Raw genomic sequence first — 189,107 nt, 5'->3', positions numbered from 1 at the left:
TTGACGATCGTTGGTGGCCCAAGTGTGACCACAAACGGTATTAATGCGGGCAACCAAGTTATTACTAACTTAGCTGACGGTGTAGCAGCAACCGATGCTGCAACTAAAGGTCAGGTAGATGCTGTATTTGGTGATTTAACAGATTTGGCAGCAGGTGCGGTACAGTATGAGCGCAACTCTGATACGAGTATTAATTTTGATCGCGTCATCTTGAAAGGTACTCAAGCAGTTATTGGTCAAGATGAAGATGGTAAAGACTTTGTTGTGAGTGGTGGTACAAGATTGTCTAATGTGGCAAACGGTATTAGTGCAGCTGACGCTGTCAACAAGGGTCAATTAGACAGCTTGATTGCTCGAAATATCACCAATGTCGAAGTCACTGGTCAGAACGGCAATCCTATTACGGTTAATATAACGGATCAAGTCGTTAACCGTAATACAGACAACGGTAATATGGATTCGTTATTCTTAACTTATAATGTCGAAGGTCAAAACGTCACTGATCGTCTAACTATCAGTGAAACTGTGCAAAGAATGAACACAGAAGGTGTGAAATTTGCTCACACCAATGCTGTTAGCGCCAAAGGTGATTTAGGTATGACCAACGACTCAAGTGCTGGCGGTAATAACTCAACTGCTATCGGTGTCAACGCTATTATTGAAGCAGGTGCTGACAACACTGTGGCATTAGGTCATAACACCAAAGCAGCAAACATTGCGACAAGCTCAGTTGTTATTGGTAACGGCTCACAGGTAGCAGGTCAATCATCTATTGCGATTGGTGATGGTGCTCAAGCTATGGGTAGTCAGTCTATCAGTATCGGTACTGGTAACATCGTTAATGGTAATAACTCAGGTGCTTTTGGTGATCCAAGCATTATCAATGGTGACAACAGCTACTCTGTGGGTAATAACAACACTATTAACAGCAATGATACTTTTGTATTAGGTAACAACGTCACCTCAACAGTTGGCGGATCAGTGGTTCTAGGTACTGGTTCTGCAGCAAGAACAGGTGCAGGAATTATCGGTTTTGGTGCAGCTGGTAATGCTGCTATTACTGCTACTACCAGTACCACAGGTGCAGTGGCTGTAGGCGATGCTAACAACGGCATCTATCGTCAAGTCACAGGTGTCGCCGCTGGTACGGCAGATTCTGATGCGGTCAACGTCTCACAGTTGAGAGCCGTCAGTGACAATCTGCAGAATAACAACGAAGCGCTCAGCAATGCTGCGGTTCAGTATGATAAAAACGCTGATGGTACAGTTAATAAAGGCAGTGTTACTTTAGGTGGCGGCGCTGCAGGCACAACGATAACCAATGTTAAAGCTGGCAACGTAAGTGCTGGTAGTACAGATGCTATCAACGGCAGTCAGTTACACAATCTAGGAAGTGATGTCGCAAGTATTATTGGTGGTGATGCCACATTTGATGCAGAAGGCAACCTAATAGCCAGCAATATTGGCGGGACTGGTAAAGGCAACATTAATGATGCGATTGCTGCTGTAAATAATGGCAATGCTCAAGCCAATGCAGATATAAAAGCCAATAGCGAAGACATTAAAGCCAATACTGATAGACTTGATGCAGGTCTAAGCTTCGGTGCTGATAGTGGTAACAACATCAATAAGTCAATAGGCGATGGTACTGCGATTAAGTTTGAAGGCAGTAACAACATCTCGACAACTACTACTAGCAGTGGTATCAAGTTTGACTTGAATGGAAATATTAGCGTGGATAACATCACGGCTGATACAGTGACTACAGGTAATACCACGGTCAGTAATAAGGGCGTGACTATCAAAGACGGTCCAAGCATGACGAGTGAAGGTATCAATGCAGGCGGTAAAACCATCACTGGCGTTGCCGATGGTATTAAAGTCAATGATGCAGTCAATCTTGGCCAGTTAAACGCACTCGATAACAGACTTAGCAATAGTGTTAATGAGTTAGGTTACAGAGTTAATGAAGTAGAAGATGATGCTAATGCTGGTGTTTCAGCGGCAATGGCAATGTCTTCGCTACCACAAGCCTACATCCCTGGTAAGTCAATGGTTGGTGGTGGTATCGCTACCTATAATGGTCAGAGTGCAGTTGCGATTGGTGTGTCCAAAGTATCTGACAATGGTCGCTGGGTAATTAAGGCAAATGGTACAGCGGATACTCAAGGGAATGCAGGCGGCGCAGTTGGTGCTGGCTTCCATTTCTAATTTAACCACGTTATTTCATGACAGCGCTTTCATCTATAAGCAAGCGCTGTCAGCTTACTCATAAAATATATTAAGGGATGTATAATGAAAAAATCTGTCTATCGTTACGGCTTATTAGCAACGACCGCTTTACTATTCACAGTGACCGGCTGTACCCAAAAAAACATCATGCCGAGTTGGCATTTGACGCCTGGTGCCCAGCATGGATCTGTTGATGCCAATGACTTAGTGTTTCCTGATGCAAAAAAGGCATGGCAAAAAGGCGGCACCATTGTCAGCCATGATGACGTTGCTAGGATTAGAGTCGGGACTACTAAGGATGAGATTTATAAATTAATTGGTACGCCGCATTTTAGTGAAGGCTTTAACGCTCGCGAATGGGATTATATTCTTAAGTTTCACGGTGCGAACAACAGCGTAGAGACTTGCCAATATAAAATCATCTTTGACAATAGTTATGAAGGCAGAATGCGCGATGACGAGTTCTTTGCAACTGAGTTTTATTGGCATCCAGCATCTTGCGATAAACACGCCCATCCTGAACACTAAACTTAAACGATAAGAAGTAGTAAAAAAGCAAGGCATCTTATGTCTTGCTTTTTTTGTTTTGCTCTAGAGTGAGCAAACTGCTGAGCTTTTTTATATCTGGTATTATTTTGACTATGGTCTATAAGCGGCCGCTCTCACATAAAACAATCTTGGAGTGATTGATAATAAAATACGCGCTAAGAGCCATCGTTTCGTCTATCATAATGACAGACTCTGACTGTTCAAGTTTTATGCAACACGTTAAGCCTATCGTCATTTATGACAAATACTCTTTAATAAGTAATATAAAAGGTTGTGAGCAATGATCAATACCAAGATATATAAGGCAATTTATAAGTTAGCAGAAGAGCTACTAGAAGCGGATCGCAAAGGCAATCAAGCGGCATTTGATGCGTTTTATGCTGAACTCAAAGCGCTCTGTATCGACAACGAAAACACCGATAAAGACCATCCCGAACAGTGGGAGACGCTTGCGGACTTTACAGAAGATCTGGACGAGGCGTTGGTCATTTATGACAAAGCGCTAGCAAAAGCCACTGCCATTAATTCAAAAGATCATATGTCGTCGATTGCTTTTTCGATGGCGGTTCTACAAATTGAAATGGGCGACACGGATGCGGCTATCACAAACCTACAAAATGCCAAAATCACTGCCAATAAGATTGAAGATAAAGAGTTCAAAGTTGAAATAGACGAGTTGCTGGCAACGTTGTTGGCTGAATAATCTTGGCCACTGCCATAACTGAGCCACTGCCATAACTGAGCCACTGCCATAACTGAGCCACCGTCATAATTGACTCAGTAAAATTGCTATGACCACCAATCCTAACAAACGTACCCGACAAACGTACCTAACAAACGTAATTACCCACTATGGTCAGCCAATAGGATAGTTGATGAGCGACTCCTCAAAGCGACAAGTGTTTTGCAGTAAGCACGCATGGTTTGTCCCTTTCGTTTGTCTGTTGGTTGGGGGTGCGTTGATAGGCATCTCCACCAATTTGGCAAAATATGCGGGTGACCTAGGGATGACGCCACTCGCTTTTCTCTTTTGGTCCATTACAGGTGCTGCCCTCATTTTGTGGGTCGTGGCATTAATCAGACAAGAATTACCACCTTTGAGCGCTCGTAGCTTTGAGTATTATTTTGTCGCTGCCCTTATCAGTGTCGCGGGTTCCAACTTATTATTGTTTTCCGCCATTCCTCATGTTGGGGCAGGTTTTGTCGCGCTTATCATCTCACTACCGCCACTGTTGACCTACCTTGGGGCGCTAATGCTGCGGATGGAGCGCTTTACTATCATGCGTGCGGTTGGCGTCGCTGCGGCCCTTATGGGAGCAGGGGTACTGGCATTGCGTAAATTTACCGCGCCAGATGCCAGTGTTTTTTGGATTTTGATAGCGCTTTGTGGCCCAGTGCTGTTGGCAATTGGCAATATATATCGCACATTGCGTTGGCCTGATAATGCGTCTCCTAGTGCGCTTGCGCCCGGTATGTTGATAGCGGCTGCGCTGTTGCTGTTTGCCTTTAGTGCGGTGCCCAATTTTTCGGTCGCTGTACCGCTTGGAGAATGGTTGCCGCTGAGTTTGATTGTCATACAGGCAGGCGTATTTGCGGGTCAATTTTTATTGTTGTTTCTATTGCAAAAGACGGGCGGCCCCGTTTTATTGAGTTTGTTAGGCTCAGTAGGTGCAGTGTTTGGTGTGCCTGTTGCTATTTTTTTGCAAGGAGAGAGTCCGCCATCAGGTTTGTTTTTGGGTGCATCATTGATAGCGCTTGGTGTGGCTCTGGTGACATGGGGCGGGGTAAAAATGTCGACAGACAATAAGTTGGATTTTAAGTGAAAGAAGCATGAAGACAGTGTTTTTATGCGCTTGATGGATAGGCATGGCTCATAGGTATTTCATAATTGGTTACGATTATCTAGAATCAGTTTTTGTGAATGGTACAAAAAGGGAGTATAAATACCGTGGTTATTTCCATCATGGATTAAGGCTATGAATGCAGCCAAGCATTATCGATTGTTAAATAATTTTATGATTTTTATTAGTGTTGTGGGTGTGGCTGTTGCTTTACTAGACAGCGGTTTTACATTATCCACATGGCTACAACAAATTTTTCATATTTTTTATTTGGTCATTGTCTTTTTGGGCTTCATTTTGACAGCAGGACGCTATATTTATACCAAAAAACCGCTGGCTTTAAATAAGGTCGCGGTTTTTGATTTGTTTACCAGTATCGCGATTATCATTCTACTGGTGGCTCATTTTACCGACTTAGTGCGCTCAGGGCTGTCTGGATCGGTCGATGGTTATGTTGCCATAAAGATCGCTGTCTTTGTCACCTTCATTCGTGAAATATCTGACCACGATTTTAACCTCAAACGCACCTTTTTAAACCCTGCCCAGTTTTTTATCTTAAGCTTTTTGTCCGTGGTACTGGTGGGTGCATTACTGCTGATGATGCCCAATGCCACGACGCAGCCGTTGTCCTTTGTTGATGCGCTCTTTACAGCGACCAGTGCTGTCTGTGTGACGGGTCTTATTGTGGTGGATACGGCCACTTATTTTACGACCTTTGGGCAAGTCATTATCATGGGATTGATACAAATTGGTGGCTTGGGTATTTTGACGTTTGTGACTTACTTTAGTTACTTTTTTAAGGGCGGCGTCAGTTACGAGACCCAAGCAAGCATTAGCGAGATGTCGTACATGCGCGGTATGGGCGATGTGGTATCGACGCTCAAGTCTATCTTGTATGTGACGTTTGCTGTCGAGGCGGCGGCGGCCGCACTAATTTATATCAGTATTTATGATATACCAGATATGGACTGGTCTGAGCAGCTGTTTTTTGCCGTTTTTCATGCCATTTCTGCGTTCTGTAATGCTGGATTTTCTACTTTTAGCGCAGGACTATATGACGACTCTTTACGCTTTAATTATCCGCTTCAGCTGATTATTGTCATTACCTTTATCTTTGGCGGTATGGGTTTTAGCATCGTGGTCAATGTACTGCGTTATTTGCGTTATCGCGCTGAGCGGCTGATCTATCGCCGCAATGACCAGCGCTGCGACTATCAACCTTGGCTGCTCAGTATCAATAGCCGTATTACATTGATTACGACGGGCGCGTTATTGCTAAGTGGCTTTATCGGCGTGATGATCTTTGAATATAATAACGTGCTCGCTGACCATACCAGCTTTTTTGGTAAGCTGGTAACGGGGTTTTTTACGGGTGCGACGCCGAGAACCGCCGGATTTAATAACATTGATATGGGTGAGCTTGCGTTCCCGACGATTATGTTGACGATATTTTTGATGTGGATTGGTGCGTCGCCAAACTCAACGGGCGGTGGTATCAAAACCAGTACCTTTGCTATTGCGCTGTTGAACACGTTGAGTTTGGCACGGGGACAGACCAAGGTAGAAGTGTTCAAGCGGCAGATCGCGGATATCTCAATTCGCCGTGCATTTTCTATTATGTGGTTGTCATTGTTGGTCATCGGTACGGGGGTGACGCTCATCAGTTACGACCAACCAGAGCTTGATTTGATCAAGGTGGTGTTTGAGTGTTTTTCGGCTTATAGCACGGTGGGGCTAAGCTTGAACTTGACAACAGAGCTGTCAGATTTCAGTAAAATGGTGGTCTCGGTTATTATGTTCGTTGGGCGCGTGAGTATGCTGACGATTTTTATTGCGCTGCTCAAAAACATGCGTCCGCGCAATTATCGTTATCCGACTGAAGAGATCACCATTAACTAAATTGCGGCAAATTGGCTATCTGAATTTGGTTATACAGCCCATATATTACAACGACTTAAAAAACGACTGAAAAAGGCAAATGCTCATGAAATATATTATCGTAGGGTTAGGGAACTTTGGCTCATCGCTAGGTATGGCATTGACCCGTCAAGGTCATGAAGTGATTGCCATTGACAGCAGTATGCAAAAGGTCGAGGCTTATAAAGAGGTGATTTCTCATACCATTTGTATGGATGCCACCGATGAATATACAGTTAAAGGGTTACCGATTATCGATACTGACATAGTCATCGTGGCCATTGGCGAAGACCAAGGCGAGAATGTCATGGCAACAGCGCTGTTTAAAACCCTAAAAGCAAAACGTTTGATCAGTCGTAGTATTAACCCTCTGCACGAAAAAGTACTGCAAGCCATCGGCGTTGATGATCTCATTCACCCCGAAAAAGAAGCGGCCAAACGCTGGGCAAAAAGGCTGTCGCTTCGTTACTTTGTGGACTCATTTGAGCTAAGCGATCACTTTAGTATTGTGGAGATTAGCATTCCAGTCGCCTTGATTGGGCAAACGGTGGACAGTTTGCAGTTGGAGCAAAAATTTAATATTCGATTGCTTAGTACCATGCGCTATGAGTATTATGAAGATAGCTTTGGCCGTACTCAAAGTAAACCCAGCATTCAAGGACTGGCTGTACCTGAGCAAATATTAAAAGATAAAGACGTGCTGGTTATTTACGGGGCGAACAAGGACATCAACCAATTCTTACGTAGCGTTGGCGTCAAGATCAAATAAAAGTATGCAACAGTCGTGACATGTCGAAGCAAAGGGAAAACTTATGAATAAGCGCAGTATGTCCGTCTTATTGGCCGCTATGATGGTGCTGTTTTCAGGGTGTGACCCATCGGCGCAAGACCCGAATGTTGCCTTGTCCAAGAGTCATCAAGATCCGATCGTAGAATTGGAAAAGACGTCAAATGTGGAGCATGGGAAGCTTGGTTACAAGCAAACTTTTTATGTGCCGATTTACTCAGACATTTATACCGATAAAGACAACCGAAAAGTCTTATTGTCAGCGACGCTAAGCGTCCGTAATACCACGCTAAAAAAGTCACTTTATGTCAATAAAATTGACTATTACGATACTGGTGGCACACTGATAAAGTCGTATTTAACCAAGCCCATTGAACTGCCAGCGATGGCGACACTCAATTATATCGTCGAAAAAGAAGAGAATAAAGGCGGCTCGGGTGCTAACTTTATCATCGAAGTCGAAGGCATAGATGAGACAGTTAGACCTGTCATTGAAGCGGTTATGATTGGTAACTTTAGCAATAAAGGGTTTGCGTTTAGTACAGAGGGTACGCCAGTCATTCATTGATAAACGCTATAGTCTATCTACTATAAAATGAGTATGATGCTGCTAGGATAAATTTTCGCAGCATCGAGCTGCGAAGGCACAGCGAGCAAGAAAATATTATTCTAGCAGTACGCTACCATGTTTGAGTGGTTGTACTTTGTTATTTAGTATCAACTATGAACGATAAGCAAAAGAGTGATTCTCGGTAAGGATCATGCAATTCAAGGAAGAGATATGTCTGCAACCAAGGAAGAAATCGTCGCCTTTATGGCATTGGAGTTCCCACAAACCAAATGTATCGTCGAGACCGTAGATGAGACAGGCGCGACTTTGTCACACGATATTGGGATAAATGAGCTGCGTCCTGGTGGCACCGTCTCTGGACCAGTGTTGATGAGCATCGCTGATGTGGCCATCTATGTGGCGATACTTGGCAAAATCGGCATTGTTCCATTGACAGTGACTACAAGTCTGACCATTAATTTTTTGCGTAAACCCTCCGCAGAAGCCCGTATTATGGCGGATTGCATTTTAATGAAAGTAGGGCGCAGGCTTATCGTAGGTGAAGTGTCTCTTTATTCAGAAGGCTCAAGCGACGTAGTGGCACACGTGGTGGGCACGTATTCCGTACCGCCCAAGCAGACTTGAAGAATTTAAAATGAGGTTTTTGCGCTAGATAAGTTCCAGACCCCAAATAATCAATTAAAAAGTTATCTACATTAAATAGGACAAATACGTCTAGCATGCAAACTTCGATACCTTTAAATAATGGTTCAATATCACATAGTAATGAAGCTGAAGTGAATAAAATCAGCACAGAAGCTGCTGCCTTTATAAGTCTGCCACCCAATATTCAAACTGCTCTAAAGCAAAAAAATCGGATTGTATTTATCGCGAACAATCCGTCTATTAGTGTTGCCCAACTTGAGGACTTACTACAGCCAGATGATGTGTTGGTGTTGTTTAATCATTTTATACATGCTGATTTTTTTGCCAATCACCCGCTGGTAAGTACACTGCCTAAATTGCTATTTTTCCGGCAAATTGGCGATAGTAAATTGCATTTTGGCTTACCGCCCAGAAGCAATAATGTGTCAGTGATAAAACGAATGGCAAAGGCAGCCCCTCTAGGAATATTACTCAGTAATCAGCCGTATCAATTTCCTGCTCCAGATGACGACCCAAGTCCCAATGATGACCCCATCACTGCTGATCGGATACTGACGATTCCACTGGCAGTACAAGCGTTGTTAGAGAGTGACATGCACCATAGCGTATTGTCAGAGCAGCATCCAGTCGTCGCGGATTATCCTTCTTTCAAGGACATTCATTCATCAGCGCCGTCGTCAGGGTTTTTATTGTATCGGTTGTTGCTCGCGGCTCGAGCGCATTTGCAAGACATTCAACAAGCAGAGTTACCGCTACAGTTATTGATGCTTGGGTTTAATGATAACGCTAAGACCGCCCATTTTTGGCAAGGACACAATTGGGAATTTGAGCGCCGCGAGATGCATTCACCGCCGCAAGAGGTAGAGATTATTCGTCAATATTAAGAATGGATGGTCAAAGCCTTGAGAGCAGTCACTCATCGGGATTATTTTGTCAAAACCCTTATAAGTGCATAATTTTTAAATATAAGGCTCTAAATATAAGTCTCTAAACATAAGGCGCATCGGGGCAATGAGCCAGCGCTATCTCGTTACGGCTGGGCTGTCTGACCAGAGCAATTGGGGTTGATTGCTCAGCTTGCCAATGAATGAGTCCCATATCAACAAACTGTGAGAGCCATCCTGACATCGGCCAGCATTGCCATTTACGGTAAAAACGATTGGCATTGATGACAATACTATCTAGATGATTAAGCGGCGGCCGATAAACGCTGTGCTGTTGATGATAAACAACATCGGCCGTGAGATAAAAATCAATATGTAACTGACGCGCTGTAAAGGCAAAATCAGTATCTTCTGCGCCATACCCTGTGTAATGAGTGTCAAACCCACCTATCTGCTCAAACAGCTTCCGTTTAATAGCAAAACACAAACTCCAAAAAGCCCCGTAATCTTCAGTCTGCTTCATCGCTGTCTGATTCGTTTTTGTAGGGTTAGGTTCAACTTCCTCAAGATTATCACGATAAGGGTTATAAACGGACAACTGGTTTAGATCAGAGAGGGCAAGAGCGCCATCTTGTAGCTTTACGCTCTCTACTGCTGACAAAGGTCGCGTGAGATAGCGTGGTTGGCCCATCAATAGACTGTTTGGCCGAGTTTGCAGTTTGGCGCTTAGCTGCTCAATAAACGTCGGCGCGACGATACAGTCCACGTCTAAAAATATGAGCGCATCATGGGTGGCGCGCGCAGCCCCGAGATTACGATTGTGACCGATATCAAACTCGATTTTAGTGGCTGAATCAGACGTGCTATCAACTTGCTTATCAGCAGTGGTGGCAATTTGTACAATGTTTAAAGAGAATGCCGCCAAACGTTTGGGATCGGCATCATCATTCACAATGATAATTTCGTCAGGCTTGACGCTACCATTCATCAGGCTGGCTAGTAGATTATAAAGGTGGCGATTGCGTCCGTAGCACGTCGTAATCACCGTTATGGGGATATGTTCAGAAGTAAAGTCAAAGTTGGACATTGGTTTTGTGGTCATCGGTCATCACCGTTTTTTATAGTAGAAATAAGGGTAAAAGCATTCTTTAGCTGTGACCAAGATCCGGTTTCAGGTTAAGCTGGGGAAGTAGCCATTCATTGAACCAAGACTTAGTCGTCGAGTAGGTCGTGGTGCTACTCATAAACGCTTGGGCAGCAGGTAAGTAGTCTGTGCTAGTAAGTGATGGCATCTGAGATTTGTCATCTTGTATTTGTTGCAAAAACAGTTTGTCAGAGTTTGCAGGAATATGTTTATCCGTCACTAAACTTTTAAACTGCTCCCAACTTAGTGCTCGTCCTTGCGCTATTAATGCTTGCGCCATAACTTCTTGCTCTTGATGCGGACGCTCATCAGGCAGAACTACCAGTGGCGTTGCCTGATGATAGGCTTGTGCAACAGCATTGAGACCACATGCCATGAGCAAGTAATCACTGTGTTGCATAAAGGGCGTTACATCATCCACATGAGTGGCGATATCAACATAACGCCGCATAGCGTCGTCTATCGGTCCAAGCGATATGATTAAGGTATTTGGTAATAAACGGCGCAACTCAGGCAGTTTTGCGTCAATGGCTTCGTGCCCGCCGTAGCCTTTAATCACGGTAATAATTTGTGCGGACGCAGAAAAAGCTTCACGCACTTTATCATCATCAGTTAACGCCATGAGCGTTTTGACAAAATCCTCATAGGTTGAGGGGTTATTTTTGGTGGGAGTAATAAAGTCAAGATATAGCGTTTTTTGTGTTACCCAACGTGGTGTCATGGCGGCTTCGAGTACGCGAGGATAAGGGGCTACTAGAGCAAGTGCGCCAGCAAAGGCCTCAAGATGGGGCACATCATCACGACAGCCGGGCAGTCTCACGTAGAGATAAGGCACACTCGCGGTTCGGCATAGCATGGCCACTTCCACACTCACATCGACGATCATCAAATCAATCTTGCGCTGATAAATCGTATCCAGTATCTGATGGCTACGTTTTTGAATATCGGCATTGCCAACAGGCGAGTAATGTAGACTGGCGGGCTGCCAATGTTCTCCAGCGCGACCTTTTAGCACGTCATCGGCACGTTCATCCTCTGCATGAAGGCGTATGATCTGTTGCTCATTAATCGCGGTAAACGTATAACCCTCTGAGGTTAAGCTGGTAAATACCGTTAGTTGCTGTCTATTTTCAAGCGGCAATAGGCCGGCAAGCTTGTCTATCTGTCGACAGTGCCCTGAACCATGATGATGCGCGTAATAGCCAATCCGCATTATCGTTCTCCAAGGCTCATGGCAATGGATTCATTGTCTGATCCAACCAATGGCTTTGCTTTACCATTTAGGTTATTAAAAGTGGTTAACGTCTGACGGACGTCTTTTTGATGGCTTAAGCGTTGTTGCTGTCTGTTAGCCACGGCTGCTTGATATAATTGTAGATATCCATCCACCATCGCAGAGACGGAACAAAATGCTAAAGCACGTTTGCGGCAAGCCTGACGCGAGATATTTTTAATCTCAGCAAACCCTTGTATAAATGCTGCTTTGTCCTCTTTCGGCACGATAACGCCTGTGTCTGGTGTGACAATTTCGGCACTTGCGCCCACATCAAAGCCAATGACGGGCGTACCGCAAGCCAGACTTTCAGCCAGTGTCAAGCCATAAGGCTCGTCCCAAGTACTGGTAAATAGCATGGCGGTCGCCTGACACAGGTAGCGATTGATTTCGTCTTTGGTGACATGACCCACATAATCAAACAGGGGCTGCGTATTGTTTTTACGGTCTTTAGCCAATAATGGTGCCACCTGCTCGTTAAAGTAATCTTCATTACTTTTAGGGCCTGCAATGATTAATCTCTTGCCCGCTTCCATACAGTACTGCATTGCCAGATGCGTGCCTTTTTCAGGACAAATACGGCCATACCAAAAGTAAACCTCATCATCATAACCGTCAAAATCTTTTTCAAAGCCAGTAGCAGATTCGATATCAGTCATAAAAGATGCCACGTCGATGCCGTTATAAACCACGTGCGAAGGAACAAATTCAGAAAAAAGCTGCTGCTGATGTTCGCTAACCGCGGTAAATTGGGTTTTTGTCCCATGGCGCAGAGTCAGAAGCGCCAAACGTAATTGTGGAAAGATAGGGGTATGAAAAGTGGTAAAGAATCGAGCACCAAAGGCTTGACCCGTCATCATCGGAATATGATGTAGACTGTGATTGTGGACGATGTCAATCTCACCGCGCTCGTCACGCTCGATAATATCGCGCAAGGCGCTTTGATAGACCAAGTACTGGTACATCTCCTCACGGCTCATGCCTAATGACTCATGTTCATTATCATAAACCGTCGCGTCAAACTCAGCTCGTGTTAAAAACGGTAGTAACGTGGCTTGCGTTTGACTGTCTTCATGGGCATAAAGTAAAACATCGTGACCTTGGGCAACGAGCTCATCACATATCAGTTGGGTAATCATCTCAAGCCCGCCTGCGTAAGGCTGGGCAATAGGATACAAACAATGAGCGATGATCGCTATGCGCAACGGCTTGCCGGATAAAGGGGTAGGGCGAGCATTACTAGAACTGATTGCATCTACAAAATGAATAGCATTGGCACAAGACATATGAACCTCAAAGTAAAAATAGTAATGGATTTGAATTGAGCAGAAAGATAACTCTCAATAAGCATAAGAAGTTAAAAACGAATATAGCCCAGCTGTTGTTAACCCTAGATATTTTTAGGAGTTAATAGTTTTTTTATTATTTAATGCCGTCGTAATGTCAGACGTTTTTATAGATTTGGCTTGCTTGCGAACTGCTGTAACAACCAGCTTAGATTTTATGCTGATACTGGGTGTTTTTTGCTCAGTAAAAGCAAAATTGTCCATTGCCACTTTTGCAGCCCACAGTTTTAAAACACAGACAGTCACTGCACAGACAAACAATAGCGGCGAATAAAGCGGAGAGAAGGGCGCGACCAATAGGGCGGTGATGATGTTTAGTACTAAAAGCAGCTTTGGTAAAGCCATTATATTTGCCTGCCACAATGAATGACGCGTACCGATAGGCGCTTGCTTTGGCGTACAGATAAATGGCTTTTTACGACCCCACAAAACAGGCAACCATGACAGCGCCCCAAGCTCCCAAAAGTTTATATGCATCAACCATGCACGTAGTTTTGTGCCAACATTTGACTGATGGTCTGTATCAACTTGTTTATTAAGTGGGGCTTGATCGTGAAAATACGCCCACAAACGTCTGCCTAAAAAGAGCGCGTAACTGATATAAACCAGATATAAAGGCGTTAATAGCGACAAATTAGGATCAGTGCTAAAGAGAGCACTGCCAATAATGAATAGTGAACAGACTTGGAGGAAGATAAAAAAGCCCGTAAAGTTTGTCCACGCACTGAGCTGCGAAAGATGAGCCCGTATATAAGTTAGGCGTTCATCTAGGTTTTTAGTAGTAACAGAGGATTGCGCTAAAAAAGGCAACGGCCACGAAAAATAATCCGTTAATACTTGCATGTTGCCGTAGATCCAGCGTCGACGTTGGGACATCAAATCATTCAACGTATTGGGCAATAAACCCGTAGCGATGACTTCTGGTATGAACTGGCTGCGAAAGCCTCTTTGATGCATGAGCACGCCCATCTGCGCATCTTCGGTAATCGATGCCCCCGACCAGCCACCCAAACTCAATAGATCTGAGCGACGAATAACCGCATAAGTACCTGTCGATAAAGCGCGAGTGCGATTAAAAGGACGGTACAAGTGGTGGTTAAAGTAATGGTTTAATTCATTATGCGTGTCTACTTGACTAGCATTACGATAAAACTGCGGGAACTGAAGCAGCGTATGGTCAGGATAGTGATGAAGGGCATTGGCAATCGACTTTCTCGCATGTGGTAATGCTTGATAATCACTATCAACGACGACGAGATGTGTGCAGTCTGGGCTCATTAATCCTAATGCTAAATTCAGTGCGCCTGCCTTAAAACCTTCTACCGCATCAATATGATAAAAATGTACATTGAGTTTGGGGTCTAAGCTGGCACAAAACGCGGCCAGTGGCTTATACAGTGAGGTTTCAGTATTATTATTATCAATAATAATAATCTCATCATGGGCTTCTTTTATTGCTAGCAAGGAATGTATGGTGGCAATCACCAACTCTGGCGGTTCAGCACGCGTCATTAACTGAAAGCTTAAAGCAGCAGTTGTGCTGGCTTGTGACTGGCTCTTTTGTAGGGGACGCTCTGCAGAATAACCAGCGATAGCTTCCCATGTTTCTTTACAAAGTACCCCACTATTGACCGCCATGATTTGTTCCTATTAACATTCAATATGTACTATTTGGTTAAAAAAAATAGCGAAATCCAGACCAGCAATTATCTGATAGTCGATAAGTGCCTGTTCGGTACTGGAAACATCATATCTCAGAGCTTTGAAAGAAATTGATGCTTAAATGTTCAATAATCATTAATAATGTAAGAGTGAGTAATTTTTGTAAAAACCAAACCAATTCAAAGGTTTATTGTGGTTATTAAGCACAACATGAAAGGCGAGAGTTAGGCATGCGCTCATTCTAATTGTCGGTAAAGCGACTGTTAGAGGTAGAAGAAATTAAGAAAAGAGGCTATGAAGTATAGTCAGGTCAATATAAAAAAGAGTCAGATGAACTCTGCTATATAGTTGCCCAAATAAGTGCCTTTCGCCACACCAGCGCCGTTCATGTCGGCCATCACGTACACGCTAGGAGCAGGCTCTTTAAAGACAGGTTCGTGATTCATCATCACGCCGAGCATACCGCCCCATGTATATTCAAACGGAACATTTGCTAGTTGTGGGAAACGCGCCAAATAAGAATTACGGTGTTTAGCTTTTGCTTTGTCGAGCGCTGTTTTGGTGCTGGATAGATTGGGCTGGTAGTTCAGCGTATTACGAATAAAAATCCGCTTGTCCGGCGTGTCGCCAGTCGACCAGCAGTAGGCAACACTTAAGTGATTAAAATTATTTCTTCAGCTCGAAGAGTGAGAACCTCATAACCGTTTGAGGTGACAGCAATCGTATGCTCCCATTGAGCAGACAGTTTTTTATCGCTAGTGACGACCGTCCAGCCATCGTTTTTGACTTTCACTTTGGCTTTACCTTGATTAACCATTGGCTCAACTGTAAATGTCATACCTTCTTGTAAAACCAAGCCTTTTCCCTGAAGTCCATAATGTAGCACTTCTGGTGCTTCATGCATCTCACGGCCAATACCGTGACCACAATACTCCCGTACGATAGAGTAGCCCTGTTTTTCAGCATGATTTTGAATGGCATGACCAACATCACCTAGCGTTGCGCCAGGTTTCACCACTCGTATGCCTTCCCACATGGCTTCATAGGCGGTATCAACCAAGCGTTTAGCAAGGGGTAGTACCTCACCAATTAAGTACATTTTGCTAGAGTCAGCGATAAAGCCGCCTTGTTCTAATGTGATATCCACATTCACAATATCCCCTGATTTAAGTATTTGAGTGTCTGCCGGAATACCATGACATACAACGCTATTTACCGAAGTATTCAACGCATACTGATAGCCATATTGACCTTTGCTGGCTGGGCGTGCGCCTAGTTGATCGACGATATAGCGTTCAACAAGATCGTTGATCTCCATCGTAGATATACCAATGGTGATTTGTTTATCAAGATAAGCAAAAACAGAAGCCAGTAGTCGCCCAGACTCGCGCATTACGTTCAATTCCTCCAAGGTTTTTAGAACTATCTCAGCCATCTATCAGATTCCTTACGTTGACATCGGCGTTTTTCATTTGCTCATGTATGATTTGGGAATAAGACATATTGGGATTGGCTTCAGCAAGCATCCCTATCTTTATCCAATACTCGGCTTGCGCGTTGATAGATCGCACCATCACTGAGCTTGCCTTGCGAATCTCTTCATGTAGCTCATCATCAATCTTAACGATACCCATAAAAACCTCTAATATACGAAACATACATGAATCATATACTCATTTTGGTTTACCTACAAGATGATATGAGTATTTGATACTCCTTAACATTGCTTAATAACGTTTTAGAGTCTCTCAAAAGGTCGTTTATCAAATAAGAAAATAAACTGTTTTGTAAGCTGAAATAGAGAATCTTTACAAAAATCTTGTAAGGTAAATGCCCTAAAAGTAAGTATTAATTATGTAAATGCCCGATTTATATGGCTTAGAGCTGATTTGCAAATAGTAATATTAATCAAACATTTAGCGTGCAATTCGATAAAGCTTATACTACAATGAGTCAACAAACATGACAGACGGTCGACATTTACGACAGACGGTCTAAACTTTGTAAGTAAAAGGATTGGGTGGCTACAGGCAAGTAATTCATGCTTGTGGGTTAGAAATTACAAACAAATGTAATCTCTATTATCTAGTAAGGTATAGATCACTAATTACTTTAATATTGTCTTATACATCATAGAAGCACTATGAGCTTTATTTATACTCACTGGAGAATTACCATGAAATTTAACAAAAAATTACTTGCCGCTACCCTAGTTACTGCTGGTGGATTCGCCGCTATCTCTAGTGCAAATGCTGAAACTGCTGGCAGCACTTTTGAAGTTGGAATGACAGTTGAGAAACTCTGTACAGTATCGACAGCAGGGGAGATTAGCTTAAACCCTACTGCTACTAATGTAAACGCAACCGCTAAGTCCACCACTTTTAACGTAGCCTGCTCTCAAGGTACGCCTTATAGTATTACGATGTCGCCAACAAGCGGCACCGCTAACTCTGGAGCTGGCGTATTGACAGGAGAAAATACTTTAGAGACACTAGCGTATACCTTGTCTGAAGCTTCAGGTGGCGCAGTTTGGGATGCCGAGTATAAGACCGGAGTGGTAGGAGCAGGTTTCGTAGTTGATCCCACACCATATACTGTATTCGTAAACCTAACAGAAGATTCTAGAAAGGCTAAACCGGATACTTATACCGATACCGTTGCCGTTTCTGTAGGTTACTAGTATACATGTTAAGTCTCTGGTTACGCCGTGTTGCGAGACCTGCAGTTCTTGCCAGCCTGCTCCTGTCTTCTGGGGTAGCGATGGCGAGTGGCTTGCAGGTCTCGCCCATCTCCTTAAGCTTACAAGCGAGAGAAAGTGCCAGTGGCCTGACGCTCAGTAACTCCGGTGACAATGTGGTACATGCGCAAGTGCGTGTATACCAGTGGTTGCAGGATGAACAGGGCGATCAGCTCACGCCGTCGCGAGGACTGCTCGCCAGTCCGCCGATGATTGAGCTAAAACCGGGCGAAAACCAACTCATCCGCATCATCCGTGCGAAGGCACCGCCGCAAGGCGCTGGCGCAGTGGAAGACACTTATCGTATTTTGGTTAATGAAATACCTGTTAAGTCTGCCAACCAAACGACAGGCTTGCAATTTACGCTCAGCTATTCTCTACCCGTCTTTGTCCAGCCAGTGGGGGTAACTAAGACCAGCCCGCAGTTGCAGTGGAGTACGCATCTGCAGCCTGATGGCAAAGCGGTAACACTCCGTGTCAGCAATAGTGGTAATGGTCATGCCCAATTGGCTGGTCTGAGTTTTGTGGATACGGCGGGTAATAGTACGGAGATTAATCCGGGGCTGCTAGGGTATGTGTTACCTGGTGCCACTATGAACTGGACGCTGAAAATGCCGCCCTCTGCACTGACGGCAGGCGGTAAATTCAAGGTTATGATGAATGGCACTCAGACGACACCAGACGTCACGATGGACACGTCCATTCGTTAAAGCAGTTTTTCTACAGTGCGTGGCGGTATCTGCCAGCCACGCCGTAGAACTCAACGACATTGCTCCTACAGACATTACTTCTACAGATGTCGCTCCTACAGACATTAACGACCCCCAACTTGCCAAGCTCAACCTAGACAGCTATAACCCTGACGACGATGCCGCTGGGTTAGATCTGTATCTGGACGTCACCCTCAATGGCGCCAGCGTAGGCTTGACGCATTTTTACTACCGTGACGATCAACTGTGGGCAAGTATCCGCATTTTGCAACAGCTTGGCTTTATCGTACCTGTCGATATGACCGAAGCCCTACCGCTCAACAGCTTGCCTGACCTCAAGGTGGAGTATGATGTTCGTCAGCAAACACTCACTCTGATTGCACCCCTAAGTATGCTCAATTTGGACACCACTGTCCGTAGCACGCGCACGAACAAGCGTCCGCAGCCCACGTCATCCTCTGGCATGTTGCTCAATTACAATGTTTATGGCACCCGAACTCAAAACAGCGCCAACAGCCTTAGCGCCTATACAGAGCTGCGCGCGTTTAATACATTGGGTGTGCTCAGCTCCACTGCTTTAACCACTGCCAATCGTCCTGCTGACAGCGGTAACAATAGCAGTGACTGGGACAGTCGTACTGTGCGTTTGGATACCAGCTGGAGTCAGTCATTTCCAGATAAGCTCATTACCGTTCGCGCAGGCGATATCCTTACGGGCGCGCTGTCATGGACACGGCCCACGCGGCTGGGCGGTCTACAAATTGGCACCAATTTTGATCTGCAACCCTATCGGTCAACCACGCCATTGCCGTCATTTTTTGGCGAGGCTACATTACCATCGGCGGTAGAGCTCTATGTCAATGGTCTCAAACAATACAGTGGTAATGTACCTGCGGGACCATTCGAGCTCAATACGGCGCCGAGCTTTAGTGGTGCGGGCAAGGCGCAACTGGTGGTGACCGATGCGTTAGGGCAATCCACCACGCTCAATTTTTCTTTATATGATGCGCATCGTTTGCTGCAGCCCGGTCTGTCTGACTGGTCAGTAGAGCTTGGGGCAGTGCGGGAAAACTACGGCCTTGAATCATTTGATTATGGCAACGATATCGCCGCCAGTGGCACGTGGCGTTATGGCGTGAGCGATCGCTTTACCGCAGAAACTCATGCTGAAGTCACCAATGATCTCACTAATGCAGGTGTGGGTGGCACGTGGCTGCTTGGCAGATCAGGCGGTATATTATTCGCCTCATTGGCGGGCAGCGAGAGCCAAGGTCAAGGCGGTATGCAATACAGCACAAACTACTCATGGAATAACAGCCGCTTCAATATTGGTATCAATGCCATCGGTACTATTGGCGATTACCGCGACGTGGGCACGCAATACGGCTCTGCCCCTGCCCGTCGGAGTGAGCAAATTTCAACCGGTTATAGTACGCAGTCTTTGGGCAGTTTTGGGGTAAGTTATAATCAGGTGACACAGGCCGAGCGCGAGACCACACAATTTGCCAGCGCCTATTGGTCTAAGTCCTTTGGTCGCAGGTTACGCGTGAGCGCCAACTACAATCACGATATCAATGACGCCGCTAATAACAGCGCCTCTCTTAGCGCCTCCTTGTCACTGGATCGCAATAGGTCGATGAGCAACAGTATACAGCACACCGATAGTAGGACTGATTTTGCATCTGAGGTGTCGCAATCTGCTCCAAGTACAGGGGGCTTGGGATGGCGGGCGCAAGCGCGGCACAGCCTAGATGGTAGTGAGGATAGTACGGATAGGAAGGACAGCACGGGCGGTCTTGCCGAGCTGAATTACCGCGGGCGCTATGGTCAAGTGCAAGCGGGTATCAGGGGCAACGATGGGGATTATGCAAGCTATGCCAGTGCCACTGGTGCACTGGTTAAGATGGGTGGCGGGCTTTTTGCCGCGCGGCACATCAACAGCGGTTTTGCTGTGGTCTCTACAGGCGGCATTGCCAATGTGCCGGTATCATTGCAGAACAGTCCGATTGGGACGACCAATAGCCGCGGTCTGTTATTGATATCACCGCTGAACGCCTACCAAGACAATAAAATTGGTATTAATCCCTTAGAGTTGCCCGCTGACCTACGTATTGATAAAGTGAGCATTGAGGCCACACCTACTGACCGCGCCGGTGTTCTTGTCGCTTTTGGTATTACACCAGTGCGTTCAGCATCTGTTATCCTAACAGACAGTGATAATCAACCGCTACCGCTTGGCAGTCAGGTACGCCAGCTGAGTAATCAAGAGGTACCCTCGACCGTCATTGGTTTCGATGGTGAGGTATATCTGGACACACTTGATGAACACAATGTGCTGGAGGTGACGACGCCCTCTGGTGATGTTTGCACGGTTCGCTTTGAGTACTCCAAGCAGGGTGATGAGATTCCGCTCATCGGCCCCTTTATCTGTCAAAAGGTATTATGATGATGAAATTATTTCAATGGCGTTATGGCTTACTATTGTGGCCATTTACCTTGTGGCTCCCCTCAAATGCGCAAGCACTTACTTGCCAAGTAGACAGCTTTATCTCACCCCATCTTGGTACTATTACCCTTGCTAATGCCAACAATGCGAGCGTCGAGCAAACACTGACTTACAGTTGCACCAATACGTCTAATGTCACCCAGTGGGCATCCGTCTGCATTGGTGCCGATGGTGGTACTAATAATACTTCCCAAATCAATCCACGTCATATGATTGGGCGTAATGGTTCAAAATTAAATTTTAACATGACACTTAATGGTATGAGTAATGCTACTTGGGGCAATCGCATCGTGGGTGGTACGGAGTTTATTGATTTCTTCAGCGTAGCGCCAGATACTACTACACCAACCATTAAAGAAACCATTATTAGAGTATCTCTGCTACCCAATAATAATGCTGCCAAAGCAGACGACTATACTGCCACTTTTATAGGTAGTAATGCAGCATTGACATACGTAACCGTTGATTCCAGTAATGACACAAGCCGATGCTTATCAGAAACTCAAGGAACGAGTCCCTTCTCATTTACCGTTCAAGCCGCTGTTGTTAATGAGTGTAAAATCACTACTCAGCCCACCGATATCAACTTGGGAAATGTCTCAGCAAACAGTCTTAATATCGATGGTAGCAGTAGTATCGGTGTGACCTGTACAAATGCTGCTCCCCATACAATCGGCTTGACTACTTTCAACGCTGCCGTAAATAATGATGGGCGGAGCTTCATGAAGGGAACCGGTAACAATACCAACAAAATTCCCTATCAACTGCTACGGGATAGTGAAGGTGGACGAGTAGCTTGGGGTAATGGAGAAGGAAATTGGGCAGTAGATGTTGGTACTGGCGAAGCTAAAACAAAGAATATATACGTTACTGTACCTAGCGCCGACTTCAAACCAGATACCTACTCTGATACGGTAACGGTTCATGTAAATTATTAATAGCCGCACCTTCTTTATCTAGATCCTTATCTTTATTTGCATCCTCGCTTGAACAATCTCAGCTCTAGCGGCAGTATAACGCCGCGTCTTGCTTATCCGTTTTGTCCTAGACCATCACACCCGCTGTTTTTCAATGGCTCTATAGTGTCCAGTACAGAGCATGTCTCAATAGAATCACTGACACCAGAACATAGTGATGGTCCTAATTCCTTTTTAATAATGTCCGCTTTGTTAATACATGATATTTTTGTCATCATTTTGTCACGACCAAACCGTATCCTTGAGCCCATTACAAATAGGGGCTGCGTACCATTCATCTCCTGATTCATTAAGTGATTTGTTGATAACAGACAATATATTGATATAAGGCGCGTTTATGAGTGTCGCTGGTCGGCTTGGCAGTATTTCCACACGTATGCTGATTATTTTAGCATTGGCTTTTGCATTCATTATCCTCATGGTGTACTGGGTTGTTGAGACTCAAGGTAAGCCGCGCATTCTGGAGATGACTTCAGAGACAGTGGTTGAAACTGGTAATGAAGTGATTAACAGCATCATGGCGAGCATCAGTCATGTCGATGGTCTGGCAAAAGCAACCAGCACGATGGCAGGCGGACTGCCAAAACAAGAAGCGCTCTATAGAGAAACCTTTGGCAACCTCATGCAACAAACCGACCAAAGAATTGTGGGCGGTGGTGTGTGGTTTGACCCAAATATGTATGCTCCGGGCCGAGAACGCCAATCGTTTGTGTGGGCGCGTGATGAGTCTGGCAACATGCAATCTGTGGAACGTTATAATCAAGTGAGTCAAACGCCAAACGCTTATTATCGAGACTGGTGGTACATTCCTGCTATGTATGCGCGTCATGATCACTGTGTCTGGAGCCGTGCGTATGTCGACCCAGTAAGCAATCAGCCGATGATGACATGTGCCAAAGCGCTATACAACAGCCGCAATCAGGCCTTTGATGGGGTGGTGACATTCAATTTGCTACTAGATAACCTTGATGCCGCCATGAAAAAATGGCAAGAAAAAATCGGTGGTTATGTGTTTTTAGTAGACTTAGACAATCGGTTTTTGACCTTTCCGGATCAATCCATTGTCACTCAAGTGACAGACAGTAATCCTCAAGGCGAGATGATAACGGCGCATCAATTGGCTGAGACAAACCCTACCTTTGCGCCCATTGCTGATAGTCTGGATACCATCAATCAGACGCTTCTTGATGAGGCGGTTGCCAAGGATGAGGGTCGTTATGATTTGGCTGCACGTAGTATTTTGAGCACCACCAATGTGGGGAAAATCAGTGAGCAAGAGTCCAAATTACTTTCTGCATTGCTGCTTTTAAACCTCGATCAAACCTTCAATTTGGTAGACAGTCATCTGGTCGATACCATTACTGTGCCGAATGATTTTGTGTTACAGCAACCCGCCACTGCCTTCGTCTTTCGCATGCCATTTACTTACTGGAAAATGGTTATTGTGAAACCAAACAGCGACATGATGAGTGTGGCAAATGCGCTATCAAATCAGCTGATTCGCGCGATGTTGCTGGGTTTTATTCCTATTCTGCTCCTGACCGCATGGGTATTTCGCCGCTATTTTACTCGTCCATTAAAACGAATGGCGCAGGCCGTGGCCGATATGGGCGTTTTGATTGAGCAAAAACAATATCAAAAACTAAGCGCGCACAAATTGCCCAAGTCATCGGTGAGTGAGATTCAAGTCATTAGTGAGCAGACCAATCAATTGATTGATCGCATCGTTGAAAACGAAGGCGCGCTTGCCGAAATCAACGTTCATCTCGAAAAACAGGTGGTCGCCCGTACCCAAGATTTGCAGCAAGCGATGGATGAGTTAAAAGCCTCGCAAGTGCATCTGGTGCGCTCTGAAAAAATGGCAACGCTCGGCCAAATGGTGGCAGGCGTGGCACATGAGGTCAATACGCCGCTGGGTTATGTGCGTAGTAATATGGAGTTGGTCGGTGACAATCTCACACGTTTTGATGAGTTGATAACCCATACCGAGCAATTATTGCAGGCTCTAAAAGCGCCCGATGCTGACCAAGAACAAGTAGCAGAGCTGATTGACCAAACTTTGCAATGCTGTGAAGAGATCAAAGAAGACGAAGTCAGTGAGGATTTAGCAGATCTCATCAAAGATGGCTTATATGGTGTCGATCAGATTGCTGAGCTGGTGGTTAGCTTGCGCGATTTCTCTCGGATTGATGAATCTAAGATAAAGGACATCGATATCAATGATTGTGTGAACACTTCGCTTGTCATGGCACGTAATAACCTGAAATCTTTAGATGTCACGACCACCTTGGCTGAGCTGCCTCTGATTCAATGCAATCCCTCGCAAATCAACCAAGTGCTGTTAAATTTATTTAATAATGCCGCCCAAGCCATGGCACCTGATCGTAAAGGCGAATTGCATATCATCTCATCGGTTGATGAGGCGCAGAAACACGTTGTGGTACGTGTCATAGACAATGGTGTGGGTATCGAAGAAAGTACTTTGACTCGTATCTTTGAGCCGTTCTTTACCACCAAAAAAGCGGGAGATGGGACAGGTTTGGGATTGGCCATTACCACACAAATTATCGAACAACATGGTGGTCGTATTGAAGCCAGCTCAATCGTTGGGGAGGGCACGACGTTTACCATCGCTCTGCCAATACAATCCACCGCTCGTGAAAACAAACCCTCACAAGCCTTGTTTGAAAGTTGAGAGGCTTCCAACCCCTTATTTAAAGAGAACGTCATGCAAAAACCAAAAATTGCCTTTATCGATGATGAGCCGCGCATTCTACGCAGCTTAAAAATGCACTTTCGCCAGTCGCATGACGTATTTATCACGACTGATGCCACTGAGCTAATGAAATATATCAGCGAGCATGATGTACAAGTGGTCATCAGTGACCAGCGCATGCCAGATAAACAAGGCACTGAGGTTTTGCGTGAGGTCAAAGAAGCCTCACCAAACACCATTCGCATTTTATTGACCGGTTATGCGGATCTGAATGCGGTGATTGACTCGGTAAATGAAGGCGAGATTTATCGTTATATCACGAAACCGTGGCAAAACGACGAGCTTAAAAAAGTCGTCAATAAAGCCACAGAGATTGCCCAGCAAACGCAAAATATTGCTCAAGACACCAATCAAACCAATGATACCCAAAATCATATGGCTAGTAGCATTAGCGGTAAACGGAATATATTGGTGTTAGATGATGATGAAGATGTCTATCAGCAAATGAAGAGTTACTTTCAGAGTACTTACACGGTGAGTTGGGCCAGTAATCTTGAGCAGGCGGCCAAGTTATTACAGAAAAAACGTTTTGGCGTCACTATTACGGATGCGATGCTTAATAATGAGAATATTACACCCATTGTTTATGCACTAAAAAATATCCAGCCTGATCTGATGGTAATTATGCTGACTGAGTTCAAAGATGCCCACATGGTGATTGACTTAATCAATAAAGGTCAGGTATATCGTTGTTTACCGCGGCCGACCAACTTTACGATGATGAGTATCAGTCTCGATCGCGCCTTTGGCCACCACGAAAGATTGGTACAGCAGCCGATATTGGCGGCCCGTCATCATGTTGAAGAGGTGACAGAATCAGAAGCTTTGAGTTTTTCTGATAGACTTAAGGGTTTCTTTTCGAAATTTAGAGGGTGGCGTATTAGTAGACAGTAACAGCTTGAAGATGCATCTGCTAATGCAGGGGCACTAGAGCTTGCTAAAAGCGTGTGCCCAAATCCGAGCATTTATTTAAATATAGTCGGTGAAAAGTAATATCGATACAACCCGTACTGCTGGTGCAAATTTTTCTTGTTTGCTGTGCCATTGCTGCCAGAGGCTGCAAAAATTTTACACCAGCAATACTGTAGCGACTTTAAAGTATTTCAACTATAGGAGGCGACGAGCAGGATAAGACCCAAGAGTTGCCCTAATAAAATAGGGTGCTGGCTGCAAAATTTTATTAGGGCTTAGCTGTGGCAAAATCTAATATGTAGCGATGAATAACGACCATTTCACCTATTATCTGTCTCAGTGATATCAATTTTTTTCTCTAGTTCTATGATCTGTAGTTTATAGTTTTTATAGTGATCTTTTTGGTTCTCTTCTTTTTTCTTTAAAGTTTTTTGAGATAAAAGGTGGTATAGCGAGGTCAAACCTCTTTTAATATTTTTGATTTCTTCTGAGGACAAGCTTATGTATTTGTCAAAATCAGGGGATTTTATTTTTGCGCATAACTCAAAAAGCGTCAGGTTAAAATTTTGATAGTGTTGTTTTATTAAATCTTCTGTTGACTGGTTGCTATATTGAATATTTTTTTTCATTAAAATAAGCAAAGCACTATCAATCAAATTCTTTTCATAATCTGTCAAACATAAATAACTGCTCATTATATCTACTCTCTGTTGTTACGAGATTTCTGTCTAAAAGATAATAAATTGACCACCCTAGAGCAACGTGAAGCATTTGGTAGCGCTCCAAAAACTTTTACTCAGTCAGCCTAACTTAATCTTTATGCCTTGAAAATCTTCATTGATATACGTCATACAGCCAATAATTCAGAAGAATCAACGCATTCTATAGAACAAAAATGAAAGTATAGTGACAAGTGAGAAAATAAAGTGACGGGGTGCATTCTTAAATATAAGAAATACAGCCGTCATAATCTATAGTTATAACATCAGATCATTGATGAGTCAGGATAATGTTTAGGGCATACCTCAGTCGGCTTACAATCAAAGCTTGGACTCTAACGCTTACGTCCTGTAAAGCACTTTAACCACATGCCAGCCAAATTTGGTTTTTACTAAATGTGGGATGAAGAGTTCACCGCTGAAGCAAATTTTATCAAATGCCGGTACCATGTCACCTTTTTCGAACTCACCTAAATGACCCCCTTTTTTGCCTGATGGACAGGTGGAATGTCGTTTGGCGAGCACATCAAACGCCGCGCCTTTTTTAAGCTTAGCAATAATGTCTTCAGCCTGTTCTTTGTTTTTTACTAAAATATGTAATGCGCTAGCGGTACGAGCCATAAGGTAAACCCTTTATAAAATATCGATTATCGAGGCATTATATCACTACTTACCTTGGTTGCTAACTTCACTTTCAGGCTCTACTTCATCACAAATCACTATCTATACACGAGCTACTACCTACACAGACGCTATTATTTCGATGAGAGTCGGTGTCTTTTGCTTGTCACTGCTAGTACATTAGTACCATGCTGAGCGCTTTACTTACGCATTTTTATGGCGAGCTGACTACTCAGAAATGGGCATAAATTATAGGTATCAGTTACTACAACTAACTTTTAATTATATTGGTCACCGTTTGGTCACTGAGCACTTGGTCACCGATTTTCGAAAAGTAGAGCGTATACACGAGATCTCATAATTTACGCATTATTAAAGGGCAGACTATTTCTTAAAGGTCGATACAGGATAAACATCTGGCCCATATAAACAAAGGATTTTAAGAGAAGTTCAGACACAAAAAAACCTCAAGCAACCTAATGCTTGAGGCGAAACTTGCTTAAACCCAAAGGTTTAAATTCGTTTTAAATATGGCGCAGCGGACGGGACTCGAACCCGCGACCCCCGGCGTGACAGGCCGGTATTCTAACCAACTGAACTACCGCTGCTTAGGTCGTTTTTAACGTTTTGCTCTTTAAAAGCCCACTCGCTAAATGAGTGGTGGGTGATGACGGATTCGAACCGCCGACATTCTGCGTGTAAGGCAGACGCTCTACCAACTGAGCTAATCACCCTGAGAAGCGTATAAAAATTGCAATGCAATTTTAGCTTCGCAAGAGAATTTTCCTTAAAGGGAAAATTCTAGAAACTTCACACCTTTAATTGGCTTGAAAGTTTCTTTAAAATCTAGCCAATTAAGATTGTCACCTCTTAATCAACTTTCACAGAAGCTAACTTAATTAAGTCCCCTTGCTGTGGGTGTGTATTATATAGATTTACACATGGCTGTCAAACAGTATTTTAATGATTTTAGCAAATAATTAAAAATAGCCGTCTGATATCCCTATTTATAGTAGCCTAAGTCAATTATTTAGAGGCATTGCTACGAACATACTTGTTATAGTTGTCTATTATTCGGTGGTCAAAAATCACTATACTGTTCATGTTTTACTACTTGTGCTTTATTTTTTATCTGATTGTCGGAGGCAGACATCGAAGCGTTTACTATTAAACATACCTTCACCACTTGGTCTTGGGGAGATCTCGCTGGGTTAGGTCTCGTATTGCATATTACTTTGATGATAGTAATGACGCTACGAATTGTATCGGTGCAGCGCAATATTGGGGTATCGATTGCTTGGATTGCTGTGCTCTATACCTTACCGTTATTTGGCTTTATTGCTTACATACTGCTGGGTGAGCCGATGATTGGGCGGCGCTATCGTGAGCGAGTAGATCAAGCAAGCATGTTGATGAATGACATGGCGCGGCGTGAGCATTTGGTTTTTGATCAAGGGCAAGATTTACTGCCAGCCAAGTATCAAGGTGTCAGTCAAATAGGTACGCGTTGGACAGGGCTTGGGATATTTCCAGATCATAAGATGCAGCTGCTGACTGAGCCTAATATGATTTTTCAAGGTTTGATTGAGGATATTCAAGGAGCTCAACGCATTATTTTGATGGAGTTTTATATTGTCTATCCCAAGGGACAAGTATTAGAAGTGATAGAAGCGTTGGCGGCGGCAGCGCAACGCGGGGTTGAGTGTCATATATTGGCTGATAGTGTGGGAAGTTTTAGCTTTTTTAATAGTAATGCACACCGTACATTAGAGCGGGCAGGTGTTTTTGTTCATCAGTCACTGCCCGTGGGATTGTTTAAAACGCTGTTTAAACGCTCCGATTTGCGCAATCATCGTAAGATCGTGGTTATTGATGAACACATCGGTTATATAGGTAGTTTTAATTTGGTCGATCCGAGGTTTTTCAAACAAAATAAAAACGTCGGGCAGTGGATTGATGTGGCGATACGCACAACCAACCGACGCTTTATCAGTATCACTACAGCTATGGCAAAGGTGGTGGTAACGGATATCGGTGCTGAAAACAATGACAACCTTGACGCGCTCAATCAGCGGGTAAATAACTATACTCGTAAACTGTATGTGATGAATCCGACTATTAACGACTTAAACAGTCGGGTAAAAGTGTTGGGTGACCGTATTGACTACCATGAGCAGCCAGATATTGGCTCGACATCGATTGTGATACCGAAAATGCCAATTGTGGAAGGCGTACTGGCACAGCTGATACCCTCAGCCCCGCAAGTAACTGCCCATGTGATTTATGATACATTGGTCACAGTGATTCATCGTGCCAACAAACGCATTTGTATCACCACGCCATATTTTGTACCCGATGAAACCTTGTCAGGGGCACTGACGATAGCTGCCAAGCGCGGAGTCGAGGTGACGATTATTGTGCCTGAAAAAGTCGATTCGTTTCTCGTGCAACATGCGTCCCAAGCCTATTATCAAGAATTGCTTGAAGCTGGCGTGACTATTGCTTTATTTAAAGGTGGCCTGTTGCATACTAAAACGGTGGTCGTCGATAATGATTACTGTCTGTTTGGCACTGTGAATATCGATATGCGCAGTTTTTATCTAAATATGGAAGTCAGTTTGGCGATTTATACACCAGAGATGGTTGCCCAAGTCGCTGATTGCCAAGAAATCTACTTACAAAGTTGCCGTTTTTTGGATTTAGAAGAGTGGACGCAGCGTCATGGTGCGGCGCGTTTGTTTGATAATGTGGTACGCCTGTTTAGTCCTTTATTGTAGCGCCCTAGATTTTAGGTTAAGGTAGCACTATATTTTGGTTAAATTAAATCTATTATATCCTCAGTCTATTTACAGAAAAGGACACGCCTGTCTATGTCTGCATCGCCCCAAACGCCACTTGACTATATTGCAGCAGGCTATTGGCAAGACTTCTTAGCTAAGCGATCTATCGCAGGAGGCACGGCTTATGAAGCCGAGCTTCGCGACTGTATATTGGATGAGTCGCTGGCAAGTTTACAGCGAGTAGATACACTTTTATCGCAAATACGCCGTGATATGATTAAGGTGAATAGATGGGATGAAGAGGCGCTGTTAGTCGATGAGCGCTATCGTAACTTTATGATGTTTTTGGGGTTTTATGCAGGACGCGTATTGGCGCGGCAATGGCAACAGTCGCCGCATTGGTACGGTCAGTTTGAGCTACGTAAGCGCTACCTTGAACTCACGTTGACAGCTGACGATTTTTACCAGCACATGGCAGTTGGCTACCGTAACGAGGGTGGTTATTCTGATGACAATGACAATGACAATGATAGGGCAGCAGCCTTATTTTTTGCTTTAGAACCAATCGGTCTGCGTTTGTTTGGCCATATCGACCGACCGTTTGCTGCTGTACAAGGCGGTCAAATTGCTAGCGGCTTATATCAAGCCGTCAGCGCCAGATCACCAAACGCTAATAACCATCAAGCCTCTGGTTCAGCTACCGAAAATGTCATTCAAAATAACAGTAGCAGCAATAGTCAAAATGTTGATGCAGCTGAGCAGGTGAATCTACCAGTAAGCGGACGCATCGATTCTCAGAGTTCTATCAATTCTCAGAGTTCTGTAGCACAAATGATGGCCAGTAATAGTTACAGTCATAGCCTAGCAGATAGCAGCTTGTCTCAACAAGAATACATTCTCAAACCTGATGTATCTGAGCCAAAACGAGACCGTCTTATTAAGCCAGAATTATCTAAGACTGAACCTTTACCAAGCATTTCTCCCCCAAAGAATCCCCCATTAACAAAGCCAGCGCCCGCAGCAAAAATCTCGCCAACGCCAGATATTTTTATTCAGTTACTAACAGAATTAGACGCAATTGAAAGGGTGCAAACCGCTGGTAATACTGATTATCAAAAGGCTCGGGAAGTACTGGATCAGTTTGAGCAGCATATTGCCAAGCAACATAAACCCCGTGCGCAAATTATGTTTTCAGAGAATCATTTAGCAGCAAAAAAGCAAGCGCTATTGACATTACAAGAGGCTGCTAACGCTGGTAATACTGCTGCTATGTTGCGTTTGGCGATGTATGAATTACTGGGTGAAGGTTTAATAGTCGATAAGATAGCTGGCACAGAGTCAGGAATTGAGTGGGTTAAGCAAGCGGCCAGCAAAGAGGATAGCCGCGCCCAGCGTCTACTAAGCAAGATGTACTATCAAGGTTTGGGCGTCACGCAAGATATAGACAATGGCAAATATTGGCTCACGCAAGCTGCCGAAAACGGCCACGCCGAAGCCGCCGATTTGGTAAAACAATGGCAGCAAGCACAAGCGTTAATCACCACAAAGAACCAAGAGCAACACAGTATCAAGCGCTATCAAATATTGCTCGGTATAGTGGGCGTGATAGCGATACTGATAATAATTTTTGTCTAAAAATTTTTATCGCAGTTAGGTCTTAATAACTTATTATTAGACGCTGAATTCAGGTAGAATTGGCGCGTTTTTTATCGTCATTTTTTTATTATTTGATCCATTACTAATCTAGGCTGTTGCATGCCATCTTCTCATACACCCTCTGATTGTGTTTCAAAATCGGCTGATCTTACCTCTTTGCCGAGCTGCGTTGTTTATACACCGCCTCTTTATTATCAATCTATTATTGGCTTACTCAAACCACTATACCGACTGCAAGTATGGCGACGCTCACATAAGCGTGATAATTATCAGCAAGAAGTTGCGCAGCGGTTTGGTAAAAGCTATCCAGCACGTCCATCGAGTCATTCAAATGCTGATACTGATATGCCTTATGCTGATAAAGGCATCATTTGGTGTCATGCGGTCTCATTGGGCGAGACCAATACCGTTGCCCCTTTGTTGGATGCCTTATTAGCGAATGGTTATAAAATATGGTTGACCAATACCACGCAAACAGGTTTTGCTCGCGGTGCCAGTCGTTTCAATGATGAGATTGCTCAAGGTCAGATGAGTCACAGTTATGTACCGGTAGACAGTCCAGCAGTGATTGACAGTTTTTTAACGCATGTGCAACCTATCGCCGCTTTATTTGTAGAAACAGAGTTATGGGCAAATATCTTAACCAAACTGTCTGAGCGTGATATTCCTAGTATCTTGGTCAATGGTCGGCTCTCAGCGTCTTCTTTTAAAAGCTATCAGAAAATTGGTGCGGTCAGTACCAGTATGATGAAAAATTTGAGCTTAATCATTGCGCAAGATAACGAGTCTGCGAAGCGCTTTCGCCAATTGGGGGCGCATAGCGCACGAATCCGTGTGGCAGGCTCACTAAAATGGGTAATTAATACTCCCAAGATTGTTAATAATGCCATGCACACAGAGCATAAGAGTGGCGACAGCCAAAAGCGTGACCTATCAAACCGACTGTCAAATCGGCAAGTTGAGCTGGCAGCAGCGTTGGGAGTAGCAGGTCGACCGATTTGGGTGGCGGCAAGCACGCATAGCGGTGAAGAAGACACCGTATTGGCGTGGCATGAGCAAATACTGTCTAATTCAGCGCTGGCTGATACGCTGCTCATCATCGTGCCGAGACACCCTGAACGTTTTGATGAAGTAGCAGCGCTTATCCAAAATCAAGCATTAAAAATGGCGCGGCGAAGTGCGGAAGAGAGCATTAGTGCAGACACGCAAGTTTATTTGGCAGACAGTATGGGTGAGCTAATGACTTGGTACACATTAGCAGATGTGGCGTTAGTGGGCGGCTCATTGGTCGATATTGGTGGACATAACCCAGTTGAGCCAGCGAGTGTGGCAACGCCTGTGTTGATGGGATGTTATACGCAGTCTTGTCAGAGTGTGGTGGATAAGCTGTCCGAAGTAGGAGCGTTGTATCAACCGAACAACACTTTTTACCGTCTTGCTGTCAGAGAAAAAGTGACGACAGATGGCCTAACTGGTATAGATACGCAAGTAGCCACTCATAATAAAGTAAGTACAACTCAAAAGTCTGCTCGCAAGCAGTCTTCCTCTAATGATGACGAGCACACACTTATGTATCAGCAGCTCACATTTTGGCTCAGTCATCTTGAGCTGGCGAAACTGGCTGGACAAGCTGGCGAGCAGATGACCGAGCAGCAGCAAGCAGTACTGCCGCGTCAATTTGCTATGATTACTAGTGTTATTGAGCAACACTCACGCACAGAGGCTGTATGAACTATATTTTACTGCCCGCCGAAAATTTTTCGATAGACTCTGCCAAAATCAATGCAGTGCCGCAAATTAACCATGTCCATCATGTATTAACAGCAAAAGTCGGTGAGTCGCTTAAAATCGGTGAACTTGGTGGTAACTTAGGTACTGCAATCATTGATGATATGACACCTGACTGCATTCAGTTGCGTGAGGTTAAACTCACTATGCCGCCACCAGCTAAGCTGGATTTGACAGTGATATTGGCATTACCACGGCCAAAGGTGCTGCGGCGTTTGATTATGGATATGACCGCAATTGGCGTACGCGACATCATCTTAATAAACAGCTACCGCACCCAAAAAAGCTATTGGCAAAGTCCAATGCTAGAGCGCCTCGATGAGTTTGTATTAGAAGGGCTGCAACAAGGCATTGATACGATAGCGCCTCGTATTAGCCTACAAAAGCGGTTTAAATCCTTTGTTGAAGACGAATTGCCCCGTCTGGTAACCAATCGCGCTATCGTGGCGCATCCTTATGGCTCGCAGTCATTTGCTCAGTATTTACAGAAACAATATTTACCAAAGCCGGAAACATTAGCTCTGCCTAGTTTAGTTTTTATCGGTGCTGAAGGTGGCTGGATTGAGTACGAGATAGAGATGCTTACCGCACAAGGTTGCGAGGCGGTACATATGGGTCCGCGCATATTGCGTACTGAAGCGGCAGTTAATGCCATTTTGGGGCAATGGCTATCATAAGCAGCTATATACTGCCAAATCTACTGAAGGTTAATCATAAGTTTGCTCCTTTAACAACAAAGATTGAAACCGTTTTTTAATGAGTTACTGAGTGAAACAAATGTATTGATAACTAGTATCATTTGCATTAGTATATTGTTCTCAAACATTATGCTCTTGACAATCGTACCAATGAGTGGTCGATATACCAATGGGTAGCACCGCCTTATCTCAAATTTTTATAGCACTATTATGGAGAAAAACATGTCATTGAACGACATCAGCGCCACTTTAATTTCTAATAAACTGACTCTACCTGTTGCTTTATTTAGCATGATGTTAGGTCTTGCGGGCTGTAGTAATTCATCTACGACAGAAGAGAGTGCGGAAGCGGAAACAGCAGAAACGGCTACTGAGCAAGTAACCACTGATAATGCGACTACTGATAACGCGGCCAATGCAGATGCTCAAACGATCACTGTCTACTCATCACGTAACGAGCAGTTAATCAAGCCATTGTTAGATCGTTATACTGAACAGACGGGTGTGAAGGTTGAGCTGGTTACAGACAAAGAAGGCCCACTCATGGCGCGTCTGCAAGCGGAAGGTCAGAACACCCCAGCCGATATGCTTTTGACAGTTGATGCAGGTAACTTATGGCAAGCAACCCAGCAAGGGCTGCTTCAACCGGTAACGTCACAAGTTCTAGAAACCAATGTTCCAGCAAAATATCGTGATCCCAAAGGTATGTGGACGGGTCTGTCATTACGTGCTCGTACTATCTTTTATGACCCAAGCAAAGTCACGGCTGACCACCTATCGACTTATGCAGATTTGGCGGATCCAAAGTGGAAAGGCAAGCTGTGTTTACGTACCTCTAAAAAGGTTTATAACCAATCGCTTGTGGCCAGTATGATAGAGCACTTGGGCGAAGAAAAAACCGAAGCCGTCATCCGTGGTTGGGTGGATAATTTAGCCACCGATGTATTCAGTGATGATACCAGTATGTTAGAAGCCATCGCTGCGGGTCAGTGTGAAGTGGGTATCGCAAACAGCTACTACTATGGTCGTCTGCTGGAAGAAAAACCAGACTTCCCTGTAGAGATATTTTGGGCAAACCAAGGCACGACAGGTACTCATGTTAATGTCTCGGGAGCGGGCGTAGTTGCTGGTTCAGACAATCCAGATGGCACACTAAAATTAATGGAGTGGTTGTCATCGGATGAGGCGCAAGGCATTTATGCCAGTTCTGACAAAGAATTCCCAGTAAAAGAAGGCGTTGATGAATCAGAAATGCTCAGATCATGGGGTACGTTCAAAAAAGATGACATCAATGTGCAGAAGTTTGGCGAATTACAAACCCAAGCGATCCAAATGATGGACAAAGCGGGTTATAAATAGAGCGTTTTGTCGTAACACTATTCTCAAAAATTAAAGTAGCCAATCATGGTAACCAAAAGTGTGAGCAGTCCTTTAAAGATGCTAAATACTATGGTTAACGTTCAAAGCTAACGGTATTTTTGAGTTTAGTGTTGGATATTAGGTCTCTATGCGTATGACATGGTAATAACGATATGATCACAACGCCAGACGCGTCTGTACGGCAAAATGATACAGGCAGTGATAATGTGAAAGACAACCAAATTGTCAGTCAAGACCACGCCATTCGTAAACGTATGATATCGAAATCAGTCTTAGGACTGATTTCGTTGTTTATGCTCGTACCAATTTTGATCGTGTTGCTATCGTGGACACAGCCAGTGGCTGATATCTGGACGCACATGAAAGCGTATGTGCTGCCGCAAGTTCTCAAAAACACGGCTATCTTATTGTTGATGGTCACTGTCATCTCTGGCACTATCGGCACGGCTCTCGCTTGGGTGACCAGCATGTACCGCTTCCCTGGGCAGCGGTTTTTTTCGTGGGCGCTGATGTTGCCGCTCGCGATGCCGGCTTACGTATTGGCGTTTGTCACCGTTGGCATCGTTGATTTTAGTGGGCCATTACAGACAAGTCTGCGGGATTTGGGCATCAATAATGCCATTCCGTCAATACGCAATGTCTGGGGTGCAGGTTTGGTATTGTCGCTCGCCTTTTATCCTTATGTATATTTGCTGGCGCGTCAAGCGTTTCTATCGCAAGGCAGGCGGGCGATAGAAGCGGGGCAGATGCTGGGTCTTAGCCGTGGGCGCGTATTTTTTCGGCTGGCATTACCACAAGCTCTGCCATGGGTGATTGGTGGGTTGTTACTGGCCAGCATGGAAACCTTGGCAGATTTTGGCGCAGTTTCAGTATTTAATGTCGATACCTTTACCACGGCTATTTATAAAGCATGGTTTGGCTTTTTTAGTCTAACAACGGCGGCACAGTTAGCAGCTTTGTTAATTGGTGTGGTCTTTATCGTGGTATTGTTTGAGCAGTACTGGCAGTCAAAGCGTGGTAACTCTGTCGCTCAAGGCAGCAGTCAGCGTTTTGAAGCCAGCAAACCTGCTAAGTGGGCCATGACTTTATTCTGTACGGTCGTATTTTTAGTGGCTTTCTTTATACCATTTTTGCAGCTGATTTATTGGACAGCGTTGAATTTTCGACAAGATTTTGATGCACGCTATATTGATTTTGTGACCAATAGCCTCATGATTGCTAGTATGACCACGCTTTTTATCGCCTTTTTGGCGATTATTATTGCGTGGATTAAGCGGCAATATCCTGATAAATCGACCAAACTGATGACCACTTTAGCCAATTTGGGTTATGTGGTGCCAGGTACAGTATTGGCGGTGGGAATATTTATTCCAATCGCTTGGTTAGACAACCAAATGATAGCCTTTGGTATCACCTCGCACCAAGTACTTTCAGGCAGTGTCATTGTGATGCTATTGGCATTATCGACGCGCTTTATGACGGTGAGTTTTCAGCCAGTTGATCGACAGCTACAGCGCTTGACAGTCAATCAAGAAGCGGCGGCCAATTTGCTTAGTGACAGCCCTTATCAGCGTTGGCGACAGGTGATGTTACCAGTGCTGAGTCCGGGCGTGCTCACCGCGTTACTCATGGGTTTTGTCGAAGTGATGAAAGAGATGCCAATTACGTTAATGACGCGGCGGCAAGGCTGGGACACATTGGCGGTGCGCGTGTTTGAGATGACCAGTGAAGGTATGTGGGGACGGGCGGCGTTACCAAGCTTATTGATTGTGCTGGTTGGCTTATTGCCTGTTTGGATACTATTGCGCCAAAGTGATAAGCAAAGCTGAAAGTGATTTCAAAGTATGAAGTAAAAAGTAGTGAAGTACATGCAAAGCATCCGGTAACATCTTTTGTTAAGGTCATAACAATGTTTACTATTTTATCTGTGGTCTTTATTTTCTAACAGCCAACTGGTACCGTCTATGTACACTGATTCAATGAACGACTCATCAGATTCTAAATCAATAAAGGCCAATTCACTCAAGGCAAAGGTAAGACTTGAGGATGCAAAAAAATCACCAGTAGTACAAGATAAAATGCATCAAACCCAACCGAACAAACCCATTGAAAAAAATAGTGCGTTGATCCAAGAAACTGAGACAGATATCGCTAGTAATCCTTATTTTAGTGTGCAAGATTTAGTCGTAGGCTATGACGATACCATCGTTGTCAATGGACTCTCATTAATACTACAACAAGGTGAAATCGGTTGTTTTTTAGGCTATAGCGGTTGTGGAAAAACCACGGCGTTACGAGCCATTGCAGGACTAGAGCCGAGCCGATCTGGCACCATTCGTCTAAACAATCAAAATTTAACTGACAAAACCGCCCGCAATTCATTTGCCGTTGCTCCAGCCAAACGCGGTATGGGCATGGTGTTTCAAGACTATGCGCTTTTTGGTCATTTGAGTGTGGCAAAAAACATCGCTTTTGGACTAAATAAATGGTCTGCCGCCGATAAAAAAGCCCGCGTGGCTGAGATGTTAAGCCTCGTTGAGTTAACTGAACACGCTGACAAACGTCCAAATGAGCTCTCAGGTGGGCAGCAGCAGCGTGTTGCCTTAGCACGAGCTTTAGCACCAAAGCCCAAACTGTTATTGCTCGATGAGCCTTTTTCTAATTTGGATGTGGTGCTACGCGAGTCATTGGCAATGAATGTTCGAGATATTCTCAAACGTACCAATACCACCGCTATTTTGGTTACTCATGACCAAAACGAAGCATTTGCCTTGGCAGATAAAGTCGGGGTGATGGAGCAAGGAAAGCTGGTACAGTGGGCGACCCCAAGTGAGCTATATCATGAGCCAATCAGTCCTTTTGTTGCTGAGTTTGTGGGCGAAGGCGCAATGATAGATGGCATTATCAAAGAAGGCCACGTTGAGACGGCACTGGGCAATATTTATCGACGCATGGAAGTCTGTGACGAATTGGGACAGCCGCAATATTGTGAGTATGATTATCCCAATGGCACACCGATTAAAGTACTCGTGCGCCCTGATGATATCATTCACGATGACGACAGTGCGCGGACGGCGCTAGTAATTGGCCGAGTTTTTCGCGGTGCCAATTATCTATACCGCTTACAACTCGATGATGGGCAGACCGTATTATCGTTAGTTGCCAGTCATCATAATCACGAGATTGGCTCACACATTGGTATATTACCTTTGCTAGAGCACGTGGTTGTGTTCAATGAAAAAGAAATCAATGCGACAACTTGGTCTGAGTACGATAGATCACAGAGAATGGCTGAAAATAACTAGTGGTTATTGACGACAGGTATTACAAGCTGTCAGCCTGACGAGTTGCCATGATATGCAAATAACGTCCCAGCCATTTATACGGCTCTTGTTGTGAATAGCGCAGCTCCATTCGTATCACGGCATCGGGGTCATTATGACCACCACGTTTGAGCGGTGCATAATCATGGAACACGCGCAAACCACTGGTACGCACAATGTGATAATGATGCGCCGCCAACCAAGACTCTACTTCTTCTTTAGCAACTGGATGATTGGGTGTCAGACTTTTCTTATTGTCAGCCTGATAGCCCGTATTATCGAGCAAATTAAAATTACCCATAATCAGATTACGATAATCAAAGCTCGCCGGATTATAAAAACATAACGACAGCGCGCCATGATCTGCCAGTTGCCGATCAAAAAAGTCCATGACCATTGCAGGTTCTGCTAACCATTCGAGCAAAGCATGCGACATGATTAAGTCAAACTTGGCTGATGCTTTAACCGCGTTGTCAGTGCTTTTTTGCTCATGATCTTTAGTCAGATTGTCTTCAATCAGCTTGTCTGCAAGCGCTTGATACGGACAAACATACCATGTTATATCAAGGTCTTCGTCTATCAGTGCCGCGCTCGCTTTTGCTTTTTCGAGCATATTGACTGAAATGTCATTGATGACCACGCTATGACCTTGAGCAGCCAACTCTATCGCAATCTGTGCAAGCCCTGCACCCACATCTAAAATACGTAAAGGTCGTCCAAGACTTTTGCTCATCTGCGCGCTATACTCGAAAATATCACGGCGTAGCACCGCCAAGCGAATTTCACCTTTTAAGCCGCCATAGACTTTTTTTTCAAAATGATCAGCAATGGCATCGAAACTACGATCAGAGCGCGTAACTTTTGGTTGCGTCACTGCTTGGTATGTTGTTTGCTTAGTTGAATCTATCGATTGGTTGTCACGTTTTTCTGTATTTTGACGGCTTGTTTGCATGGGAGGACTGTCTGTGTGGGATGGTATTTTGGAACATCGTACAACAAAGATGACATCGAAGCCAGAATCGATTAACAACAGGAAATATCATTCTATAGCGTAAAAGAGGGTCGCAAGTGCATGTTTTGCAGTAGCTTTTCATCATTTTTTACGGTATAAGTAGTAAGGTTTCAGAAACAATTGTTATTAAGCAAGTCTGTCTAAAAAGTGCTCAATAACAATCATCCACTAAAAAATATCTGTCAAACTCAACTTATATACTGCCAAGGACTCTCGGCAAACGTATGACTTACTACTGCTAAGGATAGCAACTATGAGAAAATTCAAACCTGCCACCGATACAAGCGCCAAGCCAGCGACCAGTAATCAGCTTCCAAATTCTCTCATCACTACAACCCCACCAATAATGTCACGTTGTTTATTATCAGTCGCCATTGCCAGTAGTTTGCTATTGGTCGGTTGCGGCGATGACGATGATGAAAGGATTGTCTCCTATGATACGACAGTAGAGACGATCAGTGCATTTACTGCCCAGCAAATAAATACTGGGTTTGGTTTAAGTAATACCGCAACCCCAGCGGCCAAATGTGACATTAAGATTGAGAAGATCAACTATCCGACGGTAGGCGCGGCGGGCGAACGCACCAATGCGACAGCAGCATTGATGCTACCGAGTGGCGATAGTGCTGACTGTCAAGGCGATCGACCGATATTGCTTTATGCTCATGGCACAACGACAGAAAAATCTTATGATTTCAGTCAAGTGGCCAATCCCCAAAATCCAGCAACCAGTGAGGCGACACTGATAGCCGCAAACTTTGCTGCACAAGGTTATATCGTGGTTGCACCAAACTATGCGGGTTATGATGATTCTGATCTTGATTATCACCCTTATCTGGTAGCGGATCAGCAAGCGGCTGATATGGTCGATGCGTTAGACGGTGCACGTACCATCATTACTAGGCAACAGCTTGTAAATGATACCGACTATACCAACATTGACGACTCTGGCAAATTGTTCATTAGCGGATACTCACAGGGCGGGCATGTCGCCATGGCAACCGCACGTCTGCTTGAACAACAGAATAAACCTGTTACCGCGATTGCGCCGTCATCAGGGCCGTATGCTTTGGCAGCATTTGGTGATGCAATATTTGCAGGTAATGTCAATATTGGCGCGACTCGTTTTGCCCCATTATTGGCCATTGGCTTAGACAAAAAATATAAAAATATATACGGCAATAGAACTGATATCTTTACGGCCCAGTACGCCAATACCCAGCTACCAAATACGCAAACTTTTGGAGAGTTAGTAAACAATGGTAAGTTACCTGATAATGCGTTATTCCAAGCCAAACCGACTAACAATCCTGTGCTTGATCAGTTACCAGCCAGTAATTTGCCTTTTGCTTTCTTAGGGTTTGATGATGATAATTATCTGATAAAAACAGATTTTCGTGCTGCTTACGTAACTGATGCTCTACAAAATCTAGATAGCTTAGTGGCTGGTACAGGTGTATTGCCAGCAGCCAATCCACAAAATAACTTGCGTAAAGCTTTAAAAGACAACGATTTACGTGGTTATATCCCAACTATGCCAACGCTATTGTGTGGCGGTAATCAAGATCCAACCGTATACTACGACCTAAATACAGGTTCGATGACCGCCATATTGCAAGCAGCGGCATCTTCTAATAATCTTAACGTCACAGTACTCGATGTTGATACAAGGAATGATCGAGGTGCAGTAACTTCGATTGGTAGTGCTATGAGTAATCCATGGATGGCCACGACCGTACTTGATAACGTTCAAGGCAGATTTACTGCTACTTTGACAGCCGTTCAAAACAAAGCGATTGCAGATGCTCAAGCCGCAGGAGTCACTGATCCAACAACGCTAGCACAGGCCGCAGGCGCTGCGATATTGGGCAGCTATCATGGTGGCTTAGTCAGTACTGCTTGTACGCAAGCCACGCGCGAATTCTTCAACCAGGAATTTAAAGCTACTTAATAGAACTCGGACTTTACCGTAACAGCTATTCTAATTGCGAAAACTGTATCCATTGGATGCAGTTTTTTGCTAAATGCCTTTTAATATCAATGAGAGAAAAAGAGGGAAGTCGATGATGGTGTCGCTTATATAAATTTGGAGGCTGTCAATCCGTTAAAATATGGGCCCTAATAAGCTGTTTTGCTTGATTTTAATGACAGTCAGATGCCCCTAAATCAGCAATTTTGTGCTAAAATAGCTTCTTTTATTAATCATTAAAACTATCGCTGTTTTCTTATGGTTTTGCACGCTTAGCAGGGCTTTTTTAGGGTCTATATTTTGATCGTAGCTGCGCATTGATGCAGCTATATTTTTGTATAATCCATAAGCATCTAGAGCAAAAGTGTCAGCATCAGAAAAAATGTGAGTGAAGGAGTGTATATGAGCGAATCGGTCAGTCCTATTGGCATCGTAGATGAATTAAAGCAATCCTATTTGGATTATGCGATGAGCGTGATTGTCTCGCGTGCGCTGCCTGATGTGCGTGATGGGTTCAAGCCTGTACACCGACGTGTGATGTACGCCATGCACGTACTATCTAACGACTACAACAAGCCCTATAAGAAGTCGGCACGTGTGGTCGGTGATGTCATTGGTAAGTATCACCCACATGGCGATAGTGCGGTGTACGACGCCATTGTGCGGATGGCACAGGATTTTAGCCTGCGTTATCCTATGGTAGATGGTCAAGGTAACTTTGGTTCGATTGATGATGATCCACCGGCAGCGATGCGTTATACCGAAGTCCGTATGACTAAGCTAACCCATCAGATGCTGGCTGATCTGGACAAAGATACGGTCGATTGGGAAGACAACTACGATGGCTCTGAGCGTATGCCAAGCGTTATGCCAGCACGTATTCCTAATTTGTTGATTAACGGGGGCACGGGTATCGCGGTCGGTATGGCGACCAATATGGCACCGCACAATCTAACCGAAGTCATCAATGCCTGTCTGGCTTATGCAGAAAACCCGCAAGTCTCAGCTGAAGAATTGATGTCGCACATCTCAGGGCCTGATTTCCCCACAGGCGGTATTATTTATGGTCGCGCAGGCATTTTAGATGCTTATCGCACGGGCAAAGGCCGTTTACACATACGTGGTCGTTATCATATCGAAGCCATGACCGATACAGGTGTTAATCGTGATCGCGAGCGTATTGTGTTCACTGAAGTGCCTTACCAAACCAATAAAGCCAAGTTGATTGAGCGTATTGCTGAACTGGTGCGTGATAAAAAAATCGAGGGTATCAGTGAGATTCGTGATGAGTCTGATAAAGACGGTATGCGTATCGCCATTGATTTGCGCCGCGGTGAAACGGCAGAAGTGATCGTTAATAATTTGTTCCTACAAACGCCACTTGAGTCTAGCTTTAGTATCAATATGGTGGCGCTGGATAATGGTCAGCCAAAACTATTGACGTTGCGTCAGCTAATTGCGGCGTTTGTACGTCATCGTCAAGAAGTCGTAACACGTCGTACCATTTATGAGCTAAATAAAGCGCGTGTACGTGGACATTTGCTAGAAGGCTTAACAGTTGCACTAGCGAACATTGACGAGATTATTGCGACAATTAAAGCCTCTGCAAACCGCGGCTTGGCACGTGAAAGCTTGTTAAATAACACATGGGGTTCAGGTAGCGTTGTAGCGATGTTAGCCGCTGCCGGTAGCCAATCGGTACGTCCTGATTTCATCGAAGGTGAAGATCCTAAAGCACCGTTTGGTTTGATTGAAGGCCAAACCAAAGGCGAGCAGCGTTATCGTTTGTCACTTGAACAGGTCAATGCGATTTTAGACATGCAATTGCATCGCTTGACAGGTCTTGAGCAAGACAAATTGACCGAAGAATATCAAGACTTGCTGCGCGAAATTGCTCACTTAGAGTCTATTTTGGGCGATTTTGATAAGCTAATGACCATTATCTCTAATGAGATGATTGAGATTCGTGACAATTTTGGTGACGAGCGCCGTACGGATATCATTGACTCGCGTACTGATTTCAACCGCGAAGACCTGATTCCTGAGCAAACCGTCGTGATGACTGTATCACGCACTGGTTATGCAAAAACTCAGCCGATTGACGATTATGTTGCGCAAAAACGTGGCGGTAAAGGCAAGTCTGCAACCGCAATGAAAGAAGACGATGTGATCGACCATTTGGTCGTGACCTCAACCCATGCGACAGTCTTATGCTTTACCGATAGTGGCCGCGTTTTTAGTTTGCGTGGTTTTGAAGTGCCAATCGCTAGTCGCGGTGCTCGTGGTCGTCCATTGGTCAATTTGATTGGCTTGAATGGTGATGAAACCGTTACCACGATATTGCCAATTCCAAAAATAGTAGAAGATTTATCGGCGAAAGCAGACCTGCCGCTAGTAGATAACGATGATGATTCGTTAGCAGACAGCAATGAAGCAGAGCCTCCTTTTGTCTTTTTTGCAACCGCTAACGGGACAGTCAAGCGAGTAGAGCTTAAGCAGTTTGCCAACATTCGCTCGAACGGCCTAATTGCAGTGGGATTAGAAGAAGGCGATAAATTGGTGAGTGCGCGCATTACTAATGGCAGCCAAGAAGTGATGTTGTTTGCTTCAAGTGGTAAAGCCATTCGTTTTGATGAAAATGATGCTCGTGCGATGGGTCGTACTGCAAAAGGCGTGCGCGGTATGCGTCTGGCTGCTGATGAATTTATCAAATCATTGGTCGTTATCGAAGAAGATGTACGCGAAATCCTTATCGCTTGTGAAAACGGCTTTGGTAAACGTACCTCTATCGATGAGTTTAACACTCAAAATCGCGGTGGTGGCGGTGTGATCGCTATCAAGACCAGTGCGCGTAATGGTGCGCTCGTTCGTGCCACCAAAGTTGAATCTACAGACGATATTATCTTAATATCAGACAAAGGCACATTGGTACGCACGCCCGTTGAGCATGTGGCCAGCTCTGGTCGCAATACGCAGGGTGTCACGCTCATCCGTCTGTCTAAAGATGAGAAATTGGTCGCCATGGCACGTGTCGAACACGAAGAAAATGACGATGAACTCATCGATGCCATGAGAGAAGACGGTACATTTGATGTAGAAGGTCAAGAGCAAATAGATATTGATGCCGCAACTGGTAACACCGCAACGACTGATGTCAACGATGCGATCGATATTGCCAATGATTATAACTTGGACGAGCCAGTAGACGATGACGAATAACGGTTTCGGTCGTTAATGTTGTAATCTAATTTTATCATTGTTTTACACAAAGGCCTCTGACGTTATCGTTGGAGGCCTTTGTTTTTCACTCGCATTTTTTGTCAATTTTGTTGTAATGGACAAAATTCATGCAAATAAGATTCTGTTTTTAAGGCGGTTTTATGCTTATGACCAATCAAACTTTTCAAGGAACTGTCGCATCAGTATTATCAAGCTTTTTATTCTCACTGATGTTTTTGTTTGGGCTATTTATGCTGCCCTTGTCAGGGACACAGGTGGCGTCATGGCGTGTGCTCATGATGCTATTAAGCTTGGTGATATTGGTCAGTTTGACTAAACAGTGGCAGCATGTATTTGATTATGTCAAAACGCTAAAGACCCCAAAAGAATGGCTGATATTTGTATTGCCCACACCGATCTTGGGTGGACAGATTTGGCTGTTTATGTGGGCGCCAGTGAATGGATTTGGTCTGGATGTCACATTGGGTTATTTTTTACTGCCCCTTGTGATGATTTTGGTTGGTCGGTTTTTTTATCATGAATCTATGAGTATCTTGCAATGGATGGCCGCGATATTCGCAGCGCTGGGTATTGGTTACGATATTTTTCAGTATGGTGCAGTATCTTGGGTGACGTTGTTTGTGTGTTTGGGTTATCCACCCTATTATCTACTACGGCGCATGCTTGCAGTGCCGCCTATTACAGGTTTACTGTCTGATTTGACATTATTAACGCCAGTGGTGCTTATCATGCTTTATGTGAGCGGTGGTTTTAGTGTGGCGGCACAAGATACAAAATTTTGGTATCTATTACCACTGCTTGGCGCTTTTAGTGCGCTTGCGATGTCACTGACGATGATTGCGAGTAGTAAGCTGCCAGTCTCATTGTTTGGGGCGTTGAGCTATGTAGAGCCAATGCTGTTATTTGTGTTATCCATTGCGGTTCTGAGCCAAAGCCTTGACGAAGGTGGCTCGCTCTTTATGTACGGCATGATTACGCTTGCGCTACTGGTCATGATAGTGGATAGTGCAGCGGGTTATCTGGTTCGTCGCCGTGACGATCATTTACATGGCTATAGAGAGCCTCAAGTGGGCGGCTTTCCTCCGCGCCGTCATTTTATCAACCAGCGTATCGATGGCGTACTAACAGCGCACCGTTTTCGCAAAATTAGAAAATATCAGCAAAAGATAGATAAGATGACGCGCAAAATAGAAGCACTGCATTCAAAATAAGGCTTACTAGCTCGTAGAGTAAAACTTGACTTGGTAGACATTGTTTTTCATCGTTGACCTACATAGTTCCTATGTTAAAGCCAAATTAATTACGCTATCATCGATATCAATACTGTCACGCTCAGTTGAATGCGTGACACTATACACAAGATATTATCGTATATTCACAATATAGCTTATTCAAAATATAACTAGGATGGTTTATGTTAAATCTGCATCATTTAAACAATTCGCGATCTTTTCGTATTTTATGGTTACTAGAAGAGCTAGAGCTGGACTATAAACTGACCAGTTACGAGCGTACGAAAGCCCATCTCGCCCCTGAAAGCTTAAAGAAAGTACATCCGCTCGGACACACGCCTGTACTCGAAGTTGATAATCGTGCGCTGGCCGAGTCAGGATTTATCATTGAATATCTGCTGAGACACTACGATACCGAGCATCAGTTTAAGCCTGCTGATGACAATGAAGCGGCATGGGAAGCTTACACATTTTGGCTGCATTTTGCTGAAGCTTCAGCGATGCCGCCATTGGTAATGCGTTTGGTATTTAGCAAAGTAGTTGAACGCTCGCCCATGCTCATCAAACCGATCAGTAAAGGCATTCGTAAGCAAGTTGAAGATGGAATGATTAACAACAACATTGTGAATAACCTAAATCTGATGGAACAGCACCTCCAGGACAATCACTGGTTCGCTGGCGAAACCTTTAGTGCAGCCGATATTCAAATGTATATCGTGGTAGCTGCCTCTAATGCGCGTGCGGGCATGGACAAAGTCAGATATGTCAATCTGTTGAATTGGCTCAAGCGTTGTCATGAACGCCCAGCCTTTAAACGTGCCGAAGAAAAAGGCGGTCTACCGCAGTTTTAAAGATACCGAAGTTTTGAATAAATAATGTGCTATTGTAAGCGTTTTTTCTTATATCCAACGATAGCATATAAAGAAGGGGTAGCCATGAGCGATCAGAATGACCTGACGAAGCATAAAGCGGATAACACTGATAGTGATATCACCAGTCAAAATATCCATGCGCAGCAGGTCTCCATTAAATCGTGGACACAAAAGATATTGGTGGTTTTATTGTGTACAGCAAGCTTTTATGGAGGCTGGAAATCTTATGAATCTAACATGGTCAATGAGTGTACTGCCAATGGTGGAAAAATGATCGAAGGTCAAAAAACCATGATATGTCAATTGTCGTAGCAACATGATATGTTTATTGTCATAGCAAATAGTACCATTACCAAAAATTTGAGTAGTACCCAAAACGAGTATTAGTACCAAATTCAGTATCAACTCATAATAGGTGAGATGCGTCTGACACTGCTTATTATATCTTTTGGGATTGATATGCGTATGATAAGTAAGAAAATACACCCATGTTAAAATTAACCTTCTTAGGGACATCGGCAGGCGTACCCACCAAACAGCGTAATGTGACAGCATTGGCGATTGAGTGTCTGAATCCTTTCTTGCCGAGCTCAAAACAAAATCACAGTAATCAAGATAAAAAATCTCGCCCATGGCTATTGATTGATTGCGGTGAAGGCACACAGCAGCAACTATTGCATACCAAGCTGTCCTTACATCAATTGGCCGCCATTTGCATCACGCATGTGCATGGCGACCATTGTTATGGTTTGCCAGGATTGCTCGCGAGTGCTGCCATGTCAGGTCGTCGTGACCCACTGACTTTGATTGCACCAAAAGCCATTGCCACGCTACTCGATGCCCTCAAGCTCACCACAGAGCTGTATCTCCCATTTGCGATTGATTTTATTGCAATTGAAGATTTATTGTCTAAAGAAGGTGCGCTCAAAGGTATGGTCACTCTCAATTCAGACAAGCAACATCAGCTTTTGATAGACATTCACCCCTTGTCGCATCGTGTGTCTTCGCATGGTTTTGGTATCACTCAGCATATCAGTCGGCGTTTACTCAATACAGATAAGTTGACAGCAGAAGGTATTCCAGCAGGTGTGCTATGGGGCCAATTACAACAAGGTAAGGATGTGATAACTGATGATGGGCGGCAGTTGCGTTCGTCAGAATATGTCAGTAATGACGTGCAACGTACACGTGTCGTTGTGGCTGGAGATAATGATACACCAGATTGTCTAAGTGCAGCGGTGGTTGATACGGATTTATTGGTACATGAAGCCACTTATACCCATGAAGTCTTAACCAAAATCCAGACCAAAAATCCAGAATTTGATCCGATGCATAGTAGCGCGCATTTAGTGGGTCAATTTGCCCAAAACATGGGTATTAAGAATTTGGTTTTGACACATTTTAGCGCACGTTATCAGAGTTTTGACAATCTGAATAGCAGTGCGCCAAACATGGGACATATTCGAGCAGATGCCGAAAGCGTCTATCAGGGCAGTTTATGGTTGGCCGCAGATTTTGCTCAGTATATGGTCACTGGGGCAGCTGACTTGGCAGATAGTAAAGAGCATGAGCATGTACAATATTTGGGCGACGCCCGCGACTATGAGCAATGATTGCACGTTCAACCTTAAGTTTGACTGTCTTCAGCATCCAGCTGGGTTTTTCCTATCCAGTAACGACTAAACTGATAAGCGACTCGTCCTGAGCGCCCACCACGTTCTGACGCCCATCGTAAAGCTGCCGCTCTGATATCATCAGGTAGCGCGTTACCTAACACTTCAACATCAGTTGTTTTATTATTATTTTCATTATCTACGCTGTGTTTTTGCTGCATATATAGATAATGATGAACAATTTGTAGATATGTGGTTTGATCCATTGGATGAAATGATAGCCATAGACCAAAACGATCAGACAATGAAACAGTCTCGTCAATGGTCTCATAAGGGTTGACCTCATCGGTCTGTCCATTATATATATTGACGTTGTCTTTCATCAGTTGCGGCAATAGGTGACGGCGGTTACTGGTGGCATAGACCAGCAGTTTGTCTTGCTCTGAATCAAGCGCCCCATCCAAGACGCTTTTTAATGTTCTGTAGCTCTCGTCTTGACCGTTAAACGCCAAGTCATCGCAGTAGACCACATAGCGGCATTCACAATCTGCTGGCAATGCATGAATCGCGGCGCGAATCTTATCAAGTACCTTTAGATCATCCCGCGCAATTTCAATAATGCGCAGTCCTTCGCTATGATAGGCTTGTAGCAACGCTCGAATCAGTGAGGATTTACCCGCGCCGCGTGTCCCCGTCATCAGGACATGATTGGCCGGATAGCCTTTTAAAAACTGACGCGTATTTTGTACCAGTTTTGACTTTTGGGTATCTATCCCATGCAAGTCGTCTAAACTTAAAAACAAATTGACCGCCAGTGGTTCTAAATGACCATTATGACCACCGACCCAGCGATAAGCCAGCTGCGCAGGATCAATCTTAATCGTTGGCGTGACTTGCTCTTGTAAATATTGGCTGAGCAAATCTAATAGTGGCGTAGGCAGGGCGTAATGAGTAGCAGGCTTAGATGAGCTGTTTGGTTGCGACATAATAATTCTAACCGTTGAGGTGTATTTAAATTGCGTAAAGGCAGTTTCAAGATTTCACTGTACTATGAAAAACTATCATAAAAGATCAAACTATGAAAAACAGTGCCAGTAATTCGCTTATTATACAGGCTTTGCAAGCACATGCTCAGCAGCTATTGCCGACTGTGACGCAAGTATTTTCAGTATTGCAGTATGGTGAAATAGTACACCAGCGAATAGGTCAAACAAATACTGTGCATACTAAAAAATCTCAAAATACCCCAACGCAGCACATCAGAAAGACTGGTTATCAAGGTTTAACGCGCGCCACCCATTCGCAGTTCGGGCACGTGATGATTAAATGGCAACTAGTGTCTCATGCCAGTCATGATTCATCTGATTTAGCTCATGAAATTGATGTTTTAAGATCTTTAAATCTTTTATCGCAAACTCAAAATCACAGTGCCGCTATCGCACCATTAATACTCGCTCATCATAAGTTAGACGTTCAAGCGTTGGGACAGAGCCAGCATTTAACTGCTTTAGTCATGGTCTACTATCCGAATGGCAGCTTAGCAAAGCAGCTTAGTAGGCAAAAATACCCATTATTAACGAATAAACAAAAGCAGTATTTCATCAAACAGACCGCGAATCTTATAGCCAATCTACATAACACTGGCTGGCTACATAATGATATTAAACCTAGTAATATCTTGCTCAGTTATACCTCGATAGATAGTAATCATATAGTTCCTGATTTAATATTAATCGATTTTGCCTTAGCAGAGAAAGTTGATAAACCAATAAAAGCACATCCTTTTGGTACGCCAGCTTATCTGGCACCTGAGCGCTGGCAAGGGCAAGCAGCCACCGTTCAAAGTGATATCTATGCGTTTGGGATAATGATGGTTAAGATATTAACGGGCGCACGACCTTTTAATATAAATACCCAAAGTAGCGATCCGATGATTGATTGGACGATACAGCATTGCCAACAGCCTATTCCAAGGCTGCCAACAGAATACAGTCATTATCAATTTATCATAGATAAAGCATTGGCAAAGCGGATAGAGAAGCGGTATCAGACGATGGATAAAATACTATTAGATTTAGACAGAGTATGAATGTACGATTGAAATTATAGACACAAAAAAACCTGCTAAATAGCAGGCTTTAATATTTGGTCTAAGATGTACTATCCAAAAATGGTGGGGCTGGAGAGACTCGAACTCTCACACCTTGCGGCGCCAGAACCTAAATCTGGTGCGTCTACCAATTCCGCCACAGCCCCATTTTTGTTACTCTATCATCAAAAGCAGTTAAACTCAAATGCTATCTAGACAGTTAACTGATTCGGTAGTGCGTCTCAGTGGTTGGCTATTATATAGAGTTTGCGTAGTTTGGCAAGCCCTATTTGCAGTTATTTTTAATTATTTAACAACTATTTTTGCCAATGATAATAAATATCTGATATTACTGAGATTTTTATTTAGCGTTTTTGTGCTTTATACAGAGATATCTAACTGCTGTAACTTACGTGTCAGTGTGTTGCGACCCCAACCGAGCAAGCTGGCTGCCGCTATTTTTTTGCCGCCGCTGTGCTTGAGGGCTGCCATTAGTAAGACACGTTCAAATTCAGGTGTTGCCGTTTGTAAAATATCGGTTTCACCTGTTTGCAATGATTGCTCAGCCCAAACGGCCAAGGCTTGCTGCCAGTTTGAGTTGTTCGAAATATCATGAGCATGTTGATTCTCTATACGAGCACCATTTTGCTGTTGGTGATTTTGCGCCGTTTGTTGCGTGGATAAATTTTGCTCTGGATGCGCCTCAAAATGAGAAGGAATACTTTCCAACAGCTCTGGTGGTAAATCATCAACCATAACGGTATCACCAGTCGCCATGACAGTTAGCCATAAGCAAACGTTCTCAAGCTGGCGTACATTTCCGCCCCATTCAAAAGACTGTACAATCTGTAGCGCCGCAGGATGTAGTTGCTTTGGTGGCGTATTCATCTGTTCGGCTGCCCGCTGCATAAAGTAGGCAGCCAGCGCAGGAATGTCTTCAGGACGCGTGCGCAGAGGCGGTAGGGGTAGACGAATAACATTCAGACGATAAAACAGATCCTCACGGAACTTGCCTTGTTTTACTAATGCTTCTAGGTTTTGATGAGTGGCGGCCACGATGCGTACATCGACTTTGACAGGTTGCTGTCCACCCACACGATAAAACTCTCCATTGGCCAGTACTCGTAGCAAACGGGTTTGGGTGCTAAATGGCATGTCACCGATTTCATCCAAAAACAACGTCCCGCCATTTGCTTGCTCAAAACGACCTTGCCGCGTTGTCGTCGCGCCAGTGAAAGCACCTTTCTCATGACCAAATAACTCGGATTCGATCAAATCATGCGGAATGGCAGCCATATTTAGGGCAATAAAAGGCTGCTGATGACGAGGGGAATGTTGGTGTAAAGCACTGGCAACCAATTCTTTACCTGTTCCCGACTCACCTGTAATCAAAACCGTGATAGGGGAGTGTGCCAGCCTGCCAATAGCGCGAAACACTGTTTGCATGGCTTGTGATTGACCAATGATGCCACTAGGATTGGGATTACTCTGTACCTTAGTATCAGTTTGAATACCAGCTTTATGGTTGGCAGCCTGATTATTTTTGCTTACTGAATTGGCTTTACTGACAACATTTTTTTTGGTATCAAATATCGCATCATTATCGAAGGACGAGGTGTCGGATAAGGTATCAGTGTTTATGTGGCTATTAGGCGCAGTTATAGCATTTTCCACGATCATATTGGGCTGATAATTAATTGCTTTATAAATGGTGGCAACCGCATCGTCCAAGTCAAAGGGCTTTGGCAAATATTCAAATGCGCCAGTCTGATAGCTATTAATCGCGGACGTGAGATCTGAATGCGCGGTCATGATGACAATTGGCAGCTTTGGGAAATGCCGATGCACCCAGTCACTAAAGGATAGACCGTCCATCATTGGCATACGAATATCCGTCAATATCACATCTGGTAATGGTTCAGCTGATGCCTGCAAGATATCATTGAGGCGTGTCCATGCTGCTTGTGCTTGCGTAAAGCTAATAACGGTCAGTCCTGCGTCCTCAAAAGTATCAGCCAGTACCATTCGTAATGCCGCATCATCATCGATGAGCCAGAGCGTTGCTGGATTGGCATCAGGGGCATTATTGACCGTTACTTTTGTCATTTGGTCACCAATTATCTGATCTTTCGATGTTTGGCTATCGCTTTTAGGGTTGTGTTTATCGTTATATTCAGTCATGTATCAGGCCTAATGAGCAATGAATGGGTTTAGATTGATGATTTAGTAATGTACGATTGAGCAGTTTCATCTGTGGAGCAGTGCTGCCTAGGTTTCCATAATTGGTTGGTTAAACGGTAGGTATAGCGTAAAACAAGTCTGACTATTGTGAGGGTTGTTTTTTAAATTGTCGTTAGGATTTTGTGCTTGAGTAGAGCTGGCGTCAATCATACCATGATGATGGCTGATAATATCTTGTACAATGGAGAGTCCAAGGCCAGTTCCCTTAGCACGGCTGGTCACCATCGGGAAAAATATTTGTCCAATTAGTGCAGGATCAATCCCTGAGCCGTTGTCGGTAATATTAATTTGCACCACTTGTTTGTGCTGTTGCCCACTGATGGTATGTTGAAAAGCCACTCGTGTTTGAATATGTAGCGTTGGCTGGTAATGACAGTCGTCAGTATTACGGTCTATTTGTGAACTAGAAGAGGATAAAGTTTTCGGTTTGGGTGGTTCTTTTTGCTGTAATGTTTGTTCGAACTCTGTCATCGATTCACAAGCGTTGTTAATCAGGTTTAAAAACACTTGAATTAACTGGTCTTTGTCAGCCTGCAACTCAGGCAACGATAAATCATAATCGCGCTGTAGTATCACTTGTGGATACTGATTGCGTATCAAAGTTAATACATGCTCTAGTGGCTCGTGAATATTAAGAGTTTGCCAGTTTGGTAGTTGATTGGAGCCAAGAAACTGCCCGATAAGATGGGTCAAGCGATCTGTCTCTGAGATGATGATATCGGTATAGTTACGCAGTTTTATCGCGGTTTTTTGCAGGTTGTTGTTATGGTTTAGTATAGATGTTGAATGGGAGATAACCCCAGAAAATTGAGGGTCAAATGTCGCCGCGTCACTGAATTTAATGAACTGTCGCTGTAAGAGTTGCGCCGCACCGCGAATGCCAGCAAGCGGATTTTTTATTTCGTGGGCGACCGAGCGTAACATATGACGGGCAACACCATATTGCTGTTGTTGGCGCTGCTCCTCTGATATGCGACTTTGGCGATCTTTGCCCCATATTTCAATGATAAAATAAGTCTGCTGTTCATAAATGACAGGCGTCACACTGTAGTCGATTGAGAGGGGCAAATTACCATTCAACGGTGTGCTTATAATGTGATCGTGATCAATGAATGGTTGCTGGTACTGCTTTGCTTGATAAAAACGTTCGGTTAAAGAACAGATTTGCTCTTCTATCGTGTGCTCGCTTGTATCGTCGTTATGAATGGTTAAGCTGTTTTGTGATTTTAGCTCCTCAGGTGCCAGCAATGTCAAGACAGACTGATTGAGTAATCTGCCACTGCTGATAGCAAGTAGGTGTTCGGCTTGAGCATTCAACCAAGTGATGGAGAGGGTATCATCGACCCATAAGATAGCTGTGAACAGATGCTGTGATATAAAGGCTAAGTCAGGTGTCGGTCTTACCGTTTTCAAATTGGTTGTCATAGGTAGAGCCTAAAAAAAGGATGCTTGATATAATATTTAACCACAAATCAACACTATAGAACGGCAAAACTGGCGATTTTTGCAAAAAAAACGTACAATGCGCATAGCCAATTTCTCTCTAGCAAGGTCAGCCATGCCCAAAACTTCTACCGAGTCGATGAATACGACTACGATGACCTCACAGTCAGCTTCTACCTTATCTAAAGATGCCCCTAAGAACACAGCCACTATTTTTAATCCTGCCAAACCAATTATGGCACAAGAGCAAGGATTATCAGACAGTAGCAGTAGCCAACCCTACCATCATAAAGCCAACCACAATCAAAACCGTAGTATCGAACAAAGTAGCGATGCAACGTTAGCGACTGCCAATGCGCCAGTCAGTGCGGCACCAAAGATTGGTTTCGTGTCGCTAGGTTGTCCAAAAGCACTGGTAGATAGTGAGCGTATTATCACAGAGCTTAGCCGTGATGGTTATCAAGTGGCCAGTGATTATGAAGGGGCAGATCTTGTTGTGGTCAATACATGCGGCTTTATTGAGTCAGCGGTACAAGAGTCGCTTGACGCGATTGGTGAGGCCATTAGTAAAAACGGCAAAGTGATTGTTACTGGCTGTTTGGGTAAAGAAGCTGAGAAAATCCGTGAAATGCATCCGGCAGTGCTAGCAGTGACGGGCGCTCATGCTTATGACGAAGTGATTAGAGCGGTTGCGCAGCATGTGCCGAGACCAAATCGTAGTTTGGATGCCAATTACGACCCAAAAATAGATTTGATTAATGAGGCGGGTATCAAATTGACCCCAAGTCATTATGCTTATCTTAAAATCTCTGAAGGCTGTAACCATCGTTGTACTTTCTGCATCATTCCAAGCTTACGTGGTGACTTGGTCTCGCGTCCGATTGATAGCGTAATGAATGAAGCGATGGCGCTCAAAAACGCAGGCGTAAAAGAGTTGCTGATTATATCCCAAGATACTTCTGCGTATGGACTGGATTTGAAATATAAGACCAGTTTTTGGAACGGTATGCCGCTTAAATCAAAATTTTATGACATGTGCCAAGCGTTGAATGACTTAGGTATTTGGGTACGTTTGCATTACGTTTACCCATATCCGCATGTCGATAAAGTCGTTGAACTCATGGGCGAAAAAAAGCTACTGCCTTATTTAGACATACCTTTTCAGCATGCCAGTCATAGCATCTTAAAAGCCATGAAACGTCCTGCGCATAGCGAAAACACGCTGGCACGTATTAAAGCGTGGCGTGAGATTTGCCCTGATATCGTCATTCGCTCGACCTTCGTCGTCGGTTTCCCAGGTGAGACCGAAGAAGATTTTCAGTGTTTGCTCGATTGGTTGGTTGAAGCGCGTCTTGATCGCGTTGGCGCATTTACTTATTCAGAAGTTGAAGGCGCGGTCGCCAATGACTTGCCAAATCACGTCCCTGAGAATATTAAGCAAGAACGCTATGAGCGTTTGATGGCGCTACAGCAAGACATATCGGCACAAAAACTACAAGAAAAAGTTGGCAAGACCTTAATGGTGTTGGTCGACGACATTGATAGCGATGAGAATATTGCGATTTGTCGTAGCTATGCGGATGCGCCAGAGATTGACGGTCGTGTTTATGTCGATGAGATTAATGCTCAAGTAAAAGTCGGGCAGTTTTTGACGGTGACGATTGATGATGCTAGCGAATATGATTTATTTGCCAGCTATAAAGGATAAAAATCCATGTAATATACAAGTGAAAATTGCCCAAGAGCGGGCAGTTTTTGCTACAATTAGCGCAATTTAGCCTTTCAAACACACCCAGCATTAAGTATGGCGCGCTGGGCAAGCGCTATTTGTATTTTACCAATTTGTATTTTACTAATGACTGTAATTATAATTTAATGCTAACAAGGTGACCTCATGTCTGACAAAAACCCGCGTTACTCTCGTATCTTGTTGAAACTCTCTGGTGAAGCTTTAGCTGGAGGTAAAGACATGGGTATTGATACCGAAGTACTTGATAAGATGAGCTTGTCTATCGCTCACTTGCGTGGACTGGGCGTGCAGGTAGGTATCGTCGTTGGGGGTGGTAACTTGTATCGCGGTGCTCAATTACAAAAAGAAGGCTTGGTTGGCCGTGTCACTGGTGATCAGATGGGTATGCTCGCGACGGTCATGAATGGACTTGCGATGCGTGATGCCCTTGAGCGCCGCAATATTAAAACGCGCTTGATGTCAGCATTACCCATCGGCGAAGTCACCGAAAGCTATAGCAGCCGTAATGCGATTCGCTATCTCAAAAACGGTGAAGTTTGTATTTTTGTCGCTGGCACTGGCAATCCGTTTTTTACCACAGACACCGCTGCCTGTTTGCGCGGTATCGAAATCGAAGCAGGCTTGATTTTAAAAGCGACCAAAGTTGATGGCGTTTATGACAAAGACCCAAGTCTACATTCCGATGCGGTCAAATACGATGGCTTGACATTTGATGAAGTGTTAGAACAAAAGCTTGGCGTCATGGATCTAACCGCTATTGCGCTATGCCGTGAGCACAACGTCCCGCTACAAGTGTTTGATATGACCAAACCCAATGCGTTATTAAATGTCATTATGGGTGAAAATGAAGGCACGCGCGTTTATCATTAATTGATGATACGCCCTAAGATAGCGATATATCCCTTAATAATTTTTTATAACCAACAATAATGAACGATTTGTCGGTAGCGATAAATAAGGACACATAATGATCAAAGAAATTAAGCAAGACGGCGAAGCGCGCATGCAAAAAACCTTGGAAGCGCTTGAGAGTACTTTTAGTAAAGTTCGTACAGGTCGTGCGCATCCAGGTATGTTGTCAGGCGTAATGGTTAGCTACTATGGTTCTCCGACACAGCTGAACCAAGTGGCTAGTGTGAACGTTGAAGACTCGCGTACACTACTGGTACAGCCATTTGATCGTACCATGGTGCAAGCGATCGATAAAGCCATTCGCGAAGCAGATTTAGGTCTGAACCCAATGACAGCTGACGTGATTCGTGTGCCGATGCCAGCCTTGACAGAAGAAACACGCCGCGACATGCAAAAACTTGCCCGCGGGGAAGCTGAGAGCAGCCGCGTATCTATTCGTAATATCCGCCGTGATATGATGAATGACATCAAGGATCTGGCGAAAGAAAAAGAAATCTCAGAAGATGACGAACGCCGTGCCAGTGATGATATTCAAAAAATTACTGACAAATATATTGAGACTATTGATAGCCGTCTGAGTAAAAAAGAAAGTGATTTAATGGATGTTTAACTATTAGTTTGGTGTTATTTATAGCACAACCAATTGAGCTTCCTTTTTTAAAGTTAAGCAGCCAATGCGTTATCGCTATTGGCTGCTTATTATTATGTCAACTGGTGCGACATAGTTAATTTACTACACAATAAATAAAGTGCCGCTAGCTATAGAACTGACACTCTCTTTTCTTGCTACTCAAATTTTCGATAATGGTATCAATGATATTTGATAGCCTATGTTTCGCAAACTACAAAAAGTCCGATTTGTGATAAGTTTGTGAATTATATGATCTATACTTTGTAACTGATCTATTACAGGCTATTATTATTTTACCTTAACAATAAGTAAGTTTACCTATGTCTATGTCAGCCCCTTCTACTATTCTTCCGCGCCATATTGCCATTATCATGGATGGTAATAATCGCTATGGTAAAGCCCATAATTTGGGCAAAGGCCAAGGGCATGTAGCTGGCAAAGAGGCGTTAGATCCTATTGTCGAGTATTGTGTCGAGACAGGGATTGAAGTATTGACAGTATTTGCTTTTTCTAGTGAAAATTGGCAACGTCCACCCACTGAGGTCACGTTATTGATGCAATTGTTGGCATTGACTATCAATGAGCAAATGCCGCGCATGAATGAGTACCGTATTCGCTTACGTTTTATCGGTGATCGCAGTCATCTTAGCGCTGATTTACAAACATTAATGGCAGATGCCGAAGCAAAAACTGCAACGTTTGAGGCCATGACGCTAGTGATCGCCATCAGTTATGGTGGACAGTGGGACATTGCGCATGCTGCAAAACAGTTGGCGCAGCAAGTACAGGCAGGTCAGTTGCGTGCTGAAGATGTCAATACAGAGCTGCTTGGTGAGTACGTTCAGCTGGCCGATGTACCCGCAGTAGATATGTTGATACGTACGGGCGGTGAGTATCGACTTTCTAATTTTTTATTGTGGCAGGCCGCTTATGCAGAGCTATTTTTTACCCAAACGCTATGGCCGGATTTTGCCGCAGGTGAGCTGGCAATGATGGTAACGGAGTTTGCCCAGCGTCAACGCCGCTTTGGTAAAACCAGCGAACAGGTCGTGACGGAGCAACAATTTCGTTAGGATATTGATTGTTTAATAGGCTTTTTTAAAGGGTTTGCGTAGTATCCTACAAAGCTAATATTCTATCAGTAGTTAATAGTGCTTGTTTATGAAATAATAAACCGTTTTAATGAGTGTTAGTTGCTATGAGGACATGCCCTAGAATGTGATTGTAGATTAACTGCTATAATGCACTTTTTGACCATGCATTTTTTATTATTATAAGTATAAGGCTCAATAAGTATGTGGCAACGAATTAAGACGGCAATTATTCTCGTTATTATCGTTGGTATTGCAATGTTTGCGAGCCAAACCCCTATCTTATTTGCACCGCTTTTAGCGATTGGCGTCATTATTTCTGCTCACGAATGGACAAAGCTGATGCCAAAATGGCGGCAGCCTGCGCTGTTTGTCTTGTTGGTCTTGGTACTGACATTGGTATCACTTATATTTAAAGTAACTTGGCTGTTTTGGTGGGTAGCTTCATTAGTAATATGGTTGATGGCATTGTCTTGGGTGAGAGTTTTTCCAACTCACACCAATTGGTATGGTAAAAAATTGGCATTGATGGGTGCTGTGATATTGATTGCATCCATTACCGCGATGTTTTACTTATGGCAACTGTCAGCATGGTGGTTGTTTTATGTGTTCTTATTGGTGTGGTGTACAGATAGTGGGGCTTATTTTGTTGGGCGTAAGCTCGGTCGTCACAAAATGGCACCGAATGTCTCACCTAATAAGAGTGTAGAAGGGCTGGTTGGTGGCTTAGTCACCGGTTTGCTGGTCGTCATTGCTATTAGCGTGTTTAAGCTGCAATTAACGGGTTTGCCATTGATTGCATTTGTCTCGTTATCAGCTTTGACGATTTTGGCGTCCGTACTTGGTGATTTGTTTGAGTCAATGCTTAAACGCCGCGCTCTTGTAAAAGACTCAGGCACTATCTTACCAGGGCATGGCGGTGTCCTTGATCGTATTGATTCGTTATTGTCTGCCACACCAATATTTGCGCTTGGTTTTTGGGTGATTCAGCAGCTGGGTTTAATAGTAGTATAAATTTACAAAATGAATGTGCTTACTCATTCTAATAGTGGGTTAACTGTAGGTTAGTAAAGGCGTTACTTTGCTGCCATATCTATTAGCTTTTATGGTCTATTGGCTTCCATAATTTACTAGTTTGAATGTTTACCATGTTTTCTTGGTTTTTTCTTTTATTTTTCGCAGTATTATTGATAGGCAACGATGGTTATGACGCAACGCATCGCCGTATTAGGCGCGACAGGCTCGATTGGTGATAGCACGTTGGCTATTTTAGCAGCGCAACCACACCATTATGAAGTCTACGCTTTGTCAGGCTATCACCGTTTAGATAAGTTATTTGCGCTCTGCGGGCAGTTTTTGCCTAAGCGTGTCAGCGTACCGACGGCAGCAGTCGATGATTTTGCTCAGCGTCTTATGGCGGCTGGTCTTAATATTGATGTGGTAGGGGGCGAGGCAGGGCTAGTAGATATTGCTACTGATTCGCAAACCGATACGGTGGTTGCGGCCATTGTGGGCGCAGCAGGTCTACCGTCAACCTTAGCCGCCGCTCGTGCAGGCAAACGTATTTTATTGGCTAACAAAGAAGCGCTGGTGATGGCAGGGCAAGTAATGATTAGTGCGGTCAAAACGCATAACGCGACTTTGCTACCGCTCGACTCTGAGCACAATGCCATTTTTCAGTGTCTGCCACTGGCTATTCAACAAGACAACACCCAGATTCATCAGCCAGACCACGGTGTACGTAGATTATGGTTGACCGCGTCTGGTGGCCCGTTTTTGCAGCAATCGTTTGAGCAGATGCAGCAAGCAAGTATCGCTGAAGCGGTCAAACACCCAAATTGGTCAATGGGTCAAAAGATATCGGTCGACTCTGCCACGATGATGAATAAAGGTCTTGAGTTAATAGAAGCCTGTCATCTATTTGATTTGCCTGAAGATAAAATAAATGTGGTGATTCATCCACAAAGCATCATCCACTCGATGGTAGAATATAGCGATGGCAGTTTTTTAGCGCAGTTGGGCAGTCCGGATATGAAAACCCCGATCGCCCATGCACTCAGTTATCCCAATCGTATTGATAGTGGCTCGCAGCCATTAGATTTGTATGCGCTAAGTGGATTGGAGTTTATTGAGCCTGATTTGCAAAAATTTGCTTGCCTACGTCTTGCTCGTCAAGCGATGCAAGCAGGTACGCAGGCGACTATTGTGCTAAACGCTTCTAATGAAATTGCAGTTGCTGCGTTCTTGGATAGAAAAATCCGTCTAACGGATATTGCTGATATCAATGAACAAACATTGACTGAGATACAAGTACCTTTATTAAATGAGCGGGCTGATATAGAAGATATATTGGCTATTGACCAAATAGCACGCCGTCACACCGAGACGCTCGTCAAAAAGCTATCGTAATTGTATCAAGAGTAACTTAACCGAGAAAAGATCATGACGTTTTTATTAACGCTCCTTGCGGCAATATTTGTCTTAGGTCCGCTCATTGCCCTACACGAGTGGGGTCATTATATTGTGGCGAGACTCTGCGGCGTTAAAGTGTTAACTTACTCTATCGGTTTTGGTCCCAAGCTTTTTGGTTGGACCAGTAAAAAAAGCGGCATCGATTATCGTATTTCAGCACTGCCACTGGGTGGGTATGTCAAAATGCTCGATGAGCGTGAAGGGAATGTGGCAGAAAATGAGCGGCATCTAGCCTTTAATCATCAGCATCCGCTCAAGAAAATTGCGATTGTCGCGGCCGGTCCTATCATGAACTTTGTCATTGCTATTGCGCTATTTTGGGTATTGTTTATGACCCCATCAGAGCAGCTGGCGACTAAAATTGGGCAAGTGTTACCTGATACGCCAGCCGCAATAGCGCAGTTGCCAGTTGGTGATAAAATCGTTGCCATTGATGGCCATAAAGTAGAGACGTGGGAAGGTATCAATTATCGTCTTGCTGGACGTATGGGGGAGACAGATAATGTCAGTATTACCATGCAGTCGGACGGACAAAGTGAAAACTTGGCCAAAACTTATCAAGCACCAGTGCAGCAATTTATGCAAGGCGCGGCACAAGGTAAAGACGCGTTGACCAGCTTTGGTATGCTACCGTGGCAGCCGCAAATTGCTCCAGTAGTGGGTAATCTGACGCCTGATGGCGCGGCCAGTCGCCAAGGTTTAAAAGAGGGTGATCGCATTACTGCTATCAATGGGGAAGAAATCAGCGACTGGATCAGTGCCACGCGTATTATCCGTGATAACCCTGAAGTTTTGCTTAATTTTACGGTGTTGCGAGATGATAAGCCTGTTCAGCTACAGATCATGCCACAAGGTAAAAAAGACAATTTAGGTAACGATTATGGACAGATTGGTGCTATGGTGGCACAGTCTGAAATTGTCATCCCTGATGCATATAAAACAACAGTGGTCTATGGTCCGGGTGAGTCGCTGGTTAAATCGTTTGAAAAGACCGAACAGTTAGCGGTGATGACGGTAAGCTCCATGGGTAAAATGCTGTCAGGTATGATAGGCTTGGACAATTTATCAGGGCCAATTACCATCGCCAAAGTTGCCAAACAAAGCTTTGATATCAGCTGGCAGATGGTATTGTCTACAGCAGCCTTGATCAGTCTGAGTCTCGCTGTCCTAAATCTTTTACCTATTCCGGTATTAGATGGGGGTCACATCGTTTATCATCTTATTGAGCTGATTCGAGGTAAGCCACTCTCAGAAGGGGTGCAAATGGTGGGTCTGAATATCGGTTTACTCTTACTGGCAGGTTTCATGGTGTTAGCAATTGGTAATGATATTAGTCGTCTGTTTTGATGCAGGGCTGGTCGATATGATTGACAAGGCGCGATATACTAATGGTTCCGTGGTTATTGGGCACTGATTATGTACAGAGTAGGCAAGGTGTTTTGTGTCAAGAACTCTGTACTAATCGTAATTTTTAGTTTATTTTGTGATGCATTTTATATAAAGTGTTCTGAGTCTGCCGTGCGTGAATTTAAGATTCCATGTGAAATGGGCTAGACAATATGGGCTTTTTAACTTAACTTAAGCAAGTTTTTTATTGACGGATAGTGTTTATGCGTACGCCTTTATTTATGAGCGCGGCAGGGTTGCCGTTAGTTGTAGCGATGATGAGTATGCCTGTACAGGCTGCAGAATTTGTAGTCACTGACATCGGTTTCAATGGTCTACAACGCCTAACCCCCGATAGCCTCTATCCGGTTCTACCTATTTCGGTAGGGGATACGGTTAATGACAGTAGTTTGGCAGCCAGTATTAAGGCGCTATATGCGACCGAAAACTTCGCCGATATTCAAAGCCGTGTCGAAGGTGGTCAACTGCGATTTGATGTCGTTGAACGCCCAACCATCGCTGAGGTAAATTTTGAAGGCAATAAACTCATCCCAAAAGAAGGGCTTGAGCAAGGACTGGGTAACGCAGGTCTGTCTGTCGGTAATGTATTGAAGCAAGCTACATTACAGGGCGTCGCCAACGAGCTACAGCAGCAGTATATCAGCCAAGGCTATTACAATAGCAATATTGAGGTTGATCAAACGCTGCTAGATGGCAACCGTGTTAAGCTTGACGTCCGCTTTATTGAGGGTAAGCCTGCTAAAGTTGTGGATATTAATGTGATTGGTAACACTTATTTTAGCGATGAAGAAATCAAAGACGTTTTTGCTGTCAAAGAATCTTCTTGGACACGCCTGCTGTCTAAGTCCGATCGTTATGCCAAAGAAAAGTTGGCTGCTAGTTTAGAAAACTTAAAAGCACTATACCAAAATGATGGTTATGTGCGTTTTGCCGTAGACAATGCCGTACTTAATATCAGTGAAGATAAAAGCAGCGTCTTTATCGAAGTAAGTCTTACCGAAGGCGAGCAATATCAATTTGGTGAAGTGAATTTCTTAGGTAAGCCGACTTTTGATACCAATGAGCTAAGAGAGCTGGTCACTTTTGCCCCGAACGAAAAATACTCACAAGCCAAGCTAGATGAGACGACTGCCGCGCTTAAAAGTCGTTATGGCAATGAAGGTTATTATTTAGCGCAGGTCAGACCTGTGCCACGCATCAATGATGAAACCAAAGTGGTTGAAGTTGATTATTTTATTGACCCTGCACGTCCTATCTATGTTCGCCGTATCAACTTTACGGGTAATATCAAAACTCAAGACGAAGTACTGCGTCGTGAGATGCGTCAACTAGAAGGCTCGCTTGCGTCTAGTGAAAAAATTCAGTTGTCACGCACACGATTGATGCGCACAGGATTTTTTAAGGCCGTCAATGTCGATGTGAAGCCAGTACCTAACCAGCCAGATCAAGTAGATGTTAGCTATACCGTTGTAGAGCAGCCTTCTGGTAGCTCAACGATTGCTGCAGGCTATTCGCAAAGTGGCGGTGTCACCTTCCAATTAGATTTAACCCAAAACAACTTTATGGGTACGGGTAACCGTGTCAAAGCAGCGTTATCCCGCTCAGAGACACGTGACTCTTATAGCTTGGGATATACCGATCCTTATTTTACTGAAAATGGGGTATCGCAAGGTTTGAGCGCCTATTATCGTGAAACCAAGTACGATGATAGAAACGTGAGTAACTATGTCACGGATGCTTATGGCGCCACGCTTAATTACAGCTATCCTGTTGATGAAACCAAGCGTGTTAGCGCTGGTCTAAACGTCGATAATACCTCAGTACGTGGTGGCCGTTTCCTCGGTGTATCAAACGTACAGCAAATTATTGATGACGGTGGTACGTTTGAAGACTTCACAGGCGATTTTGAAGGTCGTACTGGCTTCAAAAATGACTATCAAACTTACAATTTACTGTTTGGCTGGGATTACAGCACCTTAGATCGTCCGGTGTTCCCGACTAAAGGGATGAGCCATAAGGTTGATGCGACCATTGGTCTAGGTGATACGAATTATCAGAAACTCATTTATCAGGGTAATGTCTATTATCCATTTTACAAAGACTGGGTAGCGCGCGGTTATACCAGACTTGGTTATGGTAATGATTTGCCATTCTATGAAAACTTTTATGCAGGTGGTTATGGTTCAGTGCGTGGCTATGAAGCGTCAACGCTTGGACCAAAATCACAAGCCTATTTTGATGCCGTCAATGATCCCGCCAATCAAACATTTTCTTCAGAAGAAGTTGGGGGTAATGCGCTGGTCAGCTTCGGTAGTGAGCTGATTTTACCAATGCCGTTTAAGGGCGATTGGGCGGATCAAGTACGTCCAGTGCTGTTTGCTGAAGGTGGTCAGGTATTTGATACCACTGATAAAGAAGATCGCACTTTCGTTAATCCTAATACAGGTGTTGATACGGGTGTGCCATTATTGACGCAAGACAATAAGATGCGCTTTAGTGCTGGTGCTGGTGTGACTTGGTATACGCCTATTGGCCCAATCTCACTCAGTTATGCAATGCCTATCGGTGATAAAGAAGGCGACGAGACCGAAAAAGTACAGTTCCAAATTGGTAATACGTTCTAATTTAATATAATTGTTCTGGTTCCTCTCATCAACGATACAAAATTATTTAAATGAACGAAGCGTTAGTGCAATATCAGTAGGTCGCCAAGTGAGTTTTCAGCTTGGCGATCCTCTTATTCATAATAATATTTATAATAATACTAATAGCAACTATGATAACGATTGAGCAACTTATCACTCGAATTGAACAGCGTCAGCCTATTATCAATAAGGCCGAAATCGATGCGGAACAGTTGCGTCACGAGTTCAGCAGTATTGGTAGTTTAACCACTGCGGATAATAAGCAATTAAGCTTTTTAGCAGATCCTCACTATATTTCCAGTTTATCGCGTAGTCAAGCAGGGGCAGTGTTGATTACAGCGGACTATCGGGATCAAGTTCCAGAGACAGCTGTCGCGCTGGTAGTGGCAAGTCCATATTTGGCTTATGCTAGTGCCAGTCAGATTTTTGCTCAGGATTCAGAGCTCAATGGTATTCACCCTAGTGCTGTGATTGCTGATAGTGCAGTTATTGGCGATCAGGTTTATATTGGTCCTTTTTGTGTGATCGGCGATCATGTGCAAATTGGTGCACGCAGCTCACTTTATGCTCATGTGGTGGTTGAAGCAAATGCTGATATCGGCCATGATTGTGTTATCAAATCACAAGTCGTTATTGGTCATGATAGCGTCATTGGTAGCCATGTGAGGTTACATGCGGGTGTCAGTGTTGGTGCAGAAGGCTTTGGTTTTGCCCCAACCAGAGATCCTAGTGCCACTGGCTGGGAGCGCATTGCTCAGCTAGGACGAGTAGTGATTGGCGATCATGTACGAATTGGTAGCCAAACCTGTATAGACCGCGGTGCCATCGATGATACGGTCATCGGTAATCATGTTATCATTGATAATTTAGTACAAATTGCCCACAACGTGCGTATCGGTGATGGTACTGCCATTGCTGCCCAAACAGCCATAGCTGGTAGTACCAGTATAGGCAAGCGTTGTATTATTGGTGGCGCTGTCGGTATTACAGGCCACATCGAAATCACAGATGATGTCACTTTATCCGGAATGACAATGGTAACCAAATCCATCAAAACGGCTGGTTCGTATTCTTCTGGAACGGCTGCCATGCCAACCGCTAACTGGCGACGTGCCGCAGTACGTTTTCGTCAGCTTGGTCGTGATTGATTGCGCAAATACAAAAAATAAGCCATAAAGATTCAAAACATAGCAAGGAAGTTCCATTATGAGCAGTAACGATATAGATACCCAAACTGATAAAAATGTTAACAGCTTGGCTGAGCAAGGTCTCACGCTGCCATTAACCTATCATACCCTTAAGCATTATTTGCCACACCGCTATCCTTTTTTGCTGGTAGACAAGATTATTGATTGCACGCCCGGAGAGTGTATTACGGGTATTAAGAACGTGACTATCAATGAAGAGTTTTTTAATGGGCACTTTCCTGATGAGCCGATTATGCCAGGTGTATTGATGGTAGAGTCGATGGCGCAAGTGTCAGGTGTGCTTGGATTTATTAGCGCAGGGCTGACGGCAGAAGATGGCTATCTATATCTGTTTGCAGGCGTTGATAAGGTTCGTTTTAAACGCCGAGTGATTCCCGGAGATCAACTGATTATTCGTGCCAAAACAGTCATGCAAAAACATGGGATTTATAAATTTGATTGTACAGTGCATGTCGAAGACGAGCTTGCTGCTAGTGCTCAGATAATGATTGCCCGTCAAGAACAATAGCATTCACTTGCTGTCACTATATCCATAGTTGACCGAAGCCTTATATTAAAGTGGGCAGTGAAAATTATAATCAATAATCATGTTTAACAGCAGAATTACCCTTATGTTGTTTAATAAGGCTAAATTTGCTGTATTTGTTTTACTATTTATTCGCATCAGATGATACAAAGGCCTACATTATGAGTCAGATACATCCAACAGCACTCATCTCACCGTCCGCTCAGATTGATGAGACTGCCATCATTGGCCCATATTGTATCGTTGGTGATGAGGTCTCGATTGGCGCGCATACGGTGTTGCACCGGCATGTGGTCGTGACCAAGTTGACTCGTATTGGTCAACACAATCAGTTATATCAGTTTGCAAGTGTTGGTGAAGATCCACAAGATCTGAAATATGCTGGTGAGCGTACATGGCTTGAGATTGGTGATCATAATACCATTCGTGAGGCTTGTAGCTTACACCGTGGTACTGCCCAAGATAATGAACTTACCAAAATTGGCAGCCACAATTTATTGATGGTGAACACTCATGTGGCTCACGATTGTGTGATTGGCGATCATAATGTATTGGCCAACAACGTTGGTGTCGCAGGGCATGTTACTATTGGCAACCATACCATTATTGGTGGTAATTCAGGTATTCATCAGTTTTGTACCGTTGACGATTATAGTTTAATCGGTGGAGCCAGTCTGATTTTAAAAGATGTAGCCGCCTTTACGATGGTATCGGGCAATCCAGCAAAAGCTCATGGTCTCAATGTCGAGGGGATGCGCCGAAAAGATTGGTCGAAGGAGACGATAGATGTGCTACGTCAAGCTTACCGTACGATTTTTAGATCAGGTTTGACGACTGTGCAAGCGCTTGAAGTTTTAAGTAATGAGCTACTACCAAAAGACCCAATGATTCAACTACTTATTGATTCATTACAGAAAAGTAACCGAGGTGTGGTGCGCTGAAATTTTGATTAGATTTACTTCAGCTTATATAGAGTATAGAAGTATTATTTGGCAACCACTTGTCAGATAAAGACAAAACATAAAAAGCCATAACCAATCGTTATGCTTTTTATGTTTATAACTGCTTGACTTTTTTGGTCGCTTAGCAGAAACTTCCTAGTCATATACTGTTAGATTCTAGTAACTTATTTTAACCAACCGCTAATTTGTAGTCTCTTTAAGTATCTATCTTGGTCTTTTGACGAGTTTGATAACTTAAAGGGAATTATAATTGAATTTTAGGAGTGTCATATGGCAGAGCAAAGGGAAAATTGGTCCAGTAGAACTGGATTTATTATAGCCGCTGTCGGTTCAGCTGTCGGTTTAGGTAACATATGGCGTTTTCCGTATGTGGCTTACGACAATGGTGGTGGGGCATTTATGGTGCCGTATCTTATTGCTTTATTAACTGCAGGTATCCCGCTACTATTTCTAGATTATATTATCGGGCATAAGTATCGCTCTGCAGCACCTCGTGCTTATAAGAAACTGGCACCTTCTGGTCAATTTGTGGGCTGGTGGCAGACGCTCGTCTCTTTTGTGATTGCTATCTACTACGCAGCTGTCATTGTATGGGCCGGTAGTTATATGTTTTTCTCGTTTGGTCAAAAATGGGGCGAGGACACTACAACCTTTTTCGTCAGTGATTTTGTAAAACATACTGGGGACTTAACCTCAGTGTTTGTACCTCAGATGTTTATAGGTTTGGTCATTGTTTGGGCTCTTTCTATATTGATTATGTTTGGCGGTATCCGTAAGGGTGTTGAACTTGCTAACAAAATTTGTTTGCCATTATTGCTAGTATTATTTGGCATCATGGTATTTAAAGCCGTTACCCTACCAGGTGCGGTCATTGGTTTGAATGCCTTCTTTGAGCCAAATTGGACTAAAATGAGTGATCCTAACGTTTGGCTAGCAGCTTATGGCCATGTGTTTTTCTCACTTTCAGTAGGTTTTGGTATCATGGTAACTTATGCCTCATACCTCCAAAAGAATACCAATCTAACGGGCGCAGGCTTAGTGGTAGGTTTTGCTAACTCTTCTTTTGAGCTTATTGCTGGTATCGGTATCTTTGCTGCGATTGGTTTTATGGCAATGTCGACAGGTCAAGATGTCGCAGAAGTCGCTAGTGGCGGTGTTGGATTGGCATTCTTTGTTTTCCCTAAGATTATCTCTACTATGGGGGCCAGTGGTGATTTTGTTGGTTTCTTATTCTTTGGCTCTTTAGTCGTTGCTGGTATCAGCTCTTTGATCAGTATTTTGGAAGTACCTATCTCTGCTTTTCAAAGTAAGTTCGATTGGTCGCGCAAAAAAGCAGTTGCTATCATATGCGGCGTATGTGCGGTTATATCTATTGCTGCTTTCTCGACGGGTAGCTCATTGGTACTCGTAGATGTCATTGATCACTTTGCTAATAACATCGGTATCGTTGCTGGTGGTTTGATGTCAATTATTTTGGTTACTTGGTTTAATCGTCATAAAATTCCAAGCCTACTAGCGCATAGCAATCGTATTTCTAGTGTTAAGTTAGGCGGTGCTTGGATATTTATGTTGACCGTTATTACGCCAACCGTGCTTACTATCGCCTTGGGTCTTAAGTTTATTGACTTAGTTAAAACACCTTATGAAGGTTACTCTTCCACTATTTTATTACTGTTTGGTTGGGGTGTTGTCGTATTCTTTGGCTTAGGAGCTTTCATATTAAGTCGTATGAAAGGTATTCATGATGATGAAGATGATAAAGCCCGTGCAATTGAAAATGCACGCTAGCCAGCAAACTAAATAGTTAGCAGATAGGTTAACATTTCAATAGGAATTTATTATGAGCACTTCAGCGATTATTTTTATGATTATCTCAATGGTACTTATATGGGGTGGCTTGATTTCTGCCATTATACATCTGCGAAACAATCCTGATATCCCAATGGATCAAGTACCGGATGATAACTTTTAAGTTTCAAAGCATGAGTCTTTTAAAAACTTTAGAGTAGTGAAGGTTTTAACGACCATAAAAAATACCAGTCAGTGAAAACTGACTGGTATTTTTATGTTTAAATAATCTAAATAAAAAAGGCAATTAACAAAGCCTAACGTAATTTTAGCTCAGGCGTTGTTTGTCCTCGTTTACTATAAAACTCGTTTACAAATTCGTCAAAGTTATCTTGCTCAATCGCATCTCTAATACCTTGCATCAAACGCTGGTAGTAGCGCAAATTATGGATAGTCGCCAATTGAGCACCCAGCATCTCTTTACATTTATTCAGATGATATAGATAAGCACGGCTAAAGTTCTGGCACGTATAGCAATCGCACTCTGGATCTAAAGGGCCGTCATCATTGCGATATTGGCTATTGCGGATACGTACCACGCCCGCATTGTCCGTATCGCCTGTGACGAAATAATGACCATTACGCGCATTACGAGTTGGCATCACACAATCAAACATATCCACACCGCGGCGCACTGCTTCAACGATATCTTCAGGCTTGCCCACACCCATCAAATAGCGCGGTTTGTCTGCTGGCATCGCATGTGGCATATAATCTAAGACATCCATCATCTCATCTTTTGGTTCGCCAACGGATAAGCCACCGATGGCATAACCATCAAAACCAATCTTGAGCAAACCATCGAGTGATTGCTTGCGCAAATCAGCGTACATACTGCCTTGAATAATACCAAACAGGGCATTGGTGCTGCCCAGTCTGTTATGCTCATCAACGCAGCGCTGACCCCAACGTAATGACAGTTCTAAAGATGCTTTTGCTTCATCATGAGTCGCAGGGTAAGGCGTACACTCATCGAACTGCATGACAATGTCGGAATTCAAACTATACTGTATCTGCATAGATTTTTCTGGCGATAGAAAAACTTTGGCGCCATCAATAGGAGATTTAAAATCGACGCCTTCCTCGGTAATTTTGCGCATCGCACCAAGACTAAATACTTGAAAACCACCTGAGTCGGTTAAAATAGGCTTATCCCAATGCATAAACTTGTGTAGACCACCAAATTTATCGATAACCTCTGTACCAGGACGCAGCCATAAATGAAAGGTATTGCCCAAAATGATGTCTGCCCCGATGGCCTCGATATCACGTGGCAGCATACCTTTGACCGTACCGTAAGTACCGACAGGCATAAACGCAGGTGTTTGTACGTCGCCATGATTGAGATGAACCGTGCCACGGCGTGCACGCGTTTCGCCACTGGCTGTTTTATGTAAGACAAATTGCATATGATAACCGCTATTTAAGCTATGAAAATGGCGCTAATTATAGCATTGTTCGCTGTTTTTTTGGATATGTATGTTCGTATGGCAGCACTATAACCATTTGATGGGATTTTACTTTGAATGGTCAATCATTTAAGCAGAGCTACGGCCATTAAAAGACCCAAAGATACCATACTCACTGTATTTTTCCTGTCCTCTCTATTTCACCAACGGCATAAAAAAAGACAGCAATCGCTGTCTTTTTTATATTAGATCTTAAAAAACTTTGATTCAGTTTTTTTGTTCACGGATGATATTGAGCATACGGCGTAAGGGTTCAGCGGCACCCCATAATAGTTGGTCACCAACGGTAAATGCACCTAGATATTCAGGCCCCATATTCAGTTTACGTAAACGACCTAATGCGACCGTTAGCGTACCCGTTACTGCCACTGGCGTTAAGCGGTTGATGGTGGCTTCTTTATCGTCTTCGACCAAATCTAACCATTCGTTACCGCTGTTTTTAAGAGCGGCTTCAATCTCTTCTAATGGGATATCTTTTTTGAGTTTGATGGTCAGACCTTGAGCATGGCAGCGCATCGCCCCAATGCGGACACACATGCCATCAATTGGCACATTATTGGCTTCAGAATTACCAAGGATTTTATTGGTTTCAACACCGCCTTTCCACTCTTCACGTGACTGCTTGTTTTCTAGCTGGGCGTCGATATAAGGAATCAAGCTACCAGCCAAAGGCACGCCGAAATACTGTGTAGGAAAGTCATCTGAACGTTGAGTCTGAGCAATTTTTTTGTCGATATCGAGGATGGCGCTAGCAGGGTTGGCCAACTCGTCTTGAACAGCATCATGCAAGACACCCATCCCATTGATTAGCTCGCGCATATTGTTTGCGCCAGAGCCACTTGCAGCTTGATAGGTCATCGCGCTGACCCATTCTACCCAGCCTTTATTGAACAGCTCGCCAATCGCCATTAGCATGAGTGATACCGTACAGTTACCACCAATAAAGTCCTTTTGACCATTGGCTAGGGCGCTATCAATGACAGCACGGTTGACTGGATCAAGAATAATGATGCTGTCGTTTTCCATGCGTAATGTACTGGCCGCATCAATCCAATAGCCAGTCCAGCCGCTATCACGTAACGGCTGATGTACTCTTGACGTATAGTCGCCCCCTTGGCAGGTAATGATCACATCACAGGTTGCTAGGGTGTCAATATCATGAGCGTCTTTTAATTGGCTGGTTTTAATACCATCAAAACTTGGTGCATCACCACCTGCATTGCTGGTAGAAAAAAACACAGGCGTAATACCATCAAAGTCTTTTTCTTCAGTCATACGTTGTATCAATACTGACCCGACCATACCGCGCCAACCTACCAAACCTACTGTCAAATTACTCATGAAGTTTAATCCTAGTTATCATTATTTATTGCATTGCCAGCCGATAACAATGCCGTGAATGGCTACAAAAAGCAAGGCGTTTTGGCAATTTTTAGACGTTTTTTAGACACTATTACCTGTGTTTATTATAACTTTAAGTTATTATTGTAAAGTCGATATTTATTTTTGTTTGGATACTTTGTGAGATTTCATAACAGCAAGCCACTTGCTGTGCCATGTTTACCATCGCAAGTGGCATAAAATTGTAACGTTTTATGGCAGTCGTCACATTATTAAGTCTCACTATTAGGCGATAATCTTACGAAATGCTAAAGTAAGCACTTATGGCAATTTAGTCAACGCTATGCAGATTTTTGTTATTGTATTGATGATCAGTATCATTAATGCAGTCCTCATTTTAATAAACGGTTAATACATATTATGGATCTCTCACTATTATATGCCAGCGTCCAGTGGCTAGCAGGGTTCATCGCATTTGTGACAATTTGGGGCTGGCTACCACTTGATAATTGGTGGGTACGTGGTGTTGAGTTTCCACGCATTCAGATAATGGTGCTGGGCGTCATTGCTTGTATTGGCATGTTGGCGTTTTGGTCAGAGTGGCAGCTAGGTCAATGGCTGTTATTTGTGGCATTAAGTATTACGTTAGCATTTCAACTGAGAATGGTACTGCCTTATACCAAGCTATGGAAAAAAGAAGTACAACAGGCAAAAGATTTGCTAGAAGGACAAGCGCACCAGCTCAAGATCATGGTTTCAAATGTTTTGACGCCCAATGATGACACTCACAAACTGATTGATCTCGTTAAGCACAGACAGCCTGATATTTTGATTACACTAGAAAGTGATCAAAAATGGGAAAAAGCCCTAAATGAAATTGAGACTGATTATCCTTATACGGTAAAAGTACCGCTGGATAATTTGTATGGCATGCATTTATATTCTAAGCTTGAACTGATTGATCCTGAAGTTAAGTACTTAATGATTGACGACATACCTTCTATTCACACACAGCTGCGTTTACAAAGTGGTCGCGTCATTTGGTTATATTGTTTGCATCCTATGCCGCCAAGCCCAACGGAAGCAGACAAATCGACCACTCGCGATGCCGAACTACTTACGGTTGGAAAACATATCAAAGAAAATGAGCAAACGGCCATATTGGCAGGTGATCTCAATGATGTGGCATGGTCAAAAACGACTAGGCGTTTTCAACGAATATCGGGATTATTAGACCCACGTATTGGTCGGCATTTTATCAATACGTTCCATGTCGATTATCCGTTTTTGCGTTGGGCTTTGGATCATATTTTTCATAGTGCTTGCTTTACCGTGGTTGATATTCGACGTATGCCTTCAGTCGGTTCCGATCATTTTCCTGTCATGACAACTTTGCAATATGAGCCAGAAGAAACCAGTAAACAAGAGCAAAATGCACCGAAGGCAGAAGCAGAAGATGTCAAAGAAACAGATAAGAAAATAGAAGAAGGTAAAAAAGAAGGGGAAAAAGTTTCAAAGGAGCATGCAGAAGAGCGTAGAAGTACGTGTTAACAGGGTGCAATCTTACCTCTTATCCCAGCCCCGTATCATCATGTCTCGCATCCACTTTGTTCAGTATCGACTATATTATAATGTAGTGAGACTATAGACTAGGACGTAAGCATATGCTTACGTTAAATAAGGTCTTTGGCCTCTAGTCGATTGAAACTGATTGACCTACAATACATCCATCAACACAAGGACATGCAAGGATGCAGTGTTGAGACAGTATCGTAAAATTCAGGTCAGCCCGCTGTTTTATAGGTTACTGTTTATGACTTAGGATGAGTCAACATGGAAGAAATAATAATAACAATATGAAGCCCCATAGCCCCGAACCAATCGCCCTAGGTTCGGGGCTTTTCTTTGTGGGTAAATGCCTAACCTAAATAAAAAAGGATACCTGCATCAACAGATATCCTTTTTTTAATCAAATATGACGTGCAGAAATAGACTAACCCAGTACTTGGATATAAGCGCCTGCTCGTAGCTCTTGTAGCCAATCTTCTCTGGCTTGCGGTGCTAGACGTTGATATAGTGCTTGACGCGCCATATTACGGCGATACTGGTCACTCACATCTTGCTGACGTTTGCCATCGACTTTTAGGATATGCCAGCCAAACTGTGTTTTAAAAGGAGCAGAATAGTCACCAACCGCTGTGTTTTTCATGACGGTTTCGAACGGCCCGATCATATCGTCTTCACTTACCCAATCAAGATCACCACCGCGACCTGCTGAGCCTGGATCATCTGAATAAGTTGATGCTAAACCAGCAAAATCAGCGCCACTACGTAATTGCTCATACAAGTCATTGATCTTTTGCTCAGCAAGTGCATCTGTCTGTAGTTCATCGACCTTAATTAATATATGACGAGTATTCCACTGCGGTATCAATACGGTGTCACTGGAATTTTTATTAGCCAGCTTAATAATATCGATACCTTCAGGGGTTACTAACGGTGCGCTGACAGCGCCGACCTCAAGCTTGGTAATCTCACTTGACAGCTCTGTAGGTAGGGTAGCTGCTTTATGAAAGCCCATGTCGCCACCTTGTAGTGGGATAGGATAGTTGCCTTGACTGGCAGCAACGGCTTCAGCAACATCAACATTGGGTGCGAGCAGGCGAGTACGCAACGCTTCTGCTACCTTCAGCGCTTCTGCACGTTGAGCTTCTGACAGACGGCTGTAGTCATCGATGTAAGGAACTCGCACGTGAATCGTTTGATATTCACTTTGGTTCAGACGCTTGGCTTCAGGTGAGGCCAAAAACGCATCAATATCTTGCTCACTAATACGTACCCGATTGGTGATTTGGCGTTGTTGTAGAGCTTGGATAGCGGCATCTTCGATCAATTGCGCGCGAAGAGCGGCATAGCTGCCAGGTTGTGCTGCGTCAAGACGTTGCTGTAATGCTGAAATGCTACTAAGTCCTTCTGCCTGCGCGATTTGACCAAGGCGCTGATTAATGGCTGCCTCATCAGGGTTCAGACCGACACGTTTGACCATGGAGAGCTGTAGCTCACGGAGAATAAGTGCATTTAAGACTTCAGATTGTAATTGAGCTGAGTTAGCCACAGGCTCGCCAGCAGCTTGTGCGCGTGCTTGAGTTTGCGTGATAGCAGCGACCAATTCGCTTTTCAAAATCGCGTTTTCATTGACCAAGGCAATAATACCATCTGTGCTATTGGCTGGTGTCAAACGATTGACGCTACTTTGATTAGCAGCAGGCGTCGCTTGTGCTGCTGCATTGACAGTGGCAGCTTGGGCGCTCAATGTAAGTGCAACACTGGCACTCGTAGACAGCAGTACAGCGCGGCTAATCTGACGTAAAGAAAAAAATCTCATGATGCTCCTCATCAATGTCATCGCATCGGATGGTAGTCGGTTAACTCTATCCCATACTTTTAAAAGTCAAATATTAGACAGGGTTGTCCATAATAGGGTTATAAAAATGTTTTTTAAATATCTAGGCAAATCATACTCTAATTTGGCTGAACGATAATTTATTAATCTTTCCATGCAGTCTGGACAGGTTCAAAGCCTAGAACTTTATCAGAGAGTAAGCGTGTTAGGCGACTGCTACCGCTGCCAAGTCCATTCAATCTAATCTCTGCCATGATCGCTTGTGTCGGTTTGTCTTTGACGTTTAGATCATTATAGTAACGACGGCCATAAACTGCAAAACCAAAACAACAGTCTTCATAGTCAACGCCGACCAACGAATCAAGCATTTTATCACGATTATAATCATATTGACCTTGAGCCAATACTCGCCAATTGTTATTGATCGGAAAGACCGCAGAGGCTGTAAAAGCTGAAAGCGGTAGCTGATTGGTGTTTTCGTCACGTTGACGCTTAACGAACCCAACATTAAATAAGCTATTGTCTGACGGCTGATATCGAAGCTCAGTGGTAATGTAATTCAAATCATAACTGTTGGTAAGTGCACCACTGACATCAACCCAAAAATTATTGTAAGGCTGCGTGCTGGTATCCCAAACCATTCCCGAAGAAGAAGAGTTAAAGACAGATTGCTCATCGTCAAGTGTGACACGTCCTTCATCGATATAAAATTGCTCCGCAATGCTACCATCAAAACGTGTCACACCCGTTGCGTCGATGTAACGATAATTGATACCAGGAGTAAATGAATGCAGATCCTGCAAGCGATCATGACCTAAGAACCAGCTGTCTGAAAATAGTTGCTCGTAATTGATAGAGGCAATACGCGTGTTAAAGTTAGGAAGCTCGTTTTGGTCTTTGTAAGGCGAGTAAGTGTATTTCAATCGCGGACTCAGCAATTGATAGCCACCCATGGTATCGTCAAACGCACCAAAAGGTGAACCTGCTTGATAAAAGTTCAGCCCTGCATCAATGCTGGCTTGCGGCACAAATACTGACTGGCTACCATCTTCATCACTGAGCTGATTATCGGCCAAGCTATCTTCATCATATGAAGTATAAAGATGTTGCAAGCTTAACTTGGGCTTAATATAACCCCATGATTTTTCGATTGGATAAACAGCGCTTAATTTATTATAAATACGGGCGCCACTTTTTTCGTTTTCAGACCCATCATCGATCGATTTTTTGAAATAAGCAGAATCACTTACACCAGTGATATCGAAGTTTTTTGCCCATGGCAGTCGATAATCAAGTTTGAGCTGTGGCAATCGTGAATAAGGCTTGTCTTTGTCTTCTAATGGCTGGCCACTATCGGTAAAAGCGTCTAGCGTTTGGAAAGTCTCTACTTTTAATTCACCGTCAACGTAATCATTATAGTAGTTAACCCGAGCACGGCGCGGTAAGTTTATGGTGCTGTCTGATAAACCCAACGTATCAAAATCATTGAGATAGTCTGAATCTGACACATAGCTGTATTTGGCGTCACCGCTCAGGCGTGGAATGCTGCTGGATGACCAATAATGATCATAGAAGAAGCTGGTGCGATCTTCATCGTTGTATTCTTTATCATTGGGCAAATATGAGCCGTTAAAAATACCTTCGCCATAGTTTTCGGTCAGGTAGCGGAATTCACCCGAAACCATAGGATTACGATCAGTATAAATATGGGTATTAAGTGTGGCATCATAATTGGGTGCTAAATTGAAATAATAAGGCACGTCAAGTTCAAGTCCGCTCTCACTACCAATACTGGCACTCGGTAATAAAAAGCCGCTGCTGCGACGACTGTCAATCGGGAAGTTAAAATAAGGCAAATAAAACACGGGTACATCGGCGATACGGAAGGTGGTGTTATAGGCTTCACCGCGACCTGTATCGGTATCTAAATCAATGCTTTTTGCATCAAATTGCCATTTGCGATTTGTAGGTGGGCAAGTACTAAACATCACCTCATCTAACTCATACTGACTGTCATTAGGTTTGTTTAAGCGTTTGGCATAGCCATGTGCTTGCAGTTCCACACTCGCAAAAGCCACATCGGTGGCCGTTGATTGTCCAGTCTCGGTATTATAATTCAAGCTATCAGCGACGCCGATAAGTCCACCTTGGGACGCTTGATCACTGAGGCTGGTTTTCGCCGTGTTTAGAGAACGGTTCGAGGTGCTATTAGATTGTCTTCGCTGACCGGTCGCTTGGTCAGTAAACATAACATTGCCTTGAGCCGCCGCGACCCCACTGCTCAAATCGAGCAAAACTCTTTCTGCTGCTATATGCTGAGTGCCTTGATTAATAATGACATTGCCTGACAGCTCAGCATAATCAACGTTGTCGTAATAACCATAGTCTGATTCTGTAAACAGAGGCGCTTGATTGTTCGGAATGCCATTTAGGTTAGGCGCTGGCTGGCCATTCGCTGCTCCAGCCTCGTTCACAGCGCGTTGATAATTAGGATTGCTCTTTGGATATACCCATTGACCTTCACAGCGTTGTGCGCTGTCTACTGCGCTAGGGAGTAGTTGTAAATTCTTACCCACTTTTGGGATAGTTTGCGGTGCAGACGCCAGAGCATTGTCACTATTACTTTGTTCAGCGTTGCTACTATCAGCGTTAATACTATCAGCACTGTCCAATATTGGTGTTTTAGTATCTGGCGTCAGCTCATAAAATTCTGCCAAACGCATCAGACTGTCTTGAATACTTTCATCGCTCGCTACTGAACTGTTATTGATAGTATTTGAGGATTGAGCCGCCGCTGTAGGACGGCTGTCATTAATATCAGTGATATTTAGAGGGCGGTTGTCCGCAGCTCTGTTGTCTAAGCTCTCTAAATCATTTAAGTTGCTCGCTATAGGGGTACTATCGATGCCCGATAGAGTCGCTGGCTCTGCCTTTGGATAAGTACCATTGTGATTGACACTCACGCTATCGGCATAGGCACTACTAGCTATGTCAGAAGCATAAGAGTTAGCACTACTACCAGTGATAGGTGATTCTGTTTGTTGTGGCTCAGCATTACTGAGTGCAGCACTGACAGTTAGGCTGGATAAGCCTAAAGCACCAAATAAGATTAAACGAATGCTTTGGTAAAGCGGAGAATATAACAAGGGCACACCTATGATTGCAGAGCCTATTGGATTGCGATATTGAGTTTAGTAGCCATATTATTTAACGGTATCATAGCCATCAATAAAAGACTAAAAAGTCACTAACTGAGAATGTAATCTCAAGAGTTTGGGTGTTTTACATATAATGACGACTAATCATAGTCAAAAAAAACCAAATCAGCTACACTATTTACCAAAATTTATAATATAGCCAAGCCGTTTTTTAAATGAGTATTGAAATGATGCTTAGCACTATATATTGAATGAGATATCAATACGACTATTTATAGCAGCTACTAGGGCTTAAGACGCTACTATTTTAGCAAGTATTTGCCTGACTTATCACTACTTTAATTGTTTACGACTGATATTTAACCTGCGATGCCATTTATGACTGACCAAATAATTTTAGAGTCCAATATGACCCAAAACCATACAGAAAATCGATTAGAGCAATTAGATCGCTGGTTACAGCAAGTATTTGCAGGCAAAGCATTTACGCTCGATAGCTTGCCGGGTGACGCCAGTGCTCGTCAATATCATCGTCTCCAGTTGGCAGGAAATGGCAATGCAGGGGAATCGCGTTACATTGTGATGGATTCTGCTGACGAACAAGATGCCATGCGTCAGTTCATTAATGTTGCCAAACTGATGTCACCAGCTGTCAATGTACCCACCCTTATTGCCCAAGATGTGGACAAGGGTTTTTTGGTATTGCAGGATTTTGGTACGGTAGAATTTGCTCATTTGCTCGTTGAGGCCACGCCCGTTCAGGTACATGCGCATTATCAGTTGGCCATGCAGACATTGGTGGCGCTACAAACCGTTCCCGTTGACGCGGCAAAATCGCAACATCAATTGCCAAATTACGACACCGCGCTATTGGATCGTGAAATGGATTTGTTCAGTGACTGGTTTATACCCTACATCGGTGTGGCACTTGATCAAACGTTATGGAGTCATCTAAAAGCGGCATTGATAAAAGAGGTTTTGCTACAGCCACAAGTTATCGTTCATCGTGATTATCACAGCCGCAATCTTATGTTAGACCAAGCGGATAGCTCGCGCTTAGGTGTGATTGATTTTCAAGACGCGGTCATAGGGTCGTACACTTATGACTTGGTATCATTGGTGCGTGATGCTTATGTTGAATGGCCAGAGAGTCAAATATCTGAATGGATTAATGATTTTTGGCAATTACAAAAGCAAGCTGATCTGACCACGGCAGATAATTTAGCGCAGCTTGAGAATGATATGAATGTAATGGGTGTACAGCGACATTTAAAAGTATTGGGGATTTTTATCCGCTTATCTGAGCGTGATGGTAAAGACCGCTATTTGGCTGATATTCCCAAAGTCATGCGTGATCTGCTTATTGAATTAAATTGGCTTGCTGAACAAGGTAATGATGAGATAAAGCAAGCGGTCAAACCTTTTAATCAATGGCTAGAAAGCGCTGTACTACCTGCTTATCAGGATAAATTCGTTTCAGTATAAACCCCACTATCAAGAACTTAAATAATACGATTAAAAGGAGCGTACATAGCCATGTCTACGTCTAAGATTACACAAGCCATGATTTTGGCTGCTGGCAAAGGCACGCGTCTGCGTCCATTAACCCTTGAAACCCCAAAGCCCTTGGTAGAAGTTGGTGGACAGCCACTTATTGTATGGCATATCAAAGCATTATGTGCCGCCGGCATTACTGATATTGCTATCAATGCCTCATGGCTTGCTGATCAGTTAATGGATACATTGGGTGATGGCACAGAGTACGGAGTCACATTGCATTGGTCTGTTGAAGGTGATGAGCCTCTTGAGACGGCAGGCGGTATCTTTCAAGCGTTACAAACGGGAAAGCTGCGTGATGAACCGTTTATTTTAGTCAACTCCGATGTGTGGACGACTTATGATTTTACCCAGTTGCGAGACTATACGCTGAGTGCCGATCAACGTGCGCATTTATTATTGATTGACAATCCAGAGCACAATGATAGTGGCGATTTTGCGCTCAATAACGGTCTGGCCAGTGAGCAGGCAATTGGCAAGGCAGACAAATATACCTTTGCTGGTATCAGTGTAGTGTCACCTAGATTGGTGGATGGATTGGTATCCGGTCAGCCAGCTGCATTGGCGCCGCTGCTCAAGCAAGCGATGATAAAGTTTCAAATTACTGCTGAGGTTATCACGGACAATTGGATAGATGTTGGAACGCCTGAGCGCTTGGCGCAGGTAAATGAGTTCATTGATAGCAAAGGCGCTGACAATCACTTAGGTGCATAAACTTAGGGTGTGTTTGATATTCACAAATAGGCACTGCTGATCGCTAAAACGGTTCCAGATAAGGCGAAAGTCGATGATAATGTTAATACCTTAGCGAGACTTGCAACGCATTATGGGACAGTTTTAGCATCAGCCCCACTTATAAAAACAAGGGACAGGACTCTTTTTTGCCGCTTCATTGTTAAAAATAGCCGTATAGAATAACTATACTTACGATTTTTACCTTCGAATCGCCTAAAAAATAGTCGCTGTCAGTGCCATGGTCGAATATCAAACACGCCCTAATATCAAATAGAAACAGACCAATAAAAAAGCAGCGTTGATCACTCAGCGCTGCTTTTTTATGATGTTAGCGATTGGCATCAAACGCCCATTGCTAACTTGATTAATTGGGCGAAGGTAAAGACCACCAAGAACCCTGCTAGATATAAGCCAGCAAACCATGCCCATTGTGATTGTTTTTTACTAAGCTTTTTCATGAAAATCTCCTGATTGGCTTATGAGTTGTGGCCATCATGAATGAATAATGATAGCCACCGTTTTTGGCTGATACGTTATAAACTACTGTTCGCAATCAATACATAGGATTGTGATCAGATTTACCTTTGAAAGTATAGTAGGCAAAAGCAGTATAACTTAAGATAATCGGCAGCATAATAACGGCGCCAACTAACATAAAGGACAGCGAAGTATCAGCCGCCGCTGCCTCATAAATCGTCATTTGATACGGTACGATATAAGGGAACATAGCAAAGCATACGCCGATGTAGCCCATCAAAAATAGAACAACCGTCAATAAGAAAGGACGGTATTCGCGCTCCGTTTTTAAGTCTTTACGCATTAGAAAGAACAATAGCAGAACGATAATAGGCATAGGGGCAAGATACAATAAACTCGGGAACTTAAACCATCCTTCGAGTGCATTGATATCTGAAAAATACATAAATCCTGTGACAACGATCATGGCTACCACTAAGGCAGACAGCATCCAACCAGAGACTTTACGTGCCCAAACTTGCAAAGTGTGCTCTGTTTTTATGATGAGCCAAGTAGAGCCAAGTAAAGCATAACCGATAATCATCGCAAAGCCACAAACGATAGCGAAAGGCGTAAACCAGTCAAAAGGTCCACCAGTATATAAGCGATTGCTGGCTTCAAGACCTTGTACGAGCGCCCCAAGCATGATGCCTTGAGAGAAGGCTGCGACGACCGAACCGACAAAAAAGCAAGTGTCCCAAATATGACGACGTGACGAAGCTTTAAAGCGGAACTCAAACGCCATTCCGCGCATAATAAGGCCAAAGAGCATGGCAGTTACTGGTAAATAAAGACCTGTCATAATAATACCGTAAGCGACTGGGAAAGCGGCAAACAAACCACCGCCGCCCAATACCAACCAAGTCTCATTACCATCCCAAAATGGCGCAATAGAGTTCATGATTCGGCTACGATTCTTATCGGAGCCTGCAAACGGGAACAAAATGCCACAGCCCAAATCAAACCCATCAAGTAACACATAGATAAAGACGGATAGAGCGATAAGTCCGCCCCAAATTAAGGGTAAGTCTAATACATCACCGTAGTTAAACATTAGCGCAACCCTCCATCATCAACATCGTCCGCAGGAGTATCTAAATCTTCTTCAGTATTTTTAGCAGGATTCTTATCGCCGCTTAATGCGCGACCTTGACTCTCTGTCACTGAATGTTCATAGAAATTATCATCAGCAGGGTTCTCATAAGGTTTGGGCCCTTGTGCAATTAAGCGCAAAATATAAAAGCTACCAGCACCGAACACGAAGATATACAGTATGATGAAGCCAATCAGTGTCGTTGCTACTTGCTGAGCGGCGAGTGGTGACATGCTTTCAGCCGTGCGAATCACGCCATATACTGTCCATGGCTGACGACCTGTTTCGGTCACAAACCAACCAGCCAATATTGCAACAAAACCAAGAGGTGTCATCATCATCCAAGCACGGTGAAACCATACGCTTTCGGGGTTAAACTGTTGTTTCTTGAAATACTTGTAGAGACTGAATAAACCGACCAATACCATCAGCATACCAATGGCAACCATGATACGGAATGCCCAAAAAACAACAATGACAGGCGGTTGATCTTCAGGCGCCCAGTTTTTGAGACCTTTTACTTCACCATCTAATGAATGGGTGAGAATCAAACCAGTCACATAAGGAATTTTCACTTCATATTTATTGGTCTGATTTTCTTGGTCAGGAATCGCAAATAAGCGTAAAGCCGCCCCGCGCTCATCCTCCCAAATACCTTCCATCGCAGCTACTTTGGCTGGCTGATGTTCAAGAGTATTCAGACCATGCTCATCACCAATCAACACCTGTGCTGGTGCCATAAAGATGGCCATAATCATTGCCATACCTAGCATTACCCGACCATGCCGACGGTGTTCTGTGTGTTTTTTAGATTGAATATAATAAGCACCGATACCACCGATAACAAAAGCAGTCGTCAAGAAGGCTGCTGTCACCATATGTGCGAGACGGTAGGGGAAGGAGGGGTTAAATATAATCTCAAGCCAATTGGTGGGATAGAGCAAACCATCAGCGCCTATCATAAAACCTTGTGGCGTTTGCATAAAGCTATTAGCTGACAAAATCCAAGTAGCTGATATCAGTGTGCCAATGGCGACAATGACAGTGGCAGTGAAATGCATGCGCTTGCTGACGCGTCCCCAGCCAAATAGCATGATACCTAAGAAAGAGGCTTCTAAGAAAAACGCGGTCAATACTTCGTAGGCGAGTAGAGGGCCTAGGACGTTACCGGCTTTGTCTGCGAATACCGCCCAGTTGGTACCGAACTGGTAAGACATCACCACACCTGACACCACGCCCAAACCAAACACCACGGCAAATATCCTCACCCAGTGCTTATAAACTTCAGCGTAAACAGGATCACCTGTTCTCAACCAACGGAACTCAAGAACTGCTAGCCAGCTGGCAAGCCCGATAGAAAATGCGGGAAAGACAATATGGAACGAGATAACAAAAGCGAATTGGATACGCGCCAGCATTAACGCATCAAGCTGGTCAATCATAAACGTAGCGAACATAAATAGTCACCCTTATCTATTAGCTGAATAGCGCTGGCTTCCATACAACGCAAGTAACTGTCCGTAATTGTGACCATATAATAAGGTGGCAACGATTAATTACGGGCAGTAGCTCAGTGTTGACTCGCGAGCAATATTAAAAATAAAGTGCGGCTAAGTTCATCACTGTTTAGCTGGGTTAAATAACTTACATCCTTATAAATTGGTATATTACTGTCATTTGCTATGGGTCTATTATGCGCCTCCCTAGATATACACGCAAGCTGCCCAAACACGCAGTTACATACCTAGTAGTCACCCAAATAGTATCAAATGTACCTAAAAATCTTGAATTGACATCTATGAAGAACAATATATTACCTAATTTATAAGTAGCATAGGACTGTTAAGATAGGGTTTACAAATAGCTAGCACAAACCTTGATGCTGTTTTAACAAATAATTTAAATTTGTCTTATTCCTGTAATTGCGTATGCAAAATTCGTCGTAACGTTAAAATGGTTTGCGGATTGGCCTGAATACTATGACCACCATTAATCACTGTCTCAGAGGCAGCGCCGTCAAGATGGGCACTCGTATAAGGGACGATACCATCTGATAAGCGCTCAGTGAGTGCTTGGCTGATATCGTCATCGACAGTCACCGCAGCGACCAGTGGGGCAGCAGGTATCTGTGGAGTATCGGAGGTGTTGCTTGTACTAGCAGTCTCGTCCTCAGTATCATCTTCTATAGCCTGTGACAAATCGATTTTTACACCGCTAGGTTGCATTTGTGCCAGTCCTTTCGTGATGTCCGCATCGTTGTTGGCAATAATTGAATGATAGGTAATGCGATTGTTGATGGTGATGTCTTTGGTTAATTGTATAAAAGAGGATTTATCGCTGAGTTGACTAGCACCATTTTGCAAATATAATGCTCCCAATGGGTTTTGTGACAAGTCGCCTTGTGTAGCAATCGTCGCTAAGTTATCAGTGACCGTCTTAATCAAACCGACTGGTAAGTAGACAATGCGGCGTAGTGCCCGAGTGAACCAGCGGTCTGCATAGTCGGTGCCGCGGAAAGGGGCGGACAAAAAGACAGCAGTATCTACTTGCGGTAAAGCCGTTAATTCAAAACGTTCTTTGAGCGCTTTATCGGTAAAGGATTCTTTAATTGCGTCCCTGATTTTACGTTTTTCACTACCGGAGAGTATGTTTTGATCGTCTAACCGGTCTAAGTCATCGACCAAATTCTCATCGGACAGCATCATACGAGCGATGATAGCACCCATACTATGACCAATAATCACACTGTTTTTGCTGGCGCGATTTTGCCCTGTTGGGTCGGTTTGCTCGTAAGTGCTATTGATTAAGCGTTGAATTTGATAACGGTTTTCTAAAATAGGCAAATTGGTTGGATAAAATATCTGCCAGACTTGATAGTTATCGCGCAACTTATCATCGTTGAGAATATCGTTGGTTAAATTTACCCAAGTTGCAGGGCTAGAGGCCAATCCATGTAACATAACGATGACACGCTTATTGGGATCATAAGGTTCAAGCATAAATAGCTTAGGCAGTCCTGCATCGGGCTGGCGTGTGATTAAATTCAAATAACCGACGCCATCGAGCTGGTTTTCTGACAGCCATAAGCCGTAACCTGCGGAGAAGTTAGCGGCTAGCGGATAATCATCCCCTAGAATATTGACACTTTCACTTTGATATGGATTATACAAGTGGATATCGAGCTTACGACTGCTGAGTACATCCAATACGCTATCGCCACTTGGTTGAATCAATCCAGTTAATAGCAAATGCCCAGTGGGATAGATGCGTGAACTCGGTTTACTCTCTTCTGTACTTTCGCTGTTTTTTTCGTTGGTTAGCCGACCGGATAATGATGCCACCAATAATTGGCGAATGGTGGTGGTATAGCGATCATCTAATGAAGCCACTAAGCTGATGCCCAAACCTGAACGTTTGCTGATAGAGTTAAGCCCAGAGAGACGCAGCTCATAAGTGGATACTAAGTCTGCTAGAGCAGATGTTTGCTTGTGTGCATTTTGCAGATAGTTGTTTTCATTTGGCAAATAAATACCGAGGTCATAATCATCCGCTTGTACCTTCATGACTTTGATTTGATCCGTCGGTTTGCCCTTTAGCGGTGAAAGATTGGCAATAGCGGCTTGATTGCTGCTGTCAAGTTTGGTGGCTGTCGTTGATAAATACTCTGCTTTTGTGCCACTCATCAATTGATTTGAGCCGTTGGTGGATCTATAAATTTGGGTAATCACATCGTTGCTGGCAGCGTTATAGATGTCTTGAGTTTGAATATCAATATCACTTGGAATACGATTGGGCATATGAGATAGGCTTTTGCGATCAGCGCCATCAAAATCATGCGCCAAGCTGTCATAAAACAGATAAGCATAACTGGATTTGATAGCATCGAACAGGCGTTCTTGATAACCTGTTAGACAAATACTGGCGCTCTCCTGCTGCGCTTTGGTCGCAACATCACTCAACGGTGCATTGGCATAATAAGGGTCAAGTGGTGGACGAGAAAGGGCATTGCGACAGTCTTGAGAGTCGGCAAGCTGGCGCGCTTTTGCATAATGCAACTCTGCAAAAATCGCCAGTGTAGGGCGATAATGCGAGTACAGAATACTATCAGTGAGCTGAGTCAAACATAAGTCAAATTGCTGCATACAAGCTTGCTCATTGAGCCCTGCCGACAGTAACGCTGATGCCGTATCGCTGCTCAGATTTTTGCCAGTGACAATATTGCCACGCTGAGCTGTAATGGTCTTCGCTGACGCTTGCCTATCCACTGAGACTACACTACACGCAGGTAGCAACAGGGCAATTGCCACCAAAGCCACTGAAGTAATAGACAGAGGTGTTTTATTGGCGTGCATCACCATATTTTTGATAGGATTATTGAAAATCATAGGGTAATCCAGTAAATGGTAGTCATGATGATAGGGTCAATTAAATGAGCCACGATAAGAATGAGTGTAGCGTAACTTTTGACATTAAACTATGGTATTTAAGGGTCAATAACGAAGTTCTGTTTATCAGATTTCGCAGTCAACACTTTTAGCAGACACAAAAAAGCGCCGTCATTTTATATTGAAATAATATCGATATAAAATGGCGGCGTTTGATTTTGAGTCTAGACTACTTAATAAATGCAGTAATTTTAAGCGCTTGGTCGGACGTTGATATTAGGAGCTGGTATGTCCCAAATGTAGAATTTACCTTCTTCGACCAGTTTGATTTGCTGACGAATAACGGCATTGTTAGGATCTTTTTGTTCGAGTCGACGTAGACGCTCCAATGCATTATCGCGGCGATCCGTTAACAAATCTGACTGAGCCAAACTCTGTTCTGCTTCGGTGTAACCTAAAGCCACCGCTCGGTCTAGATATTTTTGACCTTCTTTAAAGCCACCGCCTTCTGATAACATCAGCCCGTACAAAAAGTTAGCTTCACCACTGTCCGGTTGGAGTTTGATAGCGCGATCCACATATTGTCCGCCGCGAACCGTATAGTCAGAACCCAAATCTAGATTTCGGCCCATCCCATTAAGCTTGGCGGCACGAAGTAATACATCGTAAGAGGCGTTTGGTGACTTAGCATAGGGCTCAATCCATTCAGCCAATACTTTGATTTTTTCACGTGTGTAATGGCGCTGTGAGCGGTTAGGAAAGTTTGGTGGATAATGGCGTGCGTTAGGCGACACATCTTTGATGAAGTCATCAAGTAAGCTCACGTCGAGTTTATCAGTGCCGAGACCTGTTTGCTGTGGGATGAATACAGTTGGTACGAAGCTCACGTCTGACAACTGCACTTGCGGCGTTGGGATACTGGCAAGCTGGCCACTGCGTAGATCGATACCAGTCGCGGTTAGCGGACCGGGTTCATAAACACGGGTAGTGCCTGTTAATTCAGGTGTGGCTACAGCAGATGCGGTCATTTGTGGTGGCGTACTGCGCATAGGCGCAGGATTCTGTTGAACATTACTTTGCTGAGGAGCGCTTTGCTGAGGACTGTTTTGTTGAGTATTGCTAGTGGCTGCACCAAGCTGCAAATTTGGCGGCGTTACTTGCGTGCTTGGTTGAGCGGTGCTGCTAATGGCGGTGTTAGGTCGAGCAAGACGAATCACACGTTTACTAGAATCTATGGCGCTAGGCACAGAGGTGGCGGTCGTATCCGCCTCAGCTGCATTGACAGGTGCTGATAGCAGCATCGCACATGCGGTAGCGAGTGCTGTCAGGGTTACAAGCTTAGGCGACTTAGTAGACAAGCGGGTAGAGAGAGTTGATTGGTTAGCGGCTTTCATAAAAATCGTTACCTTATTGAATGTATTCGTTATTGAGCAAATGGAGGGCAATGAGATCATATCTTTGAAGCAAAATCGTACAAATTTTTAATACCCTAGCAAATTAAACCTAACGCTATCAGTAGCAGGATTGTTAATAGTAAAACTCAAACCAGCCAAATAATATCAGTAATATCGTTAAGTGAATAAAAAGACCAGTGAGAAGATTGACAGCACTTGCGCTAACAACATCAGCCGTTATAAATGATAAGCCGCGGCTTTCATACGATTGGCCATCCAGCGCATGGTCTGACGGATAGGTGGTGACAAGGCAGCACCGCCACTTGCAAGTGCCAATTCACGATGATGCAACTCTTCAATATCCATTTGTGCCAATATCTCTTTTGAACGCTGATCGTGTTTGGGTAGCTGCTCGATATGATCTTGTAGATGCTCACTGACTTGTGCTTCTGTCTCCGCAACGAACCCTAAGCTAAATTCATTAGAAATAGCGCCTGCGACTGCCCCAAGACCAAAGGACATGCCATACCATAATGGCGTAAAGACACTGGCGTGACTGCCCAACTCAGTCAAACGCGTCTCGCACCACACCAAATGATCGACTTCTTCAGCCGCCGATTGTTGCATGGCTTGCTTGACGCCGCTGTCTTTTGCAGCAAATGCTTGACCGTGGTAAAGGCCTTGTGCACATACCTCACCAGTGTGATTGATACGCATTAATCCTGCGACATGTCTGGCTTCAGTGATGGTTAGCTCAGGAATCTCGTCACTACTGACGGGTAATGGACGGGTGCTGGGGTTTGAATGTGGCACGACAGCTCGTAATGCCTTGTCGACCCCAAGTAATAAATGGTCGATTTTGGATAAGGGACGCAGGGCCATGATTCACTCCTGATGGCTTTATCTATATCAATAAAATAAAGCTATTAAAATAAGGTTATATAGTCATTACGTTATGCATTTAGTCGATTCTAAATAAAACAGAACCATTGTATTCCAATGCTGAACTAGTATAAATTTTTCTGGCTGGCTGTGCCTACGCAGACAGATGCTGCGAAACTGATCGTTTAAAGATAAGCATTCCAGTTCTGCTATATCGTTATCATTTTTATACTGAACTCACTATATTACTATAGCAAACAATCTAAATTATCGGCATCACTATTGATGGTTCAATGATGCCTATATCCTGATAATACTTGTTTATTAACTTTACTGGTTCAAGGTTATTGTCGTTTCACTTTTTACGGTATTTTATGAGCTTACTTCATCATGCGTTTGGATAACGGCCTGTTTAATATGTTTATTGAGCTTGAAATATAAAAAAGTACCAAAGGCAATATTGAGCAAACCAGTCACTAAAAACAGCTGCGGTAATGTCAAACCTAACGAATTTAAGATAACAATCGCAAAAATCGCCGAGGTGACCATAAATATTGCATTAAAGATATTATTGGCACCAACAATGCGCGCGCGATGGCTCTTGGGTGCATATGCCTGCATAGAGGCATACAGTGGCACAATATATAAACCACCACTAAAACCTAAAAAGAACAAATCCGCAAACACACGCCAGCTACCACTTGTCCCAAATAAATCACTGATACCAAGTAGTGCTTCATTATTCACATCAATATTGAGACCTGACAATGAAAAATACAAATCAATAGCAAATAGACTCAATCCAGCAATACCAAAGGGCAATAAGCGCAGACTCACTTGGTTTTTGGTCAACGACTTACACAGCAATGAACCAATCGATACACCAACAGAGAATAGGGTCAATAGAAAAATAACGACCGACTCATCACCATGTAAAATCACTTTGCTAAACTCTGGCACTTGGGTCAAAAACGTCGCCCCATAAAACCAAAACCAGCTATTACCAAGGATGACAAAGAATAAGAATGGTAGTGAGTATAAGTAGCGTACAGTAGACACACTGGTGGTAATGATATTCCAGTTAATCTTAAGATCAGGCTGCATGGCTGGCATGGTAGGGATATAACGTGCTGCTAGATAACCCAAAATAGCGACGATCAATACAGTTGCACTAATCCAATACAATGATTGTGATAGCTGGGTTAAGATGCCCGCGACAATCATACCAACGAGAATGGCTAGAGAAGTACCCATCTGAAAAAGACCGTTGGCGCCTACCAATTCATCTTCTTTCATCGCTTGCGGCAAATAAGCGTATTTAATTGGGCCAAAAAAAGTCGAATGCGTACCCATCAAGAATAATGCGACAAATAGTAGTGCATACCACTCAAAAACGAAGCCAACGGCGGCCACTGCCATAATAACCAGCTCAAGTACTTTGATGAATTGCGTTAACTTTGATTTTTCAAACTTATCAGCAATTTGGCCTGCGAGTGCTGAAAACAAAAAGTAAGGCAAAATAAACAACATCGCGGCTAAATTGTTTAAAATACTAACTTCCATTCCCAGCTGACTGGCAGCGGTGTAAGTCAAAACCAGTATGAGCGCTTGCTTAAAAATATTGTCATTAAAGGCGCCCAAAAATTGGGTAAAAAACATGGCGCTAAAACGGCGGCGCTTAAATAACTGAAACTGATTGGCCATGAAAATTCCTACAGATAGATCGCGGCTGATAGAGTGACGTAAAATGCTGAATATAGCCATTAAGATAAAGGCAATTCTCAATAGTATCAAAAACTTATCGAAATATAGCATAGGTTTTATCAATATTAAGCCGTATAATAGCAAGGCTTTGTTAAAAATACATGTGACCGATGCTATGATTTCATAATTAACTAAGTTATGATTTGTAAGTCTTACATGGTTGCATTATGCGGTATGAGTGAAGACAAAGGTTTACTGTTACTCAACCCCGCCTGTCTGTTGATACAACCACAGTGTGAACATCGCCTGACAGATTGTCATTATCAAAAGCAAAGTCATAAACCATAATTTTAGCCAGCCGCTATAAGCATATTCACCGGTAAGACTTAACGATTATAGTCGTTAATAGTATTGTGCCGCGTGAGGTGATAGGAAATCAGCATGAAATATCAGCCTTCAACTCTAGCGCGCAACGTATCGGTTATGCAGCGTGATAGTTTGAATATTCAGAATAATATGAATACCCAAACTATGCATAAAGCCTCTCTAAAATCCCCGTGTGTAGCTATGGCTGAGACTCCCAGCCATTTTTTATGTAGTGATGTCCCTCGTATTCATTTTACGCGCTCAGCACTTTTTAAGGCTTTAGCGACCAGCTTAGTGGGTTTCGGTATGATACCTGTCGCATTGGCTGACACCGCCAATGGAACAAATGTTCCCAGCCAATCTATGACCAGTCAAATCACTGCCAACCAATCCATACCGCCTGCAAATGATGACGCTCAGCTGGATATGGCCTTAGATGCCTTGAGACTAAAAAAAGCAGTGGAGCAAGGCATTATCGATCAGTCGGTGTTAGATGATTATAGTGAACAAAGTCTAGGCATTAAAAAGTCTGACTCAAAAGACAAAAATGCTCAATCTCAGTCAGCGGTTGAATTTGCTGACATGAATGACAGAAATAGCGCTCAGTTTGATTCACTCAATAATTCTAATAATGACTTGTTGCAACAAGCCACAGCGATACAGCAGCAGGGCTATCAGATGATGACGCCCGAGCAGATTGATCGTGAATTGGCAGCGATGGATGTACAGAATGCTCAAGATATTGATAGTATTAATAATGACAGTGATTTTGATGCGCCCGTCTCGACCTTAAATGATTCGACTCCGCCGATTGGCTTGGATGTGAGTTTGGATTCTGCCACTCTGCCAACGCCTAATAATCTTGATACATTGGGTAGCAGTGAGGTAGCAGCTGAGACGGCAGCAGAACAGGCTTCGATAGCTGAAATTATGTCACGCCCAATTAATGTGAGCGATTCTGTCAGTAGTGGAAGCGTCAATGCAGCGAACGATATCAATAACGAGATAATAGCGGGTAATAGCGATATAACCAATGCAGAGGGTACGCCCTCGGACATTATCAATCCTGACGACTATTTGCCAGACTATCAAACTGACACTCAGGCAGTCAATCAAAGCATCGAGCAAGCCAGTAAGTCTAAACCACTGGCGCGTAATAGAGATAATATCGTCAAGCGTCTTTATAATCGCTTATTTAATGGCGGAGTGATGGCATTACCAAATATAGAGACCACTGTTTATTTACAACAAGCGGCCTCTGATAATGCTACCACGCCAAAGCTGATCGAGGCTGACAATGATGTTCAGCCTATGAAAAACATCAAAGCTGCCCTTGACGATACTACTGTTCAATCTGTTGTCGACTTTACGGCTGCTTTACCGCGTTTACGTCAAACGGCGTTAGATGCCGCCAAAGCGGTTGGTTATTATGACATGACCTTGCGTCTACGCCAGCCCAATCGCGATACTATTGATGTCATTATTGAAGAGCTGGGCGAGCCTGTACGCGTGGACAGCCGTATTGTTGATATTCGCGGTGAAGGCAGTGAGCAAGAAGAGTTTGCCACGCTTGAAGCAGAGTTACCGCCGCAAGAAGGGGATATTTTTAATCATCGTGTCTACAAAAACAGTAAAGCTGCGCTTGAGTCATTGAGTAATACATACGGCTACTTTGATCAATATTGGCTAAACAAATCCGTCGATATTATCTTGCCAGACAACACAGCGGACGTCTCCTTGGTCTATAACACGGGCGAGCGTTATGAGTTTGATGAGGTTGTGTTCTTTACGTATGATGCAGAAACCAATACGCTGACGCAAGATCCTGACAAATTGCCTGTTGAATTATCATTATTGCGGCAGCTCTTTGATTTCAAGCCAGGCGATCCTTTTTATCGTCCAGACGTTACCAAATTTAGTAATGATCTATCAGCAACCCGTTACTTTAATACCGTCAACGTTGAATCGATATTACCGCCAGATGAACGCAGTGAAGCCAGTACGTTGGCTTTTGATAATGCAGCAGCCAGCAACAATGACATGTTGGATGATGATGTCAATAATGATGGTGCGTCAAATGGCATCGATAATGAAAATAATGCTAACTTATCTGCATCCAACAGTTCTTCTGACGGCATTATTAGCAGTGGTGTCACCGCCAACAGTGGCGCGACTGTCAATGCGGCCGATATTGCTGCTATCGAGTTTGAGGCTGATGAAGAAACACTGGATAAACTGCAAGCCATCAAACAAAAGGCAGAACGTCTGAGCAACTTGCCAAATGATCGTGTGTTGGATGAAAAAGATCAAGCAGCGGATAATCTCTTAGGTAAAATCAGTGACTCAATCAGTAATGTCGCTCAAAAAATATTTCCTGATGAAAAAAGTATCCTCGCTGATGAAAACTTTGTACCACCAACGCTGGCAGGACGTAAAACGCCGCAAGAAGTGGCAGAAAGCAAAAAAGTACCACTGTATGTTTTCGTTTATTCTAGTAAGCCACGTGATGCCCAAGTTGGTTTGGGTTATGGCACAGACACCGGTGTGCGTGCCACTGCAAAAATAGATTACAACCTGTTAAATCGTCAAGGTTATCAAGCAGGGGCAGAAACCGAAGTATCGAGAATCACTAAAAACGTCGCCGTCTATGCAAGTCGACCTTGGAAGCATCCACTCAATGATAAATTAGAGGGACGCCTTACCTATGAGGAAGAAGTGATTGACCAAGGTGAAGGTAACTTTGATTTATCCACCAAAACTTTACAAGCCACATTGGCACGTAACATTCGTCGTGAGAACGGCTGGAATCGTAGCTATTCTATGCGCTACCGTTTGGATGAGCTTGAAACGAGTATCGTCGATGAGACACAACGTGCTGATCTTCCTATACGCTTTACTTCCTCCAAGCCCGAGCAGCAAGCGCTACTGTTTGGTTATGGTATAAACAAAACCAATGTAGATAGCGTCACCAATCCAACTCGCGGCATACGTCAGTATTATTCAATTGAAGCAGGTGCTGATAGTGCCTTTAGTGATACTAACTTGGCCATCGCACGTGCGGGTGTCAGTGGTATTTATAGCTTTGGTGATGACAAAAAGCATCAAGTACTAGGTAGTCTCAATACCGGTTATATCTGGGCAGATGACTTTTATGACGTGCCTTATAAGCTTCGCTTCTTTGCAGGTGGCGACCAAAGTATCCGCGGCTATGATTATGAGAGTTTATCACCGTTAGAGAACGGCTATTTGACAGGTGGACAAATCCTTGCAGTTGGTAGCGCAGAGTATAACTATGAATTTAAACCGGGCTTTCGCGCGGCGTTCTTCACCGATGTAGGTAATGCTTACGACAAAGACTTTGAGACCGAAACAAAGGTCGGCGTTGGCGTTGGCGTCCGCTGGGCATCGCCAGTCGGAGTGGTGCGAGTCGACGTTGCCGCTGGCGTGACAGAAGATAGTATTCCAATTGGGCTACATTTCTTTATTGGCTCGCCTTTATAGCCATTCAATCCAGCAGTATCATCCGTTTTATTTGCTGTTTATCGTGCCGATTGCTGGTAATCATTCTTTAATGTAGTTGAGTGTCATGTTGACAAAAAATACCCCGCCCAATAACACACCAGATGAAGATCCAGCACAGCGCGACGCCCGCGCAGTCAAACGTTGGTATCCACTGTCATTTTTACTCAAACTACTGGTACTTATTTTAATCGTACTAGCGATTATGTTTGCCGTGTTCTTTTACGCGATGGGTACAGATTCGGGCACCAAATTTATCTTGGAGAAAATCAGTGCTGAGACAGGCATCGATTTTAAATATGGTAAAGGTAATTTACGTGATGGTATTTGGATCACTGATATTGATATAGAAGCGACTGAAGATATTACTGTATTGGTCGATAAAGCCTATGTCAAGATAGGCTGGCGTGCCATATTTGCCAAAGAATTGCATTTGCGTGAGGCAGATATACAAACCATTGAGATTCTCAATACTAAGCCACCAACGGGTGAGCCATTCGACTATAAAACCTTACAGTTACCAGTCAACCTGCGTTTTGATCAAGCCAAAATTAAAAAAGTTATTTATAAGCAAGTGACCAAAGATCCTATCGTCGTTCATGATATTGTTGCCCGTGATTTGACATGGGTCGGTAGTATGGTGACAGTTGGTCATGGTGATTTGCAGTATGCCGACATTGTCAAAATCAGCGCTTTACAAGGTGAGATTGATTTACAAGGCGACTATCCACTGGATTTAAGTGCCATTGCAGAAGTCAGTGCGCTAGAAAAAGCCTACATTGATCCGTTAAATATTACTGCAACGGGTTCGTTAAAACGCACAGTCGGTAAAATAAGTAGTCGCTACAATGACAGCGATGTCAGCGGTGATTTCGTCGTGCAAGGATTGGATAAAGACTCACCGTTTCAGGCCAAATTACAATGGGACGATATTCTCCTTCCTTATGCCGAAAGCCAAAATATCCGTCTAAAAAGCGGTACGGCAACCGCCACAGGGGTTCTCTCTGAGATACGTCTACGCATCAATACCGAATTGACGGCCAAAGACATTCCATCTGGTCATTACCAAGGTCGCGCTATCATTGCGAATAGTCAATTACGTATCGATCGATTAGAAGCTGAAGTCCCTGCTGGGAACTTAATATTGCAGGGTATTTTGGATTGGCAAGACAGTTTTGATGCAAAAGTGCGAGCGAACGGTAGCAACTTTGATATTCGCAGCGTTATTCCTGACCAATATGCTGATTTTAAAGCGTATGCGCCACAAAAGCTCAATGGCAGACTGTCAGTACATTATCAGCAGAAAAACAGTGCTGGCAATATAGAGATTGATGCAGACTTACGTCAACGTGACGGCGAGTATGTCAATGCCAATATGACTCGTGGCAAAGTGTCAGCGAAATCTACACAAGTAGCCCCTTGGTATATTGATGCCAAATGGCAAAACCTTGTCCGCCGAAACGTCCCCAATATTGGCAATATTGATAGTCCGAGCGGACAAGCCGATGTTATCGTTCGTGGTTCACGATTGTCCGTTGATGCCAATGCAGTTATCAATGAGCTGAATGCGGCACCCAAAGGCAACTACGATGTGCGCGTGCGTAAAGTTGGTGATGTTATTGATATTAATCGTCTTGATTACGAAGGCATAGTAGGTGATTTATCGGGTACTGGACAGATTCAATTGGCGAACAAAAAACGTCCATTGACATGGCAAATTGATGCTCGTACCAATGGACTGCTACCCAAACAATATCGCAGTGATTTGCCGCTTGAGCGACTGACAGGCAGTGTCAGCGCGCGCGGTCGTTTATTGAACATTACCAAAAACGGTGTGAGCGGTCAGCGCCATATTATTACCTTGAGCAAAGCAGATTTGCAGGCGCAGCTTGACGACACGCAGAATAGTCGCACTATCGGCATAGCTGGTAGTGGCGATGCCAGCGTTGATATTGTGGGTGGTGAGCTGTCTGTGTTTGATGCCCGTTTTGATGGGCAGATTGATACGGCAGATGTACCAAAAGGACGTCTGATTATCGATGCCGCTGGCACACCAAAGCTGATCAGTATTCGTCAATTAAATTATAACGGTGAAGCGGGCGCAGTGAAGGCTAAAGGTGTCATTGATTTGCGCAATAACATCGGTTGGACAGTCGATGGTCGTTTTGATGCGTTTAATGTGGGATACTTTTTACCCAACAATCCGGCGATTATTACGGGTGATTTAAAAACCAGTGGTGAGTGGCAAACACCGCCCAAAAACCAAGCAAACGCGGCAGGCAAACTGCAACGTTTTTCGGTAAATTTTGACGGTATATTAGATGCTGAGCAACTACCAGCAGGCAAATTGACCATTGATGCCAGTGGTGATGCTCAGCTGATTCGTATCAACCGCTTCCGTCATGTGGGCGCCGCTGGCAGCATCGATGCCAAAGGTACCGTAGATGTGCGTCAAGGTATCGCTTGGGACATCAATGCAGTGATGGATCGTTTTAACGTCGGGTATTTCTTAAAAGACACGCCAAGTTTGATAACCGGTACCATAAATACGGATGGCCGCTGGAGTGATTCGCAGCAAGTTATCAATATTGAGCAAATTGACTTGAGCGGTATGCTAAAAGGTCAAGCGCTTAGCGCCAAAGGCAGCTTGGCGGCGAAAATGCGTCTGCCAAAAGATTTGGCAAGCTACTTCCAACGTCTACAAACACAAGATGCACAAACACAGTATCAGCAAGTAAATGCCTTAATCGACAGTCTAAATGCTGACAATCTCGTGCTGCGTTGGGGTGATAACTATATCACTGCCAATGGCAATGCTAGACAATTACAAACCAAAATCAATATCACCAGTCTAGACCAGCTTTCCAACAAGCTGGCTGGTAAAGTCACGGGCGGTGCAACCTTATCTCAGCCAGCAGGGCAAGCATTACCAACCATTTATATTGATTTGGTTGGTGAGCGTATCGCGTTGCCAGGTTTTATTTTGCGCCAAGGTCGTGTGCGTGGCAAGCTGGTCAATTTGGCCAATAGCCCGAGCCAACTTATTGTCACTGCTGAAGGTTTAGATGTGGCAGGACAAACATTTAAAAGCGTGCAAGCCACTTTTAATGGTACTGAACAAGCGCATGTGGTCGACCTTAACGTTGCTAATGAGCAGCTTGATGTCAGCGCAAGGCTCAAAGGGGGTTTTAATCGAGACAATCTAAGTTGGTCAGGCGTGATTGGTAAAGGCCGTATCAAATCCAAATATGCAACTCTAAACCAGCTACAGCCAGCACAGTTAATTGTGAGTTTACCTAATAATCAAAATGGTAGAGATAATGACTTAAAAGTGCAGCTGGCAGCGCATTGTTGGCAAGCAACCGATCAAACTGGCAAACTATGCTTACGCGAAAACTTAATTGCGTCACCAGACAAAGGCGAAGTTAATGTCGTCCTGCAAAATTTAGATACCTCATTACTTTCAGTCTTTTTACCCAAAGACATTGACTGGCAAGGTAAGATTAATGGTAAAGCCATTGTCGGTTGGCAAACTGGTCGTCCACCGACCATCAATACGACATTGTATTCGGATAACGGTAAAATCGGCTTGATGCAAGATGGTGATAGTGCCCCTGTTACCTTGCCATATAAGCGTGTTTCACTCATTGCCCTATCTGTCCCAGAGGGCATCAAACTGCGTACAGACATCAATACTGGTCGCGGTGCTCGGGGTTATGCCGAAGTCGTCGTTGATCCGTACAAGACACCGAAGCCAATATCAGGTGCTTTGGTGCTAAATGAGTTGAACCTTGCGATATTTAAGCCTTTTTTCCCAGGTATGCGCGTCCTAGAAGGCAATATTACGATGGCAGGTGGACTTGGCGGTACATTAGACAAGCCACAGTTTTATGGTGATGTAAAGCTGGCAAATGGCCGCATCGCGATGCTCGACTTACCCGTGAATTTAACCAACGTGAATACTGAAGCCAAAATTCGGGGCACAGAAGCAGCCATTGATGGGACGTTTAAAAGTGGAACGGGCACAGGTACGTTGACAGGTACGGTTAATTGGCAACAAAAATTACAGGCCAAACTGAGTGTTTCTGGTGAGAGGTTGGTGATTACGCAACCACCGTTATTAGTGGCTGAGATTAATCCTGATATCGATATCATCGTGCGCCCAGGCGATCGCTATGTCAATATTACGGGCGCCGTCAGTGTACCGTCAGCGACCATTCGTCCGCCAGAAGCTAGTGAAGATATCATTACACAAACCGAAGATGCCGTCGTGCTTGATCGTCGTCTGATCGGCAATATTAATGAGGTATTGGCTATCTCACAACCATGGTCAATCAATGCAGACATTGGTGTCGATTTAGGTGACGATATCAATTTCCGTGGTTTTGGCGCAGTCATTCCGTTGGCAGGCGCGATTAATATCACGCAAAATGGCACAGGTGTCATGCGGGCACGAGGTGTGGTGCAGGTATCACGTCGTACCAATATTAACGCTTTTGGTCAGAATCTAGAGCTTAATTATGGGCAGGTACGCTTCAACGGAGATGTGATGAAGCCCAATCTGAGTATAGAAGCGGTTAAGATCATCAGTGGTAAAACAGTGGGCGTACGTGTCAAAGGCACTACAGAAAGCCCAAATATTATTGTTTTTAATAATGCTGGATTGACGCAGCAACAAGCAATGAACGCTTTGGTGACAGGTCGCCTCGATAATAGAAGCGCCACACAGATTAGTGAGCAAGGATTTAAATCACAGGTAACCAATAATTTGGCGGCAGCTGGTTTGAGCTTTGGTCTAAGTGGTACGCGCAATCTAACCAATCAAATTGGTCAAGCGTTTGGCTTTCAGAGTTTGACGGTCGATGCTTCTGGTAGCAGCGAAGACACCAATGTCAATGTCACTGGCTATGTCAGTCCCGATTTATATATTCGCTATGGCGTAGGTGTTTTTAATGCGCAAAACAGCCTTTCTATTCGCTATCAGTTGACACGCCGTATCTACGTAGAAGCAACCTCAGCCGCCGAAAACGCGGTAGATGTGGTCTATAGTTGGCAGTTTTAAAAGCGCTATTCGAATACTGAGGATAGCGTTGCAATATAATGTATCTGTTTTATCTAGATTTAATTATATGCCATAAAAAAACGCCTTCAATGAAAGGCGTTTTTTATAAGTGTACAAGTGCACTGATATTTTTTATTTAGTCAGGATTAAGCGATTATTGCGAGTTAGGCGTAGACGATACTCTTCACCTTCATGCTCTATTCGCACTTCTTTGGTTAGTGCGAATAGATGCTGAGATTGTAGAGTAGGTAAACGGTTTTCACGGCAATTTAAGTAACGAGAAATGACCATGCTCATAGTAAATTCCTTTTGATAAAAATTGGCTGGGTAGAGTAGCAAAAGAATAGTTGCTTTTAACGATAATAATTATCATTTAGATTCGATAATTTTGCAAGCCAATTGATAAAATAAAATGCAGTTATTATGTAAACTTATCTAAAGCAATTCTTATAAAGTGGTTATCAAAACCTTAATAAAAGATAAATGTTATTTTAAATCAATAACTTATATAATTTATATCGCTTTTCATTCTTTAAAAAGATAAACCATAAAGATAATTAGAACTGTCAAAAAAACCTTTATAAAGGATTCTGTCATGTCAGATGCAGCCAACAAATCAGCCAAACATGAGCAAGCAATCATCGTAAACGTCGCAATTGCGGTCATTTATCATAAAGAACAGTATTTGCTTGGATTCAGACATGCTGCCCAACATCAGGGCAATCGTTACGAGTTTGTGGGCGGTAAGATAGACACCAATGAAAGCGCAGAGCAGGCAGTCATTCGAGAAGTTGCTGAAGAGACAGGCATTGCTATTCAAGACAATACTATGGTAAAACTTGGCCGCCTACATCACGATTATGGTGATAAGCAGGTTAGCTTAGCGGTCTATAAAATTGAGCTGACAGCAGCGCAGTATAAACAGCATAAACCATGTCAGCACGGATTAGAAGGGCAGGCGTTAGCATGGGTAGATAAGGGCGATTTATTAGCAGGGAAATATCACTTGCCAGCTGCCAATAAAACCATTCTTACATGGCTAAGCCTGCCAACCAACATAGCGATTACCTATCCATTAGCACACTTTAGCGCCCATCCTGATCCAGCGGCAGCATGGTTGCAATATCATCAAGAAACATTAGCGGCAGATACTTGGATATATATTCGAATAAAAGACACTGGCGCAAAGAATCTAGCAGCGCAGTTAATGGATATACGTCCAGATATCCTAGCAATTGTACCTGAGCAAGATGAAAGGCAATCGCTAACCACTGAAGATTCGACAAAGATGCCAGACGTAAATGCTAGTGAGCAAATTGTCGCTAACCACCTAACGCATGCCGCATTGATGCAATGGTTTGATGGCAATTTTGATAGTAATAAGGATGCTTTTGCATCTGACCAATTACTCTCTCATGATCGTCCATTAATCGTCAGTTGCCATGATATAGCCAGTATTAGGGCAGCCAATAAGCTTGCCAATTTGCGCCTACAACAGGTGTTACCACCAGTGATTGCTGCTTTTTTGTCTCCCATCCTAGCTACCCAAACCCACCCAAATACTGAGCCACTTGGCTGGGAGTCATGGTCAGTATTGGCACAATTGGCTGACATGCCAATCATCGGTTTGGGTGGGCTATCACCTGCGATGATCGACCAAGTATTGGCGCACGGTGGTGTCAGTGTTGCTGGTATTCGCGAGTTTCTCTAACAAAAAAAATTGCAAAATCGTCACTGCAAAAATATTAACGTGATTTGTATCAGTGAGGAAACCATCAAATTCTGTCAATATAAATAACTGATTTTTAATATATTTATCCAATGAGTAACTATGTGTTTATTTTACTGCATAAATACATAGTCACTTACAAACCGTTGCGATTCCCTACATTGCATCACTACTTTAATGATTAGATTGCTTCTAATATTTATTACTTAATCAAAGAGCGTTTATTTTATTTTGACACGCAAGACTGCTAACTAGATAGATGCGTTTCTCACTCTCTTAGATCAAGTTTGATTTGTATGGCATTGGATTTCATACTCAAAAACACGTTTTATCATTCACAACACCGAAGAAATCCAAATTTTATCAATCAAATAAAGAGTATGGATAAAGCGTTCTAATAGTCACTATTAATAATGGTACCTCTATGAAAACCAATAAGTTACCTCAATCAGCATGGTCTGATTCACAGGAAGCTGGTTCTCAGTCTCAGCAGACTAACCAGTCGAGCAGTTACTATATGAACGACGGTGATAATCAGCATACAGGTGATGCCAGCAACGATGCTAGCTATCATCATGAAAAATGGAATAATCAAAATTCTAATCATTTGGCGACAAATATGTCTTCACAAGATAGCTGTTTTGGCTACAAAAGCCCTATAAAGGCAAAAGAGTTCGCCATGACTGACACACAAAATGTAAAGAATGATATTCTAAAAACTCATGACAATGACAGTTTTGACATTGCCAATGGTTATAAACAATCACAAAATTTAAGCGAAAATGAACCGTTTATGTCAGATTTTTTAACTGACTCGGTGAAGAACGTAGATGACGATTCTTGTCAAGACATCGATGCATCATCCACTAGCAATGCCTCATATACAGAGATACCGGAGCGTATATTTATGAATGGATTAATCAAACATACAGGCATTGCTTTAGCTATTATCATACCGTTAGCCGCGTTTTCAGCTTATGCTGCAACGCCACCAATGAATGCTGCCTCTGGAGTAGGGGTAACAGCGAGCGCTACGACTGATAAAACAACGACAGAAACGTTATCAATCAAGCCAAGTGCCATCATACATAAGTCTGCCAGCACCCCAACCACAGTCGATAGTGTAGATTTGAAAAAATACGCAGGAACATGGTATGAGATAGGGCGCTTGCCAATGTATTTTCAGCGTAATTGTGCCAGTGACGTGACGGCTACTTACACTGAAAAAACGGATGGCTCAGGCATCATAGTCGCTAATAAGTGTATGGGTACAGATGGTACTGGCATTGCCGCTGAGGGTCTAGCTAAGCCAGTAGATGCAACGGGAAGTAAGTTAAAAGTGACGTTTTTGCCATCGTGGATTCGTTGGTTGCCAGTAGGGCGTGCTGATTATTGGGTACTAGCGCGTGATGCTGATTATAAAACGGCTTTGGTAGGAACACCTGATAAGGACTATCTGTGGTTATTGGCTCGTTCACCAAATGTCAGTCAGGAAACCTATGCTAAATATCGTCAAATTGCTCAACAGCAAGGTTATGATTTAAAAGAATTTAAGCTGACACCGCATAGCAATCAAACCGTTAAATTGATACCATAATTATTTAGCTAGTCGCCTAGTGACTGATTGAATAAGCTATTTGGCTTTATATTATCCGATTGGTTATCCAAAATAACGAGCCATAAGAAGGCAGCATCATTGGCTGCCTTTATTTTTATTATGACCAGCATGTCATAATAAAATGCCTTATAAGCCCTCGTAGTTCGGTTATCGCTGGCAAAATAGGGCGTTTTAGGCTAAAATCTAGGCGATTTAAATACTCTAACGTCAATAAGTAGTACCAACCGTGTTTGGTTATAATACTAGAGTTATTGCTTAGACTACCCACGACTTATCTCATTTCTAGTTCTTTGTACTTTATTGATCATACATTACTGACCATAAGGATGTTTCTCGTGAGCAACGCTGATACTTTACGCCAATTGCATCAAGACCATTTAAGCAATTATAACAACCATGAGCAGCAAGCGATTGAGCTTATGGGGCTATTGAATAAGCTCTATAACCAGCAAGACGTGCAAGTGACTTTGTTCGGCGAAACGCTAAATACGACTTCAGTTGGTCAAATATTGGCATTGCATCAAAAAGTTGCACTGCGCGAGCAAGGTGCTAAATCTATTGATATCGCTGATACGTTAGCCATGGTTAAAGCGTTAGCAGACAACCCTAGTCTGCAGTCGGCACAAGTTGATGTTGGACAACTGATCGCCAATGACACTGACTTACAAACGGCGCTTCAAGCAATAAATAGCAATGACCGCACCGTGAATGATGCAACAGATGTTGTATTGTATGGCTTTGGTCGTATTGGTCGTATCTTAACGCGTCTGCTCCTGTCACAAGCATCGAGCGCGAAAGGTTTGCAATTGAAAGCCATTGTTGTACGTCCTGCCGCTGCTGGTGATCTAGCAAAGCGTGCCTCATTATTAGAGCGTGATTCTATTCATGGTAGCTTCGCTGGTGGCGTGGTTGTCGATGACGAAAACAATGGTCTGATTATCAATGGTCGCTTTGTCCAGATTATCTATGCCAATGATCCAAGTGATATCGACTATACCGTTTATGGTATCGATAATGCAGTCGTTATTGACAATACAGGTATTTGGAAAGACGAAGCGGGTCTTGGTAAGCATTTGCAATCTACAGGCGTGAAAAAAGTCTTATTGACGGCACCTGCTGGCGGTGAAATCAAAAACGTCGTTTATGGTGTGAATAACGATACGGTTGGCGATGATACGATTGTTAGTGCGGCAAGCTGTACCACCAACGCTATCACGCCAACCCTAAAAGTATTGAACGATGAATACGGTATCGAAAACGGTCACGTCGAAACGATTCACTCATTTACTAACGACCAAAACCTCATTGATAATTATCATAAAGCTGATCGCCGCGGTCGTAGTGCGGTACTCAACATGGTTATCACGAGTACCGGTGCGGCAAAAGCAGTAGGCAAAGCGCTACCAGCATTGAGTGGTAAATTAACGGGCAATGCAATTCGTGTACCTACGCCAAACGTCAGCTTGGCAATCTTGAACTTGAACCTCAAAACCGCACCGAACAGCGCCGATGCGTTGAATGACTTTATGCGTAAAGTTGCTAATAGCAGCACTTGGCAGTCGCAGATTGCTTATACAGATTCAACAGAAGCCGTATCGACCGATTTTGTCGGAGATACTCATGTCGGTATCGTCGATGCACAAGCAACGATTTTGACTGACAATCATGCGATTGTTTATATTTGGTATGATAATGAAGTAGGGTATAGCACGCAGGTATTGCGTTTGGCGACGCAAATGGCAGGAATCAGTTATACGCAGATTCCAGCATAAAATATCAAACCTGAACAAATGCTACTTTATATGTCTGTTAGATAGTTTGGCATAATCTGAAATGTTATACTCAAACACCCGATAGTCTGATTGGTTATCGGGTGTTATTGTCATAATAAATGCTAAGAGAAAACACAACGTTTGCTGAGAGCATGATGACAATGCGATGACCACACGATTTAGTAACACCCTAAAACACAGCCGTTGGTTGTAACCAGTATGTATACTGGATTGTAAATTAAGGAAAGTAAAATGCGATTTATTGATGAAGCCGTCGTAACGGTAAAAGCAGGTGACGGTGGTAACGGAATCGCCAGTTTTCGCCGAGAAAAATATGTCCCACGTGGTGGACCTGATGGTGGCGATGGCGGCAAGGGCGGAGACGTTTATGTCATTGCAGAAGACAACACCAATACGCTAGTTGACTATCGTTATACCCGTCGTCACGATGCCATGCGAGCTGAGAACGGTCATAGTAGAAACTGTTCAGGCAAGGGTTCTGATGATTTGTTTTTACCAGTGCCTATCGGTACCACAGTAGTTGATACCGAAACAGATGAAGTGTTGGGCGATTTGATTGAACTTGGTCAGACGTTACTGATTGCCAAAGGTGGTGATGGTGGTTTGGGTAATACCCATTTCAAGAGCTCTACTAACCAAGCACCGCGTAAAGCGACGTCAGGTTTTGAAGGTGAGTTAAAAGTTCTTAAGTTTGAGCTAAAAGTAGTGGCCGATGTTGGCTTGATTGGTTTGCCTAATGCTGGTAAATCTACCTTTATCCGTCAAGTTTCTGCTGCTAGACCAAAGGTTGCTGACTATCCATTTACCACCCTCGTTCCTAATTTGGGTGTGGTCGATATCGGTCGTCATCGCTCATTTGTGATGGCGGATATTCCAGGTCTTATCGAAGGTGCTTCAGAAGGTGCCGGACTTGGCATTCGTTTCTTGAAGCATGTGGCTCGTACACGTCGCTTGTTACATGTGGTTGATGTACAGCCAATTGATGGCAGTGATCCAGTAGAGAATGCTCGCGTCATCTTAAGAGAGCTTGAGCGTTTTTCACCTGAATTGGCCAACTTGCCGCAGATTTTGGTATTGAATAAAATCGATCAGGTGCCTGAAGAAGAGTTAGATGAGCTTTGTACCCATATTGTCGCCGAGCTTGATTGGACAGGTGATGTATTTCGCACCTCAACCCTAATGGGTGAAGGGACTGATGCGGTTAAATATCACTTGATGAATGAGATTGAATTAGAGCGTGAGCGTGAGCTAGAAGATCCTATCTTCGCTGAAGCACAAAGAACACGTTTTGAGCGCTTAGAAGTGGAAGTACGCCTTAACACTGAAGCCCAGCGTGAAGCGTATCGTGCAGCACGCAAAGCGGCGCGTGAAGGTCTAGATTTGGCTGATGATGCTGATTTTAATGATGACGACGAAGATGGCGTCGAGGTGATGTATGTTCCTTAAGCGAATACGCTTAAGCGGATATGTTTGAATGTTTTAATCAATCCCCGTAATCAATTCACATGAGAAACAGGAGTTTATATGGCAGGTGACATGGAAAACACGGTCGAAGAAGCACGGTTTATTAAGCAAACCCGCAACTTTGATATTCAGCGCGTTATTGTCAAGATTGGCTCATCATTATTAACCAATAATGGTCGAGGGCTAGATCGAACTGCCATATATGAGTGGGCAAAGCAGATCGCCAAATTACATAAGCAAGGAATCGAAGTGCTGCTCGTATCATCAGGTGCGGTTGCCGAAGGCGTGGTACGAATGGATCTTGAAGAGCGCCCTAAAAAGCTAGCGGCATTACAAGCTTGTGCGTCTATCGGGCAAATGGGTTTGATCGAAACATGGTGGTCAGCCTTAATCCAACATGGTATTCAAAGCTCACAGCTGCTATTAACTCATGATGACTTGTCTAATCGTAGCCGTTATCTCAATACGACAAGCGCGCTGACGCAATTATTAGAATGGCGCGTGCTACCTGTCATTAATGAAAACGACACCATTACTATTGATGAAATCAAATTTGGTGATAATGATACTTTGGGTGCAATGGCCGCAGCGATGGTCAATGCAGATTTGTACATTATCCTAACGGATCAAGAGGGTGTATTTACTGATAATCCACGTGACAACCCCAATGCTAGAATGATTCGCCAAGAGCGCGCCATGGCGGATTATTTGTTTGACATAGCAGGAGATGGCGGTAAGCTTGGACGCGGTGGTATGTTGACCAAAATCCGTGCTGGTCGCCTTGCTGCTATGGGTGGTTGTCCAACCGTTATTGTGAGCGGGGCTATTGATGACGTTATCACTCGTGTGGTATCAGGTGAAGCAGTTGGTACGCTTTTGACAACCAACGATGAAGATAAAATTATCGCTCGTAAGCAATGGCTGGCGGCGCATCTACGTATGTCTGGCAGCTTGGTTGTTGATGCTGGTGCGGCAAAAGCTTTGACCGAACATAATAGAAGCTTATTACCCGTCGGTGTGGTGGAGGTTCGTGGCGGCTTTGATGAAGGTGATGTCGTCGAAATTACCCATCAAGATACTGGCGAGCGTATTGCTGTTGGACAGGTGAATTTCTCCTCGCATGATGCGCGCCGAGTGGCTCGTGAACGTACCGAACAGTTTGATAAGATCTTTGGTAGTAGTGAAGAACGTGTCGTTATGGTGCACCGTGATAACTTGGCAATAACCGTATAATGCATGAGTTTTATAGCAATGTTTATTGTTTCAAGATTTGAGTGCTTATAACAAATACCGAGCGTTTCATAAAAGCATTCTAAAGTAGTGTATAAAAAGTTTAGAGACTGCTATTAATGTTCATTAGCGATATTGCAGTCTTTTAAACTTACATGTTGCTATCCATATGTTATAAAAATTTATTACTCTTTTATTCAATTTATTTTATCCAACAAAGTGTTCATGCTCACGAATACTTTGTTGTTTTGGAGATTTGTACATGAGTGCTTCAGACAATAGCAACTCGATTCAGCAAGAATTTGCGCCTTTAAAAAATGACAGATTGCTACGGGCACTACGCTTTGAGACGATAGATACCACCCCAGTTTGGATGATGCGTCAAGCGGGTCGTTATTTGCCAGAGTATAAGGCGACTCGTGCTGAAGCGGGTGATTTTATGAGCCTATGTAAAGATACAGACCGTGCTACTGAAGTGACTTTGCAGCCGCTACGTCGTTATGATCTAGATGCGGCTATTTTATTTAGTGATATTTTAACCATTCCTGATGCCATGGGACTGGGTCTGTATTTTGAGACGGGTGAAGGTCCTAAATTTAAACATCCTATTCGTACGCAAGCTGATCTTGATAGATTGCCATTACTTGAACCCAATGACTCGCTGGATTACGTCATGCGTGCGGTGACAAGTATTCGTAAAGCCCTAAATGGCCAAGTGCCTTTATTTGGTTTTTCTGGTAGTCCATGGACATTGGCTACCTATATGATTGAAGGTGGTAGCTCAAAAGACTACCGTTATACTAAAGGGTTCTTGTACAGCAATCCTGAGTTTTTACATCAATTATTAGATAAATTAGCAACGGCGGTGATTGACTATTTAGATGCACAAGTTGTCGCTGGTGCTCAAATATTACAGATATTCGATAGTTGGGGCGGCGCGCTCGGTCATCGTCAGTTTATTGACTTTTCACATGCTTATAATAAGCGCATTGTCGCTGAGTTAAAAGTTCGTCATCCGCAAATCCCAGTGGTACTGTTCACCAAAGGTGGCGGATTATGGCTTGACGTTCAAGCGGACAGCGAAGCCAATGTGTTGGGTCTAGACTGGACGATGCCGATCGATCGTGCGCGACAAGTGCTGAATGAAAGCCAGCGCCAGTTGACCAAACAGTATAAAAAAATACAAAGTAGTAAAGCCATTCAGGGTAACTTGGATCCAGCCACATTGTATGGCTCGCCCGCGACTATTCGCGCGGAAGTTAATGCAATGCTTGATAGCGCTTATGCTGGCGGTGAAAAAACAGGCTACATAGCAAATTTAGGTCACGGCATCACTCAATGGGTCAATCCTGACAATGCCAAAGTGTTTATCGATGCGGTACATGATTATAAAATTTAAGTTTTCTAAGCTTAAATGTAGACGTTATATCTAGCTAGTATTTACGGCGTAAAAGAAAAGGAATATTTTATGATTTCAGCAGCGATTGTTGGTGGTACAGGTTATACGGGTATTGAGCTGATTCGTTTATTGTCTGCGCACCCTGAAGTATCTATTGATTTGCTCACATCACGTAGCGAAGCGGGCACACGAGCTGATGAGATATTCCCGAGCTTACGCGGTATTTCAGATATAGTGTTCAGTGATTTAGGCGATAACACGCTTGCGACATTACAAAAGTGCGATGTGGTGTTTTTTGCCACACCACACGGCGTTGCAATGCAGCAAGCTGAAGCACTTACTCAAGCGGGTGTAAAAGTCATTGATTTGGCCGCTGATTTTCGTTTGCAATCATTGACGGATTTTGAGCATTGGTATCAACAATCGCATGCTTGTCCTGATCTATTAAAGACAGCTGTTTATGGATTGCCTGAAGTCAATCGCAATAAATTAGCAAGTGCTTTGGTGGTCGGCAATCCCGGATGCTATCCGACCACTGCTATTTTGGGTTTGAAACCAATCATCGAAACCCAAAATAAACAAGCAGAAAGGCTGGTTGAGTCTCGTATTGTCATTGATGCAAAGTCTGGTGTTTCAGGAGCAGGTCGTCAGGCGAAGCTTGCGCTTAACTATGCCGAAACCACCGATAATTTTAAAGCATATAGTGTCGAAGGGCATCGTCATTTGCCAGAGATTGAACAGGGTGTTGCACAACTATTAAACAGCCAATTTACGCATCGCATTCGTTTTTTACCGCATCTTGTGCCAATGATACGTGGCATGCTTAGCTCTATCCATTTAGAACTTACTGAAGCTGGCGCTGCTATTGACTGGCAACAAGTATTCGAGAGTGGTTATGCGTCAGAGCCGTTCATCGATGTTATGCCAAAAGGTATTTATCCAGATACGCGTAGTGTCCGTGCCAGCAACCGCTTACGTATTGCTGTACATCAAAACAACGCGCGCGCTGAGTTAACGGTCATCGTAGTACAGGACAATTTGGTAAAAGGTGCAGCCGGACAAGCCGTACAAAATATGAATGTGATGTTTGGATTTGATGAGTCTATGGGATTGAATTTTGCTCCTATTGTCCCCTAATAGGAACTTGTGACTAGCGAATCATTCAGATTCATGGTGCTAGGTATTGATTATAAATTCCGTTATAATGATTTGCCTTTACTGTTAAGAGATACTATTTAAATGCGTGTCAAGCTTGTACGACGCCTTTGCTCACAGCCAGCACGTTCACCGTGCCAAAATTCTGCTTTCTATTACATGGAGCATAGACCTTATCTGCCTAAAAGCAGTGCTGGCTCGTTAAATGCAATAGGTGGGACGCAACGAGGAGCATCCACATTAGTCTTAGCACTCTTTGTCGTTGTAATATTAGTGACGGCTATCGTTGGACTGGTATTTGGTCACAAATTAGGCTATCAGCGTGGTTTTCATTCGATGCAAAATGAAACCAAGCAAGCAATGATCAATAGTACTGAGGCCACAAGAGAGCTTGAAAAATTAAGCCTCAGTCATAAAATAGCGACTAACCAAGCATCCACTGCCAAGCAGGAATTGGCGATCAGTCTGGCCAATCTCAACGAATTGCGTAAAAGTCAGCAAACCTTAACGGTTGAAAACAGACAGCTCTCCCAGCTCAATGAATTGTATGCAGATATCGTTAGTGATGAAGGCGGCATGCCTTTGCAGGTAATTGGTGCTGAGATTAAACCATTACCTGAAAATGCCTTTGAGTATGGTTTTGATGTTGGGATGCTCAGCAGTGATGGTAAAGCCAAACGCTTAACGCCCACATTGACGTTGCTTGATGACGACGATTTAGTGGAAGTACCGCTGGATCCGGCGGTCTATACGATTGAAGGTATTACCCGTATTCGTGGTCGCTTCACGATGCCATCTGGTTTTAAACCATTGCAAGTCAAACTTAGCTTACAAGCAGGCGGGCAGAAAGTAGAGCAGTTGTATAACTGGACACTTGGTGCTAGCGTTGATGGTATGCCGTTATCGCTTTTAGACTTACCAAAAGTTGATGAAAGCCCAATAGAGCCTTAATGAATTATTAGTCAACGATAGCGTTATTCAAAGTCATGAATGACGCTTATATGTAACGATTAAGCGTTATTACATGCTTAATTACCTGCCTTTAGAATCTTTCTTACTCCAAACTTACCTTATAATTATATTTTGATTATGATGAAAAAAATGATATTACAAGCTATACCGACGGTTTCTGATTGGCACTTTCCTAATATGCCTGTACCTCGTGCGCAAGATGGTGATACGGACGGTGAAACTGCGCCACAGACTGACGTGTTGGTGGCAGAACCAGAAGTGGCTAAACCACCCATGTATGCAGTGGTTATGTATAATGATAACTACACGCCGATGGAGTTTGTCGTCTACGTTTTGCAGTCAGAATTTCGTCATAGTATGGATTCTGCGGTCGAGATTATGCTGACGATTCACAACAGTAGTAAAGGCATCGCTGGTATTTATCCTAAAGATATCGCTGAGACTAAAGCTAAAAAAGTAAACAGTCTTGCGCATCGTGAAGGTTATCCGTTACTTACTCAAATAGAGCCGCATCAAGGCGAATAAAAATTGTACCTAAATTTTTCGTTTTTCTTTACTTTCACCGTTTCAACATCTTTGTTCTCATTTTTATCGCCATGTTTAAAATGAGGACACGCCCTAAATGAAGGTTGTCTAAACCCTTTATAACCTTTTGTATTATTCTATTACTTGTTTTCATTTCCTTGTTTGCTCATACGCTGTTATTTCTAAATCTACCAACATAAAATATGCTTCGATACACTTTAGTCTGTGTTAATAGATTGACTCTTCTTGAGTATCGTGTTGAGATAAAGAAAAGCATGTGTCAATTGTCAAAACCCTCCATCGACGATGAGTCGCATCGTATTTAAGTCGTTTATGCCCAATGTCTTTTATTGATGCTTGTTAATAATACGAATATTGCCCTTGAACAATCTATCTGTCGCCCTGATTTACTTACTAACTCATTCATAAAGCTATCAATTATTAAGATAGGTATAACTGTAGGAAGTCATTATGTTAAGTCGTCATCTTGAAGTTTCTTTGCGTTTAGCAATGACACTTGCGCGCCAAAAATCGCATGAGTATCTCACTGTTGAACATTTATTATTGGCATTGTTAGAAAATACCCACGCTGCCAATACATTGACTGCCTGTAACGCCAATGTTTCAACGCTACGTACCGAGCTGGAAGCTTATATTAGTAAGCACACGCCAACGGTAGATGCAGATACGGAGCAATCACCGCAGCCGACACAAAGTTTCGATCGTATTTTGCAACGCGCTATTTTTCATGTGCAATCTATTGGTGGTGGTCGCCTGGTCGAAGGCTCAGATATTTTGGTCTCTATGTTTTCAGAACATGATACTTACGCGGTTTATTTACTTAAAAAGCAGGGCATTAGTCGTCTTGAGCTGACTCAGTATTTATCTCATGGTCAAGACAAGGATGAACCAGCAGAGCCACGTGCTTCTGTGACTGGTGAGCGCCGTAGTGCATCCGAGAAAACCAGCAAAGATCCATTGGTGGAGTTTGCTACTAATTTGAACCAGCGAGCCGCAGAAGGAAAGACAGACCCATTGATTGGGCGTGCTTCTGAGATTGAGCGTGCTGCTCAAGTACTGTGTCGCCGCCGCAAAAATAATCCGTTATTGGTCGGTGAGCCGGGTGTTGGCAAAACTTCTATTGCTGAGGGTTTGGCATGGTTAATTATCAATGATAAAGCACCAAAGCCACTTAGTGGTTGCGTGATTTATAGCCTTGATATTGGTTCGTTAATTGCAGGGACTAAGTATCGCGGTGACTTTGAAAAACGTATGAAATCACTGCTTGACGCACTCAAGAAAAAGCCGAACGCCATTTTATTTATTGATGAAATTCATATGATTATCGGTGCAGGCTCCTCCATGAGTAGCAATATGGATGTATCAAATCTAATTAAACCCGCACTTGCCAATGGTGAGCTACGCTGTATTGGTTCGACGACTTTTACGGAGTATCGTCAGGTCTTTGAAAAAGACCATGCACTTTCACGTCGTTTCCAAAAAATCGATGTAAAAGAACCAAGTGTGGATGACACCATTGATATTTTACGTGGTCTCAAAACGCGTTATGAAGAGTTTCATAATGTTGAATATACAGATGAAGCACTAGTCACAGCAGTACAATTATCAGCCAAGCACATTCATGAGCGTTTTTTGCCAGATAAAGCAATTGACGTCATTGATGAAGCAGGTGCTTATAAGCGTTTGGGTGTGATTCCTGATGCCGACGACATCGATGCTGAAGAAAGTTTCATTGCGGATATAGAGCAAGACTTTGATGCGCAGATTGATGCCGATGTTGAAGGAATTGATACCGATAATGATAATGAAATGCAAGATGAAGCAAAATCTGCCAAAGCGCATGATCGCGCCAATACAGATGATAAACCAAAATTACCTAAGGCCAAAAAACCACCGATGAAAATTGATGTGGCTGATATCGAAGCCATCATTGCTAAGCTAGCTCGCATTCCGCCCAAATCAGTATCGAGTGATGACAAGAGTATTCTCGAGCACTTGGATCGCGATCTAAAGCATTTGGTGTTTGGTCAGGATGAAGCGATTGCGACGCTTGCTGATGCGATCAAGCTGTCTCGTGCTGGTCTAAAAGCACCAGACAAGCCGATTGGTTCATTCATGTTTGCAGGGCCGACAGGCGTTGGTAAAACAGAAGTCTCTCGTCAGCTAGCCAATCTGCTAGGCGTAGAGCTGATACGTTTTGATATGTCAGAATATATGGAAGCTCATACCGCTTCGCGCCTCATTGGAGCGCCGCCAGGTTACGTGGGTTTTGATCAAGGTGGCTTGTTGACTGAAAAGATCAATCAACATCCACACTGTGTGTTATTGCTTGATGAGATCGAAAAAGCGCATCCCGATGTGTTCAATTTGTTGTTGCAAGTGATGGATCATGGCACATTGACTGATAATAACGGTCGTGTTGCTATCTTTAAGCAAGTGATTGTCATTATGACGACGAATGTCGGTGCAGATAGCATTAGTCGCTCTTCTATGGGCTTTACGCAGCAAGATCATAGCCGTGACAATACCGAATCACTCAAACGTGTATTTACCCCTGAATTCCGTAACCGTTTAGATGCAATTATTCAGTTCAATCCATTGGATCCGTCAGTGGTGGTATCGGTGGTCGATAAATTCTTGGTTGAGCTACAGGTGCAGCTTGATGATAAGCAAGTCACTTTAGAGATTGATGATGACGTGCGTGATTATTTGGCCAATAAAGGCTATGATCGCCTCATGGGTGCCCGTCCAATGCAGCGCTTGATTCAAGATGAGATCAAAAAGCCATTGGCAAGTATGATTTTATTTGGTGAATTGGTTAATGGCGGGGTAGTACATCTTACCTTGGAGCCTGAAGCAACCGAGGCACAAAAAGATGATGCTATTAATCTCGGTAAGAATAGCAGCAAGTCTTCAGATAAAGGTTCGGCCGACAGCCGTATTATCTTGACAGTGGTTGAGACGCATGAGCCACATCCAGATTCTGAATCATTAGCCAGCTAAACCATTACGACTAATATTATAGAAACGGTTGCTATATTATAAAAACGGTTACTGCGGTAGCCGTTTTTTTATTGCTATAATTTATAATAAAATCTATAAACTGTTTTATATCTCTTATAAAAAATACAAAAGGACATATTATGGAACTTTTTGATGAGAAAATAACAAAAACTCCAGCGCAAAAACAGACAATTTTAGACAATGTCCGTCTTCCAGAAGATTGGAAAATGGCATTATCAGAAGAATTAACATCAGATAATATGGATAATTTACGGGATTTTTTAAAGGATGCCTATCAGTCAGATGACAGTATTTATCCACCTGCACCACTGATATTCAATGCGCTTAACTTAACGCCATTATCACAGGTTAAGGTGGTTATCTTAGGACAAGACCCTTATCATGGTCCGGGGCAAGCCATGGGCTTATCATTTTCTGTTCCCAAAGCCATTCCAAAGCCCCCATCGCTCAATAACCTACTCAAAGAGATGGCAGATGATATTGGTATTCATCCATCCAAGCATGGTGACTTAACTTATTGGGCGCAGCAAGGAGTTTTGCTATTGAACAGCTCATTGACTGTACAAGAGGGAGAGCCGAATAGCCATCAAAATAAAGGCTGGGGGCAATTTACTGACGCTGTGATTGATGCGGTCAATGAGCAAACAGAGCATACCGTATTTATCTTATGGGGTAGTAAAGCGCAAAAAAAGGGTAAGTATATCGATACTAGTAAACATCTGATTTTGACAGCGGTACATCCTTCGCCACTTGCGGCCAATCGGGGTGGGTTTTTTGGTTCTAAACCGTTTTCTAAGACCAATGACTATCTACTGCAATATGGTCAAACGCCGATTGATTGGCAGTTGCCACAGTAAATGCTAATCAATCCAATGACAAACCTACCGCCTTATCAGTTTATGAATGGTCAGTTAATAAAGGGTCCGTTTATGAATGGCTTACCGATAAGTGAGGCGTTTGCTACCTGTACATTTTGGTCAGTTCAAGATGTTAAATGGATGCAAAAAGCGCTTCAGTTGGCCAAACAAGGAGCCAAAGCTGGAGAAGTGCCAGTAGGTGCTGTATTGGTGCACCATCAGCAGATTATTGGTCAAGGGTTTAATGAACCGATTGGCCGTCATGATGCGACGGCTCATGCTGAGATTGTTGCGCTAAGAGATGCTTGTGCGCGCCTAAAAAACTATCGTTTACCCCTCCAAACCACCTTATATGTCACTTTAGAGCCTTGTACAATGTGCATTGGCGCGTTGATTCATGCACGAGTTGATAGATTGATATATGCAGCAAGCGAGCCGCGGGCTGGGATGGTCGGTAGTCAAATGAATTTATCAGTACAGCCCTTTTATAATCATAATATTCATGTACACCGTGGCTTATGTAGCGATCATAGTAGTCAGATGCTTAAAGCATTCTTTCGTGAGCGCAGAAAAGCTGCGAAAAACATTACATGAGTAACACCAATCTCAAAAATTAGAGTAGCAAGGAAAACGAGCGTAAGTACTGCTTGTTTTAGGCCAAATGAGTTTGACGTAGCCAATCGTATTTTTTGGGTTTGGTATAATTAACAAGATATTGGTCTTGTTGCTAGTGATTGATTCGTTTCTTTGCTATAATATTGCCCTATTTGATGGCGAAACGTTACAGTCGCCGCCAAGTATTTGGTAAATTATTCAATAAATATCGTTCTGTTGCTGGCATACTAAAAACCGCACAAGTAGCGCCTACTGTTAAGTGAATATTATGACTGTCTGCACACCTGATGACTTATTTAAGAGTAGTGATACCTTGCTTAATAGTGATAATGACCAAGCGCTGCCATTGCGTTATCCTGTTATTTGTATCGATGGGCCAAGTGGCGCGGGTAAGGGTACAGTTACATGGCGCTTAGCACAAGCGTTAGGCTATCAGTTACTAGACTCAGGTGCCTTGTATCGTATTGTAGGACTCAAAGCCTTTGAAGCTGGGTTAATCTCTGCTGATGTTAGTCAAGCAATTGATGAGATGGCTGTTTTGGCATTAACAAAAAGTTTAGATATTGCTTTTGTGCCTAACAATGAGTCAGGATGTGTTGATATTATCGTAAACGGTGAGGCAGTAGGTGAGCAAGTCCGTAACGAAACGGTCGGTGGCTATGCATCGCAGGTAGCGGTGTTTCCAAAAGTTCGTCAAGCATTGCTAAAGCTACAACAAGATATGGCAACCCGTTCAGGATTGGTTGCTGATGGCCGTGATATGGGTACGGTAGTCTTTCCAGATGCCGATGTAAAAGTTTTTTTAACAGCAAGTGCTGAAGCACGTGCTAAGCGCCGCGTAATGCAGCTAGTCAATGCTGGTCAAATAGCCGATTTTGAGACAATTTTAGCAACGATTAAAGCCCGTGATGATCGTGATGAAAACCGTGCGACGGCACCATCAAAACCTGCAAAAGATGCATTACTGTTAGACAGCTCAACATTAGACGCGGATATGGTCTATGAGCAAATAAAAAAACACTGTCAAGAAAAGGGTATTGTTTTTATTCATTAATAAAAACAACACAGTAAGTACTAAAAAACTCCCTATAAAGGTTGGATTTAGTATAAAATTGCAGTGACGAAACTTGACTCTTTTAAAAAATTTATAAAAGAACAAGATTTCTAAGATACATATAAAGTGTTTTGATATAAAACGGTTGTTGCTAATGAGTTTGTTCAATCATTTGCTTATTATCAACAAACGTTTTTTTATATGAATGTATGAGATATAAAACCAGTATTCTCGTTTTATACAATCATAAATTTGATCCGTACTGTGCTGGACAGGATACGGCTATACAAAGGTAGACATAATGGAATCATTTGCTGAACTATTTGAAGCGAGCATCGAAGAAACAGGTCTGGATATCGAGCGTGGCTCGGTTATCACCGGTACTGTTGTCGCCATCGATAACGACTGGATCACTGTTGATACTGGTCTAAAATCTGAAGGTATCGTCGCTCGTGAAGAGTTTTTAAGCGAAGAAGGCGAACTTGAAGTTGAAGTTGGCGATAGTGTTGATGTCGTAGTTGAAGCGGTTGACAACGGTATGGGTCAAACCTTACTGTCACGTGAAAAAGCCAAACGCGTTGAAACTTGGAATATCCTTGAAAAAATCTCTGATAATAATGAGATCGTAAAAGGTATTATTTCAAGCAAAGTTAAAGGCGGCTTTACCGTAGATATCGGTTCAGTACGTGCGTTCCTACCAGGTTCATTGGTAGATGTGCGTCCTATTCGCGACACGACACACCTTGAAGGCAAAGAGCTTGAATTCAAAGTTATCAAACTTGACCAAAAGCGTAACAACGTAGTTGTTAGCCGTCGTGCAGTTATGGAAGCTGAAAACTCAGCTGAGCGCGAAGAGCTATTGAACAAGCTTGAAGAAGGCATCGAGATCGAAGGTATCGTTAAGAACCTAACTGATTACGGCGCATTCGTTGATCTTGGTGGTATTGATGGTCTATTGCACATCACTGACATGGCATGGCGCCGTATCAAGCATCCATCTGAAGTTGTTGAAGTTGGCCAAGACTTGAAAGTTAAAGTATTGAAGTTTGACCGTGAGCGCAATCGTGTTAGCCTAGGTCTAAAACAACTTGGTACTGATCCTTGGGATAACGTTGGCGGTACTTATCCAGTAGGTAGCGTTGTTAAAGCACGCGTCACTAACTTGACTGACTATGGTTGTTTTGCTGAGATTTCTGAAGGTATTGAAGGTCTAGTACACGTATCAGAAATGGATCATACCAACAAAAACATTCACCCATCAAAAGTTGTTCAAGTGGGCGATGAAGTTGAAGTAATGATTCTTGATATCGACGAAGAACGTCGTCGTATTAGCTTAGGTATCAAACAGACTCTAGCCAATCCATGGGATGAGTTTGATAAGAAACATGAGCGTGGTGATAAAATCACTGGTACGATCAAATCAATCACTGACTTCGGTATCTTTATCGGTCTAGACGGTGGTATTGATGGCTTGGTTCATCTATCTGATATCTCTTGGAACGAAACTGGCGAAGACGCTATTCGTAACTACAATAAAGGCGACACTGTTGAAGCAATGGTATTGTCAGTAGATGCAGAAGCAAACCGTATCAGCCTAGGCGTGAAGCAGTTAAGCTCTGATCCATTCAACGAATACCTAGTCAACAATGATCGCGGTGCTATCGTTAATGGTAAAGTAAAAGAAGTAGATGCTAAAGGCGCTACTATTGAGCTTGCTGATGAAGTTGAAGCTTACCTACGTGCCTCTGAAATTCAGCGTGACCGTGTTGAAGATGCGACTAAGCATCTGAGCGTTGGTGATGATGTTGAAGCTAAGATCATCAGTGTTGATCGTAAAACACGCAATATCAACTTGTCTATCAAAGCGAAAGACGAAGCGGAAGAGCGTCAAGCGATTAAAGACCTTGGTAGCACGAACACTACTACTGCTGCTTCAAGTTCTGATGCTCAGCCAAAAACGATTGGTGATTTGATCAAAGAACAAATGCAGTAATCGGTAAGATATTGATATAAAAGTAATATAAGAAAAGCGACTCCGGTCGCTTTTTTTTATGATTGCATTTTGATACGAGTTTCATCATTGAGGTTTTTAGTCAAATTGGCAAACTTTTATTCCTATTTACTGCAATATCCGTTATCATTTGCAACATTGAGTAACGAGATGTGAATCAATAGATGTTCAGTTTGATTCATAATCATCTTATCCATCAATCGATAAGGCAAGCGTAATAATGCAACAAACGATTAATAAGTCTGAATTTATTAGTAATCTGAGTGCGAACTGTGACAATATGGCTGATGCGGTGGTCGATGACGCAGTGCGTGAAATATTAAATCTGATGACCCATACTTTGGCCAATGATGGGCGAGTAGAGGTTCGGGGGTTTGGCAGTTTTTGCTTACATCATCGCCGTGCACGCATGGGTCGCAACCCTAAAACAGGAGAAAGTGTCCCTGTTCCTGCTAAAGCCATTCCGCATTTTAAGCCGGGTAAAGCACTACGTGAAGCAGTCAATGATAAAGTTGCAAATAGTTAAGAGTAGTCATAAACTATTGATTAAATAAAATATTTTAAAGTAATTCGCTAGCTGCTTTTGCATGATTTTATCTTTAAAATATCCCTGATACGCCAAACCGAGGTATATATCTTATGCGATTCTTACTGTTTGTTTTACTGTTTTTAAGCTTTGCTTATTCGCTTGGTTTGGTATTGGCAAATAATACTGAAATAGGCGTAAATCTACTATTCTCGCAAGCACCTACGATGAATTTAGGATTGCTACTGATTCTTTGTCTCATACTTGGTGTGGTCATTGGTATCTTATTGGCATTACTCATATTTCGTGTATTACAGAATAAATGGGAAATCTCACGTCTGCAAAAGGCAAATGCAAATTTGCAGGAGCAATTGACACAAGCAAATATCGTTATCGACCGCCAAGCAAACGCTCCAACGGTAGAAGAAGCGGTCTATGGTGCAACAGCTACCAATGTACATGAAGACGCCGCACATAATTTAGATACAAATTCGACCTTAACCAAGAAAAAACGCGACTATTGATTGAATAATGAATATGTTGTTGAGACGGCTAAACATAATAATTTGATAAACTCGATATAAAATGGCATACCGATGAATAATACAATCCATTCTCCAGTGATAGTCGCATTAGATAACATGACTATGGAGGCATCTTTAGCGTTAGCTGACCAATTAGACCCCACATTGTGTCGATTAAAAGTCGGTAAAGAGCTATTTACCCGCTGTGGACCTGAAATCGTTAAGACGCTACATCAGCGTGATTTTGACGTGTTTTTGGATCTAAAATTTCATGACATTCCTAACACGACCGCGCAAGCAGTATTGGCAGCGGCAGAGTTAGGTGTATGGATGGTCAATGTCCATGCAAGTGCTGGTTTAGAGGCGATGTCACTGGCCAAGCAGCGTTTATTAGAAGGTGGTTTTGACACATTACTGATTGCAGTTACGGTCTTAACCTCTATGGACAATCAAGCACTGATGCAAACGGGCATCGTTGACGGTTTGGATGCCCAAGTGAGTCGATTGGCGCAATTGACCAAACAGGCAGGTCTTGACGGGGTCGTTTGCTCAGCACAAGAAGCCAAAGTACTTAAATCCTTATGTGGTAATGATTTCAAGCTTGTTACTCCTGGTATTCGTTTGCTTGAAGACAATGCTGATGATCAAAAACGTATCTGTACGCCAAAGCAGGCCTTGAGTGATGGATCAGATTATCTGGTTATTGGTCGTTCAATTACTCAAGCTGCCGATCCTGCTGCTAAACTGCAAACCATACTCCAAAGCCTCTAAAGAAGCGTCTACAAAAAATATCTAGCGTTACATAGCTGGAAAATAGTAGAAAAGGCAGCCTAACTCGCTGTCTTTTTTACTTTTTGTTGATTAGTAAAAAAGTGCTACACTATTTGAACTTACGCTTATACAAACCCTGAAAATTACGATCGGCTATGCTGGACTTGCGTAGGCTATGGAGTGTAGTACTCATGCTCTTTTACTTTTCACTCAAATTTTTGAAAATAGCACCTTTGGATAATATTAAATAATATGAAATTACAGATTTTAAGTGACTTACATATTGATAGCTATGCTCGTCAGTCGCATCCGATAGGGCATATCCCTAAGACTGATGCAGACGTGGTACTAGTAGCGGGAGACACAGCCAATAGTGATAGCGGTATGCCGTGGCTACAAGCGCAAGCAACACGCTTACAAGTGCCGCTGATTACGATATCCGGCAATCATGAATATTTTAATGAAGACGTGCTACATTTTGATGAGAAGTTAGCGACGTGGGACAATTATAGTGATGAGTTAAAGCAAGGTGTTAGAGTGCTACAGTGTCAACATATGGATATTGGTGAAGTGCGCATCTTAGGTTGCACACTGTGGACGGACTATCAGTATCAAGCCAATGAGGATACCATGGCTGCTGCCATGCGGTTTATGCGTGATTATAAGCAAATCCATGCTGGTAGTGAGCTATTTTCACCTCAGGTTTCAATGCAAATCCATGCTGAGCAACGCCAATGGCTTCAGCAAGCATTGATAACGGCTAAAGAGCTCGGCAAAAAAACTGTCGTAATGAGTCATCATAGTATTAGCCCGTTATCGGTGTCTGAAAAATATGCGGATTTGCCGAGTAATGCTGCTTTTGTCAGTGACTTATCTGAGTGGATGCACGAGGATTGGGCACCGGCACTTTGGGTGCATGGTCATACTCATGAAGCATTCGACTACCGTATTGGTAAAACACGCGTCATTGTCAATCCGCGTGCTTATCCCAATGAGGTGAGTAGTACGGCTTTAGAATTTGCATGGGATAGAGTGATTGATCTTGATTAAAATATCTCTACTATTAGCGTTATGAATTTCTCGACACACCTTAAAACTGAATGGATATTTTATTCATTCTTATCAAAAAATCTGCTACGCTTATGACTATGAGCAGAAATCCTAGTACTCCTTTGTCAAAACTATCCGCTGAGAAACTTGCGAGTCATACTCCAAGTGCGCCAGCGCCTTCACACCTACCTGAGAGTATGATTGCTTCGGTCAGTCTACTGCCTGAAGATAAACGGCTGATTTTATTTACCAGACATTCTCTACGTGAGCGCTCTGACGGTAATGGCTTTGCCAGTTATCAGCTGCCACTGACACCCAAAGGTCGCGTGTTGGCGAAGTCTTGGGGACGTTGGTTGGCAGGACATTTGCCATATTCACTCGACGTCGATAGCATCTCAAGCCCTATCGGTCGTTGTATTGATACAGCGCAGCTAATGCAAGAAGGAGCAGGGCTAAAACGTGAGATCTCGCACCAGTCTTTACTGGTCGAGCCAGGCAGCTTAGTTACTGAACCCGACATTGCCAATCCAATATTCAAAGAAATTGGTGTTCTTAATTTTATCAATCGATTTTTACAGGGCAATCTTGAAGGCACCAAAAATGCCTACCAAGGTGGTCTCGATATTTTATCACTTTTCTATCAGAATCAGCCACAACATGGGCATTTGATGCTTGCTGTCAGTCATGATACTTTACTGTCCGCATTTTTAGCAGTGATGTTTGATGTGATCGAGATAGATTGGAATGACTGGCCAAAGATGATGGAGGGCGTGTTTTTGTGGTTTGATGACAAGCCTTTTGAGCAAGCCAACGCGTATTTTGTATGGCGCGGTGAGGTATATATTCGCCCGATAAGTGCTTTATTAGACGGTTACCGTGCAGCAGGCTTCCACCCCAGCAAACTATTATTACCACCAGAAGTGAAATGGACATAAGACTTAAACGGGTTTTCTTTGTTACTCATGTTTTCAAATAAGATAGGAAATCTGCATTGCTATTTATGTCATTATTTTTTAAACAGACATAAAAAAACCTCACCACTAGGGTAAGGTTTTAGTCATCACACGTTTAACGCGTGATGCGGTCTAAACGATACAATTCTTAAGCTTGTAGGCCTTTAATTGTTTTGTTTAGGCGGCTCTTACGACGAGCAGCTTTATTCTTATGAATAATACCTTTGTCAGCCATACGATCAAGAACTGGTACCGCTTTTTTATAAGCTTCGGTAGCCGCATCATAATCTTTGGCTGCGATAGCCGCATCAACACGTTTTAAGTAAGTACGAACCATAGAGCGTTGTGACGCAGAGTTCTGACGACGTTTGGTGTTTTGACGGGCGCGTTTACGAGCTTGTGCAGTATTAGCCACGCGTATCTCCTTGATAAAGACGGATAAAATATGAATGTTGATTGCAATAATGGGTTTAACAATCATCGGTGACGAGCAGCCGTCTCGTCAAACATGATGTCGATGTCTAATACTAAAGTATCTAATATCAATAGATCATCGCAAGCGCCATAACTGTTTGGAATAATTAAACAGCGTTGACGTGTAAAGCCGGATATTTTAGCAAATTATTGCGCTTAGAACAATATGTTTGATGATTAATGCTCAAAGAAGTTGTGCTGTCACATGAATTACTGATGTTTTCGGATGTTTATAAGAGAGTTTTTTAAAGCGAATCGACTATAGCTGATAAAATCTCTTACAATAAACCCTGTAGAATAACGTCAGTTATGCGTTAATTTAGGTATGATACTAAGGCGACGGGTGTCTAAAATATGTATTTTCTCATCGTCATAAATTTTCAACCGTATATAAGTGGATAGGATATGCAGCGAAAAGCAATTGTAATTGGTGCGACAGGACTGGTAGGGCAGCATCTTGTTAAACAGCTGAGTGAACTTTATGATACGTTAATTGTGATTGCAAGGCGTCCGCCACGCTATATTAATGTTAGCATGCGTTTTTATCAGGTCAATGATTTTGATAACTTAGCAGAAATATTTGCAAGTGTTGGCGTTGATCGAAAGACAGATGCCTTTAGCTGTCTTGGTACTACAAAAAAGCAGGCTGGTAGCAATGAAGCTTTTCGAAAAATTGACCATGATTACAATGTGAATTTTGCCAAACTTTGCCAAGAAAAAGGCGTTGAAAATTTCTTTTTATTGTCTTCAATGAATGCCGATATTGACAGTCGCTTTTTATACAATCGGGTAAAAGCTGAGACGGAACAGTCTATTATGGCGTTAGACTTTGCGCAGGTCGTCATTTTCCGTCCTTCATTATTGCTTGGCAAACACCAAGGACGTCCCCTAGAGAGTATTGGACAAAAGGCCTTTCAGCTGATTTCGCCTCTAGTGTCAGAGTCATTGTCACTGCACCCTATTTCTGCCAAACGTGTCGCTAGTGCGATGGCGATGAGCGCGCAAGATATTTACGAACGTAGCAAATATCGTACTGATCCTATAATGCAGAAAACGGTTATTATCGAAAATAAGAAAATGCTGGCGATGACCAGAGTAAAACACTAAACGATAAGTGATTAATAATAGCGTTTTAATGATTGAAAACGAGGAGTCGGACTATGCCAGAAGTAACAGCGATGCATAAAGAAAATTTTGTGACATGTGATTTGTTGGATGCCAATCCTGAATCGCAGGTGTGCTTGCCTAATATTGAGGGAAAGTCGTTTCACAGTTTTGGTGGCAAAGACAGATTTTGCGGTGAGATTGTGACGGTGAAATGTTTTGAGGACAATAGCCGTGTTAAGTCGTTATTAAACAGTAGCGGCAAAGACAAAGACGGCAACGGTAAGGTATTGGTTGTCGATGGTGGTGGCTCTATGCGTTGTGCGTTATTAGGTGACATGATTGCACAATCAGCGATAGATAATGGTTGGGTTGGTGTCGTTGTATACGGCTGTGTCCGTGATGTTGATGACATGGCTGAGATGGATATTGGGGTGATGGCACTAGGTTGTATTCCGCGCAAATCAACCCGTCGAGATGAGGGACAAACTGATATCGAAATTAGCTTTGGCGATTTAATCTTAAGCTCGGGCATGTTTGTTTATGCGGACAATAACGGTATCATCGCTAGTGGCCAGCCATTAATTTAAGTTTATCTTATGCGCATTTATCTTTTGATTTCTTTTAAATCTAAATGGCAGTGCTAAATGACAAACCGTTACGGCATACATTTTGGTAATTGCTTAAATATTCGTATAATAGTCATCTGACTCTTAACTTTGATCCTATCCTTTATGCCTATCACTGCTTTGACTGACGCGTTTGACCCTATTAACCAGCAGTTATTTCCTATTCAGAACGCGCAGCGGCGTTGGCTTGCGCCTGTGCATGGTGCAGTCAGTAGTTTGTGGCTTGCAAGTTTGATGCAGGCGCCGATATGGGAGGTCGCTGATCGTCTCAAAGTCGTGGTGACACGCGACCAAAACCAGCTCAATCAAATAGAGACAGAGTTGGCATTTTGCGGTGTTGATGCCTACGTATTTCCCGATTGGGAAACACTGACTTATGATGAGCTATCTCCGCATCAAGACATCGTGAGCGAGCGTATTAACTTATTGACTGATATGCCGACCTCAGGTGTGTTGCTTATCTCAGTGCAGGCGTTGATGCACCGTGTGGCGCCGCCAAGTTGGCTGATTGGCCAGCATTTTGATTTGAGTGTTGGTGATCGATTTGATATCAATACTCAGCGTGAGCTACTGGCAAAGGCAGGTTATCGCGCGGTTGAAAATGTCTTTGAGCCGGGCGAGTTTGCTGTTCGTGGTAGTATCATTGATATCTTTGCGATGGGTCAGCCATTTCCACTGCGTCTAGATTTGTTCGATGACGAAATTGAAACGATTCGTTTCTTCAATCCGCAGACTCAGCGTACTTTGACCGTTGAAGATCTCAATGCCATGATGACAGGTAATGACAGTAGTATGGCGAAAGAGTCATTGTCTCTACTGCATAAACTACCAGATATCTCAAAGCCCATTGAACAATTTCAAATACTACCTGCAAAAGAGTTTCCACTCGATGAAGGACGTGAGACTTTCCGTACCAATTTTGCAGCGATGTTTCCTAATGCCAGTAGCCGTAAGTTTGAGCTGCACAAAGATGTCATGGCAGGTATTGCGAGCAGTGGTCTTGAATATTATCAGCCGCTATTTTTTGATGCAGAGGATTGGCAGGCAGAAAGCAGCCTATTTGCTTATTTGCCCAGCGACGCACTGTTCATAACTGATGAGTTGATTCATGAAAAGCAGGCAGATTATTGGTCGCAAATCCAGCGCCGCTATGAAGAGCGTCGTCACGATATTGATAAACCCATCGTCGCACCTGAGCTGCTGTATTTATTATCCAATACCCTTAACGAGTATCTCAATCACTATCCACGCGTGATATTAAGTGCGCGTGATGAATTGGCTGCCATGACGGATGTCGCTGCGATTGACAGTGAAGACGCCGCATTAGAGGGTCTTACACCCAATAACAAGCAAGGGCTGGTGACATTAAGCGCTCAAGAGCCACCGAAACTGCCAGTCAACCATCAAAAGACTGAACCTTTAACCGAATTACTAGAGTTTTTGAACCGACAAGCGCAAACCGCGACACCAGTATTGGTGGTTGCTGAAACAGCGGGTCGACGTGAGATTCTGATTGAATTGTTTAAAGGTAAAATTGATATCAAAGCTTATGATAGCTTTGAGGCATTTTTAGCAGCAGATAAAACAACTGGTTTTAGTGGTAACAAACGACCACAGGTCGGTTTGACAGTTGCGCCCATTGAGCGTGGCGTTTATGTGCCGGAACGCTTGGTATTGATTAGTGAAACGCAACTGTTTGGTAGGCAGGTACTGCAAACGCGCCGCCGCCGTCAAAGCGGTGTGTCAGAAGAGTTTTTGGTAAAGAGTGTCACTGAAATAACGGAAGGCAGTCCAGTTGTTCATATTGAGCACGGTATTGGTCGCTATAATGGTTTGATTACCTTGGATGTTGGCGACGGTGAGCAAGAGTTTATCCATCTAAAATATGCTGATGAAGCCAGTATTTATGTACCAGTAGCCAACTTACAAATGATTAATCGTTATAGTGGCGGCGATCCAGCGCTCGCGCCGCTGCACAAGATTGGTAGTGGAAAATGGGACAAGGCTAAGCAAAAAGCATTAGAGCAAATCCACGATGTTGCTGCAGAACTCCTAAATATACAAGCACGGCGCGAAGCAAAAGTGGGCATTCACTTTAAAATAGACAGCTCACAATATGAGCTATTCGCTAGCCAATTCGCTTTTGAAGAAACGCCCGACCAAGCGAATGCCATCCATGCGGTGATGGAAGACATGAGACAAAACCAGCCGATGGATCGTCTCATTTGCGGAGACGTGGGTTTTGGTAAAACAGAAGTCGCCATGCGTGCCGCTTTCATTGCGGTTAGCGCCGGCTATCAGGTTGCCGTATTAGTACCGACCACACTGCTGGCAGGTCAGCATGAAGACAATTTCCGCGATCGCTTTGCTGATTGGCCAGTACGTATTGAGACCTTGTCGCGTTTTGGCGGTAAAAAGCATCAAGATACGGTATTGGCGGATTTGGCAGCTGGTAAGGTTGATATCGTCATTGGCACTCACAAGCTATTGCAACCTGATGTAAAGTTTTCTAATCTAGGACTGATGATTGTTGATGAAGAACATCGCTTTGGTGTGCGTCATAAGGAGCGCATCAAGGCGATTCAGACCGATGTCGATAGTATGTCAATGACAGCAACTCCAATTCCTAGAACGCTCAATATGGCGTTGTCAGGAATGCGTGATATGTCGATTATTGCCACGCCACCTGCACGCCGTTTGGCGATTAAAACCTTTGTGATGCAAAAAACAGAGGCACTATTGAAAGAAGCGATCTTGCGTGAGTTACTGCGTGGCGGACAGGTATATTTACTGCACAACGATGTGGCTAGTATTGAGCGTATGGCGGAGACCATACGTGAGCTAGTTCCTGAGGCACGCGTAGGCGTTGCTCACGGGCAAATGCAAGAGCGTCAACTTGAACAAGTGATGCAGCAGTTTTATCATAAAAAATTCAATGTGTTAATTTGTTCGACTATTATTGAAACGGGTATTGATGTCCCAAATGCCAATACGATCATCATTGAGCGCGCTGATAAATTTGGTCTTGCCCAGCTGCATCAGCTTCGTGGCCGTGTTGGTCGTAGCCACCATCAAGCTTACTGCTATCTGCTTGTGCCCTCTATTAAAGGTCTTAAAGGGGATGCCAAACGCCGCTTGCATGCCATCGAGCGAGCTAACACGCTTGGCGCTGGATTTATGCTGGCAAGCGAAGATTTAGAAATTCGCGGCGCAGGTGAAATCCTAGGCAAGCAACAAAGTGGTAATATGCAGGCGATTGGTTTTAGCTTATATATGGATATGCTTGAGCGTGCTACTAAGGCAATTAAAGCGGGCAAAGAGCCTGATTTGAGTACACCTTTGTCATTAACCAGTGAGATTAATCTGCACAGCTCTGCGTTGATACCAGAAGAGTATTTGCACGATGTGCATCAGCGTTTGTTGTTTTACAAACGCATTAGCAATGCTGATGATAAAGAAGCGCTGACAGACATTCGTACCGAAATGATTGATCGTTTTGGCACACTGCCTGATCAAACTAAGCAACTATTTGCTGTCCATGGTTTGCGCTTACAGGCAGAGCCACTTAAGATCAATAAGATTGATGCCAATAGCAGTAGCATGACGCTTGAATTTGCACCAGATACACCAGTGGATGCGCTGGCTATCATTAAATTGATTCAGACAAATGGTCAGCACTATCGTATGAATGGCGCTTCTGGTATTCGCTATCAGGATGCTAATAAATTGGCAACGCCGCAACAGCGTGTCACCGTAATTCAAGAGTTATTACGCTATTTTAGTGAGCATATGGTGGAAGAGTCGGCGTAACTGGATTTGATGATAGCGATATGCCAGTTATAGTGGCTTAATAGGGTAGAGAAGTAACGCCAAGGTGAAATGCTAAGGCTATCGGTGATGGTGCTATTTTATCGGATGGATAACTGATAAAATAGCGACACTATATATTTAGCCTATTATGGTTTTAACGTATTATATTTTTAACCTATTGAATTTTACCTTTTCACATTTTATTTTTTTTCTTCAAGCTTCATAACAAGAGAACCGTCATTATGTTCCAACTTCATCATAAACTTGCTGCTGACAGTTTTTTAGTGGGTGATTTTCCACTATCAACGTGTCGTTTAATCAATGATTGCCAGTTTCCGTGGTTGATATTAGTGCCGCGTGTATCAGGTATTAAAGAGTTGTACGAGTTGTCTGAGGCCGATCAAACGCAGTTTTTACGTGAGTCTAGCTGGTTATCGAGCCAGCTTGCTAAGACTTTTCAAGCAGATAAAATGAATGTGGCAGCACTCGGTAATCAAGTGCCACAGCTGCATTTTCACCATATCGTTCGTTATCAAAACGATATGCAGTGGCCGAACCCAGTATGGGGTGTACCTGCTGTGCCTTATACCAAAGAAGTATTGGCACAGATGCAACAGACCCTCATGATGGCATTACGTGGTCATCATCAAATGCCGTTTGATTGGCAAATGCAATAAAATATTAGGTCGCATTGAAACGATAGAAGTTTTGTGACTAATCGCATGTGAATACATAAAGAAGCCAGATACCAATTAGTATCTGGCTTCTTTCGTGTTGCTCTATTCAAATAATTTAGGCAGTATCTATCACTAAATGATATCAGTTAACTGATAAAGGGTGTTTCTTTAGTTATCGATGACCTAGGCTTTGCTTTATGTAAAAAGTATAATATATTTTTATAAAATTTAGTGCATAGCTTATTATAAAAAACAATAACATATTTATAGTGTTATTAGATTATTGTTACGTATCATACGTTTTCCTTTAGCCTGCTAGATAAAGCGAACACTTTATATGCCTTTTTTAGACACGCTGAAATTGAAGCTCCCGTCAAAAAATGAGGGAGTTTGTCGATTTGATTACCCAGAAGTTTTTGTTTTAATCCTTACTGTCATATCACTGGCTTTTTATTTTGATTTTCGTCCTACCTCAATGGCGTTACTGGTTGTTATTACTCTACCAGGTTTGATGATTCTGATTTATAACTATCGACAGCAAACAAGCTTCTGGACCTCTAATCTTGTTATTATTTTACTGTCCGTCGTTATTGGGTCACTACAGTTTTGCCCTGTAATATCACTCAGTCTGGCTTCGTTGATTGGTATACGCATCATCGTTAGTGGCTCTGAAAACTACCTAAAACTTCTGACAGTAGCGTTGGTGACAGCCGTTGTCTTTTATTATGTTGGTGCCATTTTGGGTAGTGCTGATATGGGCTGTGATGAGAATTGGGTTTCCACTATAGTATTTTTGGCAAGTATGGCTGTTATCTTGTGGCAGTTTTGGCATGTTTACCAAGAATATACCAATTATAAAGTACGTGCTCGTCAGGCAACGGGGCGTCTTGGGACGATGGTTTCAGTCATCAATAAATTGACTCGATTTGTACCGCCGCAAATTTGGGAACCGATTGTAAGAACAGACAGTCTTGTTAGTGTCTCAAATAAGCGTGCAAAGCTGACGATTATGTTTTCGGATATTATAGGCTTTACTGAGCTGTCCGACAGTTTAAGCTCTGACAATTTGGCCGATATTTTGAATACGTATATGCACTGTATGACCTTGATTGCTGAGAAACATGGCGGGGTTCTTGATAAGTTTATCGGCGATGGTATGGTGTGTTTTTTTGGTGAGCCAGACAGTCGTGGTTCGCGGCAAGATGCGCTAGATTGTGTGGCAATGGCGATAGACATGCGCCGTGAAATGCGCACGTTAAGACAAAAATGGCGGTTAATGGGTTTTGAGGGCTTGTATATACGTATTGGTATTACGACAGGCTATTGTCATGTTGGTAATTTTGGCAGTAACAATCGTCTCAGTTATACATTAATTGGTAAAGAAGCCAATTTAGCGGCAAGACTGGAAGCGAGCGCTGGTAAAGACGAGATATTAGTCAGTGAGAGTACGTACGATTATGTTTGTCATAATTATGAGTGTCAGCATGCAGGCGCTTTTCAGCTAAAAGGCTTTGATAAGAAAGTTGAAGCGTGGCACATATTGGATCCCGATGCTCAAAAAGGCCATTTGTCAAAGTGGGTTGATCACACATTACCTGGTTTTAATTTGCATCTAAATTTTAAAGATATGAAAGACAATGACTATCAAGACATTAGGGATCGATTAAATTTTGCGCTGGAACGTATCGAGCAAGAGCAAGAAAAAGTAGCAATGAGCATAGCGGAAGAAATCAAACGTAGTGACACTAAGCATGGATAAATGATTAAAAATTAAAATCCTCCAAGATTGGGTACAAAAAAGCCAGCTATTGCAACGATAGCTGGCTTTCTTCATATAACGACAAAGTAGTGTTTACTATTGGCGCTTAGTGGTTTTCTTTGGCATGGTTAAGCGTGTATTTAGGAATCTCAATGGTCAGATCTTCATCCTCAAGCATAACTTGACAAGACAAACGTGAGTCAGGCTCTAGTCCCCAAGCGCGATCCAATAAGTCCGCTTCGATATCATCCATTTCATCTAAACTATTAAATCCCTTACGCACGACCACATGACAGGTGGTACATGCTTTTGACATCTCACACGCATGCTCAATCTTAATACCTTTTTCTAATAACGCTTTACATAAGTTCTCGCCAGCCGCTAGTTCGACTTCAGTCCCTTCAGGGCAAATCTCGTGATGGGGTAGTACAGTAATTTTTGGCATAAATCGTCTTTCCGATGCTAATCAATTTAAAGAAGTAAGAATACGAAAGGTCTATGTGATATGACATTTAAGTCATATGGCTAAACGTGTCTGCTACCAATCTTGGGCGCTCGTGCCTGCCATGCTGGCTTTCACGCTTTGATTCATAATACGAGCAGCAAAGGCATCACTATGTGGTTTGAGCTGTGCTTGCTTAGTTTCAATAAGTGCTAAATCATTAGTGCTGAGCACGGTTTTTAGCGACTGTATTTGCTCTGCTAAAGTGAGTTGTTCATCAGAAGACAACAATGCTGAAAATTCATTAAGTGCGGACTCTAAGGCCAATACTTCACGCTCAGCTTCGACTCTGGTTTCGATCAAAGAGCGCGCATTTTTGTCTTCTTCTGCATGCTTAAATCCTGCAACCAGCAACTGCTCTTTTTGCTCATCCGATAAACCATACGACGGCACAATCTCGATCTTGCTTTCTGTTTTGGTGGTGGTCTCTTGGGCGCTGACGGTGAGCTGTCCGTTGGCATCAATGCTAAAGGTGACTTCAATACGGGCAAATCCCGCTTTCATCGGTGGGATGCCATATAACTCAAAGCGTCCAAGTGAGCGACAGTTTTCTACGGTTTCACGCTCACCTTGTACCACATGAATAACCATGCCAGTTTGACCGTCTTGATACGTGGTAAATACTTGACGTTTTTTGACAGGAATAGGTGTGTTACGTGGGATAAGCACTTCAACCAGACCACCCATGGTTTCCAAACCAAGTGATAGGGGCGTTATGTCCAACAATAATATATTATTGTCACTACTACCATTGACCAATTGATGTGCTGTTTGCGCTGCGCCTAAGGCGACTACTTCATCTGGATTCAGACAGCAAAGTGGCTGTTTGTCAAAAAACTCAGTCACGATTTTTTGAATGGCAGGCATACGGGTCGAGCCACCGACTAAGATAACTTCGTCTAAATCTGTGGTAGACAGTTTAGCATCACGCAGTACTTGTTCGCATACGCTTAATGTGCGGCGGCTAACAGGCTCTACGATCGCCAATATATCAGTGCGGTGCAATACACCTTTAAAAGACTGCTCATTGATAGTGACACTAATATCGACCTGCTCAGCATCAGTCAATGCTTGTTTGTACGCTTTGGCTTGTTGCGCAAGTATTGACTTGTCATGACGACTTACGTCTTTTGGATCAATGCTTAATTGCTTGATGATCCAATTGGTTATGAGACGGTCAATATCATCACCACCTAATGCACTATTACCACCAGTAGCCAGCACCTCAAATACACCGTCATTTAGCTTTAAGATAGATACATCAAAAGTGCCGCCACCCAAATCATATATCAGATAGTAGCTTTCTTTATTATTATCTTGAGTATGCTGATCGAGACCATAGGCGACTGCCGCAGCCGTTGGTTCATTTAATAAGCGTAATACGTTAATGCCAGCAGCTTGTGCAGCATCTTTAGTTGCTTGACGCTGGGCTTCATCAAAGTAAGCTGGAACGGTAATTACTGCCCCTTCAATACTGTCTGCAGGCAAGGCACTCGTTGCACGCTGCTCAAGCGCGGCTAATATACGTGCTGAGACTTCGACAGGAGAGACCTTACCTTGAGCAGTGACAAATGCTGGCATATCATCTTTGCTACCAGACAGCTCATAAGGATGCGAGAATTTGATATCAGCTTGGCTACGACCCATAAAACGCTTAGCCGAGACAATCGTATTTTTTGGATCATCTGCTAAACGGGCTAGGGCATCATAGCCGACCAAAGGGTTACCTGTACTTGGGTAATAGACGACAGAAGGTAACAAGGTATCTGTTGCTGAACCTGCCTCTAAGACTTGCGCCTTGCCAGAACGCACCACAGCAACCAATGAGCGTGTGGTACCAAGGTCGATTCCCAGACCAAAACGATGCTGGTGAGGTTGGGCGCTTTGATTGGGTTCGGCAATTTGCATTAAAGACATAAGGATAACTCAGAGATAAAATGAATAAGTGAAATGGGGCAAACATAGCATAGGCAGTATTATAGCTTAACGGCTACATCTTCATTCTAATGATAGGACGTTCAGTAGCTAAGCTGGTTTAAAGCCAGAGATTATAAGGTATAGACGATACTATTTTAACCCAATATTTAGAATATAACTCTTGAATAAGACATGTAGTTTATAGTTATCTAAACGTACAGATCATCGTCATCTGAATGTTCAGCAGTGGCGACGTCATCAAGACCAGTCGTCACATCCGCATTCAATTTGACCAAAAATTTCAGCTTTTGTGTCGCATCAATTGCCGTTTGCCAGTCTTGGTTTTTGTAAGCACTATCAAAGCGCTCAGACTGTTCTGTTAGACGTTCTGTAATTTGAGGATGTAGCTGCTGTAAATTTGGAAGATCTTTGCTATTAATAGCGTCATCCAAGTCCATTCGCATTTCCATCGCGTCTTCTAAAAAATCTAAGTCTGCGATTGAGTGTTCCACATTTTGTGCTTGATCTGCCATATCTAACAGATAGCTGGCACGGCTATCAGGCGCGCTTAAGGTTTGATACGCTTGATTGATGAGTGCTGAGGCTTGCTCAGAATGCTGTTGGGCTTCAGCAGCATCTGTTAAGTTTTTGGCAACATTATCAGGGTGATAGCGTTTCTGTAACAGGCGCAGATGTTGATCAAGACTGGCTTGATTGACTTCAAATTGTACAGGCTGCTCAAATAGGGCAAAGAAGTTATCAAACTGTGCTTCTGGAGTAATGTCTGTCATATCATACGCCTTGCTTTTTTATTTGTTTTTAAAATCTGCGTTTGCCTAAAAATTTTTCTCTACTTGGCTTTTTAGCTACATTGTTATTATTAACAATGACACTGATAAAACCAGACCCGTTATTGATTGTATATAGGTAGAAAAGCTTTTTGCGATCAAGTTATCAAACGGTAAAAGACTCACCGCAACCACATTCCCCTTTCTGATTGGGATTGGTGAATTTGAAGCCTTCGTTTAGACCTTCTTTTTCGTAGTCCATTAACAAACCATCTAAATAGACTAAGCTTTTAGGGTCAATAAATATACTAACGCCGCGACTTTCATAGCGCGTGTCATTCTCGTCAGGGGTATCTACAAACTCTAAAACATAAGCTAAGCCCGAGCAACCCGCCGTACGGATACCAACTCGAATACCTTCACCTTTACCGCGATTGTCCAAAAAGTCTCGAACATGCTGAGCGGCGCGTTCTGTCATTTCAATCATGCCAACTCCCATTGACTATTAATAATCATAAATATCAATAAAAAATTTATATAAACTGGCAATCAAGTTGAAGAGATTGCCAAAACAGTACGCTAGAAAATAAAAGGTGACAATTACATAAGTGTCATTGTCACCTCTTTAGCCTCAGTAGCTGTTTAACGTATCACTACTTTAGCTTTGCTAACATAACGCCACAGCGATATGGTCTAGCTGACAGCTTCTTCTGTTACTACTGCTGTGGCATGCTTACCTTTATAATCGCTAATAGCCGCTTTAATGGCGTCTTCTGCAAGAACAGAGCAATGCACTTTTACAGGCGGTAATGCCAGCTCTTTAGCGATATCGTTGTTTTTGATTTCGCCAGCTTGATCCAAGCTTTTACCTTTTAGCCACTCAGTAACGAGCGAGCTTGAAGCAATTGCAGAGCCGCAACCATAAGTTTTGAAACGCGCATCTTCGATAATACCATTATCGTCGACTTGGATTTGTAGACGCATCACATCGCCACAGGCTGGGGCACCGACCATACCAGTACCAACATTTTTGGCATTTTTATCAAGATTGCCAACGTTGCGTGGATTTTCGTAATGATCAATAACTTGGTCACTATAGGCCATGGGGTTTTCTCCTGGTTAGATGATGAGTGGTAGATTATTAACTTTGAAATACTACCCACTCATCGATAATTGGGGTCAAACATTTAGTTAATAAAAACTGGATTTATAATTGTCTGATCAATCGTTTAATAAATATATTTGAAGCTGTATTACGCTCTGTGTTTGATTTTAGTGCTCAGCCCATTCGACTGAATCTAAATCAACACCTTCTTGGTACATATCCCAAAGTGGTGATAGGGCACGTAATTTATCGACCGCTTCATGCATTTGCTTGATTACAGTATCGATATCTTCTTCAGTGGTATAACGACCAAAACTAAAGCGGATTGAGCTGTGTGCTAATTCATCTGGGCGACCAATAGCGCGTAATACATATGATGGCTCAAGCGTCGCTGAGGTACAGGCTGAACCTGACGATACGGCTAAGTCTTTTAGCGACATCATGAGAGATTCACCTTCAACAAAGTTAAAGCTGATGTTCACAATGTTAGGTACGCTGTTTTCTAGGTCGCCATTTAGATAAATCTCTTCGATATCTTGTAGTCCATCCCACAGCTTTTGGCGCAATTTTGCAGCATGGGCGTTGTCTTCTTTATAACTGTCATTGGCGAGAGTAAAAGCCGCACCAAGACCAACGATTTGATGCGTTGGTAATGTTCCTGAACGCATACCACGCTCATGACCACCCCCGTGCTGCTCCGCTTTCAAGCGGATACGAGGCTTACGACGAACAAATAAAGCACCAATGCCTTTAGGACCATAGGCTTTATGACCTGAAAAGCTCATCAAGTCGATTTTCATCTCTTCAAGATTGATCAATATTTTACCGACAGACTGAGCACCGTCAACATGGAATACAATACCAGCTGCACGAGTGATCTCACCAATGGCAGTGACATCAGTAATGGTGCCAAGCTCGTTGTTCACCATCATGAGTGAGACTAAAATCGTGTCATCACGCAGGGCTGCTTTAACTTGTTCAGGCAAAATAAGGCCAGTGCTTGGTTGAGGCTCAAGATAAGTAATCTCAAAACCTTCTTGCTCAAGCTCACGGCAAGTATCAAGTACTGCTTTGTGTTCAATTTTACTAGTGATAATGTGCTTACCACGAGACTGATAGAAGTGTGCTGCACCTTTAATAGCTAGGTTGTCAGACTCAGTTGCGCCAGAGGTAAAGACGATTTCGCGTGGATCAGCATTAATGACGTCAGCAACTTGCTGTCGTGCTGTTTCTACGGCTTCTTCTGCTTGCCAGCCATAGCCATGTGAGCGCGAGGCTGGATTACCAAAGATGCCATCTACAGTCAAATACTCGCTCATTTTCGCAGCTACTGATTTAGCAACTGGCGTGGTGGCGGCATAATCTAAGTATATAAGGTTGTTATGTTGGCTCATGCTGGGTTTGCCTCGCTGTTCGATAGGGTAATGGTATTGATGTCTTTTAGAGAAATATCTTTTGCGGATATGTGCTGACGTTCTGAAACTGACTGCACATTTTCCATATCTAATAATTGCGCTAATGTTATATTTTTCAAGTACTGTTCAATATGATTGGATAGAGCACACCATAAGTCATGCGTTAAACACATTGTACCACCTTGACAGTCCCCGCGTCCTTCACACTGCATTGCATTAACAGATTCATCGACGGCAGAAATAATACTCATCACATCTATTTCATGCAAGGGTTTGGCTAAGTGATAACCACCAGCGGCACCGCGAATACTGGTAACAAGGCCACGTTTGCGAAGCTTGGAAAATAACTGTTCAAGGTAAGAGATAGAAATCGATTGCCGTTTAGCAATATCAGATAAGGACACCGCGCTATCTTGTTGGCTGGTTTGCAGCGCCAAATCTAGTAATGCAGTAACGGCATATCTGCCTCGAGTAGTCAAACGCATGTGTTATCTCCAAACTATTATGTTATTTTTATTTAACAACGATCTTAGCGAAATAAAAGTAGTAGCAGTGAGTAAAACAAAAGCTACTAAGCAAATTATATACTGGCTAAGTTGTGTCTTATCGTTATTAAACAACAGATGATTAACCCGATGTGTGCAACGATTAGGACAATTATACTTAATCCTGAGTAATTTAGTCAAGATTAAAATGTGGTTGAATGGTTAATCTGGCTTATTACTACGATTGATAAAAATAATGAGTGTCAGAGAAGGGCTAAGAGTAAGGGAAATGGTATCAATTGCAAGAATATTGATTTTAAATGATGAGTCTGTGCTCAATGACAGAAAATAGTCCAAAAAGAAAAAAGCGTTTGACACCCTTTGCTCGGCATCAAACGCTTCATTTAACAAGACATTATGACAGGATTAAAATTAGTTCATTAATAGCGCTATGATGGCACCAATCATACCGATAATGGAAACAACGGTTACGATAATAAGCGTTTTTTGTTTGCTTTGCGACTCTTTCAAGGTTGTTTCAAGTTCACGGTTTTTCATGGTTAATGTATTGATTTGGGTCTGCTGTTCTTTAATGCGTAACTGATAGCTGTTTTTTTTGTCTGCCATTTCAGCTTCAGTCAGGTCCTGTTTGCTTTTACCGCCTTTGAATTTCTTAATCAAACCTTGAATTAAGCTACCAAGCCCGAGCTGCATGATAAATTGCTTCACCAACTGCACCTGCACAGACTCACCACGCATTTGTAGCTTTTCCGTCGTTTCGCTATCGTGAGTGGTAATCGCATTGATGATTTGGATGCTGTAGGCATTGATGATGACATCAGGCTCACTACGGTCAATAGGTAGTTGAGCGTCTAATAGCACGCCTTTTGTGCTAAAGGTAGCAAAGATCTCGACATGTGGCAAATACAAGCGCAGTGCCACGACAGTGCCTTGTTTGGCAAGCGGATAAGCAGCTTTACGTAGTTCGGGATCTAAACGTAACAAAAGTGTCAGCGCCGACTCGATGAACACCAGAATGATATTAAGAAAAGAGTGAGACAACGTAGAACGCTTCATGTAAATAATCCGTTTTTTATTTGGCAAATGAGAGGCAAAAATAAACCAAGAGTTAACATCGATCTGAGATATGTAGTCACATTTTGCTTATACTAACGTCTTTATAATAAAAAGTAACGCTAGTTTCTGTCAGTTAATAAATTATTACCTTACAATTTGATCGTCAGTAAAGACACTGATATTTATGACTGGCAATGTATTGATGCGATTTAGCAACGCATTTGAATCATAATACGATAGATGTTTTGGTTAAAATAGTGCACTAGTAGAATTGTTGCAGATGCTTTGCGTAACATTGGGTGTCAAATACGTAGTACAGTGGGCGAAAATATGTAAAATTGCTTGCGCTCCTTATGCTGCCTTGATATAAAGACGATAACAAAGCGAAACCTGTTAATACGCCAGTCAGTTGGTTTTTATTGCTTAAATGCTATGAGAGCGTTACAATACTTGGCGTGAGCGTTTATTACCCCCCTTAAACTTGAAGGAAATTTTATGAATAAGTCAGAATTAATTGATAGCATTGCAGAAAAAAGCGGTCTAAACAAAACTCAAGCTGGCGATGCATTAAATGCAGTGATGGAAAGTGTTGGCGAAGCGTTAGAAGCTGGCGATAGCATCTCACTAGTTGGTTTTGGTACTTTTAGCGTAAAAGACCGTAAAGCCCGTACTGGCCGTAATCCTAAGACTGGTGAAGAGCTTAGCATTCCAGCCAGTAAAGTACCAAGCTTCAAAGCTGGTAAAAACTTAAAAGAACGCTTAAACTAAGCTATTCTTTTAAAGCGAACTCTTAGCGCATAAGTTAAGAGTGAAGCGATAAAAAAAGCACCTATATATTGGGTGCTTTTTTTATCGCTATAGTTTGTATCAGACAACGTGAATATTTTGAGTATGTGTCAAAAATCACGTATCATAGGGCGCGCGCTAGAGGCGTTATTTAGATAAGGCGCTTTAACTGACCTTATTATACCAAACCCAAGAAATACGATTAGCTGTGTCAAACTCGTTTCGCTTATCATCCGTAGTACTTGCACTCGTTTTCCTTGCTACTCTGATTTTTGTGAATGGTATTTCTCTACACGAAATGTACACGTTTTTTACTCTTACCATTGCTGGCTTAGATAGCATTGATATTAATAATAGTATTACAATGGTTTTTCATCAATATAGGTTAATAAAGCAGAGATAACTATGGATAAATTGCGCGATTTCTTAAAAAGCTGGCCAGGTCGCATTTTATTGATTTTATGCCTATCGCCCCTCGCTCTATTGGGTGTCGAAAGCTATTTTGGCGGCGGGGTTGATCCCAACCAAATCGCTCAGGTGGGTGAAGCAAGCGTAGGGTTGTCCGAGTATCAGACTGCCGTAAACAACCGTCGTACTGAAATATTAGAGCAAGTTGATGATGCCAGTTTATTGAATGAAGATGTGCTGCACGAACAAGTGCTAAAGGGTCTTATAGATCGCACCTTATTAGAGCAGCAAGCAGGTAAGCTTGGTATGACTGTGTCTGATGACACTATTAATCGTTTATTGCGTCAAGAAGAAGTCTTTCAAGATGCTGAGGGTAACTTCTCTAACGATCAATTTGCAAATTTTTTGCGTCAGCGCGGTATGACAAAAGATCAGCTGTTCTCTGAGTTTCGTAACCAGTTAAGCCTTGATCAGCTCAATGCCAGTATCGTTGGTACAGCCGTCTATCCAATGAAAGCTGTCAGTCAATTGATTGACCTACAACTTGAGTCGCGTAATATTTGGCTACATCGTTTTGATTGGAAAGAGTATCAAGACCAAGTTACGTTGAGCAAAAATGATATACAAGCGTATTATGATGCCAATAAAGACAAGCTAAAAAGTGCAGCGATGGTAGATTTGGCTTATATTCAGCTTAGCCCTCGGACCATTCAAGTGAATGAGGTTACTACAGCAGACTTGCAGCAGCAATATGAAGCTTACAAGCAAGGGCTGGCAGTCGTCGACGAGCGTAGAATCAGCCAAATATTATTAACTGGTGATGATGCCAAGGCTAGAGCAGACAAAATCAAAGCCCGCCTAAACAAAGGCGAAACTTTTGCGGCATTGGCCAAAACCGAGTCAGATGATCCATCAGGAGAGACTGGTGGTGATATTGGTCGCTTTAACCCCTCTGTGTTTGGTAATGATGCCGCCACTGTTGAAAAAGCCTTGGAAGGCTTAAGTGTTGGTGAGGTCACCGCACCTGTCAAGACCAGCTTTGGTTATCAGATATTTACTATAACCGAAGACAATGGTGCCAAAGTAGCAAGCTTAGAAAGCATGCGTGGCGAATTAACGGCTAAAGCGAAAGAATATAAGCGTCAGGAAATTTATGCAGATAAAGTGACATCGATTAATGACTTGGCGGCAGATGGCTTTAGTATCGAAGATATTGCTCAGCAAGAGAACGTAACACTAAAACGTCTCAAGGATTACCGTAAAGAAAACAATCAATCGGTACTGTCGCAACCAGCCGTCATCAAGCAGGCCTTTGATGAGTTTACGATTCAAGATCAGGCAGTGACAGCAGGTATCGAAGTGGGTAATGGGACGGTATGGGTACAGCCGAGTAATTATCGTCCTACTAAGACGCTTACTTTATCGGCAGCTACGCCTAGAATTACTCAAACATTACGTCAGCAAAAGGCAACCGCATTGGCGCTAAAAGAGGCCAAAGCAGTAGCCGCTGGTATTAAAACCCCTGCTGATATCAAGAAGCAATCAGTAAGCTTTCAGGCATTGGGTGAAGTCAATCGTCAAACCACATTATTGACAGAAAAAGAACGCGGCTTGGCCTTTAGTCAGCAGGCCGCTAACAACGGCGTCGTTGCTATTGCTAGTGAAACAGAGACAGGTGCGACCTTGTTGGTCGGCGACCGTATCAAAACGCAGCAGCAGTCGCCGCTGTCTGATATGCAAAGAGCGCAAACTGCAACGATCATTCGTGATAACTTAGGTCAAGATCAGCTACAAGACTATCTAGATTACTTGCGTTTGATGTATAAAGTTGAGATCAATGATGCCAATATGGCAAACGCGCAAGGACGTTAACCCTTTGCTATATCATTCTTAAATGCTAGACGTAAAAAAGCCACTTTATCAATTGATACAGTGGCTTTTTTAATGGGTGATACTTTTATCATGAAGACTGAATAGGAATAGACGTTAAATATAATGACGGCTATTTATATCAGTCTACAAGATCATATAACAGCTTAATGGCGGAAATGGCGCATACCAGTGAATACCATCGCGATACCATGCTCATTTGCTGCCGCGATGGTTTCGTCATCGCGCATAGAGCCACCCGGCTGAATAATAGCAGCAATGCCTACTTCAGCGGCATTATCAATGCCATCACGGAACGGGAAGAAGGCATCAGAAGCCATAACAGCGCCTTCTGTCGCCAGCCCTGCATGTTCCGCTTTGATAGCAGCAATACGTGCTGAGTTGACGCGGCTCATCTGACCTGCACCAACACCAATAGTACGCTGATCTTTTGCATAAACGATGGCATTCGATTTGACATATTTTGCCACATTCCAGCTGAACAGCAGATCGGCTATTTGCGCTTCAGTTGGTTGTACATCAGTGACGATTTTTAGGTCATTAGCAGTGATTAAGCCAAGATCTTGCTCTTGTACCAGTAGACCACCATTGACACGCTTATAGTCAAGCTGGGTATCGCGCTGATCTGGCGCTGGAAGTTCGCCGCAGACCAATACACGGACATTTTTCTTAGTAGCAGTCGCTTCAAGCACACCGTCTTCAATACTTGGGGCGATAATAACTTCTACGAATTGATTGTCGATAATTGCTTTGGCAGCGGCCAGCGTCAATGGACGGTTAAAGGCAATAATACCGCCAAAAGAAGATTCAGGATCAGTACTAAACGCAGTACGATAAGCGGCTACCTGATCATGATCGACTGCGACACCGCACGGATTGGCGTGCTTAACGATGACGCAAGCAGGGGCATGAAAGGCTTTAACGCATTCAAGGGCGGCGTCCGTATCAGCAATATTGTTATAAGACAGCGCTTTACCTTGTAATTGCTTCGCAGTGGCAATAGAGGCCTGTTGGCTTTTTAGTGGCTGGTTTTCGGTATAAAAGGCCGCGTTTTGATGTGGGTTTTCGCCGTAGCGAAGGTCTTGAGCTTTCTCAAGCTGCAAATTAAACGTACGTGAAAAACTCTCAGGCTGCTGGTTTTCATTGACACGGCTGCCTAAGAAATTGGCAATCATACCGTCGTATTGTGCTGTGTGCTCAAAAGCCTTGACTGCTAAGTCGTAGCGTAGTGCCGTTGTCAATTCCGTGCCATCACCCAAAGCGGCAAGTATGCGCTCATAGTCTGCTGGGTCGGTCACGATACCCACGTGGGCATGGTTTTTTGCAGCTGAACGTACCATGGTAGGGCCACCAATATCGATATTTTCGATGGCGTCTTCCATGGTGACATCAGCCCGAGCGATGGTTTCAGCGAACGGATATAAATTTACGACAACCAAATCAATACGATCAATCGCGTGGTCACTCATGACTGCATCATCAGTACCGCGGCGTCCTAAGATTCCACCATGAATTTTAGGATGTAGCGTTTTAACACGGCCGTCCATCATCTCAGGAAAGCCCGTGTAATCTGACACCTCGGTCACAGCAACATTGTTCTCTGTGAGTAACCGATAAGTACCACCGGTAGATAATAAGCCAAAACCTGCTTTAATAAGACCTTGTGCAAATTCAACGATATTGGATTTATCGGAGACCGACAATAAGGCAAGTGGGGTTGTACTCATAAAAAAATTCCATAAAAAAAGCCTGACGTAAACGTCTGGCAAGGTGATAACGACAATTATGGTAGACAGTATCACAATGGATAAAGTCATAAATACTAAATTGCCATGCATAATGATTATTAATGTAGATAAATTGGCTCATATAGCTGATGCTACATTAAGTCATAGGTTTTGAGTTTTTTGCGTAAAGTGCCACGATTAAGACCTAAAATCTGTGCGCATTTGGTTTGATTGCCCCGCGTTTTTTCAAGGACGACAGATAAAAGGGGTTCTTCGATCTGTTTTAGAATAAGCTCATATAAATCGGTAGGCATCTCATCACCCAGCATCGAAAAATACTCCCGTACTACGCGCTCAACATGTACGCGCAAAGGTTCATTCGTATGGCTTGCATAGTGGTTCAAAACAGAGCCAACATTGTGATTCGGATGATAATAATCGTGTTTATTATAATCGGCAGGATGCTCAAAGCTTGTGGCAAAATGATTGGCAGTATGCTGTGCATGAGGTGCCATAAGATAATGTCCTTGAGATTGGAAAGAATCAGACCATAAAAGGTTAGGGTATTATATCAAATAAATATTGTCTAGCACGGATAGATTGATCGTTATCTTAGGGCGTGTCATCACTTAAAGCTTATACCAAACTCAAAAAATACGATTAGCCGTGTCAAACTCGTTTAGCCTACAACACGTAGTACTTACACTTGCTCTCCTTGCTACTCTGATTTTTGGGATTAGTATTTTTCCCAAATCATTCGTAGACAGCTGCTTTTCTTATAAAACTTTACTCAGTATAGTGGGCTGATGGTTACTTCACGAATTTGTCTATTGGGGACAGGGATTGTGAACAACAATTTTTGCTCACTGTTAGCCGCTAAGTGATGTTGCTTGCTCAAAAGATAGTCAGTTGGCGTGGCAATAAATGTCCCAATCAAATTATTTGCGCTGTAAACACTGACTTTGACATTAGGATACAGCTGCGCTTTTTCACTTTGATTGGCTAACGTCGCACTTACATCACTAAATGCATCAGCATTCTTAATTTGACTGGAGTCGTGGTTGGACTCGGTAATTGTAAATGCCGTTAAATCAGCACTAGGCAAACTACAGGCCGCAATTGAACATATTGCTTGGAGACGCTGAGCATGAGCGGGATTTTTGACCAATGTTTCTAGATTAAAAATAACATACTGAGCAAAGAGCAGTAGTGCTAATACCAAGCATCCGAGCGTCCAGAGTAAGGATGCAATTGAATGTTTGCCTGATGCTGGTACAAACCTTGCTTGAGACTTTCTCATACGTTCTTCAAGAGTTTCATTGTCTTTGAGTGGTACACCCATCTCAAGCAACAGTTGCGCTAAATCCGTGTCGTCTGTTGGTGTGTCTACTCTCTTGTTTTGTTCTTTAAGAAGCTGTTCGAGCCATGAGTTGTCAGCTGTATTGTCGATGCTTGCATGAATATTATTAGCTGCGGTTGAACTAAGTACAACTGGTTCTGTTATAGCAGTTGGTGAGGACGTTTTTAGTGGCGCGTCGCTGTTGCTTTTACTATCGGCTTTATAGTTTTGATTTGATACTTTGTGAGCTGCTGTGGAGGTATAACTTGCTTGAGTGAGCCACGCATCCATACTGTCTAGTGAGTCATAATCTAAAATGCTGTCATCTGATTCATCGATATCCATATCATCATAAATCAAATCATCATGAATTAAAGTGCCAGATGAATGGTGTTTTTCATTGAGTGATGATTTAGAACCGCTCAACCCATTCTGATTTTTATTATGAGCCTTGGTAGGTGTTGCAGAATGAGGACGTGGATCGAATCGACCATTAATATGAGACTTCTTTGTGTCTGCTTGAGCAGTAGACGTATTAGAAGCATCAGGGGTGACGATAAGATGTTCATTGACCAAAAAACTTTGTTGGCAGTGCTGACAGCTGACAGTGCTGTTTGCTTTATTCAACTGAGTTTGTTGTATTTTAAAGCAAGCTTGACAATGCGGGCACTGAGTTTTTATTGGCGTGGTCATAGGGTCGAATCCAAAAAAGTATGGTTATCAATACCGCTTAGCCACCCGCTCATAGCTGCCTATGATGTGAACGCTGTACTTTGAAAACTCTACAAATTTGAGATTCATCGGCAAAGACAGAGTGGCGCCAAACACATAACATTTGACTGCCCTCTATCGTAACAGATGTAATTAAATGTTGCTAGCCTGTAAATGTACCAGATAAACGTTGCCAATGTTGATCTTCTTGTGCCGTAAAGGCATGCTTTGGATCGAGTGCAAAATAAGGCTGATACGCAGCGGTGACTTGCTCGGTTTGCGACTCTATTAATCCTGCTAGGACAATACGCCCTTTTGGTGCGATTAGCGTCGCAAAATAAGGCGCTAAGCCAATCAGTGGCTTGGCCAAAATATTGGCAACAATCACTTCTACAGGCAAGACATCATTTTGTGAGCAGTAATCTGTGAACTCTTCTGGTAAGAAAGCTTGCAGGCGATCACCGACATGATTGCGCACCGCATTTTGATTGGTCGCGAGCACTGCTTGTGGATCGATATCAACGGCATAAACATGGCGTGCACCCAACAACAAAGCGGCGATACCTAAAATACCTGAACCACAACCGTAATCAACGACTACCTTATCAGTTAAGTCTTGCTCGGTTAACCAGTCGAGACACAGACGAGTAGTGGCGTGATAGCCAGTACCGAAGGCCAGCCCTGGATCCATAATAATATTGGTAGCGTCAGGCTTGGGCGGTGTGATCCAATTAGGCACAATCCATAAGTTATTAGCGCATTCGATAGGATGGTAGTTGCTCATCCATTCGCGCTCCCAATCTTTGTCATCGACGGCACTTAGCCAAATACGCGTGGCTTGTACTTGTGCTGCGATTTCATGACTCAATTGCTCGACAGCCTGACGACTACCCCCATCGGTGGTCGCATCAAACAGCCCTGTTAGAATAACGTCATCCCATAACGGTGATTCGCCCGGTAATGGTTCAAATAAAGGCTGGTCGCCTGCGTCGTCTAAAGCGATTGATAACGCACCTGCTTCTAGTAGCAGCGCTTCAGCCAAATCGACGTTTGCTTTTTCACATTGTAAATGCAATTGTTGCCATGCCATAATGATAACCTTAAGCTAAAATAAAAATAAATTGATATATGTGGGTGTTGGATGAACTATAAATGTATAGAGTATAAAAATCTCATTATGTAATGATTACTTTTACTTCTTTAGAACTTAATGACGCAAAATATACAGATATTAGCGCAAAGCTTGCTTCGCTTCATTGATCACGCGGGCGTTGCCTTGTGCTTGCCCTGATTGCAAGATGACTTGCCACAGTGCTCGCCTGCGATTGGTATCTTGAGAGACACTAAGACCACGCCTAGCCATCGCTTCTGCCTTGCGTGGTTGATTCTTTTTCAATGCCACTTGTGCCAAATAAAAGTACACCGCAGAGGATTTGGGTGCTAGGCGCTGCGCTCGAGTAAAGGTATTTTCCGCATTGGTCAGGTTGCCAGATTTTAGCTGACTGACACCCACTTGCATCAAATTGCGAAACGCTGGCAGGTTGCTATTATTACTGGCTGATTGCTGCGTTCGTTGTTGTGAGTTCTTTCTTGCCTGCTCTAATAACTCATTATGTGACGGTATAGATGGTTCAGGGGTTATATAGTCATCACGAGAAGGTGTGATGATAACCGGATTAGGTGGCATTGACGTCGGGTTAGAGGGTGTGAAAATAGGCGTTTCTTGTATTTCTTGCGTTGATGGATTCGTGGATTCGGCTGGATTATAAGGCTCAATTGAGTAATTGTCTTCGTCATCTGCTCTAATAATAGGCGCTTGTGTCACTGTCGGCGTGGATGCGTCTGGCATTTGCGATGATGGTATCGTTTGAATGGGCGTTGTTTGTTTCGCAGTGGTTATGGTAGGTACAGTCTGACAGGCACTCAAACTCAGCATACCAGCAAGAGCGCTGGCTGCGAGTACAGTATTGGCGGGCGTGGTTCTTTTAAGCCGCGTCATAATAGCCGATTTAGCGGATACAGTTTGCGTTAGCGGTAATAGCATATTGAGACCTTTTTTAAGTATCAAAAACAATTTTAGAACCATTCAACGGCACGGTCATACCAAGTATCAGCACGATTTTCTGCTTCGTTACCGTTTTGCCCATCACTGTTTTCTTGGCTGTCGCTATCGAGAGTTTCGCTATTGGGAATCTCTAACCCTTCACGGCGACGTTGTTGATTGATAGCGCCTTGCTGGTTCTGTGATTGCATTTGTTCAAGCGCGCGATCTTGTTGATATAGACCAATGGCGCAACTGCTGGCTTCTTCTGGTAGATGCGCTGACATGACTGGTAAGTAACGAGAATTGGCACAGCGCTCATTAGACAGCTTGCCTGAGTTATTTTCAAGCCATAGCCATTCAATACCTTCAGGTTCTGGTAATGCCACAGGCGTGAGTTTCAATTGTTTCATATAATCAACCCAGACAGGTAATGCGCCAGTCCCACCGCTCAAACCAATTGGCTTATTGTCATCGCGCCCCACCCAGACCACACTGACATAGTTGCCACTGTAACCAGCAAACCAAGCGTCACGGTAATCGTTTGTGGTGCCTGTTTTGCCCGCGAGGTTCAAATTACTGCCGAGCGATTGAGCACGTTTGGCAGTACCATTTGAAACCACTTGTTGTAGCGCGTAGTTGGTCAAAAAATTGGTCTCAGGCGGAATGCTACGTTGAGTATTAAGACCAGTACGCTGCAAGATACGGCCACGATCATCAATCACGGTGCGAATACTATGAATAGGGGTGCGAAAGCCACCAGTAGCAAACACTTGATACACGCCAAGCATATCCATGGGGCTAAGATTGACAGAACCTAATAACGCTGAAGGATAAGGCGGTATTTCCTCTTTAATGCCCATACGCCGTAGTTGCTTGGCAAAGGTACTGACGCCAAACTCCATGCCCAAACGTACCGCAGCTTGGTTATAAGATTGTGACAAAGCCGTGGTCAGTGGTACATAACCGTGATCTCGATTGTCATAGTTTTTAGGGTTCCAATCGTCACCATCGTTTAGATTGACAGTAATGGGTGAGTCATCTACTGAACTTGCCAAATTATAACGACCGCTCTCAAGCGCTGTCATATAAATAATAGGTTTTAACAAAGAACCCACTTGGCGCTTGGCATCGACAGCACGGTTGAAGCCTGTAAATTCACTGCCGCTGCCTACTACAGAAACCAATTCACCAGTCTCAGGATTGGCACTGACTAAGGCTCCTTGCAAGTCCTTAGTTTTGCTGCTATTACGACGCAGTTCACCAAGTTTTCTGTCCACCGCTTTGTCTGCTGCTAACTGAGCGATAGGGTCTAAAGTACTAATAATAATTAGACCTTCGTTTTTGAGGTCATCAGAATAGTAGACGGTATTCAATTCGCGTTTAACGATATCCAAAAAGTCAGGAAACTGACTCTTGCCTTCAACTGGCTTATCGACAACATCAAGTGGCTGCTCTATCGCTTTATCATAGTCTTCTTGGCTGAGTGAGCCAACAGCCAACATATTATTCAGTACCACATCACGGCGCGCTTTTGAATCATTCGGATGGCGACGTGGGTTGTAAACGCTAGGGCCTTTTGCCATACCGACGAGCAAGGCTTGTTGATCTAAACGCAGCTCATTAAGCGGTTTGTCAAAATAAAACTGGGAAGCCAAGCCAAAACCATTGATAGAACGATTGCCGTTTTGACCTAAGTAAATCTCATTGAGATAAGTTTGTAGAATTTCATCTTTGCTATAATGTAGCTCAAGTAGTACCGCCATCAGTGCTTCGTTGGCTTTGCGTTTTAACGTACGGTCTGAATTCAGATAGAAATTTTTGATCAGCTGTTGGGTAATGGTTGAGCCGCCTTGTCTTGCGCCGCCAGAGAAATTATTCATTACGGCGCGAGCGATACCACGGATAGATACCCCTTTATGGTCATAAAAAGCGCGATCTTCGGTGGCGATCAGTGCATCAATTAACGGCTGAGGCACTTGATCTAAAGAGACAACCATTCGATCTTCGTTACTGTCTGGATAGATGCCACCAATATTCACAGGTTCTAAGCGAATGATGCCGCTTTTGGCAGGTAAGGTGCTTTGTACAGACTCAATCTTATTATCAGCAATGGTCATTTTGATAACTTGTTCTTTATCCACATCGTTGGCGCTATAAGTAAAGCCGCGTGTATGGATAAAGTAGGTATTGCCTGATCTATGATAAGTACCCGTGCGATCATAAGCGTTGTCGCTTTGATAATTGAGCAACTCCAGCCACGTCTTCATTGTGTCTCTATCGACATTGGCACCTTGATACAACTCTAGCGGCTGTGAGTATACTTTCGCAGGAATATCCCAGCGCTTACCCTCAAACTTATGAGTGATAGTGCGATCAAGCTTGACTAAATACAAGGCCAAGAGCACCATGCCAGCAATAATGACAATTAATAAAAGGCTACTAAATACCAAGCCGCGCTGCTGTGAGGGTAGCGCGTGTACAGCAGACTTAGATGAGTGTGGTAGCTTGAGGTTTGGTAACTTAGCATTTGCTAGCTTGGAATTGGATTTTTGCACGGATGTCGCACCATTTTTGGATAAAAAACTGCCTCATAATGACGTAAATTGACAAATTTTTCAATCTATCATCGTTAACAGAGGCATTCATTGGTAGTAGACTATGGACAGTTATACCGCTCACAGTGATTGTGTGTAGTATAATCTCTATTTAAGTACGGATATTTATAATATAGCGTTAGGCGCTTTTAATTGCGCTTTATCAATGCCATATAGGCCGTTCAAAATAAACTCAATATGTGAATTGATAGGTTAATAGCCGCATACACCGAGATGAATTTTCCTTGCGTGCTGTTAAACAAAGGCTGCAAAAATTATCGCAGTTGTACTGTAACGTTTTTAAAGTGAATCGACTGTATAGAATAGTGGTTTAAGATCGATGTAACGATGTGATTTTTATGAATTAGCAGTTGTTTTTTTAATTTGTGCTAATCATGCCAATATGTATCTAAAATAGCTGTTTTAAATAATATTGAGCAGAGTTGATAATAGCAAGTTTACTCAAAACGAATAGGGTCTAAGCAAACCTGTCTAAAGGAAGTAAGCGCGATTATGTCTAGTGTCCCATCACCAATGGTATCTACAACCAGCCATCCCTATGAAGACAGCTCTATCACCGAAGGTCTTGTGCTGCCACTTGCAGGTCATTGCTTTCATTGCGGTGATCCAGTGCCACAGCCGCCGTTTCATGCAGAGATACTAGGTCAGTCGCGTGAGATGTGCTGTATGGGTTGTCAGTTAGCCTCTCAAAGCATCGTCGAAGCTGGACTTGAGCAATACTATCTTGATCGCTCGGAGATTAACCGTACGGCAAGCTTGCCTACTCAGTTGACTCGCCTCGAAGCATACGATCACGACGAGATAAAATCGCAATTTGTCTATGCGCAAGATGGTCTGTCAGTGGCGGAGCTGTCTGTCAACAACCTGCGCTGTGCTGCTTGTACTTGGCTGATTGAATCGCGCTTAGATGAGTTGGACGGCATTAGCAAATGTCAGGTGAACTTGACCAACCAGCGTATGCGAGTAACTTGGAATGAAGAAAAGCTACCAATTAGTCGCATTCTAGCTGTCATTAATGAAATCGGTTACGAAGCCAAGCCGTATCGGCAAGACACCCATGAGGCCATGCTAGCACGTCATAACAATCAGATGATATTGCGTCTAGGTATCGCCGCTTTGGGTGCAATGCAAGCAATGATGTATGCCGTTGCCCTTTATTTTGGTGAATATAGCGACATGTTGATATTTCAGCGGGATTTTTTGCGTTGGGTATCTCTATTTGTTAGTACACCTGTTTTCTTTTATGCTGGCACACCTTTTTTTACGTCAGCATGGTCAGCGATTCGTGCCCGCCAAGTCAATATGGATGTGCCTGTTAGTCTGGCTTTGATTATCACTTTTTTTGCCAGTCTCTATGCCACGGTTACTGGGCAAGGAGAGACGTATTACGATTCAGTCAGTATGTTTATTTTCTTCTTATTGGCAGGGCGTTATATTGAGCATAATGCGCGTTTAAAAGCGGCCACCATGGCCAATGATCTGGTGGTGGTTGAGCCTGTACTGGTACAAAAGATCGCTGAGGACAAAGAGGCGGCCGAGCGCATTTTACAGCAGCTAGAGCAAAATGTGCTCAATAAAGCGGCTCTTGATAAGGAAAGTGAAGACACTAGCAAACAGGTCAATGACTTGGATTTGAATGAGGCACGCCCACAAAGTGCCTCAAACTCTATGCCCAATTTTATGCAGAGCATGGATGTCAATGTCCGTGAAATAACGTCACGTATTGCGCAAGACTGGCAGCAGATACGTAATCAACCAAGAGTTTTGTCAGCACTAAAAGATAATACAGAAGAAAAGCAGATGGTGACTGCCCACAGCTTACAAGTGGGTGACATTGTTATGGTTGAAGCGGGTTCTGAGATTATTAGCGATGGTATTTTGCTCAGTCCAACCGCAACGGTATCGCAAAGCCTGCTAACGGGCGAGGGCGACTTAATTATAAAGACACAAGGCGATTATATCGTCGGCGGTGCGCAAAATGATAGCCAGCCATTTGAGATGTTGGTCACGGCACTACCAGAAGACAGCCAAATTGGCTTGATTGATAGATTAATGAACCGTGCCATGAGTGAAAAGCCAAAGCTGGCACAGCAAGCAGATAAGCTGGCACGTTGGTTTGTCGCGCGCATTTTAGTATTGTCAGTCTTGGTCTTTATTGGCTGGTACATAGTCGAGCCAAGCCAAGCCATTTGGGCGACGGTCGCGGTATTGGTCGCGACGTGTCCTTGTGCACTATCTTTAGCGACACCAATTGCCCTAACGGTGGCGACCAATCGATTGGCCAGCTATGGTTTTTTGACGACACGAGGGCATACATTGCAGACGCTCGCTGAAATAACCCATGTGGCTTTTGATAAAACAGGGACACTCACTTATGGCAAGCCAAATTTACTTAATCTTGAGCTGATAAAACCAATAAATCAATCCGAAACGCAGGATACGGAGTTAGCCGAACAAAAAGATGACATATTAGCTATCGCGGCCGCGCTAGAAGTGGGTAGTCGTCATCCAATCGCTTATGCATTGCTCACCGCTGCTTATCAATTGCATCTGCCTGTGACGCAAGCTTTACAGCATTATCCAGCAGGTGGCGTACAAGCGGTAATTGATGGAGTAGTATACCGAATTGGACATGTGGATTTTGCTCTAGATAGACTCAACAACGATGCCACTGCAAATAATGATTTGACCATTGATTTGGTTGCACAGCGAGCCAGCTCAGCGGTTGTCTTGTCTTGCCAGCAAAAAGACTCAGAAATTTGGCAAGCGCTGGCGTGTTTTTACTTTAATGACAAAGTACGTGAGAATGCAAAAACCATGCTTGATAGGCTCAAAGAGTTGGGTATTGAGTCTGTCATGCTGACTGGTGACCCAAGTCCACAAGCACTGGTTATGGCTGAAAGCTTGGGCATGCAATATGCCTATAATGGTTTGTCACCCATGGACAAGGTCAATCATATTCAGCAGTTGCAAGCCAAAGGGTCAATAGTGTTGATGGTCGGAGATGGCATCAATGATGCACCCGTATTAGCAGCGGCAGATGTTTCGACCTCAATTGCTGGGGCAGCGGATTTAGCGCAAGTATCGAGTGACAGTATTATCCTAAATGGACAAATCGAATCCATCACTGCTGCCAAACGTATCGCCGATAAAACAGAACGTATCATTAAGCAAAACTTCCGCTGGGCACTTACTTATAATGGCATTGTATTAATACCAGCAGCGCTAGGCTATGTACCACCTTGGTTGGCTGCTATTGGTATGTCACTAAGTTCATTGCTGGTGGTATTGAACGCACTGCGTCTAAAACGTGCTTAATTCGAGTAACCCCTAATTTCATTCATAAAAAAACCGCCTCCAACTATATATAAATAGCTAAGGCGGTTTTTCATTTAAAATGATCGTTAGGTGCTTTTTAGACTAGTCTTGTAAGTAGCTTAGCAGACGCATAAATTCGATGTACATCCACACTAGTGTGGCAAGGATGCCGATACTGAATAACCATTCGTAGTCTTCAGAAACGCCCATTGCTACACCGCGATCAATATTATCAAAGTCTAACAAAAGCGTAAAAGAAGCGATAACAATCACAAACAAGCTAAAACCAATAGCGATTACGCCACCTTCAAATAAGAAGGGTAAGGTTGAACCAAATGCTAAAGAAAGCACCCACTGTGCTACGTAAACAAGCATAATAGCAATAACGGCTGAGGTCACAATGGAGCGAAATTTTTCGGTCACTTTAACCAGACCTGAACGATATAAGCCTAACATTACCGCTGCTGTCACAAAAGTTGCACACATAGCCGTGACTGGCACGCTTGGGTACATTCTCATAAAGAACAGTGAAATACCCCCCAAGAATATACCTTCTAGAAGTGCGTAAGGCACAGCTAAGGTTTTGGCTTTTTGTGGCTTAAAGGTGATAAAAAGGGCAAGACCAAAAGCGGCAAACATACTACCAAAGGCGGCCATCGTAATAAAACCTTGCGACAGACCAGCCATAAGGGCATAAAAGAAAAAGCCCACACCCGTGATGGCTGATAATCCAAGTAATAGACTGGTCTTTTGAATCACACCCTTGACCGTCATTGGATTACCGCCGATCGCAAGTTCTGCGCGACTGACAATAGGATTGGCCATACATGTATCCTTAATAATAAAATATAAACAATATAGATATGAGCTACTTTAGCAAACCCGCCATTATTGTCAACTGTGTTTACGTGACTGTCAGCTAAGCAGTGTGGCAGTCGAAAGTTGCTAATGGGCTTATATATAAAATGGTAGAGGTGGCTCAACGAACACGTCCAAAACAACGTGTGATGGCTTTTATATGGGGTTGATTACGACAGTTAACAACGATTATTCATAAACCTACTAGTCTCAGCACGCATTTATCGTTATTATTGCTTGGTATTTTACCGTTATACCGAGTCGTTTTATGGAAAACTCAGCGCAGTCAGCAAGATTGCCACATTTACATGAATCAGAGCTGTTCCACGCTATCAAAAATCCTGCTTTTAGGCGCATTGGTCTGATGGGGCGTGCGGGTAAGCGCAGTGTCACACAAAGTCTGGTGCAAATTGCCCAGACGATCAATGATATGAATCTCACATTGATTATGGATGTGCAAACTGCCAACTTGCCCACGTTAGATCTCATGGAAATCGAAAAAGTCAAAATCGTTAAGCGTGGCTTGATCGGTGAAATTTGTGATTTGGTAATCGTCGTCGGCGGTGATGGCTCAATATTACACGCTGCTGAGGCGCTGGCACGTTACCGTGTGCCTGTATTAGGCGTCAATCGTGGCCGTCTAGGCTTTTTGGCCGATGTAAAACCTGGGGAAGCTGCTTTTAAATTGCGCCAAGTATTGATGGGCGATTATCAATTGGATCATCGTTTCTTATTGACCATGGAGATACGAGAAGGGCGTAATATCATCCATGAAGACATGGCACTCAATGATATCGTGTTGCATGCTGGCAAATCGGTACACATGATTGACTTTCAGATGAAAATTGACGGTCAAGATGTTTATAGACAGCATAGTGACGGTTTAATAGCGGCCACACCGACGGGTTCTACGGCTTATGCCTTGTCTGGCGGCGGTCCTATTATTCATCCAAGTATGGATGCGATTTGTCTGGTGCCTATGCATCCGCATACGCTATCTAGTCGACCGATAGTGGTGAGCGGTAATAGCGAAGTTTGTATTCGCATTCATGAAGACAACCGCACTCAGCCGATGGTCAGTGCAGATGGCAAGCCAAGTGTCCCACTTGAACAAGAGCAGCGCCTTTATATTCGTAAACATCCGGATAAGCTCACTTTATTACATCCGCCAGGGTTTGATTTTTATGAGGCTTGTCGCACAAAGTTGCACTGGAACGTCCATGCAGAAGAATTCAGTCTTGATGGTGATGATGATATTATGGACGATGAATAAGCGAATCTGTTATATAAAGAACGTTATATAGAAAATAGTGGTGGAGAGTAAGTAAAATGGACAAACAAACGATATTAGCAAGTCTAACACCAGAAGTGGTCGATAAGTTTCGTATGGCAATTGAGTTAGGTAAATGGCCTGATGGCCGTAAGCTAACTGCTGAGCAGCGCGAAACTTGTATGCAAGCGGTGATGGTTTGGGAGCACGAACATCTACCGCCTGCTGAGCGTACTGGCTACATTCATAAACCAGTAAAAGAAGATGGTTCTATCGTTGGCGCTGAGTGTGATGTCGAGCATGAGCATCATTATCCCAATATGCCCAATCCTAAAGGTGCGGTACAGCCCATTAAGTTTCGTGACAAATAAACTTCTTCTCAATAATGAGTCACAACGAAAAAGCCACGCTAGTTAGCGTGGCTTTTTTGTGCTCGACAGATAATTAAAGTGCAGTGGTATCAACACTAGGGCGCACCGTTAAAGGGTTTTTTTGCATCAAAAACCCTTGCCAGCCCCAATGTAAAAAATTACGAATATTGGCATGATCGGTACCATTAGGAGTGGCTTGAACTTTGGCATAATGCTCGCCGAATAGTTTTAGCGTATCTAACTGATTCAAACCATGATGCTTGGCAAAACCAAAAATCTTCGCACTGCCTTCATTTTCACCAGCTGCATTATGTACCATGCCATTAACAAAAGGAGCAGGTGCATAGCGATAAAAATCATCAATAAAGCTGATGACATCATTGAATCCAATGGCTTTTTTATTCAAACCATTAAGTAGAGCCGATACATCTGATTGGCGAATACTCATAAATAAATGACCTCAGAGCAGATGAAAAAAAGCAAAGACACAGTATTTCTGAAAATATAATATCTACGTGTACTCAATAGTTATTAATAATTAAGCGTTAAACCTCACAGCTTAGCGATTAAAGTAGTCTTCGTCATCGAATGAAGGCGCAAAACTGCCTTGCTCAAGATGTTGCATTTGCGACTGTACAGAACGCTCATGCTGAATACGTTGGTAAATCTCTTCGCGGTGTACGGCAATGTCTTTAGGTGCGTTCACACCGATACGTACTTGATTGCCTTTGACACCTAATACAGTCACACTGACTTCGTCACCAATCATTAGCGTTTCGCCCACACGGCGTGTCAAAATTAACATGCGTCACACTCCTTATGTCGCATCAACAAATTATTACTCATTAGATCACTTCTCAATTGCAGGACATCACCGCAGCATCAAACATGCAATGTATTAATCATAACCACAATGCTAAATGTTGTGCCAATAACGGCAATGATAGGTAGATTCATTTAGCCCAAATGAAAGCCCCATTATAGGGGGCATAACAGATGGTGTCACGGGTTTTCACAAAACTATTGGGTAAATACTCACCCTAGCAATAATAGAAAATAAAAATAGGATCTAAAAAGACCCTATTTAATTTAAGTATTATTGAAAGTAACGAACCATCAATTAATAAAACCGTGAAAACCGAGTTTTTATATTTACTGGTTTTAAGCGATATATTTCAACGCTGAACTGGTATAAATTTTTCTGGCTTGCTGTGCCGTTGCTGCCAGAGGCGGCGAAAAATTCATACCAGTCCCGCTGACTCGTTTTTATACTGAACTTATTATAGTCCAGCGATTTTACTTTCACCATCTTCGCGATCAAGACCAAATGCGGTATGTAATGATTTCACCGCTTTTTCTAAATGCTGATCTTGAATCAGAACAGACACTTTAATTTCACTGGTCGATATCATTTGGATGTTGATATTGTTTTCAGCCAAAGTCTGGAACATGAGACTAGCAACCCCTGCATGTGAGCGCATACCAACACCCACTAGAGAGACTTTAACCACTTCGCTATTGCCCAATATTTCTTTGGCACCAATCTCGTCTTTGACTTCCTCATTGAGTACTTTCATGGTTTTGTCTAAGTCAGAACGGTTGACCGTAAAAGTAAAGTCTGTCGTACCATTGACCGATAAATTTTGCACAATCATATCGATTTCGATATTGGCGCGACCAATCGGACTTAAGATAGCAGAAGCGATACCAGGGTGATCAGGTACACCGCGTACTACAATTTTTGCTTCGTCTCGATTGAATGCGATACCTGAGATGATTGCCTGTTCCATACTGTCTCCTTCGTCTATCGTAATTAGGGTGCCAACGGTGTCTTGAAATTCTTGGTCAAAGCTACCGTCGGTATTTTCATCAAAGCTAGAGAGTACACGCAAAGGTACACCGTATTTACCAGCGAACTCGACTGAGCGAATTTGGAGGATTTTAGAGCCTAGACTTGCCATTTCCAGCATTTCTTCAAAAGTGATTTTTTCAAGCTTTTTGGCTTTTGAGGTCACGCGAGGATCGGTCGTATAGACGCCATCGACATCGGTATAGATTTGACACTCATCCGCGCCTAATGCTGCGGCAATAGCAACACCCGTTGTATCAGAGCCGCCGCGACCCAACGTAGTGGCATTACCGTCTTCATCAATACCTTGAAAGCCTGCTACGATGACGATATTGCCAGCTTCTAGTTGTTCACGAATATTTTTGTCATCAATGCTTTCGATACGTGCTTTATTATGGGCATTATCGGTTTTGATGGCTACTTGACGACCAGTGAATGAACGGGCACCAATACCAAGCTCTTTAATCGCCATAGCGAGTAATGAGATGGATACTTGCTCACCCGTCGAGACCATTTGGTCATATTCACGGGGATCAGGCTGGTTGCTAATCTGGCGTGCCAGATCAATCAAACGGTTGGTTTCGCCGCTCATGGCAGATACCACGACGACCACTTGATGACCATTGTCATGCCAGCGTTTGACTCGTTTGGCGACGTTTTTAATGCGGTCGATACTGCCCATCGAGGTACCGCCGTATTTCTGTACTATTAACGCCATAAAAACCTACCTATTATTCATTAATGGTCTTTTTTATCATTGATGAGAGTCAATATGACAGTCGATCAATGCTGGTATAGATAAAGCAGTATTATAAAAGTTGCACCCATGTCTTTTATTTATTCACCATGGCTTTTAACCGAATGAAAGATGTATTCAAACGTTGACCTTTATATCATATCTGTGACATAAGGTTAAGTGCGCATGCGGCTTAGATATATGGCGATTGGTTATAATAGCTATAACCAATCGCGTATCTTGCGTACGTAGAACAGAAGTGCACTCTGCTTAAACGCTTAGCCGATTTGGGTTTCAATCCAAGTAGGTAGCGCATTAATAACCGCCGAGCTGTCACTAGACTTTGGCGCGCCGCCTTGCGCATAGTCAGGTTTACCGCCGCCTTTACCGCCAAGCTCACTGGCCAAATGGCGAATAATATCACCCGCTTTTACTTTAGCAGTGAGAGATTTTGCCACACTGGCTGCCAGTGCCAACTGCTCGTCTTTATCGCCAATCAGGACAATGATGCTATCGGGCAGTTTAGATTTGATGTCGTCCATCAGTGTACGAATGGATTTGCCATCGATACCGTTTAAGGTGCTGATAAGAACTGGTGTGCCAGCGATGGTCTGAACATCATCAAGCAAATTCGCCGCTTGTGCGCTGGCTATTTTTTGCTGTAAACGCTCTAATTGTTTTTCTAGGTCACGCTGCTTATCAGCCATGGTACGTACACGCTGCGCCACTTCAGGACGCTTCACTTTTAGCTGACTGGCAAGCTCGCTCAGTTGTTGTTCGCTTTGTTGAATGTTTTTAATCGCATTCATGCCAGTAACGGCTTCGATACGGCGAATGCCAGCGGCGATACCTGATTCGCTGGTAATTTTGAGGATGCCAATATCACCCGTGCGCTGTACATGCAAACCACCACATAGCTCGATAGAAAACGGTTTGCGCTGACCGTCTACAATGCTATCTGTACCCATGGTGAGAACGCGAACGTCACTGCCGTACTTTTCGCCAAATAGCGCCATGGCACCTTGGTTCATGGCTTCATCGATAGACATGTTTTCAATGCGAGCAGGCGTATTGGCCTGAATTTGCTCATTGACTAGGCGCTCTACCCGCATAATCTCAGCAGCGCTAACTGGCTTGTCATACGAGAAATCAAAACGCAGGACATCGCTTGAGACCAGTGAGCCTTTTTGCGTGACTTCCTCGCCCAATACTTCCCTTAATGCTGCATGCAATAGGTGAGTGGCAGAGTGGTTTTTGGCACTGGCCGCACGGATACTAGAGAGTACCTGAGCATCTGCCGTTTGTTTGACATTAATGTCACCCATAGTGACCACACCATAATGAATAATGGCCTGCCCCGATTTTTTGGTGTCTTGAACTTCAAAGACGCCTGTCGCGGTGCGAATTTCGCCCAGCTCACCAACCTGACCACCACCTTCGGCATAGAAAGGTGTACGGTCAAGTACGACAACACCTTCTGTTCCTTCGGTTAAGCTGTCGGTTGCATTGCCGTCTTGATAAAGTGCATTTACAGTAACGCCATCTTCTTCTAGTTGTTCATAACCAATAAATGTCGTTGGCGTCTCTACTTGGATAACGCTGCTATAATCGACATCGAATTTGCCAGCATCGCGAGCACGCTCACGTTGCGCTTGCATATGCTCATCGAACTCAGCTTCATCAATCGCAATACCGCGTTCACGCGTGATATCAGCGGTCAAATCAATCGGGAAACCATAAGTATCATAAAGCTTAAATGCTGCTTCTCCAGATAGGGTGTCACCATCTTGCAGGCCTTCAAGTTCGCTGGCAAGCAAACGCAACCCTTGTGCCAATGTCTTGGCAAACTGCGCTTCTTCTTTTTGAATAGCGTTTTCTATGACGCTTTGCTTGCTTGCTAGTTCTGGATAGGCTGTGCCCATTTCAGCAACCAGTGGCGCGACCATTTTATAAAAGAAATCACTGTCTGCGCCAAGTTTATTGCCGTGACGAACGGCACGACGAATCACACGGCGCAATACATAACCACGGCCTTCGTTACTTGGGGTAACGCCATCAGCAATCAAAAATGCCACGGCACGGATATGATCAGCAATGACTTTTAGTGACGATTGTTGTTCATTGTTAATCTCTAAAATCTCAGCCGCTGCATTCATTAAGTGAGTGAATAAATCGATCTCATAGTTACCATGAACGCCTTGCATAATCGCACTAATACGCTCAAGCCCCATACCTGTATCAACGCTTGGCGCAGGGAGTGGCAATAGCGTACCGTCTTTTTGACGATTGAATTGCATGAATACGCAATTCCAAATCTCAATATAACGGTCACCATCTTCTTCAGGTGTACCCGGCAAGCCGCCTTCGATATCTGCGCCATGGTCATAAAAGACTTCGGTACAAGGGCCGCAAGGGCCAGTATCACCCATCGTCCAAAAGTTATCTGACGCGTAAGGTGCCCCTTTATTATCGCCAATACGAATGATACGCTCGCTTGGAATACCAATGTTTTTATTCCAAATCTCAAACGCTTCATCATCGGTTTCGTAAATAGTCACGTATAGGCGGTCTTTATCAATGGCAAGCCAATCGCTAGAAGTCAAAAACTCCCAGATATACTCAATACCTGCTTGTTTAAAATAATCGCCAAACGAGAAATTACCGAGCATTTCAAAAAACGTATGATGACGTGCTGTGTAGCCCACATTGTCCAAATCATTATGTTTGCCACCAGCTCGTACGCATTTTTGCGAAGTGACGGCACGCGTATAATCACGTGGCTCCATACCCAAAAAAGTCTCTTTAAACTGATTCATACCGGCATTGGTAAATAGCAAGGTCGGGTCATTATGTGGAATCAGGCTAGACGATGGCACTGGGGTGTGCTGCTTGCTTATAAAAAAATCGATAAAGGCTTGGCGAATATCGGCTGAGCGAAATGGCTGGCTCATAGCGGCTCCTTACTGACGGATAGAATTGAGTATATTAAGTAAAATAATTTTGCAAGCGATTTTAGCACAAACGCCCAAGCTCTTGATACAAGAGTTACAACTGCTGGGTTATTCTGCGGATAAGATCAGCAGGTTCATATACTAAAAAGTGTCGGTTAGCATATTGGTTAATTGGTCAAAATTGCCGCATCGGTTTCATCAAGCTTATCTTGTATCAATGGATGGGATTCAATCACTTGTACTGGCAAGTAGCGTAATTGCAATTTGATCGGTAAATAATCGGGGAAATTTTCTTTCATATCTTGGGTAATGGTTGATTCGATTTGACGCACATCAGATGAGCTGGGCGTTGTTTCACCACGAATGACAGCACGTACTACCTGATTGTCGTCTATAGTGTCGAATTGAGTATTGGTCAGTACATTGCCTTTATCGATAAAGTAGTTGTTGATGGTTTCTTTGACATTATTTTCAAACGCCTGTTGCTTGGCGTTGGCTTGTAGATTGATGGTCAGATATGTACCAAGCCCACCTAGTAGCAATAGCGTCACCGCGTTACGCTGCAAAAAAGTCAGATAGGTATTTGATTTATAATCGTCATCTACTAAGCGCCGAAAACCCAATAGCCATAGCACTAATGCATTGGTAAATTGGATGGCAATGATGTTTGTCAATGCCAACAGAGCCGCCCCAAATCCCAGTGTCAATTCGCCATGAGCGAACAATATACCGCTGGCCGCTAAGGGCGGCACCAATGCCGTTGCTACCGCCACACCGACCACCGCAACAGACAGATGCGGAGACACCATCGCGTAAGCACCTGCTGTCCCGCCCGCTAAAGCGATCATTAAATCCATAGAGGTTGGCTGAGTACGAGACAATATCTCTGCTGTCAGCGGCTGAGTGCTATGCAATAAGCCAATGATAAAGCCGACGAGGATTACTAGTAATACACCAGCGGCAACAGCAAACAATGACTTGCGCAGTAACGGCATACGATAATCAATGACCGCGAGTGCTACCCCTGTGATAGGGCCTAGCATCATAGCCACCAACATTGCCCCAATGACTACAGCGGCAGAATTGGTAATTAAGCCGTAACTGGCGATGATAGCGGATAGCGCATTCATCACAAAGTACATTCTGGTCGGCAGCGCATTGGCCTCAATCCTGACACGTACTTCAGGGTAATCGACTTTTTGTTTGCTGAATTGCTCTGCTACAAATTGCTTATAAGATTCAAGCTTGGCTTCTTTTTCTTCTTTGACTTCTTCCTCTTTGTCACTTAGCGGCTCTGCATTATCTGTGACGTCAATATCTTTAACATCAGTATTTTCGTCTTGGCTAGCAGTCGGTATGTGATTGACTTGAGTTGTATTTTTATTTTTGGCGTTGTCGTTTGCTTTTCGCCGATTGGCTGAAGATTTATCCGCTTGCTCTATTGACGTATTTTGCTCGTCAATAGGGTGACTATCTTCTGTTTCAAGAGCCGTTTCCGTTTCAGGTGAATTGGCAGAACTTGTTTCTGCGGCATTCACAGCCTCCACTTGAAAAAAATCTGATTCTGACTTTATAGCAACGGACTCTTCAGAGGTTGACTCAGACTCAGATGGTTCTAGTGTTGCTACTGCTACATCTTCGCTGATCGACTCTATCACTATATTGGCTTCAGAATCCTGAGTACATGCCAAGTCTTTATCTTCCACCATCTCAGGATCATCTATCACCGCAGCATCAGCCACTGTACTAGGTAAAGTATCTTGATTATCCAAACGATCAGTAGAAGTTGACGAGTTTTGTAGATTCGATGAGTCAGGCGCAGCGCTTTTTTCGGATGAGGTCATAATAGAAAACTTTCTTAAAAGAGAACAGAAAGTCATTATTGTAATGATAAACAGATAAAAATATATGAGTTTTTTGCGATTTACGAAAAGAGAAATAGGTGAATAGAGGTGGTCAAAAAGTAATATTTAAAACAATGCAGTGCTTGCGATAAAAACCTTAATAGTAACAAGGTTTTTTCTGAGAACCATTGAATATCAGTGGCCACAAGGTTCAAAAGAAACACTTAATTTTATTGTGGGTTTAGTGTATAAAGATACTATATCCACAATAAAAGTAAGGATTAGGTAATGAACTGGCCATTATTTTCTGTAGTTTTTACCATTGCATTAACAGTCGTTATTGGTGTACTTATGGTTACCGCTTTGGTGACAGGGTTCAATGAAATTGTCCATATTCGAATCGTTATCGCCACGGGCTTGCTGTTGAGTTTGCCTATCAGCTGGTATTTCAGCAAAAAACTAGGCAATATTACTGGGAACGAAGAAGGCTACGGCGCTTAATATTGCTGGTAAAACTTCGAGCTTTTAGACCAACACGCCTTATTCTGACCATAAAAAAAGACCTTGATATCAAGGTCTTTTTATTCATCATTTATAACTATTTATTGCAGCTCAACGGTCGCGCCATTTTCGATATTGGCATAAACCTCTAGCACATCCCAGTTGGTCAAACGTACACAACCTGCTGATGCTTGGCGACTGATGCCTTCAGGCTTTGGTGAGCCATGTAGTCCATAAGAAGGTTTAGATAAGCCCATCCATACCACGCCGACAGGATTGTTTGGCCCTGGTGGTAGCATATGGATTTTTTTCTGGGCACCTTCACCGACTGTTGCTTTATACCAAGGCATTTTTACTTTATTAATAATTTTAAAAGTACCTTGTGGGGAAGGTGTGGCATCACTACCAATCGTGGTTGGATAAGTGGCAACCAATTTATTACCATTGTAGGCGTACAGTGTTTTTTCTGCTTTATTGGCAACGACGCGATTGATACGCTGATTAAGCGGGCCACGGGTATTAAGAACAGTGACGGTCTCGCCAGCTTTGTATGCTTTGTTTGTGTTTAGCTTGTCTAAATAGCGTACATCCATATGGAAACGTTCACCCAGCATTTCTTTGATATCTTGATAATACAGGCCTTTCATCTTTGACTTTGCTTCTGAGGTAGCAGGCGTGGTCGCAAAGTTGGTATTGATGTCATCTTCAGTGATCGTATAAGTGACCAATACTGGTTTATTAGCAGGGATATTTTTGATCAATGCATCCCATGTTTTTTGATCCATTTTGCCAGTCGCTGGCAAACCCTTCATGGTTTGGAAGTTGATAAGGGCTTTTTTGCTGTTCATACCCCAGCCACCATCGATAGGACCTGGAGAAGCATGATTCCAATCGAGCAATGCCTGCATTTTAATGGTCATCGCTGAATTGACTTTCATGTTAGGTGACCAAACCGCCTCATTGACTTGTTTGGCATAGTTTGACAGGTTTAGCGTGGTATATCTTTTGCCATCTTTGTCTTCAATATTTTTGATGGTAGGATCATCGCTGAAGTCTTGGCGTTTTTCACTGTCAGGCAATTCAAAGGCGAGTGGATCAGTTGAGTCAATAGATGAGACGTCGCTAGGCGCGGCCACGGCTTGACCTTCACTAATATCATCGGTGCTGTCAGACTGCTCATCTTTTAGCGTCAGTTCTGCTGCACTCATGTTGTCGGCAGCAGCAGCGTTCGGCGTAGCGTTTTGCTTTGAATCAATAAGTTGGTTCATGCGATCTACTGGCTTGGAGTTGTTCGCATTTGGTTTTACGGCAACAGCAGCAGCGCTATTAATTGAGCGACTACGATCTTCTTGTACGTCGAGGCTGACTTTCTTTGCGATACCAGGCATGGCGTCAGCTGTGCGTACTGGCAACGAGCGAGTATTGTCAGCGGGGGCGGCAAACGCGCTAACGCTAGCACTGACGACAGCGAGAGAGATAGCAGTAATAATAGGCTTTATTTTCATAATATTGAGTCACTTGTGGTTGCTACTAATGCGGCTATTATGCGCATAATTTGGTAGCTTCGCAAACTTTAGACACATCTTTTTTCATTTAAGGCTTGCTAAACGTCAACCGTTGACGTATTCACTACAATTGGGCAATAAGATAGCGAGGGTAGGTATTGAATTGTGCTTGTTTATTGCAAAGCATTCTCATTATTCGCGCTATTTTCATAAATACAAAATATCAGTATGAGTGCAAATATTGGCGCTACTTAGCGTTTGTGTCTATAATGTATGACCAAAATTTTATTTAGTAGATCAGCTTTTCTCAAAAAGCGATTTAACCCACTCGCATGTAGTCATTGACTATTTAGTCAGTGACACTGCAATCAGTAAGGTGCGATATGTCAGAAGACCAAACAATGAGCGCAGAAGAGTTTCAAAATCAATACTTCAATGAAGATGGCTCTCCGGCTCTCGAAGGCGATTTGGAGTACGATTTGGAGACTGGGCTTCTCGGTGAGGACGATCAATTTGCCAACTTGCATGCAGAGATGGAAGAAGCACGCGAGCAGCTGGTTAGTATTCGTGACTTCATTCGTTTTTCGGTCACGCAGTTGCGTAACTATGATGTGGTCGTTGCCCAAGGCACTACGGATGAGTTTGCTGAAGCAGCAGCGATTGTTTTGCACTCACTCTCTTTAGATTGGTCAGCGAATGAGCAGATTCTTGACTGCCGCTTGACCACCTCAGAGAAGCAGTTGGTGCTGAGCTTGTTAGAAGAGCGTATCGCTGAGCGTAAGCCGCTAAGCTACTTAATTAACTTGTCGTACTTCTGTGATTTGCCTTTTTATGTTGATGAGCGTGTTTTAATCCCGCGTTCACCTATCGCAGAGTTAATACGTCAGCAGTTCCATCCGTATTTTGAAGTCAGTGAGCTGGCCAAACCGCTTGGGGTAGGTGTCAATGAACAAACCGCGGCATTTTACGATCACGGTTTAGACGTTAAGCAATTGTCGCAGCCTGAACGCATTTTAGATTTATGTACTGGCTCAGGCTGTATTGCTATTGCCCTTGCGACGCGTTTCGTCGATGCACTGGTCGATGCAGCTGATATTGATAAAGGCGCGTTAGAGGTGGCAATGGTCAATGTCGATCACCACGACCTTGGTCATCAAGTGAATGTGATTGAGTCCGATCTATTTGCTAAAATTCCTGCTGAAAATCAGTATGAGCTTATCGTTACCAATCCGCCATATGTCGATGCGGCCATCATGGCAGAGCTGCCACCTGAGTTTTTATACGAGCCTGAACATGCACTAGCAGCGGGTCAAGATGGCTTGGATTTGGTTCATCGTATTTTGTTTGAAGCACCAGACTATTTGAGTCCAGAGGGATTGCTGGTCTGTGAAGTGGGCGATAGTGAATGGGCATTAAAACAAGCCTATCCTGAAATCCAGTTTGATTGGCTAAAATTTGCTCACGGCGGACATGGTGTTTTTGCGATTACCTATGATGAATTAATAGCTAGTCGTCAATTATTTGCTGCTTTTGTACAGCAGTTGGATGGTATTCAGTAGCCATATATACATAGTTATATGAGTTGGTAATGACCAGTAAAAATCACAGGCAGTTGGTCAAATAAGCAGCAGTCGCGTTTACTTGTTTAAGGATAGTTATGGCAGGCAATAGTATTGGACAGGTTTTTACGGTTACCACTTGCGGCGAGTCACACGGTGCAGGTTTGATGGCCATCGTTGATGGCGTGCCATCAGGATTAGCACTGTCTGAAGAGGATTTACAAGTAGATTTGGATCGCCGCAAACCGGGGACATCTAAGTATTCAACTCAGCGCCGTGAGTCTGATGAAGTTGAGATTATCTCTGGCGTGTTTGAAGGCAAAACGACAGGGACCTCTATTGGTTTGTTGATTCGTAATACCAATCAAAAATCCAAAGACTATAGCGAAATCAAAGACACGTTTCGTCCGGGTCATGCTGATTATACTTATAGTATGAAGTATGGTTTTCGCGACTATCGTGGTGGTGGTCGTTCATCAGCACGTGAGACAGCCATGCGGGTGGCGGCGGGTGCTATTGCTAAAAAGTATCTACAAGAGCGCTTGGGTGTACAAATTCGTGGTCATGTGACCCAAATTGGTAATGAATACAGTAACGTCCTAGAGCCAAGTCAAATTGATTGGGCATTTGTGAATAGCAATCCGTTTTTTTGTGCGGATAAAGAAGCCGTTGGTCGCTTCGAGACATTAATCGACAATCTTCGCCGCGAAGGTACGAGCTGCGGTGCTCGCCTTGAGATTATCGCCAGTGGTGTACCAGTCGGGCTTGGTGAGCCTGTTTTTGATCGTTTAGATGCCGATATTGCTCATGCCATGATGAGTATCAATGCAGTAAAAGGGGTTGAGATTGGCGACGGCATGGATGTCGCAGGACAGTTCGGGCACAGCTCTCGTGACGAGATGACCCCAGACGGCTTCACGGCCAATCACGCTGGTGGTATATTGGGCGGTATCTCGTCGGGTCAGGATATTCGTGTCAGTATTGCACTGAAGCCCACGTCTAGTATTACCACGGCTGGCAAAAGTATCAATACTCAGGGCGCGTCGGTCGATATGCTGACTAAAGGTCGCCACGACCCTTGTGTTGGTGTACGTGCCACGCCCATTGCTGAAGCCATGTTAGCGATCGTATTGCTCGATCATTATCTGCGCCATCGCGGCCAAAATGCTGATGTTCAGCCCCCAGTACAGGCTATTATGTAGCCAGCTCGTTTTAAACATATTAGCCCTTTTTCATTTCTAATGAATTATTATTAGAAATGAAAAAGGGCTTTTTTGTGGGGAGTTAAAAGCTAGTTGATAGCGTTTATGAAGTGCAATTGGTTTACTGATAAAAGTCTTAAGCCGCCAGCTGATACCTATCAATCGCCACGCATTGCTGATGTCGAAACACCAAGAGTAGCTGCTGGCTGGGAATAGCAAGCCAATGTCCAAAAGCAATACTATCAATCCCTGCACGCGATAAAGTCAGTAGGCAGTAATAACGATTATGACCTAAATAATTTTCTATGATTTGATTTTGCTGAGTAAGATTTTGCATTGCTTTGTCTACCTTTAATTTAGATTACGAAGATAAATAACGCTATCGTAAAATAAAGAGATAGAAAGTACGTGTAGCAATGATGGAAAATTAATGAATTGTCATTAAGAAGAAGTTTTTAAGAGATAATAAAAGGGTGTATTAAAACGGGATAAGATAGACCTTCTGCAAAGCCTTTACTTTTTAGCTAAAGGCAGAGTGATACTGACCATCACGCCAGAAAGCTGATGAATAGCGACACGATTATCATTATTTTCGATGACGTTATTAATAGCGACTTGACCACCATGATGTTCGATCACTTGCTTCACCAAGGTTAAGCCAAGGCCAGTACCTTTTTTGATGGTGCTGTGAGAAGCGTTCGGAGGGTTTGATTCAAAGCGTGGTACTGAGTTTTTATTGGATGCATCAGTTGTTGAGTAATTTGCTGAATGGCTTGTTAAATGATGAGTAGGCTGACTCTGATGCGATAAGCTAAAATAACGATCAAAGGCTTTATCAACCGCATAGTCAGGCAACAACTTGCCATCATTGAAGATATCGATGGTGACGGTTCGTGCGGTGCTGTGGAGGTAAATAACGACTGTATTTTCGGCAAAATAAATGGCGTTGTCTAGTACATTTTGCAGCACTTGCACCAACCAAAACTGGTCAGCAAAAACGCTGGTACTTGCCAAAATCTCTGGTGATAAAGGCGTGGTTTCAGTCAAGCATTTATCATCAATATATATTGTAATAGGCGGTAGATGCTGCTGTTGTAACTTAGCGGTATTGTCCTTTGTTAGACTGTGCAGTATTGGTAATAATGACGTCAATTGTCGATTAAGTTTAAAGGTTGGTTGCTCGATTTTGGCGAGCAATAGTAGACGGTCAATCAGCTGCTGCATTTTGATGCTTTGTTCGCCAATGGTTTGGATAAGCATCTGCCGATCATCTTTATCCAGCTCTTCATCCTCTAATAGCTCACTGCTGGCGCGAATCGCCGTGAGTGGGCTTTTAAGTTCATGAGTGAGGGTATGGACATAATCTGTGACATAGGCTCGATTTTCTAATTGGTGTTTCATAGATTCAATCGTATCAGTCAGGCTATTGAGTTCATGGCCTAAATAAAAATACGGTTTCTTCGTGTCTTCTGCCAGTGCGCTGGTATATTGGGTCACTAAGGTGATGCTTTGTTTGAGCCACCATGCTACCAATCCTGCTAAAATAAGCGCGGCGATACTGATGAGTAGAGCAGTAATAAACATGCGCTCGCGTGTTTTGTCCAAATATGGCAGCACACTAGCGACTGGCTTACCAACGCTGACGACACCTATCAGCTCGCCTGTTTCACTTTTTATGGGCTGTGCCACATACATTATCGTATTATCACGCTGACCATAATCTCGCGTTGTACTTCTTGCGCCGTACTGACCATTCAAGGTCAAATACACATCATTCCATCGACTATAATTTTGCCCTTCGTCATTATCAGGCGCGGGCAGTGAGTCGTAAATGACGACTCCTTTATCATCTGTCACATACACTCGAAAACTACTATGGCTTTTGTTTTTATATTTAGTTTTGATGGTTTTATGAGTCGCTGGCGCGCTGATAAAGGCAGTATCGAGCTTTGCTTGATAAGCATCATCGTATAGCTGCCCTGAGGACAATGGTAACTGCAAATTTGCCGCGAGAAATTTACTGGTATCCAGTAATGTATCTTCAATAACTTGCTGCGCGGTTGGCTTAACATAACCAAATAGTTGAGTAAACACGACCAAACCGCAAATGATCAAGACTAAAGCGACCGCCAACCAAATCCTAAAAAAAATACTCAGATTCAGCAATCGTTTGGGTTTAGTAGTTTGCTGCGCGGTGCCAATGGGATGCAGTTTTGCATACCAGTTGCTTTGATTGGTTTGAGCGTTATCACCCGCTTTATTATTCATATTTTAGAAGCGGTTTGAATTTATGATATAACCATATTAAGCTGGGCATAACGCATATCCTAGGCCACGATGTGTATGAATGACATCAATGCTAGCGTCGACCGTCGCCAACTGTTTACGAATTGACTTGATATGACTGTCTATCGTTCGCGCTAGGCGATGATCTGGATAGTCGCTCACCGCATGCAGGAGTTGTTCACGGCTAAAGACTTGATTGGGTGTTTGTAATAAGGTCAATAAAATCTTGCGCTCTGTATTACTAAGCTCAAGCTTTTGTCCTTGCCATATCAATGAATAGTTCAGTGGTTGGTAATGCCAAATGCCACATTGACAGTCAAACGTTAGAGCCTGACCGGACATGTTATTAGAAAACGTCTCATTAACGGTATTGTCAGTCGATGTGGTATGAATAACTGACGGGTGAGAAAGTAATTGCTCACGTCGCCAAATGGCTTTTAGACGAGCGACCAATTCTCGGGGACTAAAAGGCTTGGCACAATAATCATCACCGCCCATCTCTAAACCTAAAATACGATCAACTTCCTCACTGCGAGCTGTTAAAAATACGATAGGAATGTCTTTCAAAGCATCGATATCAGTGGTATGGCGTATTTGTTGGCACAAGCTCAAACCGTCACCGTCAGGCAACCCAACATCCAAAATGATGGCTGATAGATCGTGTGCTTCAGGACTATGTAGCATTGGTAGTACGCTGCTTGCATTATCCAGCCATGTGATATCCCAACCTTCACGCTTGCAAGTCACTTTAAGCGACATCGCGATAGCAGGATCGTCTTCTACTAATAAAATATGCGGGCAGGTACTCATAATAAACGCACTGTGACTAAAGTATGTGATCATCCTAGCATAGTTTATAATTCAACTGATAAATGGCGATTACCAATAAGATGAAAAATTGATGAAAAAAAACAGGGGGATGAAAATAGGTAAATTGTCTGAATATTCAACGTATAAGGTCGCTTAGCAGCACATTGTCTTGCTGTCCGTTGTCACTAACCAATAGAAGCTGGCTATAAAGTGATGGCTTGTCAAACGCAGCATTAAAAAAGACCGTCTTAGATGTGCTAAGACGGTCTTTTGGTTAAGGTAATACACTGTATTTTCGGTGGAGCATGTATCTTACGGGTATAATTGCTAGGCTAGGCTAGGTTAAGCCTTTGCAGTTGGCATAATAACTGACGGTTGCTGGCCAGTCTGAGAAGATGCCTTTGACACCAACATCTTGTGCCAGTACGTCGATAAAGGTCATCATATCGCCATCATTATTGATCGCATCATTCAGGCCGTTATAGTACCAGCCGCCGCCATTTGCTAGGGGGCCTGACCGCTCAAGCGACCATGTGAGGATCTCCAGTCCATTGGCTTTGGCTTGTATGGCAAATTCAGAAGGTGACAAATTGCCATTGCCATCGCTAGTGACCAGTAACCAAGAGGCTGGGGCAATGATATTGATGCCTCGTGCTTTAATATCGGCTAAAGAGTGCTTCCATGTGGTCGGGTCATTTTTATCAAAAGAGGCGCCCGCTGCCGTTTCATTACTATCATCAATTAAATAAACCGCATTGGCGCCAAAGCTTGGCTCGTTACGCAGCCAATAGTCGACATCTTCGATATTAAACGATTGTGGATATACATCGCTAGGGGCAACACCCGCTGCCTTATAGGTATCAATCAGCTGTTGACGATAATTGTCTAAGCTATAGCCATTAAAAGGCATGGATACAACAGGGGCTTTTAGCTCAGGGGTATGCTTCATACCCAAACTGCTGGCAAGTGCAATGTGTTCTTTTAATGTCAATAGTTTTCCATTTTGCGAATACAAGTCTGTTCGCCACGGTGCGGTGGCATTCATATAGTCGCTAATGGTTGTAGCCTGAGTGTTGGCGGCATCCATTTTTCCCTTTAGGCTCTGAAAATCATTTAAACTGATGTCTGAGGTTCGACATTCAATGTTTGATGCATTGGTAAGACCACCATTGGTGTCTATCATAGGTGGTACCGTACACTGACTGGCAAGCGGGGTTGCTACAATATTAGTCGTGGTATGCAAATCATTCTGTGCGTGACGGCAAACCAGTTCACCATCTTTGGTAAATGCTACATCACATTCTAATATGCCTGCTCCCATCTGAGCTGAAGCAACATAGCCATCATAGGTATGTTCAGGGAACTGCAAGGGCGCACCGCGATGCGCAATAGAAAAGTCTGTTTTGCTGGGCTGCTGAGTACCGCAAGCTAAAAGCTCGTCTTTGAGCGCGCCCTCATCCATGTCATTGACCAAATAGAATGGACGAAGCCCATAAGTATAAACCATAGACTGAACCGGTTCAGTGATTGGCGGCGTGACAGGTGGTACGGTGGTTACGATGTCGTTATCTTCTTCACACGCTATTAACAGAACACTACTGGCAAGCATGAGCGGTAAAAGAAGTTTTTTTGTCGGGCGGCTTTTACAAGCGCCTTGATGACGCGTCACCACTGAATTATGTAATATTGTCATGTAAACTGTCCTCAAGCAAAGGGCAAAATAAGAAGTAGGGTCTGACCATCCGTAGTACAGCACTTAAAGTATCAAAGGATGTTTAAGAAATGATGACAACTCAAGAGACGTTGCATTTTTGACTTTATTTACTTTTAAAATATTAATAACCATTAAGGATAAAATATGAGTGACTATTTAGACTGCGTTATTACCGAACACAATCCTGCACAAAAAAATATTGATCGTGCTGTGATTTGGCTTCATGGCTTGGGTGCGAGCGGTCATGATTTTGAGCCAGTGGTGCCGCAGCTAGGCTTGGCCGATGACATGGCCGTACGTTTTGTCTTCCCGCATGCCCCTAAGCGTGCAGTAACCGTGAATGGTGGCATGCTGATGCCTGCATGGTACGATATCTTTGAGATGAGCCTCGAGCGTAAAATCGATACCGCTCAGATCGAGGAGTCTTCTCAGCAAATACATGCTTTGATTCGTCGTGAAATGGAACGCGGCGTCGCTCCTGAGCATATTGTGATTGCAGGATTCTCACAGGGCGGGGCAGTGGCATACCATGTCGCATTGGGCTACCCAGAGCGTTTGGCGGGTTTAATGACACTCTCTACGTATTTGGCGACCAATGACACTATCGACTATAACGCTGCCAATAAAGACATGCCGATTCTGATTGAGCATGGGTCTCATGACCCAATGGTTCCTATAATTTTAGGAGAGCAAGCCCAGCAATTGTTGTCCGCTAAAGGCTATAATGTGGTTTATCATACGTACCCGATGGCACATCAGGTTTGCATGCCGCAGATTCAAAATATTGGTAAATGGCTAAATACTGTCTTGGCTTAAAAGATTGACCTGTAACGTAATGTAATACTGTTGTCATACAGGTTGAAAACTGCTCTATATATACTATATAATAATCGACCTTATTGGGGATGTTCTGGCTTCGACGCTGGTGATGAAACTCAATGATGCATGTCGAGAGTGTATGTCCTCTCGTTAATCAAACATATATTGTTATAGTCGCAAACGACGAAACTTACGCTCTAGCAGCTTAAACCCTGTTTACTTGGTTGCTGATCACCTACAGTTGGTCAACTAAGTTGAAGCGTCCGCATGTAGGCTCGCCACAAGGGATTGTCTCAATCGCTTGGGTTCAAAAGTAGAGAATCGGCTAATCCATCCTGACTGTCGGATCGGTGCAGACTAAAATCAAAGACAGAAACTAAACATGTAGATTCATGAGCGTAATGCTGGCGGACGCGGGTTCAACTCCCGCCATCTCCACCAAATATATTAAATAAAGTCAGTCACTTAGGTGGCTGGCTTTTTTTATGACATGATTTTGACATGATTGGCTGGCAAGAACATGTCAGTCAGTTGTCAGCTTGGATATCTCAAGCTTGTTCTGATCACCATGCAGCCAACGACCATATCGCTTAATGAGCATTTGTAAGCTATGGCCCAGTTGGTTGGCTACAAACACTGGGTTTACGTCTGACATGAGCAGCATTGTGGCATAGGTGTGTCTGGCATTATATGCTGGGCGATGTCTTACCCGCGTAGACTTCATTGCTTCAATCAATCTCATGCGGGCAGGTTTTTCATTGTAGAAAGGCTCATTCGTTTCTGGACATATCATTACATAGTCATCACTGAGCTTCATAGCGTCCAGTGCTTCAAGCGCTCGCTTCGACCGGTCATTCAAATAGACTTCACGCGCTGTATGAGTTTTAGTGACTTGTTTCTCAACGCCGCGCACACGGCTTTTATTAATAATCACTGAGCCATTAAACCAGTCAATATCTTTCCATCTTAGAGCGTTCAGCTCACTAGGACGGCATCCCGTCCAAAAAGCCACTTCAAAATACCAATAATAAAAATGGTCTTTATCGGTCAAATTTTTATCCAACCAGTTTAATAGTGCGTTCATTTCATCGCGGGTGAATGGGTCCGGCAGGCCTGATTGTACTTTTTTATTCTTAATCATCGCCATTGGGTTTTCTGCTGGCGTGATAAGGCGCAGTTCAATTGCTTTTTCAAATACGCCGCGCAGTGGTACCAGACAGTTATTAAACGTCTTATCTGATTTGAAATCTATGTCAGAGATGATGTCACGTATCAAATCAGACGTTATCTGATGAATAGGTATCAACGCCAAGTCTGGCATCCAATGCTTATTCAATGCACTCACATAGTCTTTTTTAGAGTCTGTATTGGCTTCGCAGTGCTTCAGATACTTTTGTGCTATTTCTTGAAATAATGCGCCATCACCAACGATAACGCTATCATCATTAACTATTTCGCCTTTAGCGCTGGCGAGGTCTGCTTCTGTGAGCACACCCCATTCGGCTTTGGTGATTAGGTCACGTCTAATTTTAGCAGCTGCCTTGATGCCCTCCGCAGTGATGGGGTGTGGGAGCGTGACGTGATAGGACTTACCGTCTCGTCTAAAGTAGATCTGGATACGCCCCGATCTAAGCCGCACGCCTTGCGGTAACGTATGTCTGCTTGCTGCGTCATCCACTTGTTATATCCTCTTATTGAGTAATACAGATTACCAGCTTCTTTCATCCAAACAACGTTTTCTGGCCATGCTTGCTTACGGTGAGTGAGTTTTTTCTCATCGATACCTGTCAGGGCTGCGAACTGCTTGGCATCCATCCAATCAAGCGGCGTTAATCCTGATTGGTGGAGTAGGTCGATAATGGCTTGAGATTCATTTTGCATTTTCAATCACCTCAATTAATGATAGTTCAAGCTTATAAATCTTATACTTATGATCAGATAACAACTTTCGGCTTTCCATCAATGCCTTGTATTTCTCAGACACGCTCTGGTTGAGCCATTTAATTGCAAGCTTGGCGTTATTTATTTCGTAATCTAATAACTCTTTTTCGCTTTCAAAGTGAGTGTTCGAGTAAATTAAGATGCCATCATCAGTTACGTTTGGAAAGTCTAGGCTGTCCGTGATAGCAGTTTTTATGTCACCTTGATCATCCGCATAATAAAGAGTGATAGGCTTGCTGATTTCATCAGAGCCATTCCAGAAGTAATTACGCTGTTCTTTGGTTAGAGACTCAAGGCCTTTACATATTTTTTCTAATTCTGTGTCTTTTGGTCTACCACCTAACGCATAAGATAAATGACCAGTATCAACGTTCAGGGATACTAGATTGTTGATATATGCAGAGGCTATACAGATGAAGCCTTCCTTTGCGTGTACAGCCCTAGGCGTACCTAGATATTTTTGCAACTCTCTAGCTTTCACAATCACTCTCCTTATCCAATCGCATGCCCATCACAACAAAAGACCTTTCACCGTCATTGGCATACATAAAGTTTTCACCATCGTCTTTAGTATGGACATGCAATATAGTTTCACCCTTGGTGGACATACCAAACAGTGCTTCTAGTACATATATGCGCTGAAATCTACTGCTACCGTCTTTCGGCATCAATTGGCCGTAGAAGCCATTTTGTACATATAAATCTGATGCAGTTACTTCACTGGCTGGATTAAACGCTTTACGCGCTTGTTTGATCATAAGTACTTGCGGCTTAAATCCGTCGGGTATCGCAACGTCAGTTTCAACTGGGGGTATATTATTAATATCTAAACTTCTGGCAATCTCGTAACGACAATAAACCCCGTCATCTAGCTTGCAGGGTGCTGCGTGCATACGGTGTCCATCTGTTGCGTAAGCATTACCATTTGCAACATGAATGTACTCTAGGTAAGGTCGCTCGGTGCCTTTACAATCATCATTTGTAGCCAAGCATAGCCAATTAAAATCATTTTCTTTGATAAACTTATCCATGACTATCTCCGTCCTTCAAATTTAAAAATATTTACGCTTATTTATGACCGTGGTTCCAAACTCTTACTGAGCTTTCATGATGTATCTGACAATCAACACAGCGCTTCACATTGCCCATTGCTTGGCGTATAGCCGGTATATCCTCACCGCATGATATGCACTCAGGGAATGATGGGATGTCGAATACCGGCAATACCCTAAGACGCGCTGTCATCTCAGCATCTATGCGCTCACCAGCGCGATCTATATCATCAGCCATTAGCCATCTACCTTTTTAAATTAAATTACCGATAAGAGTATTGTTGATTGCCAACATCAATCGCGATGCTGGCAGGTCTTAACTATAGACAATAAAGATTATTTACGGCGCAAACGTCCCAGCATAAACAGGTAGATCATCAGGTACGGCCGTCTTAATCATTTCAACAAATTGCTTGGCCTGTTCGTTTAAGAGTTTGTGCTCGCCCACGATACGAACACCAAATCGGACGTTTTCGTCATCTGTGAGCACAGATAAACGGGCAGTTATGTCTATTGCTGGCAAGTCGTCATATGCTGGTGTATGCATGACAATGAAGCCGGGTAACTTAACCGCTGAGTCTGCTTCGATATGTTCCAGGGCAGACTTGGTTGAGCTCATATCACGTACATCACTAGTCATTTCACGTGCTGTCTTGATAGTCACGCTACGGAAAGCGTTGATAGCGGCTGCCATACTCATAGCGTCACCAACTTCACCATCGACTGACTCATGAAAAGATAAGCAGTAAGCATAATCTTGCACAAACTCGATAAGACCTTTTTGATTGAGTCTCTGACTACTCCGCAACGAAGCAAACTCATGTGTTATGTTCAAAACTAGGTTAGCAGTGTCATCTGCATGACCAGCTACCGCTTCATTGCCTAGATTGAATATGGCCTGACATGCCATTTGATTGATATGGTTATTGTCCACGAAGCATTTATCAGCACTGCCACGCTCAATCACATAATCAGAAAACGCTTGCAATGATTTTGTTTTGAACGTGCCACGGAAACGATCACGATGCTCTTGACTGGCTTCGGTATTTTTTAAGACATAACTTTCAGGTATGGTTATTAACGAAGGTGCTTTAGGGTTTTTGAGGTTCATATTGATACTTTGCACGAGTCTAGCGACGGTTTGCGCGTTATTAACATCTGACATTTTGAAATCCTTAATAATAGGCTTGGTTGGGTTGACTGCTACCGTTATTCGGCAGCAGTGTGGTTGGCGAACAGGTCATGCTGATTCTCAGGGTATGAGCTCAGACGACCACCTTTGTTGACATACATGAGCGTATCGCTTGGCGTTAGCTCTGCACGATGACCGCGGCTTGCTTTTGGTGCTTTATAAGACAGATCACATTCCATCTCTACTTGGTTGTCAGCCTTCGATGGCGCAAACCGTAGCTTGATGGTTACCTCGCCTTTTTTACCGTGAGTAGCGACACTTTCAGCGACATCTGATAGCACGTGTCCAAGTTGCTTGGCGAATACACCGGCGTTAAGTTCGCCTACGAAGTTTTCTGCATTGGTTGAGATAGTCATAAGACTTTCCTTTTTTTAGGTTAGGTTGTTTGGACTGGCTCACCTGCTGGCAAGACAGGGTTGGAGTTAATTGTCAGCGTAAGCATTAGATATAAAGAGGTTGGCATGTCTTGCTGTTTCTGCCTGCCGAGATGCTTCATATACTTCTTCGTCAAAGCCATTCATTGGATCAGTGACGTAGTAGTCTTCGTCATCGCTGGCTAGATATGCCTTATGTTCAGCAATCATCGCGTCATGAGCTGATTCCTGACGATCAAAAGCCTTATTGATTTGTTGCACGCCAGCCGTTGCTGCGTTGATGTTAATGATCAATAGCGCGACAACTGCTGCGTTGATGCCAATGATCAATAGCGCGACAACGCCGATGCTGGCTAGAAAATCTTTGATTGAGTTCATAACAGTTACTCTGTGTCGATGTGATGATTAATTATGAACCATAGGTTCTTAAGTGTCAATCAAAATATGAACCATCAATACATTTTATGTGAACTAATAGGAACTAATGACACAAAAAAACCGCCCAAATGGACGGTTTTATTTATTTATCTGCTATTAATCCCAGTCTAATGCCTCACGATACACGCACCAACCTAATGGCAAAGTATCGACTGGCTTGGCGTGCTTTAAAAAATGGCATATCCATACGTATGCCCAATCATTAGTATTCGACATATTTACCCACCACTTTACCCACTAGATTGCATTCACCCATCGGCATCATTCTTTGTTCAGGCCAGTTTGGGTTAAGAGGTCTTAGATACATATCATCCGATGTCTCACCTAGTACCAACTGCTTGAACGTCGCTTCTTTATCATCATTGCACTGCACGATAACAAGATCGCTATCTTTGAGCGCAAGGAAGCCTGTCTGTGGCTCCACGTAGATAATCTCACTAGGTTTGAATTCAGGTAGCATACTTTGACCTTGTACACGCAATGCGAAGCCAAACTTGGAGAGATTAGCTGGTCTCGGCGCTTGACCTATAGCATCTTCAAATGTCACAGCCTCTACGTTAGACCAACTTCCTGCTGCAACCCAACTCAATATAGGAACCATAGAAGACTGGCTAGTCATCCTTACAGCTGTAGTGCCTTCTGGTGTTGGGTAGTCGGTACCTTTATCTTGATTTTCTATATCTCTTATCTTTTGCATCAAGTCGTCACGGCTTGGCTTAAATGTCTTTTCACCCTGTCCAGCAGCCAACCAGTTAAAGTTAACACCTAAAAATTTGGCTAGCAACTCTATGTTGTGATGATCAGGAAGTGTTTCGGCTTTCAGCCATTTGTTAATAGCTCTATCAGAGATATCGAATCCCGCTTCTCTTTTTAATCGCTGAGCACTGCCGCGCTGTGGATAACCTTTCTCAGTCAGAGCATCGTTCAGTCTTTTTGCAAATGCAGTTTTTGCGTCATCTGAACTATTCATCTCTTATTCCTTATGAACCGTTTGTTCAATTGTATTTCCTATTGAATGAAAAGTCAGTACCTGTTAATATGAACCAATTGTTCTTAAAATAGGAATTCAGCCATGCTCGAACAGTCTCTAAAAGATTTCATAAACAAAGAATGCGGTGGTATTCCTGCGGTCGCTAAAAAGGTAAAGCTAAGCGAGAGAGCTATTTATAAGTGGGCATCAAACGGCTCTTTACCTCGCACTGAGTATTCTGATGAAACCAAATACTCTAAAGCGCTTTCTGATATTTCAGGTGTTCCAGTAGATCAGATTAAAGAGTCTTTTAAACCTCGTTCTTGTTAGTTAGATAGTACAACCAACCATTCATCAACAACACGTTTTTAAATATAGGTAGGACACGATGGACGTAATAGACGCAGCCCACAAGACAGTACATAACCCTAAGCATGGTGGTTCAACAGCCATTGCCGCACGCATGGGTATGTCGAGCACCGTATTAAACAACAAGGTCAATCCAGCGACCAACACACACCATCTACGTTTAGATGAAGCGCTGACCATTATGGAATATACCAATGACACGAGCATCATCCAAGCGATGGCCCAGCGTCTTGGTGGTGTGTTTTGTAAAGTTGATGGTGAGGCGACGCAGGCAAGCATACTCATGACTGCATTATCTACGTCAGCATGCCAGGGCGACATCATGAGTGGAATGCAAAAAGCATTAGAAGACGGTTGTATCGATTATAAAGAGCATGACGCTCTACAAACGACAATACAGAACGCCATCGTCGCGCTTCGCACATTGAGCGTTCAAATCACAAAACATTGTGAGGGGAATTGATCATGCCAGCAAAAAATTGCAACAACTGCTCTTATTGCAAAAGCATCGCTGCCGTAGAAGTCACTGGTGATGAGCTTGCTATTAAGCGCGAGTTCGAGCGCATCGAGCGCAATCAGAAGATAAGTGATTTGGGTGACATGCTAGAAGCGATTGATTACCTGAAGGACAAACAAGCAAAAAGCCCATCAACGGACATTGATGGGCTTTAGGTATTTCTGCAAAACAAACATTTAGAAAAGGATTATGACATGCAATTACTAACTATTCAAGAACATAAAGATTTGAAGCAGGCTGTATCAGCACGTGAGCTTTATGATTTTTTACAACCAACTGAGCGTTTTGCTAGCTGGTTTGATCGTCAGTTGCAATATGGATTTGTTGAAACCCAAGATTATTTAGGGTGTGAAGTATTTAACGCCCTAGCAAGACAAACGCTTTCGGACTTCTATGTCTCTACTGACATGGCTAAAGAAATATCAATGATTCAGCGTTCAGACAAAGGCCGCCAAGCGCGTCAGTATTTTATTGAGTGCGAGCGCAAGGTTAAATCAGCCGTACCGTCTGCACCAGTAATACCACAAAATTTTGCTGATGCCTTACAACTAGCAGCAAACCAAGCACGCCAGCTTGAACTCGCTAAGCCAAAAGTACTTCATTATGACAACGTCGTTGAGCGTGCTGGCTTGTTGAATGCCACGCAAGTCGCTCAAAAGATTCGTTTGTCAGCTGTTGCCATGAATAAGGTACTTGAAGAGCTTGGCGTCTATAACAAGGCTGTGAAGCGTTCGCGTGTATTCCAGCAATGGTTTATCGATAAAGGGTTAGGTGCAGTCAAACAGACTGAACAAGGCCATTCACAAGCTCTATTCACCAAGCGCGGCGAAGCATGGATCATCGAGCGCTTAATCAGTGAAGGAGTGGCGTAATGCATTTTTATATGTTCAATCCTGCTGACTTCAATAACTCAGCACGTCACTTATCATTGCCTGAGCGCGCTATTTATCGTGACTTGATAGATATGTACTACAACACAGAGCAGGCTATTGATACCTCAGATATGGACAGCTTAGCCCGTCGTCTACTGTGCACCAATACAGAGTATCGCGCTTCTTTAGAATATGTGCTTGATGAGTTCTTTATCAAACGTGGTAAGCGTCATCACCATCATCGTATCGATAGAGAGATTAAAAACTACAAATTCAAAAACAGTAACGCAAGTGGTAACGCTGTAACGTTTGATGTAACGCAAGGTGTAACGCTCGGTAACGCAACACGTAACGTTACGTGTAACGATGATGAAATACCAATGACTAATGCAGAGCGTACACGCAAGTCTCGTCAAGACAAACGCAATATGATTAACGCCCTTACTAGTATAGGTGTTTCGGTTGATAAGGATATTAAGGCTGCCGACCTAAGAGATCTATATGCAACTCACGCCGACAGTATTACAAGTAACGTTACAACCGATGTAACGACAACTGTAACGAATGACGATGATGCGTGTAACGGTGGTAACGCAAAAAATGCTGCTATAACTACAAACCATGAACCAGTAACCAATAACCATAAACCAGTTAGTGAGAGTGACGCACACACAAACGCTGGCGAGGGAATTGTGGATAAATCTAATCATGGTTCTGTGGATAACTCTACTGATGATAATCAACCATCAGACAGCCAACCAGCACCAGTTGAATTATCACAGCCAACTCAATCATCAGCCAACCAGCCAGCAACCAAAGCTGACTTGATACGTGACCAACGTGCTGACGATATCGAAAACTGGGAAGCACCAACCATTGATGAAATGCGCGGTGAGTTATTTAGAGCTGGCAAGATGATGCAACTTACCGATGACCAGTATTCGCTGCACGTAGAAGACTTCAAGGCTCATTACGCTGAGCAGGCATTACTTGGTAGAGCACTAGCAACTGAATCAAATCGCAAGGCTAAGCTTCGCAAATGGCTGATGAGTGAAGTTGACAAGCAAGCAGCAAACCAAGCCCGTCAGGAAAAAGCTAAGGGCCGTTTCTCTACAGATAACGAAGAATGGGGCACTACTGCAAACAAAGGCAGTTCAAATTTTGATAGTGACTTACCACCTGTATTTCACCCTAGCCATGCCAAACCAACCATCCAAGCCAAACGTGATCCAAGCGTGTCGGTCGTGGTGAATGGGTTGTGGAAAGAGCCGTTGCCAAACATGAGCGTACAAGAAACGTATGAATACATCGCTAAAAAGCAAATGCCTGGTGAGATGCAAGACGAAGCTTACGACAGATTATTAAACCAAATGAAGGAGGCGGTATGAGTATCAAGACCATTACAGGCGCTATCACAGAAAACAGAGCCAACGGCAAAGTAGTACGCACAGCTGAGCATATCAGTAGCACCAAAGTCGCAGTCACTTATACCGATGGCAGCAAAGTCGATATGACAGCCGATGTATTCAAGACGATGCATAAGGTTGTTGAGAGATGAATACCGATAGCAGACCATTGGCGCAAAGAACATTCGAGTCAAGACACTCAGCACCACGTCATATCGCCAATTTAAGCCCTAACCGTGTAAGTGCAGCAGACATAGCGGACTTAACAAACACGCACATTAGAACGGCACAGAAGATGCTTAAAGATTTGACAGAATGGGGTTATTTAATTGCAGACAAACGAATTGGCGGCTGCAATCCAATCGGCTATAAGTTAAATGAAGAAAAACGTGGGGGCTTAGAGATATGATATTGATTGGTATTGATACAGGCGTTAAGACAGGTATAGCTGTGTCAATAGAGGGTATTTTGCATCGCGTAGAGTGTATGACAATTACTAAGGCAATGCAGCTAATTATTGATAATTACCCAGCATCGAATACTAAGATTTATATCGAAGATGCAAGGCTATGGATAGGCTTTAGTGGTAAGAACAAGCAAACGGAATCTAGGCGCCAAGGCGCTGGTAGTGTTAAGCGCGATGCCAAGATATGGCAAGACTGGTGCAAAGAGAATGGCTATCAAGCGGTATTTATCAAACCAATGGGTAAGGGACTTAAGAAAACAGCGGAAGAATTTAAAAGAATAACCAAGTGGGCTGGTCGAACTAATGGACACGCTAGGGATGCTGGATTAATTGTATTTAGGTTATGAAGCCATTTTAAAAAAGTACATGCCACGCTTAATGTTATTTTCTATGCCGTACTTCATTGTTGCGAGGGATATGCCAGCAAATTTAGCGGCATCGGTCATGCTGGCGTGTACTTCAACAATGGTACCGCCCACATTAACCCTATAAACAGTTTTGCCTGCATAGTTATTCTTTTTCTTGCTATTGGATATTTTATGCCTTGAGTTTTTGTCGTATACCTTGCCAAAGATAGAGCTGGAGTGTTTTTTGATAACCCTTTCAATAGTAGTTATATGTACGCCGTATGAACTTGCAATATCTGAAACTGATAAGTTTTTTCTTAATTCTAGTATTTCATTGAGGTTTTCTGGCGTTATTTTGGAGTTTCCATTGCCAAACCCAGAGTTTCTTAGCCTATTGCGCTCTACAACTTCGGGGCTATGCTTAATCCCTAGGGTATTACCAGCATTCTTACTAATGTTATAAGCGGGTTTTAGTGTATCTAAATAGAATTGCTCGCAGGGCAGTAAGTTATCTTGTGATGTGATTTCGATAATTCTGTATGAAAAATTTTCTGATCCGTGTTTATTAAAAGATCTTTGGAGAAACAAACTATGGTGAGATCCTTTTTTAAGGTCATTGAAGTGCCGCTTAATCCTGCTTTTTATATTAATAGAGGAACCTATGTATATTTTGTTATTCAACATGTTTCTTATTTCATATATTCCGGAATTCATTAGGCATCCTCACATAACAACCAATTGCTAGGTATTTATTTTAACACGGTCTGGTTAGTAGTTATTAAAGGAGGCTTATGAAAAACTATCAAGTGATATGTGGCAACTGTTATCAAGTTATAAAATTTGTAATCAGTGATTTAGAGCTTAGACCACGCCCTGCTAGCAGTGATTACCCTAATGGTTTTTTAATGATCAGGTGCTCAGATTGCGATTACCTTAACCCACCATCGGGCATGCTGGATTATGAATTAATACAAACAGAATGGGCGGATTATGCCACCAACTCAGATTAAAGGAGCAGATGATTATGGACTGGAAATATTGGCCAGAATGCTGGCATGCACTAATGGCGATGATTTATAACGTGGTATTAGTATTGGCTGTATCATGGGTTGTGCTATCTCTATATAAGCTATCAGGCTCATTGTTAGTATTACTTGGGTTCTTGGCGTTGTTAATGGTTGCAAGAGTTGGTTTTAAACGTGATTGATATTGAGGGGATGGCGATGTGTGGTATTGATAATAAGACTGGTTGGGTTGATAAAGAAGGTGGAGCGATTAAGGTACTGCATATTGATGCTGATAAAGGAGAGGTTAGGTTTAAATGGCCTAATAATGAAAGCCGTAAAAAAGAAAGAGTTGTGTCTATTGAGAAGTTCCTCAGTTACGCTGTGCCAGTCGACCAAGCTCAAGCAGCGGTAGATGAAACTGTGGTTAAAAAGGAGTCGCCATCACACGTTTGGATTGATGAATTGCCTAACAACTTTGGTCAATCACCAAACCTGCAGCTATCAAACCAAGGCTGGCTTGAGCAAGGCATGCACGCTAAGACTGTGAAGTTTAATATTGGTGCTGGCGGTCTACCTCCTGAAGTAAACTGGGAAGACCATTGTGCCGCCATTGCTCTGATTGAAGACAAGCCAGCCAAGTCGCTGGCAAGTATATTGCTGTGGGGTAGTGATGCCAACTGGGATTGGTCACGGCACTTTGATGAGGTGGTAATATATCTAGCAGCTAAGATGGTCGAGCGCTGTAAGAAGGATGGTCGTTCAGAACCGCAGGCATGTACTCACAGCCTGTCTGAGCTGGCACGGCTGATGGCACGCATGGTATTACATTTTGAATTGTATGAGCTGTGGGATATATATACAGTGAAAGGTCGGTTGCAGTTCTGCGGTATTGAGGTTAATGCTAGTACATATACAAATGTATGGCTGACTTACCAAAGACAGATGACACACGATCTATTCGATATGATTGGGCGGATTGATTACTCTATTGGTAATTATCGCGCCCAGCTTAATAAGGTGGATGATAACGCTTGACCCATGCTGCCCGAATGGGGTAGTATTTGTCATACTGGCTTCAGTTGTAAGTAGAGCCAAAGAAATAAAAGACGATAGGTTTAATAGCCGGTCGTCTTTTTTTATGCCTGATTGATTTAGCCACAGTCAGCACATGCCATAGAGATACCCGCTAGCAGGTGGCACTGCAAACCAAATCGAAGTCTTCACTGACTGATGCACGTTGCATGTGGCGTGTAGTCATCATGATGTGTTGGCGCCTTCTTGCAATGTTCCTTACCCACGTTAGAAATAGCGTGGGCTTTTTTATGTCCCGAATTTAGTAGGTATTATTATGAGAGAGATTAAAGGTCACATCATTAACCCAACTAATGACGCATTATCATTGGTAGCGATGGATGAAAAAGGGCAGGGCAACGCCAATCATCATTATCAAGTAACGCATGACAATAGCACGCTAGTTGATGTTCGTTTTCAAAACGGTCCTATTAACGAGCATGGTGTGAATGGCTTAACAAATGAAGTGTTGCTTGAGATTGTTGCGGATCGATTGCGCGGTTTTCAAGATGGTGAATATCGTTGCAAAGAAAATGCCTGCGCGTTGACTCATATTGAAGAAGCGCAGCACTGGTTGCAACAACGAACTATTGAGCGTATGCGTCGTGGTGTAGAAGGCACACATAAAAAGTAGCTATTACTTAATACGTGATAATACCTAATCTATTTACCCACGTTAGAAATAGCGTGGGCTTTTTTATGTCTAACGTTTGGTCATGGAGTTGCTGTCATGTTGTACGAATACTCAGGCAAAGAGCTCTATGACAGCTACGACAATGCTGAGACTCCTACACTCAAGGCGCATCAACGCAAGCTGTTGCAAGACCGTGCTGACCGCGGCAACACAGAAGCTAAGCAGCTCATTAAGTTTATCGAAGCCAAGGATGATAAGTAATGCCGTCCACACCTTGCCGTCAATACCGATGCCCAAACCTAACCACTCGTAAAGACAAAGGATACTGTGATGAGCATGCAGACCAACGCAGCAACTGGACCAAGCGACCAGACCGCAAAGGTAGTACCACAGCACGCGGTTACGGACACGCTTGGCGTAGGCTTCGCGAAGAAGTACTACGCCGTGATGGCTATCTATGCGTATCTTGTAGCAAGTCAGTCAGATACGTGCCAGCAACCGACGTCGACCACATAATTAACAAGGCAAATGGCGGTACCGACGAGCTTAAAAACCTCCAATCGCTCTGTAAAAAATGCCATCGAACCAAAACGGCCAATGAATAAAGGGGGAGGGTACATCAATCCTTCAGCCAGAAGCCCCTAATGACCGCCCCCTAAAGTACATTTTTACGAGCGTTGAATTAAAAGTTTGCCCTATTGACGGACTAAGGATTTTTTGATATGGGAGGAATCGCATCGGTACCAGGTCGCGGCCGCAAGGCTGATCCTAGAAAATCGAAAAATAAAAATATCAACGTTCCAACATTTAGCGAAGTGGTCGACATTGAGCCGCCCGAATATATGAGCGATTTAGAATTTGCACCAATGATCTGGCGCTCGATAGTTCCAGAGTTGCTTGAGAATGAGTTGCTAAGAATTACTGACATGCATAACGTCGAAGTTTTTTGTATGGCTTATGACACTTACCGTAAAAGCCAGATGGAGCTTGCAAAAGAAGGTGTTACGGTTCTTGGCGCATCAGGTAGTCCAATTAAAAATCCAGCATTAACCGCACTCAATGAGGCAGCAAGACAGATGGCAACTTTTGGCAGCTTACTAGGATTAGATCCTTCATCTCGTCAAAGACTGACTGGCGCTGGCGATAAAAACCAAACCAATCCATTTGCTGGTGTGCTGAATATGTGACTGCTCAAGCGAGATAAATATGGTCGATTATCCTAATGTTGATATCGCCAATAAGTGGGCAAGAGCAGTCATCAAAGGCAAAATTGCAGCATGCAAATGGGTAGTTCTGGCTTGCCAACGTCACTTAGACGACCTAAAAGCATCAAAAAAACGTGACTATCCATACAAATTTGATCCAAAAGCAGCCGAAAAGAAGATTCTTTTTGTTGAGTTGCTACCTCATACCAAAGGTGAATGGGCTTTAAAGCGCTTAAAAATCCAGTTAGAGCCATGGCAAAAATTTGGTATCGCGGTCACATTCGGGTGGATGCGTAAAAAAGATGGGTTCAGGCGCTTCCGTGAGTCCTATTGGGAGGTGCCACGTAAGAATGGTAAGTCAGCAATTGCTGCCGGCGTCGCTCTCAATATGTTTGCAAACGATGGCGAGTTTGGTAGCGAGGTTTATTCTGGTGCTACAACTGAGAAGCAGGCATGGGAAGTTTTTAAACCTGCTCGTTTGATGGTATTGCGGTCGCCTGCTTTGGTAGCAGCAACCGGCATACAGATTAACGCGGCCAGTCTTGAAAGACCTGATGACGGTTCTTTGTTCGAGCCAATTATCGGTGATCCACCAGACGGTCAGTCACCACATTGCGCCATCGTCGATGAATACCATGAGCATCCTGATAGTCGTCTCTATGACACGATGCAAACGGGTATGGGTGCGCGTCGCCAACCAATGATGTTTGTCATTACCACAGCGGGTCATAATATTGAAGGCCCTTGCTATGAGCTTCGCAGTCGTGTGCAAGATATGCTGCTTGGCAATGTGCCAGATGATGAATTGTTTGGTTGGATATGGAGCATCGATGACGGGGATGATTGGACGGACCCAAACGTACTGATCAAAGCAAACCCGAATTATGATGTGTCCGTATATGCTGACTTCCTAGCATCG

The 189,107-nt window shown here is 43.3% G+C and carries 156 protein-coding genes, 3 tRNA genes, 1 other RNA gene and 1 pseudogene (1 of these 161 cut by a window edge); 97 read left to right on the top strand and 64 right to left on the bottom strand.

Annotated features, from left to right (window positions below; all coding sequences use genetic code 11):
• Positions 1-24: 24 nt before the first annotated feature.
• The 9 genes from M917_RS11805 (at position 25) to M917_RS11765 (ending at position 9,426) form a co-directional block, all read left to right on the top strand.
• Positions 25-2,211, top strand: coding sequence for a YadA family autotransporter adhesin (locus M917_RS11805; RefSeq protein ID WP_454557313.1), 2,187 nt, complete (start codon positions 25-27; stop codon positions 2,209-2,211).
• An 84-nt stretch (positions 2,212-2,295) separates the two neighbouring features.
• Positions 2,296-2,760 (top strand): outer membrane protein assembly factor BamE, encoded by a 465-nt coding sequence (locus tag M917_RS11800; protein WP_021815088.1) that lies wholly within the window; start codon positions 2,296-2,298, stop codon positions 2,758-2,760.
• A gap of 301 nt (positions 2,761-3,061) precedes the next feature.
• The gene (locus M917_RS11795; protein ID WP_021815087.1) at positions 3,062-3,484 is read left to right on the top strand and encodes a hypothetical protein; all 423 of its coding nucleotides are present in this window, start codon (positions 3,062-3,064) and stop codon (positions 3,482-3,484) included.
• 172 nt (positions 3,485-3,656) lie between these two features.
• Positions 3,657-4,604, top strand: coding sequence for a DMT family transporter (locus M917_RS11790; RefSeq protein WP_021815086.1), 948 nt, complete (start codon positions 3,657-3,659; stop codon positions 4,602-4,604).
• A gap of 153 nt (positions 4,605-4,757) precedes the next feature.
• Positions 4,758-6,521 (top strand): TrkH family potassium uptake protein, encoded by a 1,764-nt coding sequence (locus tag M917_RS11785; protein WP_021815085.1) that lies wholly within the window; start codon positions 4,758-4,760, stop codon positions 6,519-6,521.
• A gap of 85 nt (positions 6,522-6,606) precedes the next feature.
• Entirely contained in the window at positions 6,607-7,308 is a 702-nt protein-coding gene (locus M917_RS11780; RefSeq protein WP_021815084.1) for a potassium channel family protein, read from the top strand.
• 43 nt (positions 7,309-7,351) lie between these two features.
• The gene (locus M917_RS11775; protein ID WP_021815083.1) at positions 7,352-7,894 is read left to right on the top strand and encodes a DUF3124 domain-containing protein; all 543 of its coding nucleotides are present in this window, start codon (positions 7,352-7,354) and stop codon (positions 7,892-7,894) included.
• A 213-nt stretch (positions 7,895-8,107) separates the two neighbouring features.
• Positions 8,108-8,521 carry a PaaI family thioesterase gene (locus tag M917_RS11770; RefSeq protein ID WP_021815082.1) on the top strand — a complete coding sequence of 138 codons (414 nt, stop codon included), beginning with the start codon at positions 8,108-8,110 and terminating at the stop codon, positions 8,519-8,521.
• 95 nt (positions 8,522-8,616) lie between these two features.
• A complete protein-coding gene (locus tag M917_RS11765; RefSeq protein ID WP_021815081.1) occupies positions 8,617-9,426 on the top strand; it encodes a hypothetical protein in 810 nt (269 codons plus the stop codon).
• Positions 9,427-9,529: 103 nt separating this feature from the next.
• Here the strand turns inward: M917_RS11765 and M917_RS11760 are convergent, their stop codons facing one another.
• From M917_RS11760 to M917_RS11735, 7 genes are all read right to left on the bottom strand, one after another.
• The gene (locus tag M917_RS11760) at positions 9,530-10,528 is read right to left on the bottom strand and encodes a glycosyltransferase family 2 protein (protein WP_021815080.1); all 999 of its coding nucleotides are present in this window, start codon (positions 10,526-10,528) and stop codon (positions 9,530-9,532) included.
• A 46-nt stretch (positions 10,529-10,574) separates the two neighbouring features.
• Positions 10,575-11,783: a hypothetical protein gene (locus tag M917_RS13790; RefSeq protein WP_021815079.1), complete on the bottom strand. Its 1,209-nt coding sequence runs from the start codon at positions 11,781-11,783 to the stop codon at positions 10,575-10,577.
• Positions 11,783-13,129, bottom strand: coding sequence for a glycosyltransferase (locus M917_RS11750; protein WP_021815078.1), 1,347 nt, complete (start codon positions 13,127-13,129; stop codon positions 11,783-11,785). Before M917_RS11750 ends, M917_RS13790 begins: the two co-directional genes overlap by 1 nt.
• Before the next feature lie 114 nt (positions 13,130-13,243).
• Positions 13,244-14,827: a glycosyltransferase family 2 protein gene (locus tag M917_RS11745; RefSeq protein WP_021815077.1), complete on the bottom strand. Its 1,584-nt coding sequence runs from the start codon at positions 14,825-14,827 to the stop codon at positions 13,244-13,246.
• 350 nt (positions 14,828-15,177) lie between these two features.
• A complete protein-coding gene (locus tag M917_RS14155) occupies positions 15,178-15,459 on the bottom strand; it encodes an FAD-dependent oxidoreductase (RefSeq protein WP_406622052.1) in 282 nt (93 codons plus the stop codon).
• A gap of 44 nt (positions 15,460-15,503) precedes the next feature.
• Positions 15,504-16,286, bottom strand: coding sequence for a type I methionyl aminopeptidase (map, locus tag M917_RS11740; protein ID WP_021815075.1), 783 nt, complete (start codon positions 16,284-16,286; stop codon positions 15,504-15,506).
• Positions 16,279-16,509 (bottom strand): ParD-like family protein, encoded by a 231-nt coding sequence (locus M917_RS11735; protein WP_406622048.1) that lies wholly within the window; start codon positions 16,507-16,509, stop codon positions 16,279-16,281. Before M917_RS11735 ends, map begins: the two co-directional genes overlap by 8 nt.
• Before the next feature lie 485 nt (positions 16,510-16,994).
• Here M917_RS11735 and M917_RS13785 point away from each other — a divergent pair, with 485 nt between their 5' ends.
• The 6 genes from M917_RS13785 (at position 16,995) to M917_RS11700 (ending at position 25,451) form a co-directional block, all read left to right on the top strand.
• Entirely contained in the window at positions 16,995-17,531 is a 537-nt protein-coding gene (locus M917_RS13785; RefSeq protein ID WP_051354275.1) for a spore coat protein U domain-containing protein, read from the top strand.
• Between the two features lie 5 nt (positions 17,532-17,536).
• Positions 17,537-18,298 (top strand): fimbrial biogenesis chaperone, encoded by a 762-nt coding sequence (locus M917_RS11725; RefSeq protein ID WP_021815072.1) that lies wholly within the window; start codon positions 17,537-17,539, stop codon positions 18,296-18,298.
• The gene (locus M917_RS11720) at positions 18,249-20,744 is read left to right on the top strand and encodes a fimbria/pilus outer membrane usher protein (protein WP_040642669.1); all 2,496 of its coding nucleotides are present in this window, start codon (positions 18,249-18,251) and stop codon (positions 20,742-20,744) included. The genes M917_RS11725 and M917_RS11720 overlap by 50 nt, the downstream gene beginning before the upstream one ends.
• A gap of 2 nt (positions 20,745-20,746) precedes the next feature.
• Positions 20,747-21,742 (top strand): Csu type fimbrial protein, encoded by a 996-nt coding sequence (locus M917_RS13780; RefSeq protein ID WP_161626698.1) that lies wholly within the window; start codon positions 20,747-20,749, stop codon positions 21,740-21,742.
• A gap of 376 nt (positions 21,743-22,118) precedes the next feature.
• Complete coding sequence (locus tag M917_RS11705; RefSeq protein WP_021815069.1) at positions 22,119-24,476, top strand: ATP-binding protein; 2,358 nt, start codon at positions 22,119-22,121, stop codon at positions 24,474-24,476.
• A gap of 33 nt (positions 24,477-24,509) precedes the next feature.
• A complete protein-coding gene (locus M917_RS11700; RefSeq protein WP_021815068.1) occupies positions 24,510-25,451 on the top strand; it encodes a response regulator in 942 nt (313 codons plus the stop codon).
• Positions 25,452-25,789: 338 nt separating this feature from the next.
• On the opposite strand, the gene M917_RS11695 is transcribed toward M917_RS11700, so the two are convergent.
• The 4 genes from M917_RS11695 to M917_RS11680 form a co-directional block, all read right to left on the bottom strand.
• On the bottom strand, positions 25,790-26,164 hold the full coding sequence (locus M917_RS11695) for a hypothetical protein (protein ID WP_021815067.1): 375 nt from the start codon (positions 26,162-26,164) through the stop codon (positions 25,790-25,792).
• Between the two features lie 366 nt (positions 26,165-26,530).
• Positions 26,531-26,809: a peptidylprolyl isomerase gene (locus M917_RS11690; RefSeq protein WP_021815066.1), complete on the bottom strand. Its 279-nt coding sequence runs from the start codon at positions 26,807-26,809 to the stop codon at positions 26,531-26,533.
• 531 nt (positions 26,810-27,340) lie between these two features.
• Positions 27,341-27,417, bottom strand: a tRNA-Asp gene (locus M917_RS11685).
• Positions 27,418-27,467: 50 nt separating this feature from the next.
• Positions 27,468-27,543 (bottom strand) — tRNA-Val (locus tag M917_RS11680).
• 417 nt (positions 27,544-27,960) lie between these two features.
• Between M917_RS11680 and M917_RS11675 the strand changes: the two genes are divergently transcribed.
• The 7 genes from M917_RS11675 to M917_RS11645 all read left to right on the top strand — a co-directional run bounded on the left by M917_RS11675 (position 27,961) and on the right by M917_RS11645 (position 38,416).
• Entirely contained in the window at positions 27,961-29,586 is a 1,626-nt protein-coding gene (locus tag M917_RS11675; protein WP_040642760.1) for a cardiolipin synthase, read from the top strand.
• 93 nt (positions 29,587-29,679) lie between these two features.
• Positions 29,680-31,224: a tetratricopeptide repeat protein gene (locus tag M917_RS11670; protein ID WP_021815064.1), complete on the top strand. Its 1,545-nt coding sequence runs from the start codon at positions 29,680-29,682 to the stop codon at positions 31,222-31,224.
• Between the two features lie 120 nt (positions 31,225-31,344).
• The gene (locus M917_RS11665) at positions 31,345-32,976 is read left to right on the top strand and encodes a 3-deoxy-D-manno-octulosonic acid transferase (RefSeq protein ID WP_021815063.1); all 1,632 of its coding nucleotides are present in this window, start codon (positions 31,345-31,347) and stop codon (positions 32,974-32,976) included.
• Complete coding sequence (locus M917_RS11660; RefSeq protein WP_021815062.1) at positions 32,973-33,710, top strand: 16S rRNA (uracil(1498)-N(3))-methyltransferase; 738 nt, start codon at positions 32,973-32,975, stop codon at positions 33,708-33,710. Before M917_RS11665 ends, M917_RS11660 begins: the two co-directional genes overlap by 4 nt.
• A gap of 243 nt (positions 33,711-33,953) precedes the next feature.
• The gene (locus M917_RS11655; RefSeq protein WP_021815061.1) at positions 33,954-35,090 is read left to right on the top strand and encodes an extracellular solute-binding protein; all 1,137 of its coding nucleotides are present in this window, start codon (positions 33,954-33,956) and stop codon (positions 35,088-35,090) included.
• Positions 35,091-35,263: 173 nt separating this feature from the next.
• Positions 35,264-36,940, top strand: a complete 1,677-nt coding sequence (locus M917_RS11650; RefSeq protein ID WP_021815060.1) for an ABC transporter permease — start codon at positions 35,264-35,266, stop codon at positions 36,938-36,940.
• A 135-nt stretch (positions 36,941-37,075) separates the two neighbouring features.
• Positions 37,076-38,416, top strand: coding sequence for an ABC transporter ATP-binding protein (locus M917_RS11645; protein WP_200861757.1), 1,341 nt, complete (start codon positions 37,076-37,078; stop codon positions 38,414-38,416).
• 19 nt (positions 38,417-38,435) lie between these two features.
• On the opposite strand, the gene M917_RS11640 is transcribed toward M917_RS11645, so the two are convergent.
• Complete coding sequence (locus tag M917_RS11640) at positions 38,436-39,386, bottom strand: methyltransferase domain-containing protein (protein ID WP_021815058.1); 951 nt, start codon at positions 39,384-39,386, stop codon at positions 38,436-38,438.
• 313 nt (positions 39,387-39,699) lie between these two features.
• On the opposite strand from M917_RS11640, the gene M917_RS11635 reads away from it, so the two are divergent.
• The 6 genes from M917_RS11635 to M917_RS11610 all read left to right on the top strand — a co-directional run bounded on the left by M917_RS11635 (position 39,700) and on the right by M917_RS11610 (position 48,372).
• Positions 39,700-41,397: an alpha/beta hydrolase family protein gene (locus M917_RS11635; RefSeq protein ID WP_021815057.1), complete on the top strand. Its 1,698-nt coding sequence runs from the start codon at positions 39,700-39,702 to the stop codon at positions 41,395-41,397.
• A 420-nt stretch (positions 41,398-41,817) separates the two neighbouring features.
• Positions 41,818-44,634 carry a DNA gyrase subunit A gene (gene gyrA, locus M917_RS11630; protein ID WP_021815055.1) on the top strand — a complete coding sequence of 939 codons (2,817 nt, stop codon included), beginning with the start codon at positions 41,818-41,820 and terminating at the stop codon, positions 44,632-44,634.
• A gap of 161 nt (positions 44,635-44,795) precedes the next feature.
• On the top strand, positions 44,796-45,866 hold the full coding sequence (gene rarD, locus M917_RS11625) for an EamA family transporter RarD (protein WP_021815054.1): 1,071 nt from the start codon (positions 44,796-44,798) through the stop codon (positions 45,864-45,866).
• A gap of 203 nt (positions 45,867-46,069) precedes the next feature.
• Positions 46,070-46,738: a glutathione S-transferase gene (locus tag M917_RS11620; protein ID WP_021815053.1), complete on the top strand. Its 669-nt coding sequence runs from the start codon at positions 46,070-46,072 to the stop codon at positions 46,736-46,738.
• Between the two features lie 84 nt (positions 46,739-46,822).
• Positions 46,823-47,071, top strand: a complete 249-nt coding sequence (locus M917_RS11615) for a hypothetical protein (protein WP_021815052.1) — start codon at positions 46,823-46,825, stop codon at positions 47,069-47,071.
• 176 nt (positions 47,072-47,247) lie between these two features.
• The gene (locus M917_RS11610; RefSeq protein WP_021815051.1) at positions 47,248-48,372 is read left to right on the top strand and encodes a ribonuclease Z; all 1,125 of its coding nucleotides are present in this window, start codon (positions 47,248-47,250) and stop codon (positions 48,370-48,372) included.
• A gap of 14 nt (positions 48,373-48,386) precedes the next feature.
• Here M917_RS11610 and M917_RS11605 read toward each other — a convergent pair whose 3' ends face one another.
• Positions 48,387-49,358 (bottom strand): ATP-binding protein, encoded by a 972-nt coding sequence (locus tag M917_RS11605; RefSeq protein ID WP_021815050.1) that lies wholly within the window; start codon positions 49,356-49,358, stop codon positions 48,387-48,389.
• A 92-nt stretch (positions 49,359-49,450) separates the two neighbouring features.
• Between M917_RS11605 and M917_RS11600 the strand changes: the two genes are divergently transcribed.
• Positions 49,451-50,461: a protein kinase domain-containing protein gene (locus M917_RS11600; RefSeq protein WP_021815049.1), complete on the top strand. Its 1,011-nt coding sequence runs from the start codon at positions 49,451-49,453 to the stop codon at positions 50,459-50,461.
• A gap of 82 nt (positions 50,462-50,543) precedes the next feature.
• Here M917_RS11600 and M917_RS11595 read toward each other — a convergent pair.
• The 3 genes from M917_RS11595 to M917_RS11585 form a co-directional block, all read right to left on the bottom strand.
• Positions 50,544-50,628 (bottom strand) — tRNA-Leu (locus tag M917_RS11595).
• 214 nt (positions 50,629-50,842) lie between these two features.
• Entirely contained in the window at positions 50,843-52,642 is a 1,800-nt protein-coding gene (locus tag M917_RS11590) for a sigma 54-interacting transcriptional regulator (RefSeq protein ID WP_021815048.1), read from the bottom strand.
• 87 nt (positions 52,643-52,729) lie between these two features.
• Positions 52,730-54,127 (bottom strand): two-component system sensor histidine kinase NtrB, encoded by a 1,398-nt coding sequence (locus M917_RS11585; protein ID WP_021815047.1) that lies wholly within the window; start codon positions 54,125-54,127, stop codon positions 52,730-52,732.
• A gap of 133 nt (positions 54,128-54,260) precedes the next feature.
• Between M917_RS11585 and rimO the strand changes: the two genes are divergently transcribed.
• From rimO to M917_RS14065, 13 genes are all read left to right on the top strand, one after another.
• A complete protein-coding gene (gene rimO / locus M917_RS11580) occupies positions 54,261-55,853 on the top strand; it encodes a 30S ribosomal protein S12 methylthiotransferase RimO (RefSeq protein WP_021815046.1) in 1,593 nt (530 codons plus the stop codon).
• Positions 55,854-56,039: 186 nt separating this feature from the next.
• Entirely contained in the window at positions 56,040-56,765 is a 726-nt protein-coding gene (gene pyrH, locus M917_RS11575) for a UMP kinase (RefSeq protein ID WP_021815045.1), read from the top strand.
• 97 nt (positions 56,766-56,862) lie between these two features.
• Positions 56,863-57,417, top strand: coding sequence for a ribosome recycling factor (frr, locus tag M917_RS11570; RefSeq protein ID WP_021815044.1), 555 nt, complete (start codon positions 56,863-56,865; stop codon positions 57,415-57,417).
• Positions 57,418-57,758: 341 nt separating this feature from the next.
• Complete coding sequence (gene uppS / locus M917_RS11565) at positions 57,759-58,511, top strand: polyprenyl diphosphate synthase (protein WP_021815043.1); 753 nt, start codon at positions 57,759-57,761, stop codon at positions 58,509-58,511.
• A gap of 222 nt (positions 58,512-58,733) precedes the next feature.
• Positions 58,734-59,543 carry a phosphatidate cytidylyltransferase gene (locus M917_RS11560; protein ID WP_021815042.1) on the top strand — a complete coding sequence of 270 codons (810 nt, stop codon included), beginning with the start codon at positions 58,734-58,736 and terminating at the stop codon, positions 59,541-59,543.
• 186 nt (positions 59,544-59,729) lie between these two features.
• The gene (gene ispC / locus M917_RS11555) at positions 59,730-60,938 is read left to right on the top strand and encodes a 1-deoxy-D-xylulose-5-phosphate reductoisomerase (protein ID WP_040642667.1); all 1,209 of its coding nucleotides are present in this window, start codon (positions 59,730-59,732) and stop codon (positions 60,936-60,938) included.
• A gap of 33 nt (positions 60,939-60,971) precedes the next feature.
• Complete coding sequence (gene rseP, locus M917_RS11550) at positions 60,972-62,348, top strand: RIP metalloprotease RseP (protein ID WP_021815040.1); 1,377 nt, start codon at positions 60,972-60,974, stop codon at positions 62,346-62,348.
• Positions 62,349-62,611: 263 nt separating this feature from the next.
• Positions 62,612-65,032: an outer membrane protein assembly factor BamA gene (gene bamA, locus M917_RS11545; protein ID WP_021815039.1), complete on the top strand. Its 2,421-nt coding sequence runs from the start codon at positions 62,612-62,614 to the stop codon at positions 65,030-65,032.
• Between the two features lie 152 nt (positions 65,033-65,184).
• Positions 65,185-66,201, top strand: a complete 1,017-nt coding sequence (gene lpxD / locus M917_RS11540) for a UDP-3-O-(3-hydroxymyristoyl)glucosamine N-acyltransferase (protein ID WP_021815038.1) — start codon at positions 65,185-65,187, stop codon at positions 66,199-66,201.
• A gap of 58 nt (positions 66,202-66,259) precedes the next feature.
• Positions 66,260-66,769 carry a 3-hydroxyacyl-ACP dehydratase FabZ gene (gene fabZ / locus M917_RS11535; protein WP_021815037.1) on the top strand — a complete coding sequence of 170 codons (510 nt, stop codon included), beginning with the start codon at positions 66,260-66,262 and terminating at the stop codon, positions 66,767-66,769.
• A gap of 179 nt (positions 66,770-66,948) precedes the next feature.
• Positions 66,949-67,728 (top strand): acyl-ACP--UDP-N-acetylglucosamine O-acyltransferase, encoded by a 780-nt coding sequence (gene lpxA / locus M917_RS11530; RefSeq protein WP_021815036.1) that lies wholly within the window; start codon positions 66,949-66,951, stop codon positions 67,726-67,728.
• Positions 67,729-68,019: 291 nt separating this feature from the next.
• Positions 68,020-69,537, top strand: a complete 1,518-nt coding sequence (locus tag M917_RS11525) for a sodium-dependent transporter (protein ID WP_021815035.1) — start codon at positions 68,020-68,022, stop codon at positions 69,535-69,537.
• Positions 69,538-69,589: 52 nt separating this feature from the next.
• Positions 69,590-69,721: a methionine/alanine import family NSS transporter small subunit gene (locus M917_RS14065; RefSeq protein WP_021815034.1), complete on the top strand. Its 132-nt coding sequence runs from the start codon at positions 69,590-69,592 to the stop codon at positions 69,719-69,721.
• A gap of 133 nt (positions 69,722-69,854) precedes the next feature.
• On the opposite strand, the gene tgt is transcribed toward M917_RS14065, so the two are convergent.
• On the bottom strand, positions 69,855-71,006 hold the full coding sequence (gene tgt, locus M917_RS11520; protein ID WP_021815033.1) for a tRNA guanosine(34) transglycosylase Tgt: 1,152 nt from the start codon (positions 71,004-71,006) through the stop codon (positions 69,855-69,857).
• A gap of 267 nt (positions 71,007-71,273) precedes the next feature.
• Positions 71,274-72,398 carry an aspartate-semialdehyde dehydrogenase gene (asd, locus tag M917_RS11515; protein WP_264629466.1) on the bottom strand — a complete coding sequence of 375 codons (1,125 nt, stop codon included), beginning with the start codon at positions 72,396-72,398 and terminating at the stop codon, positions 71,274-71,276.
• A gap of 429 nt (positions 72,399-72,827) precedes the next feature.
• On the opposite strand from asd, the gene M917_RS11510 reads away from it, so the two are divergent.
• Complete coding sequence (locus M917_RS11510; protein WP_021815029.1) at positions 72,828-73,958, top strand: endonuclease/exonuclease/phosphatase family protein; 1,131 nt, start codon at positions 72,828-72,830, stop codon at positions 73,956-73,958.
• Positions 73,959-74,400: 442 nt separating this feature from the next.
• Here the strand turns inward: M917_RS11510 and M917_RS11505 are convergent, their stop codons facing one another.
• Together M917_RS11505 and M917_RS11500 are read right to left on the bottom strand one after the other, a co-directional pair.
• A complete protein-coding gene (locus tag M917_RS11505; RefSeq protein WP_021815028.1) occupies positions 74,401-75,792 on the bottom strand; it encodes a peptidylprolyl isomerase in 1,392 nt (463 codons plus the stop codon).
• Positions 75,793-75,953: 161 nt separating this feature from the next.
• Complete coding sequence (locus tag M917_RS11500; RefSeq protein ID WP_021815027.1) at positions 75,954-78,956, bottom strand: LPS-assembly protein LptD; 3,003 nt, start codon at positions 78,954-78,956, stop codon at positions 75,954-75,956.
• A 381-nt stretch (positions 78,957-79,337) separates the two neighbouring features.
• Between M917_RS11500 and M917_RS11495 the strand changes: the two genes are divergently transcribed.
• Together M917_RS11495 and murU are read left to right on the top strand one after the other, a co-directional pair.
• The gene (locus M917_RS11495) at positions 79,338-80,453 is read left to right on the top strand and encodes an aminoglycoside phosphotransferase family protein (protein ID WP_021815026.1); all 1,116 of its coding nucleotides are present in this window, start codon (positions 79,338-79,340) and stop codon (positions 80,451-80,453) included.
• 51 nt (positions 80,454-80,504) lie between these two features.
• Positions 80,505-81,239: an N-acetylmuramate alpha-1-phosphate uridylyltransferase MurU gene (murU, locus tag M917_RS11490; protein ID WP_021815025.1), complete on the top strand. Its 735-nt coding sequence runs from the start codon at positions 80,505-80,507 to the stop codon at positions 81,237-81,239.
• Between the two features lie 362 nt (positions 81,240-81,601).
• Here the strand turns inward: murU and M917_RS14150 are convergent, their stop codons facing one another.
• From M917_RS14150 to M917_RS11460, 7 genes are all read right to left on the bottom strand, one after another.
• Positions 81,602-81,718: a hypothetical protein gene (locus M917_RS14150; protein WP_021815024.1), complete on the bottom strand. Its 117-nt coding sequence runs from the start codon at positions 81,716-81,718 to the stop codon at positions 81,602-81,604.
• 95 nt (positions 81,719-81,813) lie between these two features.
• On the bottom strand, positions 81,814-82,830 hold the full coding sequence (cydB, locus tag M917_RS11485) for a cytochrome d ubiquinol oxidase subunit II (protein WP_021815023.1): 1,017 nt from the start codon (positions 82,828-82,830) through the stop codon (positions 81,814-81,816).
• On the bottom strand, positions 82,830-84,326 hold the full coding sequence (locus M917_RS11480; RefSeq protein WP_021815022.1) for a cytochrome ubiquinol oxidase subunit I: 1,497 nt from the start codon (positions 84,324-84,326) through the stop codon (positions 82,830-82,832). Before M917_RS11480 ends, cydB begins: the two co-directional genes overlap by 1 nt.
• 453 nt (positions 84,327-84,779) lie before the next feature.
• Complete coding sequence (locus M917_RS11475) at positions 84,780-87,254, bottom strand: esterase/lipase family protein (protein WP_021815021.1); 2,475 nt, start codon at positions 87,252-87,254, stop codon at positions 84,780-84,782.
• A 251-nt stretch (positions 87,255-87,505) separates the two neighbouring features.
• Positions 87,506-88,648 carry a hypothetical protein gene (locus tag M917_RS11470; RefSeq protein WP_021815020.1) on the bottom strand — a complete coding sequence of 381 codons (1,143 nt, stop codon included), beginning with the start codon at positions 88,646-88,648 and terminating at the stop codon, positions 87,506-87,508.
• Positions 88,649-88,885: 237 nt separating this feature from the next.
• A complete protein-coding gene (gene coq7, locus M917_RS11465) occupies positions 88,886-89,524 on the bottom strand; it encodes a 2-polyprenyl-3-methyl-6-methoxy-1,4-benzoquinone monooxygenase (protein WP_200861770.1) in 639 nt (212 codons plus the stop codon).
• Positions 89,525-89,902: 378 nt separating this feature from the next.
• Positions 89,903-91,234, bottom strand: a complete 1,332-nt coding sequence (locus M917_RS11460) for an MFS transporter (protein WP_021815018.1) — start codon at positions 91,232-91,234, stop codon at positions 89,903-89,905.
• A gap of 441 nt (positions 91,235-91,675) precedes the next feature.
• Between M917_RS11460 and M917_RS11455 the strand changes: the two genes are divergently transcribed.
• Entirely contained in the window at positions 91,676-95,101 is a 3,426-nt protein-coding gene (locus M917_RS11455; protein WP_021815016.1) for an autotransporter assembly complex protein TamA, read from the top strand.
• Between the two features lie 85 nt (positions 95,102-95,186).
• Positions 95,187-100,181: a translocation/assembly module TamB domain-containing protein gene (locus M917_RS11450; protein ID WP_021815015.1), complete on the top strand. Its 4,995-nt coding sequence runs from the start codon at positions 95,187-95,189 to the stop codon at positions 100,179-100,181.
• Positions 100,182-100,313: 132 nt separating this feature from the next.
• Here M917_RS11450 and hemP read toward each other — a convergent pair whose 3' ends face one another.
• Positions 100,314-100,472 (bottom strand): hemin uptake protein HemP, encoded by a 159-nt coding sequence (hemP, locus tag M917_RS14060; RefSeq protein ID WP_227672156.1) that lies wholly within the window; start codon positions 100,470-100,472, stop codon positions 100,314-100,316.
• 304 nt (positions 100,473-100,776) lie between these two features.
• On the opposite strand from hemP, the gene M917_RS11445 reads away from it, so the two are divergent.
• The 19 genes from M917_RS11445 (at position 100,777) to M917_RS11355 (ending at position 123,454) form a co-directional block, all read left to right on the top strand.
• Entirely contained in the window at positions 100,777-101,892 is a 1,116-nt protein-coding gene (locus M917_RS11445; RefSeq protein WP_021815014.1) for an NUDIX domain-containing protein, read from the top strand.
• Between the two features lie 442 nt (positions 101,893-102,334).
• A complete protein-coding gene (locus tag M917_RS11440; RefSeq protein ID WP_021815013.1) occupies positions 102,335-103,507 on the top strand; it encodes a lipocalin family protein in 1,173 nt (390 codons plus the stop codon).
• A gap of 347 nt (positions 103,508-103,854) precedes the next feature.
• The gene (locus tag M917_RS11435; RefSeq protein ID WP_040642662.1) at positions 103,855-105,300 is read left to right on the top strand and encodes a glyceraldehyde-3-phosphate dehydrogenase; all 1,446 of its coding nucleotides are present in this window, start codon (positions 103,855-103,857) and stop codon (positions 105,298-105,300) included.
• A 252-nt stretch (positions 105,301-105,552) separates the two neighbouring features.
• Positions 105,553-106,767: an Obg family GTPase CgtA gene (gene cgtA / locus M917_RS11430; protein WP_021815010.1), complete on the top strand. Its 1,215-nt coding sequence runs from the start codon at positions 105,553-105,555 to the stop codon at positions 106,765-106,767.
• A gap of 78 nt (positions 106,768-106,845) precedes the next feature.
• Complete coding sequence (gene proB / locus M917_RS11425; RefSeq protein ID WP_021815009.1) at positions 106,846-108,018, top strand: glutamate 5-kinase; 1,173 nt, start codon at positions 106,846-106,848, stop codon at positions 108,016-108,018.
• A 259-nt stretch (positions 108,019-108,277) separates the two neighbouring features.
• Entirely contained in the window at positions 108,278-109,414 is a 1,137-nt protein-coding gene (gene hemE, locus M917_RS11420) for a uroporphyrinogen decarboxylase (RefSeq protein ID WP_021815008.1), read from the top strand.
• A 69-nt stretch (positions 109,415-109,483) separates the two neighbouring features.
• Positions 109,484-110,551: an N-acetyl-gamma-glutamyl-phosphate reductase gene (gene argC / locus M917_RS11415; RefSeq protein ID WP_021815007.1), complete on the top strand. Its 1,068-nt coding sequence runs from the start codon at positions 109,484-109,486 to the stop codon at positions 110,549-110,551.
• Between the two features lie 102 nt (positions 110,552-110,653).
• On the top strand, positions 110,654-111,520 hold the full coding sequence (locus tag M917_RS11410) for a hypothetical protein (RefSeq protein ID WP_040642659.1): 867 nt from the start codon (positions 110,654-110,656) through the stop codon (positions 111,518-111,520).
• A gap of 150 nt (positions 111,521-111,670) precedes the next feature.
• On the top strand, positions 111,671-112,066 hold the full coding sequence (locus tag M917_RS11405; RefSeq protein WP_021815004.1) for an ATP-dependent Clp protease adaptor ClpS: 396 nt from the start codon (positions 111,671-111,673) through the stop codon (positions 112,064-112,066).
• A 471-nt stretch (positions 112,067-112,537) separates the two neighbouring features.
• Entirely contained in the window at positions 112,538-115,090 is a 2,553-nt protein-coding gene (gene clpA, locus M917_RS11400; protein WP_021815003.1) for an ATP-dependent Clp protease ATP-binding subunit ClpA, read from the top strand.
• A gap of 140 nt (positions 115,091-115,230) precedes the next feature.
• The gene (locus tag M917_RS11395) at positions 115,231-115,968 is read left to right on the top strand and encodes a uracil-DNA glycosylase (protein ID WP_021815002.1); all 738 of its coding nucleotides are present in this window, start codon (positions 115,231-115,233) and stop codon (positions 115,966-115,968) included.
• Positions 115,969-116,040: 72 nt separating this feature from the next.
• Positions 116,041-116,562: a tRNA adenosine(34) deaminase TadA gene (tadA, locus tag M917_RS11390; RefSeq protein WP_051354273.1), complete on the top strand. Its 522-nt coding sequence runs from the start codon at positions 116,041-116,043 to the stop codon at positions 116,560-116,562.
• Between the two features lie 289 nt (positions 116,563-116,851).
• A complete protein-coding gene (cmk, locus tag M917_RS11385) occupies positions 116,852-117,637 on the top strand; it encodes a (d)CMP kinase (RefSeq protein WP_021814999.1) in 786 nt (261 codons plus the stop codon).
• Positions 117,638-117,935: 298 nt separating this feature from the next.
• Complete coding sequence (gene rpsA / locus M917_RS11380) at positions 117,936-119,630, top strand: 30S ribosomal protein S1 (RefSeq protein WP_200861769.1); 1,695 nt, start codon at positions 117,936-117,938, stop codon at positions 119,628-119,630.
• A gap of 238 nt (positions 119,631-119,868) precedes the next feature.
• The gene (locus tag M917_RS11375; protein WP_021814997.1) at positions 119,869-120,174 is read left to right on the top strand and encodes an integration host factor subunit beta; all 306 of its coding nucleotides are present in this window, start codon (positions 119,869-119,871) and stop codon (positions 120,172-120,174) included.
• Between the two features lie 113 nt (positions 120,175-120,287).
• Entirely contained in the window at positions 120,288-120,698 is a 411-nt protein-coding gene (locus M917_RS11370) for a lipopolysaccharide assembly protein LapA domain-containing protein (protein WP_021814996.1), read from the top strand.
• Positions 120,699-120,770: 72 nt separating this feature from the next.
• Positions 120,771-121,469: an orotidine-5'-phosphate decarboxylase gene (pyrF, locus tag M917_RS11365; protein WP_021814994.1), complete on the top strand. Its 699-nt coding sequence runs from the start codon at positions 120,771-120,773 to the stop codon at positions 121,467-121,469.
• Between the two features lie 252 nt (positions 121,470-121,721).
• The gene (locus M917_RS11360; protein WP_021814993.1) at positions 121,722-122,519 is read left to right on the top strand and encodes a metallophosphoesterase; all 798 of its coding nucleotides are present in this window, start codon (positions 121,722-121,724) and stop codon (positions 122,517-122,519) included.
• Positions 122,520-122,617: 98 nt separating this feature from the next.
• Complete coding sequence (locus tag M917_RS11355; RefSeq protein ID WP_040642746.1) at positions 122,618-123,454, top strand: histidine phosphatase family protein; 837 nt, start codon at positions 122,618-122,620, stop codon at positions 123,452-123,454.
• 166 nt (positions 123,455-123,620) lie between these two features.
• Here M917_RS11355 and rpsT read toward each other — a convergent pair whose 3' ends face one another.
• The gene (rpsT, locus tag M917_RS11350) at positions 123,621-123,887 is read right to left on the bottom strand and encodes a 30S ribosomal protein S20 (protein WP_010200097.1); all 267 of its coding nucleotides are present in this window, start codon (positions 123,885-123,887) and stop codon (positions 123,621-123,623) included.
• Between the two features lie 464 nt (positions 123,888-124,351).
• Between rpsT and M917_RS11345 the strand changes: the two genes are divergently transcribed.
• The 5 genes from M917_RS11345 (at position 124,352) to M917_RS11325 (ending at position 131,925) form a co-directional block, all read left to right on the top strand.
• Positions 124,352-125,053 (top strand): NAD-dependent epimerase/dehydratase family protein, encoded by a 702-nt coding sequence (locus M917_RS11345; protein WP_040642656.1) that lies wholly within the window; start codon positions 124,352-124,354, stop codon positions 125,051-125,053.
• A 53-nt stretch (positions 125,054-125,106) separates the two neighbouring features.
• Positions 125,107-125,640 carry a ribonuclease E activity regulator RraA gene (gene rraA / locus M917_RS11340; protein WP_021814990.1) on the top strand — a complete coding sequence of 178 codons (534 nt, stop codon included), beginning with the start codon at positions 125,107-125,109 and terminating at the stop codon, positions 125,638-125,640.
• Between the two features lie 144 nt (positions 125,641-125,784).
• Positions 125,785-129,489: a transcription-repair coupling factor gene (gene mfd / locus M917_RS11335; protein ID WP_021814989.1), complete on the top strand. Its 3,705-nt coding sequence runs from the start codon at positions 125,785-125,787 to the stop codon at positions 129,487-129,489.
• A gap of 242 nt (positions 129,490-129,731) precedes the next feature.
• Positions 129,732-130,166, top strand: a complete 435-nt coding sequence (locus M917_RS11330) for an HIT domain-containing protein (RefSeq protein WP_021814988.1) — start codon at positions 129,732-129,734, stop codon at positions 130,164-130,166.
• A 475-nt stretch (positions 130,167-130,641) separates the two neighbouring features.
• Entirely contained in the window at positions 130,642-131,925 is a 1,284-nt protein-coding gene (locus M917_RS11325) for an adenylate/guanylate cyclase domain-containing protein (RefSeq protein WP_021814987.1), read from the top strand.
• Between the two features lie 106 nt (positions 131,926-132,031).
• On the opposite strand, the gene fdx is transcribed toward M917_RS11325, so the two are convergent.
• From fdx to M917_RS11285, 8 genes are all read right to left on the bottom strand, one after another.
• Positions 132,032-132,370, bottom strand: a complete 339-nt coding sequence (gene fdx, locus M917_RS11320) for an ISC system 2Fe-2S type ferredoxin (protein WP_021814986.1) — start codon at positions 132,368-132,370, stop codon at positions 132,032-132,034.
• A 93-nt stretch (positions 132,371-132,463) separates the two neighbouring features.
• On the bottom strand, positions 132,464-134,344 hold the full coding sequence (hscA, locus tag M917_RS11315; protein ID WP_040642650.1) for a Fe-S protein assembly chaperone HscA: 1,881 nt from the start codon (positions 134,342-134,344) through the stop codon (positions 132,464-132,466).
• Positions 134,345-134,553: 209 nt separating this feature from the next.
• Positions 134,554-135,135: a Fe-S protein assembly co-chaperone HscB gene (gene hscB / locus M917_RS11310; protein WP_021814984.1), complete on the bottom strand. Its 582-nt coding sequence runs from the start codon at positions 135,133-135,135 to the stop codon at positions 134,554-134,556.
• A 163-nt stretch (positions 135,136-135,298) separates the two neighbouring features.
• The gene (gene iscA, locus M917_RS11305; RefSeq protein ID WP_021814983.1) at positions 135,299-135,619 is read right to left on the bottom strand and encodes an iron-sulfur cluster assembly protein IscA; all 321 of its coding nucleotides are present in this window, start codon (positions 135,617-135,619) and stop codon (positions 135,299-135,301) included.
• Between the two features lie 206 nt (positions 135,620-135,825).
• Positions 135,826-136,236, bottom strand: a complete 411-nt coding sequence (gene iscU, locus M917_RS11300) for a Fe-S cluster assembly scaffold IscU (RefSeq protein ID WP_021814982.1) — start codon at positions 136,234-136,236, stop codon at positions 135,826-135,828.
• A 168-nt stretch (positions 136,237-136,404) separates the two neighbouring features.
• Complete coding sequence (locus M917_RS11295) at positions 136,405-137,631, bottom strand: IscS subfamily cysteine desulfurase (protein ID WP_021814981.1); 1,227 nt, start codon at positions 137,629-137,631, stop codon at positions 136,405-136,407.
• Positions 137,628-138,137: an Rrf2 family transcriptional regulator gene (locus tag M917_RS11290; protein ID WP_021814980.1), complete on the bottom strand. Its 510-nt coding sequence runs from the start codon at positions 138,135-138,137 to the stop codon at positions 137,628-137,630. The genes M917_RS11295 and M917_RS11290 overlap by 4 nt, the downstream gene beginning before the upstream one ends.
• 432 nt (positions 138,138-138,569) lie before the next feature.
• Positions 138,570-139,214 carry a hypothetical protein gene (locus M917_RS11285; protein WP_040642647.1) on the bottom strand — a complete coding sequence of 215 codons (645 nt, stop codon included), beginning with the start codon at positions 139,212-139,214 and terminating at the stop codon, positions 138,570-138,572.
• A 495-nt stretch (positions 139,215-139,709) separates the two neighbouring features.
• On the opposite strand from M917_RS11285, the gene M917_RS11280 reads away from it, so the two are divergent.
• Both M917_RS11280 and M917_RS11275 read left to right on the top strand, forming a co-directional pair.
• Positions 139,710-139,982 carry an HU family DNA-binding protein gene (locus tag M917_RS11280; RefSeq protein WP_011513979.1) on the top strand — a complete coding sequence of 91 codons (273 nt, stop codon included), beginning with the start codon at positions 139,710-139,712 and terminating at the stop codon, positions 139,980-139,982.
• Between the two features lie 423 nt (positions 139,983-140,405).
• Positions 140,406-142,280 (top strand): SurA N-terminal domain-containing protein, encoded by a 1,875-nt coding sequence (locus M917_RS11275; protein WP_021814977.1) that lies wholly within the window; start codon positions 140,406-140,408, stop codon positions 142,278-142,280.
• A 164-nt stretch (positions 142,281-142,444) separates the two neighbouring features.
• Here M917_RS11275 and purH read toward each other — a convergent pair whose 3' ends face one another.
• The 6 genes from purH to mrcB form a co-directional block, all read right to left on the bottom strand.
• Complete coding sequence (purH, locus tag M917_RS11270; protein WP_021814976.1) at positions 142,445-144,025, bottom strand: bifunctional phosphoribosylaminoimidazolecarboxamide formyltransferase/IMP cyclohydrolase; 1,581 nt, start codon at positions 144,023-144,025, stop codon at positions 142,445-142,447.
• Positions 144,026-144,177: 152 nt separating this feature from the next.
• Entirely contained in the window at positions 144,178-144,540 is a 363-nt protein-coding gene (fis, locus tag M917_RS11265) for a DNA-binding transcriptional regulator Fis (RefSeq protein ID WP_021814975.1), read from the bottom strand.
• A gap of 275 nt (positions 144,541-144,815) precedes the next feature.
• Positions 144,816-146,057 carry a zinc-ribbon and DUF3426 domain-containing protein gene (locus tag M917_RS11260; protein ID WP_021814974.1) on the bottom strand — a complete coding sequence of 414 codons (1,242 nt, stop codon included), beginning with the start codon at positions 146,055-146,057 and terminating at the stop codon, positions 144,816-144,818.
• 181 nt (positions 146,058-146,238) lie between these two features.
• A complete protein-coding gene (gene prmA / locus M917_RS11255) occupies positions 146,239-147,165 on the bottom strand; it encodes a 50S ribosomal protein L11 methyltransferase (protein ID WP_021814973.1) in 927 nt (308 codons plus the stop codon).
• A 141-nt stretch (positions 147,166-147,306) separates the two neighbouring features.
• A complete protein-coding gene (locus M917_RS11250) occupies positions 147,307-148,119 on the bottom strand; it encodes a tetratricopeptide repeat protein (protein ID WP_040642642.1) in 813 nt (270 codons plus the stop codon).
• 32 nt (positions 148,120-148,151) lie between these two features.
• The gene (gene mrcB / locus M917_RS11245; protein WP_021814971.1) at positions 148,152-150,674 is read right to left on the bottom strand and encodes a penicillin-binding protein 1B; all 2,523 of its coding nucleotides are present in this window, start codon (positions 150,672-150,674) and stop codon (positions 148,152-148,154) included.
• A 552-nt stretch (positions 150,675-151,226) separates the two neighbouring features.
• Here mrcB and M917_RS11240 point away from each other — a divergent pair.
• Positions 151,227-154,052: a heavy metal translocating P-type ATPase gene (locus tag M917_RS11240; RefSeq protein ID WP_021814970.1), complete on the top strand. Its 2,826-nt coding sequence runs from the start codon at positions 151,227-151,229 to the stop codon at positions 154,050-154,052.
• A 102-nt stretch (positions 154,053-154,154) separates the two neighbouring features.
• Here the strand turns inward: M917_RS11240 and M917_RS11235 are convergent, their stop codons facing one another.
• Positions 154,155-154,877, bottom strand: coding sequence for a Bax inhibitor-1/YccA family protein (locus M917_RS11235; protein ID WP_021814969.1), 723 nt, complete (start codon positions 154,875-154,877; stop codon positions 154,155-154,157).
• A 301-nt stretch (positions 154,878-155,178) separates the two neighbouring features.
• Here M917_RS11235 and M917_RS11230 point away from each other — a divergent pair, with 301 nt between their 5' ends.
• Entirely contained in the window at positions 155,179-156,183 is a 1,005-nt protein-coding gene (locus M917_RS11230; protein WP_021814968.1) for an NAD(+) kinase, read from the top strand.
• Positions 156,184-156,239: 56 nt separating this feature from the next.
• Positions 156,240-156,551, top strand: a complete 312-nt coding sequence (locus M917_RS11225) for a YeaC family protein (protein WP_021814967.1) — start codon at positions 156,240-156,242, stop codon at positions 156,549-156,551.
• Positions 156,552-156,624: 73 nt separating this feature from the next.
• On the opposite strand, the gene M917_RS11220 is transcribed toward M917_RS11225, so the two are convergent.
• The 5 genes and pseudogenes from M917_RS11220 to M917_RS11200 all read right to left on the bottom strand — a co-directional run bounded on the left by M917_RS11220 (position 156,625) and on the right by M917_RS11200 (position 163,931).
• Positions 156,625-156,999, bottom strand: a complete 375-nt coding sequence (locus M917_RS11220) for a HopJ type III effector protein (protein WP_010199421.1) — start codon at positions 156,997-156,999, stop codon at positions 156,625-156,627.
• Between the two features lie 189 nt (positions 157,000-157,188).
• Positions 157,189-157,356: pseudogene (gene csrA / locus M917_RS11215) on the bottom strand (carbon storage regulator CsrA); the annotation flags it as partial.
• A 475-nt stretch (positions 157,357-157,831) separates the two neighbouring features.
• Positions 157,832-159,118 carry an aspartate kinase gene (locus tag M917_RS11210; protein WP_021814966.1) on the bottom strand — a complete coding sequence of 429 codons (1,287 nt, stop codon included), beginning with the start codon at positions 159,116-159,118 and terminating at the stop codon, positions 157,832-157,834.
• A gap of 296 nt (positions 159,119-159,414) precedes the next feature.
• Positions 159,415-162,087, bottom strand: a complete 2,673-nt coding sequence (alaS, locus tag M917_RS11205; RefSeq protein WP_021814965.1) for an alanine--tRNA ligase — start codon at positions 162,085-162,087, stop codon at positions 159,415-159,417.
• A gap of 167 nt (positions 162,088-162,254) precedes the next feature.
• Positions 162,255-163,931, bottom strand: coding sequence for a TIGR00341 family protein (locus M917_RS11200; RefSeq protein WP_021814964.1), 1,677 nt, complete (start codon positions 163,929-163,931; stop codon positions 162,255-162,257).
• A 288-nt stretch (positions 163,932-164,219) separates the two neighbouring features.
• On the opposite strand from M917_RS11200, the gene M917_RS11195 reads away from it, so the two are divergent.
• The gene (locus M917_RS11195; RefSeq protein ID WP_021814963.1) at positions 164,220-164,432 is read left to right on the top strand and encodes a hypothetical protein; all 213 of its coding nucleotides are present in this window, start codon (positions 164,220-164,222) and stop codon (positions 164,430-164,432) included.
• Positions 164,433-164,533: 101 nt separating this feature from the next.
• Here the strand turns inward: M917_RS11195 and M917_RS11190 are convergent, their stop codons facing one another.
• Positions 164,534-165,940, bottom strand: coding sequence for a L,D-transpeptidase family protein (locus tag M917_RS11190; RefSeq protein ID WP_040642640.1), 1,407 nt, complete (start codon positions 165,938-165,940; stop codon positions 164,534-164,536).
• Between the two features lie 380 nt (positions 165,941-166,320).
• On the opposite strand from M917_RS11190, the gene prmB reads away from it, so the two are divergent.
• Positions 166,321-167,496 (top strand): 50S ribosomal protein L3 N(5)-glutamine methyltransferase, encoded by a 1,176-nt coding sequence (prmB, locus tag M917_RS11185; protein WP_021814961.1) that lies wholly within the window; start codon positions 166,321-166,323, stop codon positions 167,494-167,496.
• Between the two features lie 98 nt (positions 167,497-167,594).
• Positions 167,595-168,698 (top strand): chorismate synthase, encoded by a 1,104-nt coding sequence (gene aroC / locus M917_RS11180; protein ID WP_021814960.1) that lies wholly within the window; start codon positions 167,595-167,597, stop codon positions 168,696-168,698.
• A gap of 136 nt (positions 168,699-168,834) precedes the next feature.
• Here aroC and M917_RS11175 read toward each other — a convergent pair whose 3' ends face one another.
• From M917_RS11175 to M917_RS11160, 4 genes are all read right to left on the bottom strand, one after another.
• The gene (locus M917_RS11175; protein WP_021814959.1) at positions 168,835-169,035 is read right to left on the bottom strand and encodes a hypothetical protein; all 201 of its coding nucleotides are present in this window, start codon (positions 169,033-169,035) and stop codon (positions 168,835-168,837) included.
• A gap of 176 nt (positions 169,036-169,211) precedes the next feature.
• On the bottom strand, positions 169,212-170,966 hold the full coding sequence (creC, locus tag M917_RS11170) for a two-component system sensor histidine kinase CreC (protein WP_021814958.1): 1,755 nt from the start codon (positions 170,964-170,966) through the stop codon (positions 169,212-169,214).
• A gap of 36 nt (positions 170,967-171,002) precedes the next feature.
• A complete protein-coding gene (locus M917_RS11165) occupies positions 171,003-171,794 on the bottom strand; it encodes a response regulator (RefSeq protein WP_021814957.1) in 792 nt (263 codons plus the stop codon).
• Between the two features lie 337 nt (positions 171,795-172,131).
• A complete protein-coding gene (locus M917_RS11160; protein ID WP_021814956.1) occupies positions 172,132-173,487 on the bottom strand; it encodes a glycerophosphodiester phosphodiesterase family protein in 1,356 nt (451 codons plus the stop codon).
• 165 nt (positions 173,488-173,652) lie between these two features.
• Between M917_RS11160 and M917_RS11155 the strand changes: the two genes are divergently transcribed.
• Positions 173,653-174,324, top strand: coding sequence for an alpha/beta hydrolase (locus M917_RS11155; RefSeq protein WP_021814955.1), 672 nt, complete (start codon positions 173,653-173,655; stop codon positions 174,322-174,324).
• 85 nt (positions 174,325-174,409) lie between these two features.
• Positions 174,410-174,768: a transfer-messenger RNA gene (gene ssrA, locus M917_RS14055) on the top strand.
• A gap of 82 nt (positions 174,769-174,850) precedes the next feature.
• Here ssrA and M917_RS11150 read toward each other — a convergent pair.
• From M917_RS11150 to M917_RS11115, 9 genes are all read right to left on the bottom strand, one after another.
• Positions 174,851-175,945, bottom strand: coding sequence for a tyrosine-type recombinase/integrase (locus tag M917_RS11150; protein ID WP_227500835.1), 1,095 nt, complete (start codon positions 175,943-175,945; stop codon positions 174,851-174,853).
• Positions 175,840-176,208, bottom strand: coding sequence for a hypothetical protein (locus M917_RS14460; protein WP_021814953.1), 369 nt, complete (start codon positions 176,206-176,208; stop codon positions 175,840-175,842). Before M917_RS14460 ends, M917_RS11150 begins: the two co-directional genes overlap by 106 nt.
• Positions 176,198-176,749: a hypothetical protein gene (locus M917_RS11145; protein ID WP_021814952.1), complete on the bottom strand. Its 552-nt coding sequence runs from the start codon at positions 176,747-176,749 to the stop codon at positions 176,198-176,200. Before M917_RS11145 ends, M917_RS14460 begins: the two co-directional genes overlap by 11 nt.
• The gene (locus tag M917_RS11140; protein WP_021814951.1) at positions 176,739-177,299 is read right to left on the bottom strand and encodes a hypothetical protein; all 561 of its coding nucleotides are present in this window, start codon (positions 177,297-177,299) and stop codon (positions 176,739-176,741) included. The genes M917_RS11145 and M917_RS11140 overlap by 11 nt, the downstream gene beginning before the upstream one ends.
• A 37-nt stretch (positions 177,300-177,336) precedes the next feature.
• Positions 177,337-177,558 carry a TraR/DksA C4-type zinc finger protein gene (locus M917_RS11135; protein ID WP_051354272.1) on the bottom strand — a complete coding sequence of 74 codons (222 nt, stop codon included), beginning with the start codon at positions 177,556-177,558 and terminating at the stop codon, positions 177,337-177,339.
• 102 nt (positions 177,559-177,660) lie between these two features.
• Positions 177,661-178,485, bottom strand: coding sequence for a DUF2303 family protein (locus M917_RS11130; RefSeq protein ID WP_021814950.1), 825 nt, complete (start codon positions 178,483-178,485; stop codon positions 177,661-177,663).
• Between the two features lie 44 nt (positions 178,486-178,529).
• On the bottom strand, positions 178,530-178,868 hold the full coding sequence (locus M917_RS11125; protein ID WP_021814949.1) for a hypothetical protein: 339 nt from the start codon (positions 178,866-178,868) through the stop codon (positions 178,530-178,532).
• A 66-nt stretch (positions 178,869-178,934) separates the two neighbouring features.
• The gene (locus M917_RS11120) at positions 178,935-179,264 is read right to left on the bottom strand and encodes a hypothetical protein (RefSeq protein ID WP_021814948.1); all 330 of its coding nucleotides are present in this window, start codon (positions 179,262-179,264) and stop codon (positions 178,935-178,937) included.
• A gap of 262 nt (positions 179,265-179,526) precedes the next feature.
• A complete protein-coding gene (locus M917_RS11115) occupies positions 179,527-180,294 on the bottom strand; it encodes a LexA family protein (RefSeq protein ID WP_021814946.1) in 768 nt (255 codons plus the stop codon).
• A gap of 102 nt (positions 180,295-180,396) precedes the next feature.
• Between M917_RS11115 and M917_RS11110 the strand changes: the two genes are divergently transcribed.
• Genes M917_RS11110 through M917_RS11075 form a run of 8 tightly spaced genes read left to right on the top strand, consistent with a single transcriptional unit; the run spans position 180,397 to position 184,271 of the window.
• Positions 180,397-180,624: a hypothetical protein gene (locus M917_RS11110; protein WP_021814945.1), complete on the top strand. Its 228-nt coding sequence runs from the start codon at positions 180,397-180,399 to the stop codon at positions 180,622-180,624.
• Positions 180,625-180,682: 58 nt separating this feature from the next.
• Complete coding sequence (locus tag M917_RS13775; protein WP_021814944.1) at positions 180,683-181,126, top strand: phage regulatory CII family protein; 444 nt, start codon at positions 180,683-180,685, stop codon at positions 181,124-181,126.
• A 2-nt stretch (positions 181,127-181,128) separates the two neighbouring features.
• Positions 181,129-181,335 (top strand): hypothetical protein, encoded by a 207-nt coding sequence (locus M917_RS11100; protein WP_021814943.1) that lies wholly within the window; start codon positions 181,129-181,131, stop codon positions 181,333-181,335.
• A 39-nt stretch (positions 181,336-181,374) separates the two neighbouring features.
• Positions 181,375-182,052, top strand: a complete 678-nt coding sequence (locus M917_RS13770) for an antA/AntB antirepressor family protein (RefSeq protein WP_021814942.1) — start codon at positions 181,375-181,377, stop codon at positions 182,050-182,052.
• Positions 182,052-183,440 carry a YdaU family protein gene (locus M917_RS13765; RefSeq protein ID WP_021814941.1) on the top strand — a complete coding sequence of 463 codons (1,389 nt, stop codon included), beginning with the start codon at positions 182,052-182,054 and terminating at the stop codon, positions 183,438-183,440. The genes M917_RS13770 and M917_RS13765 overlap by 1 nt, the downstream gene beginning before the upstream one ends.
• Positions 183,437-183,610 carry a hypothetical protein gene (locus M917_RS14235; protein ID WP_021814940.1) on the top strand — a complete coding sequence of 58 codons (174 nt, stop codon included), beginning with the start codon at positions 183,437-183,439 and terminating at the stop codon, positions 183,608-183,610. The genes M917_RS13765 and M917_RS14235 overlap by 4 nt, the downstream gene beginning before the upstream one ends.
• Entirely contained in the window at positions 183,607-183,867 is a 261-nt protein-coding gene (locus M917_RS11080; RefSeq protein ID WP_021814939.1) for a helix-turn-helix domain-containing protein, read from the top strand. Before M917_RS14235 ends, M917_RS11080 begins: the two co-directional genes overlap by 4 nt.
• Complete coding sequence (locus M917_RS11075; RefSeq protein WP_021814938.1) at positions 183,864-184,271, top strand: hypothetical protein; 408 nt, start codon at positions 183,864-183,866, stop codon at positions 184,269-184,271. The genes M917_RS11080 and M917_RS11075 overlap by 4 nt, the downstream gene beginning before the upstream one ends.
• Here the strand turns inward: M917_RS11075 and M917_RS13760 are convergent.
• Complete coding sequence (locus tag M917_RS13760; protein ID WP_021814937.1) at positions 184,266-184,985, bottom strand: GIY-YIG nuclease family protein; 720 nt, start codon at positions 184,983-184,985, stop codon at positions 184,266-184,268. The genes M917_RS11075 and M917_RS13760 overlap by 6 nt on opposite strands.
• Positions 184,986-185,062: 77 nt before the next feature.
• Between M917_RS13760 and M917_RS11065 the strand changes: the two genes are divergently transcribed.
• The 8 genes from M917_RS11065 to M917_RS11035 form a co-directional block, all read left to right on the top strand.
• The gene (locus M917_RS11065; protein ID WP_021814936.1) at positions 185,063-185,281 is read left to right on the top strand and encodes a hypothetical protein; all 219 of its coding nucleotides are present in this window, start codon (positions 185,063-185,065) and stop codon (positions 185,279-185,281) included.
• Positions 185,282-185,295: 14 nt separating this feature from the next.
• A complete protein-coding gene (locus tag M917_RS11060; protein WP_021814935.1) occupies positions 185,296-185,478 on the top strand; it encodes a hypothetical protein in 183 nt (60 codons plus the stop codon).
• Entirely contained in the window at positions 185,471-186,313 is an 843-nt protein-coding gene (locus M917_RS11055) for a hypothetical protein (RefSeq protein WP_152513978.1), read from the top strand. The genes M917_RS11060 and M917_RS11055 overlap by 8 nt, the downstream gene beginning before the upstream one ends.
• A gap of 313 nt (positions 186,314-186,626) precedes the next feature.
• The gene (locus M917_RS11050) at positions 186,627-186,983 is read left to right on the top strand and encodes a hypothetical protein (RefSeq protein ID WP_021814933.1); all 357 of its coding nucleotides are present in this window, start codon (positions 186,627-186,629) and stop codon (positions 186,981-186,983) included.
• Positions 186,984-187,079: 96 nt separating this feature from the next.
• A complete protein-coding gene (locus tag M917_RS14230; RefSeq protein WP_021814932.1) occupies positions 187,080-187,244 on the top strand; it encodes a hypothetical protein in 165 nt (54 codons plus the stop codon).
• Positions 187,244-187,588: an HNH endonuclease gene (locus M917_RS14050; RefSeq protein ID WP_040642633.1), complete on the top strand. Its 345-nt coding sequence runs from the start codon at positions 187,244-187,246 to the stop codon at positions 187,586-187,588. The genes M917_RS14230 and M917_RS14050 overlap by 1 nt, the downstream gene beginning before the upstream one ends.
• A 117-nt stretch (positions 187,589-187,705) precedes the next feature.
• Complete coding sequence (locus M917_RS11040) at positions 187,706-188,170, top strand: phage terminase small subunit P27 family (protein ID WP_021814931.1); 465 nt, start codon at positions 187,706-187,708, stop codon at positions 188,168-188,170.
• A 19-nt stretch (positions 188,171-188,189) separates the two neighbouring features.
• Positions 188,190-189,107, top strand: partial view of a terminase large subunit gene (locus M917_RS11035; RefSeq protein WP_021814930.1) — the 5' portion only. It continues 807 nt past the right edge of the window; only the first 918 of its 1,725 coding nucleotides appear in the window; the start codon lies at positions 188,190-188,192; its stop codon lies off the right edge, out of view.

This window comes from Psychrobacter aquaticus CMS 56 (genome assembly GCF_000471625.1).
Lineage (GTDB): Bacteria > Pseudomonadota > Gammaproteobacteria > Pseudomonadales > Moraxellaceae > Psychrobacter > Psychrobacter aquaticus.
This window is presented reverse-complemented; position numbering and strand designations above follow the sequence as displayed.

What these genes read in the sequence shown, in the direction of transcription:
- M917_RS11635 (WP_021815057.1), top strand. Translation starts at nt 39,700, where the DNA reads ATGAGAAAATTCAAACCTGCCACCGATACAAGCGCCAAGCCAGCGACC.
- rseP (WP_021815040.1), top strand. Translation starts at nt 60,972, where the DNA reads ATGACGTTTTTATTAACGCTCCTTGCGGCAATATTTGTCTTAGGTCCG.
- prmB (WP_021814961.1), top strand. Translation starts at nt 166,321, where the DNA reads ATGTCAGAAGACCAAACAATGAGCGCAGAAGAGTTTCAAAATCAATAC.
- M917_RS11235 (WP_021814969.1), bottom strand. Translation starts at nt 154,877, where the DNA reads ATGGCCAATCCTATTGTCAGTCGCGCAGAACTTGCGATCGGCGGTAAT.
- M917_RS11160 (WP_021814956.1), bottom strand. Translation starts at nt 173,487, where the DNA reads ATGACAATATTACATAATTCAGTGGTGACGCGTCATCAAGGCGCTTGT.
- M917_RS11560 (WP_021815042.1), top strand. Translation starts at nt 58,734, where the DNA reads ATGTGGCAACGAATTAAGACGGCAATTATTCTCGTTATTATCGTTGGT.
- fabZ (WP_021815037.1), top strand. Translation starts at nt 66,260, where the DNA reads ATGAGCAGTAACGATATAGATACCCAAACTGATAAAAATGTTAACAGC.
- M917_RS11665 (WP_021815063.1), top strand. Translation starts at nt 31,345, where the DNA reads ATGCCATCTTCTCATACACCCTCTGATTGTGTTTCAAAATCGGCTGAT.
- lpxD (WP_021815038.1), top strand. Translation starts at nt 65,185, where the DNA reads ATGATAACGATTGAGCAACTTATCACTCGAATTGAACAGCGTCAGCCT.
- M917_RS11345 (WP_040642656.1), top strand. Translation starts at nt 124,352, where the DNA reads ATGCAGCGAAAAGCAATTGTAATTGGTGCGACAGGACTGGTAGGGCAG.
- M917_RS11395 (WP_021815002.1), top strand. Translation starts at nt 115,231, where the DNA reads ATGGAACTTTTTGATGAGAAAATAACAAAAACTCCAGCGCAAAAACAG.
- M917_RS11795 (WP_021815087.1), top strand. Translation starts at nt 3,062, where the DNA reads ATGATCAATACCAAGATATATAAGGCAATTTATAAGTTAGCAGAAGAG.
- M917_RS11655 (WP_021815061.1), top strand. Translation starts at nt 33,954, where the DNA reads ATGTCATTGAACGACATCAGCGCCACTTTAATTTCTAATAAACTGACT.
- hscB (WP_021814984.1), bottom strand. Translation starts at nt 135,135, where the DNA reads ATGACAGACATTACTCCAGAAGCACAGTTTGATAACTTCTTTGCCCTA.
- M917_RS11285 (WP_040642647.1), bottom strand. Translation starts at nt 139,214, where the DNA reads ATGAAGCGTTCTACGTTGTCTCACTCTTTTCTTAATATCATTCTGGTG.
- cgtA (WP_021815010.1), top strand. Translation starts at nt 105,553, where the DNA reads ATGCGATTTATTGATGAAGCCGTCGTAACGGTAAAAGCAGGTGACGGT.
- rarD (WP_021815054.1), top strand. Translation starts at nt 44,796, where the DNA reads ATGCTTATGACCAATCAAACTTTTCAAGGAACTGTCGCATCAGTATTA.
- M917_RS11375 (WP_021814997.1), top strand. Translation starts at nt 119,869, where the DNA reads ATGCAACAAACGATTAATAAGTCTGAATTTATTAGTAATCTGAGTGCG.
- alaS (WP_021814965.1), bottom strand. Translation starts at nt 162,087, where the DNA reads ATGAGCCAGCCATTTCGCTCAGCCGATATTCGCCAAGCCTTTATCGAT.
- M917_RS11435 (WP_040642662.1), top strand. Translation starts at nt 103,855, where the DNA reads ATGTTTCTCGTGAGCAACGCTGATACTTTACGCCAATTGCATCAAGAC.
- M917_RS11640 (WP_021815058.1), bottom strand. Translation starts at nt 39,386, where the DNA reads ATGCAAACAAGCCGTCAAAATACAGAAAAACGTGACAACCAATCGATA.
- fdx (WP_021814986.1), bottom strand. Translation starts at nt 132,370, where the DNA reads ATGCCAAAAATTACTGTACTACCCCATCACGAGATTTGCCCTGAAGGG.
- M917_RS11165 (WP_021814957.1), bottom strand. Translation starts at nt 171,794, where the DNA reads ATGAGTACCTGCCCGCATATTTTATTAGTAGAAGACGATCCTGCTATC.
- M917_RS11605 (WP_021815050.1), bottom strand. Translation starts at nt 49,358, where the DNA reads ATGTCGCAACCAAACAGCTCATCTAAGCCTGCTACTCATTACGCCCTG.
- M917_RS11510 (WP_021815029.1), top strand. Translation starts at nt 72,828, where the DNA reads ATGGATCTCTCACTATTATATGCCAGCGTCCAGTGGCTAGCAGGGTTC.
- iscU (WP_021814982.1), bottom strand. Translation starts at nt 136,236, where the DNA reads ATGGCCTATAGTGACCAAGTTATTGATCATTACGAAAATCCACGCAAC.
- creC (WP_021814958.1), bottom strand. Translation starts at nt 170,966, where the DNA reads ATGAATAATAAAGCGGGTGATAACGCTCAAACCAATCAAAGCAACTGG.
- M917_RS11780 (WP_021815084.1), top strand. Translation starts at nt 6,607, where the DNA reads ATGAAATATATTATCGTAGGGTTAGGGAACTTTGGCTCATCGCTAGGT.
- clpA (WP_021815003.1), top strand. Translation starts at nt 112,538, where the DNA reads ATGTTAAGTCGTCATCTTGAAGTTTCTTTGCGTTTAGCAATGACACTT.
- M917_RS13770 (WP_021814942.1), top strand. Translation starts at nt 181,375, where the DNA reads ATGCAATTACTAACTATTCAAGAACATAAAGATTTGAAGCAGGCTGTA.
- bamA (WP_021815039.1), top strand. Translation starts at nt 62,612, where the DNA reads ATGCGTACGCCTTTATTTATGAGCGCGGCAGGGTTGCCGTTAGTTGTA.
- hemP (WP_227672156.1), bottom strand. Translation starts at nt 100,472, where the DNA reads ATGGTCATTTCTCGTTACTTAAATTGCCGTGAAAACCGTTTACCTACT.
- hemE (WP_021815008.1), top strand. Translation starts at nt 108,278, where the DNA reads ATGAGTGCTTCAGACAATAGCAACTCGATTCAGCAAGAATTTGCGCCT.
- M917_RS11590 (WP_021815048.1), bottom strand. Translation starts at nt 52,642, where the DNA reads ATGACTGAATATAACGATAAACACAACCCTAAAAGCGATAGCCAAACA.
- M917_RS11735 (WP_406622048.1), bottom strand. Translation starts at nt 16,509, where the DNA reads ATGTTTCGTATATTAGAGGTTTTTATGGGTATCGTTAAGATTGATGAT.
- M917_RS11115 (WP_021814946.1), bottom strand. Translation starts at nt 180,294, where the DNA reads ATGAATAGTTCAGATGACGCAAAAACTGCATTTGCAAAAAGACTGAAC.
- lpxA (WP_021815036.1), top strand. Translation starts at nt 66,949, where the DNA reads ATGAGTCAGATACATCCAACAGCACTCATCTCACCGTCCGCTCAGATT.
- tgt (WP_021815033.1), bottom strand. Translation starts at nt 71,006, where the DNA reads ATGCAATTTGTCTTACATAAAACAGCCAGTGGCGAAACGCGTGCACGC.
- M917_RS11770 (WP_021815082.1), top strand. Translation starts at nt 8,108, where the DNA reads ATGTCTGCAACCAAGGAAGAAATCGTCGCCTTTATGGCATTGGAGTTC.
- M917_RS11100 (WP_021814943.1), top strand. Translation starts at nt 181,129, where the DNA reads ATGCCAGCAAAAAATTGCAACAACTGCTCTTATTGCAAAAGCATCGCT.
- tadA (WP_051354273.1), top strand. Translation starts at nt 116,041, where the DNA reads ATGAATGGCTTACCGATAAGTGAGGCGTTTGCTACCTGTACATTTTGG.
- rraA (WP_021814990.1), top strand. Translation starts at nt 125,107, where the DNA reads ATGCCAGAAGTAACAGCGATGCATAAAGAAAATTTTGTGACATGTGAT.
- M917_RS11720 (WP_040642669.1), top strand. Translation starts at nt 18,249, where the DNA reads ATGGCACTCAGACGACACCAGACGTCACGATGGACACGTCCATTCGTT.
- M917_RS14065 (WP_021815034.1), top strand. Translation starts at nt 69,590, where the DNA reads ATGAGCACTTCAGCGATTATTTTTATGATTATCTCAATGGTACTTATA.
- M917_RS11230 (WP_021814968.1), top strand. Translation starts at nt 155,179, where the DNA reads ATGGAAAACTCAGCGCAGTCAGCAAGATTGCCACATTTACATGAATCA.
- cydB (WP_021815023.1), bottom strand. Translation starts at nt 82,830, where the DNA reads ATGTTTAACTACGGTGATGTATTAGACTTACCCTTAATTTGGGGCGGA.
- M917_RS11475 (WP_021815021.1), bottom strand. Translation starts at nt 87,254, where the DNA reads ATGATTTTCAATAATCCTATCAAAAATATGGTGATGCACGCCAATAAA.
- M917_RS13765 (WP_021814941.1), top strand. Translation starts at nt 182,052, where the DNA reads ATGCATTTTTATATGTTCAATCCTGCTGACTTCAATAACTCAGCACGT.
- M917_RS11295 (WP_021814981.1), bottom strand. Translation starts at nt 137,631, where the DNA reads ATGAGCCAACATAACAACCTTATATACTTAGATTATGCCGCCACCACG.
- M917_RS11705 (WP_021815069.1), top strand. Translation starts at nt 22,119, where the DNA reads ATGAGTGTCGCTGGTCGGCTTGGCAGTATTTCCACACGTATGCTGATT.
- cmk (WP_021814999.1), top strand. Translation starts at nt 116,852, where the DNA reads ATGACTGTCTGCACACCTGATGACTTATTTAAGAGTAGTGATACCTTG.
- M917_RS11120 (WP_021814948.1), bottom strand. Translation starts at nt 179,264, where the DNA reads ATGAACTCAATCAAAGATTTTCTAGCCAGCATCGGCGTTGTCGCGCTA.
- mfd (WP_021814989.1), top strand. Translation starts at nt 125,785, where the DNA reads ATGCCTATCACTGCTTTGACTGACGCGTTTGACCCTATTAACCAGCAG.
- M917_RS11410 (WP_040642659.1), top strand. Translation starts at nt 110,654, where the DNA reads ATGCGTGTCAAGCTTGTACGACGCCTTTGCTCACAGCCAGCACGTTCA.
- M917_RS11140 (WP_021814951.1), bottom strand. Translation starts at nt 177,299, where the DNA reads ATGGATAAGTTTATCAAAGAAAATGATTTTAATTGGCTATGCTTGGCT.
- M917_RS11445 (WP_021815014.1), top strand. Translation starts at nt 100,777, where the DNA reads ATGTCAGATGCAGCCAACAAATCAGCCAAACATGAGCAAGCAATCATC.
- M917_RS11660 (WP_021815062.1), top strand. Translation starts at nt 32,973, where the DNA reads ATGAACTATATTTTACTGCCCGCCGAAAATTTTTCGATAGACTCTGCC.
- rimO (WP_021815046.1), top strand. Translation starts at nt 54,261, where the DNA reads ATGCCCAAAACTTCTACCGAGTCGATGAATACGACTACGATGACCTCA.
- ispC (WP_040642667.1), top strand. Translation starts at nt 59,730, where the DNA reads ATGGTTATGACGCAACGCATCGCCGTATTAGGCGCGACAGGCTCGATT.
- M917_RS11280 (WP_011513979.1), top strand. Translation starts at nt 139,710, where the DNA reads ATGAATAAGTCAGAATTAATTGATAGCATTGCAGAAAAAAGCGGTCTA.
- M917_RS14230 (WP_021814932.1), top strand. Translation starts at nt 187,080, where the DNA reads ATGTTGTACGAATACTCAGGCAAAGAGCTCTATGACAGCTACGACAAT.
- M917_RS11460 (WP_021815018.1), bottom strand. Translation starts at nt 91,234, where the DNA reads ATGGCCAATCAGTTTCAGTTATTTAAGCGCCGCCGTTTTAGCGCCATG.
- M917_RS11480 (WP_021815022.1), bottom strand. Translation starts at nt 84,326, where the DNA reads ATGTTCGCTACGTTTATGATTGACCAGCTTGATGCGTTAATGCTGGCG.
- fis (WP_021814975.1), bottom strand. Translation starts at nt 144,540, where the DNA reads ATGGCACCTCATGCACAGCATACTGCCAATCATTTTGCCACAAGCTTT.
- proB (WP_021815009.1), top strand. Translation starts at nt 106,846, where the DNA reads ATGGCAGGTGACATGGAAAACACGGTCGAAGAAGCACGGTTTATTAAG.
- pyrH (WP_021815045.1), top strand. Translation starts at nt 56,040, where the DNA reads ATGTCTGACAAAAACCCGCGTTACTCTCGTATCTTGTTGAAACTCTCT.
- prmA (WP_021814973.1), bottom strand. Translation starts at nt 147,165, where the DNA reads ATGGCATGGCAACAATTGCATTTACAATGTGAAAAAGCAAACGTCGAT.
- M917_RS11495 (WP_021815026.1), top strand. Translation starts at nt 79,338, where the DNA reads ATGCCATTTATGACTGACCAAATAATTTTAGAGTCCAATATGACCCAA.
- uppS (WP_021815043.1), top strand. Translation starts at nt 57,759, where the DNA reads ATGTCTATGTCAGCCCCTTCTACTATTCTTCCGCGCCATATTGCCATT.
- M917_RS11505 (WP_021815028.1), bottom strand. Translation starts at nt 75,792, where the DNA reads ATGAGATTTTTTTCTTTACGTCAGATTAGCCGCGCTGTACTGCTGTCT.
- M917_RS11645 (WP_200861757.1), top strand. Translation starts at nt 37,076, where the DNA reads ATGTACACTGATTCAATGAACGACTCATCAGATTCTAAATCAATAAAG.
- M917_RS11135 (WP_051354272.1), bottom strand. Translation starts at nt 177,558, where the DNA reads ATGGCTGATGATATAGATCGCGCTGGTGAGCGCATAGATGCTGAGATG.
- M917_RS11455 (WP_021815016.1), top strand. Translation starts at nt 91,676, where the DNA reads ATGAAATATCAGCCTTCAACTCTAGCGCGCAACGTATCGGTTATGCAG.
- M917_RS11240 (WP_021814970.1), top strand. Translation starts at nt 151,227, where the DNA reads ATGTCTAGTGTCCCATCACCAATGGTATCTACAACCAGCCATCCCTAT.
- M917_RS13760 (WP_021814937.1), bottom strand. Translation starts at nt 184,985, where the DNA reads ATGAATTCCGGAATATATGAAATAAGAAACATGTTGAATAACAAAATA.
- M917_RS14235 (WP_021814940.1), top strand. Translation starts at nt 183,437, where the DNA reads ATGAGTATCAAGACCATTACAGGCGCTATCACAGAAAACAGAGCCAAC.
- M917_RS11790 (WP_021815086.1), top strand. Translation starts at nt 3,657, where the DNA reads ATGAGCGACTCCTCAAAGCGACAAGTGTTTTGCAGTAAGCACGCATGG.
- M917_RS11785 (WP_021815085.1), top strand. Translation starts at nt 4,758, where the DNA reads ATGAATGCAGCCAAGCATTATCGATTGTTAAATAATTTTATGATTTTT.
- M917_RS11615 (WP_021815052.1), top strand. Translation starts at nt 46,823, where the DNA reads ATGAGCGATCAGAATGACCTGACGAAGCATAAAGCGGATAACACTGAT.
- M917_RS11620 (WP_021815053.1), top strand. Translation starts at nt 46,070, where the DNA reads ATGTTAAATCTGCATCATTTAAACAATTCGCGATCTTTTCGTATTTTA.
- M917_RS11600 (WP_021815049.1), top strand. Translation starts at nt 49,451, where the DNA reads ATGAAAAACAGTGCCAGTAATTCGCTTATTATACAGGCTTTGCAAGCA.
- M917_RS11690 (WP_021815066.1), bottom strand. Translation starts at nt 26,809, where the DNA reads ATGGCTCGTACCGCTAGCGCATTACATATTTTAGTAAAAAACAAAGAA.
- hscA (WP_040642650.1), bottom strand. Translation starts at nt 134,344, where the DNA reads ATGTCTTTAATGCAAATTGCCGAACCCAATCAAAGCGCCCAACCTCAC.
- M917_RS13785 (WP_051354275.1), top strand. Translation starts at nt 16,995, where the DNA reads ATGAGCTTTATTTATACTCACTGGAGAATTACCATGAAATTTAACAAA.
- M917_RS14150 (WP_021815024.1), bottom strand. Translation starts at nt 81,718, where the DNA reads ATGAAAAAGCTTAGTAAAAAACAATCACAATGGGCATGGTTTGCTGGC.
- M917_RS11800 (WP_021815088.1), top strand. Translation starts at nt 2,296, where the DNA reads ATGAAAAAATCTGTCTATCGTTACGGCTTATTAGCAACGACCGCTTTA.
- M917_RS14460 (WP_021814953.1), bottom strand. Translation starts at nt 176,208, where the DNA reads ATGCAAAATGAATCTCAAGCCATTATCGACCTACTCCACCAATCAGGA.
- M917_RS11325 (WP_021814987.1), top strand. Translation starts at nt 130,642, where the DNA reads ATGGCGTTACTGGTTGTTATTACTCTACCAGGTTTGATGATTCTGATT.
- M917_RS11060 (WP_021814935.1), top strand. Translation starts at nt 185,296, where the DNA reads ATGGACTGGAAATATTGGCCAGAATGCTGGCATGCACTAATGGCGATG.
- M917_RS11130 (WP_021814950.1), bottom strand. Translation starts at nt 178,485, where the DNA reads ATGTCAGATGTTAATAACGCGCAAACCGTCGCTAGACTCGTGCAAAGT.
- M917_RS14050 (WP_040642633.1), top strand. Translation starts at nt 187,244, where the DNA reads ATGCCGTCCACACCTTGCCGTCAATACCGATGCCCAAACCTAACCACT.
- M917_RS11290 (WP_021814980.1), bottom strand. Translation starts at nt 138,137, where the DNA reads ATGCGTTTGACTACTCGAGGCAGATATGCCGTTACTGCATTACTAGAT.
- M917_RS11750 (WP_021815078.1), bottom strand. Translation starts at nt 13,129, where the DNA reads ATGTCTTGTGCCAATGCTATTCATTTTGTAGATGCAATCAGTTCTAGT.
- map (WP_021815075.1), bottom strand. Translation starts at nt 16,286, where the DNA reads ATGGCTGAGATAGTTCTAAAAACCTTGGAGGAATTGAACGTAATGCGC.
- M917_RS11075 (WP_021814938.1), top strand. Translation starts at nt 183,864, where the DNA reads ATGATATTGATTGGTATTGATACAGGCGTTAAGACAGGTATAGCTGTG.
- M917_RS11355 (WP_040642746.1), top strand. Translation starts at nt 122,618, where the DNA reads ATGAGCAGAAATCCTAGTACTCCTTTGTCAAAACTATCCGCTGAGAAA.
- M917_RS11275 (WP_021814977.1), top strand. Translation starts at nt 140,406, where the DNA reads ATGGATAAATTGCGCGATTTCTTAAAAAGCTGGCCAGGTCGCATTTTA.
- pyrF (WP_021814994.1), top strand. Translation starts at nt 120,771, where the DNA reads ATGAATAATACAATCCATTCTCCAGTGATAGTCGCATTAGATAACATG.
- purH (WP_021814976.1), bottom strand. Translation starts at nt 144,025, where the DNA reads ATGAGTACAACCCCACTTGCCTTATTGTCGGTCTCCGATAAATCCAAT.
- M917_RS11110 (WP_021814945.1), top strand. Translation starts at nt 180,397, where the DNA reads ATGCTCGAACAGTCTCTAAAAGATTTCATAAACAAAGAATGCGGTGGT.
- M917_RS11405 (WP_021815004.1), top strand. Translation starts at nt 111,671, where the DNA reads ATGATATTACAAGCTATACCGACGGTTTCTGATTGGCACTTTCCTAAT.
- M917_RS11765 (WP_021815081.1), top strand. Translation starts at nt 8,617, where the DNA reads ATGCAAACTTCGATACCTTTAAATAATGGTTCAATATCACATAGTAAT.
- M917_RS11225 (WP_021814967.1), top strand. Translation starts at nt 156,240, where the DNA reads ATGGACAAACAAACGATATTAGCAAGTCTAACACCAGAAGTGGTCGAT.
- M917_RS11440 (WP_021815013.1), top strand. Translation starts at nt 102,335, where the DNA reads ATGAAAACCAATAAGTTACCTCAATCAGCATGGTCTGATTCACAGGAA.
- M917_RS11195 (WP_021814963.1), top strand. Translation starts at nt 164,220, where the DNA reads ATGAACTGGCCATTATTTTCTGTAGTTTTTACCATTGCATTAACAGTC.
- aroC (WP_021814960.1), top strand. Translation starts at nt 167,595, where the DNA reads ATGGCAGGCAATAGTATTGGACAGGTTTTTACGGTTACCACTTGCGGC.
- M917_RS13775 (WP_021814944.1), top strand. Translation starts at nt 180,683, where the DNA reads ATGGACGTAATAGACGCAGCCCACAAGACAGTACATAACCCTAAGCAT.
- M917_RS11050 (WP_021814933.1), top strand. Translation starts at nt 186,627, where the DNA reads ATGAGAGAGATTAAAGGTCACATCATTAACCCAACTAATGACGCATTA.
- M917_RS11470 (WP_021815020.1), bottom strand. Translation starts at nt 88,648, where the DNA reads ATGAAAGCCGCTAACCAATCAACTCTCTCTACCCGCTTGTCTACTAAG.
- frr (WP_021815044.1), top strand. Translation starts at nt 56,863, where the DNA reads ATGATCAAAGAAATTAAGCAAGACGGCGAAGCGCGCATGCAAAAAACC.
- M917_RS11670 (WP_021815064.1), top strand. Translation starts at nt 29,680, where the DNA reads ATGTCTGCATCGCCCCAAACGCCACTTGACTATATTGCAGCAGGCTAT.
- M917_RS11175 (WP_021814959.1), bottom strand. Translation starts at nt 169,035, where the DNA reads ATGCAAAATCTTACTCAGCAAAATCAAATCATAGAAAATTATTTAGGT.
- M917_RS11725 (WP_021815072.1), top strand. Translation starts at nt 17,537, where the DNA reads ATGTTAAGTCTCTGGTTACGCCGTGTTGCGAGACCTGCAGTTCTTGCC.
- M917_RS11330 (WP_021814988.1), top strand. Translation starts at nt 129,732, where the DNA reads ATGTTCCAACTTCATCATAAACTTGCTGCTGACAGTTTTTTAGTGGGT.
- M917_RS11210 (WP_021814966.1), bottom strand. Translation starts at nt 159,118, where the DNA reads ATGGCGTTAATAGTACAGAAATACGGCGGTACCTCGATGGGCAGTATC.
- M917_RS11650 (WP_021815060.1), top strand. Translation starts at nt 35,264, where the DNA reads ATGATCACAACGCCAGACGCGTCTGTACGGCAAAATGATACAGGCAGT.
- M917_RS11155 (WP_021814955.1), top strand. Translation starts at nt 173,653, where the DNA reads ATGAGTGACTATTTAGACTGCGTTATTACCGAACACAATCCTGCACAA.
- M917_RS11360 (WP_021814993.1), top strand. Translation starts at nt 121,722, where the DNA reads ATGAAATTACAGATTTTAAGTGACTTACATATTGATAGCTATGCTCGT.
- M917_RS13780 (WP_161626698.1), top strand. Translation starts at nt 20,747, where the DNA reads ATGAAATTATTTCAATGGCGTTATGGCTTACTATTGTGGCCATTTACC.
- M917_RS11220 (WP_010199421.1), bottom strand. Translation starts at nt 156,999, where the DNA reads ATGAGTATTCGCCAATCAGATGTATCGGCTCTACTTAATGGTTTGAAT.
- M917_RS11775 (WP_021815083.1), top strand. Translation starts at nt 7,352, where the DNA reads ATGAATAAGCGCAGTATGTCCGTCTTATTGGCCGCTATGATGGTGCTG.
- M917_RS11200 (WP_021814964.1), bottom strand. Translation starts at nt 163,931, where the DNA reads ATGACCTCATCCGAAAAAAGCGCTGCGCCTGACTCATCGAATCTACAA.
- M917_RS11745 (WP_021815077.1), bottom strand. Translation starts at nt 14,827, where the DNA reads ATGGCGGTCAATAGTGGGGTACTTTGTAAAGAAACATGGGAAGCTATC.
- M917_RS11585 (WP_021815047.1), bottom strand. Translation starts at nt 54,127, where the DNA reads ATGACAACCAATTTGAAAACGGTAAGACCGACACCTGACTTAGCCTTT.
- M917_RS11700 (WP_021815068.1), top strand. Translation starts at nt 24,510, where the DNA reads ATGCAAAAACCAAAAATTGCCTTTATCGATGATGAGCCGCGCATTCTA.
- iscA (WP_021814983.1), bottom strand. Translation starts at nt 135,619, where the DNA reads ATGATTGAAATGACAGAACGCGCCGCTCAGCATGTTCGAGACTTTTTG.
- M917_RS11040 (WP_021814931.1), top strand. Translation starts at nt 187,706, where the DNA reads ATGGGAGGAATCGCATCGGTACCAGGTCGCGGCCGCAAGGCTGATCCT.
- M917_RS11250 (WP_040642642.1), bottom strand. Translation starts at nt 148,119, where the DNA reads ATGCTATTACCGCTAACGCAAACTGTATCCGCTAAATCGGCTATTATG.
- M917_RS11370 (WP_021814996.1), top strand. Translation starts at nt 120,288, where the DNA reads ATGCGATTCTTACTGTTTGTTTTACTGTTTTTAAGCTTTGCTTATTCG.
- murU (WP_021815025.1), top strand. Translation starts at nt 80,505, where the DNA reads ATGTCTACGTCTAAGATTACACAAGCCATGATTTTGGCTGCTGGCAAA.
- M917_RS11080 (WP_021814939.1), top strand. Translation starts at nt 183,607, where the DNA reads ATGAATACCGATAGCAGACCATTGGCGCAAAGAACATTCGAGTCAAGA.
- M917_RS11610 (WP_021815051.1), top strand. Translation starts at nt 47,248, where the DNA reads ATGTTAAAATTAACCTTCTTAGGGACATCGGCAGGCGTACCCACCAAA.
- M917_RS11450 (WP_021815015.1), top strand. Translation starts at nt 95,187, where the DNA reads ATGTTGACAAAAAATACCCCGCCCAATAACACACCAGATGAAGATCCA.
- M917_RS11525 (WP_021815035.1), top strand. Translation starts at nt 68,020, where the DNA reads ATGGCAGAGCAAAGGGAAAATTGGTCCAGTAGAACTGGATTTATTATA.
- M917_RS11760 (WP_021815080.1), bottom strand. Translation starts at nt 10,528, where the DNA reads ATGACCACAAAACCAATGTCCAACTTTGACTTTACTTCTGAACATATC.
- argC (WP_021815007.1), top strand. Translation starts at nt 109,484, where the DNA reads ATGATTTCAGCAGCGATTGTTGGTGGTACAGGTTATACGGGTATTGAG.
- M917_RS11695 (WP_021815067.1), bottom strand. Translation starts at nt 26,164, where the DNA reads ATGAGCAGTTATTTATGTTTGACAGATTATGAAAAGAATTTGATTGAT.
- M917_RS13790 (WP_021815079.1), bottom strand. Translation starts at nt 11,783, where the DNA reads ATGCGGATTGGCTATTACGCGCATCATCATGGTTCAGGGCACTGTCGA.
- gyrA (WP_021815055.1), top strand. Translation starts at nt 41,818, where the DNA reads ATGAGCGAATCGGTCAGTCCTATTGGCATCGTAGATGAATTAAAGCAA.
- M917_RS11125 (WP_021814949.1), bottom strand. Translation starts at nt 178,868, where the DNA reads ATGACTATCTCAACCAATGCAGAAAACTTCGTAGGCGAACTTAACGCC.
- M917_RS11065 (WP_021814936.1), top strand. Translation starts at nt 185,063, where the DNA reads ATGAAAAACTATCAAGTGATATGTGGCAACTGTTATCAAGTTATAAAA.
- M917_RS11260 (WP_021814974.1), bottom strand. Translation starts at nt 146,057, where the DNA reads ATGACCACGCCAATAAAAACTCAGTGCCCGCATTGTCAAGCTTGCTTT.